The organism is Gilliamella sp. ESL0405 (assembly GCF_019469205.1).
GTDB lineage: Bacteria > Pseudomonadota > Gammaproteobacteria > Enterobacterales > Orbaceae > Gilliamella.
The window spans coordinates 461,371-692,056 of record NZ_CP048265.1 but is presented as its reverse complement, the minus strand read 5'-3'; the positions used below and the strand labels follow the sequence as shown (position 1 = coordinate 692,056).

The 230,686-nt window shown below is 37.8% G+C and carries 204 protein-coding genes, 1 tRNA gene, 1 other RNA gene, 4 pseudogenes and 1 riboswitch (2 of these 211 running past the window's edge); of the genes and pseudogenes, 111 read left to right on the top strand and 99 right to left on the bottom strand.

The window, feature by feature from the left end; translation table 11 throughout:
* From GYM74_RS03175 to GYM74_RS03130, 10 genes are all read right to left on the bottom strand, one after another.
* Window positions 1-328 carry the 5' end (the start) of an ABC transporter ATP-binding protein gene (locus tag GYM74_RS03175; RefSeq protein WP_220219050.1) on the bottom strand. Its footprint begins 356 nt before the window's first position, so the window shows 328 of its 684 coding nt (coding positions 1-328); its start codon is at window positions 326-328; its stop codon lies beyond the left edge, outside the window.
* Window positions 329-1,540, bottom strand: coding sequence for an FtsX-like permease family protein (locus GYM74_RS03170; RefSeq protein ID WP_220219049.1), 1,212 nt, complete (start codon window positions 1,538-1,540; stop codon window positions 329-331).
* Between the two features lie 73 nt (window positions 1,541-1,613).
* The gene (locus tag GYM74_RS03165) at window positions 1,614-2,093 is read right to left on the bottom strand and encodes a DUF4418 family protein (RefSeq protein WP_220219048.1); all 480 of its coding nucleotides are present in this window, start codon (window positions 2,091-2,093) and stop codon (window positions 1,614-1,616) included.
* 14 nt (window positions 2,094-2,107) lie between these two features.
* Window positions 2,108-2,767, bottom strand: coding sequence for an ABC transporter ATP-binding protein (locus tag GYM74_RS03160; RefSeq protein ID WP_220219047.1), 660 nt, complete (start codon window positions 2,765-2,767; stop codon window positions 2,108-2,110).
* A 10-nt stretch (window positions 2,768-2,777) separates the two neighbouring features.
* Window positions 2,778-3,920, bottom strand: coding sequence for an FtsX-like permease family protein (locus tag GYM74_RS03155; RefSeq protein WP_220219046.1), 1,143 nt, complete (start codon window positions 3,918-3,920; stop codon window positions 2,778-2,780).
* A 17-nt stretch (window positions 3,921-3,937) separates the two neighbouring features.
* Window positions 3,938-5,224 (bottom strand): ABC transporter permease, encoded by a 1,287-nt coding sequence (locus GYM74_RS03150; protein WP_220219045.1) that lies wholly within the window; start codon window positions 5,222-5,224, stop codon window positions 3,938-3,940.
* A gap of 25 nt (window positions 5,225-5,249) precedes the next feature.
* A complete protein-coding gene (locus tag GYM74_RS03145; protein WP_220219044.1) occupies window positions 5,250-6,497 on the bottom strand; it encodes a Fe-S-containing protein in 1,248 nt (415 codons plus the stop codon).
* 100 nt (window positions 6,498-6,597) lie between these two features.
* A complete protein-coding gene (locus GYM74_RS03140) occupies window positions 6,598-7,161 on the bottom strand; it encodes an iron transporter (RefSeq protein WP_220219043.1) in 564 nt (187 codons plus the stop codon).
* An 89-nt stretch (window positions 7,162-7,250) separates the two neighbouring features.
* Window positions 7,251-8,453 carry an FTR1 family protein gene (locus GYM74_RS03135; protein WP_220219042.1) on the bottom strand — a complete coding sequence of 401 codons (1,203 nt, stop codon included), beginning with the start codon at window positions 8,451-8,453 and terminating at the stop codon, window positions 7,251-7,253.
* Window positions 8,454-8,464: 11 nt separating this feature from the next.
* Window positions 8,465-9,028 carry a nitroreductase family protein gene (locus GYM74_RS03130; protein ID WP_220219041.1) on the bottom strand — a complete coding sequence of 188 codons (564 nt, stop codon included), beginning with the start codon at window positions 9,026-9,028 and terminating at the stop codon, window positions 8,465-8,467.
* A gap of 348 nt (window positions 9,029-9,376) precedes the next feature.
* On the opposite strand from GYM74_RS03130, the gene GYM74_RS03125 reads away from it, so the two are divergent.
* From GYM74_RS03125 to thiD, 13 genes are all read left to right on the top strand, one after another.
* Window positions 9,377-10,828: an LTA synthase family protein gene (locus GYM74_RS03125; RefSeq protein WP_220219040.1), complete on the top strand. Its 1,452-nt coding sequence runs from the start codon at window positions 9,377-9,379 to the stop codon at window positions 10,826-10,828.
* A complete protein-coding gene (locus GYM74_RS03120) occupies window positions 10,828-11,451 on the top strand; it encodes a LysE family translocator (RefSeq protein WP_220219039.1) in 624 nt (207 codons plus the stop codon). The genes GYM74_RS03125 and GYM74_RS03120 overlap by 1 nt, the downstream gene beginning before the upstream one ends.
* A gap of 200 nt (window positions 11,452-11,651) precedes the next feature.
* Complete coding sequence (gene gutQ, locus GYM74_RS03115; protein WP_220219038.1) at window positions 11,652-12,614, top strand: arabinose-5-phosphate isomerase GutQ; 963 nt, start codon at window positions 11,652-11,654, stop codon at window positions 12,612-12,614.
* Between the two features lie 186 nt (window positions 12,615-12,800).
* Window positions 12,801-13,322 carry a shikimate kinase AroK gene (gene aroK, locus GYM74_RS03110; protein ID WP_065634798.1) on the top strand — a complete coding sequence of 174 codons (522 nt, stop codon included), beginning with the start codon at window positions 12,801-12,803 and terminating at the stop codon, window positions 13,320-13,322.
* 67 nt (window positions 13,323-13,389) lie between these two features.
* On the top strand, window positions 13,390-14,169 hold the full coding sequence (locus GYM74_RS03105) for an SPOR domain-containing protein (RefSeq protein ID WP_220219037.1): 780 nt from the start codon (window positions 13,390-13,392) through the stop codon (window positions 14,167-14,169).
* A 49-nt stretch (window positions 14,170-14,218) separates the two neighbouring features.
* Complete coding sequence (locus tag GYM74_RS03100) at window positions 14,219-15,040, top strand: Dam family site-specific DNA-(adenine-N6)-methyltransferase (RefSeq protein ID WP_220219036.1); 822 nt, start codon at window positions 14,219-14,221, stop codon at window positions 15,038-15,040.
* Window positions 15,041-15,078: 38 nt separating this feature from the next.
* Window positions 15,079-15,756, top strand: coding sequence for a ribulose-phosphate 3-epimerase (gene rpe / locus GYM74_RS03095; RefSeq protein WP_220219035.1), 678 nt, complete (start codon window positions 15,079-15,081; stop codon window positions 15,754-15,756).
* Window positions 15,749-16,444 (top strand): phosphoglycolate phosphatase, encoded by a 696-nt coding sequence (locus tag GYM74_RS03090; protein WP_220219034.1) that lies wholly within the window; start codon window positions 15,749-15,751, stop codon window positions 16,442-16,444. Before rpe ends, GYM74_RS03090 begins: the two co-directional genes overlap by 8 nt.
* 51 nt (window positions 16,445-16,495) lie before the next feature.
* Window positions 16,496-17,491, top strand: coding sequence for a tryptophan--tRNA ligase (gene trpS, locus GYM74_RS03085; RefSeq protein WP_220219033.1), 996 nt, complete (start codon window positions 16,496-16,498; stop codon window positions 17,489-17,491).
* Between the two features lie 117 nt (window positions 17,492-17,608).
* Window positions 17,609-18,970 (top strand): Trk system potassium transporter TrkA, encoded by a 1,362-nt coding sequence (gene trkA, locus GYM74_RS03080; protein ID WP_220219032.1) that lies wholly within the window; start codon window positions 17,609-17,611, stop codon window positions 18,968-18,970.
* A gap of 37 nt (window positions 18,971-19,007) precedes the next feature.
* A riboswitch (TPP riboswitch) is annotated at window positions 19,008-19,110 on the top strand.
* A 48-nt stretch (window positions 19,111-19,158) separates the two neighbouring features.
* Window positions 19,159-19,947: a hydroxyethylthiazole kinase gene (gene thiM, locus GYM74_RS03075; protein WP_220219031.1), complete on the top strand. Its 789-nt coding sequence runs from the start codon at window positions 19,159-19,161 to the stop codon at window positions 19,945-19,947.
* 9 nt (window positions 19,948-19,956) lie between these two features.
* Window positions 19,957-20,613 (top strand): thiamine phosphate synthase, encoded by a 657-nt coding sequence (gene thiE / locus GYM74_RS03070; protein WP_220219030.1) that lies wholly within the window; start codon window positions 19,957-19,959, stop codon window positions 20,611-20,613.
* Complete coding sequence (gene thiD, locus GYM74_RS03065; RefSeq protein WP_220219029.1) at window positions 20,610-21,404, top strand: bifunctional hydroxymethylpyrimidine kinase/phosphomethylpyrimidine kinase; 795 nt, start codon at window positions 20,610-20,612, stop codon at window positions 21,402-21,404. Before thiE ends, thiD begins: the two co-directional genes overlap by 4 nt.
* Before the next feature lie 91 nt (window positions 21,405-21,495).
* Here the strand turns inward: thiD and GYM74_RS03060 are convergent, their stop codons facing one another.
* The 4 genes from GYM74_RS03060 to GYM74_RS03045 form a co-directional block, all read right to left on the bottom strand.
* Window positions 21,496-21,699, bottom strand: coding sequence for a heavy-metal-associated domain-containing protein (locus tag GYM74_RS03060; RefSeq protein ID WP_220219028.1), 204 nt, complete (start codon window positions 21,697-21,699; stop codon window positions 21,496-21,498).
* Window positions 21,700-21,911: 212 nt separating this feature from the next.
* The gene (gene mnmE, locus GYM74_RS03055) at window positions 21,912-23,273 is read right to left on the bottom strand and encodes a tRNA uridine-5-carboxymethylaminomethyl(34) synthesis GTPase MnmE (protein WP_220219027.1); all 1,362 of its coding nucleotides are present in this window, start codon (window positions 23,271-23,273) and stop codon (window positions 21,912-21,914) included.
* Window positions 23,274-23,383: 110 nt separating this feature from the next.
* Window positions 23,384-23,989, bottom strand: a complete 606-nt coding sequence (locus GYM74_RS03050; protein WP_220219026.1) for a YdcF family protein — start codon at window positions 23,987-23,989, stop codon at window positions 23,384-23,386.
* An 8-nt stretch (window positions 23,990-23,997) separates the two neighbouring features.
* The gene (locus GYM74_RS03045; protein ID WP_220219025.1) at window positions 23,998-24,561 is read right to left on the bottom strand and encodes a DNA-3-methyladenine glycosylase I; all 564 of its coding nucleotides are present in this window, start codon (window positions 24,559-24,561) and stop codon (window positions 23,998-24,000) included.
* Window positions 24,562-24,783: 222 nt separating this feature from the next.
* On the opposite strand from GYM74_RS03045, the gene GYM74_RS03040 reads away from it, so the two are divergent.
* A complete protein-coding gene (locus GYM74_RS03040) occupies window positions 24,784-26,136 on the top strand; it encodes an MFS transporter (protein WP_220219024.1) in 1,353 nt (450 codons plus the stop codon).
* 66 nt (window positions 26,137-26,202) lie between these two features.
* On the opposite strand, the gene gorA is transcribed toward GYM74_RS03040, so the two are convergent.
* From gorA to ribE, 11 genes and pseudogenes are all read right to left on the bottom strand, one after another.
* Window positions 26,203-27,555 carry a glutathione-disulfide reductase gene (gorA, locus tag GYM74_RS03035; protein ID WP_220219023.1) on the bottom strand — a complete coding sequence of 451 codons (1,353 nt, stop codon included), beginning with the start codon at window positions 27,553-27,555 and terminating at the stop codon, window positions 26,203-26,205.
* A gap of 303 nt (window positions 27,556-27,858) precedes the next feature.
* Complete coding sequence (gene hldE / locus GYM74_RS03030) at window positions 27,859-29,283, bottom strand: bifunctional D-glycero-beta-D-manno-heptose-7-phosphate kinase/D-glycero-beta-D-manno-heptose 1-phosphate adenylyltransferase HldE (RefSeq protein ID WP_220219022.1); 1,425 nt, start codon at window positions 29,281-29,283, stop codon at window positions 27,859-27,861.
* Between the two features lie 47 nt (window positions 29,284-29,330).
* Window positions 29,331-30,101, bottom strand: a complete 771-nt coding sequence (gene tatC / locus GYM74_RS03025; RefSeq protein WP_220219021.1) for a twin-arginine translocase subunit TatC — start codon at window positions 30,099-30,101, stop codon at window positions 29,331-29,333.
* A 14-nt stretch (window positions 30,102-30,115) separates the two neighbouring features.
* A pseudogene (tatB, locus tag GYM74_RS03020) lies at window positions 30,116-30,436 on the bottom strand (Sec-independent protein translocase protein TatB); the annotation flags it as partial.
* A gap of 3 nt (window positions 30,437-30,439) precedes the next feature.
* Window positions 30,440-30,664 carry a twin-arginine translocase TatA/TatE family subunit gene (gene tatA / locus GYM74_RS03015; RefSeq protein WP_370634036.1) on the bottom strand — a complete coding sequence of 75 codons (225 nt, stop codon included), beginning with the start codon at window positions 30,662-30,664 and terminating at the stop codon, window positions 30,440-30,442.
* Between the two features lie 103 nt (window positions 30,665-30,767).
* A pseudogene (gene ubiB, locus GYM74_RS03010) lies at window positions 30,768-32,279 on the bottom strand (ubiquinone biosynthesis regulatory protein kinase UbiB); the annotation flags it as partial.
* Between the two features lie 14 nt (window positions 32,280-32,293).
* On the bottom strand, window positions 32,294-33,070 hold the full coding sequence (gene ubiE / locus GYM74_RS03005) for a bifunctional demethylmenaquinone methyltransferase/2-methoxy-6-polyprenyl-1,4-benzoquinol methylase UbiE (protein WP_220219018.1): 777 nt from the start codon (window positions 33,068-33,070) through the stop codon (window positions 32,294-32,296).
* 62 nt (window positions 33,071-33,132) lie between these two features.
* Window positions 33,133-34,068, bottom strand: coding sequence for a multifunctional transcriptional regulator/nicotinamide-nucleotide adenylyltransferase/ribosylnicotinamide kinase NadR (nadR, locus tag GYM74_RS03000; RefSeq protein ID WP_220219017.1), 936 nt, complete (start codon window positions 34,066-34,068; stop codon window positions 33,133-33,135).
* Window positions 34,069-34,195: 127 nt separating this feature from the next.
* Complete coding sequence (locus GYM74_RS02995; protein WP_220219016.1) at window positions 34,196-35,248, bottom strand: TrmH family RNA methyltransferase; 1,053 nt, start codon at window positions 35,246-35,248, stop codon at window positions 34,196-34,198.
* Window positions 35,249-35,269: 21 nt separating this feature from the next.
* The gene (gene nusB / locus GYM74_RS02990; protein ID WP_366518656.1) at window positions 35,270-35,680 is read right to left on the bottom strand and encodes a transcription antitermination factor NusB; all 411 of its coding nucleotides are present in this window, start codon (window positions 35,678-35,680) and stop codon (window positions 35,270-35,272) included.
* Between the two features lie 13 nt (window positions 35,681-35,693).
* Window positions 35,694-36,164: a 6,7-dimethyl-8-ribityllumazine synthase gene (gene ribE, locus GYM74_RS02985; RefSeq protein ID WP_294832750.1), complete on the bottom strand. Its 471-nt coding sequence runs from the start codon at window positions 36,162-36,164 to the stop codon at window positions 35,694-35,696.
* 398 nt (window positions 36,165-36,562) lie between these two features.
* On the opposite strand from ribE, the gene lpcA reads away from it, so the two are divergent.
* Both lpcA and GYM74_RS02975 read left to right on the top strand, forming a co-directional pair.
* Window positions 36,563-37,138: a D-sedoheptulose 7-phosphate isomerase gene (gene lpcA / locus GYM74_RS02980; RefSeq protein ID WP_220219014.1), complete on the top strand. Its 576-nt coding sequence runs from the start codon at window positions 36,563-36,565 to the stop codon at window positions 37,136-37,138.
* 1 nt (window position 37,139) lies between these two features.
* A complete protein-coding gene (locus GYM74_RS02975; protein WP_220219013.1) occupies window positions 37,140-37,919 on the top strand; it encodes a class II glutamine amidotransferase in 780 nt (259 codons plus the stop codon).
* Here the strand turns inward: GYM74_RS02975 and mdtH are convergent.
* The 6 genes from mdtH to pncB form a co-directional block, all read right to left on the bottom strand.
* Complete coding sequence (mdtH, locus tag GYM74_RS02970; protein ID WP_220219012.1) at window positions 37,897-39,108, bottom strand: multidrug efflux MFS transporter MdtH; 1,212 nt, start codon at window positions 39,106-39,108, stop codon at window positions 37,897-37,899. The two genes, GYM74_RS02975 and mdtH, sit on opposite strands and share 23 nt — an antisense overlap.
* Window positions 39,109-39,567 carry a methylglyoxal synthase gene (locus tag GYM74_RS02965; protein ID WP_220219011.1) on the bottom strand — a complete coding sequence of 153 codons (459 nt, stop codon included), beginning with the start codon at window positions 39,565-39,567 and terminating at the stop codon, window positions 39,109-39,111.
* Between the two features lie 136 nt (window positions 39,568-39,703).
* Window positions 39,704-40,843, bottom strand: a complete 1,140-nt coding sequence (locus GYM74_RS02960) for a porin (protein ID WP_220219010.1) — start codon at window positions 40,841-40,843, stop codon at window positions 39,704-39,706.
* Window positions 40,844-41,162: 319 nt separating this feature from the next.
* Window positions 41,163-42,269, bottom strand: a complete 1,107-nt coding sequence (locus tag GYM74_RS02955; protein ID WP_220219009.1) for a porin — start codon at window positions 42,267-42,269, stop codon at window positions 41,163-41,165.
* A 304-nt stretch (window positions 42,270-42,573) separates the two neighbouring features.
* Window positions 42,574-43,977, bottom strand: coding sequence for an asparagine--tRNA ligase (asnS, locus tag GYM74_RS02950; protein ID WP_220219008.1), 1,404 nt, complete (start codon window positions 43,975-43,977; stop codon window positions 42,574-42,576).
* A 162-nt stretch (window positions 43,978-44,139) separates the two neighbouring features.
* Window positions 44,140-45,333, bottom strand: a complete 1,194-nt coding sequence (gene pncB / locus GYM74_RS02945; RefSeq protein ID WP_220219007.1) for a nicotinate phosphoribosyltransferase — start codon at window positions 45,331-45,333, stop codon at window positions 44,140-44,142.
* A gap of 155 nt (window positions 45,334-45,488) precedes the next feature.
* On the opposite strand from pncB, the gene pepN reads away from it, so the two are divergent.
* Window positions 45,489-48,125 carry an aminopeptidase N gene (pepN, locus tag GYM74_RS02940; RefSeq protein WP_220219006.1) on the top strand — a complete coding sequence of 879 codons (2,637 nt, stop codon included), beginning with the start codon at window positions 45,489-45,491 and terminating at the stop codon, window positions 48,123-48,125.
* Window positions 48,126-49,179: 1,054 nt separating this feature from the next.
* A complete protein-coding gene (locus GYM74_RS02935; protein WP_220219005.1) occupies window positions 49,180-49,512 on the top strand; it encodes a rhodanese-like domain-containing protein in 333 nt (110 codons plus the stop codon).
* 31 nt (window positions 49,513-49,543) lie between these two features.
* Here GYM74_RS02935 and GYM74_RS02930 read toward each other — a convergent pair whose 3' ends face one another.
* A complete protein-coding gene (locus tag GYM74_RS02930) occupies window positions 49,544-50,392 on the bottom strand; it encodes a MetQ/NlpA family ABC transporter substrate-binding protein (protein WP_220219004.1) in 849 nt (282 codons plus the stop codon).
* Between the two features lie 183 nt (window positions 50,393-50,575).
* On the opposite strand from GYM74_RS02930, the gene GYM74_RS02925 reads away from it, so the two are divergent.
* The 16 genes from GYM74_RS02925 to citG all read left to right on the top strand — a co-directional run bounded on the left by GYM74_RS02925 (window position 50,576) and on the right by citG (window position 66,772).
* Complete coding sequence (locus GYM74_RS02925; protein ID WP_220219003.1) at window positions 50,576-51,715, top strand: amidohydrolase; 1,140 nt, start codon at window positions 50,576-50,578, stop codon at window positions 51,713-51,715.
* 10 nt (window positions 51,716-51,725) lie between these two features.
* Window positions 51,726-52,769, top strand: a complete 1,044-nt coding sequence (locus tag GYM74_RS02920) for a methionine ABC transporter ATP-binding protein (protein ID WP_220219002.1) — start codon at window positions 51,726-51,728, stop codon at window positions 52,767-52,769.
* Window positions 52,770-53,468, top strand: a complete 699-nt coding sequence (locus GYM74_RS02915; protein WP_220219001.1) for a methionine ABC transporter permease — start codon at window positions 52,770-52,772, stop codon at window positions 53,466-53,468. It begins immediately after the preceding gene.
* 280 nt (window positions 53,469-53,748) lie between these two features.
* Window positions 53,749-54,564, top strand: a complete 816-nt coding sequence (gene mlaF, locus GYM74_RS02910) for a phospholipid ABC transporter ATP-binding protein MlaF (protein WP_220219000.1) — start codon at window positions 53,749-53,751, stop codon at window positions 54,562-54,564.
* Window positions 54,564-55,343 carry a lipid asymmetry maintenance ABC transporter permease subunit MlaE gene (mlaE, locus tag GYM74_RS02905; protein ID WP_220218999.1) on the top strand — a complete coding sequence of 260 codons (780 nt, stop codon included), beginning with the start codon at window positions 54,564-54,566 and terminating at the stop codon, window positions 55,341-55,343. Before mlaF ends, mlaE begins: the two co-directional genes overlap by 1 nt.
* An 11-nt stretch (window positions 55,344-55,354) precedes the next feature.
* A complete protein-coding gene (gene mlaD, locus GYM74_RS02900; RefSeq protein ID WP_220218998.1) occupies window positions 55,355-55,936 on the top strand; it encodes an outer membrane lipid asymmetry maintenance protein MlaD in 582 nt (193 codons plus the stop codon).
* Window positions 55,937-55,952: 16 nt separating this feature from the next.
* Window positions 55,953-56,597: a phospholipid-binding protein MlaC gene (mlaC, locus tag GYM74_RS02895; protein ID WP_220218997.1), complete on the top strand. Its 645-nt coding sequence runs from the start codon at window positions 55,953-55,955 to the stop codon at window positions 56,595-56,597.
* 6 nt (window positions 56,598-56,603) lie between these two features.
* Entirely contained in the window at window positions 56,604-56,876 is a 273-nt protein-coding gene (locus tag GYM74_RS02890; RefSeq protein ID WP_220218996.1) for an STAS domain-containing protein, read from the top strand.
* Between the two features lie 86 nt (window positions 56,877-56,962).
* Window positions 56,963-57,220 carry a BolA family protein gene (locus GYM74_RS02885; RefSeq protein ID WP_220218995.1) on the top strand — a complete coding sequence of 86 codons (258 nt, stop codon included), beginning with the start codon at window positions 56,963-56,965 and terminating at the stop codon, window positions 57,218-57,220.
* Window positions 57,221-57,314: 94 nt separating this feature from the next.
* Window positions 57,315-59,342, top strand: coding sequence for an oligopeptidase A (gene prlC / locus GYM74_RS02880; protein ID WP_220218994.1), 2,028 nt, complete (start codon window positions 57,315-57,317; stop codon window positions 59,340-59,342).
* On the top strand, window positions 59,329-60,066 hold the full coding sequence (locus tag GYM74_RS02875; RefSeq protein ID WP_220218993.1) for a class I SAM-dependent methyltransferase: 738 nt from the start codon (window positions 59,329-59,331) through the stop codon (window positions 60,064-60,066). The genes prlC and GYM74_RS02875 overlap by 14 nt, the downstream gene beginning before the upstream one ends.
* Window positions 60,067-60,081: 15 nt before the next feature.
* Complete coding sequence (rsuA, locus tag GYM74_RS02870) at window positions 60,082-60,771, top strand: 16S rRNA pseudouridine(516) synthase RsuA (RefSeq protein WP_220218992.1); 690 nt, start codon at window positions 60,082-60,084, stop codon at window positions 60,769-60,771.
* Window positions 60,772-60,898: 127 nt separating this feature from the next.
* On the top strand, window positions 60,899-62,146 hold the full coding sequence (locus tag GYM74_RS02865; protein ID WP_220218991.1) for a Bcr/CflA family multidrug efflux MFS transporter: 1,248 nt from the start codon (window positions 60,899-60,901) through the stop codon (window positions 62,144-62,146).
* Window positions 62,143-62,667: a gamma carbonic anhydrase family protein gene (locus GYM74_RS02860; RefSeq protein ID WP_220218990.1), complete on the top strand. Its 525-nt coding sequence runs from the start codon at window positions 62,143-62,145 to the stop codon at window positions 62,665-62,667. Before GYM74_RS02865 ends, GYM74_RS02860 begins: the two co-directional genes overlap by 4 nt.
* A 104-nt stretch (window positions 62,668-62,771) precedes the next feature.
* Window positions 62,772-65,711 (top strand): DNA translocase FtsK, encoded by a 2,940-nt coding sequence (locus GYM74_RS12355; RefSeq protein ID WP_220218989.1) that lies wholly within the window; start codon window positions 62,772-62,774, stop codon window positions 65,709-65,711.
* A 164-nt stretch (window positions 65,712-65,875) separates the two neighbouring features.
* The gene (citG, locus tag GYM74_RS02850; protein ID WP_220218988.1) at window positions 65,876-66,772 is read left to right on the top strand and encodes a triphosphoribosyl-dephospho-CoA synthase CitG; all 897 of its coding nucleotides are present in this window, start codon (window positions 65,876-65,878) and stop codon (window positions 66,770-66,772) included.
* 73 nt (window positions 66,773-66,845) lie between these two features.
* Here citG and GYM74_RS02845 read toward each other — a convergent pair whose 3' ends face one another.
* Window positions 66,846-68,003 (bottom strand): MFS transporter, encoded by a 1,158-nt coding sequence (locus GYM74_RS02845; protein WP_220218987.1) that lies wholly within the window; start codon window positions 68,001-68,003, stop codon window positions 66,846-66,848.
* A gap of 258 nt (window positions 68,004-68,261) precedes the next feature.
* Here GYM74_RS02845 and GYM74_RS02840 point away from each other — a divergent pair, with 258 nt between their 5' ends.
* Window positions 68,262-70,124, top strand: a complete 1,863-nt coding sequence (locus GYM74_RS02840; RefSeq protein WP_220218986.1) for a beta-glucoside-specific PTS transporter subunit IIABC — start codon at window positions 68,262-68,264, stop codon at window positions 70,122-70,124.
* Between the two features lie 10 nt (window positions 70,125-70,134).
* Window positions 70,135-71,538: a glycoside hydrolase family 1 protein gene (locus GYM74_RS02835; RefSeq protein ID WP_220218985.1), complete on the top strand. Its 1,404-nt coding sequence runs from the start codon at window positions 70,135-70,137 to the stop codon at window positions 71,536-71,538.
* Between the two features lie 129 nt (window positions 71,539-71,667).
* Here GYM74_RS02835 and GYM74_RS02830 read toward each other — a convergent pair whose 3' ends face one another.
* From GYM74_RS02830 to GYM74_RS02800, 7 genes are all read right to left on the bottom strand, one after another.
* On the bottom strand, window positions 71,668-72,489 hold the full coding sequence (locus GYM74_RS02830) for a transporter substrate-binding domain-containing protein (RefSeq protein ID WP_220218984.1): 822 nt from the start codon (window positions 72,487-72,489) through the stop codon (window positions 71,668-71,670).
* Between the two features lie 59 nt (window positions 72,490-72,548).
* Complete coding sequence (locus GYM74_RS02825; RefSeq protein WP_220218983.1) at window positions 72,549-72,974, bottom strand: GNAT family N-acetyltransferase; 426 nt, start codon at window positions 72,972-72,974, stop codon at window positions 72,549-72,551.
* An 18-nt stretch (window positions 72,975-72,992) separates the two neighbouring features.
* A complete protein-coding gene (locus tag GYM74_RS02820) occupies window positions 72,993-73,751 on the bottom strand; it encodes an amino acid ABC transporter ATP-binding protein (protein WP_220218982.1) in 759 nt (252 codons plus the stop codon).
* Window positions 73,748-74,488, bottom strand: a complete 741-nt coding sequence (locus tag GYM74_RS02815; RefSeq protein ID WP_220218981.1) for an amino acid ABC transporter permease — start codon at window positions 74,486-74,488, stop codon at window positions 73,748-73,750. The genes GYM74_RS02820 and GYM74_RS02815 overlap by 4 nt, the downstream gene beginning before the upstream one ends.
* A gap of 20 nt (window positions 74,489-74,508) precedes the next feature.
* Window positions 74,509-75,480 (bottom strand): glutathione S-transferase family protein, encoded by a 972-nt coding sequence (locus GYM74_RS02810; RefSeq protein WP_220218980.1) that lies wholly within the window; start codon window positions 75,478-75,480, stop codon window positions 74,509-74,511.
* A 171-nt stretch (window positions 75,481-75,651) separates the two neighbouring features.
* Complete coding sequence (locus tag GYM74_RS02805) at window positions 75,652-76,344, bottom strand: response regulator (protein ID WP_370634049.1); 693 nt, start codon at window positions 76,342-76,344, stop codon at window positions 75,652-75,654.
* Window positions 76,345-76,368: 24 nt separating this feature from the next.
* The gene (locus tag GYM74_RS02800) at window positions 76,369-77,958 is read right to left on the bottom strand and encodes a sensor histidine kinase (RefSeq protein WP_220218978.1); all 1,590 of its coding nucleotides are present in this window, start codon (window positions 77,956-77,958) and stop codon (window positions 76,369-76,371) included.
* Between the two features lie 186 nt (window positions 77,959-78,144).
* On the opposite strand from GYM74_RS02800, the gene GYM74_RS02795 reads away from it, so the two are divergent.
* The 7 genes from GYM74_RS02795 to citX all read left to right on the top strand — a co-directional run bounded on the left by GYM74_RS02795 (window position 78,145) and on the right by citX (window position 84,848).
* Window positions 78,145-79,533, top strand: a complete 1,389-nt coding sequence (locus GYM74_RS02795; protein ID WP_220218977.1) for a 2-hydroxycarboxylate transporter family protein — start codon at window positions 78,145-78,147, stop codon at window positions 79,531-79,533.
* A 93-nt stretch (window positions 79,534-79,626) separates the two neighbouring features.
* Window positions 79,627-80,466 (top strand): fumarylacetoacetate hydrolase family protein, encoded by an 840-nt coding sequence (locus tag GYM74_RS02790; RefSeq protein WP_220218976.1) that lies wholly within the window; start codon window positions 79,627-79,629, stop codon window positions 80,464-80,466.
* A gap of 10 nt (window positions 80,467-80,476) precedes the next feature.
* The gene (citC, locus tag GYM74_RS02785; protein ID WP_220218975.1) at window positions 80,477-81,511 is read left to right on the top strand and encodes a [citrate (pro-3S)-lyase] ligase; all 1,035 of its coding nucleotides are present in this window, start codon (window positions 80,477-80,479) and stop codon (window positions 81,509-81,511) included.
* A gap of 21 nt (window positions 81,512-81,532) precedes the next feature.
* Window positions 81,533-81,823 carry a citrate lyase acyl carrier protein gene (gene citD, locus GYM74_RS02780; protein WP_220218974.1) on the top strand — a complete coding sequence of 97 codons (291 nt, stop codon included), beginning with the start codon at window positions 81,533-81,535 and terminating at the stop codon, window positions 81,821-81,823.
* A complete protein-coding gene (gene citE, locus GYM74_RS02775; RefSeq protein ID WP_220218973.1) occupies window positions 81,820-82,707 on the top strand; it encodes a citrate (pro-3S)-lyase subunit beta in 888 nt (295 codons plus the stop codon). The genes citD and citE overlap by 4 nt, the downstream gene beginning before the upstream one ends.
* A gap of 12 nt (window positions 82,708-82,719) precedes the next feature.
* Window positions 82,720-84,249, top strand: a complete 1,530-nt coding sequence (gene citF / locus GYM74_RS02770) for a citrate lyase subunit alpha (protein ID WP_220218972.1) — start codon at window positions 82,720-82,722, stop codon at window positions 84,247-84,249.
* 56 nt (window positions 84,250-84,305) lie between these two features.
* A complete protein-coding gene (citX, locus tag GYM74_RS02765) occupies window positions 84,306-84,848 on the top strand; it encodes a citrate lyase holo-[acyl-carrier protein] synthase (RefSeq protein WP_220218971.1) in 543 nt (180 codons plus the stop codon).
* An 81-nt stretch (window positions 84,849-84,929) separates the two neighbouring features.
* On the opposite strand, the gene metB is transcribed toward citX, so the two are convergent.
* Entirely contained in the window at window positions 84,930-86,096 is a 1,167-nt protein-coding gene (gene metB / locus GYM74_RS02760; RefSeq protein ID WP_220218970.1) for a cystathionine gamma-synthase, read from the bottom strand.
* Window positions 86,097-86,273: 177 nt separating this feature from the next.
* Here metB and metJ point away from each other — a divergent pair, with 177 nt between their 5' ends.
* Window positions 86,274-86,591 (top strand): met regulon transcriptional regulator MetJ, encoded by a 318-nt coding sequence (gene metJ / locus GYM74_RS02755; RefSeq protein WP_220218969.1) that lies wholly within the window; start codon window positions 86,274-86,276, stop codon window positions 86,589-86,591.
* 103 nt (window positions 86,592-86,694) lie between these two features.
* On the opposite strand, the gene rpmE is transcribed toward metJ, so the two are convergent.
* The 7 genes from rpmE to GYM74_RS02720 form a co-directional block, all read right to left on the bottom strand.
* Window positions 86,695-86,910, bottom strand: a complete 216-nt coding sequence (gene rpmE, locus GYM74_RS02750; RefSeq protein ID WP_065557564.1) for a 50S ribosomal protein L31 — start codon at window positions 86,908-86,910, stop codon at window positions 86,695-86,697.
* A 139-nt stretch (window positions 86,911-87,049) separates the two neighbouring features.
* Window positions 87,050-88,102, bottom strand: coding sequence for an outer membrane-stress sensor serine endopeptidase DegS (gene degS, locus GYM74_RS02745; RefSeq protein WP_220218968.1), 1,053 nt, complete (start codon window positions 88,100-88,102; stop codon window positions 87,050-87,052).
* Between the two features lie 115 nt (window positions 88,103-88,217).
* Complete coding sequence (locus GYM74_RS02740; RefSeq protein WP_220218967.1) at window positions 88,218-89,591, bottom strand: Do family serine endopeptidase; 1,374 nt, start codon at window positions 89,589-89,591, stop codon at window positions 88,218-88,220.
* Window positions 89,592-89,673: 82 nt separating this feature from the next.
* Window positions 89,674-90,078 (bottom strand): YhcB family protein, encoded by a 405-nt coding sequence (locus tag GYM74_RS02735; RefSeq protein ID WP_220218966.1) that lies wholly within the window; start codon window positions 90,076-90,078, stop codon window positions 89,674-89,676.
* Between the two features lie 53 nt (window positions 90,079-90,131).
* Entirely contained in the window at window positions 90,132-90,572 is a 441-nt protein-coding gene (locus GYM74_RS02730; RefSeq protein WP_220218965.1) for a DUF721 domain-containing protein, read from the bottom strand.
* A 499-nt stretch (window positions 90,573-91,071) separates the two neighbouring features.
* Complete coding sequence (locus tag GYM74_RS02725; protein ID WP_220218964.1) at window positions 91,072-93,447, bottom strand: TIM-barrel domain-containing protein; 2,376 nt, start codon at window positions 93,445-93,447, stop codon at window positions 91,072-91,074.
* 195 nt (window positions 93,448-93,642) lie between these two features.
* Window positions 93,643-95,118 carry a mannitol dehydrogenase family protein gene (locus GYM74_RS02720; RefSeq protein ID WP_220218963.1) on the bottom strand — a complete coding sequence of 492 codons (1,476 nt, stop codon included), beginning with the start codon at window positions 95,116-95,118 and terminating at the stop codon, window positions 93,643-93,645.
* A 274-nt stretch (window positions 95,119-95,392) separates the two neighbouring features.
* Here GYM74_RS02720 and GYM74_RS02715 point away from each other — a divergent pair, with 274 nt between their 5' ends.
* Window positions 95,393-96,154 carry a GntR family transcriptional regulator gene (locus tag GYM74_RS02715; protein ID WP_220218962.1) on the top strand — a complete coding sequence of 254 codons (762 nt, stop codon included), beginning with the start codon at window positions 95,393-95,395 and terminating at the stop codon, window positions 96,152-96,154.
* 80 nt (window positions 96,155-96,234) lie between these two features.
* Window positions 96,235-97,416 (top strand): mannonate dehydratase, encoded by a 1,182-nt coding sequence (gene uxuA / locus GYM74_RS02710; protein ID WP_220218961.1) that lies wholly within the window; start codon window positions 96,235-96,237, stop codon window positions 97,414-97,416.
* Between the two features lie 151 nt (window positions 97,417-97,567).
* On the opposite strand, the gene GYM74_RS02705 is transcribed toward uxuA, so the two are convergent.
* Window positions 97,568-98,845 carry an MFS transporter gene (locus GYM74_RS02705; protein WP_220218960.1) on the bottom strand — a complete coding sequence of 426 codons (1,278 nt, stop codon included), beginning with the start codon at window positions 98,843-98,845 and terminating at the stop codon, window positions 97,568-97,570.
* A gap of 431 nt (window positions 98,846-99,276) precedes the next feature.
* On the opposite strand from GYM74_RS02705, the gene GYM74_RS02700 reads away from it, so the two are divergent.
* Window positions 99,277-99,741: a DUF3597 domain-containing protein gene (locus GYM74_RS02700; RefSeq protein ID WP_220218959.1), complete on the top strand. Its 465-nt coding sequence runs from the start codon at window positions 99,277-99,279 to the stop codon at window positions 99,739-99,741.
* 95 nt (window positions 99,742-99,836) lie between these two features.
* Here the strand turns inward: GYM74_RS02700 and pth are convergent, their stop codons facing one another.
* Together pth and GYM74_RS02690 are read right to left on the bottom strand one after the other, a co-directional pair.
* On the bottom strand, window positions 99,837-100,421 hold the full coding sequence (gene pth / locus GYM74_RS02695) for an aminoacyl-tRNA hydrolase (RefSeq protein WP_370634035.1): 585 nt from the start codon (window positions 100,419-100,421) through the stop codon (window positions 99,837-99,839).
* An 80-nt stretch (window positions 100,422-100,501) separates the two neighbouring features.
* The gene (locus GYM74_RS02690) at window positions 100,502-101,449 is read right to left on the bottom strand and encodes a ribose-phosphate pyrophosphokinase (protein WP_220218958.1); all 948 of its coding nucleotides are present in this window, start codon (window positions 101,447-101,449) and stop codon (window positions 100,502-100,504) included.
* A 270-nt stretch (window positions 101,450-101,719) separates the two neighbouring features.
* Here GYM74_RS02690 and trmB point away from each other — a divergent pair, with 270 nt between their 5' ends.
* From trmB to GYM74_RS02675, 3 genes are read left to right on the top strand one after another with little or no spacing between them, the layout of a single operon-like run.
* Window positions 101,720-102,424: a tRNA (guanosine(46)-N7)-methyltransferase TrmB gene (gene trmB / locus GYM74_RS02685; RefSeq protein ID WP_220218957.1), complete on the top strand. Its 705-nt coding sequence runs from the start codon at window positions 101,720-101,722 to the stop codon at window positions 102,422-102,424.
* An 18-nt stretch (window positions 102,425-102,442) separates the two neighbouring features.
* Entirely contained in the window at window positions 102,443-103,168 is a 726-nt protein-coding gene (gene nfsA, locus GYM74_RS02680; protein WP_220218956.1) for an oxygen-insensitive NADPH nitroreductase, read from the top strand.
* Window positions 103,165-104,331 (top strand): histidine-type phosphatase, encoded by a 1,167-nt coding sequence (locus GYM74_RS02675; protein ID WP_220218955.1) that lies wholly within the window; start codon window positions 103,165-103,167, stop codon window positions 104,329-104,331. Before nfsA ends, GYM74_RS02675 begins: the two co-directional genes overlap by 4 nt.
* A gap of 127 nt (window positions 104,332-104,458) precedes the next feature.
* On the opposite strand, the gene GYM74_RS02670 is transcribed toward GYM74_RS02675, so the two are convergent.
* Window positions 104,459-104,668 (bottom strand): hypothetical protein, encoded by a 210-nt coding sequence (locus GYM74_RS02670; protein WP_220218954.1) that lies wholly within the window; start codon window positions 104,666-104,668, stop codon window positions 104,459-104,461.
* 349 nt (window positions 104,669-105,017) lie between these two features.
* Between GYM74_RS02670 and GYM74_RS02665 the strand changes: the two genes are divergently transcribed.
* The 8 genes from GYM74_RS02665 to relA all read left to right on the top strand — a co-directional run bounded on the left by GYM74_RS02665 (window position 105,018) and on the right by relA (window position 114,970).
* The gene (locus tag GYM74_RS02665; protein ID WP_220218953.1) at window positions 105,018-106,292 is read left to right on the top strand and encodes an MFS transporter; all 1,275 of its coding nucleotides are present in this window, start codon (window positions 105,018-105,020) and stop codon (window positions 106,290-106,292) included.
* Window positions 106,293-106,336: 44 nt separating this feature from the next.
* Window positions 106,337-107,353 (top strand): UDP-glucose 4-epimerase GalE, encoded by a 1,017-nt coding sequence (gene galE / locus GYM74_RS02660; RefSeq protein ID WP_220218952.1) that lies wholly within the window; start codon window positions 106,337-106,339, stop codon window positions 107,351-107,353.
* A 49-nt stretch (window positions 107,354-107,402) separates the two neighbouring features.
* Window positions 107,403-108,452 carry a galactose-1-phosphate uridylyltransferase gene (gene galT / locus GYM74_RS02655; protein WP_220218951.1) on the top strand — a complete coding sequence of 350 codons (1,050 nt, stop codon included), beginning with the start codon at window positions 107,403-107,405 and terminating at the stop codon, window positions 108,450-108,452.
* Window positions 108,453-109,610 (top strand): galactokinase, encoded by a 1,158-nt coding sequence (gene galK / locus GYM74_RS02650; RefSeq protein WP_220218950.1) that lies wholly within the window; start codon window positions 108,453-108,455, stop codon window positions 109,608-109,610.
* Window positions 109,601-110,599 (top strand): galactose-1-epimerase, encoded by a 999-nt coding sequence (gene galM, locus GYM74_RS02645; RefSeq protein ID WP_220218949.1) that lies wholly within the window; start codon window positions 109,601-109,603, stop codon window positions 110,597-110,599. Before galK ends, galM begins: the two co-directional genes overlap by 10 nt.
* Window positions 110,600-110,874: 275 nt before the next feature.
* Window positions 110,875-111,363, top strand: coding sequence for a pantetheine-phosphate adenylyltransferase (coaD, locus tag GYM74_RS02640; protein WP_220218948.1), 489 nt, complete (start codon window positions 110,875-110,877; stop codon window positions 111,361-111,363).
* An 11-nt stretch (window positions 111,364-111,374) separates the two neighbouring features.
* Window positions 111,375-112,712, top strand: coding sequence for a 23S rRNA (uracil(1939)-C(5))-methyltransferase RlmD (gene rlmD, locus GYM74_RS02635; RefSeq protein ID WP_220218947.1), 1,338 nt, complete (start codon window positions 111,375-111,377; stop codon window positions 112,710-112,712).
* Window positions 112,713-112,714: 2 nt separating this feature from the next.
* Window positions 112,715-114,970, top strand: coding sequence for a GTP diphosphokinase (gene relA / locus GYM74_RS02630; protein WP_220218946.1), 2,256 nt, complete (start codon window positions 112,715-112,717; stop codon window positions 114,968-114,970).
* 47 nt (window positions 114,971-115,017) lie between these two features.
* Here relA and folA read toward each other — a convergent pair whose 3' ends face one another.
* Both folA and GYM74_RS02620 read right to left on the bottom strand, forming a co-directional pair.
* On the bottom strand, window positions 115,018-115,518 hold the full coding sequence (gene folA / locus GYM74_RS02625; RefSeq protein ID WP_220218945.1) for a type 3 dihydrofolate reductase: 501 nt from the start codon (window positions 115,516-115,518) through the stop codon (window positions 115,018-115,020).
* A gap of 10 nt (window positions 115,519-115,528) precedes the next feature.
* Window positions 115,529-116,596: an MJ1255/VC2487 family glycosyltransferase gene (locus tag GYM74_RS02620; RefSeq protein ID WP_220218944.1), complete on the bottom strand. Its 1,068-nt coding sequence runs from the start codon at window positions 116,594-116,596 to the stop codon at window positions 115,529-115,531.
* A gap of 256 nt (window positions 116,597-116,852) precedes the next feature.
* On the opposite strand from GYM74_RS02620, the gene GYM74_RS02615 reads away from it, so the two are divergent.
* From GYM74_RS02615 to mutT, 5 genes are all read left to right on the top strand, one after another.
* The gene (locus tag GYM74_RS02615; RefSeq protein WP_220218943.1) at window positions 116,853-117,227 is read left to right on the top strand and encodes a hypothetical protein; all 375 of its coding nucleotides are present in this window, start codon (window positions 116,853-116,855) and stop codon (window positions 117,225-117,227) included.
* A 140-nt stretch (window positions 117,228-117,367) separates the two neighbouring features.
* Window positions 117,368-118,921 carry a multicopper oxidase family protein gene (locus tag GYM74_RS02610; protein WP_220218942.1) on the top strand — a complete coding sequence of 518 codons (1,554 nt, stop codon included), beginning with the start codon at window positions 117,368-117,370 and terminating at the stop codon, window positions 118,919-118,921.
* A gap of 494 nt (window positions 118,922-119,415) precedes the next feature.
* Window positions 119,416-119,760, top strand: a complete 345-nt coding sequence (locus GYM74_RS02605; protein WP_220218941.1) for a hypothetical protein — start codon at window positions 119,416-119,418, stop codon at window positions 119,758-119,760.
* An 84-nt stretch (window positions 119,761-119,844) separates the two neighbouring features.
* On the top strand, window positions 119,845-122,574 hold the full coding sequence (secA, locus tag GYM74_RS12300; protein WP_294845255.1) for a preprotein translocase subunit SecA: 2,730 nt from the start codon (window positions 119,845-119,847) through the stop codon (window positions 122,572-122,574).
* 119 nt (window positions 122,575-122,693) lie between these two features.
* Window positions 122,694-123,098: an 8-oxo-dGTP diphosphatase MutT gene (gene mutT, locus GYM74_RS02595; protein ID WP_220218940.1), complete on the top strand. Its 405-nt coding sequence runs from the start codon at window positions 122,694-122,696 to the stop codon at window positions 123,096-123,098.
* Window positions 123,099-123,229: 131 nt separating this feature from the next.
* Here the strand turns inward: mutT and GYM74_RS02590 are convergent, their stop codons facing one another.
* From GYM74_RS02590 to GYM74_RS02570, 5 genes are read right to left on the bottom strand one after another with little or no spacing between them, the layout of a single operon-like run.
* Entirely contained in the window at window positions 123,230-123,613 is a 384-nt protein-coding gene (locus GYM74_RS02590) for an EamA family transporter (RefSeq protein ID WP_220218939.1), read from the bottom strand.
* Window positions 123,613-123,969 (bottom strand): EamA family transporter, encoded by a 357-nt coding sequence (locus GYM74_RS02585; RefSeq protein ID WP_220218938.1) that lies wholly within the window; start codon window positions 123,967-123,969, stop codon window positions 123,613-123,615. Before GYM74_RS02585 ends, GYM74_RS02590 begins: the two co-directional genes overlap by 1 nt.
* Window positions 123,957-124,391: a zinc uptake transcriptional repressor Zur gene (gene zur, locus GYM74_RS02580; RefSeq protein WP_220218937.1), complete on the bottom strand. Its 435-nt coding sequence runs from the start codon at window positions 124,389-124,391 to the stop codon at window positions 123,957-123,959. Before zur ends, GYM74_RS02585 begins: the two co-directional genes overlap by 13 nt.
* Before the next feature lie 23 nt (window positions 124,392-124,414).
* Entirely contained in the window at window positions 124,415-124,693 is a 279-nt protein-coding gene (locus GYM74_RS02575) for an RnfH family protein (protein WP_366518654.1), read from the bottom strand.
* On the bottom strand, window positions 124,689-125,156 hold the full coding sequence (locus GYM74_RS02570; RefSeq protein ID WP_220218935.1) for a type II toxin-antitoxin system RatA family toxin: 468 nt from the start codon (window positions 125,154-125,156) through the stop codon (window positions 124,689-124,691). Before GYM74_RS02570 ends, GYM74_RS02575 begins: the two co-directional genes overlap by 5 nt.
* Before the next feature lie 33 nt (window positions 125,157-125,189).
* Here GYM74_RS02570 and smpB point away from each other — a divergent pair, with 33 nt between their 5' ends.
* Window positions 125,190-125,672 (top strand): SsrA-binding protein SmpB, encoded by a 483-nt coding sequence (smpB, locus tag GYM74_RS02565; RefSeq protein WP_220218934.1) that lies wholly within the window; start codon window positions 125,190-125,192, stop codon window positions 125,670-125,672.
* Between the two features lie 27 nt (window positions 125,673-125,699).
* Here smpB and GYM74_RS02560 read toward each other — a convergent pair whose 3' ends face one another.
* The 3 genes from GYM74_RS02560 to GYM74_RS02550 are packed head-to-tail and all read right to left on the bottom strand — an operon-like array spanning window position 125,700 to window position 129,138.
* Window positions 125,700-126,704, bottom strand: a complete 1,005-nt coding sequence (locus GYM74_RS02560; protein ID WP_220218933.1) for a LacI family DNA-binding transcriptional regulator — start codon at window positions 126,702-126,704, stop codon at window positions 125,700-125,702.
* A 14-nt stretch (window positions 126,705-126,718) separates the two neighbouring features.
* Entirely contained in the window at window positions 126,719-127,837 is a 1,119-nt protein-coding gene (locus GYM74_RS02555; RefSeq protein WP_220218932.1) for a glycoside hydrolase family 172 protein, read from the bottom strand.
* Between the two features lie 56 nt (window positions 127,838-127,893).
* Window positions 127,894-129,138, bottom strand: a complete 1,245-nt coding sequence (locus GYM74_RS02550; protein ID WP_220218931.1) for an oligosaccharide MFS transporter — start codon at window positions 129,136-129,138, stop codon at window positions 127,894-127,896.
* 357 nt (window positions 129,139-129,495) lie between these two features.
* Between GYM74_RS02550 and GYM74_RS02545 the strand changes: the two genes are divergently transcribed.
* The 5 genes from GYM74_RS02545 (at window position 129,496) to GYM74_RS02525 (ending at window position 135,967) form a co-directional block, all read left to right on the top strand.
* On the top strand, window positions 129,496-130,773 hold the full coding sequence (locus GYM74_RS02545) for an MFS transporter (protein ID WP_220218930.1): 1,278 nt from the start codon (window positions 129,496-129,498) through the stop codon (window positions 130,771-130,773).
* A 93-nt stretch (window positions 130,774-130,866) separates the two neighbouring features.
* Window positions 130,867-131,784, top strand: coding sequence for a GntR family transcriptional regulator (locus GYM74_RS02540; RefSeq protein ID WP_220218929.1), 918 nt, complete (start codon window positions 130,867-130,869; stop codon window positions 131,782-131,784).
* A gap of 112 nt (window positions 131,785-131,896) precedes the next feature.
* Window positions 131,897-133,336, top strand: a complete 1,440-nt coding sequence (locus tag GYM74_RS02535; protein WP_220218928.1) for a tagaturonate reductase — start codon at window positions 131,897-131,899, stop codon at window positions 133,334-133,336.
* A gap of 27 nt (window positions 133,337-133,363) precedes the next feature.
* Entirely contained in the window at window positions 133,364-134,380 is a 1,017-nt protein-coding gene (locus GYM74_RS02530; protein WP_370634048.1) for a zinc-binding alcohol dehydrogenase family protein, read from the top strand.
* 69 nt (window positions 134,381-134,449) lie between these two features.
* Window positions 134,450-135,967 carry a UxaA family hydrolase gene (locus GYM74_RS02525; protein WP_220218926.1) on the top strand — a complete coding sequence of 506 codons (1,518 nt, stop codon included), beginning with the start codon at window positions 134,450-134,452 and terminating at the stop codon, window positions 135,965-135,967.
* A gap of 139 nt (window positions 135,968-136,106) precedes the next feature.
* Here the strand turns inward: GYM74_RS02525 and GYM74_RS02520 are convergent, their stop codons facing one another.
* The 6 genes from GYM74_RS02520 to GYM74_RS02495 all read right to left on the bottom strand — a co-directional run bounded on the left by GYM74_RS02520 (window position 136,107) and on the right by GYM74_RS02495 (window position 144,925).
* Window positions 136,107-137,432 (bottom strand): glycoside hydrolase family 28 protein, encoded by a 1,326-nt coding sequence (locus GYM74_RS02520; protein ID WP_220218925.1) that lies wholly within the window; start codon window positions 137,430-137,432, stop codon window positions 136,107-136,109.
* 122 nt (window positions 137,433-137,554) lie between these two features.
* Window positions 137,555-139,057 (bottom strand): MFS transporter, encoded by a 1,503-nt coding sequence (locus tag GYM74_RS02515; RefSeq protein WP_220218924.1) that lies wholly within the window; start codon window positions 139,055-139,057, stop codon window positions 137,555-137,557.
* A gap of 94 nt (window positions 139,058-139,151) precedes the next feature.
* The gene (locus tag GYM74_RS02510; RefSeq protein ID WP_305054789.1) at window positions 139,152-140,651 is read right to left on the bottom strand and encodes a UxaA family hydrolase; all 1,500 of its coding nucleotides are present in this window, start codon (window positions 140,649-140,651) and stop codon (window positions 139,152-139,154) included.
* Between the two features lie 13 nt (window positions 140,652-140,664).
* Window positions 140,665-142,128 carry a tagaturonate reductase gene (locus tag GYM74_RS02505; protein WP_220218923.1) on the bottom strand — a complete coding sequence of 488 codons (1,464 nt, stop codon included), beginning with the start codon at window positions 142,126-142,128 and terminating at the stop codon, window positions 140,665-140,667.
* A 48-nt stretch (window positions 142,129-142,176) separates the two neighbouring features.
* Window positions 142,177-143,589 (bottom strand): glucuronate isomerase, encoded by a 1,413-nt coding sequence (gene uxaC, locus GYM74_RS02500; RefSeq protein WP_220218922.1) that lies wholly within the window; start codon window positions 143,587-143,589, stop codon window positions 142,177-142,179.
* Window positions 143,590-143,662: 73 nt separating this feature from the next.
* Window positions 143,663-144,925 carry an MFS transporter gene (locus GYM74_RS02495; protein WP_220218921.1) on the bottom strand — a complete coding sequence of 421 codons (1,263 nt, stop codon included), beginning with the start codon at window positions 144,923-144,925 and terminating at the stop codon, window positions 143,663-143,665.
* A 239-nt stretch (window positions 144,926-145,164) separates the two neighbouring features.
* Here GYM74_RS02495 and exuR point away from each other — a divergent pair, with 239 nt between their 5' ends.
* Window positions 145,165-145,941 (top strand): transcriptional regulator ExuR, encoded by a 777-nt coding sequence (gene exuR / locus GYM74_RS02490; RefSeq protein ID WP_220218920.1) that lies wholly within the window; start codon window positions 145,165-145,167, stop codon window positions 145,939-145,941.
* A 135-nt stretch (window positions 145,942-146,076) separates the two neighbouring features.
* Here the strand turns inward: exuR and lolA are convergent, their stop codons facing one another.
* The gene (gene lolA, locus GYM74_RS02485) at window positions 146,077-146,670 is read right to left on the bottom strand and encodes an outer membrane lipoprotein chaperone LolA (RefSeq protein WP_220218919.1); all 594 of its coding nucleotides are present in this window, start codon (window positions 146,668-146,670) and stop codon (window positions 146,077-146,079) included.
* A 187-nt stretch (window positions 146,671-146,857) separates the two neighbouring features.
* Between lolA and GYM74_RS02480 the strand changes: the two genes are divergently transcribed.
* From GYM74_RS02480 to GYM74_RS02460, 5 genes are all read left to right on the top strand, one after another.
* Window positions 146,858-148,189: a replication-associated recombination protein A gene (locus GYM74_RS02480; protein ID WP_370634047.1), complete on the top strand. Its 1,332-nt coding sequence runs from the start codon at window positions 146,858-146,860 to the stop codon at window positions 148,187-148,189.
* Window positions 148,190-148,669: 480 nt separating this feature from the next.
* Window positions 148,670-150,955 (top strand): class 1a ribonucleoside-diphosphate reductase subunit alpha, encoded by a 2,286-nt coding sequence (nrdA, locus tag GYM74_RS02475; protein WP_220218917.1) that lies wholly within the window; start codon window positions 148,670-148,672, stop codon window positions 150,953-150,955.
* Window positions 150,956-151,090: 135 nt separating this feature from the next.
* Complete coding sequence (nrdB, locus tag GYM74_RS02470; RefSeq protein ID WP_366518653.1) at window positions 151,091-152,221, top strand: class Ia ribonucleoside-diphosphate reductase subunit beta; 1,131 nt, start codon at window positions 151,091-151,093, stop codon at window positions 152,219-152,221.
* A gap of 178 nt (window positions 152,222-152,399) precedes the next feature.
* Window positions 152,400-155,054, top strand: coding sequence for a bifunctional uridylyltransferase/uridylyl-removing protein GlnD (gene glnD, locus GYM74_RS02465; RefSeq protein ID WP_220218915.1), 2,655 nt, complete (start codon window positions 152,400-152,402; stop codon window positions 155,052-155,054).
* Window positions 155,055-155,076: 22 nt separating this feature from the next.
* Window positions 155,077-156,000, top strand: a complete 924-nt coding sequence (locus tag GYM74_RS02460; RefSeq protein WP_220218914.1) for an AEC family transporter — start codon at window positions 155,077-155,079, stop codon at window positions 155,998-156,000.
* A 45-nt stretch (window positions 156,001-156,045) separates the two neighbouring features.
* Here GYM74_RS02460 and GYM74_RS02455 read toward each other — a convergent pair whose 3' ends face one another.
* Window positions 156,046-156,888 (bottom strand): aldo/keto reductase, encoded by an 843-nt coding sequence (locus GYM74_RS02455; RefSeq protein WP_220218913.1) that lies wholly within the window; start codon window positions 156,886-156,888, stop codon window positions 156,046-156,048.
* A gap of 84 nt (window positions 156,889-156,972) precedes the next feature.
* Window positions 156,973-157,653, bottom strand: coding sequence for an HD domain-containing protein (locus GYM74_RS02450; protein ID WP_220218912.1), 681 nt, complete (start codon window positions 157,651-157,653; stop codon window positions 156,973-156,975).
* A 410-nt stretch (window positions 157,654-158,063) separates the two neighbouring features.
* On the opposite strand from GYM74_RS02450, the gene mprF reads away from it, so the two are divergent.
* Window positions 158,064-160,667, top strand: a complete 2,604-nt coding sequence (gene mprF, locus GYM74_RS02445) for a bifunctional lysylphosphatidylglycerol flippase/synthetase MprF (protein ID WP_220218911.1) — start codon at window positions 158,064-158,066, stop codon at window positions 160,665-160,667.
* Window position 160,668: 1 nt separating this feature from the next.
* Entirely contained in the window at window positions 160,669-161,952 is a 1,284-nt protein-coding gene (locus GYM74_RS02440) for a virulence factor family protein (RefSeq protein WP_220218910.1), read from the top strand.
* A 54-nt stretch (window positions 161,953-162,006) separates the two neighbouring features.
* Here GYM74_RS02440 and GYM74_RS02435 read toward each other — a convergent pair whose 3' ends face one another.
* Window positions 162,007-162,903, bottom strand: coding sequence for a DMT family transporter (locus GYM74_RS02435; protein ID WP_220218909.1), 897 nt, complete (start codon window positions 162,901-162,903; stop codon window positions 162,007-162,009).
* A gap of 1,497 nt (window positions 162,904-164,400) precedes the next feature.
* Between GYM74_RS02435 and ssrA the strand changes: the two genes are divergently transcribed.
* The 4 genes from ssrA to GYM74_RS02415 all read left to right on the top strand — a co-directional run bounded on the left by ssrA (window position 164,401) and on the right by GYM74_RS02415 (window position 168,784).
* Window positions 164,401-164,765, top strand: a transfer-messenger RNA (tmRNA) gene (gene ssrA, locus GYM74_RS02430).
* Window positions 164,766-165,020: 255 nt separating this feature from the next.
* Complete coding sequence (locus GYM74_RS02425) at window positions 165,021-165,977, top strand: hypothetical protein (RefSeq protein WP_220218908.1); 957 nt, start codon at window positions 165,021-165,023, stop codon at window positions 165,975-165,977.
* Between the two features lie 791 nt (window positions 165,978-166,768).
* On the top strand, window positions 166,769-168,016 hold the full coding sequence (locus GYM74_RS02420; protein ID WP_220218907.1) for an ATP/GTP-binding protein: 1,248 nt from the start codon (window positions 166,769-166,771) through the stop codon (window positions 168,014-168,016).
* Between the two features lie 15 nt (window positions 168,017-168,031).
* Window positions 168,032-168,784, top strand: a complete 753-nt coding sequence (locus GYM74_RS02415) for an RloB family protein (protein WP_220218906.1) — start codon at window positions 168,032-168,034, stop codon at window positions 168,782-168,784.
* A 130-nt stretch (window positions 168,785-168,914) separates the two neighbouring features.
* Here the strand turns inward: GYM74_RS02415 and GYM74_RS02410 are convergent, their stop codons facing one another.
* Both GYM74_RS02410 and GYM74_RS02405 read right to left on the bottom strand, forming a co-directional pair.
* The gene (locus tag GYM74_RS02410) at window positions 168,915-169,193 is read right to left on the bottom strand and encodes a helix-turn-helix domain-containing protein (RefSeq protein WP_220218905.1); all 279 of its coding nucleotides are present in this window, start codon (window positions 169,191-169,193) and stop codon (window positions 168,915-168,917) included.
* 599 nt (window positions 169,194-169,792) lie between these two features.
* Complete coding sequence (locus GYM74_RS02405; protein ID WP_065563680.1) at window positions 169,793-170,080, bottom strand: helix-turn-helix domain-containing protein; 288 nt, start codon at window positions 170,078-170,080, stop codon at window positions 169,793-169,795.
* Between the two features lie 174 nt (window positions 170,081-170,254).
* Here GYM74_RS02405 and GYM74_RS02400 point away from each other — a divergent pair, with 174 nt between their 5' ends.
* Entirely contained in the window at window positions 170,255-170,500 is a 246-nt protein-coding gene (locus GYM74_RS02400; protein WP_255556191.1) for a helix-turn-helix transcriptional regulator, read from the top strand.
* Window positions 170,501-170,772: 272 nt separating this feature from the next.
* On the opposite strand, the gene GYM74_RS02395 is transcribed toward GYM74_RS02400, so the two are convergent.
* Together GYM74_RS02395 and GYM74_RS02390 are read right to left on the bottom strand one after the other, a co-directional pair.
* Complete coding sequence (locus GYM74_RS02395) at window positions 170,773-171,510, bottom strand: carbonic anhydrase (protein WP_220218903.1); 738 nt, start codon at window positions 171,508-171,510, stop codon at window positions 170,773-170,775.
* 315 nt (window positions 171,511-171,825) lie between these two features.
* The gene (locus GYM74_RS02390) at window positions 171,826-172,554 is read right to left on the bottom strand and encodes an outer membrane protein (protein ID WP_220218902.1); all 729 of its coding nucleotides are present in this window, start codon (window positions 172,552-172,554) and stop codon (window positions 171,826-171,828) included.
* A 601-nt stretch (window positions 172,555-173,155) separates the two neighbouring features.
* Here GYM74_RS02390 and GYM74_RS02385 point away from each other — a divergent pair.
* The 8 genes from GYM74_RS02385 (at window position 173,156) to GYM74_RS02350 (ending at window position 180,369) form a co-directional block, all read left to right on the top strand.
* Window positions 173,156-173,686, top strand: coding sequence for a hypothetical protein (locus GYM74_RS02385; RefSeq protein WP_220218901.1), 531 nt, complete (start codon window positions 173,156-173,158; stop codon window positions 173,684-173,686).
* Between the two features lie 180 nt (window positions 173,687-173,866).
* Window positions 173,867-174,442, top strand: coding sequence for a hypothetical protein (locus tag GYM74_RS02380; protein ID WP_220218900.1), 576 nt, complete (start codon window positions 173,867-173,869; stop codon window positions 174,440-174,442).
* 172 nt (window positions 174,443-174,614) lie between these two features.
* Window positions 174,615-175,259 carry a hypothetical protein gene (locus GYM74_RS02375; RefSeq protein WP_220218899.1) on the top strand — a complete coding sequence of 215 codons (645 nt, stop codon included), beginning with the start codon at window positions 174,615-174,617 and terminating at the stop codon, window positions 175,257-175,259.
* A 501-nt stretch (window positions 175,260-175,760) separates the two neighbouring features.
* On the top strand, window positions 175,761-176,801 hold the full coding sequence (locus GYM74_RS02370) for a hypothetical protein (RefSeq protein ID WP_220218898.1): 1,041 nt from the start codon (window positions 175,761-175,763) through the stop codon (window positions 176,799-176,801).
* A gap of 278 nt (window positions 176,802-177,079) precedes the next feature.
* Entirely contained in the window at window positions 177,080-177,652 is a 573-nt protein-coding gene (locus GYM74_RS02365) for a hypothetical protein (RefSeq protein ID WP_220218897.1), read from the top strand.
* 596 nt (window positions 177,653-178,248) lie between these two features.
* On the top strand, window positions 178,249-178,794 hold the full coding sequence (locus GYM74_RS02360) for a hypothetical protein (protein WP_220218896.1): 546 nt from the start codon (window positions 178,249-178,251) through the stop codon (window positions 178,792-178,794).
* 357 nt (window positions 178,795-179,151) lie between these two features.
* Window positions 179,152-179,610, top strand: coding sequence for an N-acetylmuramoyl-L-alanine amidase (locus GYM74_RS02355; RefSeq protein ID WP_220218895.1), 459 nt, complete (start codon window positions 179,152-179,154; stop codon window positions 179,608-179,610).
* A gap of 75 nt (window positions 179,611-179,685) precedes the next feature.
* A complete protein-coding gene (locus GYM74_RS02350) occupies window positions 179,686-180,369 on the top strand; it encodes a toxin-antitoxin system YwqK family antitoxin (RefSeq protein WP_220218894.1) in 684 nt (227 codons plus the stop codon).
* 719 nt (window positions 180,370-181,088) lie between these two features.
* Here the strand turns inward: GYM74_RS02350 and GYM74_RS02345 are convergent.
* The 4 genes from GYM74_RS02345 to GYM74_RS02330 all read right to left on the bottom strand — a co-directional run bounded on the left by GYM74_RS02345 (window position 181,089) and on the right by GYM74_RS02330 (window position 182,922).
* On the bottom strand, window positions 181,089-181,262 hold the full coding sequence (locus tag GYM74_RS02345) for an AlpA family phage regulatory protein (RefSeq protein WP_255556190.1): 174 nt from the start codon (window positions 181,260-181,262) through the stop codon (window positions 181,089-181,091).
* Window positions 181,263-181,343: 81 nt separating this feature from the next.
* The gene (locus GYM74_RS02340; protein WP_220218892.1) at window positions 181,344-182,195 is read right to left on the bottom strand and encodes a tyrosine-type recombinase/integrase; all 852 of its coding nucleotides are present in this window, start codon (window positions 182,193-182,195) and stop codon (window positions 181,344-181,346) included.
* The gene (locus GYM74_RS02335; protein WP_220218891.1) at window positions 182,192-182,671 is read right to left on the bottom strand and encodes an integrase arm-type DNA-binding domain-containing protein; all 480 of its coding nucleotides are present in this window, start codon (window positions 182,669-182,671) and stop codon (window positions 182,192-182,194) included. The genes GYM74_RS02340 and GYM74_RS02335 overlap by 4 nt, the downstream gene beginning before the upstream one ends.
* Window positions 182,672-182,846: 175 nt before the next feature.
* Window positions 182,847-182,922, bottom strand: a tRNA-Asn gene (locus GYM74_RS02330).
* Between the two features lie 147 nt (window positions 182,923-183,069).
* On the opposite strand from GYM74_RS02330, the gene GYM74_RS02325 reads away from it, so the two are divergent.
* Complete coding sequence (locus GYM74_RS02325; protein WP_220218890.1) at window positions 183,070-183,645, top strand: TIGR00730 family Rossman fold protein; 576 nt, start codon at window positions 183,070-183,072, stop codon at window positions 183,643-183,645.
* Window positions 183,646-183,707: 62 nt separating this feature from the next.
* Here GYM74_RS02325 and fruA read toward each other — a convergent pair whose 3' ends face one another.
* From fruA to glnA, 11 genes are all read right to left on the bottom strand, one after another.
* The gene (gene fruA, locus GYM74_RS02320; protein ID WP_220218889.1) at window positions 183,708-185,408 is read right to left on the bottom strand and encodes a PTS fructose transporter subunit IIBC; all 1,701 of its coding nucleotides are present in this window, start codon (window positions 185,406-185,408) and stop codon (window positions 183,708-183,710) included.
* Window positions 185,409-185,416: 8 nt separating this feature from the next.
* Entirely contained in the window at window positions 185,417-186,352 is a 936-nt protein-coding gene (fruK, locus tag GYM74_RS02315; RefSeq protein ID WP_220218888.1) for a 1-phosphofructokinase, read from the bottom strand.
* Between the two features lie 2 nt (window positions 186,353-186,354).
* A complete protein-coding gene (gene fruB, locus GYM74_RS02310) occupies window positions 186,355-187,560 on the bottom strand; it encodes a fused PTS fructose transporter subunit IIA/HPr protein (RefSeq protein WP_220218887.1) in 1,206 nt (401 codons plus the stop codon).
* A gap of 189 nt (window positions 187,561-187,749) precedes the next feature.
* On the bottom strand, window positions 187,750-188,772 hold the full coding sequence (gene cra, locus GYM74_RS02305) for a catabolite repressor/activator (protein ID WP_220218886.1): 1,023 nt from the start codon (window positions 188,770-188,772) through the stop codon (window positions 187,750-187,752).
* A gap of 168 nt (window positions 188,773-188,940) precedes the next feature.
* Window positions 188,941-189,696 (bottom strand): ABC transporter ATP-binding protein, encoded by a 756-nt coding sequence (locus tag GYM74_RS02300; protein ID WP_220218885.1) that lies wholly within the window; start codon window positions 189,694-189,696, stop codon window positions 188,941-188,943.
* Entirely contained in the window at window positions 189,693-190,664 is a 972-nt protein-coding gene (locus GYM74_RS02295) for an iron chelate uptake ABC transporter family permease subunit (protein WP_220218884.1), read from the bottom strand. Before GYM74_RS02295 ends, GYM74_RS02300 begins: the two co-directional genes overlap by 4 nt.
* Complete coding sequence (locus GYM74_RS02290) at window positions 190,654-191,610, bottom strand: ABC transporter permease (protein ID WP_366518707.1); 957 nt, start codon at window positions 191,608-191,610, stop codon at window positions 190,654-190,656. The genes GYM74_RS02295 and GYM74_RS02290 overlap by 11 nt, the downstream gene beginning before the upstream one ends.
* 6 nt (window positions 191,611-191,616) lie before the next feature.
* The gene (locus GYM74_RS02285; RefSeq protein ID WP_220218882.1) at window positions 191,617-192,597 is read right to left on the bottom strand and encodes a siderophore ABC transporter substrate-binding protein; all 981 of its coding nucleotides are present in this window, start codon (window positions 192,595-192,597) and stop codon (window positions 191,617-191,619) included.
* A gap of 182 nt (window positions 192,598-192,779) precedes the next feature.
* Window positions 192,780-194,228 carry a nitrogen regulation protein NR(I) gene (gene glnG / locus GYM74_RS02280; RefSeq protein ID WP_220218881.1) on the bottom strand — a complete coding sequence of 483 codons (1,449 nt, stop codon included), beginning with the start codon at window positions 194,226-194,228 and terminating at the stop codon, window positions 192,780-192,782.
* Window positions 194,229-194,239: 11 nt separating this feature from the next.
* Window positions 194,240-195,289, bottom strand: a complete 1,050-nt coding sequence (gene glnL / locus GYM74_RS02275) for a nitrogen regulation protein NR(II) (protein WP_220218880.1) — start codon at window positions 195,287-195,289, stop codon at window positions 194,240-194,242.
* A gap of 96 nt (window positions 195,290-195,385) precedes the next feature.
* Window positions 195,386-196,795 carry a glutamate--ammonia ligase gene (gene glnA / locus GYM74_RS02270; protein ID WP_220218879.1) on the bottom strand — a complete coding sequence of 470 codons (1,410 nt, stop codon included), beginning with the start codon at window positions 196,793-196,795 and terminating at the stop codon, window positions 195,386-195,388.
* Window positions 196,796-197,248: 453 nt separating this feature from the next.
* Here glnA and GYM74_RS02265 point away from each other — a divergent pair, with 453 nt between their 5' ends.
* The 3 genes from GYM74_RS02265 to gpsA are packed head-to-tail and all read left to right on the top strand — an operon-like array spanning window position 197,249 to window position 199,263.
* Window positions 197,249-197,689: a rhodanese-like domain-containing protein gene (locus tag GYM74_RS02265; RefSeq protein ID WP_220218878.1), complete on the top strand. Its 441-nt coding sequence runs from the start codon at window positions 197,249-197,251 to the stop codon at window positions 197,687-197,689.
* 30 nt (window positions 197,690-197,719) lie between these two features.
* Window positions 197,720-198,208: a protein-export chaperone SecB gene (gene secB / locus GYM74_RS02260; protein WP_220218877.1), complete on the top strand. Its 489-nt coding sequence runs from the start codon at window positions 197,720-197,722 to the stop codon at window positions 198,206-198,208.
* Window positions 198,209-198,249: 41 nt separating this feature from the next.
* Entirely contained in the window at window positions 198,250-199,263 is a 1,014-nt protein-coding gene (gene gpsA, locus GYM74_RS02255; protein WP_220218876.1) for an NAD(P)H-dependent glycerol-3-phosphate dehydrogenase, read from the top strand.
* A 72-nt stretch (window positions 199,264-199,335) separates the two neighbouring features.
* Here gpsA and GYM74_RS02250 read toward each other — a convergent pair whose 3' ends face one another.
* Window positions 199,336-200,310 carry a hypothetical protein gene (locus GYM74_RS02250; RefSeq protein ID WP_220218875.1) on the bottom strand — a complete coding sequence of 325 codons (975 nt, stop codon included), beginning with the start codon at window positions 200,308-200,310 and terminating at the stop codon, window positions 199,336-199,338.
* A gap of 200 nt (window positions 200,311-200,510) precedes the next feature.
* Here GYM74_RS02250 and aas point away from each other — a divergent pair, with 200 nt between their 5' ends.
* The 14 genes and pseudogenes from aas (at window position 200,511) to GYM74_RS02185 (ending at window position 213,595) form a co-directional block, all read left to right on the top strand.
* The gene (aas, locus tag GYM74_RS02245) at window positions 200,511-202,652 is read left to right on the top strand and encodes a bifunctional acyl-ACP--phospholipid O-acyltransferase/long-chain-fatty-acid--ACP ligase (RefSeq protein ID WP_220218874.1); all 2,142 of its coding nucleotides are present in this window, start codon (window positions 200,511-200,513) and stop codon (window positions 202,650-202,652) included.
* 15 nt (window positions 202,653-202,667) lie between these two features.
* Complete coding sequence (gene lplT / locus GYM74_RS02240) at window positions 202,668-203,855, top strand: lysophospholipid transporter LplT (protein ID WP_220218873.1); 1,188 nt, start codon at window positions 202,668-202,670, stop codon at window positions 203,853-203,855.
* On the top strand, window positions 203,842-204,753 hold the full coding sequence (gene murQ, locus GYM74_RS02235; RefSeq protein WP_220218872.1) for an N-acetylmuramic acid 6-phosphate etherase: 912 nt from the start codon (window positions 203,842-203,844) through the stop codon (window positions 204,751-204,753). Before lplT ends, murQ begins: the two co-directional genes overlap by 14 nt.
* A gap of 293 nt (window positions 204,754-205,046) precedes the next feature.
* Entirely contained in the window at window positions 205,047-206,780 is a 1,734-nt protein-coding gene (locus GYM74_RS02230) for a carboxylesterase family protein (RefSeq protein WP_220218871.1), read from the top strand.
* A 329-nt stretch (window positions 206,781-207,109) separates the two neighbouring features.
* Window positions 207,110-207,485, top strand: a pseudogene (locus tag GYM74_RS12350) (PTS sugar transporter subunit IIA); the annotation flags it as partial.
* Between the two features lie 56 nt (window positions 207,486-207,541).
* Window positions 207,542-208,090 (top strand): annotated as a pseudogene (locus GYM74_RS12345) (PTS system mannose/fructose/N-acetylgalactosamine-transporter subunit IIB); the annotation flags it as partial.
* Between the two features lie 15 nt (window positions 208,091-208,105).
* Window positions 208,106-208,906, top strand: a complete 801-nt coding sequence (locus tag GYM74_RS02220) for a PTS mannose/fructose/sorbose transporter subunit IIC (protein WP_220218869.1) — start codon at window positions 208,106-208,108, stop codon at window positions 208,904-208,906.
* Between the two features lie 16 nt (window positions 208,907-208,922).
* Window positions 208,923-209,834 (top strand): PTS system mannose/fructose/sorbose family transporter subunit IID, encoded by a 912-nt coding sequence (locus GYM74_RS02215; protein WP_220218868.1) that lies wholly within the window; start codon window positions 208,923-208,925, stop codon window positions 209,832-209,834.
* A gap of 180 nt (window positions 209,835-210,014) precedes the next feature.
* Complete coding sequence (locus GYM74_RS02210; RefSeq protein WP_220218867.1) at window positions 210,015-210,389, top strand: DUF956 family protein; 375 nt, start codon at window positions 210,015-210,017, stop codon at window positions 210,387-210,389.
* Window positions 210,390-210,876: 487 nt separating this feature from the next.
* Window positions 210,877-211,125, top strand: coding sequence for a 30S ribosomal protein S16 (gene rpsP / locus GYM74_RS02205; protein WP_220218866.1), 249 nt, complete (start codon window positions 210,877-210,879; stop codon window positions 211,123-211,125).
* Between the two features lie 29 nt (window positions 211,126-211,154).
* On the top strand, window positions 211,155-211,682 hold the full coding sequence (gene rimM, locus GYM74_RS02200; protein WP_255556189.1) for a ribosome maturation factor RimM: 528 nt from the start codon (window positions 211,155-211,157) through the stop codon (window positions 211,680-211,682).
* Between the two features lie 16 nt (window positions 211,683-211,698).
* Window positions 211,699-212,451 carry a tRNA (guanosine(37)-N1)-methyltransferase TrmD gene (trmD, locus tag GYM74_RS02195; protein WP_220218864.1) on the top strand — a complete coding sequence of 251 codons (753 nt, stop codon included), beginning with the start codon at window positions 211,699-211,701 and terminating at the stop codon, window positions 212,449-212,451.
* 31 nt (window positions 212,452-212,482) lie between these two features.
* A complete protein-coding gene (rplS, locus tag GYM74_RS02190; protein ID WP_034900792.1) occupies window positions 212,483-212,833 on the top strand; it encodes a 50S ribosomal protein L19 in 351 nt (116 codons plus the stop codon).
* A 159-nt stretch (window positions 212,834-212,992) separates the two neighbouring features.
* The gene (locus GYM74_RS02185) at window positions 212,993-213,595 is read left to right on the top strand and encodes a MarC family protein (RefSeq protein ID WP_220218863.1); all 603 of its coding nucleotides are present in this window, start codon (window positions 212,993-212,995) and stop codon (window positions 213,593-213,595) included.
* A 123-nt stretch (window positions 213,596-213,718) separates the two neighbouring features.
* On the opposite strand, the gene GYM74_RS02180 is transcribed toward GYM74_RS02185, so the two are convergent.
* From GYM74_RS02180 to lysA, 4 genes are read right to left on the bottom strand one after another with little or no spacing between them, the layout of a single operon-like run.
* Window positions 213,719-215,122: an amino acid permease gene (locus GYM74_RS02180; RefSeq protein WP_220218862.1), complete on the bottom strand. Its 1,404-nt coding sequence runs from the start codon at window positions 215,120-215,122 to the stop codon at window positions 213,719-213,721.
* A 54-nt stretch (window positions 215,123-215,176) separates the two neighbouring features.
* Window positions 215,177-216,283 carry an alanine/ornithine racemase family PLP-dependent enzyme gene (locus tag GYM74_RS02175; protein WP_220218861.1) on the bottom strand — a complete coding sequence of 369 codons (1,107 nt, stop codon included), beginning with the start codon at window positions 216,281-216,283 and terminating at the stop codon, window positions 215,177-215,179.
* Window positions 216,284-216,301: 18 nt separating this feature from the next.
* Window positions 216,302-217,714, bottom strand: coding sequence for an APC family permease (locus GYM74_RS02170; RefSeq protein ID WP_220218860.1), 1,413 nt, complete (start codon window positions 217,712-217,714; stop codon window positions 216,302-216,304).
* A 53-nt stretch (window positions 217,715-217,767) separates the two neighbouring features.
* Window positions 217,768-219,165, bottom strand: coding sequence for a diaminopimelate decarboxylase (gene lysA, locus GYM74_RS02165; RefSeq protein ID WP_220218859.1), 1,398 nt, complete (start codon window positions 219,163-219,165; stop codon window positions 217,768-217,770).
* Window positions 219,166-219,427: 262 nt separating this feature from the next.
* On the opposite strand from lysA, the gene GYM74_RS02160 reads away from it, so the two are divergent.
* On the top strand, window positions 219,428-220,867 hold the full coding sequence (locus GYM74_RS02160; protein ID WP_370634046.1) for a sigma-54 interaction domain-containing protein: 1,440 nt from the start codon (window positions 219,428-219,430) through the stop codon (window positions 220,865-220,867).
* A gap of 19 nt (window positions 220,868-220,886) precedes the next feature.
* On the opposite strand, the gene GYM74_RS02155 is transcribed toward GYM74_RS02160, so the two are convergent.
* Entirely contained in the window at window positions 220,887-222,068 is a 1,182-nt protein-coding gene (locus GYM74_RS02155) for an NAD(P)/FAD-dependent oxidoreductase (RefSeq protein ID WP_220218857.1), read from the bottom strand.
* A 1,083-nt stretch (window positions 222,069-223,151) separates the two neighbouring features.
* Between GYM74_RS02155 and gltB the strand changes: the two genes are divergently transcribed.
* Both gltB and GYM74_RS02145 read left to right on the top strand, forming a co-directional pair.
* Window positions 223,152-227,609 (top strand): glutamate synthase large subunit, encoded by a 4,458-nt coding sequence (gene gltB / locus GYM74_RS02150; RefSeq protein ID WP_220218856.1) that lies wholly within the window; start codon window positions 223,152-223,154, stop codon window positions 227,607-227,609.
* Window positions 227,610-227,622: 13 nt separating this feature from the next.
* Window positions 227,623-229,035 (top strand): FAD-dependent oxidoreductase, encoded by a 1,413-nt coding sequence (locus GYM74_RS02145; protein ID WP_220218855.1) that lies wholly within the window; start codon window positions 227,623-227,625, stop codon window positions 229,033-229,035.
* Between the two features lie 460 nt (window positions 229,036-229,495).
* Here GYM74_RS02145 and GYM74_RS02140 read toward each other — a convergent pair whose 3' ends face one another.
* The gene (locus GYM74_RS02140; RefSeq protein WP_220218854.1) at window positions 229,496-229,933 is read right to left on the bottom strand and encodes a hypothetical protein; all 438 of its coding nucleotides are present in this window, start codon (window positions 229,931-229,933) and stop codon (window positions 229,496-229,498) included.
* Window positions 229,926-230,686, bottom strand: partial view of a nucleoside triphosphate pyrophosphohydrolase gene (gene mazG / locus GYM74_RS02135; protein WP_220218853.1) — the 3' portion only. Its footprint extends 37 nt past the window's final position; the window shows 761 of its 798 coding nt (coding positions 38-798); its start codon lies beyond the right edge, outside the window — the gene reads right to left on this strand; its stop codon occupies window positions 229,926-229,928. Before mazG ends, GYM74_RS02140 begins: the two co-directional genes overlap by 8 nt.

The window sequence follows — 230,686 nt, the reverse complement described above, 5'->3', positions numbered from 1 at the left end:
AAAAGGGTAATCGAATATTTTCCAGCGCAGTTAAATTAGGGAGCAAACTACTCCCTTGCGGAACATAACCAATATGCTGATTACGAAAAGCAGATACTTGCTGATCATTAAGCTCAAACAAATTAGTGCCATTGATGATAATTTTGCCTTGAGTTGGGGTCAGTAAGCCTGCAATCATATTAAGGAGTGTGGTTTTGCCACTGCCTGATTTACCCATAATACAGATAAAATCATTTTCAGCCATTGAAAAACTAACATTATTCACTGCCGAAAAAGTTTGCTCACCTCGTTGATAATCTTTGCGTAAATTTTTGATATCTAATAGCATTTATTCACCCTCTCGCAGCGTGCGATACGTATCAAATTTAGTCATGGATAAGGCTGAATAGATACTTGAAAATGGTCCAATTATTAATGTTAAAACAAACACCACGCTAGCATAAATTAAGACATCTAATAATCCGATATTAACACAAGGAAGCCCTATTGATTGGCAGATCAATAAACTAAAGGCATATAGCAATACGCCGGCAATCACTATTCCAGCAATTCCACCTAATGCACAAATAATTAGTGATTCACGTAATAACATTTTCACTAAATCACGACGTGAAGCGCCTAAAATCCGTAAAATACTAATTTCCCGTTTACGTTCGTTTAGTGATGAAGAGAAGATAACGAAGATCACAATAATTGCCAGTACCCAAAATAGAGCAGATAAACTATAAACAATTGTTGAGAAGCTATTTAGATATTTAGCAATATTACTTAACATCCCTTTAGTCATCACAAAATCAAGATTATAGTCAATAGCAAATTTGGGCATAATTTGATTGACCACATCTTTCGGTGAATAATTTGGATCGACTTTGATAAAAATAGATGAAGCATAGTTATTAAAGTGTTCAACATCACCCTCGATTAGTTTGGCGTCTCTCATTAATGCTTGCGCTGCTGACATAGTCATAAAAACTGAAGTATCAAACCCCATTCCGGTACTATCCATTTTCGCCGCAATTTTGAATGGATGATTAAAAAACCTGATTTCATCGCCCACTTCGGATGTGATTTTAGCCCCTACCACCACTTGATTATCGCTCAGTGGCTGAGATAATTGGGTTTGAAGCCAAGGCTTAATCACAAAATCACTATGCTGATCAAAGCCAATTAATTGCACTTTGGAGCTACAACAGCCGGCATTTAACGAGGCAATAAAAAGTTGAGGCGAAATGGTATCAATTCCTTTGATATTCTTAATTTTATCAATCAAATCAACTTTAAGATAAAAACTACTCGGCTCACCACGCAACAGCGCCACTTCAAGATTTTTTTCATAACCATGTGGCACAATCAAAATATCAGCCCCTAAGCGATTGCCCATACCGGCAATGCCCAAGCTTAGGTTTTTCATCAGCACACTACCACCAAATAGCGTTGCAGAAAAAAGCATAATGATGATAATCAAACAACAACTACGAAACGGTCGCCGTTGAATATTTCGCCATGCTAAACTAGCTATGGTAATAGGTTTTTCTTGCATGTTTTAATTCCAGTCAGTCATTGATTTGTTTTACTAATCTGTCTTAAGAAAAATAAACTCAAAGTTTCTTAAGTTACATCCAATTTCTTTTGGTCATTTTATTCAAACTAACAATATTGATAATAGCTACAATAAATAACACTAATGACAGTAACACTAACGCTGGTTTTGCGCCGATATTGCATCGCATCATTTCATTACCGCAAACACCGATTAAAACAGTTGGAATTGCGCCTGCTAATATCGCAATGCAAGCTAAGGCCATGCTTAATCCCATACGGATAAATACGGTGCGAGAAAATAGCATCAAAAAACCGATAGCCATAACCAAAGCGCCCACACCTAGTTCGGCTTTGGCAGTCCAAAAACATTTCATTATCTTGCCACCACTGCTATGCATATGCCCTGCATTAGCCGCTTCACTAGCCATAGTATCAGCCGGCATTGATGCCACTTCGGGGAGTGGGCAAACGGGTAAAATATAAAGGGGGAATAAGATAATCATTGATCCGAGAAACATAAAACAGAATGATGAAAGCATACGATTTTTCATTTTACTAACCTTTCTTAATTATTAATTACTTGTGCAACTTTGCCATGCTCAAGTACAACAGTTGTTTGTGCATGTTTTGATACTTCGGGCGAATGGGTTACGACAATAATGGTGCTGCCCTCTTCGTGTAATTGATGTAATAAGTTCATGACCATGGCTTCATTACTTTCATCTAAATTACCGGTTGGTTCATCAGCTAAAATTAACTTTGGATAGTTTATCAAGGCTCGAGCAATGCAGACACGTTGCTGTTCACCACCCGATAACTGACGTGGTAAATGTTTAGCTCGAGCGGCAAGCCCAACTCTCTCAAGGGCTTGTAAGGCTTCTTTTTCATCGACCATGCTGTGGTAATATTGGGCAACCATCACATTTTCTAACGCAGTTAAATAGGACACTAAGTGGAATTGTTGAAAGATCAATCCAATTTTATCGCGACGAATTTTAGTCAACTGCGGTAAAGAGAGCTGAGTTATATCTTGCCCATCTAAAATCACTGATCCTAACGACGGTTTATCCATACAGCCGATAATATTCATTAACGTCGTTTTGCCACTCCCTGACGGTCCCATAATCGATAACCATTTACCTTCCTCAACGGTTAAATTCACCTCTGATAAGGCATGAAGTGACCCATAAATCTTTGATACATTATTGACTTGAAGTATATTCATTCTTTACATCCTATTCGCCACGTAAAACTAATGCCGGCTCCACTTCGAGCGCTCGTTTTACCGGAATTAAACACGCAATGACTGTCACAATAGCTGATACCACAACTGTCGTTGGGATAAGGTAAAATTCAACATTAATAGTGCGCCCAAAAACATTGGTACTAATGACCTGTGCAAAGATCAGTCCACAAATCACACCAATAATTCCCCCCAAAACACCTAAAATTAGCCCTTCAGCTAGAAACTCTTTGGCAATGCTTCGATTATTCGCTCCGATTGCTTTTTTTAGCCCGATCTCTTTGCGTCGTTCCATTACAACTGTCATCATGGTGGTTGCGACACATATCATCGTTAACATTAATACCACAAACGTCACCAGATAAAGTAAGGAAGAAAGCTTACCTAATACTGAGGACTCCGATTGTGTTACCCATTTAATTAGATGCGGCTCTATACTATCGGACTGCTTTTTTATTATCTCAATATCGTGTTTTAGTTCATCTTGAGTGGCGGTAATACTTACTTCAACCACCTCAGCTTGATCGCTTTCTTCAAGAAACTGCTCTAAATCATGCAAAGCAATAAAAATAAAACTATCTTCTGAGCGCCCTGTTTTAACAATACCGGTAATAGTTAAATCTTCATCAAAGCGGGCATTTTGTTTCGATTTACCCGTGACAGGCATCGTGCTACCAATGGTCAATTTTGCAAAATTAGCGATATCTGTTCCGATCAAAATTTCATTTGGATGCTCAGGAAGTTTCCCTTCAATTTGCCAATAAGGGCTGGTTTTAATAACCTGCTTAAAGTCAGTCCCAACAATGGTATAGGGGTGTTGATTACTGCGTATTGCGTCATAGCGAAATGGGGTAACGCCAAGTAGCTTATCTTGCGGTAACAGTTTAACGACTTTAGTCACATCCGCCATTGACATAGTCGATTGGTTATTGGCGGGCATTAAGAGCATATTGGCGCCGTAAGAGCGGAACTCTTGCCCCATTTGCCGTGGTATATCATAACAAAGCGTTACCATACCCAGTAACACCGTTGCGCCAATAGCCACACCAAGTAAAGCAATTGCCATTCGAGAACGCCGACGAATAAGGGAACTGACAAGCGTTTTTATAATAAATCGTTGATTTTTATTTATCATGATCTTTGCCTTTTCCTTTACCTGCCATGTAACACATCTGTTGGGCGTAAAAACATCATAATCCGTAGTGCCGGTAAGCTACCGAGAATGGTTATCAAACTGACCATAATAAGCACCAACGGTATGATAATCATTTTAGGCTGAACAAACGAACCAAAGACCGTGTGCCCAATGATTTGTGCAAAACCTAATCCAATAAAATAACCTGCTATGCCGCCTAATAGCGCAATAATTAAAATCTCAGTTAAGATTAACATTGCCACCGACGTATTTGTCGCCCCTAAAGCCTTTAATAGACCGATTTCGGTACTGCGTTCAATCACATTAGCCGTAACCAGATTCGAAATCGCCAACGCTGAGCAGATCAACGATAAAATGGTTAACAGTAACATGAGTAATTGCGTTTTTTGCAAAATTGAGCCTTCCGATTCGGCAACTTGCATAATTGCTTTTACTTTGACATCCGGCATTAACTCTTCTAATTGATAGGCTATTGAACTAATGTAAGCGGTGCAATACCATGTGTCCCACTGTGTACGTGACAAGCTGGAAGGGTCTTGTGCGGCTTTTCGGGCTAGATCGTTTTCCGGGGTAGTTAAGGCACTGACTTCAACCCGCTCGACTAATCCGGCTTTATTCGCTAAATTTTGCGCCACAGGTAAAGAGACATAAAGTTGTGAATCTTCAATACCGCCACTGTGGAAAATGTTATTAACGGTTAAAGTAGCCCGGTTTTGGGTATAAGGTGAAGTTAATTCAATTTTATCACCGATTTGCAAATTCCACTGTTTAGCAATCACTTCACCAACCATAACACCCTGTAAATTATCATCTTTCATCGTGTTACCGTCTATCGTCCACCAGGATTTCATTGCTAACATGCCGGTATCAACTTCATCACCGGTTGGAATGGTTAAGTGTTTGTTAAACCATGTTCCAACAACGGTAACCGGTTTATCGTGGAAGGTTGCTTGAGTGGTTAAGTAAGGGGCAAAATCGACAATGTTATAGGCCCAAAAAATCATCTTTATTTTGACTAAATCATCTTGCTTAATGTATTGTACTGCTTGCTCGGTTTCACTATTATCAAGCTGATACATTTCACTAACTAAGGCTGTACCTTTAGGCACGATATTGAGATTTGCACCGTAGGCTTTTAATTCTTGGTTAACTTTATCCCCTACATCAAACATCACATTTAACATAGCCGTTGCTAGTGAGACGCCCAATGCAACGGTTAAGGCAATCAAAAACAGCTTCTTTTTTTGACGAACTAAAACGCTAAGTAACATTCTGCGAAACATATTTTCTTCCTTTGCAAATCGCCTTTTATTTAAAGCGGCTTTTTTCTGCTTCTAAATTAGCCGGGCGAATCACCATATTACCGTCGATAATTTCATATTTAAGCGGTACCGGATTGCAACCGCCTGAAAATCCGATTGTTGCAATATTCATCACGACATCACACAAAATACAGACAACTTGATTGCCTCGTTGATAATAACCGCTTGCCCCACAAATATCGCAAGCATCAAACCCTACGCCGTAAGCATTTTCACTTTTTTTGATGACAATAAAACGAACAAGTGTGCCGTCGGTTGCCTTATATCCATAACGATGTAAATTACCGTCATTAACTTTCTCAAGCGGGATGACAATTAAACCATTGGCATCGGGCGTAACTGGCTCAGCTGGGGTAAGTTCAACCCCTTTTTCAAAAATGTATCGGGCACGGGTTACGGTGTAGGCAGTTATGGCTACTGTGGCAATCATCCATAGGGAAGTTCGCCTATCTTGACGTAACTTAGCTTTGAGTTTCCGCACTTGCGCAGGATTGCTCCCGACTAATGAGGTTGTATTGGCTTTAAAATATAAAACGGCGGTAAGGCAAAGCGCTATGGCCATAAATGCAAAGATAAATAAATTAACATGCGCTAACACAAAAATGACTAGTTCCATCATCCATTTTTGTGGCGCAATAAAACGCCGGACAATTAAAATTTGGATAAAATTGATGCCATTTGCAAGGGTTAAAATAGTGATTGCAAGTGCCGTTATCAATACCACAAATTTATCAGCGAGTCTGAGGCACATTCTGTAAGCAAATAAGCCAATTAAGAGTGTGACAACTAAGGAAAAACCGTAGCCCACCCACTTAGACAGGTAATCATGATTAAAAATTGACTCCATGCCAACATCAAATTCAAAAGGATAAAGCAGTAAATTCGGGACAAATTGAGCAGATAATAAGCCAATAGCTAAACCGGATAAAACAATCAACAGCGCTTGACTAAATCGATTATGGCAAGATTTTACCAGAAGACAAATTAAAAGCGGTAAAGCGATAACCAACCAAGGAATAATCACACCGAGATCATAAAATTCCCGAATGGCAATGCCGGTAGTGCGTTTTAAAATGGCGTAAATGAGTGCAGCAACAAAACCTAATAAAAAACCAACGGTAATGTATCTTTTACAATGAGAGTAATTGGATTTAACCATAACTGCGCTTAGCAGCGCTATCATAATGACAGGAACAAACGTATTATCGGTAACATTGATAAGGTATTGAAGCATAACCATTGCCTAATTATTACAATATTATTGGCGAGCTTGCTACTCGCCAACAATATGACTTATTGCATAAATTAAAAAAATTTATTTAAAAAAACGATAATTACCATGCACGTGGAATAAAATCGAAGTCCCAAGATACTTCATACGGTGTAGTCCAGAAACGACCTTCAACACCGGTTTCTTTATCAACATGTAATAAATAACCTTGTTTTTCCGGGCTTTCAATAATAAATGTCACTTTATATTTACCTGCACCGTCTAATTTAACGTTATTACCATAATGTGGACCGTCAGAAGCATTCATTGGCATAAAGTTACCTTCGATAACATTGTCGCTCCCTTCTTTTTGGATTTTATATTTCACTGTTAGATAAGGGACAAAAGTACCGATACCATAACCAAGAACATTATCTTCATTAGCTGAGATATCTGCCTCTAAATGCATATCTGATTTTGATGCAGGTAATCCGCCCATGCCAGCAGGTTCCATATCAACAGGTTGGAAATAAACAGCACTCACATTTAATGGACCGACTGTCACTTCTTCACCAATTGGAAACTCTTCAAAGCCTTTTTCCTCACCGGGTGCGGGTGCTTCGGCATTGGCGAATGATGAAAATGCAAGGATTGAAGAAATACCTGCGGCTAAAACTAATTTTTTCATTGAATACTCCTTAACTTCGTTTATGATTATGTGTTGTTACTCTTTTAATGCGACACAATTTCCCATTGTGTCACAATCAATCTTGTTACTTAATTAGAAACTGCCTTATTTGTCGATTTAAATTTGTAATATAAGACAGATACTATTACGAGCATTACCATTACTACTTGCGGAATTAATGTTTCAACCGTAGGATAAATACCTAAAATTTCAACAGAACTGATAAAATCAACCGGTGTTACCTGAATAATATCGGCTTCTTGCAACTCTTTTACACCACCACCAGCAAAAGCAATTGCCATAATGTACATCAATACACTGGTACAGATGAAGAATGGTTTAAGTGGTAATCGAATTGCACCAAAACGAATAACAATAAAGATGAAGGCAAGGATTATCCCGCCAATGCCAAGTCCATACCAAACCATATCCATATGCTCTTTAGCATCGGCTAACATGGCTTGATAAAAGATTATAGTTTCAGCCCCTTCCCTAAACACGGCTAAGAAGGCAGCAAAGCCCAAGGCAATACTACTACCGGTAGTAACAGCCGTTTGTACTTTACCTTCAACATAACTTTTCCATGCTTCGGATTCGGATTTGGAGATCATCCAATTGCTGACAAAAAAGAGCACTACCGTTGCTAATAACATGGCGCCACCTTCCATAATCTCTTGATTAGCGCCACTCAAACCAACAATAGTATGTAAGGCAATTGCGGTTAAAATACTGACAAAAATAGCAAACAATGAACTTAGGTAAACCACTTTTAACATCGGTTTATTATTGGTTTTAACCAGATAAGCTGAGATTGCGGCAACAACCAATATCGCCTCTAAACCTTCACGGAATATGATGATAAATGAAGCGAAGAAAACACTCCAACCACTCTCTTTTTTGCCGTCTAATTCATTAGCATCTTCATGCAGCATTTTTAAAATCACATCGATTTCGGCTCGCACCACTTTATTCGGTGCATTAGATGTCATTAAACGTTTAATTTTAGCAAATTGATATTCGGTATCGGTGCCTCGTTTACCGGAAATATAGGACATTACCGCCCGTTCAACACCATGTTTTTCATAAAAGCCAAAATAGGCATTATTGACACGATCTTTTGCCTTGTTAATATCTTTCATAAAGTAGATGTCATAAGCATCATTTAGAATGATATCCATTTCATCGACAATGGCATTCCAAGACTCATATTTTTTGTCAGTGGCATAAGATGTTGGTACAAAAGTAACGATACTGGCAACAAGCAACAATGCTAATGTTAAAAATCGTTTCACTTCCTTACTCCTTATTTACCTAGTAACACTATTCCAATTGGCTTGCTGTTTTCCGGTAGTTGCAATTGTTGTGATATTACATCTGGTTTGATTGAATGAATATATCTAACATTGAGTTTTAAAGCTGTCGCGGCAAGATAGACATTTTGACTCATCGCACCGACAGCTATCTGACTAAAATCATTGGCCTGATCAGGCGAAAAGTCGGTTAATGCTTCGCTATCAGAGACAAAAATTAAAGAGTAAGCGGCACGTTTGGTGAAATTTTGCATAGCAATATCGCCACGCAAGTCTTGATTATTTATTTCACGCAGATAGTGTCCTTCCCATTCGTATAAAAAGGTACCTTTCTCACCAGTGACATAAATTCGAACGTACGGAGCTTTGCCTTTTACCATTGGCACTGTCCAACCCGTTTTACCACGATTTAAGCCACTGGCAGCCCAAAGTATGTTCGAAAGCTCCTCATCTGAAATAGCACCTGCCGGAAACCCTCCACCAGGCGTTGAAGAGCGTTTTTTTAGGCTTTCGAATAAACTCATACCGTCTTGAGTTTGAGGAGAAGGCAAAGACATGTCTGCATAACAGAGAGACAAAGGAGAAATGGACAAGAACAATATGACAACTATCTTCCGTAATAGGCACGGCATAGCAGACCTCTGGAACCTTGATAAAATTTTAGCCATATCTTATTGCTATTATTGTTAATTATCAACATTAAATAGCAATAATTATCATTAAACACAACCTTATAAAATATAAGGATTTACTAATTTATTCGATAAAATTAAAAATTTAGTTGGTAAATTAATCAAAAACCAGCTAACTTCTATCACTATCTATAAATAGCGATTTTTATTTTTTTTATCATTAAGTATATACTGATGCTAATTGCTTTATTGAAAATTTGAGTACAACATTTTATGCCTTTATCTACATGGGTGGTATTACCCCTTTTTATTTTAGCGATTACTTCTGCTTCTTTAATTGGCAGCAGAGATTTGCGACGAGACACAATTGTGTTAATGACTGTTTTTATTGTTATGGAACTGACCTCTATCTATTTTAGTGGCGGGTTTATAGACTATCAGTTCTATGTCAACTTGAATATAAATGATATTATTGAAGGATTATTCATCTTTAAATTTCAAGCTGTCTTAGTCATTGCTGTTTTTTTTGCCTTAATCATTGGATTAATCAAATTGGCGAACTTTTGTAGGCGTAAATTTCGTCTACCTTACCGTTTATTGCTAGCCACTTTAGCTATTGCATCGCTCAGTTATCATAACGGACCTTTCAGTCGTTTATACGAAATATATCAAGTCACCACTGCCGATGAAAAACCCTTCGACCAAGCGTTACAATCGATGAACATGGTTGATTATCCACATAAACAACAAGTTCACACACAGCAAGGTAAAAATATTATCGTTCTATCGTTAGAATCCTTCGAGCAAGGCTTTTTTGATTTTGCCGATATCACCCCTAACTTAAGACAATTACGCCAAGAGTTTACCTTTTTCCCGAATATGCCAATGGCAGCAGGAAGTAGCTGGACAACCGCCTCGATGTATACTTATATGACGGGTATGCCGTTTTTAATTGGCGGATATAGCACCTCGCCTTTAATGAAAGCGGACAAAACTAAGCTGGTTAGTTTGGGGGATGTACTTCAGCAAGCAGGCTACCAAACACGCTATGTTATGTCTGGCCCCGATTTTGCTGGTATTGGACACATCGCAGAACTATTAGGCATGCAAGTTATCTCTGAAAAAAATTATGTGGGACAATATCCGGTCGCGCCTTTTGGATTATACGATAAAGATATCTTAGATATCGCCCAAAAACAGGTTACTCAGTTGCACAATTCCGGCAAGCCCTTTGCGCTATTTATCTCAACCATTTCAACGCATGCGCCAAATGGTTTTAATGATGAGCGCATGACCTCAGTCATATCACCAAAAGATGATAACATGTCGTTTGTGGCCGCATCCCTTGATCACAATGTAGGGAAATTTATTGCCTATTTAAAAGAAAATAATTTATTAGATGATACGGTGTTTTATATCTTTCCCGATCACCTCATGATGGGGTCAGGCACACCAACAATCAATCGCCTTTCTGAAAAAGAACGCAAACTTTACTTATTAACTAATGCCAAAACGGAGAATCTACAAAAATCAACTGATCAAACAATCTATCAAATTGATCTACCTCGTTTAATCTTAAACGGCGCACAAGTTAATACCAACGCTAAATTTTTAACGGACTATTTAACCACCCCAAATTTTGATAAAAAACAGTTCATTGAACAAAATAAGTCCAATATAGCAACGTTAAATCATGCCGCTCAAGAGTATAAACAGGACAAATAATGACGCTTGATACAATCGTTTTAGTTACAACCGTCAGCTTTTTGGGTATGGTTTCGCCCGGCCCTGATTTTTTTCTGGTGCTGAAAAACAGTTTAAGTTATAACCGAAAAACAGCGCTGCTAACATGTTTTGGCGTGATAACGGCAATTTTAATTCATATGAGTTATTGTGTCGCAGGTATTGCTATGCTCATTACTGCCACACCGTTAATTTATGATTTACTGCGTTATGCCGGGGCGATTTATCTTTTTTGGCTGGGAATTAAAGCGCTGCTTGCCCGAAACGGAGGGACTACCTATATCAGTCAAGGCGTGGTTAGAGACCAAATATCCGCTAAATCAGCCTTTCTGCAAGGTCTCTTTTGTAATTTACTGAATCCCAAAGCAACGCTGTTTTTTTTAGCGATTTTTACCCAACTACTCAATGCGCAATCTTCATTTTTAGATAAATGCTTAGTGGCGCTAATTATCTGGCTTTTAGCTGTGTTATGGTGGCCGTTTGTCGTTTTTATTTTTCAGACCCAAACCGTCCAACGGCGCTACTTTAAAATTCAATTTTTAATTGATAAATTATTGGGTGTGATACTTATTATATTAGGGGCGAAAGTCGCATTAGGGTTCTAAATATTTTGCGTAATTTAAAATCTGTTTTATACTGAAACGTATACATTTTCTGAAACTTCTTGACAAAAAACGTTTCTTTTTGAATATTCAATAGTTAATTGTTAAACTGTTGACAGTCAGACTTTTTATATTCGTTTAACTTATCGTTTCAATCATAAAAAGTTGTCATTCACATTTACCCAAACGCTAGGCTAATTGAAATGGATAAATTATTACAGTATGGTCGAGAACTGCTTGAGCTCGAACTGCAAGAAGCACAAAAGTTACCTAATCGACTCGGTAAAGATTTTATCAAAGCTTGCCAACTGATCTTATCGACCAAAGGCAAAGTGGTGGTTTCCGGCATTGGAAAATCAGGTCACATTGGCAAAAAAATTGCAGCATCGCTTGCCAGTACCGGCAGTCCGGCTTTTTTTATGCACCCGTCTGAAGCCTTACACGGCGATCTGGGTATGGTGACTGAAAATGATATTGCGATTTTAATATCCTACTCCGGGCGAGCTAAAGAGTTTAACTTTATTTTACCGATACTATCGGCCATGAATATTCCGGTAATAGCTATCACTGGTGGGCTGGACTCCCCACTAGCTAAGGCGGCACAAGCAGTACTGGATATCTCAATTGAAAAAGAGGCTTGTCCTATGGGACTGGCGCCGACTTCAAGCTCAACTAACACGCTGCTAATGGGCGATGCGCTTGCGATTGCTGTCATGCGTGCCAGAGGCTTTAAAGAAGAGGACTTTGCGCGTTCACATCCGGCTGGAAGCTTAGGGGCAAAATTACTTAATCAAGTTAAAGATGTCATGCGAACAGGTGATTTAATTCCTAAAGTGCCGGAAAGTGCAACCGTCCTTGATGCTATGCTAGAATTAAGCCGTACCGGTGTTGGTTTGGTTGCTATATGCCATAACGATAACCAAATAATCGGCGTATTTACAGACGGTGATCTGCGCCGTTTATTGTTAAAAAATGGCACTTTACAAGATAGTATTGCCCAAGTGATGACCAGCCCGGGTTATCGAATCCCCGAAAACTGGAAAGCAGTAGAAGCATTAAAAACATTTAATGATCATAACATTACCGCTGCACCGGTAGTCAATAGCGAAGGGGAATTAGTCGGTGCTTTAAACATTCATGATTTGCACCAAGCAGGTATAAGCTAAAACTATTGATAAATACCTATTGCAAAAAGGGGCTATCTATTGAGATAATTACCGACCTAAATTTTTGTCGTTAGACGGAGATCCAAGAAAAGTTACACAATGACAAACCAAAATGATATTACCAATCATAACGAGTTGATATTGTGTTGTAAATTTTAACCAAAATTAATAGATGATGAAACTACAATGGCAGAAAAGCGAAATATCTTTCTAATTGGCCCAATGGGGGCAGGAAAAAGCACAATAGGCCGACAAATTGCACAACAGTTGGGCATGGAATTTTTTGACTCCGATCAAGAGATTGAAAAACGTACGGGTGCTGATATTGCATGGATTTTTGACTTAGAAGGTGAAGACGGATTCCGAGCCAGAGAAGAGAAAGTCATTAACGAATTGACTGAAAAACAAGGTGTTGTACTGGCAACAGGTGGCGGATCGGTTTTATCTAAAGAGACACGGAATCGATTATCAGCACGTGGTATTGTTGTTTATCTTGAAACAACCATTGAAAAACAGATGGCACGGACTCAAAAAGATAAACGCCGTCCATTATTACAAGGTGGTAACACCCCAAGAGAACTTTATGAAGAGCTTGCCGGTGAACGTGAACCACTTTATGAAGAGATAGCAGATATCACAATAAAAACTGATGAGCAAAGTGCTAAAGGTGTTGCTGGTTATATCATTGAGAAAATAGAGCAAATCTAAGTCATTGACATTCTTCAGTGGCTTGAATTGTTGAGCAATAAACCAGATGTTGGGTTAAGGAGAGAATATGCGTGTAGATAAAAATGATCGATATGTATCAGAAAATTCTTACAAGAAGTCTACGCCTTTAATGCAATTGCCAAATTTTCTTCAAAACTACTCAAAAAGAAAATTGACTATTATGCTTATGGCAGTTGTAATAATTCTGTTATTACTTAGCTTAGTCGTATTTCGTCCTTCAACAAATAACGAACCAACTTCATTAACGCCGCCGGTAGTCAATGGCGTTCCGCCGGAAGAGCCAAATAGCGTAACCGAGCAGCAACCTAATCCTGCTATTCAACCGCCACAACCGGTTGATAGTCAGACAACTAATGGTAGCTCAAATAGTGCACAGAGCCATGTTACGCAATCTGGCGGCAATGAAAATAGCAATAACCCAACACAAGCACCGAATTCGGCTAATGGAGCAAGCACTAGCCAACCGACTACACCGCCGCCAGCTTCGCCACAAACTACGCAGAAGCCTGAGCCTGTTAGTCATAAACCAGAAATTAATACTTCAACAAACTCAGCGATAATTAAAGACGAACACTATGCAGTCCAACTTAGTGCGTCTAAATCAGCTGAGGGATTAAGAAAACTCGTTAAGAAACATAATTTGACCAATTACCAGATTTACGAAACCAAACGTAACAATGAAACTTGGTATATTTTAGTTAAAGGTAATTACGCCACCGCTGATGAAGCGAAAAAGGCGATTAAATCATTACCCGATGCTTTACAAAACGACAAACCATGGATCAAATCTGGTGCAACGATCAATAAAGAAAAAACTGCAAAATAATAAAGGATATCGTTCATTTATCCTGGCAATAACAAAATAGGAGTTTCCGTTGAAGAAGCAGCGAGCCTTTTTAAAATGGGCTGGAGGAAAATATGAGCTCGTAGACACGATTAAGCGATATCTACCACAAGGGGATCAACTCATTGAGCCTTTTGTTGGCGCTGGCTCCGTTTTTTTAAACACCAATTATAAAAGTTATATTTTAGCTGATATCAATCATGACTTAATTGCACTTTATAACTTATTAAAAACAAGTCCTGATAAGTTTATCAGCGATCTTAAATTACTATTTAGTAAACAAAATAACCAAGCTGATGCATTTTATCAGTTAAGAGATGTGTTTAATGGGAGCAAAGATCAGTACATTAGATCGCTTCTGTTTGTCTATTTAAACCGCCACTGTTACAACGGTCTTTGTCGCTATAATAACAGTGGATTATTTAATGTGCCATTTGGACGTTATAAAACAATTTATTTCCCTGAAAAAGAGCTCTATTTTTTTGCTAAAAAAGCGCAAGATGCTGAGTTTATTTGTGCGCCTTATCATGATGTCATGAAACAAGCTAAACATAATTCAGTGATTTATTGCGATCCTCCCTATCTTTCGCCCAATGACTCAGCAGGTTTTACTGCTTACTACTCCAATAATTTTGGATTTGATGAGCATAAGAAATTATCGCAATTAGCCGAAAACATGGCTTATGAGAATAATGTTCCGGTTCTGGTATCTAATCATGATACTGATTATACAAGAACTTTATACAATAAAGCGCGATATCTTTATCGTGCTGAAATGCGTCGCTCAATTAGTTGCGCAGGTGAAGGGCGCAAAAAAATTGATGAAATTTTAGCCTTATATCAAAAGTCATAAAGTGATATTGATAAAGGCTTTATCAGTAGAGGTATGTTATGCAAGAGTTTATTATAGCGCCATCAATACTATCAGCCGATTTTGCCCGTCTTGGCGAAGATACCCAAAAAGTACTTGATGCCGGGGCGGATGTAGTCCATTTTGATGTAATGGATAACCACTTTGTGCCCAATTTAACTATGGGTTCAATGTTCTGCAAGGCACTTCGTGACTATGGAATCAAAGCGCCAATTGATGTGCATTTAATGGCATCGCCAGTTGAAGAGCTGATTGTCTCTTTTGCAAAAGCCGGAGCAACTAACATATCTATTCATCCCGAAGCGACCATTCATATTGATCGCTCATTACAACTTATTAGAGATCATGGTTGTACCGCCGGTTTGGTTTTCAACCCGGCAACACCATTGGATTATTTAGATTATGTCATGGACAAAGTCGATATTATCTTATTAATGGGTGTCAATCCCGGCTTTGGTGGACAATCATTTATCCCCTCAACGCTAAAAAAACTACAACAAGTGAAAAAGCGAATTGTCGAATCAGGGCAAAATATCAGACTTGAAATCGACGGCGGGGTAAAAGTTGAAAACATCGCCGAAATAGCAAAAGCTGGTGCCGATATGTTTGTTGCCGGCTCAGCTATATTTGGTCAACCCGACTATAAAACCGTTATTGATGCCATGCGAAAAGCGTTATCAGGAGTAAAACATGCCTAAACTTGATGATATTCAGGCAATTGCCTTTGATCTCGACGGCACTTTAGTTGACAGTGTGCCCGGACTGGCCTTAGCTGCTAAGCAAATGTTGGCCGACTTAAATCTGCCGACAGTTACCAATGAACAAGTCAAAAATTGGGTGGGTAATGGTATTGATGTTATGCTAGAACGTGTGTTTAAAGCCATTGAGGTAACACCTTCTACAGAATTATTTCATCAAGCAAAAGATCGCTTTAATCAACACTATGACAAAGTCATGGATGCCCAAACAAAACTGTTTCCGCATGTTAAAGAAACGTTAAAAACCCTACACGATAATCACTACCCTTTAGCTTTAGTGACCAATAAACCAGCGCATTTCTTACCTGCACTGCTCAGTTCATTAGGCATTAAAGACTATTTTTCGTTAGTGCTAGGCGGTGGGGATGTGATTAAATTAAAACCGCATCCGGCGCCACTTTATCAAGTTATGGCAACGTTTGGACTATTTAGCTCGCAATTATTATTTGTCGGCGATTCTAAAAATGATATTGATGCGGCAAAAAATGCCAATTGCCCAACAGTTGCATTAAGCTATGGTTATAATTATGGTATATCTATTGCAACCAGTCATCCCGATTTTTTACTGGATGATTTTAAAGATATATTAACTTTATTACCTCAGCCCAAAGCTGACGCAAAAAAATAATTAGCACAAATAATTAGCACAAATAAAGAGAAAACAGATTAGGAATAAATTATGAGTAAACCGATTGTATTTAGTGGCGCTCAGCCATCAGGAGAACTAACACTTGGCAACTACTTAGGTGCTTTAAAAAATTGGGTGGCGTTGCAAAATGAATATGATTGCGTTTACTGTATCGTCAATCAACATGCGATAACGGTACGTCAAGATCCACAAAAACTACGCAAAGCGACGCTCGATACCTTAGCACTCTATTTAGCTTGTGGCATCGATCCGCAAAAAAGTACCATTTTTGTTCAATCACATGTGCCAGCCCATGCCGAACTTGGCTGGGCATTAAACTGCTACACCTACTTTGGCGAGCTGAGCCGTATGACGCAGTTTAAAGATAAATCATCACGCCATAGTGAGAATATTAATGCCGGTTTATTTGATTATCCGGTGCTTATGGCTGCCGATATTTTACTTTATCAAGCTAATTTAGTGCCAGTTGGTGATGATCAAAAACAACATCTTGAGTTATCACGTGATATTGCGATGCGCTTTAATGCGCTTTATGGTGAGATATTTACGGTACCAGAGCCCTTTATTCCGAAAGTCGGTGCTAGAGTGATGTCACTTCAAGAACCGACTAAGAAAATGTCTAAATCAGATGAAAACCGTAACAACGTCATTGGTTTACTTGAAAATCCAAAAGATATTGAGAAAAAAATTAAGCGAGCCATGACCGATTCTGATGAGCCACCGGTTGTACGTTATGATTTAAAAAATAAAGCGGGAGTTTCTAATCTGTTAGATATCTTAACCGGCATCACGGGCAAACCGATAATTGAGCTTGAAAAAGAGTTTGAAGGCAAAATGTACGGCCACTTGAAAACTGAAGTAGCAACACAAGTTATTGATATGTTAACGGCTTTACAAGCTAAATATCACCAATACCGTGACGATGAAACGTACCTGTTTTCAATTATGCGTGAAGGTGCTGATAAAGCACGCTCAAAAGCTGAGCCGACGTTGAGAAAAGTGTACGATGCTATCGGTTTTGTATAACAACGATTCGAAAGACGACACAAGTCGCGATAAACATTGAACAATATTAATTGGCTTTAGTAAGCAAAAAAGTTGACACTGTAAGCTTTAAAGCCATTTAACTATTATGGGTTAACAATGAAGATTATAATTCTTGGTGCAGGACAAACCGGCAGTGCGCTGGCAGAGTATCTGGTAACCGATAAACAAAACGATGTCACTGTGGTTGATGAAGATCACGAAAAATTGCAATCTTTGCAAGAGCGTTTTGATTTACAAGTCATTGTAGGAAAATCTTCTTATCCACAAGTGTTGGAAAGCGCTGGTGCTGAATCGGCTGATATGCTCGTTGCGGTTACCAATTCTGACGAAGTTAATATGATGGCTTGTCAGATTGGTCATGTCATGTTTAACATTCCGCAAAAAGTCGCCCGCATTCGTGCGCCGGAATACAATGATGAACGATACCCTTTTTTCAATAAAGATTGTATTAATATCGATCACATTATTGCACCAGAAAATTTAATCACAAATCATATCAGTCAATTAATTCAATATCCCGGCGCTCTACAGTTTGCCTCGTTTTATGATAATCGGGTCTGTCTAGTTGCTGTTACTGCATATTATGGTGGCGCTTTAGTCGGTAGTGAACTGTCCGAACTCAAAGAGCATCTCCCGCATGTTGAAGCTCGAGTGGTGGCGATTTATCGCCAAAATCGCTTTATTCGTCCATTAGGCTCTACACTTATTGAAGCCGGTGATATGGTCTACTTTATTACTCCTCCGGTGAATATTAAAGCGGTAACCAGCGAGCTACAACGGTTAGAGAAACCTTACAAGCGAATTATAATTAGCGGTGGTGGCGGGGTTGCGGTTGCCTTAGCTAAGCGGTTAGAAAACGACTATCAAGTCAAGTTGATTGAGCGGGATGCGGAACGGGCAGAATTTATTGCTGAACAGTTAGTTAATACCACCGTTTTACATGGTGAATCGTCCGACCAAGAGCTTTTATCGCAAGAACAAGTCGAATTAACCGATCTGTTTATTGCTGTAACCAGCGATGATGAATCAAATATTATGTCTTCAATGCTGGCCAAAAGAATGGGCGCCAAAAAAGTTATTGTCTTAATCCAAAAACAGGCTTATTTGGAATTGATTAATGATAGTGTGATTGATATTGCTATCTCCCCACAACACGCAACGATTTCAGAGCTACTGAGTCATGTAAGACAAACCGGCGTTGTAAAAGTGATTTCACTTCGACAAGGCGAATCGGAAATTGTCGAAGTGGTGGCTAATGGCACCAATGAGAGCTCGAAACTGGTCGGCAAAAATATCAACGGACTAAAATTACCGTCCGGCGCAACCATTGGGGCTGTTGTTCGCGGTGAAGATGTCATTATCGTCAACACGGATTTAACTATTGAAGATGGCGATCATTTAATCATCTTCCTACCGGAAAGAAAAGTGATAACAGATATCGAAAGATTATTACAATAGCTTGTTTAAAACCGATAGTAAGTTCATAATAACTGAAAAATTTGACTCGGGGTGTTTTTTGCCTTTTGCAAAAAACTGAGAGTTTACCCGTTGAACCTGATCTGGATCATACCAGCGTAGGGAAGTCTGAGCCACATTGCGCTTAATCTGGCAAATTCTTCCCAATAAATAGATGATAAGGAATGAATATGTCACAAGCCAAAATGTTTGATTTAGCCCAAGCCACCCCCTTTATTAATAACGTTAAACAACAACATCCCCTCGTCCACTGTATAACAAATGATGTAGTACAAAATTTTACTGCCAATGTATTACTGGCTATTGGCGCATCACCTGCAATGATTGTTGCCAAGCAAGAAGTTGCCGATTTTGTTAGCGTTGCCAGCAGTTTATTGGTTAATATTGGAACAATTGAGGATAATATTGCGCAAAGCATGCTGCTTGCTGCAAAGCAAGCACAACAAAGTCAAACACCATGGGTGCTTGATCCGGTCGCTGTTGGTCCCGCATTGCCTTATCGAACCGCAATAGCTCATCAATTATTGGCATTTCAGCCCACTGCCATTCGCGGTAATGCATCAGAAATTTTGGCATTAAGCGGTGAGCAATCTTGCTCAAATGGGCCTGATAGCCAAGATTCAACCGAACAGGCGCTTGAAGCGGCAAAGCAGTTAGCACAAAAGTATCAAACCATTGTTGCAATGACCGGTGATATTGATTATGTGACTAACGGTCAAATCACATACCGCATTGAAGGGGGTGATATTGCATTGACGAAAGTAACCGGAACCGGTTGCTCACTGTCGGCAATGGTGGCGGCCTTTATCGCTAGCTCAGACGATACGTTATTAGCTTGTGCTTCGGCCTGTTTAATGATGAAAAAAGCGGGTGAACAAGCTAACAAACACCATGGCTTAGGCAGTTATGCCGTATCAATTATCGACACGCTTTCACTGTTTAATTCACACCATGGATAAGGAAATCTGATGAAAAAACAATTGAATTTGGACTTATATTTAGTTCTCGATCCCTTATTGTGTGGTGGTATTAATGGTATGGTAAACACGACCCAAATTGCTGTTGCTAATGGCGTTACTGCTGTGCAGTTAAGATCTGAGCAAGCGCTAACAGGTAAAGCGTGGTATCATGCCGCCTTAGCACTGAAAACCGCACTAGCCGACACCCCTGTCCCACTATTTATTAATGACCATATTGATATTGCACTCGCTATTGACGCAGATGGAGTCCATATTGGGCAAAGTGATCTGCCTGTCGATGTTACTCGCCGTTTAATCGGTAAGGATAAATGGTTAGGGTTCTCAGTTTCCAATCAAGAGCAACTTAATGCGGTTGACTGGCAACAAGTCGATTATTTGGGAATTGGCCCAATCTTTCCAACATCAACCAAAAAAGATGCGGCAACAGCTATGGGAATTGAGCAGCTGACTCAACAAGTAAAACTGAAAAAATGCCCTGCTGTAGCCATTGGTGGCATTGATATCAATAATATTAGCCAAGTTATTCAAACAGGTATTGACGGCGTTGCCGTGGTTTCCGCCATTTGTGGACAAAAAAATGTCGCACAGGCAACCGCATCGCTGATTAATAAAATACAACAAGCTCGACAGGAAAAAATATTATGACAACAATCGCCTTAACCATCGCCGGCTCCGACCCAAGTGGTGGTGCCGGTATTCAAGCTGATTTAAAAACATTTTCAGCATTAGGCGCTTATGGGATGTCGGTAATTACTGCTCTCACTGCGCAAAGCACTCAAGGCGTTGATGACGTGCTGGCTATATCGCCACAATTTGTTGAAGCGCAGTTTAATACGCTATATCAGGATATCAACATCGACAGTGTTAAAATCGGTATGTTGATGAACAAAGAGATAGTGTCGACGGTCTATCATTTATTAAAAAATAACCCTATAAATAACATTGTGCTAGACACCGTTATGGTTGCCAAAGGTGGGCACCGCTTATTAAAATCCGACGCTGTCACTGCAATTCGTGAAAAATTATTACCACTGGCAACTGTTATCACCCCAAACTTGCCGGAAGCGGCTGCCTTGTTAGATTGTGACGAAGCTAGCAACGAAAATGATATGCTAAAACAGGGACAAGCGCTGCTTAAATTAGGCTGTCAAGCTGTGCTAATGAAAGGCGGACACTTGCCGGGGCATGAAAGCCCGGATTACTTGATCACACATGATGAAATTATCACTATGTCTTCACCAAGAATTCAAACCAAAAATACCCATGGCACAGGTTGCACCTTATCTGCGGCAATTGCTGCGTTATTACCTCAGCGCAGTTTAGCGCAGGCAGTCAAACAAGCGAAAGATTATTTATATGGCGCCATTAGCCATGCTGATGATTTAAGTATCGGAAAAGGTATTGGACCAACGCACCATTTTTACCAATGGTGGTGATCGATTGATAACTGAGGTTTCGGACAAATTAACACTGTTTTTTATTTAACTGAAATTTTGCCCGAAACCGTCATAATTGAAATCATTAAAACTAGTAGGCAATACCAACAAATTCATAACCGGCTTCATTAATCGCAGCAATAGCGGCTTCTTGCGAAATGGTTCCGCCGTCGATATCAACTTCATGTTTAGCTAAATCAACCGTCACTTTAGCCTTTGGATCGATATCGTTAATCGCCTTAGTGATAGCATTAACACAGTGCTGACAACTCATATTATCGACTATTAATTTCATAATTAACCCTCTGTTTTATTGGAAATAACATGGTTTTGTAAATAATTAACCGGCTGAGCGCATAGATTAGCTATTTAACAAAACGCTATGCTAAAAATGAAAAAGTTTTTATATATTACGCCAAAACAGCCTAAAACCAAACTACCAACTTACTATGATAAAACGATAAATAAGCGGTTATTTAGCTTAGCTTAACAGTTGAATTACATCTTCTATTTACCAATGCAAAATGAGCTAAATATGCGCCCTAGCAAATCATCAGAAGTAAACTCTCCGGTAATTTCACTTAAAGCTTCTTGCGCAAGTCTTAACTCCTCAGCGAGTAATTCACCGGCATGAAAAGTCATTAATTGATAATGCCCATTGCTTAAGTGCTGAGCGGCTTTTTCCAGTGCTTGCAAATGGCGGCGGCGCGCTAAAAAGCCACCTTCAGTGCTCGCATTAAAGCCCATAGCTTGTTTAAGATGATCACGCAGTAGCGCAATACCGTCACCGGTACGGGCTGAAAGTTGAATTAGCGAGTAGCCATCTATTTCACTGTAACCTAACGCCTCGCCGGTTAAGTCAGCTTTATTACGAATCACAGTGACAGGCATATTTTTTGGCAGACGCTCGATAAATTCTGGCCACAATTTTTCCGGATTAGTTTCATTGGTCGTTGTGCTATCTACCATAAATAAGACTCGATCGGCTTGCTCTATTTCATGCCATGCTCGTTCAATACCGATTCTTTCCACTTCGTCACTGGCTTCACGCAATCCGGCAGTATCAATGATGTGTAGAGGCATACCGTCAATATGAATATGTTCACGTAACACATCACGAGTCGTACCGGCAATATCGGTCACAATTGCAGCTTCACGCCCGGCAAGTGCATTAAGTAAACTTGATTTACCGGCATTAGGGCGCCCGGCTATCACAACTTTCATGCCTTCTCGTAACAGTGAGCCTTGTTTAGCCTCTTGACGAACTTCGTTTAATCGAGCAATCACTTCATTAAGTTGCACTTCTATTTTGCCGTCCGACAAAAAGTCGATCTCTTCTTCAGGAAAGTCAATAGCAGCTTCCGTAAAGATTCTTAGGTGAATCAATGATTCAACTAGCGCATTAACTTTTTTAGAAAATACCCCCTGCAGGGATGATATAGCTGATTTTGCAGCCTGTTCAGAACTGGCGTCAATTAAGTCGGCAATGGCTTCAGCTTGGGCTAAATCTAATTTATCATTTAAAAAAGCACGCTCTGAAAACTCACCCGGTCTTGCAATTCGCACATTAGGTATCTCAAGCACTCGTTTAAGTAGCAGATCTAAAATTACCGGCCCACCATGCCCTTGTAATTCAAGCACATCTTCACCGGTGAAAGAGTGAGGATTAGGGAAATATAATGCGATCCCCTCATCTAACGTTGTATTATCAGACGCTAAAAAGGGAAGATACTCAGCATAACGAGGTTTTGGTAATTTTCCTAATACCGCATGCGCAACTGTTTGAGCTTGAGGCCCGGAAATACGCAAAATTCCAACACCACCTCGACCCGGCGGCGTTGCTTGTGCAACAATTGTATCGGATTTCATATTTATCTATAACAATTTAAAATTTGATGATTAATAATAGCATGGAAGCACGGTAAAAACATTAGCTACTAATGGCTTTACCGCGATTGATTAAAGGTTTTGATTTAAAATTATTGCTCGTTTTTCATATCATCGCTTGGGTGATCAAATAGCCAGGAGTTTGCCAGTGCAAGTGGCTCACGAATCAATGCATAATATTTATCGATATTATCCCAAGCTAATGGCGCTGATAGCCCTGATACTTGGCTAATACCTGAACGTTTGGCTAACATAATTGAACGCAACAGATGAAAATCATTGGTTACCACAACCGTATTACCTAAAGGTAATACATGATTTGCATAGATAAATTGTTGTGCTGTTCGGGTTGATTTATCTTCTTGATAAATTCGACTAGGTTCGATACCTTTATCGATTAAATATTGTGCCATAACGCTAGCTTCAGTTGCCGACTCATCCCTACCTTGCCCGCCACAAACAACCACTTTGGTTTGGGGATTATCTTTTAAGTAATCATACGCAACATCCAATCTTACAGCTAATGTAGGATGCGCAACAGCCGGCTTGCCTATAACTTGAGAGCCGAGTACCACTAAAGTATCCGCATTTGATACCGGTTTTTTATTGGCATACAAATAAATAACAATATTGGCAACAACAAAATAGGTAAAGATTAAAATAAAGCAAATCTTGATCAATTTAATGAGCATAGTCATTTTTTCCTTTATTTTTTATCACAATATTGAAAATGATCGTTAACTAATCCCATTGATTGCATAAAAGCATAACAGATAGTCGAACCAACAAAAGTAAAACCTCGCTTTTTTAAAGCTTTTGACATGCTGTCAGAAATATCGGTAGTAATAGGCACTTCACTCATATCGTTAAAATGATTAATAATCGGTTTTCCCTCGACAAATGACCAGATAAATGTTGAAAAATCTTCACCGTTATTTTGCATATTTAAATAGGCATGCGCATTTTTTACTATTCCGTTGAGTTTTAAACGATTGCGTATTAAGCCTTTGTTTTGCAATAAAGCTTCGATATTTTCTGCCGTTAATTGAATAATTTTTTCCGGCTGAAAATCAAAAAAACAGCGACGGTACTCTTCTCGTTTCTTTAGCACTGTAATCCATGATAATCCAGCTTGTTGCCCTTCTAAACAGAGCTTTTCGAATAATTTAAGGCTATCATATTGAGCAATGCCCCATTCGTTATCATGATAATCAATATACAAAGGATCATTAGATACCCAGCTACAGCGCCTTGATTGTGGGGTTGACATAGATAGTTCTCCTTACATAAATTTCTATAAACAAGCTGAATTTTTCCAAATTTTTCCGAGAATTATAAATCAAATAACCGGTTTTGTCTCACTCATGAAATTTTTTTATGATGAAAAAAAGGACAAATTTTTATGGCAGAATGTTGTCTCAATTTAGGATTTCGTCAAAAAAGATGAATTATTTGGTTATCTTTATTTAACAATAACAATAAGGTTGTGTTCATGAGTCAATCTGAAATCAACGCCGAATGGCAACCCGTTGCTCGGCCATTAAATTGCAAGGATTTGAAAACATTAGTGCTCTCATCGTTAGGTGGAACGTTAGAGTTTTACGATTTTGTTATTTACGCGCTTTATATTGACACTATTGTCAAACCGCTTTTCCTCCCCCATACATTATCACCTTTAACCTTGGATCTTTTTGCTTGGGGAATTTTTGCCGCTGGTTATTTAGTTCGTCCGGTTGGCGGAATTATCATGGCGCACTTTGGCGATAAAGTCGGACGTAAAAAAATGTTCACGCTAAGTGTAGCCATGATGGCTTTACCGACTTTTATTATTGGTATATTACCCACTTATGAAACCATTGGGATTATGGCGCCACTACTGCTGTTGATAATGCGTATGCTACAAGGTGCAGCCATTGGCGGGGAAATGCCCGGTGCTTGGGTATTTATTGCAGAGCATGTGCCAAAACAACGTTACGGATTTGGCGTTGGCACCTTAACATCCGGCATAACTGGCGGTATCTTGCTTGGTTTTATTGTGACAATTATTATTGATCTCTGTTTTACCAACCAAAATATCTTAGATTATGCTTGGCGTATTCCCTTTATCGTCGGGGGCATTTTTGGTGTTATTTCAGTTTATTTACGCCGATTTTTATCTGAAACGCCAATTTTTAAAGAATTGGCTGCCCGTAAAGCTATTGAAAAAAATATTCCGGTTGTGACCGTTTTGAAAAAACATAAAACCGCTTGCATGATTGTGGCGCTTTTAACTTGGTCATTATCAACAGCCATTATGGTCGGCATTTTAATTACCCCGGGGCGTATTGTCGGGGGCATGTACCACTTTGCCAACCTTGATTGGCGAATCGGTGGTTGTATTGCAGCATTAACCTTAACCATTGGCTGTATTATTTCGGGTTGGTTAGAAGATAAGCTCGGTACCACTAAAACCGTTATCCTTTCTTGGGGTGGCCTTGCGATTGTTAGCCTCTATTTTTATAGCAGTCTATCGCCTGACATTTCGCTCTGCAAACTATATTCAATTTGGGCAATATTTGGATTATTTATTGGTTCTATCGCAATGACACCAATTATTGGCACCAGAACTTTCCCACCCGCTATCCGCTATTCGGGTCTATCATTTTCTTATAATTTAGCCTATGCCTTGTTTAGTGCAATTACGCCAACGTTAACCATTTATCTATTAAGTCCGGATCATTTACTGGGTCAATATAGTTATCTTGGTGCGGGAATTTATATCTCATTTGTGGCATTAATCGCCGTCGCTGTAGGCTTTTATCCATTAGCCAAACAAGGCTGGCGAAGTGAGTCTAATAATCGATAAGTAAGAAGTACAAAAAAGCAGGCATTAGCCTGCTTTTTATTTTATAGTTTGCAGTCATTAATTTTATTAACGCATAGTGACAAACTCTTCAGCAGCAGTTGGATGAATTGCCACAGTATTATCAAAGTCTTTTTTAGTTGCGCCCATTTTAAGTGCGACAGCAAAGCCTTGTAATATCTCATCCATGCCATAACCGATACCATGAATACCGACAATTTTTTCATCTTTACCCACACAAACCAGCTTCATTCGGCAAGGTTGACGATGTGCTGTGACAGCGGTATACATAGCGGTAAAAGTGGATTTATAAACTTTTACATTCTCTTGACCGTATTGAATAATAGCTTGCGGTTCAGTCAATCCAACAGTACCTATAGCCGGATGAGTAAATACCACGGTTGGAATGTTAGTGTAATCGAGATATTCATGTTTTTTATTATTAAAAAGTCGTTCCGACAAGCGACGTCCGGCAGCGACGGCAACAGGAGTTAATGCGGTGGCACCGGTATCATCACCAACCGAGTAAATGCCTGCAACATTAGTATTTTGGTACTTATCGACGATAACAAAACCATTATCATCAACATCAACGCCGGCAGCTTCTAGATTCATATCACCAGTGGCTGACTGACGACCAATTGCCCAAATCAAACAATCAACAGTATAACTTTCACCGTTTTCCAATGTTAGGGTTAATGAATCATCACTATTTTTAGTCACTTGTTTTGGAATAGCAAAGGTATGTAACTGTTGACCTTCAGCGGCAATCACTTCCATTAAAGTTTCAATAATCAGTGGATCAAAACTGCGTAAAGGTGTTGCCTGACGAACAAATTGATGCGTCTGCGCACCTAGCGAATGTAAAACGCTGGCAATTTCACAAGCAATATAACCTGCCCCAACCACGGCCACACGTTTAGGTAAGGCTTTTAAGGCAAAAAATCCATCTGACGTGATACCATATTCAGCGCCGGGGATGTCCGGAATGGTTGGCTTTCCGCCGACCGCAATAAGAATATGATCGGCGCTGTATTGTTCACCGTTAACCTCAATTGTGTGTGAGTCAACAAATTTTGCATAGCCATAAATCACATCTACGTTATTATTGGTTAGCACACGGTCATACGATTGGTGTACACGATCGATATAAGCGTCACGGCTTGCTAATAATTTATCCCAACTAAATTGATTAATAGTGGTATCAAAACCATAGTCGGGACCATAATGATTGATTGCTTCGGCAATTTGCGCGCCATACCACATAATTTTTTTCGGAACACAGCCTACATTAACACACGTTCCGCCCAATGATTTTGCTTCAATAATTGCACATTTTTTGCCATATAACGCTGCACGGTTAACCGATGCAATACCGCCACTACCGCCACCGATAGCAATATAATCATAATGTTTGGTCATTATCTATCCTTTAAGCTTACTGATTCAATATAGTTAATAGCTTTGCACAAAGTGGGCAATAAAAAAAGTATTTATTCTAAAATTTAACAATAGTTATTATCTATTGATTATCGAAATAAATAATTATTTAATTAAACAACCGAAGCGCCACTGATTGTTGTTAATCTAAAAAACTGGATAGATGTTTAGCTAAACGATTTGTACATCATGTTGTTAATACAACAGACAGCTAAAATGGTGAAAATTGACATTGTAAACAAAAAATTGGCCACCTGTTGGTCGCCAATTTTGCCTAAGAATGGTTTATTGATTTTTTATGGCATTGATAATATTTGTGGTGGAGCAACCATCTTCAAAGTTTAAAACTTCTACCGTTCCACCTGCTTCAATGACCTCTTTACCGCCAGCGATATCTTCCGGCTTATAGTCGCCACCTTTGACCAAAACATCAGGCAGAATATTGCTAATGAGTCGCTGTGGCGTTTGCTCAACAAATGGCACAACCCAATCTACTGATTCAAGTGCGCCTAATACAATCATGCGTTGCCTTAACGGATTAATTGGTCGGGATTCACCCTTGAGCTGTTTTACTGATTCATCACTATTTACAGCGACTACTAAGCGATCGCCAAGTTTTCTGGCATTAGCAAGATAAGAGACATGGCCTGCATGCAAGATATCAAAACAACCATTGGTCATCACAATTTTTTCGCCACGTAACCTTGCTTTTCGGACTTCTTCTTTTAACTCATCTTCAGTCATCACCCCAAAACCATTATTTTTACGGGCTCGAATGGCATTTTCTAACTCAATTTGAGAAACGGTTGAAGTTCCTAGTTTACCCACAACCACACCTGCGGCGGCATTGGCTAAAAAGCAGCTTTCTTCTAAAGATTGGCCTGCGGCTAACGCTGTAGCTAATGTAGCAATCACGGTATCGCCTGCTCCGGTCACATCAAAGACTTCTTTGGCATGAGTCGGTAAGTGATAAACCGGCTTATCTAACTGGAGTAGCGTCATGCCTTTTTCGCTACGGGTGACCAGTAATGCTTTGAGATCAAATCGCTTAATTAGCTCATAGCCTTTTTCGATGATCTGCTCTTCATTATGGCAATGCCCCACTACCGCTTCAAATTCGGACATATTTGGCGTAAGTAGTGTGGCGCCTCGATAACGTTCAAAATCTGTTCCTTTAGGATCAACTAAAATAGGCACATTAGCTTGATTAGCCAGTTGAATCATAGCTTGAACAGAAGATAATGCTCCTTTGGCATAATCTGACAGCACCAATACATTATGGCTGGCGAGTGCGGTTTTAATACGTTCGAGCATTGGCGAAGGATCAACATTATCAAAGCCCTCTTCAAAATCAATTCGGATAAGCTGTTGATTGCGAGAAAGCACTCTTAATTTAGTAATCGTTGGATGCGTTGAAACGGAGACAAAGTCACATTGCACATGGTATTGGGTTAATTGTTCATCAAGGATTTTAGCTGGTTCATCAATGCCTGTTAAGCCAATGAGCCGAACATGACCGCCAAGCGCTGTGATATTCATCGCCACATTCGCAGCGCCACCTGGACGCTCTTCCAGCGCATCAATTTTCACAACCGGAACCGGCGCTTCAGGTGAAATACGATTAGTGCCGCCATACCAGTAGCGATCTAGCATAATGTCACCAACAACAAGAATATTGGCAAAATTAAAGTCTGGTAATGATGTTTTCATTATGATGAGTTATCCTTTACTAGTCATTTAAGCTATAACTTAACTATTTATTGATTTTCATTTAAATCTTGTTGGCTTTCATTGTCAAGTTGGCTATTTTTACGTGGTTGGTAAAATCGTGCAAAAAAAGTACCGATTTCAAATAATAAGCAAATTGGTATTGCTAATAAGATTTGTGAAAATACATCCGGTGGTGTAACAAACATCGCAACGGCAAAAACCCCAACAATAATATAGGGGCGTTTTTTTCGTAGGCTTTGGGGATTTGTCACCCCTGTCCAACAAAGTAAAATAATGGCTACCGGTACTTCAAATGCAAATCCGAATACAACAAAAAGCGTCATGACAAAATCTAGATATTTGGTAATATCGGTATTAATTGCCACATCCACTGGTGCGGTATGAATAAAAAAGTAAAATGCCAATGGAAAGACCATAAAATAAGCAAAAGCAATACCGATATAAAATAGAATCGTACTTGATATAATCAGTGGCATGACTAAGCGTTTTTCATGCTGATAAAGTGCCGGGGCAATAAATCCCCAAACTTGATAAAGCACATAGGGAATCGAGACAAATATTGCCACAACCGCAGTTAACTTTATTGGGGTAAAAAAAGGCGCTGCAATGTCAGTTGCAATCATACTACTGCCGGTAGGCAATTGTCTAATCAAAGGATTAGCAACAATATGGTAAATATCATTCGAAAAATAGAGTAAGCAAGCCAGTACGATTAAAATACAGATTATGCAACGTAGTAGCCGTGTTCTGAGTTCAACAAGATGTCCAATTAAAGGTTGAGTTGCGTCGTCTGTCATGATTTATCTTTGTCTGAGTGTTCAATATCTATATGGGTAGCCGAATCAATCTCTTTTTGTAATGATTCGGTCACCCGTTTTAATTCATCAATTGATTCTTGAATTTCAGGGGTAAGGGTTTTTAAACCTCTTTGTTCAGCTTTTTTTAAGCTGTCTTGTAACTCTTGTAGTTTCAGCTCTTTGCTTAACTCTAATTGCACGGTTGCAGACATGCGGCGCATAACTTTAATCCAACCAGCGACGGTTTTAATCGCCACAGGTAAGCGCTCAGGCCCAAGCACAACCAGTCCAATAATGAGCACTAATAATAATTGACCAAAGCTTATGTCAAACATAAGTTACTCTTTTTTATTATTGTCATCATCAGTTGAAGTCAGATCTTCAACTTTTGCTGAACTGTCACTTGCCTCTTTTTTGCTATCTTGTTCGTCATCATCATTCATGGCTTTTTTAAAACCTTTAATCGATGCGCCAAGATCTGATCCTAAAGAGCGTAGTTTTTTCGTTCCAAACAATAATACAATAACGGCAATAATTATAAGGAGTTTGGGCATACTTAGCATAATAATGACTATCTCCAAAGGGGTTAAATAAATAAATTATACACTTAAATAATAAGATTCTAAAGTGACCATATTAGCGAAGTATCAATAATGCAACACATAAAGTACTCACAACAGCAATGATACAATATAAATAACGTTGGCTTTTCTTATTGCGTTGTAATTGTTGATTGATGCTGACTAATTGTTGATTAATCTGCTTTGTGATTCGTGATTGATCATTCAATTTTGCCGGTAAATTGGGTAAAATTGCCCGCCATTCCGGCAGTGAAGCCCAGGCTTGTTGTAAGATCTTTTTGGCACTGTATTTATCTTCATACCATTTTTCTAAAAAAGGTTTGGCTGTTTGCCACAAATCCAATTCAGGATATAACTGACGACCTAATCCTTCGATATAAAATAACGTTTTTTCCAGCAACGTTAATTGCGGCTGAATGTCCATTTCAAACTGACGGGCAACTTGAAATAAATCCAATAATATTTGTGAGAACGAAATCTCCACCAGTGGTTTTGCAAAAGCCGGTTCGCACACATTGCGCATCGCCATTTCAAGCGCAGCGGGATCGGTTGTCTCCGGTACCCAGCCCGATGCGATATAAGTTTCAGCAATCTTACGATAATCACGATTAAAAAAGGCCAGAAAATTTTCAGCTAAATAGCGCTGATCTTCTTCAGTTAGAATGCCAACAATGGCACAATCAATACCAATATAGCGAGGGTTTTGCGGATCGGTGATATCAACAAATATATTGCCCGGGTGCATATCTGCATGGAAAAAATTATCCCGAAATACTTGTGTAAAAAAGGCTTGAACACCACGCTCGGCGAGTAATTTCATATTAACGTTATTGCGTTTTAGCTCATCAATATTGGCAATCGCAACGCCTCTAACTCGCTGTTCAACTAAAATCGTTTTACGAGATAACTCTTGATAGATGTAAGGAATATAAAGAATATCGCTATTAATAAAGTTTTCACGCAGGCGAATAGTATTATAAGCTTCTTGCTGTAAATCGAGCTCTTTAAGTAACGTTACTTCATAATTATTAACAATTTCAACCGCACGCAACCTTTCACCAAATTTGATGCGTTTAGTTAGCTGTCTTGCCACCCAATACATCAATCGAATATCGGATTGAATCACGGGCAGAATATTCGGTCGCAACACCTTAATCACTATTTCAGCTTGACTACTTTTTAATGTCGCAGTATGTACCTGCGCAATGGACGCTGAAGCTAATGGAATTTCATCAAAATCGGAAAAATAGGTATCAATCGGCTTACCAAGAGCAGACTCAATGAGTTGTTTCGCTATCTTCCCGTCAAAAGGTGGGACTTGATCTTGCAACTTAGCCAGCGCATCGGCAATATGCTTAGGTAATATGTCACGCCTTGTCGAGATCATCTGCCCGAACTTTATCCAAACTGGACCAAGTTCGTGAAGGGCTTGACGTAAGCGTTCGCCAATTGGTTGATGTTTCGCTTTCGGTCTGACCCAAAATAAGCAGATCAATAAAAATCGCAGCCATTTGGATGACTGATGAGCGGGCAACAACTCATCTAATCGATAAGCCCGAAAAATTGCCAGTATTTTATAAAGTCGAAAAAATGTCATGATGTTTTATCGTATTAAAATTTGAAGCCAATATGTAAAGCGACAATGCCACCGGTCATATTGTGATATTTCACATCAACAAATCCGGCATCTTCCATCATCTTTTTCAACGTTTTTTGATCCGGATGCATTCTAATTGATTCAGCTAAATAGCGATAACTTTCTGAATCATTTGCCACCAACTTGCCCATTAATGGCAGCATGGTAAAAGAATACAAATCATACGCTTTATTTAAGATTTGATATTGAGGTTTGGAAAACTCAAGAATTAATAATCGTCCGCCCGGCTTTAGAACTCGCCACATCGAACGCAAGGCTTTCTCTTTATCGGTAACATTTCGTAAACCAAAAGAAATAGTAATACAATCAAAATAGTTATCGGCAAACGGCAATTGTTCAGCATTTGCTTGCACATATTCAATGTTTTTAAATAAGCCTTTATCACGTAACTTATCACGACCAACTTTTAACATCGATTCATTGATATCGGCAAGCACAACTAAGCCATCATCACCGACTAACTGGGCAAATTTAGCGGTTAAGTCACCGGTTCCACCAGCGAGATCGAGAACTTTTTGACCTTTACGGACACTGCTATACTCAATGGTGTTTTTTTTCCAGATACGATGAATCCCAAATGACATCAAATCATTCATTACATCATATTTATCTGCAACCGAATGAAAAACTTCTGCTACACGTTTGACTTTATCTTGTTTTAAAACTTGGGTATAACCGAAATCGATTTTCTCTTGATTATTATTATCTTGTTTATCAGAAGATTGAGACATAAAAATACACCTATCGTAAAGATTTAGGGTATTTTAGCATAAGCATTAATAAATGTGATGAACTAAATCAATAATGACTCAACCATTTTCGTCACCGTTTCAAAATGCTCTAAAGGTGAGCTATTTGCGGGTAAATCTGACTCATGTATGACTAAATCAAAAGGACAATTGATTTTTAAATCTCTTAACGCATCACTTTGTTTATTGAAAATCTGATAGTAGTTTTTCGCTAAACTATCAAAATCAATCGAGGTAAAGACCAGTTTATTGGCAGTTTCGACCGCTTTCGCCACACGTTCAACATGAAGCATAGCTATTCGCATATAATCATTTTCACTTAAATAACGCTGATGTTGCGGTGTGGTTATTTCGCGTTGAATGTAATTAATATAGCCATTAGAAACATATTGAGTATTGTATATATTGGCAAGCTGAAGGGGTAAATCGTTAAATTTACCTTGTCCGATAATAGCGACTTTTTTAACGAAAAAAGGTTTAGCCGCTTTTGCAATGAAATTCCAATTTTTATAAGGATTTTCACGAATTTTTGTCGCACTAATATTAACAAAATCACGATCGGCATCGACAATCACAACCGGACAGCCAAAATAGTGTTCATGATTTTTAGCATCTTGCGGCTCACTGGTAAACACGACGGTAGGTTCAATTTTGTGCTCAGCTAAAATATGTTTAACACGATCGCTCCAATCTTGCCAACCATTGGGATAATATTCAATACCGGCTTCATCTAAAATATGTACATGAATATTGTGACGATCTTTGAAGGTTTCTTGTAACCAAGAAAAGCGATCGTAGACTTGCGGTTGTTTTGGTAATTGGCTTTTTTGAAAAAGGAGTTTATCACGTTCAGCCTCGCAGCCAAGGATAATATGCAATTCATCAACTTGACTCATCGCTTTTTCAATCAGATAGATATGACCACAATGTAAAGGATAGAACTTACCAAAAATTAAACCAACTTTATGTTTCAACACCATAATGATTACCAGAACAGAATAACTAGCTACCAATGTACAGAAAAAATAACCATTTTCTATTCAAATGATGCTATTTAGAAATATTAAATGACAAAAAAGCTAATCCAACTCATCTGCAACATAAACACTACTGATTTTGCAGATGTGATAATACAATCCCTGTAGCAACTGAAATATTGAGTGCAGGCATATTATCATTTCCTTTAAGATGAACAACTACATCAGCACAATTAACTAATTTTAAATTAATTTGCTGGAAAATGACCAAAGCAACTTTTTGATTAAAATGTGCTTTATGTAGCTCAGTTGATGCCATTGATTTAACCTGACACGGTAATAGCGCAACAACTTGATAGCCATGTTGTTTTAATAGATCTAACGAAGCAATAAAATCATCACTTTTGATTGATTCAACCGCTTCAATACCCCCTTCGGCAACCCGCATAGCTGCACCACTATCGAGTAAATTGGTTTGACGTAACATTACACCATTTACATCAAAAAAAGCCGCACTACGAATCAAGCCACCTAAGTTATGAGGATTATTCACATCATCAATAGCCAAAAGGCAATCTTGAGTTTTATCACTTTGTTTAGCTAAATAGTCAATTAAACTAAGTGGAACACGTTTTTTTACAATTAAGCACACACCACCGTGATGAGGAGTCTGGGTAATTTTAGTGATTTGCTCAGATGATACAACATCATAGCCCAAACGCTGCTTGACTAACCAATTAATTAAATCTTTAAATTGATAAGTCATCTCTTGAGTAATGAACAGTTTGACTATCGCTAAACGACGATGTTTAAACACCGCTTTACAACTGTTTTCACTATAGACTAAAGACTCTTCTTTACGTTGACGATACTCATCAAACCCAAAAGTCGGAGTCTGCTCATTATTACGAACTTTCTTTTGCCATGGTGAATCATTTAAATCATATTGAGATTGATCGGATCGAGCTTTGTTATCTGGTTTTCTGCCACTAACATTAGGTCGAAATGTTTCAATGCGATCATTAAAATCACGTTTGCTTCTTGAATTAGACTGAAAAGAATCTTCCCTATGCTTATTTCGGCTATTTTTCGATTTCTCTTTAGTCGCAAAAGAGTGTTTTGGATTCTCTTGTTTTTTAGCATAGTAAACAGTGGGTTTATTTTTTTCAGTATTATCGTTCATATTTGTCTCAATATTGTTCAGTTAGCGAGTACGTATAGTGGGTGCAATTTTATCTAAAACACCATTAATAAATTTATGGCTCTCTTGAGCGCCAAACGTTTTGGTTAGATCAATAGCTTCATTAATCACAACTTTATATGGCACATCATGACGTTTCATTAATTCATAAAGTGCAATTCTTAAAATGGCTAACTCGACTTGCCCTAACTCATCAACACTACGTTCGGTCAAATAAGGTGACATTTTTTCATCGAGTTCAGCGGTGTTTTTAGCCACACCACTAAGTAACTCTCTAAAATATTTGGCATCAACACCTTTCATATCTTGCTCAGCCATAAAACTTGCTTCAACATCAGCAAGATCATTGCGTGAAATTTGCCAAGAGTAAATTGCTTGAACGGCACACTCTCTTGCACGGCGACGAGGATTCACTAACGCCACTAAATTACTCCTTAATTGCTTTAATAATATTTAGCATTTCCAGTGCAGTTAAAGCAGCTTCAGCGCCTTTATTACCGGCTTTAGTGCCTGCACGTTCAATAGCTTGTTCTATACTTTCAGTTGTTAAAATACCAAACCCTACCGGAATTGAAAAATCTAAACTGGCACTTAATAAGCCAGAACTTGACTCACCGGCAACAAAATCAAAATGCGCAGTACTACCACGAATCACTGTGCCTAAAGCAACAATAGCATCATATTTTTTTGATTGTGCTGCGGCTTTAGCAGCAAGTGGAATTTCATAAGCGCCCGGAACCCAAATTACAGTAATATTTTTATCATCAACTTGCCCGATACGGGTCAATGCATCAACAGCGCCATTAACTAAACTGTCATTAATAAAATGATTAAAACGAGCGACGATTATAGCTACTTTAGCTTTGGGAGCCGCAACTTTACCTTTTACTGTTTGCATATCAATTCCTTATAGATTAATTTTAAATGCTATTTAACTCACAATTATCTAATTACCACTTATTTAACTATTACGGTAAGCGAAAATAATCTTGCTATTTTATCACAATTTAAAGGCTTGTCCTATTAGGATATAACGCTACAACAACGTTTTAATAAATAATTTTTTGAAAATTGATCGATAACATTTAACCAATCAAATCATTTTATTTTTGGAAAAAGAGTAAGGCAAAAATAACAGCTGTTTAACTCTAGGATTTTTCTCAGAAAAATTATGCTTAAACGTAGGTTGTTTCTGAAAGTTCTTGACAAGGATAGACATTTTATTTTTTATCACTTGCAAGCTATTTTGAACGATTTACAATACTAAACAGAATTTCTATTTATGAGGTTATATTAATGTACATTGATAATATTCGTGATGAGTTAAACCAAGCTATTGACGTGTTAGCCAATTTTGTTTCGGATAATAAAAATCTTGAACAAATTCAGCAAGCCGCTATTTTAATTGCTGATAGTTTTAAACAAGGCGGAAAAGTTTTATCGTGCGGAAATGGTGGTTCTCATTGTGATGCAATGCACTTTGCTGAAGAATTAACCGGCCGTTATCGTGATAACCGCCCTGCCTACCCGGCCATTGCCATATCTGATGTTAGCCATATATCGTGCGTAGGTAACGATTTTGGTTTCGATTATATCTTTTCTCGTTACGTTGAAGGTGTTGGACAAAAGGGCGATGTGCTGTTAGGTATTTCAACTTCCGGCAATTCAACAAATGTACTAAAAGCCATCGAAGCGGCAAAACAAAAAGGCATGAAGATTATCACCTTAACCGGTAAAGATGGTGGAAAAATGAATGGACTGGCTGATGTCGATATTCGTGTACCACACTTTGGCTATGCCGATCGAGTACAAGAAATCCATATCAAAGTTATCCATATTCTTATAATGCTAATTGAAAAAGAGATGGCTTAAAATGTGCGAACTATTGGGTATGAGTGCCAATGTACCAACCGATATCTGTTTTAGCTTTACCAGTTTAATCAAACGTGGCGGCGATAAAGGGCCCCACAAAGATGGTTGGGGCATCACTTTTTATGAAGGAAAAGGCTGCCGGACATTTAAAGATCCGGAGCCATGTAGCTATTCGCCTATCGCTAAAATGGTACAAAACTACCCAATCAAATCCACCGCAGTTATCGCCCATATCCGTCAAGCGAATCGGGGTGGAGTGGCATTAGAAAACACCCACCCTTTTACTCGACAATTATGGGGGAAAAATTGGACATTTGCTCACAATGGTCAATTAACCGATTATGAAAGCTTAGACAGGGGGATTTTTGAACCGGTAGGCATGACCGATAGCGAGTATGCTTTTTGCTATTTGATCAATCAATTACTTAAAAAATATCCGGAAAAACCGACTGATGATATCAAACTTTTTAATGACATTAGACAGTGCGCTGATGAGTTAAATAAGCTAGGGATATTTAATATGTTACTGTCTGACGGACAATATGTTTTTGCTTATTGTTCAACCAATTTACATTGGATCACTCGCCGAGCACCATTTGGTAAAGCAAAATTGATTGACGAAGATGTGGAAATTGATTTTCAAAAACATACCACACCTAATGATGTGGTCACTATTATTTCGACTTTGCCATTAACTTCGAATGAAACATGGCATAAATTAAATACCGGCGATGCGATGTTATTTAAAAATGGTGAGATTATCCAATCTTCCTGGTCTTAATACGTACCATAGGTTGTTCATCTTTAAATAGATATTGTAAATAACCCAAAGTCAGCAAGCCGACAAAGGTTAGGACTATCCATGGAAGATGCGGGAAACCTATCGCCTGCGCAACATCATATAACCAGCCGGCACCGGTATAGCCAATAAATCCGCCTAAAGCTAAGCCTAATCGACTAAATCCCATATAGCTTCCTTTTGCTTTCGGATTGGTTAATACTGTTGATAGTGTTTCTCTCGCAGGTTCAGCAATAATTGCCCCTAAATAAAACAGTGCAATAAGAGACAATAAGATAGATAAATGATGCGTAAAGCCAATGATAATAAAGGCAAAAGTCATCAGAAACAGACCAAATTTAAGTCTTTGATCTAATCGAAAATAGCGCTCACTTAATCGCGCCAATGGATAAAGTAACACTAATGATATGCAAGCTTGAATGGCATACATCCATTTGACATAACCAGGACTGCCCGACACATTGGTTATAGTTAAAGGCAACATCAACATGATCTGCACCCAAAGCACATAATAACCGGTCAAGGTCAACACATAACGGGTAAATTTGCGATCTTTGACAACCATTTTCATCCCATTGATAATGGGCGCTTTACCAATTGCGATATGGTAGGCCGGCAAATAGATAACATTAAAAATGCCACATAAGAAAAAGATAAATGCGCCGCACCAACAGACCAGATGAAAATCATAATCGATCAGCAAACCGCCTATTAAGGCACCTATCACCGCACCAGCATTATCTTGTATCATTAGCAAAGAGATAAACTTGCCACGCTCATGCGGTCGAGTAAATTTAATGGTTAATCCCATACGTGGCGGATCAAACAATAAACCGCCAAGTGCCGAGAGCAAGCACGATAGCAGTAATAACCATGGTTCGTTGGCAACTGCCATAGAGATAAAACCAATGGAGCGCAAAAACATACCGGTGACGATCATTGGCTTAGCGCCAAATCTATCGGCTATGGCACCGCCAATAATACCAAAGCCTTGTTGTACAAATTGCCGAAATCCTAAAGCAAAACCGACAAATAATGCACTCCAGCCTACTTGACTGACAAAATGAGTCGAAACTAGCGGAAAAACGACATAAAATCCTAATACGATAAATAAATTATCAAATAATAATATTTTTCGACCGGTTTTACGGATTTGCGAAGGAATTGGCATCTATTTGACTCTTTGCGCTAAATAACCTTGATAGTCCGGGATCTCTATTTCGACCTCTTGAGCAAAAATAGATGATTGTATTAAAGCGTTAGCTGTTGCTTGATTAGTCGCCACCGGTATATTCCAGACGGTTGACAGGCGAAGCAACGCCTTAACATCGGGGTCATGCGGAACAGCATTAAGTGGATCCCAAAAAAAGATAAGAATGTCGATTTTACCTTCTGCAATTAAAGCGCCTATTTGTTGATCCCCGCCCATTGGTCCACTTAACATAGGGGTAATTTCAAGTCCCGTCTCTTTTTTAATTAAAGTACCGGTAGTGCCGGTGCCACATAAATGGTGATGAGTCAGTTCATGATAATTTTTCTTGCACCATTCAAGCAGTGAATCTTTTAAGTGGTCGTGAGCGACTAAAGCGATACTCTTTTTGGCAGGTAATATACGGGTGGTTAAGCGCATTGATTTTATCCTAATCTATTATTATCTTTGCAATTTTTAACAGAGTATCGACGAAAGTGCAAGAAATATTTGATTAAAATAAACCCAATAAAAAAGGCACCGAAGTGCCTTTTATTTGATAGCAAATTGCAATCAATTAGAATTGGTAAATTAAACCAAGTGCTACAGTATCTTTTGTTGTAGCTTTGATTTGTGATTTGCTAAATGTGCTGTCATTATATAAAGCACGACGAGCACCGATATCATCTTTATCTAACAAGTTGATTTTATAATCGATAAGAGCTTGTAAGTTTTTGTTGAAGTCATAAGTTAAACCAACATCAACATATTTTGCTAAGTCATTACCTTTAAGACCAGCATCGCTTGAATAACGAGATGCATCGCTTACTTTGTGTTGAATATAAGCAACAGATGGTGTTAAACGACCCACTTCGAAGTCGATACCATATTGTGCAACAAATTCATAACCTTTGGTTTTTAAATCATCAGCATTAGTTGACGCTGATCCATTATCCCAACCATATTTTTGTTTGCCTTGAATATATAATGCAGCTAAGTAAAGGTTATCATTGGCATATTTAACACCAGCAGACCAAGCTTTAGCATCTTTATGACCACCAGTTTGTGCATAACCGGCACCAACTGATAAACCAGTTTCTAACACATCCCAATCAACCACGGCACCCCATGCTTCTGCACTATTGTGGCCATTACGATCGTGTTTATTGAAACGACCAGTTGAACTATTATCACCATTATCCGCATACTGAACAGCAAAACGAAGACCGTCTACTAGACCGAAGAAGTCAGAGTTACGGTAAGTTGCAACCGCTTTAGTACGTGCAGTTAATGCATAAAGATTGTTATCAGAAGCATCACCACCAAACTCAGGTAAAACGTCAGTATAAGAAGTTAAGGTTTTTAACACACCGTCATTACGACCATAATCGAATGAACCAAGGTCACCAAAGTTTAAACCGGCGTAAGCATAACGAGTTTCGTTATCTGCATCAGCACCTGTTTTTGCTTCGTATTCCCAACGGCCATAACCACTTAAACTGTCAGTAATTTGAGTTTGACCAGACATACCTAGACGTGCAGTAGTTTTGTCGCCTTCGCCTGTTTGGTTGTTACGATCAGTAATATAGTTTAAGGCATAAACTCGACCATAAAAGTCAACTTTATTACCGTCTTTATTCCACACTTCGATAGAAGCGCCAGCAGTACCTGCAATTAAAAGCGCAGGAATAGCGATTGCTAATAGATTACGTTTCATTTTGTTACCCTCTTAGGTATTTTATTATTGAAGATGCAAATTACTTTGCTCTCGATTTAATAAATAACTGCTAGCTAATAGCAATTATATTATTACTGTGATATCTATTCTTAATATGTAGTATATAGATTTTATTGTACACACTATCTATTTAACAATGATAATTAGATTAATTCTGCGAATTTACGTTTATTTTAATCTTAAATATCAAATTTTTTAAGCATAAAATGTGTTTTTGTTTGAAAAGATTAATAGAAGGCGAAAAAAAAGGCACCGAAGTGCCCTTTTTATTAAGTTTTAAGAATTAAGTCTTAAGCAATTAGAATTGGTAAATTAAACCAACACCTAACACATCTTTAGTACCTGGTTTGTTTTCATGTTTACCACGTTGTACTTTAGTGTTTTCAGCTGCACCAACGTCTTTACGATCAAGTAAGTTGAATTTGTATTCAACAATTGCGCTGAAGTTTTTGTTAAGATCATAAGTTGCACCTAAAGATACATATTTAACTAAAGGTGAGCTATGTGAATTATCGTGGAAACGTAAATGATCACCGCTTACTTTATGATAAACATAAGCTAAAGATGGAGTTAAACGACCCACTTCTAAGTCGAAACCATATTGAGCAACTAATTCAAAACCTTTAACTTTAAGATCTTCAGTTCCATCACGATAATCTACACGATTTTTTAACTTGCTTTGGAAGTAGTTAGCACCTAAATATAAATCGTAGTTTTCATATTTAAGACCAGCAGCCCAAGTATTATGACGGTAGTAGCTTGAAGATGATTGAGCATAAGCTGCACCAGCAGTTAGACCAGTGTCAAAAATACGCCATTGAGCGTTAGCACCGTAAGCTTCTCTTGATCCACTATGGATAGCGTCTTTTGTATTTGAGTTATCACCATTGTCTGCATATTGAAGAGCAAAGCTGAAGTCGTCAGATAAACCGAAGAAGTTGTTGTTACGGTATGTAGCAACGGCTTTAGTACGTGCAGATAACACATTCCAGTCGTTGTTAGCTGCGTCACCACCAAATTGTGGTAATACGTCAGTGTAAGCAGTGATTGCTTTAACTACACCGTCATTACGACCATAGTCGAATGAACCTAAATCACCGAAGTTTAAACCAGCAAATGCATAACGAACTTCGTTATGTGAATCTTTACCTGCTTTAGCTTCGTATTCCCAACGGCCATAACCAGTAAGGCTGTCAGTGATTTGAGTTTGGCCAGACATACCTAAACGAGCTGAAGTATCATCACCTTCACCAACTTGTCCGCGATCAGTAATGTTGTTAGCTGCTTTTACTCGACCATAAAAATCAACTTTATTACCGTCTTTGTTCCAAACTTCGATAGATGCATTTGCGCTAGCTGCTACTAAAAGCGCGGGAATAGCGATTGCTAATAGATTACGTTTCATTTCTTACCCTCATGGTTATTTTCTAAAAAGACACGTCCCATAAGTTTAGTGTCAATTTCATTACAATAATTCATCCAAAAATAATAATTCGATTATTATTTTTATGTACTTTATTCAAGTACTGTAAATTATGTATAAATTTTTTTTAAAATCAAGTGAACTTTTCGTTAAATGCAGTGTCTAAGTCTAAAATATCGACCGTTTGATTACTTTTTCAACTATTTTTACAAATTTTACAAAAATCAAATTACACTACAATAAGTTAGATTAAATAAACCGGCAATTTTGCCGGTTTATTTTTACGTTAAAAATGCGCATTACGTGGTGTTCTCGGGAATGGGATCACATCCCTTACATTTTGTACCCCGGTTACATAAACAATCAGTCGCTCAAAACCAAGACCAAAACCAGAATGAGGTACAGTGCCATAACGACGCAAGTCACGATACCACCAATAATCTTCTTTTTTCAGCCCCATTTCATCCATACGTTTATCTAACATGTCTAAACGCTCTTCACGTTGTGAACCGCCAATGATTTCACCGATACCGGGCGCTAACACATCCATTGCGGCCACCGTTTTGCCGTCATCATTCATGCGCATATAAAACGCTTTGATATCTTTCGGATAGTTTTTTACCACTACCGGCGCTTTAAAATGCTGTTCAGCTAAATAACGCTCATGCTCCGACGCTAAATCGATACCCCAACTCACCGGGTTTTCAAATTTCGCCCCACAGTTTTGTAAAATGGTAATTGCATCAGTGTAATCAACTTGAGCAAAATCGGCATTAATAAAGCTTTCAAGACGATTAATTGCCTCTTTATCGATATGCTGAGCAAAAAACTGCATGTCATCAGCGCGTTTTTCAAGCACCGCTTTAAATACATACTTAAGCATATCTTCAGCAAGTTTAGCGTTATCATCAAGATCAGCAAAGGCGACTTCCGGCTCCATCATCCAAAACTCAGCTAAATGGCGGGTTGTGTTGGAGTTTTCAGCTCTAAAAGTTGGACCAAAGGTATACACTTTTGACAATGCACAAGCATAAGTTTCAGCATTTAATTGCCCCGATACGGTTAAAAATGCTTCTTTACCAAAAAAGTCTTTATCAAAATCAACTTTACCGCTATCCGTTTTTGGCAGATTTAACATATCGAGCGTGGACACACGAAACATTTCGCCAGCCCCCTCGGTATCCGATGCGGTAATAATCGGAGTTGAAAGCCAAAAAAAGCCTCGCTCATCAAAGAACTGGTGGATAGCTTGCGCTAAAGTATGACGTACACGAGTAATCGCACCAACAATATTTGTTCTGGCTCGTAAATGGGCAACTTCACGTAAATACTCAATGGAGTGACGTTTTGCCGCCATTGGGTAAGTTTCCGGATCGTCAACAAAACCATAAACTTCAACTTGCGTAGCTTGCAGTTCATATTTTTGACCTTGCCCCGGTGATTCAACCACTTTACCGGTGACTTTGACTGAACAGCCAGCAGTTAGGCGTAAAATATCTTGTTCATAATTTGCCAGATCTTTTTCAATAACAGCTTGGATAGAATCAAAGCATGACCCGTCATAAACAGCTAAAAATGAAATGCCGGCTTTAGAATCACGTCGGGTTCTTACCCAACCTTGTACAGAAATAGTGCTCCCAACAGCAATTTTGCCTTGAAGCACGTCAACAATAGGTGCAACTGAATTCATTTTAATTATCCATCTCTATATTAATTTATCTATTCATCATAATTTAAGTAATCGTGTTTTTGCTAAATGATGTTTCGCAACTTGATTAAGTAAGCACCCAAATAAGTTGATATGCAAAAAACGTAATTACTGATTTTTTTGACATTAACATAACGTTAATTGTCAATGCTTAACCCTAAAAGTACGCTTTAATTCATCGATAAAAGCTTGGTCTTGCGATATGGTTTTACCGGGACTGTCCGATAATTTAGCGACTGACTGACGATTACACTCAGTCAATTTTATAACAATATTTAAGGCTTTCGTATTTACCACTGTCGAGGGAATATCACATGCCAGATGACCGCCGATGCCAAAGGCCAATTTTACTCGCTGATTAAAATGCTGGTAAATTTTCAGCGCTTTATCAAAATTGAGGCTGTCAGAAAAGACTAATAACTTACTTTTAGGATCGATACCCAGCTGCTGGTAATGGCTGATCGCCTTTTCACCCCATTGAATCGGATCACCCGAATCATGGCGCAGTCCTTGATAGCGAGAGGCAAAATGCCAATCAAAATCCCGCAAAAACGCATCCATGGTAATACAATCGGTTAAAGCCACCCCTAAATCATTAGGATACTCATCTAGCCACACCTGTAGCGCAGTTTTTTGACAATCTGGTAAAGACGGACTTAAACGCTGATGCGCTTGAAACCATTCATGCGCTTGCGTACCCACCGGCGTCAGCCCTAAACGATAAGCCAATAAATAATTACTGGTACTATGAAAATTATCAAAATGGTCTTTTAAATAACCGATAACGGCTTCTTGCACGGCAAATGAATAGCGACGACGTGTACCAAAGTCCATTAAATTAAACCCGGACATATCAATATTTGCCGTTTGCTGGTTAAATATTTCCAGTTTGTCTTTCAATCGATCTATTGCCTCAGCTACGCCGATATGAGGCGAACGATCATGATGGACAATTTCGCTGATAACCGCCAGCAGTGGCACTTCCCATAAGATCACATCTAACCATTTGCCTTCAATTCGGATAACTAACCGGCCATTTTCATTGCGAATAGTTAATAAATCGCTATTAAATCGCCAATTTTTTAACCAATTCAAATAGTCAGCTTGAAAAAAAGAGATGTTGGACAAATAGTTAAACTCATCATCAGTGAGAGTTAATGATTCCATTAATTTAACTTGATGCTTTATTTGATCTGCATAGTGGCCTAATAAATCATCACTACGGCATCGAAATTCAGCAACCACAGTCGCATTCGGATAGTGATGAAAAACAGCTTGTTGCATATGCAATTTATAAGCATCAGTATCAAGTATTGATGTAATTATAGCTGGTAACATGTGAATCTATTATCAGTACATTTATAAAATTGCAAAGATTATAGCAGAATAATAGTGAAGAGATAGATCAATTATCTAATAAGATTATTTTTATTAGGCTATACTAGTAAACTAAATTGAAGATTAATTGTGTTTGATTAATAAGGTTAATAATAATGAGTACAAACAAACCCCATACCCAACCAACGGCAAAATATCGTCTGGATTATAAGGCGCCGGATTTTACCATTACTGACATCGATCTTGATTTTAATCTGTCAGCCGACATTACAACTGTAACCGCTCGTAGCCGGGTTATCCAAAAAAATGCACAAGCAAAAGATTTGGTGTTAGATGGCGAAGATTTAAAATTAGTCTCTATAAATATTGATGAACAACCTTGGACAGATTATCAAATCACCGATAGTGGCATCATTATTCATCATGTTCCTTCAGATGAATTTACCTTAACAATTGTTAATGAAATTAAACCGATTGATAATACCGCACTGGAAGGATTATATGTTTCCGGCGAAGCGCTATGTACACAGTGTGAAGCCGAAGGCTTTCGCCACATCACTTATTATCTGGACCGACCAGATGTCTTAGCCCGTTTTTCAACTCGAATCACAGCCAATAAACAACAGTATCCTTATCTGCTTTCCAATGGTAATCGCATTGCTCAAGGTGAACTTGCTGACGGACGTCATTGGGTACAATGGCAAGATCCGTTTCCAAAACCAGCTTACTTATTTGCCTTAGTTGCCGGAGATTTTGATATTTTAAAAGATGAGTTTATCACTCGATCAAATCGTAAAGTCGAGCTTGAAATTTACGTTGATAAAGGTAATTTAGACCGTTCGCACTGGGCAATGACCAGTTTAAAAAATGCCATGCGCTGGGATGAAACCCGATTTGACTTAGAATACGATTTAGATATTTTCATGATTGTGGCGGTTGATTTTTTCAACATGGGCGCAATGGAAAACAAAGGACTCAATATCTTCAATTCTAAATATGTATTGGCCAAACCACAAACCGCCACTGACGATGATTATATCGGCATTGAATCGGTCATTGGTCATGAATATTTTCATAACTGGACAGGCAATCGGGTCACTTGTCGGGATTGGTTCCAACTAAGTTTAAAAGAAGGCTTAACCGTATTTAGAGATCAAGAGTTTACTGCCGATCAAGGATCAAGAGCGGTTAAGCGTATTGCCGATGTCAAACTACTGCGTACAGTACAATTTGCCGAAGATGCCAGCCCAATGTCGCACCCTATTCGTCCGGATCAAGTGATTGAAATGAACAATTTCTACACCGTCACCGTCTATGAAAAAGGGGCTGAAGTTATTCGCATGATGCACACCCTATTAGGTGAAGAGAAATTTCAAGCCGGAATGAAACTCTATTTCAAGCGTCATGACGGCAGCGCAGCGACTTGTGACGATTTTGTCGCCGCAATGCAAGATGCTTCGGGTATTGACTTAACGCAATTTAAATTATGGTACAGCCAATCGGGCACACCGCAATTAACCATAACCGATAGTTATGATGCAAACGCCAAACAGTACACCTTAACCATTGAGCAAACAACCCCAGCGACGCAAGATCAAGCACAAAAAAGCCCGCTGCATATTCCGGTTGATATCGAGTTGTATCAACATAATGGCGAAACAATTGCCCTGACACATAATCAGCAAGCGATTAATCATGTATTAAATTTAACCGAAGCCAAACAACAGTTTGTTTTTGATAATATCGAGCAAAAACCGATTATTTCACTACTCCGAGATTTTTCCGCACCGGTTAAAATGCACTATGATTATCAAGATAATGACTTAATTTTCTTGATGCAACATGCTACCAATGCATTTAGTCGTTATGATGCAGCACAAATATTGTTAAATAAATATGTACAAACCAATGTTGAAAATTACCAACAAAATAGAGCGCTAACCCTACCGGATGCTGTCGTTGATGCTTTCAGAGCGACGCTCTTGTCTGAATCAACCGATCCGGCGTTAATTGCTCAAATCATTACACTACCTTCAGAAAACGAATTGGCAAATCTGTTTAACATCGTTGACCCAATTGCCATTTACCAAGTCCGCCAGTTTTTATTGACTCGTTTTGGCAATGCGTTATATGACGAATTAACAGCCGTTTACCGCCATAATAAACTCGACAATTATCGAATAGAGCATAACGATATCGCTAAACGATCTTTAAAAAATGCCTGTTTGATGCTACTCGCTTATTCAAATGAGCGCGCACAAGTCAATCAGTTAGTTAGCCAACAATATTATCAGGCTAATAATATGACCGATTCAATTGCCGCACTATCGACTGCGGTCAAAGCGCAGCTTGATTGCCGGCAAGAACTTTTAGCCGATTTTGACAATAAATGGCACCAAGATGGTTTGGTTATGGATAAATGGTTATCGTTAAACGCAACCAGTCCGGACAAACATGTCCTGTCAACGGTTAAAAAACTGCTTACCCATCGCTCGTTCACGCTCAGCAATCCAAACCGGATTCGTTCACTCATCGGTGCTTTTGTGAATAATAATCCGGTTGCATTCCATGCGACTGACGGTAGTGGTTATCAATTTTTAGTTGAAATTTTGACAGAACTAAATCAAAAAAATCCACAAGTTGCAGCAAGACTAATCGATCCATTAATCAGATTGAAACGTTATGACCAACAACGCCAACAACAAATGCGCAAAGCACTGGAATCATTGCTAAAACTGGACAATCTATCAAAAGATTTATTTGAGAAAATCAGCAAAGCGCTAGCGGCATAATCCCCCCTATCTCATCATGTTAATGATTTAGCATGATGAGATCATGGCGTGTAAAACCAGGGTTTTATACTAAAACATAGGTATTTTCTGAAACTTCTTGACAAGAATTATAATGGATTTACCCCAATAATTAAGGCAAAGCCCAACACCGACAGGGCTTTTAACTGAATTAAAATAGAAAGATAAGTATTACTGATGCAATAACAGAAGCTATTGTATTTTTACTTAAACACAGGTATTTTCTGAAAGTTCTTGACAAGAATTAAATTGAATTTAACCCAATAATTTAGACAAAAGCCTAACACTGACAGGGCTTTTAGCTGAATTAAAATAGAAAGATAGTATTATTGGTGCAGTCACAAAAGCTATTGTGTTTTTACTTAAACATGGGTGTTTTCTGAAACTTCTTGACAAGAATTATAATGGATTTACCCCAATAATTAAGGCAAAGCCCAACACCGACAGGGCTTTTAACTGAATTAAAATAGAAAGATAAGTATTATTGGTACAGTAATAAAAGCTATTGTGTTTTTACTTAAACATGGGTATTTTCTGAAACTTCTTGACAAGAATTAAAAGGAATTTAACCCAATAATTAAGACAAAAGCCCAACACCGACAGGGCTTTTAGCTAAATTAAAATAGAAAGATAAGTATTATTGGTACAGTAACATAAGCGTTATTACTTTTTTTACTTAAACATGGGTATTTTCTGAAACTTCTTGACAAGAATTAAAAGGAATTTAACCCAATAATTAAGACAAAAGCCCAACACCGACAGGGCTTTTAGCTGAATTAAAATAAAAAGATAGTATTATTGGTGCAGTCACAAAAGCTATTGTGTTTTTACTTAAACATGGGTATTTTCTGAAAGTTCTTGACAAGAATTAAAATGAATTTAACCCAATAATTAAGACAAACACAGACAGGGCTTTTAGCTGAATTAAAATAGAAAGATAGTATTATTGGTGCAGTAACAGAAGCTATTGTGTTTTATACTTAAACATAGGTATTTTCTGAAACTTCTTGACAAGAATTATAATGAGTTTGACATAATGAATAATATAAACACACTAACAGCTACCGAGCTTTCTGAAAAACTAAATCAGAAAACTCCGTTATTTTTACTTGATGTACGCGAGCCTAACGAAGTTGCGATCTGCGCAATTGCGGGGGCAACTCATATTCCGATGAATTTAATTCCACTTTATCTTGATCAAATCCCCGATGAAATTGATATTGTGATCTATTGTCATCATGGTGTAAGAAGCCTGAATGTTGCCAACTATTTAGCTGAGAATGGTTTTGAAACTCAACACCTTTACAATCTAAGTGGTGGGATCGATGCGTGGGCGTTAACCGTTGATAAGCTGATGCCAAGATATTAAAACGCCCGTAATGCAACGGGCTTTAACTTGACTATTCTTGTGGCATTACCCAATAACCGTTTTGATTATGGGTTTTCATATAATCTTTAAATTGTTGCGATTGATAAATACGCTTCACATCTTGAGCCCACTGGCTATTTTCATTACCGCCATTTACCACAACCATGATTTCTAAATCCGGAATAATGGTTTCTGATAATAATGCGGTTTTTGAATCAATATTGGCTGAATAGACAATACTGCCGGGTATAACCGCAAAATCGATTTCATTAAGCACCCTAGGAATATTCGCCGAATCCATTTCAATAATTTCAATACCGGCAATATTTTCCGCCACATCATTTTTACTGACAATAATCGGATTACTGTTCGGTTTCAACTTTATCCAACCGGCTTTTTCAAGCAAATTATAAGAGCGGGCGGCATTTGATGCATCTTGTGGTATAGCCACTTTAGCGCCGGCAAAAACCTGATTTAACGAAGTATATTTATTAGAGAATATCGCCGCCGGCACAGAAGGAACATGCACAACAGGTTTTAAATTCGCTTTACGCTGTGCATTAAACACATTCATATAGGCGGTGTGTTGTGCCACAGTTAGATCGATACTTCCTTCACTTAAGGCAACATCTGACTCTAACAAATGCGGAAAGTTAACCAATTTTACTTTATATCCTTCAGATTCAAGGATCGGTTTGACGGCATCTTTAAAAAGGTCATTATAAGGACCGGGTGAGACGCCCATACTGATCTCTTTTTTCGTTTGATTATCGGCTTTTCCCGATGAGTTATCACATGCACTGATTAAAAATATTGTACTAAATAAAGCGACCACGGCTGCACGCTTAATAAATGTTTGTTTGATAAATCCCGCTTTCATTTGAACAACCCTCAACAGTCTAAAAACATAAACACACTCTAACATAGAAAAAACTATTCAGTTATTCCATGTTCTTCTAACTTATAACTTTTAGGAATAAGATATAAAAAACGATTATTAGGGTGACAAATTAAGCTATGTTACTGTAAAAACTATCAATAATTAATTAGCGTTGGGTATAACATGAATTCGTCACTTGCAGATACGCTTAGAGAGCTTTTTACCACGTTGCATCAACATCCTGAATTATCCAATCAAGAGTTTGAAACAACAAAAACACTACGCGCTTATTTGGAAAAAGCACACATCCGCATCTTAGAATTAGGCGCTAAAACCGGCGTTATTGCCGAAATTGGCACCGGCTCGCCGGTGCTTGCACTGCGGGCAGATATTGATGCGTTACCGATTAATGAGCAAACCAATTGCGCCTACCGCTCTAAAACACCCGATGTCATGCATGCCTGTGGACACGATGTGCATGCCACCATTTTAATGGGCGCAGCTTATTTATTAAAACAGCAAGAAAAACACTTAAAAGGCACTGTTCGCTTACTGTTTCAACCGGCAGAAGAGAACTTCACCGGCGCCTTGCAATTTATCGACATTGGCGCCCTAAATGGGGTGGATGCTATCTTAGGTCTGCACAATAATCCCAACTTAACGATTAATCAAATGGCATCACGAGCCGGCGCATTTTCCGCTAATGTTGATCGAATCGAAATCACCGTAACCGGCGTCGGTGCGCATGCGGCAAGGCCTGAATCGGGCGTTGACCCGATTGTCATTGGCGCACAAATTATTAGTGCAATACAGACTATTTCCAGCCGTACGGTCAGTGGATTAGATGCGGTCATTGTCAGCATTACCAAATTTCAAGGCGGAAATACTTGGAATGTCATACCTGAAAAAGTTGAAATGGAAGGTACTGTCAGAACATTAACCCCTGAAATTCGTGCCAAAGTAAAACAACAGTTGGCGACTATTATTGAAAATATCGCCATTGCCATGGGCGGTAAAGCCGAATTAAGGTGGTTTGACGGCCCGCCTTCCATTATCAATGTGGCCGAATGGGTTGAATTTGCTCAAAAAGTTGCCAAACAAGTTGGTTATGATATTATTGATTTTAAACCACAACTTGGCGGTGAAGATTTTGCCCACTATTTACATCATTTGCCGGGTGCATTTATCAATCTTGGTTCACAAAGTTCTTATTCGCTTCATCATCCAAAATTCCAAATAAATCAAGACATGATAATGCCCGCAGCCAACTATTTATCCCAATTGGCGCAGCAAGCACTTATACAATTAGCACAGAATCGATAGGAACGAAATAATGATAAGATTTGAAAACGTCTCTAAGCAATATGAGCGCAACGGCATCACCACTCAAGCATTAAACAATATCAATTTAACTATCGATAAAGGCGATATTTACGGCATCATCGGTTATAGCGGCGCCGGTAAAAGCACCTTAGTGCGATTGATCAATTTTCTTGAAAAACCCACTCAAGGTGAAGTTATTATTGAAAACCAACTGTTAAATCAATTATCTAACAGTGAATTACGTCAAGTCAGACGAAAAATCGGCATGATCTTCCAACACTTCAATTTACTTGAATCAAAAACCGTGTATGACAACGTAGCGATTCCACTTATCTTAAATAAAAAAAATAAGCAAACAATCAAACAAAAAGTCCATGAACTGCTGGAATTTGTTGGATTAAGTGATAAAGCCAATAGCTATCCCAAAGAGCTATCCGGCGGGCAAAAACAGCGCATCGGTATTGCCAGAGCTTTAGCCAACGACCCGACTATTTTACTTTGTGATGAAGCCACTTCTGCGCTCGATCCGCAAACCACTCAAGCTATTTTAAACATCATCAAACAGATCAACGAAAAGTATAAAATAACCGTTGTTTTAATTACCCATGAAATGCATGTTATTGAACAAATTTGCAATAAAGTGGCGGTGATGGAAAAAGGCCAGATCATTGAACATGGTAATGTGCTTGATGTGTTTGGGCACCCTAAACATCAAACGACCCGCAACTTTGTCAGTTCGGTCATTAACGATCAAATCCCAACAGGGGTCGTTGAAAATCTGTTAGAGATAGAAGGCAAAAAAGAGAATATCAAACTATTCAAACTGGAATTTTTAGGGCGATCTGCTTCTGAGCCGGTCATGAACTCATTGATATTACAACAAAAAGTTGTCGTCAATATCCTGTTTGCCCATATGTCTGAAATTGAAAAAACGGTATTAGGCAGCATGTTTGTACAACTAAAAGGCAGTGAAACAAACATCGAACAATCAGTGCATTACTTACGTGAAAACGGCGTACAAGTCACTGAAATTAAACATTGGGAGATAAACTAAATGGAAATATTAACCAACATATGTGATTACCTGAAAACTAATTTCTCAACATCAGTGACCGTCGATCAGTTTATTCAAGCCACTTACGATACCTTTTATATGGTGTTTTTTGCATTATTATTGGGATCGCTAATTGGCATATCCCTTGGCATCTGTTTAGTGACAACTCGTCCGGGCGGGCTGTTGGAAAATAGTCGGGTTTATCGCATTATTAATCCAATCATTAATCTGGTGCGCTCACTGCCTTTTATTATTCTATTAGTCGCCATTGTTCCGTTAACGAAATTGATTGTCGGTAGCTCAATTGGTACAACGGCGGCCATTGTGCCTTTAACATGCTACGTGGCGCCTTATATTTCAAGGCTGGTTGAAAATTCACTGCTGGAAGTCGACAGTGGGATTATTGAAGCGGCGCAATCTATGGGCGCAACACCGGTACAAGTTATTTGGTATTTTATTTTACCCGAAGCGTTCAGCTCCTTAATTTTAACCCTAACGACTGCCACAATCGGTTTAATTGGTGCCACCGCCATGGCGGGCGCTATCGGTGCCGGTGGTATTGGCGATTTGGCAGTATCATACGGTTATCAACGCTTTGATACCACCGTGACCTATATTTGCGTGGTCATTTTAGTTATCGTCATTCAAATTGTCCAAAGTTTAGGAAACTATTTAGCACGTAAAGCTCGGCACGAATAACCAAAATCCTAGCGTACATTATTTACATAACAGGGAAAAGCCAGCTAAAAGCACTTTTCCCTAATAAAATAATGGGAAAATAAAGGATAGTAATGAACACTATTTCCAACCAATAGTGATAAAGCATGGAACTGCTGATAAAATAAGCTAACTTACCAAAAAATATCGACAAATTGGCTAAAATGTCAGTTAAATCAACTATATGTTTAATAGATTTCATTATTCTAAAATATCAAGTAAAATAACTTCAAATTTAATCATGGTAGTGTAGGAAATCATAGTGACAAACACATTACAGCAAAATATAGTCGAAATTCACGATATGTCCTTTTATCGGGGAACAAGACCTATTTATAAAAATATGAGCCTGAATGTGCCAAAAGGCAAAGTGACTGCCATTATGGGTCCATCCGGAATTGGTAAAACAACACTACTCAGGCTTATTGGTGGTCAGCTTAAACCACAATCCGGTCAAATCTTATTTGACGGTGAAGATATTCCCAGTATGTCACGTTCAAGATTATATGAAGTGCGTAAACGCATGAGTATGTTATTTCAATCGGGCGCATTATTTACCGATCTCAATGTCTTTGATAATGTAGCTTACCCATTGCGTGAACATCTCAACTTGCCCGAACCGGTATTGCATAATTTAGTTTTGATGAAATTACAAGCGGTCGGACTACGAGGCGCAGCGCATATGATGCCTTCGGAATTATCCGGCGGTATGGCTCGGCGTGCAGCGCTAGCCAGAGCAATTGCGCTTGACCCCGACTTAATCATGTTCGATGAACCTTTTGCCGGTCAAGACCCTATCTCAATGGGCGTGATTGTCAAACTCATCGCCGAAATCAACCAATCACTAGGCTTAACCTGCATTGTGGTAAGCCATGATGTTAAAGAAGTACTAAGTATAGCTGATTATGCCTATATTATTGCAGAACAACATATCATTGCCGGTGGAACATCACAGCAACTTCGAGACAACCCGGATCTACGTGTGAAACAGTTTCTTGAAGGCTTAGCTGACGGCCCTGTGCCATTCCATTATCCAGCAGATGATTACAAATTAGACCTAAGCAGAGGTGCAAAATAATGTTGAATTTAATTGCGAAACTGGGGCAATCAGTCATTAATACTATCGCAATGCTGGGTCGTTCAGGTGTGATGCTATTTGGTGCGCTCATTGGTCGTCCACAATTTAAAAAGCAATTTCCACTGCTGATCAAACAATTCTATTTTGTCGGCGTACAATCACTGACAATTATTATTGTATCTGGCCTATTTATTGGCATGGTATTGGCGTTACAAGGTTATTTTATCCTTACCACATTTGGTGCCGAAGCTAGCCTCGGGATGATGGTAGCCCTTGCGCTACTTCGTGAGTTAGGACCTGTGGTTGCCGGATTACTGTTTGCCGGGCGAGCCGGTTCAGCGTTAACCGCTGAAATTGGTTTAATGAAAGCCACAGAACAGTTATCAAGTATGGAAATGATGGCAATTGACCCCCTAAGACGGATTATTGCACCACGTTTTTGGGCTGGATTTTTTAGCATGCCTTTTTTAACCGCTATATTTGTCACCGTCGGAATACTGGGCGGCGTGCTTGTGGGTGTTGAATGGAAAGGTATTGATTCTGGATTTTTTTGGTCATCGATTCAAAACAACGTTGATTGGTGGCATGATTTAGGTAACTGTTTTGTTAAAAGCTTTGCATTTGCAATTGCCAGTACTTGGATTGCACTTTTTAATGGTTATGACTGTGTACCAACATCAGAAGGAATTAGTCGGGCAACAACCAATACTGTTGTCTATTCATCATTAGTTATTTTGGGGTTAGATTTTATTCTAACCGCATTAATGTTTAGTCATTGAGGTCATTAAACATGAGTCGTAAAGTTGAAATTACAGTTGGATTATTTATGCTACTGGTCATTGCATCAGTATTATTTTTATGCTTTAGAGTCACTGACCCGACATCATTTGTCAGTCATAACTCTTATCGTGTCTATGCGATATTTGATAATATTGGCGGATTAAAAGTCAAATCACCGATAAAAATTGGTGGCGTGGTGATTGGGCGAGTAAGTAACATTACATTACAATCAACCGATGCTGAACAATATAAACCTTATGTCACAATGGATATTGATATATCATATGACAAAATCCCTAGTTCAAGCTCACTATCGATAAAAACATCCGGTCTTTTAGGTGAGCAATACATCGATATCAATTTAAGTTTTGATAATCAAACCGTATTTGATATCGATTCCTATTCTGCAAATAATTCTACACCGGTTAACCCGAGTAAAGACAAACAACCCCCTTATTTCGAAGAAGGTTTTGTAATACATAACACAATACCGGCTATGGTCATCGAGGATTTAATCGGAAAATTCCTTTACTCAGTTGGTTCATCTGACAAAAATAAAACCGAAAATACAGAAAATACAGAAAACAAATAACAAGTAAGGAGTTCACATGTTAACCAAATTTAAGCAAGCCATTGTATTAGTCTTCGCTTTATTATTTAGTAGCCTAGTACTGGCTGAAAACAATCCGTATCAAGATATGCAAGTAGCCGCTGATAAAATCTTCGGCACAATGAAAGCACAAGCGGCAACCTTAAAAGCCAATCCGGATAAATTAAAAGATATTGTACGAACAGATTTATTACCTTATGTCCAAGTAAGATATGCTGGTGCACTGATTTTAGGTAACTACTACAAATCAGCAACCGACGCTCAACGTACAGCTTATTTTGATGCATTTGAAGGCTACTTAGTGCAAGCTTTTGCCCAAGCATTGACCCTATACAATGGTCAACAGTATGAAGTTGAATCCGCAAAAGATTTAACCGGTAAAAACTTGATATCGATTCGTGTATTACTTATTCAACCGGATAAGAGCCAACAACCGATTCGTATCGATTTCCAATGGCGCAAAAACACCGTTACCGGTCAATGGCAAGCTTATGATTTGATTGCTGAAGGGGTCAGTATGATTACCACTAAGCAAAACGAATGGTCTACCACTTTACGTCAGGAAGGTATCGATGCGTTAACAAAACAGTTAATCGACCTATCCAATCGTAAAATCGATCCTAACGCCAAACCAAAAGGTTAGTTGAACATGTCGCAAATTCAAGTAGAAAAGCAACAAACAGTATTACATTTAATTGGTGAGCTTGATGCTCACTCATTAAATGATTTGTGGTCAAAACCAGATTCGCTCTTTATTGGTACTGACAGTATCGACGTAGCACAACTTAGTCGGGTTGACTCTTCGGGACTTGCGACACTCGTCTACTTTTGCATTAAGTATGGAACGAAACTAATCGGCATAAACCCTCAGCTACAAACCTTAATTGCACTGTATGATTTGCAGCCGGTTATTGCCGATTAAATTAGTTTTTTTACTTAAACGTATACAATTTCTGAAAGATCTTGACAGCACGTCACTATAATCATTAACAACAATGAGTTTTAATAATGGATAAACAACAAATCATTGATAAATTAAACAGTTCACTTAATCTTGATGATCTTCATGTCACGACAACTGACGGAAGTCATTTTCAGGTTATTGCTGTTGCCGACTTTTTTGGGCAATTAAGCAGGGTAAAAAAACAACAAGCAATTTATGCGCCATTAGCTGAGTTTATTAACGATAATCGTATTCATGCATTATCAATTAAAACTTATACACCCACTGAATGGCAACGTGAAAGAAAACTAATGGGCTTATAAGTTATTCGATGATTAGAATAGACTTCAATAGCCCTTTTTTGCCATTAAATTACGTTCTATCTATAGACGAAATCAATGCATAAGGTATCGCAACATGACAAACCCATTACTAACAGATGCACCTCTTCCGCTATTTTCACAGATTAAGCCTGAACACGTATTACCAGCCATAAAACAGACTTTAGATAATTGTCGCAATACCATTGAGACAGTACTTAAACAAAATAGTGAATATACATGGGACAATTTAATTCAACCGATTGATGAAATGGACGAAAAATTTGGCCGGGCATGGTCTCCTGTTAGTCATCTCAATTCAGTGAAAAACAGCCCTGAGCTACGTCAAGCTTATGAAGCTTGCTTACCACTGCTTTCACAATACAGTACCTGGGTTGGTCAACACAAACCGCTTTACCAAGCCTATAAACAGCTCAAACAAAGCGAGCACTACAACACCCTTTCTAAAGCACAAAAAAAAGTGATCGACAATGCCTTGCGTGATTTTGATCTATCGGGAATCGGATTACCGGATGATAAGCAAAAACGCTACGGTGAAATTGTTGCGAAACTTTCCGAACTTTCATCACAATATAGTAATAATGTGCTTGATGCCACTATGGGTTGGTCAAAATTAATTACCGATATTAACCAGCTAGCGGGCTTACCGGAAAGTGCGCTTAGTGCAGCTAAGCAGCAAGCGACAGCGAAAGGACAAGAAGGCTGGTTATTAACCCTTGATATGCCTAGTTACATACCTGTCATGACCTATTGTGATAATCGAGATTTACGTTTTGAATTTTATCAAGCCTATAATACTCGTGCTTCTGATCAAGGTCCAAATGCCGGCAAATGGGATAACACCCAAATCATCAAACAGATTTTAGCATTACGTGATGAATTGGCTAAATTACTCGGTTTTGACACTTATGCCGATAAATCCTTAGCCACCAAAATGGCACAATCAACCTCGCAAGTTATAGCGTTTTTAACCGATCTTGCTAACAAAGCCAAACCGCAAGGCGAAAGAGAGCTGGCCGATTTAAAACGTTACGCTTATGAGTTTTTTGGCGCAAGTGATATTCAACCGTGGGATATTGCATATTACAGCGAAAAGCAAAAACAGTATTTATACTCGATCGATGACGAACAATTGCGCCCCTATTTTCCGGAGCAACGTGTCATTAACGGCTTATTTGAAGTTGTTCATCGCATCTTCGGTATTACGGCCAAAGAGCGTCATGGCGTTGAAGTGTGGGATCCGCAAGTCAAATTCTACGATCTTTATGATGCCAATGGTGAGTTGAAAGGAAGCTTTTACTTAGATTTATATGCTCGTGAGCATAAACGTGGCGGCGCTTGGATGGATGATTGTATTGGTCGGATGCGTTTTGCGGACGGTCATGTACAAAAACCGGTTGCTTATTTAACCTGTAATTTTAATCGCCCGGTCGGTGATAAACCGGCACTCTTTACCCATAATGAAGTAACAACCTTATTCCATGAGTTTGGTCACGGTCTTCACCATATGCTAACCGAAATTGATGTATCATCGGTGGCCGGTATTAATGGTGTGCCATGGGATGCGGTTGAGTTGCCGAGTCAATTTTTAGAAAACTGGTGCTGGCAACCGCAAGCATTGGCATTTATCTCCGGTCATTATCAAACCGGTGAACCGTTACCAACGCAAATGCTTGAAAAAATGTTAGATGCCAAAAATTATCAAGCGGCACTGTTTATTTTACGTCAGTTAGAGTTCGGGCTATTTGACTTCAAATTACACTCACAGAAAGACGCCGACATACTTGACACATTGGCACAAGTTAGACAACAAGTGGCGGTTGTGCCAACAGTTGACTGGGGACGATTCCCACATGCATTTAGTCACATTTTTGCCGGCGGTTATGCAGCAGGTTATTACAGTTACTTATGGGCTGAAGTGCTATCTGCCGATGCTTTTTCACGCTTCGAAGAAGAAGGCATCTTTAATACCAAAACCGGTAATGCTTTCCTTGATCACATCTTGTCACAAGGTGGCAGTGATGAACCGATGACGCTGTTTAAAAACTTCCGTGGACGTGAGCCACAGCTAGAGGCACTACTACATCATTATGGTATCTCCTAGTTCGAATTTAGCTCAGCTAATCCAATTAGCTGAGCAGTGGTTATCTCACCATACCGATCTGCCATTCGCACTGACGTATCAAAATCAGCAACTTGCGTTAAAAAAAACTGACGAGCCAAAACTCAGTGCCATTACGGTTGATTTTGTGTCAGGCGCAATGGCACATCGTCGTCAATTTGGTGGTGGTCGGGGCGAAGCCATTGCCAAAGCGGTGGGGGTTAAAGGCAGTTATCTTCCGAAAGTGATTGATGCAACAGCCGGGCTTGGTCGTGATGCATTTGTATTAGCTTCAATCGGCTGTCATGTGACAATGTTTGAAAGGCATCCGGTCGTTGCCGCCCTGTTGGCAGACGGTTTAAAGCGTGCCTATCAAGACCCAACTATAGGTCAGTGGCTGGCACAGCATTTACAGCTTATCTATCACTCGAGTATCGACGGCCTTGATTGTTATACCGATAAGCCCGATGTCGTTTATCTTGATCCGATGTTTCCGCATCGGCAAAAAAGTGCGCTGGTCAAAAAGGAGATGCGCGTTTTTCAGCAATTAGTGGGCAGTGATAGTGATGCAGATAGTTTACTTGAACCGGCAAGGCGACTAGCTCAAAAACGGGTTGTAGTAAAAAGACCGGACTATGCGCCCTTTTTAGCTAATGAAAAACCTACCGCTGAGATTAAAACTAAAAACCACCGGTTTGATATATATACCCCTGTTAGTGCATTATAGGAATGATAAAAAATTATGCGATTAGATAAATTTCTCGCTCACCATTTAGGCATTAGCCGTACCATTGTTGGTAAAGAATTAAAAGCCAAAAAAGTCACCGTTGACGGTGAAATTATTAAATCCGGTGCCTATCAGCTTACTCCACAGCAACAAGTTGAGTATGACGGCTATATCATTACCCCGGTTACTGAAAATCGTTATTTTATGCTCAATAAGCCTCAAGGCTATGTCTGTTCAACTGATGATCCGGATCATCCAACCATACTCTATTTTATTGATGAACCCATGCCGGAAAAACTGCATGCAGCGGGTCGATTAGATCTTGATACCACCGGACTTGTACTGTTAACCGATGATGGTAAGTGGTCACACCGTATCACCTCGCCTAAACACCATTGCCAAAAAGTGTATGAAGTTACCGTCGAACAGCCGCTAAGCCCTGATCTGATTGAACTATTTGCAAAGGGTATTAAGTTAAAAAGTGAGAAGTCACTAACTAAACCGGCGCAGTTAACGATTATTGATGATTATCATGCCGAATTGACGATTAGCGAAGGCCGCTATCATCAAGTAAAACGGATGTTTGCGGCAGTAAATAATCATGTGATTGCATTGCATCGCAAGCAAATTGGCAATATCATTCTTGATATACCCGAAGGCGAATATCGCTTACTAACACAAGATGAAATCAATTCATTTAGTTAATATCGAATCATATTATTAATCAATAAAACCTATTAATAAAATTGTTATGCGAAACCAATAAGCGCTTACGATTAATTAATGGTATTTAAATAATGTTGTAAATTAAAATCCATAAAGGAAAAAGTACGTGCAAAATACTGATCAACCCGTAACAATTAAGATTTCGAAAAGCGCACTCATTTTTATTCTTGGATTACTGTCTATGTTAATGCCGCTTTCGATAGATATGTACTTACCCAGTATGCCAACTATCGCCCAGCGGTTTAATGTTGCTGATGCAACGGTGCAGTTAACGATTAGTTGCTATTTATTAGGCTTCTCAGTCGGGCAGCTATTATTTGGTCCACTGACCGACAGTTATGGTCGCCGTAAGGTGTTAATTGCCGGATTAACTATCTTCTTTGTGGCGGCATTTTGCTGTGCGATAGCCGCAACGATTCATCAGTTAATTACGGCTCGCTTCTTCCATGGTATTGCGGCTGCGGCAATTGCTATTGTAGTAAATGCCTTAATGAAAGATATCTTTCGTGATCGTGATGAATTTTCCAAAATGATGTCGTTTGTGATGTTAATCTCCAATGTTGCCCCACTACTCGCCCCGATTATTGGCGGTTTTATTTTGTATTGGTTCAATTGGCAGGCTAACTTTTATAGCTTAAGTTTCATCGCCCTTGTGTCAATCATTTTAGTATTCACAACCATTCCCGAAACACTACCTAAAGTTAAACGCAGTAAATTTAGCTTAAGGCGTATATTGAGTAACTTCATTACCCTATTCCGTCACAGGCAAGTATTTACTTATATGATGATTGGTGCATTTTCCGGCGCTGGCCTGTTTTCATTTTTAAGTTTAGGGCCTTTTGTGTATATGAACTTACATGGCGTTGCACCAATCAATTTTGGTTACTATTTTGCGCTCAATATTTTAGTTATGGTATTTATGAATACCCTCAATAGCCGTTTAGTAAAACGTGTAGGCGCCATTAAGATGATGCAGTTAGGGTTATTAATCCAATTTATTATGGCAATTGGACTGGCAATTATTACCTTATGTAATTTAGGCTTTGTCTGTTTAGTGATTTGTGTTGCCGGTTATATTGGCTGCATGTCAACCATTGGTGGCAATAGCATGGCGGTTATCTTAGACCTTTACTCCCATATCGCAGGAACCGCCTCATCACTGGCCGGCACGCTTCGTTTTGCGGTTGCCGGCGCAATCGGTGTAATCCTTTCGAGCTTAGTTTCAACGCATAATAGTGTTGCGGTGAATGATAATATGAGTGAATGGCTCATGGTTGGCTCAATGGTGATATGTAACTTTTTAGCAGTTGGTTTATACTTGACGGTGAAAAACATCAAAAGGAAAGAATCATGATCTATCAACTCGATAATTTACGCCCTAACATTGCCTCTGACTGTTTTATCGCAAATTCGGCCGATATTATCGGTAATGTCGAAATAGCATCCGGCGTATCAATTTGGTTTAATGCTGTTTTGCGTGGCGATATCGCCGCAATTTATATTGGTAAAAATAGCAATGTTCAAGATAATACAACGATTCATATTGAAACAGATATTGCTTGTGTTGTCGGTGAAAATGTCACTATTGGGCATAATGTGATTTTGCATAGCTGCACTATCGAAGATAATGCCTTAATTGGTATGGGCAGCACCATTTTAAACAATGCTAAAATTGCTAAAAATTGTTTGGTTGGAGCAGGCTCACTTGTCACCCACAGTTTACCATATGAAGAAGGTTGTCTTATCATGGGCTCGCCGGCTAAAATTATCCGCAAATTGACCGATGCCGAAATTCAAGCCAATATTGAAAATGCCAACAGATACGTCGAAAATGGCAAACGGTTTAAACAAACTTTAGTTGCGATGACCAACTAGTCCAATAATAAATTCGTTTTTATGTTTTATTCCCTCTCTCAGAGGGCGCAATATATGGTAAAATGCCAATAATTTTAACTGAAAATCGCTATTTAGGTACGTGTTTGAAAAAGTCAAAAATTACGAGAAGGCAGATTATAGCGCAACTGATTCTATTAACGATAATAGGGTTATCCGTTTGCTTATTTTTATCGCTGTTTACTTACAATCCCTCTGATCCGGGCTGGTCTCGCACCGCTTGGCATACACCGATAAGCAATTTTGGCGGTTATCTCGGTGCTTATGTTTCCGATGTGTTATTCCAATTTTTGGGCTTTGTGGCTTTTAGCATACCCGTTATTTTTATTTTCTTTTGTCTGCAATTAATGCACTATTTTTATCGGCATGCCAATGATCCGATTAACTATTTTAGTGTCTCATTTCGAATTATTGGTATTTTAGCGTTTATTTTCAGTTCCACTGGTTTTTTTGCCTTAAATATTCAAGATGCCGAACAATTTGAAGCCGGCGGTTATTTAGGTTCAATCGTTATTGAAAGTCTGTTACCGGTGATGAGCAACCTTGTCACCTCACTGGTTTTACTGGCAACCAACTTTGCCTGTGTCACACTATTAACCGGGCTTTCATGGTTGTATCTAATAGAAAAATTAGGTGCGCTGGTTATGCTGTTGTTATCACCAATTAGATGGTTATTTTCATTGCGTAAATCAAGACACGTTGCTGACGATGAAAATGATGCGCCAGAAAACCCACAATCAGCTGAACAAGAGCAAGACCCTCAGTTTACTATCCCGTTTGATCATGATGCAGTCAATATCCAACAAACTGCCCCTCTTAATATCAAGGTTGATGATCAGCAAGCTGAGGCTGCAATTAAGATTGATAAACAACCTCAAACCGAAGCAACCTTATCGCCTAAAACGGAAGATGACAAACTTAAACAAACAACAATGGAGTTAGTCAAGGCGCTGCAAGAGCTTAATGCCAGATCGCTAGCTGCTGCTGAAGATAGTTCAAATAAAACGCAAAACCAACTAGAATCTGATGATATCTTAACTCGCATTGAATCGATTTTACAAAATATGAAAGAACGTGATTCTGATTCAGTAAAATCGTTAGTTGAACAAATTCAACTAAATAAATCAGCAACGGTAGACCCTTTTGAGCACGACAAATACACTATTTCTGATGCGCCAAGTAAACCTTTGTTTATCATGAATGATAATCAACCGTCCATCACATTACAACATGATAGTGAGATTGGCGAAGAGAATGAACAGAGTGCATTTGATCCTATCATCGAACTCTCAGCCGATGAGCCTGAGCCACTATTCATCACGCCTCAAATCATGACGGATGTTGAGCTACCTGAGCGGATACCAGCCACCGATGTGGATATAGATTTACTGAAAAAAGAAAATCCGGTTATTGAAGATATCTATCAAGTCGAAACCACCGATGAAAAAGTTCAGACGTTTGAGCCGATAGCGGACGATGAGCAAGATAGCTTAATTCATCCATTACTCAGACGTGATGATACGCCACGGGCAAAACCAACCACACCATTGCCGTCTTTGAATTTATTGACCGCACCGCCAACGACTCGAATTGAAGTCGACCATGCTGCCTTAAATGCCATGGCTGAATTAATTGAAAAAAGCTTAGCTGACTATCGTGTTAAAGCCAAAGTGGTCGATTATATGCCGGGTCCGGTCATCACCCGTTTTGAAATCGAACTGGCGCCGGGGATTAAAGCTGCCCGTATTTCAACGTTGGATCGTGATCTGGCTCGCTCTTTGTCAATGCCGTCGGTGCGTGTGGTTGAAGTGATTCCCGGCAAACCTTATGTCGGTATCGAACTACCGAATAAAAACCGTCAAACCGTCTATTTTAGGGAAGTGCTTGATAGCCCACAATTTAAAAATGCCCAATCACCACTAACTGTTGTGCTGGGTAAAGATATCGCCGGACAATCGGTAGTGGCGGATTTGGCCAAAATGCCACATCTGTTAGTGGCAGGTACCACCGGATCCGGTAAATCAGTCGGCGTTAATGCGATGATTTTAAGTATTTTATATAAATCACAGCCGGAAGATGTTCGCTTTATCATGATTGACCCTAAAATGCTTGAGCTGTCTATTTATGAAGGTATCCCACACTTACTCACTCAAGTGGTTACCGATATGAAAGATGCGGCCAATGCGCTAAATTGGTGTGTCAATGAAATGGAAAGACGTTATCGCTTAATGTCATTTTTAGGGGTACGAAACATTGCCGGTTACAACGAAAAAATCAAACTGGCAGAAGAAATGGGTCGACCAATCCCCGATCCATTATGGAAACCAACCGACAGCATGGATCTGAACATGCCAACATTGGAAAAATTACCGTATATCGTTGTTATGGTTGATGAGTTTGCTGACTTAATTATGGCGGTAGGTAAAAAAGTCGAAGAGTTAATCGCAAGACTGGCGCAAAAAGCACGGGCGGCCGGTATTCACCTTGTCTTAGCCACTCAGCGACCGTCGGTTGATGTCATTACCGGTTTGATTAAAGCTAACATTCCAACTCGTATTGCTTTTACCGTTTCGAGTAAAATTGACTCACGCACGATTTTAGATCAAATGGGCGCCGAATCCTTGCTTGGTATGGGGGATATGCTTTATTTGGCACCTAATAGCTCTATACCAATTCGTGTTCATGGTGCGTTTGTCCGTGATGAAGAAGTTCATGCCGTTGTACAAGATTGGAAAGCACGTGGCACACCAAAATATATTGAAAACGTGACCGTTTCAACCGATGACAGTGAAAGTGGCAGCTTAGACGGTATTGACGAAGAGCTCGATCCATTATTTGATCAGGTTGTGGCTTTTGTTGTTGAAACACGTCGGGCTTCAATCTCTAGCGTTCAACGAAAATTTAGAATCGGCTATAACCGAGCGGCTCGCATTGTTGAGCAAATGGAGCTGGAAGGCATTATTAGTCCGCCTAGTCATAATGGCAATCGTGAAGTTTTAGCAACCCAATCACAACACGATTTTTAAAGTGATAACGCCAGCTTATGAGTATCTAATAAGCTGGCAAGCTTGAAGGTAATAACCCGCAAATATATTAACTAGGGTAACCAAACTTTGCTGTTAACTTAAATTAATTGAAAATCGCTAATTTTGCACAGCAAGGCATTAAAACCCGCAAGGTAACACAGACAATGAGTGATTACTCACAGCAAGTGGCTTTATTGGAAGCCAAAATAATTGATAATAAAAATTTAAGCCCAGCGACACAGCTTGCGATTAAGGCGTTAATCAAAGAAATTTGCCTGTCACCTAAACCCGGTCTGGTGGATATGAACAATAATGGCGCACATCGGGATATGGATTTTCAAACCTTCATTTCCAGTATTCAAGCCATTACACATTGGTTTGAACAGTTTTACCAATACGGAAAAAACACCGCTAATAGGCCGGTTAACCAATTTTTATCGGGCATTAGACCGATTGGATTACAATGTGAAAAAGCAATGTTTGGCGCAACGCATCAAGTCAATACCCACAAAGGAGGCATCTTCGCTTTTGGTTTATTACTCGGTGCTATTGGTCGAATTGAACAGCAAGGCTTGCCACTTAATGCACAAAGTATCTGTGAGCAAGTCGCCACTATCTGTCAAGGTATCGTCAATAACGAACTTAAACAAAACAACCCGACACATTCCGTCGGTGAAAAGCTGTTTAAACGCCACAATTTAGCCGGTGCTCGCGGAGAAGCTGAATCAGGTTATGCCACAGTTCGACAAGTATCACTGCCAATATATCAACAGATGATAAACAGCGGTTACGATGAAGAGACTAGCTTATTACAAGCTTTATTATATTTACTGGCTTTTAACCAAGACACCAATCTTGTCTCTCGTGGCGGGCTTGAAGGATTAAACTATGTTCAACAACACGCTAAAACTTTGATTGATCAAGGTGGAATGGTTGATCATCATGGGCGAGAAAACCTATATAAGCTCGATCTTGAGCTAATAAAACGCAATTTAAGCCCTGGCGGTTCGGCCGATTTGATTGCTATTACGTGGTTATTATCTCAATACCCAAATGCTTAAATCATCGTAAAATATCCGTTGATAAAATAAGAGCATAATTGGTTGCTTGCAGTTTAGCCGCTTTTGCCATTCCCTATTTTGCTGGTTGTCTTTTAACGTAAAAACAGTACAAAACAGCGCCCAACACAGCGCTTATAGCTAAAATAAAATAAGCTAAAGTCATTGAATATTGCAAGCTAACATAACCAACAATCACCGGAAATAGCGTCATCCCTAAAGCATAAATTGCTTGAAATAAGCCCATTGCTGCCGAGCGGACATCTGCCGGAATATCGCTCATCGCTTCAAAAGTTAACAATGAGAACAAAATACCTGTTGCCATACCGGGAATGATCTGGAGCAGTAAAATTAAATAACTCGATGCCACAATAGGAACTAAAGCGCAATACAGCGCCAAAAGCAGAAAAGCGAGCATAATCCAAACCGATACACTTAATCGATCGATCCACTTACTGGCGCCGAGTTTGGCAAATAAGACCGAAGATAACATATAAATAATGGCAGACAGACCAATCATTGCAGAGTTTGCGCCCAGTTCACTCAATATCTGATTGGTAAAAGACATGGTAGTAGACATTTGTATACCCTGCTGAATAAGCGCCAATAACGAAAAAAAGAGTAACTTAGAATTAAAAAAGACTTTAAATAAATGGTGATATTGAAAATGATGATGTATTTTTTCAGGGTATTTAAGTTGGGTTGCTAATATAAAAGCAATTAAACCGCTTAAACAACTGAGTAAACAGATAAATTTCATGCCGCAAAAATCAAAAAATAGCATACCGGTTAAAAAGGCCAAAAAGATACCTAAATTGTTTACCATAATAATTAAACTGGTGGCATACCCCCTTTTGGATTTGGGATAGAATCCTAAAAACAGCACCATAAATGAAATCCACATAGCACTGGCAAAGCCAGAAATAATATTACCGATTAAAAATCCCATGCCATTGGGCTGTATTATGCGAATAACTGAGGCAAAACCGGCTAAGAAACATCCCACGATAATAAACGCTTTATGCTTCTCTTTAACATTAGCGATTAAGCCGACCGGAAGGCGTAACACTAATTGTGAAATGCCGTAAGCACTGATCACGATACCAATAAATTGAGTCGACAAGCTTATCGCAGCCAGATAAGGCGTTTGATAAGGAATATAGATATATTGGGCATACCAGAAGAAAAACACAATTGTTAAGAGTAAATAGGACTTTTTTTTGGCAGATCTCATTTGTAGACAATTTCATGGGCAACTAGTTGTATAAAAATATATCTAAATTAGCGATTTAGCAACTACCAATTCGACCTTGTCTAAATTTTTAAACTATGCTAGCGTGGAGTCAGTTAGTCAAACGATAAAAGTTAATTTTTACTAAAAAACATCAATAATTTCAGACATCATACGATAACTGATATTACTTGTTACCAACATTTAGTCTATTTTGTCTTTTATTAGTGTTTAACCATTCTTTTAGCAATGGAGAAAATAATGGATTATCAAAAAATTGCGCTACAAATATTAAAGCTCGTGGGTGGCGAACAAAACGTCGTTAGTGTGACCCACTGTTTTACGCGTTTACGCTTTGTATTAAATGATAATAACAAGGCAGATCGTGAAAAGTTGCTGCAAACCGAAGGGGTGATATCGGTGGTTGAAAGCAGTGGACAATATCAGATTGTGCTAGGCAACAAAGTCACACACATTTATGATGTGCTCACACCGTTAATTGACAAATCAACACAACATCATCAACCTGACCCTAAAGTCTCAATTGGGGTAAAGATACTCAATGCATTTGCTGCCATTTTTACGCCAATAATTCCCGCTATTGCGGCATCGGGCATGTTAAAAGGAATTTTAGCCGTTGCTGTAATGATTGGTCAATACTACTATCAAACCGATATTAAAACCTATAGCACCTATACCATTTTACATGCGGCATCGGATGCTGTTTTTTATTTCATGCCGATAATATTAGGCTATACCGCCGCTAAAGTGTTTAAAGCGCACGAATTTATCTCCATGATTATAGGGGCAACACTATGTTACCCTTCAATCGTGAGCTTAATGGCAAGCAAAAATGAGGTGACTTTATTTGCTATCGAACTTACTAAAGCCAGTTATACTTCAAGCGTTATTCCAATTATTTTAGCGGTGTTTATTTTAAGTTATGTGCAAAGATTCTTAGAATATATCATCCCGGAAGTCTTAAAAATAATTATGGTTCCAACATTTTCTTTGTTGATCATGATACCTGCAACATTGCTAATTTTTGGACCTATTGGAATCTATATCGGCGAATTTATTAACTGGATCTATTACTACATTATGGGAGTGAGCCCTATTTTATTAGGTGCCTTTATTGGCGGCATTTGGTGTATCTTAGTTATTTTTGGTGCGCATCGTGCAATTGTACCAATTGGCATCAATGATGTTGCGCAAACAGGCCGGCAAAACCTATTAGCCTTTGCCGGTGCGGCGAACTTTTCACAGGCTGGCGCTGCCTTAGGGGTATTTTTTAAAACGAAGAATAAAAACCTAAAGACTGTTGCCGCATCCGCTACCATTACCGCCCTGTTTGGCATTACTGAGCCGGCGATTTATGGTGCTAATTTAAGACTGAAAAAACCGATGATCTGCGCCGTCATTTGCGGTGCTATTGCTGGCGGATTTATGGGCTGGGGTGGCTCTTACGGTACCGCTTTTGCCAATCAAGGCGTATTAACTATTCCGGTCTATGCTGAAGCGGGCAGTAAAGCATTTTTATGCTACTTAATCGGCATTGCTTTTGCTTTTTTTGGTTCTTGCCTAATGACAATGATGATTGGTTTTAACGATATTCCAAACGATGAAGATTCAATAAAAACAGCGCCTAATACTAAAAATAACTTAACAACCGATGATGCCATTGCTGCGCCAATCGAAGGGCGGGTTGTGCCATTAAACGAGGTCAAAGATGAAGTGTTTGCCTCCGGCTCAATGGGATTAGGGATTGCAATATACCCACAAACAGGCGAAGTTATCGCACCGGCTGATTGTACTGTGACGGTGCTTTATCCTACTTTACATGCGATAGGTTTAAAACTCGATAATGGGGTTGAACTTTTAATTCATATCGGTATTGATACGGTTAATCTACAAGGCGAATATTTCACAGCGCATGTTAAAGCGGGTGAGCATATTACTAAAGGCAGTAAAATCGTGTCGTTTGATATTCATCGCATTGAACAGAAAAATTATGATTTAACAACATCGATTATTATCGTCGATTCACAACAATATAAAAGCGTTCAAACTACGCAACAAAGTGAAGTGAGTTATCAAGACAATTTATTATTTATTCAAGTTTAGAGGTTAACATATGAAAACGTTTGCTAAGGATTTTTGGTGGGGAGCATCGTCTTCGGCATTTCAAATTGAAGGTGGCTGGGATGCTGACGGTAAAGGAATGACTGTTGCAGATTATAATTCCTTCCAACGTTCAGCTATACAAGCCGATAGCAAAGTCGCCAGTGATTTTTATCATCATGTAGAAAGTGACATCGCTTTATTTAAACAATTAGGACTCAAAACCTATCGCTTTTCAATCTCATGGGCAAGAATCATTCCGGACGGTGATGGACAAATTAATCAAGCTGGTATCGATTTTTATAATCGAGTGATCAATGAGCTTTTAAAAAATGATATCTTACCCTTTATTACACTTTATCATTTTGACTTGCCTTTTGCTTTAGTCGAAAAATATAACGGTTGGCAAGATCGCCGCTGTGTTGATGCGTTTAGACGTTATGCGCAAATCTGTTATCAAGCGTTTGGCGATCGGGTCAAACATTGGCAAATTAATAACGAACAAAATCTAATGATTCGGGTTAACGAAAGAATGAATATGTATCACATTGCGCCTCAAGATGCTGAAAAAGTCAGAGCGCAAATGGATTATCATATGTTCGTTGCTCATGCTATGGCAACCAATGATTGCCATGATTTGATCCCGGGCAGTAAAGTAGGACCGGCAGTTTCCTCAACGATGACTTATCCGGCCAGTAATAAGCCTAAAGATGTTTGGGCAGCGAAAATGAATGACAATTTCAAAACCAATTATGCCCTTGAAATGTACTGTTTTGGTGATTATCCCGGTTATTATAAAAACTATCTTAACCGCTGTGGTATCTATCCTATCACGCAAGCGGAAGATGCCGAAATTTTAAAACAGGCAAAACCCGATTTTATTGCGGTTAACTATTATCGTACGTTAGTTGCCAGCTATTTACCGGAAGATGAAGCGCATCCATTTGGTACTAAAGAGAATGATATCGATTTTAACCTTTATGGCTATTTTAAAATCGAGAAAAATCCAAATTTAACGGCGTCAACTTATGGCGCACAAATCGATCCTATGGGATTACGTTTAGTGCTTAATGAATATTATCGACAATACCGTTTACCCATGATTATTACAGAAAATGGTTTAGGTACACCCGATGTATTAACCGCAGATAATAAAGTCCACGACGATTATCGGATCGATTATATCAAAGCCCATATTTTAGCCTGCCATGATGCCATTGAAGACGGCGTTGAATTGTTTGGCTATTGTCCATGGTCAGTGATCGACTTATTAAGCTCTCATCAAGGCTTTAAAAAGCGTTATGGCTTTGTTTATGTTGATCGAGATGACCATGATTTAAAAACCCTTAATCGTATCAAAAAAGATAGTTTTTATTGGTATCAAAAAGTGATTAAGGACAATGGCATTATCGACTAGTTATTAACTAAAGAGCAATTTTATTGTCAGATGACGCTTTAAAAGCGTCATCTTTATCAAACTATAATCTTTCAGATTAAAATCGGCTATCTTTCCCTAGCCTAACTCAACAAATTGTTATCAAAAAACTTACTTAGGTGAATAATCAGCACCAAAATAGTATTGGCTAATTTTTGATAATTCGCCATTTTGGATTATCTTTTGTATGGCTTGATTAATATCCTGAGTTAACTGCTGCCCTTGTGCCCCTTTACTGATAAGCAAATAACTGTATGGGGATGCGATACGTTCAGCATCTTCTTTGCTTAGTTCAATCGTTTTAAGATTCAGTTGATGTTCATTGATATATTGCGCCAACATGACTTTATCGATTAATTGAAAATCATACTGCCCGCTTTCAACATGTTGCAATACCGGCAATAACTCGGCTTCACTATAAACAATTTTGACCGGATTATTTGGATTTTGTTCATTATAAGACTCTAAGGCAGTGGCATAATTTAACCCCGGTGAAACTTCGGTTGATTTGCCTTTTAGATCACTAAATCCGTTAATCTGTTGATTGTTTTTTGCTACAGCAATCACATATTGATTTTTGAAAATCGGATCAGAATAGAAATACTTTTCTTTACGTTTTTCATTCATTGCGTAGTTATTGGCACCCACTTGATAACGTTGCGAATCTAACCCAGCCAAAACGGAAGGAAATTCAGTGATTTCAAAACTAATCTCGTATTGCGGTAGCTGAGCAAATACCGCTTTTACCACATCAATATCATAACCAACCAGCTCGCCTTTATCATCTACCGTGGTAAAGGGGCTAGGTGCACCCGAGGTGCCAATAACAATCTTTTGTTTACCTGTGGCTGCAGTTGTTGAAGTCTGATTGTCACAACCGACTAACGACAATACGCCCAATAGCAATAAACCATACCATTTCTTGTAGCACATAAATAATTCCCTCGCACAACTAGATTAATTTTCTGAAAGTTGTTAAAACAATCTTTCAACTATATAAAGCCCATATTTTTCATTTCTGTTCGATGATCGGCTTGATAACGTGCCATGCCGGTTTTCATTAAATCAAACCCTAAATTACGATAAAATTCGACGGTTTGGGGATGAGTGTAAAGGATGATATTGCAGTGTTTTACTTGCTCTACCAACTTTTCAACAATCAATCGACCATACTTTTGCCCATGCAGATGTTTGGCTAACGCTACGTTATAAATTGCCGCCTGACAAATGCCGTCAGATAATGCCCGTCCAACGCCAACAACTTGCCCATTTTCCAGTAAAAAAACTACGGCATAACTTCGCTTAAATACTTGCTCTTGCGTGTTAGCATCAAGCGAACTTAAACCATAAAAGGCAAGCAGATCAGCAACCTCTTGCCAGTTGATTGCTTGACAATGTTGTTGAATCACAATATTCATTGTTGCTCCTTTCACTCCTTAAATTTCATAATCAACTTGTATTGAAGAATAATATCTGGCTAAAAAAGCTTTGGTTCTCAGTTGTTTAGGATTAGAAAACATTTGCTGGGGTGAACTATCTTCAATAATTTGTCCTTTATCTAAAAACAGCACCCGGGTGGCAATATCATGCACAAAGCTCATTTCGTGTGAGACTAAAATCATGGTAATGCCTGATTTGGCAGCCATTTTGATTGTCGCCAGCACTTCACCGACCAATTCGGGATCTAAGGCCGAAGTTGGCTCATCAAGCAATAAAACTTTGGGATCCATGGCTAAAGCGCGGGCAATAGCAACCCGTTGTTGTTGTCCACCTGATAACTGCTTAGGGTAATGATAAATGCGCTCTTTTAATCCAACTTCAACCAATTTTTCATACGCTATCTGTTGAGCTTGAGCTTTCGGTAATTTTTTAACAATAATTAAACCTTCCATTACATTCTCTAAGGCATTTTTTTGCTGAAACAGATTGAATTGTTGAAATACCATAGCCGTTTGCTGACGAAATTTAACTATGTCACGCCGTTTTATCTGGCTAACGTCCAACCCGACATTATCAATCTCAATGTAACCTTGCTGCGGTTTTTCTAATAAGTTTAAACAGCGTAATAAAGTTGATTTACCGGCACCGGAAGCACCGATAATAGCGACAATTTCATGAGGTTTAATCTGAAAATTAAGATGATCCAAAATGAGGTTTTGCGCAAATGATAATGTAAGATCTTTTACCTCAATCATAATAATTTCCCTCGACGATAACTCGGGGTATTGGCACTATCAGAAATGGTTAAGCGCTTTTCTAAATACTTAACCATTAACTCAATAATAATAGTCAATCCCCAATAAATTAAGGCTAATGAAATATAGACTTCAAAATATCGATAACTATGCCCGGCAAGCGTTTTGCCCCTACCGGTCATTTCAGTGACAGAGCAAACAAACGCCAATGAAGTCCCTTTGAGTAAACCAATCAACGTGTTACCTAAATTTGGTAAAGCAACAAGAAACGCTTCGGGAATAACAATTCGGCGCAGTAACTGGCTATAGGTCATGCCTAGCGATTGTGCTGCTTCAATTTGTCCTTTATTGACCGATTGTAATGCGGCTCGAATCGTTTCGGAATTATAAGCGGCCTCGTTTAACGAGAAGGCAATAAGTACAAATATCATCGGCGATATGCCATTGACATTGTAATTAGTATCATATAGATAATTGACATACCTTAATAAAACAGGAATACCGTAAAAGCTCAAATAGAGCTGGACTAGCAAAGGCGTGCCACGGATGAACGAAACAAAAATCGCCGCCAATTGCGATAATACCGGTATTTTATGCATCTTAATGACGGCAACAACCAGCCCTAACATGACACCGAATAACATCGAAAACACGGTTATAAACAAGGTTACCGGCAAATATGCCAGTAACGTTGGAATTTGGGTGAATATTAATCCAAAATCTAAAATATTTGGCATCATCACTACCCCAGTAAAATTTATCTGTTTGAAGTAAAAATCTTATCTCTGTTATGTGGTGTGTGCCAATTACTGACATCGGGCCCCAAAGGTAAAATATCGTAAGGGTTATGCGCATTGTTACTTAAGAAATAGCCCTGTTTAATTGCGTGAAAATCGGTTGTTTCACCAAAGGCTGGGATCTGATAAAGATCTCTGGCATAAGCCCATAAATTTGGAAAGTCAATGATTCGATTCCGATTGGTTTTAAATGCACTATAGTAGGCCACATCAAATCTGGCTAATGTCACATATAACCGAATATCGGCATCGGTAATTTGATCTCCAAACAGATAGCGTGATTGGCTTAAACGTTGTTCGAGTTTATCAAGCTGATTAAATACGAGGTGATAAGCCTCTTCATAGGCTTTTTGGGAACGGGCAAACCCGGCTTTATAAACGCCATTATTCACTTCATGAAATATAACATTATTTAATGCATCAATATCAGCTCGCAATTTTTCCGGATAGAGATCCGGGGCGCCAGCTTTATGAAAGGGTTTAAATTGGGTTTCCCAATAGTAGGTTAGATTAAAATAATCGTTGTTAACCACTTTGCCAGTTTTGACATCGACAACCGTTGGTACGGTCGCTCGTCCATTATATTCTGGATCGGTTTTGGCATATATTTCGGGTAGAAATCGGATACCGAGCACCGGATCAACACCATTTTTATCTAACGAAAACTCCCAACCATTTTCCGTTCTTACCGGGTTGACTTTACCGACACTGATAACATCTTCCAGCCCCAATAATTTGATAGCTATCATCTGACGATGTGCCCAAGGACAAATTGCAGCCCAAATTAAACGATAACGCCCAGCTTCCACCGGTAGCATGCCAGGCTCATTACCAAAAGGAGTATTAAAGCGGTTAGTTTGACGAACAAAAGCGCCATCTTTACTGATTTCGTTATTTTCAGTTGTTACTACTTTTCCTATTGCTATAGACATATTTTTACCCCTTCTATTTGCGACTACAAATTTAATTTATCCCACATCGGATAAGTTCAATCTAGCATCAAATATTTAGTGGATAAAATAACAAATAAGCATATTTATATAATTATCAATTATATCTATAGTAGGATTTACAACTATAAAAACAGCGTTAAATCGAAATGATTATTTCCCCAGACGTTTATACAACCTTTCCGGGCGACCAATTTTTCCATGGTTAAGTTCTACAGTTAACAACTTAGTTTGTACACAATATTCTAAATATCGTCTGGCCGTTGTTTTACTTATTTGAGCATTTGCAACAATATCATCAACCGTTAATGCTTTATCAGTTTTTAAAAACAGATCTTTTACTTTTTGTAAGGTAATCTCTTCAATACCTTTTGAATGACGATTAACATCGACAAAATCTTTAGTTTGCAAATTAAATAACTCGTCAATTCGTCTTTGATTAACATGTTTTTGTAGACTTTGGCGATATAAAAAAAGTTCAAAACGCTCTAATGAATGTTTTAACCGTTGGTATGATACCGGTTTAATTAAATAATCAAATGCGCCAAAGCGAATCGCTTTACTACACGTATCCATATCACTTGCCGCTGTAATAAAAATGACATAACTATCAAGATTGTTATTGATAATATATTCAAACAGATCAATACCTTTGCCGTCCGGCAAATAATTATCGAGCAAAATTAAGGTCGGTTTTAACTTTTCGACCATAATTTTTGCCTCTTGCAAGTTAGAAGCAATCCCAATGACTTGAACTTTTGTATCTCTCTGAATAAATTCGGCATTTAATTCTGCTAAAATAGGCTCATCTTCTACAATAAGAACTTTAATGGTATTTTCTTTTATCTCATGCATAATCTCTCCTCTTTACTACTTGGGTATAAAAACTGAAAAAATGGTGCCATAAGGTTGATTATCCTCAAAGGTGATGTAACCATTTGCTTTTTTGACATACGTTGAAACAAGGTGTAATCCGATACCATGTTCGCTCGCATCTTGTGAAGTCACACCGGGTTCGAATATCGAATCTCGCATGTTTTCATCAACGCCACAACCTTGATCGCTCACCTCTATAACAACCTCATCGGTTGCATCACTCAAATACAGATGAATTGTTTTATTTCCATTCGGGTTTTTTAGCGCTGCATTAAAGGCATTATCAAGTAAGTTACCTAATATCGACATAAATTCCGTTTCGGTTATCATATCGGGTAACGTTTTTAATTGACAGGCAGGGTCGAACACCAGTTTTAAGCCAATTTCATGCGCTTTAGAATATTTACCAATTAATAAACCGCACACCGCCGGTACTTGAAAATGCTTAGTTATAAAATCTAAGTTATATTGGTTATCCGCTGAGTGTAATGCTATGAATGATTGCGCTTCTTCATAACGTTCCATATAAATCAATCCCGACAACGTCGCCATCCAGTTTAAGTGCTCATGTCGGATAGCTCTTAAATTATCAACGTATTGAGTAACTTGCGTTAATTGCATACTCAAAACATTAATATCATTAAAATTACGAAAAGTAATCACCCAACCTTGAATATTATCATCGACGATTATGCGAATTCGGTTAGCAATAACATTAATATTATTAAAGTAGCATATTTGATCATGTATATCTTTGAGTTGATTATCTTTTCCATAAATAAAATCACTGGATTTGATAAAATCACATAAATCATGATTCAGTAGCTGTTCATCACTCACATTAATACCAAGCATTATTCGAGCTGACTGATTAATATTGATAATTTTATAATTAAGATCAATTGCTATAATACCTTCAAAGATTGATTCCATAATCGATTTTTGGCTTTTGACCAGTAATGCAATCTCTTTTGGCTCTAAATTAAACATCTGTTTTTTGATCGCCCGGGCAAAACAGAGCGAAAAAATAAATAATGCAATAAACAACAATGAGCAAAAAATAATAAACGGAATAAATTGCTTTTTATGTAAAGCATAGATATCATCAATCATATAGCCCACTGAAACAATACCAATAACTTTGCCTTTATTAATAATCGGGGCTTTACCTCGCAATGCGAGACCTAAAGAACCACGGCTGATTGTGGTACTACTATTACCATTTAATACTTCTTCATTATCATTACCAACCATGGGTGAATAGATGTCGTTATTGGCAGTATGAAACAGACGATAAGCCTTAGCATCGCCAATAACAATATAACTTGCATCACTTTGTTGGAAAATATCAGATACTAATTCAGATATTTTGTTGGTATCTTTTTGTTCAACATATTGGATCAAACTCGGAATGACAGCTAACTCTCGAGCTTGAATTTGCGCTTTATCTCCTAAACTTCGATATAAAGACGCTTCAGTTACATTCCAGATATAACTTTGTAAAAGCGCCAACACAATTAACGAAAATAGTAAAAGAGATAAAAACAATTTGTTGGTAAAAGAAAATTGTATTTTATTTCGCATTTTTATACTTAACATTTCTTAACATAACGTTTAGGAGTGTAACACAGCATTAAAAAACATAGAGCCTTTAAAACCATAAAAACCACACTTAATTTATGATTTATATCACAAAATTGAAAATAAATATTTGTCACTATATGCGCCATTCAAACAAAGCTAAAAAATCATTTTGGAGATAAAAAAAATATGGTGGATTTCAATTCAGTTGGAAAGACGCAGAATAATACAGCCGAAACTAAGAAAATTACCGAAGAACAGCCGAAAGGCTTTTGGCCTTATGGCTGGTGGAAACTTATGGATGACTACAAAATTGGTGTTATCCCGCTTCCGTTGTTTATTATAGCAGGTATTCTAATATTTACAGAAGTATTAGTTACCGGTAAGTTACCAAGCGAAATTGTCGTTATGGTGGTAACTTGTGCTTTCTTCGGTTTCTTATGTGGCGAAATTGGTAAACGTTTACCAATCGTTGGTAAAATGGGCGCAGCCGCAATTTGTGCAACGTTCATTCCATCGGCATTAGTTTACTATGGTATTTTGCCACAACCTGTTGTTGCCGCTACAACAAAGTTCTATAAAGATACCCATATTCTATACCTATACATTTGTTGTATCATCGTTGGTAGTATTATGAATATGGACAAAAAGACCTTAATTCAAGGTTTCTTGAAAATTTTCGTACCAATGGTATGCGGTGAAATTGTCGGTATGTTAGTCGGTGTTGGCGTTGGCTATTTACTTGGTTTAACACCTTTTGAAACATTCTTCTTCCTTGTATTACCTATTATGGCCGGTGGTGTTGGTGAAGGGGCGATTCCGCTTTCAATTGGTTATGCCGCTATTTTACATATGGATCAAGGCGATGCGCTAGGTCGTGTATTACCTATTGTTATGTTAGGTGGTTTAACCGGTATTATTTGTGGTGGTATCCTTAACCGTATTGGTAAAGCTTACCCGCACTTAACTGGTAATGGTCGCTTATTACCGGCATCAGAAGAAGATGCGTTAGAAACCAAAAAAGCAGCTAAAGCAGATGGCGTTATTGATGTAACAACTTTCGCTTCAGGTGTTTTACTAGCAGCGCTTCTTTACATGATTGGTATGATTGGACACAAATTAACCGGAATTCCTGCACCAGTAGGGATGCTATTTGCCGCAGTTTTTGTTAAACTAGTGTCAGGTGTTTCACCAAAAGTATTAAGTGGTTCGCAAGTAGTTTATAAGTTCTTCCAAACATCTGTAACCTATCCTATTTTATTTGCTGTAGGTGTTGCTATCACACCTTGGGAAAAAATCGTTGCAGCATTCACTATTACAAACTTGGTTGTCATTGTTTGTACTGTTGTTAGTCTCGTTACTACTGGCTTTTTTGTCGCTAAGAAATTAGGTATGTATCCTGTTGATGCAGCGGTTATTTCATGCTGTCAAAGTGGTCAAGGTGGAACAGGTGACGTTGCAATCTTAACCGCAGCAGAACGTATGGAATTAATGCCATTTGCTCAAATTGCTACGCGTATCGGTGGTGCAATTAACGTGTCAGTGTCATTACTTATTCTCGGCAATTTCTTAGTATAAATTTATATTTCAAACAACAACCTTAGTTCTACTAAGGTTGTTCGCTTTTATGATGTTTTAACAATTAACTTAAATAGCTTTTAAGGAGTATTCATGAAGCTTGTCAGTTATCTGGTCTCTGGCAAATCAAGTTTTGGTATTCTCACTGAGAACGGCATTATTGATTTAAAAAACAAATTAGGTGACAAATATGTCGACTTAAAATCATTGCTTGCCGATGAAGCGGGTTTAGCAAATGCCAAAACTTACCTTAATGCCCCAAGTGACATAGATGAACAAGATATTACCTATTTACCTGTAATTCCTAATCCAAATAAAATTTTATGTGTAGGCATGAATTATGCGGAAAAGCGAGCAGAATTTAATGAAACCAGCTCAGCACCTACACTGTTTGTCCGTTTCCCTGATTCACAAACTGGACATAAAACAAATATTATCAAACCCGCTATTACTAACGAACTTGATTACGAAGGCGAATTGGCCATTGTAATTGGTAAAGCAGGATTCCGCATCAAACAAGAAGATGCACTATCTCATGTTGCTGGCTACAGCTGTTACATGGATGGTTCTGTGCGTGACTGGCAATATACATGGTTTACTGCTGGCAAAAACTGGCCAAGCACCGGCGCATTTGGTCCATGTTTAACTACAACCGATGAAATACCGGATCCGAAAGCATTATCGTTAACCACTTATTTAAATGGTCAAGAAATGCAACATGATTCAATTAGCAATTTAATTCACACCGTACCGGAATTAATTTCTTATATCAGTACTTTTACTAAATTATCACCGGGTGATGTCATTTTGACCGGTTCTCCTGGCGGGGTGGGTAAAAAACGTAATCCACCAGTATTTATGAAAGATGGTGATGTTATCGAAGTTGAGATCACCCATATTGGGCGTCTGACTAACTTTGTTGTTGCAGAATAAAGGTAAATGTATGTACGATTTAGTTGATTATAGTGTTGTTAATATCGCTGATTCAGCGCAGGATTATCAAGCTATTAAACAGTTACTTTCTCGTTCTGATCTGGATATTGATTCGCAAGTTACTTTATTTATGGTAGCGAGAATCGATAACAACATCATCGCTTGTGCCGGAATTGATCGTAATATTATTAAATGTGTTGCAATTGATTCTGATTATCGAGGTAATCAACTTAATCTTACTTTAATGGATCACACCATTAAATATGCCAACGAGCAGGGTTATTTTCATCTGTTTTTATACACTAAACCTGAAAATAAAGATTTCTTTAGAGGATGTGGTTTTTATCCCATTGTTGAGATATCAGATCTGGTTGTGTTAATGGAAAATACCCCTGTTGGTATCAAACAGTATTGTAAAAAATTACATGAACAGTCGGTTTCTGGCTCTAAAATTGGTAGTATTGTGATGAATGCCAACCCTTTTACCAAAGGGCATCAATATTTAATCGAATATGCAGCAAGCCAATGTGATTGGTTACATGTTTTTGTGGTCAATGAAGATGCATCGATCTTTTCATTCGAAACCCGTTTACAGCTTGTAAAAGACGGTTCTGCCCACATCAAAAATGTGACGGTACATGCAAGTTCATCCTATATTATTTCAAGAGCAACGTTCCCAACCTATTTTTTAAAAGATAAAACTAAAATCGATTATGCCTATATGGGCATCGATTTATTAATTTTCCGAAACTATATAGCACCCGCTTTGAATATTACTCATCGTTATGTGGGCACTGAGCCTTATAGCGAAGTGACTAAAGCTTATAATCAAGCGATGTGCCATTGGCTTGAAGATGCAACAGTTAGCAACTCTCCAACGGTAACCGTGGTTGAAGTTGAACGCAAGATTGAAGGCGAAGACATCATTTCAGCATCATTAGTTCGAAAATTACTATCGTTGAAAAATTATGATGAGGTGAAAAAGTTAGTACCCGCAACTACATGGAATTATCTTTCTACCCATTTGGATAATTTGAAAATTTAATTCGTTTCTAAAGGTAACAAAATGAAAATACAAAAAGAAGCCATGGCAGGAACTCTCGAATCGAGCGATTTGTTAGTTAAAGTCATGCCTAACACTGGAATCGAGGTTGTTATTAACAGTGATGTTAACAAACAATTTGGCGATCAAATTCGTGCTGTTGTCGATCAAACCTTAAGCGCATTAGGCGTAACAGATGGTTTAATTATCATCGATGACAAAGGTGCCCTCGATTGTGCGATCAAAGCTAGAGTGCAATGTGCAGTATTACGCGGTGCAGAAGAAGAGAACTTAGATTGGAGTAAATTACTATGAAAAAATTACGTCGAAGTATGTTGTTTCTTCCGGGCGCAAACGCTGCGATGTTATCGACATCTTTTGTTTATAAACCCGATTCAATCATGTTTGATCTTGAAGATGCCGTTTCAATTAAAGAAAAAGATTCAGCACGTTTATTAGTAGCACAAACTTTACGCCTACCCGTCTATAAAGAGCACGGTATTGAAACTGTTGTTCGTATTAATGCACTTAATACTCCATTTGGTTTAAAAGATTTAGAAGCTGTAGTTAGAGCTGGTGTTGACGTTGTTCGTTTACCAATGACTAACTCAGCTGAAGATATTCACGAATTAGAAGCGCACGTTGAAAGAATTGAAAAAGAGTGCGGACGTGAAGTCGGTAGCACCAAACTTATGGCAGCAATCGAATCAGCTGTTGCGGTTGTTAACGCTGTTTCAATTGCAAAATCATCACCTCGTCTAATTGGTATTGCGCTTGCGGCATTTGACTATTTAGTTGATATGCAAACTGAACGTGGTGACGGTACTGAGCTATTTTATGCTCGCTGTGCAGTATTACATGCAGCACGGGTTGCCGGTATTGATGCCTTTGATGTTGTCTACTCTAATGTTAATGATGATGAAGGCTTCTTAAAAGAAGTAAGTTTAATCAAAAAATTGGGTTATAACGGTAAATCATTAATTAATCCTAGACAAATTGACCTGCTACATAATGCTTATGCGCCAACCGCAGCGGAAGTTGAAAACGCCCATAAAGTGGTTGAAGCAGCAGAAGAAGGCGAAAGAAAAGGGCTAGGTGTTGTTTCTTTAAATGGCAAAATGATTGATGCACCGATTATTGATCGTGCAAGAAAAATCATCGAGCTAGCCAAATATTCCGGTGTACGTAAAGAAATTTGATAGGATTGAAAAATGACAACTTCTATAGACAAAAAAATTGACGATTTGCTAAAACAGCATCCCGATCTTAAAAATATCACACCATTTGTTGATGCAACTGCAACCACACCTTACTTAAAAGATGAGTCTAAATATACACGTAAATTGTGTGATTCTATCGAACAAGCAATTCATAAATGTGAATTACGTGATGGTATGACAATTTCATTCCACCATGCGTTTCGTGAAGGCGATAAAGTTATCAACAAAGTCGTTGAAACGATCAGCAAATTAGGTATCAAAAACTTAACACTTGCTTCAAGCTCACTATTAAGCTGTAACTCAGCATTGATTCCACATATTGAATCGGGCGTTATTACTAAAATCTACACCTCCGGTTTACGTGGCAAATTAGCTGATGCTATTTCACATGGTTTAATGGAAAACCCGGTGCATATTCACTCCCATGGTGGCCGTGTTAAACTGATTCAAAGTGGCGAAATTAATATTGATATCGCATTTTTAGCGGTTTCAACTGCCGATGAACAAGGTAACGCAAATGGCGTATCGGGTAAATCACAATGTGGTGCGCTAGGTTATGCTATGGTTGATGCACAATTTGCCAAAAAAGTGGTATTACTGACTGAAGATATCGTCGCTTACCCGAATAATCCGGCAAGTATTCGCCAAGATCAAGTTGACTATATTGTTAAAGTTGATGAAGTGGGCGATCCAACTAAAATCAGTGTCGGTGCTGCTCGTATCACCAGTAACCCACGTGAATTAATGATTGCCCGTTATGCCGCCGATGTGATTGAACATTCAGGTTATTTTGAAGACGGATTCTCAATCCAAACCGGTTCCGGCGCATCATCAACGGCAGCTACTCGATTTTTAGAAAATCGTATGCGTGCTAAAAATATCACCGCATCATTTGCTTTAGGTGGTATCACAGCAAGCATCGTTGATCTACATGAAAAAGGTTTAGTTAAACGTTTACTAGATACCCAAAGCTTTGACGGCGCAGCCGGACAATCTTTAGGTAAAAATAAAGACCACATCGAAGTATCAACCAACGTTTACGCCAACCCTGCATCGAAAGGGGCTAGCGTTGATGAATTAGATATTGTGATCTTAAGTGCGTTAGAAATTGACCTTAACTTTAACGTTAATGTATTAACCGGCTCTGACGGTGTTATGCGTGGCGCCTCTGGTGGTCACTGTGATACAGCAGTGGGTGCAAATTTAACAATTATCGTTGCGCCATTAATTCGTAGCCGTATCCCGACAGTAATTAAAAATGTGACAACCGTTGTTACACCAGGTGAAAGCGTTGATGTTCTTGTTACCGACCATGGTATCGCTGTTAACCCAGCTCGCCCGGAAATTGCTGAGCGCTTAAAAGCAGCTAATTTACCGGTCATGACGATTGAAGAGCTTTATCAACGTGCGGTATCGTTAACCGGTGAACCAAAACCAATCGAATTTAACGATAAAATCGTTGGTATTGTTCATTATCGTGACGGTTCAATCATTGATGTTGTTCGTCAAGTTAAAGACTAATTAACAATCAGTAGCATGGCAGATAAAATGCCATGCTCTTATTTTTGATAGATACTATGATAATTAAATTTGATGACGGTATTCCTGTTACCCTTGAGCAAATGTTATTTGCTAAAGAGCAGCGGGTAAAACACCTACAAGCGGCATTAGAGCAGTTTAATCATCCGCTTATTTGCTTAAGTTTGGTCATCCCCGGCCCCATTAAAAAAAGTAGTGGCACAAATTTATTATTTCAAGAAGCAATAAAAGCAATTAAATTATCATTAGCCAGCAAAAGTATCGTTATCAGTAATGAGCAATATTTTCATGCTAATACCGGTAGCGAAGCAATAATTAGTGCAAAATATCAAGCAGATGAACTAAAACAACTCTGTATTGATATTGAAAATCATCACCCATTAGGTCGATTATGGGATATTGATGTGATTGACCCAATTACCCAACACAGTATTTCCAGAACAGTATTTGATGAACAATCAAGACAGTGTCTGATTTGTCAAGATAATGCTAAAAATTGCAGTCGCTCGAAAAAACATAGTCTCGATGAAATTTTTGCTGTTATCGAAAACAGATTAAAAGATTATTTAAAAAGCCAATAACAAAATTATCATTTTTAGATAATTAAAAAAGATTGATGAAAGTACCGTAAACTCTCACCAATCCCAATGATTAATAATGACTTAAATCGTTGCTAAGGCTTGATCTAAATCCGCAATCAAATCATTAACATCTTCCAGCCCGACAGAAATACGTAATAACTGATCTGAAATCCCGGCCGTTTTACGTGCCTGCGCACTTATTCCTGAGTGGGTCATTGTTGCCGGATGACAGACCAGACTTTCAACGCCGCCTAATGATTGCGCTAAAGTGAAGATATTCAGTGCTTTTAAAAATTTTGGCATGACATCAGCATCGCCGACTAATTCAAAACTTAATAGAGAGCCGAAGCCTTTTTGCTGTTTTTTAGCGATATCGTGACCAAGATTGGTTGGTAATGAAGGATGAAATACTTTGGCTATTTTAGGGTGATTAACTAAAAACTCAACAACCTTTTGTGCACTGTCTTGTTGTAGCCTTACCCGTGCCGATAGCGTTCTTAACCCACGTAATAAAAGATAGCTATCAAATGATGAAGTGAGGGTACCAATATTATTTGCCCACCAAAGTACATCGGTTGCCAGTTGTTGATCTTTAAAAACTAAAATACCGGCTAATAAATCGGAGTGACCATTTAAAAATTTAGTACAAGAGTGAGTCACAATGTCAGCGCCTAATGCTATTGGATTTTGTAATACAGGCGTCATAAACGTATTATCGACTAAAACAATTGCTCCCACTTCATGAGCTTGTCGAGTGATTTCTTGAATATCGACAACTCGCAATAAAGGATTACTTGGCGATTCAATCAAGACCAATTTTGGCCGTAAGCTTAGTGCCTCTTTTAATGCAACCGGATCAGATTGATCAACAAATTTTGCTTTAAAATGACCTCGTTCACTTAAACTATTGAATAAACGATAACTTCCACCGTAACAATCATGTGGAGCAACGACCAGATCATTAGGTGTTAATAAAGCCACACTAACGAGATGAATTGCTGACATGCCGCAGTTTGTTAAAATTGCATCTGCGCCACCTTCTAATTGAGCAACGGTTTGTTCGACTAGTCGCCGGCTAGGATTGGATTTGCGGGCATAATCAAATTCTCTTGGTTGTGCAAACTCTTGATAGCGATAACATGTTGAAGGGGTAATGACAGGAACGACACTACCGTATTGATCATCTGTATTTAGCCCACCACGAACAGCAATCGTGCTTTGGCTTAATTTTTTAGATTGACTAGCCATAATAACATCCCTATGTAAAACTTTATTTATCGAATAATATCAGTTGTATAAGAATAGCACAATTAACAAAGACGTCAACATGTCTAGACGTCTAAATATCTTGGTGTATAGATTGCGGCAACCTAAAAAAAAAGTTAAAATTACCCACATTATTTGTGATGTGATTTGGTGAGAGATATGATGGAATGGAACGGCGAGTATATAAGCCCTTATGCTGAACATGGCAAAAAAAGCGAGCAAGTGAAGAAAATCACAGTATCAATTCCGTTAAAAGTATTAAAAATTTTAACTGACGAACGAACAAGACGGCAAGTTAATAATTTACGTCATGCAACAAATAGTGAATTATTATGTGAAGCATTTTTACATGCTTATACCGGACAGCCTTTACCTTGTGATGAAGACTTACAAAAAGATCGTGAAGACGGTATACCAAAGCAAGCTCAAACGATGATGCGAAATTTAGGTATTGATCCTGATCTCATCGATGAGTAGTAATGGCTAAATAATTTTATACTTTTCCATAAAAGCAAAAAGGCGCATAAATAGCGCCTTTTTTATTGCAGTTTTTATTACTGCCAATTGCAATATGGAAAAATTATTTCTTTCCACCAACCATTGCAAAACGTTGTTTGAATTTATCAACACGTCCACCAGTTGCAACATCACGTTGTTTACCAGTATAGAACGGGTGGCACTCACCACATACGTCAAGATGAATATCATGACCAATAGTTGAATGAGTTTTGATTACATTACCACATGAACAAGTCGCTGTGATTGCAGTATATTCTGGATGGATACCTTCTTTCATAATAAGCCTCTAAAGTTTATTCGTATCGCTATATAAATGGCTGTAAGCAAAATCTATACACCATACGAGTGTTAAAAAACATGATAAGGTTGCGAATTATACGTCCTCTATAGGAGATAATCAAGTAATAAAAGCGTGATTAAACTGGCAATTGACCAATAGTGACTTGCAGTTCAATCTTTTCTCCATTTCGCAATACCATTATGGGGACGATTGTGCCCGGTTTCAACTCTGCAATCTGATCCATCGTGCCAACAATTGATTTTACCGGTTTATTATCCACCATGATTAAAATATCATTCGGTTCAACACCTGCCTGCAATGAAGGCCCCTCGGCATTAGTCACTAAGATGCCTAACACAATCGGTTGATCGCTTGGATTTTGAGTTGGCGCAAATTCTAAGCCGTCGATTCCGATGTAGCCACGAATCACTTTGCCATCTTGAATCAATTTATTCATTATTTTGACCGCTAATGCGGTTGGAATTGCAAAACCAATACCTTCCGGCACATCTGTTCCGACATTTTTGGCAAAAGTGAGTGTGTTAATACCAACTAATTCACCTTTTGAGTTTACCAGTGCTCCTCCTGAATTACCGTGATTAATGGAAGCATCTGTCTGGATAAAGTTTTGCCGCCTATATGGGCTTAAGCCGTCTCGTCCGGTTGCACTTATAATACCTTGTGTTATTGTTTGCCCGATATTGTAGGGATTGCCGATAGCCAATACGACATCGCCAATTTTTGGATCTCTATTAGGGTTAATCGGAATGGTTGGTATATTCGTTGCGTCAATCTTTAACACTGCAATATCAACTAACTTATCTGAGCCAACTGACAAGGCTTCAAATATTCTACCGTCTTGCAGGGCAACAATAATTTGTTCTGCGCCGTCAACAACATGATAATTAGTCACTATGTATCCAAGATCACTCATAATCACACCGGAACCTAAAGGGGTGATTGGGCTGTCTTCAGATTGATGAGGAACCTTGTTAATTGAGCGACTATAAATATTCACCACCGCCGGCGCCGCAATTTTAACTGCATCAGAATAGCTCATTAGATCATCATAAAAAATATTACGCGGAAAGCTTGAATGTGTCCCATTTCTTAAAGAAGGAAAGATAATAAGTAAGACTATCGCTAATACTGAGCCAATCAATGTTGGCCATAAAATCTTTTTGAGCATAATTATCACTATGAAAATGATGAAGGTTGATATGATTCTATCATATCTAACAGCGGGATAACATTGATGTTTTCGTCGATGCATAGCATCGACGAAATTAAGCCAACAGGTTAAGTTAGCGTAAGATGAGATAAAGTTGGCTGTCGCCTCGTACTATGTTTAAAGCAATTGCAGAAGGTTTACTGTCAATAATTTTACGTAAGTCAGCAATATTATTCACACGCTCTTTATTCACGCCAAAAATGAGATCACCTTCTTTTAAACTTAAGCGCGATGCCGGAGAGTTTTTCGCGATACTTTCGATGATAACGCCTTTACGCCCCTTAACTTCACCATTAGTGAAAACCGCTCCGTCAAGCGCTGGGTGAAGTGATTTGGCTTCAGTTGTAGACTCATCGCTTTGTTTCAATTTCACATCAACCGACATTTCTTTACCATCACGAATCAGTCCTAATTTCACCGTACGTCCGGCGCCGGTAGTGGCAATTTTGGCACGTAACTCAGCAAAACTATCAACCGGTTTACCGTCCATTGAAATGATAACGTCACCTGATTTGATACCAGCCTCTTTTGCCGCTGAATCATCAATGACTTCACTAACAAAGGCACCTTTTTGAACTTCAAGATCAAATGCTTTAGCAATATCAGAGGTCAATTCATTACCTTTTATGCCTAATACACCACGTTTAACTTCACCATATTCAATTAATTGAGAAGATAAACTTCTAACCATATTACTAGGAATGGCAAAGCCAATACCCACATTACCACCGCCCGGTGCAATGATTGCAGTATTGATCCCAACTAATTCACCATTTAAGTTGACTAATGCTCCACCAGAATTACCCCGATTGATTGATGCGTCAGTTTGAATAAAGTTTTCAAAACCATTCATATTCAATCCACTACGTGCTAACGCAGAAATAATCCCCGAAGTAACTGTTTGACCAATACCAAAAGGATTACCGATAGCAACAGCATAATCACCCACTCTTAATTTGTCTGAGTCAGCTAATTTTATAGCAACTAATTTTTTGGCATCATCTATTTTCAATAAAGCGATATCACTTTGCGGATCTTTACCAATGAGTTTTGCTTTATATTCACGGCCGTCATTTAATATTACGGTGATTTCATCAGCATTATCAATAACATGGTTATTTGTTACCACATACCCTTTCTCAGCATCAATAATGACGCCCGAGCCTTGACCTGTGAATGATCTTGATTGACTATCAGGATAGCCAAAAAATCGTCTGAACTCTTCCGGCATATTAGTTTGCATTTCAGCTGTGCCTTCAACCTTAATACTGACAACTGAAGGTAACACCGTTTCTAACATCGGTGCTAATGTCGGTAATTGGCTATTATCACTATTTGATAATGGAGGTAAATTAGCATAAGCATTTGGTAATGCTGCTAATCCTATTCCTAAGCTTAATGCAATTATACTTAATAATTTTTTTGGTTTTAGTAAAGAATCATTCATTGTAAAGCTCTCTCATCTTAAAAAAATAGTACTTATTGTTATATATATTGCCAGATCGCTCTGGCAAAAAGGATTTTATTACCTAGGATTTGATATCGTCAGCTTTGAATAGACCCGAAGGGTTATCCGAATAGTCTTTTGGTTGTTTTTCTAAGGTTAACTCGTTATGAATATTTGAATCATTTTGGGTATCGAGTTCTATTTTAGGCATATCTTCACTTGAGATAAATTTACCGGAATTCTCCGCCATGTGTTGATAAAGGCGACGGAACTCTTTTGCCATGTTATCTAAAATTTCAGCACTGTGGGAAAAGTGTTTGACGATCATCTGTTTTTGAGTGGCAAGCTCTTCTTGAGTTTGTTCTAATTCTCGTTTTGCTTTGGCATATTTACGCCCTTTCGGACTAATAACGTTCATGAAAATTATACCGATAACAAAGCCAATCACCAAACCAATGGCTAAGTATGTCATCATATCTTTGTCCATATTGCACTCCTTGTATCTTCGCGTTATTTAGTTATAAAGTCTATTTTTTTAAATTATTTTGCATGGTTAGCAAGTTTAATCAATTGTTTTTTTAGCTTATCTGGTGCCTTCTCAGCGATAGCATACAAATAGGTTGCACTTGCTACTGTCAATGTACTTGTTTTGCTATGATTTTTTTTCGAGCACTCAATTACAGGTGATGTTTCAGAACAAATATCCGGATTAATCTTATATTGAATTGATGATAAAGACGGTAAAATCTTACTACGGATGCCGGATAATAAATTACTTTGTTCATATTTAAGTCGAGTTAACCAACTTGCTGAACTCACCTCAAGTACCAGCACACCTTGACGGTAATTAGCTATTCGATAATGTTGCTTAAATAATGAAGGAAGTAATTCATCGATAACTTGAGCCAATTTACCTAATGCAAATGTGCGTTCTTTGATCTGAGAGAGTAAAGTACCTTCAGATAAAATAGACGTTAACATTTGCGGTTCATTGCATCGCATGATTGATGTTTACCCTTACTTCTAAAAAAATTAATAAACTTATTATTGCAAAAAAATGTACGACTTAATTGAGAATAATTTACCCTATTTATTTTTAATTGTCCTGTTTAAAAGTGCTATTTACAATTTATTATGAATTTATTGTGATTTTAACATTGACCGCCCCAATAGGGCTTAATCAATCACAGAAAAAAGACAGATAAAGATTAATATTTGCCAATAAGCTATTGGTTATTAACGATAACTATCCTTATCAACTGATAAATCGCTAAGCGCCCTATTTTCTCTGATAAATAGTCTAAAAACAATGCGTTATTGCAACAAATTAGCCATAATATGATATAAAACTGCTGGAAGTGAATAGCATTATATTGGTTTTAATATCGTTCGATAATGAAGCTTGATAAACAGAAAAAGACGACAAAAAAATATTTTACAGCACAAAAAATACTGCGCTGTAAAATATATAGGAAGTTAACTATTTTATAGCTTTTAGCTGAACTTTATGCGCAGGTTGATTGTTGATATAAAGCGCTCTTGTTTCACCTTTTGGCAAGCTGATAACGAGTTCTTGCCAGGCTGGTTGATATTCACCTTTAGCTTGCAAATGCAGATCAATCCTTTCATTAGTTGAATTTAATTGCCATTCAATCCACAGCCCTTTGCCGTCTTGATAAGCATAACTTTCACCATCATCTTCGAAAAAGCTACCGCTTGTTGCATTTACACCTTTAGCAGGAAAAACGTTAAATTCCCGATAATCATCCAGCTTATGATCAACATAAGCCATACGGTTAGATGTCGGAATAATTGATCCGGCTTTAACTAATAACGGAAAAGACTCCAATGGTGCAGATAATGTAATGGATTGTTTACCGGCAAACCATTGATGAGAATAAAAACAGTACCAACCCGTTTGATTATCAGGCAGATAAACCTCTCGCTCACGTTGATTCGGTTCTACCACATTAGCCACAAGCAAATATTGACCAATCATAAAATCATCAGTTTCAGCAAAGGTATTCTTATCATGCTCATGGTCTAAAAAGGTCGGTCTTAACATCGGTTCATCATTGCAATGCGCTTGCCAGAGCAAGTTGTAAAAATACGGCAATAATTGATAACGAAGACATATCATTTGACGAATAATTGGCGTGACATGGGGATACATCCATGGTTCATTGACGGTATGATCATCATTCCACGAATGAATGGTAAAACGAGGATGCATAATCCCATTTTGTACCCAACGGACAAAAAGCTCTGGCTCCGGTTTATCGCCCGAAAAGCCCCCAACATCATGCCCCACATTATAAAGACCGGACAAACTCATCCCTAATCCCATTCGAATATTGTATTTAAGGGTTTGCCAGCTAGTTCGATTATCGCCAGACCAGGTTTGAACATAACGTTGAATACCGGCGCAGCCAGAACGAGAAATTAAATAAGGACGAATATTTGGATTAAAACTTTGTTGCGCTTCGAGCGACGCACGGCACATTAGTAATGGCATCACCGGGCGAATATGCTTAATGGCAATTTCTTTTCCAAAACCATGACAACGTGCCTGATTATCCCATATTTCAAATTCATTATTATCATTCCATGTAGCATCAATGCCCATTTCAAGAAGCTGTGTTGTGACATTTTGCTTCCACCAATTATAGGTTTTTGGATTGGTCATATCTAAATGCGACCCTTCATCATCCCAAAACATAGAACGTTCCGGATCATCACTTTCCGAATCTTTAATAAATAGACCTTGTTCAGCCACTTGCTGATATTTGGGGTGATCTTGTAACAGGCACGGCTTAATATTCGCCGCTATTTTTAGCCCAGCTTCATGATAAGATTGGGTAAAAGCTTTAGGATCGGGGAACTTATCGTAGTTCCAATTAAATACATACCGCTTGCCATTGATAGAGGTATAACCGGAAGATAATTGAAATGAATCACAGGCAATACCATGTTCTTTACATAAATCAATAAAATGTTGCATCTGTTGTTGGGCATCGGGGGCATCGGTATAAAACATGGTAGAGCCACTGTAACCTAAACTCCATTTAGGGCCAAAAAAGGTTTTGCCGGTCAATTGGACAAATGATTTGGTCACATCAATAATTTTAGGACCGACAAAGAAGTAATAATCAATATCGCCCGCTTCAGCCTGATAACGACGATAAGGAAGATGATAGTTATCATGCTCAGTACCCAGATCGATCCAACAACTGCTTAAATTATCGTAAAACAGTCCAAAGCTGACATTATTACGATGCGTGATAGTAAAAGGAATATGTTTATATAGCGGATCGGTATGTTTGGCATTGTAACCCATAGCATCAAGATTTCGCATCTCAAATCGCCGGCCGGCACGATTCAGATCACCGGCTTTATCACCCAATCCGTAGTAGTGTTCATCTTGATATCTGCGCTGATAATGCGCAATACCATCACCATGTGGATTAATTAAGTAAGCGCTGGTACTTCGATCCTCGACCAACAGTTGCCATTGCCCTTCTTGATCTTTGTACTCCCACGTAAGCGAAAGTGGTTGATTTACGGTAACGCGTAATTGTTCGGTACTGACAATCAGTTGGTTATCATTTTGAGTTAATTGGTAATGAGGTAAAGAAAATCCCTCAGTACTTAATCTATCACGCCCTTCTAGCGGTACATCTTTATTTGGTGCGATACTCCACGTTCGGTCTAATGATAAACTATCATGACGTTTGATTAACACTCGAAACAGTTTTTGTTCCAACACGTATAAGCAAAAATGGTATTTATCATCAATTAATAGCTCAATGCAGTTATGTTGTTGCTGTTTAAACTTCCATTTTTTTAATGTTTTCATCGATAACCTCAAAATCAGTATCTACTTTGGCAAAATATTTAGTCACGGCCTACCGAAATCAAATATCTTTCCTATATATCATCTCTATTATCTAGATTATTTTTATTCTATTTATATTTTACAGTGGCAAAAAATAGTGGTCACTTTTTGCCAATCATGCATTGTCAAAACACGTTTAGTGACAAGCTGTTAGAACTAAAACGCGATTGCAAGCTCTTTAATCGTCTGTTTAGCGCCTTTTTGCATTAAAGTCAGATAATGTTCAATCACTTTTTGTTTAAATAAAGGGTTATTTGGTAGATCGGTATTAAATACCGCTTTTAAGCTAAGTAACGCCTCGACCCGTTCAACCCCGTCTTTACTTGCGCCAACTAATGCCGCTATTTGTTCTAACATGGGATCACAAACTTCAATTTTATGATGATTATCATCTATTGCGCCCACATAACGCATCCAACCCGCCACACCTAATGCAAGTAATGAAAAATCAGAGTTATGCTTAATATGCCAACGAATGGAATCAAGCATACGTTGCGGTAATTTTTGTGTGCCATCCATCGCAATTTGCCAAGTTCGATGTTTAAGGGCTGGATTGCTGAATCTCTCAATCAGTTTATTGGCATATTGGGTTAAATCGACATGGTCTGGAACATGAAGCGTTGGCGCTTGTTGTTGCATCATGAGATTTAACGTGGCATTTTTGTAGTTGGCATCATTCATACAATCATTGATATGCTCATAACCGGCTAAATACCCCAAATAAGCCAGAAAAGAGTGGCTACCGTTTAACATTCTAAGTTTCATCTCTTCATACGGCACAACATCATCAACAAATTCGGCGCCAACTTCATCCCAATTGGGTCGATTCGTCACAAAATTGTCTTCTATAACCCATTGTATAAATGGCTCACAGGCAATACCGCAAGGGTCAAACATGCCGCCTAGGCTATCTTGAATCTCATTTAATGTATCAAGCGTAGCAGCAGGCACGATACGATCAACCATAGTGCATGGAAAAGTGGTGTTATTTTCAATCCATTTAGCTAAACTAGGATCGCGCGCATTGGCTAAACCCAATATGGCTTTTTTAAGCACTAAACCATTTTCCGGCATGTTGTCACAAGACATGGCGGTGAAGGATGAAACCCCACGTTGCATCCTTCGATACAACGCTTCAACAATCACACCCGGTGCCGAACAAGGTTGTGAGGGATTAGCTAAATCGGCTTTAATTAAAGGATTATTTAAATCAAGCCCCACCCCGCCGGGTAGCATACAGTAGCCTTTTTCGGTTACGGTTAAAGAGACAATCTCAACGGTAGGATCTGCCATTTTTTGTAAAATTGCCTCGATCCCGTCAATAGGTGCTAGCAGTGATTCTTTTACGCTGCCAATAATAAAAGCCTGTTTTGAAGTGGCGCCTTTTTCAAGTACGGTATATAAATGGTCTTGCTGACGAATATCATTGATAAGCGCTTCGCCCCCCACAATGTTAACTTCACAAATTCCCCAATCGCTAGCACCTTTATTCAATAACCGATCAGTCAATAGCGCCTGATGCGCTCGATGAAAGGCACCAAAGCCTAAATGAACAATACGGGCGACCATATCTTGCCGGTTGTATAAAGGTTTATGTTCGATTGATTGAGGAAGATTGCTTAGATTTAACATTTTGCTTACCGCACTTAACAGGTTAATGACTTTATTGGTTAGACATATTTTCACTTGTTAATAAATTTTTCATCTCTATTTTTTATTTTTTGTGATTAAAATCACATTTTTTGGTTTATTTTATAGGGAGAAGTCGCAAAACATCTATAATACAACGTCATATTGGTATTCCAATTAATCGATAAACGGTAATGTATTATTATTGGCTAAAAACAATATAAGTAGCGTATAATTATTTTCATTAAACAAGAGATTAGAATGAGGATAATAATTAATGCTAACGGTTAATCGGCTATATCGGGAAATTGGTAATGAGCTTAAATCATTATTAAAAAGCGGCACTTATAAAATTGGTGACCGATTACCGCCTGAACGAGATATTGCTGAAACATTCAATGTTAGTCGAACAGTTGTCCGCGAAGCGCTCATTATGCTTGAACTGGAAAATTTAGTGACCGTTAAAAAAGGTTCTGGCGTGTATGTAATTGGTTTACCGGATGATGAATTATCAGAAAAAGATAAAAAACTGGAAGAAGAAGATTATGGCCCGTTTGAATTGTTACAAGCCAGACAATTAATTGAAAGCAATATTGCTGCTTTTGCGGCTTCACAAATAGTCAAGTCAGATATTGTCGAACTTCGAGCGATACTGGAACAAGAAAGAAAAATATTAGAACAAGGCATTTTAGATGATTACAGTGCTGATGAAATGTTCCATATTGCCATAGCTAAAGCGACCAAAAACTCAATACTTGAAGGCTTATTGAATGATCTATGGCAAAAACGTTACGCCAGTAAAATGTGGGACCAGTTACATAGCCGAATCACTGATCATAGTTATCGCAAAAAATGGCTTTATGATCATGAAAAAATTCTGCAAGCCTTACAGGTAAAAGATGCCATGGCTGCTCGCCATGCGATGTGGCAACATTTGGAAAATGTTAAACAAACATTAATGACCGTTTCTGATAGTGAAGATCCTAATTTTGATGGTTATTTATTTGACTCTATACCGGTGACAATTGTTAACCAATAGATAATATAAAATGCGCATTGTTTTCGGTTTCTTTCACTGAGGAAAATTTGAAAAAATAAAAATCATTGAGGAGATTTTATATGGAACAAACAATGCGTTGGTTTGGCCCAAATGACCCCGTATCACTAGACGATATCAGACAAGCTGGAGCAACAGGAATTGTGACAGCTTTGCACCATATTCCAAATGGTGAGGTATGGACAGTTGAGGAGATCGAAAAACGGAAAAAACTCATTGAAGAAAAAGGCTTAATTTGGTCTGTAGTTGAAAGTATTCCTGTACATGAAGAGATTAAAACCCACTCAGGTGACGTTGCTAAGCACATCGCAAATTATCAACAATCAATTCGCAACTTAGCCGCATGCGGCATTGATACAGTTTGTTACAATTTTATGCCGGTTTTAGACTGGACACGTACTGACCTTGCTTACCAATTGCCAGACGGATCAAAAGCGCTGCGTTTTGACCAAATCGCTTTTGCGGCGTTTGATATTCATCTATTAAAGCGCCCTAACGCCGAGCAGGATTACTCGGCGCAAGACGTCATTGCCGCCAAAAACTATTTTGAGCAAATGACCCAAGCGGATAAAGATAAATTAGTCGCCAATATTATTGCAGGCTTACCGGGCGCCGAAGAAGGGTATTCACTTGATCAGTTCCGTGCCCACCTTGCTACTTATGATGGTATTGATAAACAAAAACTGCGTGAAAATTATGCTTATTTTTTAAAAGCGATTGTGCCGGTAGCGCAAGAAGTGGGCGTAGTATTAACTGTTCACCCCGATGATCCCCCTCGCCCCATTTTAGGTCTACCCCGTATTGTTTCAACCATTGAAGATATGCAATGGATAAAAGATACCGTCGATAGCATTCACAACGGTTTTTGTTTCTGTACCGGCTCTTATGGCGTGCGCAGTGATAACGATTTAGCCACCATGGCAGAAAAGTTTGCTGACCGTATCCACTTTATCCATTTACGTGCAACCGTACGTGAAGATAACCCGTTATCGTTCCACGAAGGTGACCATTTAGCCGGTGATGTGGATATGTATGCGGTTATCAAAGCACTTGTTACTGAAGAGGAGCGACGCAAACAAGCAGGCATTAAACGCCCGATTCCTGTTCGCCCCGATCATGGTCACCAAATGTTAGATGACCTTAAGAAAAAAACCAATCCGGGTTATTCCGGCATTGGACGCTTAAGAGGATTAGCTGAAATTCGTGGCGTAGAATACGCCATAAAGCGTGCTTTTTTTAGCTAAATCATCCCAATCCAATTGAAAATGCCCACGAATATGGGCATTTTCTTTGCCGATTAGATGCACTTTTTATTTTAAACTTATCTAAAAATAGCGTGACATGCACGCTATTAAAAACAGTTTTTCTAACTTTACCAGTTAACAAACGATAACCTTAATTCCCTTTAGGTTTACGCTGAAATAGTAAAGCGCACATGATTATCGCCCCGATGATATCTAAAAAGCCCATCGTAATAAAGAATGGCTTAAATCCAATTTTTTCAAAAAATTGCCCAACGATAATGGTAAATAAGAAACTGGCAATCCAAGCCGAACTACCCCGTAAACCATTCACGGTAGACACTTCTTTTCCGTCAAAATTCTCAATAACTTGAATGGTCAACATCGCTGATAACATTTGGTGTCCCCATGCGCCTATTGCAATTAATGCTATGGCTAAATAAGGACTTTCGGCTAAAGAGGCAAAAACCATTGAAAGCATGAAAAAAGCAGCGCCAAGATAGGTGATGCAGGCAGCATTAATTCGAGACAAACCGAAATATTTATCGAGCATACGAGAAAAATAACCGGAAGATAACCCGCCAAAATCGGCAGCTAAAAATGGGATCCAAACAAACATCGCCATTTCTTTTAATTGCATTCCACGCTCTGATAATAAGTAAAATGGCACCCAAAAGTTAACCGCTGCCCAAGCCGGCTCAGCTAAAAACGCAGGTATGGCAATGCCATAAAATTTCTTTTGCGTGACAACCTGTTTAATAGCATGCCAAACATTCTTATCTTGTTGTGCTTGACCGATATCTTGATCAGACAGAATGTATTTTCTTTCAGCATCAGTAACAAAGCGGCTTTTTGCTGGCTCACTAAAAAAGTAGAGCCAAATCCCAGCCCATATAATACCTATCGAGCCCGGAATTAAAAACGCCAACTGCCAGCCACCAAATTGATGAATAAAATAAATTAACGGCGGTGCAATCATCGCACCTAGTGAAAAGCCTACCATACTCCAGCCATTGGCAATCGCACGCTCTTTTTTAGGAAACCATGAACTAATCACTTTAGCATTAGCCGGCGCAACAACTGATTCGGCGCCACCCATAACAAAACGTAAAATGGCTAAGTGAATCCAAGCGCCTGCGCCCGCGTGTAACATGCACATTAATGACCATATGATGACCATGATAGCAAAGCCGACACGCAAACCAATGACATCAACAAACCAACCCACAATCGGTTGAAAGATAGTGTAAGCCAATTGAAAGGCGCCGGTAATATAGGAGTACTCTTTAGGTGTGATTTGCAAATCATTGATAATTTCTTGCGCCATAATACCCAAAGCATTGCGGTCAACATAGTTAAGGATAACACCCGTTGCAAATAAAATGATCATTAGCCAACGGATATAACCCTTTGATTTAAATATGGCATTCATAGTAACCTCTAATTGTAAATTAATTCTCTAAAACATAAATTTGATTAACCCCTCAAATTGGTAAACCAAATATTACAATTAATTTTGGTTACAGTATTCCAAATTAGATCATAATTGTGAAAGTGATCACAGTTTATACTATATTGGTATAACAAATCAGTCGATTTAAAATAGCAATTTAATTATCAATCAAATAAATATAATATATTCAATTTGATATAAAAATTGATATTTGAAAAGATGACGTATAGAGTTAATAAAACCCATACTTAATTGGTAGCCTGATTTTAAAAACAAATAAAAAGAGGTGAACTTTATTCCGGTTTTGACATTCTTAGTGATTAAACGTTATACTAGAATGGATATTTTTTGTACATCTGTATCGTTTAGCCGTTTTTTAATAAATCAGTTTAAACTTAAGGGGGTGTAACGTGGGTATCTTAAATAACATTTTTTCTAAAATCTTTCCAAGCGCACAAGCCACAGTAGGTAATGCAACAGATGCGGTTAAAGATCAAGTCGGAAAAGTAACCAATTCAGTGAAAGATATATTTTCACCACATTCAGATCAAAATCAAACCAATGCAAACCAAAATCAGAATCAAGATCAATCTAATTCCGCTAATAATGCACCAATATCTAATGTAGATGTGATGTCTATTTTGGATAATTTAGCGAAAAAGTTTCCTGAAAAACTTAATTGGAAAACGTCAATTGTTGATCTACTAAAACTATTAGGCATTGATAATAGTTTAGATGCACGAAAAAAATTAGCTAAAGAGCTTAACTATACCGGTAGTACTGATGATACTGCTGCGATGAATATGTGGCTTATTAAAGAAGTGATGAAAAAAATTGCCGAAAAAGGCGGAAATGTCACACACCTATTTTCTTAGTTTTAATATTATTAGCAAATTTTTAATCCACCGAGGTGATAAGGGTGGATTAAAAGTTTGTTGTCAGTCGAATTGACTTAAGCGAAATTGCTCAGTTATGCTTTGAATGAATGTAACCGATTCATAGCACTTTCAACCCCGTCAGATAAGAGGATATCAGTGCAACGAACTGCTTCATCAATCGCTTTATCAATCAATTCTTGCTCCGGTTTTGACGGCTGATTTAATACAAAACCAACCACCTTATTTTTATCGCCGGGATGACCGATCCCAATTCTGAGCCGATAAAAATATAAGTTATTGCCAAGTTTATTTGCAATATCTTTTAAACCATTATGCCCACCATGACTACCACCAAATTTTAATTTAGCCACACCGGGGTTAAGGTCAAGTTCATCATGAGCAACTAAAATTTCTTCTGGCTTAATCTGATAAAAGTTAGCCATCGCTTGCACAGCTTTCCCACTTAAATTCATAAAAGTAGTTGGCACCAGTAAGCGCACATCATGCCCTTGAATGTTAATACGTGAAGTATAACCAAAAAATTTTGGCTCGCTTTTTAATGGTTGATTGTATCGATCCGCTAATTGATCGACATACCATGCACCAGCGTTATGGCGAGTTGCTGCGTATTCATTTCCCGGATTGGCCAATCCTACAATAAGTTTTATCGTTGTCATGATTGCTATTAACTGTATATGAGAATTTATCTGTAAAAATGCCCCATAAAGGGGCATTTGAATCAATATTTAAAAATAGGTTATTGATGAAACATTGCTGAAATTGATTCTTCGTTACTAATACGACGAATAGCTTCAGCAAGCATACCTGATAATGTTAATTGACGGACATTTTTTAACGCCTTCACTTCGGCAGTTAATGGGATTGTGTCACAAACAACTATTTCATCAATCGCCGAGCTTTTAATATTGCTAACGGCTTTGCCGGAAAAAATTGGATGAGTTGCATAAGCAAAAACTCGTTTAGCACCTCTGGCTTTCAAGGCATCAGCGGCTTTGCAAAGTGTTCCGGCAGTATCGATCATGTCATCAACTAAGATACAATCTCTATCTGCAACATCACCAATAATGTTCATCACTTCCGCTTCATTAGCTCGTTGGCGACGTTTATCGATGATAGCCATATCGGTATCATTTAACAGTTTGGCAATTGCTCGTGCTCGAACCACACCACCAATATCAGGAGATACCACAATCGGACGTTCAAAATCACGTTGTAACATATCTTCTAAGATAACCGGGCTACCGAAAACGTTATCCACCGGAACATCAAAAAAGCCTTGAATTTGTTCAGCATGAAGATCAACGGTTAATACACGGTCAACACCGACTGTAGATAAAAAGTCAGCAACAACTTTAGCGGTAATTGGTACCCGCGCAGAACGCACTCGACGATCTTGTCTTGCATAACCAAAATAAGGAATAACCGCAGTAATACGACCAGCAGATGCCCGACGCATTGCATCGATCATAACCAGTAATTCCATTAAATTATCATTAGTAGGGGCACAAGTTGATTGGATAATAAAAACGTCTTCACCACGGACATTTTCATTAATTTGGACATTTACTTCACCATCGCTAAAACGACCTACAACAATATCACCCAAAGATGTGTAAAGACGATTAGCTATACGTTTTGCTAGTTCGGGTGTGGCATTACCAGCAAAAAGCTTCATATCAGGCACGAGAAAACCTCAAGCATGTTATTATGATTACTTAAAAATCGTAATCGGTTGAATCGGAGTGATAATTATATAATCATTTACAGATTTTGCTCAACCAGATTATAAAAATTTATCAAATTTTATCAAAATTTTTTTTATCAACAATCGTAATAAATTGAAAAATCAAACGATAATATATTTTGTGAAGTAAAGATAAAATCGAGTAAAATAATTGCTGATAATCATTAATCGTTGACTTCAATCAATTTTAAAACACAAGTAGATAACCTAATGAATGAACAAATAAACACCACTGATAATCAACAAATCAAACCTAAAAGAACGATTCGTAGCTTTGTACTACGACAAGGTCGTTTAACCAAAGGGCAAGAGCAAGCTTTGACCCATTTATGGCCAATTTTTGGCATTGACTACCAAAGTGGCACCAACATTGAGTTTAATCACTCGCAACCTACAGTTTTAGAAATCGGATTTGGAATGGGCGCTTCATTAGTTGAAATGGCTAAAGCGGCACCAAATAAAAATTTTATCGGGATTGAAGTGCACAAACCGGGAGTGGGTGCGTGTTTAATGGCAATTGAAGACAATCAATTATCTAACTTAAAAGTGATGTGTCATGATGCAGTGGAAGTGTTAGAAAATATGATTCCGGACAATTCATTGGATAAAGTACAAATATTTTTCCCCGATCCATGGCATAAAGCAAGGCACAATAAACGCCGTATCATTCAGCCCGCATTTGTTAATCTAATTAGTCAAAAATTAAAATCTGGCGGCATTTTACATTTAGCCACCGATTGGCAGCATTATGCTGAACATATGCTAGAAGTGCTGAGTAATGCCGACGCATTTACCAATCTATCATCGACGAATGACTATGTACCAAGACCTGAAGATAGACCGATTACCAAATTTGAAAAACGCGGTCAAAATTTAGGTCATGGCGTATGGGATCTGCAATTTATCCGAAAATAGTAACCTTAAGGAGCCATTATGCAAAACGAAACAATAAAGACAATTTGTCATCATCGCTCAATCCGTGCTTATCAAGCGACAGCCTTAACCCAAGCACAAATCACAGCAATTGTTAGCGCTGCACAATCGGCTTCCAGTTCTAATTTTCTCCAGTGCGGAACAATTATCCGCATTACCGATGTCGATAAACGTAAACAACTCGCCCACTACGCTGGTGATCAAAGTTATGTTACTCAAGCGCCGGAATTTTGGGTCTTTTGTGCCGACTTTAACCGGCATTTTCAGATAGATCCCAGCATACCCCTTGAAAAAGCCGAACAACTGTTAGTTGGTTGTATAGACACGGCACTTATGGCACAAAATGCCGTTATAGCAGCTGAGTCTTTAGGTTTAGGTACGGTTTATATCGGTGGCTTACGCAATAATATTGATAAAGTCACGGCATTACTTGAACTGCCTAAATACGTCCTGCCCCTGTTTGGGCTATGTCTGGGATATCCGGCGCAAGATCCACAAATTAAACCGAGATTACCGAAACAATTAATCTTTTTTGAAAATAGCTATCAACCGATCGACCGTGCATTATTAAAACAGTATGATAAACAGATGCACGATTATTATGGGCATCGTGATACTAACCAAAAAGGCGGTGGCTGGAGTGACAAAATTGCTGAGACAATCGTTAAAGGACAACGAGATTTTATTTTAGATTATTTACATAGACAAGGCTGGATAAGAAAATGAGGAACAATCACTACCAATTGGACAAAGTTGTAATTTTAAGCCGTCATGGTATTCGTACACCTTTGCAAAATACGCTTGAGTTTCTTGATCAAGCAACATCTTTCACATGGCCCAAATGGGATCACCCCTATGGATATTTAACCACACGCGGAGGCGCACTCGAAACCTACTTTGGTCACTATCTATCACAATGGCTTGAGCAACAAAATATCTCATTTTCGCCAGAAAATCCGCAATTATTTGTTTATGCCAACAGTTTGCAAAGAACAGTCGCAACAGCCCAATTTTTAATTATGGGTGCCTATGCTGGTCATGACATTACAATCAATCACAAATACCCGATTGAAAAAATGGATCCTATCTTTGATCCAGCTTTAGAAGATAATTCGCCCGAATTTAAGCAAGCAGTGTTAAACGATATTGAACTGGAAGACAAAACCCACGACATTTTTAAAAATTTAGCGCCTGCTTATCAGATTTTATCGGACATATTGGATTATAAAAACTCGCAATTATATGCAACTCATCAATGTGCCCTAGCCGATATTCCCCAATCACTCTATTTTGAAAAACATCAAGAGCCCGCACTACTCGGGGCTTTAGCGGTGGGTATTTGTGCTGTTGACTCATTTTTACTGCAATACTACTCCGCATTCCCCAAAGATCAAATCGCATGGGGGAGAATAGATAGTCTTGAACAATGGCAGCAAATTACCCAAATTCGTAATCAATACATTAATCTCATCTGTCATACCAAAACGATAGCTGACCGTGCGGCCAACAAATTGATTAAAATGATAAATTCGTTAGTTGCCAATGATCAATATCAAGTTAGCTTGCTAGTTGGGCATGATAGTACTATCGCTTCTTTATTAGGCGCATTAGATTTTGAAAGTTATAGTCTGCCGAATCAATTTGAAACCACCCCAATTGGCGGTAAAGTGATTTTTCAACGTTTCTGTCATCGTCAAACCGGGCAATACTATTTCAAAGCGGAATATGTCTATCAAACATTTGAACAACTGCATACCGGTCAAGCACTCGATATCAATAATCCACCAGCGCACTTTGAATTGAAATTAAAAAATGCCAATTTAAATGCTGACGGTTATTACCCTTGGGCAGAGTTTGAAAAACGAATAAACATCACCAATAATCATTAACAGTAACGATAAGATGATTTGTGCGTCTGTAATATATGACAAAGCAAGTTATCTTATCGTAAAACCTGAAAAATTATTCCAATACCGCCTGCCAACTTGTCAAGAAGTTTCAGATTTACCCTACGTTTTAGCAAAAAACAGCTATCATGTTTAAAGGATAAACACTAAACTTTGTCTTACTAACAACAACACCACCAATTATCCACCAGCTAATCGCTCCGATTAAACTGACCCGCCCGCCTTCTATTGACCAAACTATTTTGTCATTTCGATGTTGAATTAATGCAACATATTTGGTAGATAAACCTTTACTCACCATAAATGTAATCGATTCCAAATAACTATTGCTTACCTATCTAATCTTGATGACTTATTGTTCAATAATGGTTATTCAAACTAGAGGTAACATGATTATTTTTGATAATTTTAATTGTTTATCTAAGCTTCTTTTTAGAAAATAGCTAATAATACTAATTTAAACAATAGATTAACGACTAAAGTAACGGTTAATGTCGGGCAAATAAAAAATGTAAACGATTTCATAAAGTGTTACCTGGATCACTTTTTTTGGATTTTCTTAGTGATATTATTTACGCAATCTTATGTAGCTTTTTCTGTTTACTGAATATGTAAACGATTCCCAAATGATGAATTAATCATTTAAGGCTTAGCAAAGGAAGTTCACTATGAATCAAAATATCAAGTCTTCATTACACAACAAGAATTATTGGGTGTTTAGCCTCTACTTCTTTCTGTACTTTTTCATTATGGGCGCTTATTGTCCATTTTTTCCTGTTTGGTTGAAAATGAATGGACTAAATGAAGCCGACACCGGTTATGTGTTTTCATTTATTTCACTTTTCGCACTGTTTTTTCAGCCTTTATTTGGTTTAGTTTCCGATAAGTTGGGACTTAAAAAACATCTGCTATGGGTCATAACCTTGCTATTAGTGTTATTTGGTCCGTTTTTTATTTTCGTACTTGGACCACTTTTAAGATTTAATGTGACACTAGGTGCCATAGCCGGCGGTTTTTATCTCGGTATGGTATTTAGTGGTGGAGCGCCCGCTATTGAAGCATTGGTTGAAAAAATCAGTCGACGCAGTGGGTTTGAATTTGGTCGCTGCCGCATGTTTGGCTGTTTTGGTTGGGCTATCTGCGCTTCATTTGTCGGTATAATGATATCGAAAGATGTCAACGCTGTATATTGGTTGTGTTCCGGCTTTGCGCTGATTTTGTTATTTTTAGTCAAAATCGCCGATCCAGCCAAAACGTCAACTACCGATGTGGTTGAACAAATGGGACTAAATAAACCCGAGCCTTTTAACCTGAAATTAGCCGTTGACTTGCTTAGCATGCGAAAAACTTGGTTTTTTATGCTATATATTGTCGGTGTTGCTTGCACTTATGATGTATTTGATCAACAATTTGCTAACTTTTTCACCTCATTTTTTTCAAGTGAACAGATAGGGCGAGAAGCCTTTGGTTATGTCACCACCCTCGGTGAATTTTTAAATGCGACTGTCATGTTTTTTGCGCCGCTTATTGTGATGAAAATTGGTAGCAAAAATACGTTGTTAGTTGCTGGCGCTATTATGTCAATTCGCATAACTGGCTCAGCCTTTGCCAGTAATGCCGTTGAAGTTGTTATTTTAAAGACCTTACATATGTTTGAAGCCCCATTATTGTTAGTTGGTGCATTTAAATATATTACTAAACACTTTCCGATTCGCTTATCGGCAACGGTTTACTTAATTGCATTTTGTTTTGCAAAACAGTTATCGATTATGTTTATGTCCACCTTTGCAGGATTAATGTATGTTAAAATTGGTTTTGAAGGAGCATACTTAGTACTTGGCTTAATTGCTTTTAGCTTTACTATAATTTCATCCTTCACCTTATCTGGACGGGGTCCATGGGATCTTTTTAGAAAACAAAAAAGTGAAGATACACAAGATTAATTGACCTTCGCTTAACTTAACTTGCATAAAATAAAGGTTTGAAAATGAAAATATTAGTTACAGGCGGTTGCGGATATATAGGAAGTCACACATGCGTACAATTGATTCAATCGGGCTATACGCCTATTGTGATTGATAATTTGTTTAACAGTAAAGCATCTGTATTAGACAGAATAGAACAAATAACCGGACAGCGTGTTGATTTTTATCAAGGTGATGTGTGTGATGCAGAGCTTTTAGCTAAAATTTTCAACGAGCATAAAATACAAGCGGTTATCCATTTTGCGGGTCTAAAAGCGGTGGGCGAGTCGGTACATAAACCACTTGAGTATTACCAAAACAATGTTTACGGCAGTATCGTTTTGATGAAAGCAATGCGTGATGCGGGTGTTAAACAGTTAGTTTTTAGTTCATCAGCAACCGTATATGGTGAGCTGGCACCCGTTCCTTACGTTGAGACCTTACCACAAGGTTTACCAACCAGTCCTTATGGCAAAAGTAAATTAATGGTTGAACAATGCATCATGGATTTAGCGGTCGCTGAGCCTGATTGGTCATTGACAATCCTACGTTATTTTAACCCGGTTGGGGCGCATCCAAGCGGATTAATGGGCGAAGATCCGCTAGGTATCCCAAACAATCTTATGCCGTATATTACGCAAGTTGCCATAGGTAAACGACAATCGCTAGCCGTATTTGGCAATGACTACCCAACACAAGACGGTACTTGTGTGCGTGACTTTATTCATGTCGTTGATTTAGCTGACGGTCATATTGCCGCCCTTAAAGCAGACCACAATAAAGCCGGTGTACACATTTATAACTTAGGTTCCGGCATTGGCTACAGTGTATTACAAGTCATTCAAGCTTTTGAAAAAGCATCCGGCAAGCCACTCAATTGGCATTTTGCGCCGAAACGAGCCGGCGATCTGCCTGCTTTTTGGGCTGATGCGAAGAAAGCCGAACAAATATTAGGTTGGAAAACCAAACTCACGCTTGATGACATGGTCAAAGATTCATGGCATTGGCAATCAAAAAACCCACAAGGTTACCCGGATTAATTGGGTGATCTTCAATAAAAAATTAGGCAAAATCAGATAAGAGGTACAAATGGACATTTTTAACCCGGTTGATCATCCTCATCGTCGGTATAACCCGTTGACCAATCAATGGGTACTTGTTTCGCCACATCGAGCAAAACGGCCTTGGCAAGGTCAGCAAGAGACATTAAATCAGGAGCAAAAACCAAGCTACGATCCAAATTGTTTTTTGTGCCCGGGCAATAAGCGTGTCACCGGCGATGTGAACCCTGACTATACCGGAACGTTTGTTTTTACCAATGATTTTGCTGCACTAATGGAAAATACGCCCGACTCGCCGGTAAATGACGATCCCCTCTTTCAAATGCAAAGTGCCAGGGGAACAAGTCGGGTTATCTGTTTTTCACCCGATCACAGTAAAACAATACCCGAACTTGATTTACCTGCGATTGAGGGCGTTATTAAGACATGGATTCGTCAACAACAAGAACTTAGCCAACATTACCCATGGGTGCAAATATTTGAAAATAAAGGCGCAGCAATGGGTTGCTCAAACCCACATCCACATGGGCAAATTTGGGCAAATAGCTTTATACCCAATGAAATTGCACGTGAAGATCAGAACATGCGCCATTATTTTCAGAAATACCACCGCAATTTATTGGTTGATTATGTCGAAAAAGAACTTATCGCTCGTGAACGTATTGTCGTTGAAACAGACTATTGGTTGGCGGTTGTGCCATTTTGGGCGGTATGGCCTTTTGAAACATTACTGTTACCGAAAACCCATATTCCACAACTGACTTTATTAACGAATGAACAACAAGTTGATTTAGCTATTGCACTAAAAAAATTAACCTGCCGCTATGATAACTTGTTTAACTGCTCTTTCCCTTATTCAATGGGCTGGCATGGTGCGCCATACGGAGAAAATAACGCACAATATTGGCAATTACATGCACATTTTTATCCCCCATTGTTACGTTCAGCTACAGTTAAAAAATTCATGGTTGGTTATGAGATGCTCGCTGAAGTACAACGAGATTTAACGCCAGAACAGGCAGCCGAAAGACTGCGTAACGTTAGTGATGTGCACTATAAAGCTCAAAAGGATAAATAGATGAAAGCATTAATCGAAAAAACCACACAAGCTTTTGAAAGTCAATTTGGATACCAACCCGATACGGTTGTGCAAGCTCCCGGACGAGTCAATTTAATTGGTGAACATACCGACTACAACGACGGCTATGTGTTACCGTGTGCGATTAATTATCAAACCGTAATCAGTTGCAACAAACGTTCCGATAATATTATACGAGTCATTGCGCTGGATTATCATCATCAACAAGATGAGTTTTCGTTAGACAAGCCAATCGAAAAGCACCCAAACTATCAATGGGCGAATTATGTACGAGGCGTAGTGAAACATTTAAAAAAATATGCCGACAATATTCATGGCGCAGACTTTGTTATTAGCGGTAATGTGCCACAAGGTGCTGGCTTAAGCTCCTCAGCATCACTTGAGGTGGCGGTGGGTAAAATGTTTCAAGTGCTTTATCAACTGCCGTTAGATGGCACTAAACTTGCCTTAATCGGGCAAGAAGCCGAAAATCAGTTTGTGGGTTGTAACTGTGGCATTATGGATCAACTGATATCGGCATTAGGAGAAGCACAACATGCATTATTGATTGATTGCCGCACATTAGGGACTCATCCGGTCAGTATTCCTGACGATCTCGCTGTAGTGATTATCAATTCCAACATCAAACGAGGCTTAGTCGATAGCCAATACAACACCCGCCGTGAACAATGCGAAGCCGCCGCCGAAGCATTAGGCGTCAGGGCATTGCGTGATGCATCACTTGCTGAGTTGGAAGTCATTGAGTCAACACTTAATCCGGTGGTATTTAAACGGGCTCGCCATGTGATTACTGAAAATGAGCGTACCTTATTAGCATCACATGCGCTGGAAGTGAGGGATTACAAACTTTTATCACTACTTATGGCGCAAAGCCACAAATCGATGCGTGATGATTTTGAAATCACCGTTCCGGCAATTGATTACTTAGTTGAAATTATCCACAAAGTCATCGGCGATGAAGGTGGCGTGCGTATGACCGGCGGCGGTTTTGGCGGTTGCGTGGTTGCTTTGGTACCTAAAGATAAAGTGGACGACGTCAAAGCGGTGGTGCATAACCATTATCAGCAAAAGTTTGGCATTAAAGAAACATGCTATGTTTGCCAGCCGAGTGAAGGAGCCAGTGCAATATGTCAGTAATGCAGATTATTACTCTTACGAATAAACAAGGTATGCAAGTTAAAGTCTCGAATTGGGGCGCAACTTGGCTATCTTGTTTAGTGCCAATTAATGCCGGAGAACACCGCGAAGTATTACTTGGCTGTAAAACCTTTGAACAATATCAACAGCAAGATGCCTATTTAGGGGCAACAATTGGGCGTTATGCAAACCGAATTGCAGGCGCTGCCATTGATATAGCTGGCACCCACTATCGACTTGTTGCCAATCAAGGGGAAAACCAACTTCATGGCGGCAAGCTAGGTTTTGATAAATTGTTATGGGATATCAAAAATCAATCGGCACAAAAAGTGACTTTTAGTTTAATTTCACCTGACGGCGATCAAGGCTTTCCCGGTGAACTTAACGTCACAGTCAGTTATCATTTAACCGATGAAAATCAAGTTGTGATCGAGTTTCAAGCCACCACCAACAAAACAACACCGGTAAATTTAACCAACCATGCTTACTTTAATCTCGATGGCGAAAGCAGTAAAAATATTCTTTCCCACACATTAAAAGTCAATGCTAACTTATACTTACCGGTCGATAAACAGGGCATTCCTTGCGGTGATTTAACCGATGTCACTCAAGCGGACATGGATTTACGCCAACCAAGATTGCTATCGGATAGATTGCTTGAGAGTGAAGAAAGGCAAAAAACCGGCGGTTATGACCACGCATATCTATTAGATAAGACACAATCTATTGCTGCACAGCTCATATCCGGTGATAAAAAAATTGTGATGAATATGACCACAACTCAGCCAGCGCTACAGGTCTACACAGGCAATTTTTTGCAACATACTCCTAATCGTCACAATGGTGAGTATAACAATTTTGCCGGCGTCGCATTAGAAGCCGAATGCTTACCGGATAGTCCACATCATCCGGAGTGGGCGCAAGCTAGCTGTTTTTTGCAACCAGATCAGGCTTATCATCACCAAACAACTTTTCATTTTTTCACTTAGTAGTCGGTACCTTAATGTCACTGTGACACAAATTATGGTGGAAGTCACCGCTTCTTCCATAATTTGCTTTTTTTATTTTTAAACCTATCAATCGCCCATGCTCGCCTTATGATCTAATCGGTGTTATCACTTTCTTATGCGCCGTTTTGTCAAGAACTTTCAGAAAATATATACGTTTTAGTATAAAAATAAAAAGAAATTTACCTTACTTAACTAACAATCCTAAATAAAATTAGGTATGATATCCCCACATTTAATAATGGATAATATGACTGATGAAAAGTAAAACCTTGACCGCCGTTTTTCCCGGTACGTTCGATCCTATCACTAATGGACATATCGATCTGATAACACGAGCCTCAAAACTATTTCCTCGTCTTATTGTTGCCATTGCCCAAAGCCCCAACAAAAAAACCCTATTTACGCTAGATGAGCGGGTCAATTTAGCCTCTACAGCAAGTGAACATTTACTTAATGTTGAGGTAATTGGTTTTGAAACGTTAATGGCAAAGTTTGCTCACGAACATAATGCAACGGTCATTGTTCGAGGCGTCAGAACTACACACGATTTTGAATACGAAAGGCAACTGGCCGAAATGAACCGAGCACTTAAAGCTGATCTCGATACCCTATTTTTAATGCCGTCAATAGCGATGGGCTTTATTTCATCAACAATTGTTAAAGAAGTCGCCTACCATGGCGGGGATGTGACAAATTTAGTCCCTTTACATGTCAAAACGGCATTACTTGAACGGTTAACATAATTGTAGTTAAAATGGTCAAATTCTATACCCCAACGAAAAAAAAACTCACAGCGCAAAAACTGACAGTCACAGTTGAAAATTTAGATGCCTTCGGTCAAGGCGTGGCCAATGACAAAGGTAAAACTCTATTTGTAAAATCGGCTCTACCGGGCGAAACTGTTGATATTGTATTGACAGAAGATAAAAAAAATTACGCTAAAGCAAAAGTTATCAAATATCACAATCAAAGCAACGAACGGGTCACACCTCAGTGTCAATATTATCAGCGCTGTGGCGGGTGCGAACTGCAACATATTTCGTCACACTTACAGCAGCAAGCTAAATATCAAGCTTTGATAAAACTATTACAAAAAGAGAGTCAGGCATCATTAACATCGGTTTTAGCGCAAGCACCGCTTATTATCGCCGATCAGCCATACGGATACCGCCGGCGGGCAAGGCTATCAATTAATTTGGTTAAAGGTGAGTTGTTGGTAGGCTTCAGGCAGGCAGAATCTAATCAGATTATTAATATTCAAAACTGCCCAATTTTAGTTCCTAAGTTAGATGCGCTCATTGCTCCATTACAGATCTGCTTAAAAAATATTAAACAGCAAAAAGCACTGGGACATGTTGAATTAATTGCCCTCGACAGTGGAATTGTCATGGTACTAAGACATACCATGCCAATGACGGAAAAAGAGACTAATATATTAAAACAATTTGCCGATACTAATAATATTTCACTCTATTTACATGGCAAACAATTAGTGCACATAACCGGTAACACCGAACATTATTACCTTGTTAATCATTTAAAATTAACGGTTAGTCCACTCGATTTTATCCAAGTAAATAGTAAAATTAATCAAAAAATGGTTAATCAAGCGCTACAGTGGCTGGCCTTAGAACCCACAGATAATGTACTGGATCTGTTCTGTGGTATGGGTAATTTTTCGTTGCCAATGGCAAAGTTATGCAAATCTGTTACTGGCGTAGAAGGTGTTGAGGCGCTGGTTGAAAAAGCCAAATTCAACACCATATTAAATAAGAATGACATTTGTGCCCAAACACATTTTATAACAGGAAATTTAGAGGATACAGCACAATTTGCAATCTGGAGTGAATCACAATTTAGTAAAGTATTGCTCGATCCTGCCCGTGCAGGTGCTTTGAATGCTTCAGCTGAAATTGTGAAACTTGCACCATCTAAAATTGTTTATATTTCGTGTAATCCGGCGACGTTAGCAAGAGACACCAAACAATTTATTGATGCAGGATACCAAATTTCTCAAGTTGCGATATTAGATATGTTTCCTCAAACCAAGCACATTGAATCAATGTTATTGTTAACAAAGTTAGGACCGTAATTATGGTATCAATTAGAGGAGCGCACCAACAGCATGAAGAGCATTACTCTCTTGCTCAATTTGATGTTGAACTGTGGGCTAAACACGAGCTGTTATTGACCAATCAAGAATCCTATCAGAAGTTTAAAGATATTTGGGATTTCTGTTTTGAAAATAGTGCCGGATCGGCTGAGCAAACATATTGTTTTCAAAATGCGATTGAAATGGTCGAAATTTTGTCAACCTTAAATATGGATATCAATAGCCTGTGTGCCGCCCTACTGCTTCCTTTCCTTGATGCCAAAGTTATCCGCCGGGAAGATATCCCCGAAGATTTCGATCGTGAAATCATTCACATTCTTTCCAGCATTATCAAAATGAAAGATATTCGCCAATTGCGGGCGATTCGTAATGGTAATGCAACCAATGAACAAATTGATAGCATCAGACGTATGTTATTGGCAATGGTCAACGATTTCCGCAGTGTTGTTATCAAAATTGCCGAACGCATCACCTACTTACGTACGTTAATGCATGCGCCTCAAGAAGAGCAATTTCTTGCCGCTAAAGAGTGCTTTAATATTTATGCGCCACTTGCCAATCGGTTAGGTATTGGGCAACTAAAATGGGAATTAGAAGATTTTTGTTTCCGTTATTTATATCCCGATCAATATCGCTTTATCGCCTCACAATTACAAGAAAAACGCTTAGATCGTGAGCAATATATCAATCAGTTTGTTAAAAATCTTCAAGATATGATGAATCAAGACCATATTCGGGCAGAGGTTTACGGGCGACCAAAACACATCTACAGCATATGGCGAAAAATGGAACGTAAACATCTACAGTTCGACGAGCTTTACGATATCAGAGCGGTACGTATCATCTGCGATCGAATTGAAGACTGTTATAATGCATTAGGTATTGTGCATAGTCACTATAAACACATTGCCAAAGAGTTTGACGATTATGTCGCTAATCCCAAACCAAACGGGTACCAATCGATTCATACGGTGGTATATGGTCCTGAAGAAAAAACCATAGAAATTCAAATCCGAACGGAACAAATGCATAATGATGCCGAATTAGGCGTTGCGGCACATTGGAAGTACAAAGAAGGCAGTACCGATAAAATGACCGCTTACGATCAACGGATTTCTTGGTTACGTAAGCTACTCACATGGCAACAAGAGATGTCAGAAAGTGGCGAGATACAAGAAGCGGTCAGAAGCCAAATTTTTGATGATCGTGTTTACGTCTTCACCCCTAAAGGCGATGTGGTTGATTTGCCTGCTGGCTCAACCCCGCTTGATTTTGCTTACCATATTCATAGTGATGTTGGACATCGCTGTATTGGCGCCAAAGTTGGCGGACGCATTGTGCCATTTACTTACAATCTCAAAATCGGTGATCAAGTCGAAATCATCACCCAAAAACAGCCTAACCCTAGCCGTGACTGGTTAAATCCCAATACCGGTTTTGTTAACAGCAGTCGAGCCAGAGCCAAAATCCTTGCCTGGTTTAAAAAGCAAGATCGTGATAAAAATATTGCTACCGGTGAACAGATCTTATCTAATGAACTTGAGCCTTTAAATATCAGTTTAAAAAGTGTTGAAAAGATCCTCATCAATAAATATAACGCACATTCATTTAATGAAGTGCTTGCTGGTATTGGTAGTGGCGATGTTAGAATTAATCAATTAGTGAATTTTATCAATGCCCAATTTAACAAACCAACGGCGGAAGAAGAAGATGAAGCGGCTTTAAAACAGATCACCCAAAAATCGACGACGCAAGCCAAAAACATGACTAAAACCGCAAGTAAATGTGGCGAAATTATTATCGAAGGTGTGGATAATTTAATGTACACCATTGCTAACTGCTGCCGCCCGATACCCGGTGATCCGATAGTGGGATTTGTCACTCAAGGTCGAGGCATCTCCATTCACCGTGCTGATTGTGAACAACTACAAGAATTAAAAAACCATGCGCCGGAGCGGATCACCAGTGCGCAATGGAGCGGTAATCACAATTCAAGTTACACCATGATTGTCAGAATTATTGCCAATGACAGAAGTGGCTTATTGCGGGATATCACCACCATATTAGCCAACGAAAAAGTCAATGTGCTAAGTGTTACCAGCCGCATTGAAATGAAACAGCAACTTGCAACCATTGATATGGATATGCAGATATTTAATCAAGATTCACTTAATCGAGTATTAACTAAGATTAAGCAGTTACCGGATGTGGTTGAAGCAAAACGATTACAGGGCTAAAACCTGTTTATTTGCCACAGCTTAACGTTGTGGCAACGTATTGACCTTTAACTTCTGGCTAAAATTTCAAACTGATAATCATAAGGATTTTTATCATCGGCATGATGATTTTCACAATAAACTTGCTGCCAGTTTTCCGGCTGATAATCCGGAAAATAGGTATCGCCCTTTAAATCCGCTTGAATATGGGTTAAGTACAGACGATCAACAAAAGGTAGCGACTGATTATATATATTGCCACCACCAATAATAAATGCCTCTTCGACCTGCTGCGTTTTAGCCAATGCGATAGCTTCATCAATTGATCCAACCCAACTGATATTTTCCTCATTAGCTTGGCTTTTCTCTGCCTGTCGACTAATAATGATATTATGGCGATGAGGCAAGGGTCGACCGATTGATTCAAACGTTTTACGTCCCATAATCACAGGTTTATTTAGCGTATTTTTTTTAAACCATGCTAAATCAGCAGGTAAATGCCATGGCATTTGATTATTTAAACCAATCACACGATTATCCGCCATGGCAACAATAATACTTAAAATCATACTATTTCCTTTATACACAATACCCTAAAGATTTAATACGTTTTTGCACATTTTCCGAAAATACCGTTGCACGCCATAATCGTTGACTTAACGATAGTAAAGACTCTTTTTGCCCTGAAACAATCCAATTTGCTAATTCCGTTGCAACATCCGGATAGATCGTTGGTTGAGGCGATGCAAGATTTAACCAATGTTTAAGTTTAGCATGATTTAAATTTTCCATTACCGTTGCCATATCTAAAGTTTGCAAGCACTGAGCATTATAAATTTGTTCAAATTGACCAGAAACCGGCTTAGTTAGAATTTTTTTACCCAACGCTAACGCTTCTGAAATTAGAGCAAAACCCGTATTAGAAATAATACCCGAACAGCTTAATAACGCATGCGTAAAATTTTCCCGACTGAGGGTATGCATGGTGATATTACCTTGATTTGATGATTGTTTAACATCCGGATGAAAACAGATAAATTGATACTCTTTATACGGCGTTAAAAACTGGGTAATTTCATCTAACCCTTCAAACGGTAAATAAACAACGATTGTTCCGTTCTCAGTTGGTGCAACATCAAATGAATCAATCATTGGTGGAATCAGTTTATGCCCAAAATGAAACCAATGCAGACCTATAGGTTGAGTCACAGGCGCATAATATTTCATAATCACATTGGCAATCATGCCATACTCTTTCGGTTTAAGGTATTGGCAAACGGCCTGATTACTGATCCCTAGACTCTCCCGATGTTGATTGTGAGCAGCCCAAGCACTAACCGGCTCAAAATCGCTAATAATACAGTCATAATTTGAAAGATCCAGCTCACGGACATCTTTAATCAGCCGAAAAGCTCGAATTCGTTGGATTGTTTTACGAAAATTAATCTTACCATTAAGCGTTGCAAAAGAGAGACCACAAAAGGTTTTATAGTTACCAAATGCTTCCATATCAAAATAATCTTTAGCATCACGACCACTAAAAATATAATCAACATCAGCGCCAACCTTTTTCAATGCTTTAGCTAATGTTCTACAACGACTAATATGGCCATTTCCTGTGCCTTGAACACCAAAAAGAATTTTCATACCGTTATATTTCACATTTTTTTGTTATACAAATATAATAACAGAACAGTTAGTATTTATCTTACATATTTTATCTAAATATCGTTGATATTTAGCTTATTTTTTACTCAGCAAAAGACAACCAGCGCTATTATTGTCACTATGCGAGAAAATGAATTCAATCATTTAACCTTAAAGTTCCTAAAAAAAGTACAAATTTCGCGCTTTTTTCGGTAAAATAAGCGCATATTTTGTTAGATGAATAGTGAGATTTACTATGTCATTAAGAATCAACAATAACGCTTATAATATTATTGCCCTATTGGCAATAGTATTATTTTTGTTGAGTGTTTCTGTATGGCATTTATCTAAAAATAATTTTCAATCCCCTGCTCGTTGTCATTTGGCGCATCAAACAGCTGTAAAAATAAATCAAATCGAAAGCTACTTAACTACCAGTAAATCTAATCCTAAATCAGCATTCCCAAACACCTGTCAATTAGCCAATCACTGCTTAACATGTGGTTCGCTTATCACTGACTACGTTATCTCCTTTGATTATGCCACTGAAAGCGAACAGTACCGACCAATAAAATTTATACCGGTGTATAAAGCATTTATTCCTGAGTTAAAACCACCAAAAATTGCTTAAAACGTTTTTATCTACACATAAATAAGAAGTAAGTAATTCACGATCAATAACGCAATAAAAGGCACCGCTTGTCTGGCTTTTTATTATGGTGTTTTGAAGAGAAGGTTATTATTTAACTAAATGTATTTTAAAGGAATATTATGAAACGTCGAAATTTTATCATCAGTTTTACCGCAGCCCTAGGCGGATTAATTGCCACTAAAGCTATCGCCAAAATGAATCACTCATCGATGTCCGAAAACGTTTGTGATGTTAAATCTGATAACTGTAATACGGAGGGGGATATGCACGACCATATGAACATGAACATGAATATGAACATGAATAACAACATGCCACAAAAACTGTTATCGACTACAGCGCTACCACACGGTAAAAATTTACCCGAGTTGACTAATTTAAAAAATACCAGCACCCAAGCTGGCGTATTTGAAGCAACGCTACATTTAAAACCGGTCAAGATAGCCTTAACACCGGAAATTACCACCGAATTTTGGGCATATAATGGCATGATTCCAGGCCCGAAAATCGAAGTATTTGAAGGCGATCATGTTAAAATAACCGTTAAAAATGATCTGTCACAACCGACAACCGTTCACTGGCATGGTTTGCTTATTCCTTCAGATCAAGACGGAAACCCACAAGATGCTATTCCGGCAGGTGGCAGCCGGGTTTATGAATTTACCATACCGGAAGGCACAGCCGGGACATATTGGTATCATCCACATGGGCATAATACGGTTGCAGAACAAGTCTTTCGTGGGTTAGCCGGTACCTTTATTGTGCGCAGTAAAAATGATCCGCTCGCTTCGCTACCGGAGCAACATTGGTTCTTTTCCGACTTAAAATTAACTGAAAACGGCGAAATCGCCGAAAACTCCATGACTGACTGGATGAATGGTCGGGAAGGACAATTTGTGTTAATCAATGGCGCTTACCAACCCAATATAAAAGTAGAAGGAGCAACCCGAGTCAGAATCTGGAATGCGTGTTCTGGCCGATATTTAAACCTATCCATACCGGATTGTGATGTCTTTTTAGTTGCTACCGACGGCGGTTTCATTGCCGAGCCGCATCAACTCAACAAACCGCTATTACTTACTCCGGCAGAACGGGCTGAAGTGGTTATCGTTCCGAAAAAAACCGCCAGCCTTTACTTGCAAAACATTGGCTACGATCGTGGCAAAATGGGGAATGTACCGCCGGAACAAAACATCATTCTTTCACAGCTCCAGTTAACTCAAACGGCCAGTACCGTTCTACCGACTCATCTAAAACAAGTACCAACTTTAGGTGAAGCCGTCGCCAAAAAATCACTTGAATATACCGAAGTAATGGATAAAAGTGAGCCTCGAGGTGGTATGCTGTTTTTAATTAATGGCAAACGGCATGATATGTCACGAATCGACTTAGAAAGTAAACTTCACGATGTTGAAGAGTGGACAATTGTTAACAACTCACATATGGATCACAATTTCCATATACATGGAGCGCAATTTATTGTGCAATCTCGTGAATTAAATGGCACGAAAACTACACCCGAGTTTGTTGCCTTGAAAGATACCACTAACTTACGCCCGCACGAAACGCTTGTTATTAAAATTCAACAAAATATGCCGGGATTACGCATGTATCATTGTCATATCGTTGAACATGAAACATTAGGCATGATGGGGCAATTAATGGTGAAATAACCATCTTTCATCTTTTCTATTCAATGCCAGAACGTGAATAAAAAAGATGAAAATAAAAGCCAATATTCAATACAGACCACAATGGGGGATGACAATGATAAATATTGCCATCTCCCATTTTCTTAATGAGAATGATTATGTCGCTTTCATCCTAAAGCTTAACTACCTTAAAAAAAGACTACTTTGCTTATTGCACCTTCAGCATCAGACGAGGCAAATACAGCTAATCAACTCGCGAAATTAGCATTAAAGCAAGATAATAAGCTGGCGTTGATATTTGCATCAGCCTATTTAACACCTGCAAAAACCCGAATATAATTGGGCAAGTGGATAATATCTTATTGAATAAACGAAATTTTACTAACTTAACCTTCAACTGGCTAACGACTCAATCATAGACATTAATCGATTTCTCTTCTGCCATTAAAAGGACTCAATGACAATGCTGTAATAATTGTTTTAATTTTGGTAAAAAATGCTAGAATGTTGCCACTATGACTGTGATTAGCTATTGTAAACAACTCCACAAACGCTTAATTATTAAAACTGCATTATCGCACTTATTATTAGGTGTGATTGCTGCTGGATTTGGTTTGTACCAGCAACCGGGTTTACCTGCGCAGTCATCAATCTCACATGTTGATATTATTGCGATTGCCGCAATTGTGCAAGATCATCAAGCACCAAGTAAATCAGCATCTCAAACACTCCCCCTATCGGCAAAACGACATGCTTATGTGCAAATCAATTCGCCTATTTATGATGATTTGTCATTGAGTAAAGCGGTCCGTTTATCGCCCGATAATGCGATAAGAGCAGGTCCTATAACTACCGTTTAGCGAGTTTGAAACTCAAATAAATACTATTTTCGCAAAAAGGCGTATGCCTTATTACACCTATTAAAAAAGAATAAGAGAAAGTTTATGTTATTAAAATTATTAACAAAAGTGTTCGGTAGTCGTAATGAGCGTATCTTAAAAATGATGCGCAAACGTGTCGAAAGAATCAATGCATTAGAACCTGCAATGGAAGCGTTAACTGATGATGAGCTGAAAGCAAAAACCAATGAATTTAAACAAAAAATCGCTGACGGCACAAAATTAGATGATATTTTAGAAGAAGCCTTTGCTGTTGTTCGTGAAGCCAGTAAACGGGTTTTTGGTATGCGCCATTTTGATGTCCAGCTTATTGGGGGCATGGTGCTTAATGAGCGCTGTATTGCCGAAATGCGCACCGGTGAAGGTAAAACATTAACAGCAACCTTACCCGCTTACTTAAATGCCTTAACCGGCAAAGGCGTACATGTTGTTACAGTCAATGATTACTTAGCGCAACGTGATGCGGAAAACAACCGCCCATTATTTGAATTTTTAGGCTTAAGTGTTGGTATCAACCTGCCTAATCTTCCGCCACACCTAAAGCGTGAAGCCTATGATGCCGATATTACTTATGGTACCAATAACGAATATGGCTTTGACTACCTACGTGACAATATGGTGTTTAGCAAAAATGCTCGAGTTCAACGCCCATTACATTATGCGTTAGTGGATGAAGTTGACTCAATCTTAATTGATGAAGCCCGAACACCTCTCATTATCTCCGGACAGGCGGAAGATAGCTCTGATCGTTATGTCAGTGTTGATAAAATCATTCCAAGCTTAATCAGACAAGAAAAAGAAGATTCAGATCAATTCCAAGGCGACGGTGACTTTTCAATCGATGAAAAATCTCGTCAAGTCAACTTAACTGAACGTGGTTTAATTAAAGTTGAAGAGCTGCTGATCAAACAAGGTATTATGAAAAGTGATGAATCACTTTACTCACCGAGTAATATCGTGCTAATGCATCATGTCAACGCCGCCCTACGAGCACATCATTTATTTCATCGTGATGTTGATTATATTGTTAGAGATAACGAAATTATCATTGTCGATGAACATACCGGCCGAACAATGGACGGTCGCCGTTGGTCTGACGGTTTACATCAAGCGGTTGAAGCTAAAGAGCATGTAAAAATTAATAATGAAAACCAAACATTAGCGTCAATCACTTTCCAAAATTACTTCCGCCTCTATCAAAAATTAGCAGGTATGACCGGTACTGCTGATACAGAAGCGTTCGAATTTAACCAAATTTATGGTTTAGATACGATTGTTATACCAACCAATCGCCCAATGGTACGTAAAGATTATCCTGATTTGGTCTTTATGAGCGAAAAAGAAAAAATTGATGCGATTGTTGCCGATGTAAAAGCCTGTATCGAACGTGGTCAACCCGTGTTAGTGGGTACAGCTTCAATTGAAAAATCTGAGTTAGTGTCTAACGCATTTAAAAAAGCAGGTATCAAACATAATGTGTTAAATGCTAAATTCCATGCTCAAGAAGCTGAGATTATTGCCAATGCCGGTAGTAAAGGTGCTGTGACTATCGCAACTAATATGGCGGGTCGTGGTACGGATATCATGTTAGGTGGTAACTGGCAAAGTGATCTCGCTCATATTGAAAACCCAACACCGGAAGATATCGAAAAAGCCAAACAAGCATGGCAAGCAAAACATGAAGAAGTTATTGCATTAGGCGGGCTTTATATTTTAGGTACAGAGCGCCATGAATCTCGTCGTATTGATAACCAGTTACGAGGCCGTGCTGGACGTCAAGGTGATCCAGGTGCTTCACGTTTTTATCTATCGCTTGAAGATCCATTAATGAGAATCTTTGCTTCTGAACGTGTGGGTAATATGATGCGTAAACTGGGGATGAAAGAAGGCGAAGCTATCGAACATCCGTGGGTCACTAAAGCAATCGCTAACGCTCAGAAAAAGGTTGAAAGTCGTAACTTTGATATTCGTAAGCAATTACTTGAATATGATGATGTTGCAAATGACCAACGTAAAGCTATCTATCGCCAGCGAAACGAACTGTTAGACAATTCTGATATTAAAGAGACGATTGATTCAATTCGTGGTGATGTGTTTAATGCGGTTATTGATCAGTATATTCCACCACAATCGATTGAAGAGATGTGGGATGTACCTGGACTTGAAAATGCCTTAAAAACCGATTTCGATCTTGAACTACCTATCAGTAAGTGGCTCGATGAAGAACAAAATCTTCATGAAGAAACGTTGCGTGAACGCATTATGCAAATTGCCACTGACCGATATATCGAAAAAGAAAATATCGCCGGTTCTGAAGCGCTCAGAGACTTTGAAAAGAGTGTTATGTTACAAACGCTTGATACTTTGTGGAAAGAGCACTTAGCGGCAATGGATTATCTGCGTCAAGGTATCCATTTACGTGGTTATGCACAAAAAGACCCGAAACAGGAGTATAAACGTGAATCATTTAACATGTTTGCTAACATGTTAGAATCGTTAAAATATGATGTCATTGGTTATATAAGCCGGGTGCAAATTCGTTCTCAACAAGAAGTGGATGAAGCAGAGCGTCAACGTCAAGCAGAAATGGAAAGACTTATGGCAAAACAGCATGCCAACCATGAGTCTATCGGTGGTTTTAACGGTGAAAATCAAGACCAATCACCAAGCTCACCACAACCAATTGTACGAACAGAAGCGAAAGTTGGTCGTAACGATCCTTGTCCATGTGGCTCAGGTAAAAAATACAAACATTGTCACGGCGCTGTACAATAATTGACAAAAATTTAGTATCATCAAGCAATAATGATGTTAAAATAGTCAATTAAGTTGACAACAGAATCGAAAGGGAAAGGTTAACTTTCCCCTTTGGTTTTATTCAGACCAATAGGATTATGAAAAAACATACTGAAATTGCTATAGGTATTATTCGTTCACAAAATTGTCAAATCTTTATCACGCAACGTGGTGAAGACTCTCATCTTGCTGGTTTTTGGGAATTTCCGGGTGGAAAAATTGAAGCTGGCGAAACGCCCTATCAAACATTACAACGTGAAATAGCAGAAGAAGTCGATATCCAGATACACAACGCTCAATTTTTAAAAGTCGTCAAACACAGTTATGATGATCGTGATATCACCATTCATGCTTATCTTGTTGAAGAGTGGGACGGCGTACCCTTTGCCAAAGAGGGACAACCGAGCCGCTGGGTTGATCAAGAAGAGTTAATTGCCGATGAATTTCCTGACGCTAACCGCACCATTATTGAGATGCTAAAAAACGGGGATAAACAGATATAATTCATTCTAAACTCTGAATGCTATTATTTTTAACCCTTTTCACGGCAATTGGCTTTTATAGCTTGCTTTTCAAGCTAGGGAGAGCTGTTTTTATTTTTTAAGATAATCTTATTTACATCTAACGTAAATAATTAAGATGATCGCTGTAATCTTTGTTCCGCTAACGCCAGAAAAACAATACCGATAATAATAAATAATGCACCGACTAAGCGTATACAGGTGATTTGTTCATTAAATACCACAACCGATACCAGCATCACGGTCACCACTTGCAGATGCGAAGCGGCAAAAGCAGGACCAACCGGCGCTTTTTTTAACAACACCATCCACGTCATAAATGCGCCTGTGTAACCAAGCATTACCACATATGCCCAGCCGTTGGTAAATATTCGCACTAACCAATCAAAACTTATTTCAAATGGCAGTGCAGCAATTGCCGTTAATTTAAAACTGGTTTGACCAAAAGTATCAAAGAAAAGCAATAAAATAAAACCGATGATATAAAATTTCTTCATTAATTAAGTCCAACTAATACCACTCCGGTTGTGATAAAAAATATACCAATAAGTCGAAAGGCTGTTAAGTGCTCTTTGAATAGTATACGCCCAGCCAGCATTACCGTAATCATATTAAAGGAACCCAATAATATACCTTGAGATAAATGAACTTCACTCAAGAAAGCCAGCCAAAAAATAAAACCGATAAAATAGCAACCAAAGCCAAGCCATAGCCAATAGTTACAAAACAGTCGATGCCAATAACCAATCCCTTGCTTATGTTTAGAGGTCATTGCCGCATATTTAAAAGCAATTTGACCTACAGTATCACAGGCGAGATTAATCAACCAAAGGGCAATAATTAATGTTGACACGATTGACAGATTCCATGAATTTCAAGCACACTGTGTTTGATTAAAAAGTGGCTTTGTTGGGCTAATTGTTTAAGTTGCTTCTCGATATCCTCGGAGTGTTTTTCAATAATTTGTTGGCATTTATCACAAATAAATAAAATTGAAATATGCTCAGGATCATGAAAATGGGGGCAAATAATATAGCTATTTGATGATTCAACTTTATGAATAAATCCGTGTTCTAATAAAAACTCAAGCGCACGATAGATAGTGGGGGGTTTTGCTTGCGGTTCACTGACTTTTAAAAGATCCAACAAATCATATGCACTCATTGCTTTATTTGCGCTTAACATGATGTCTAAAACTGTTCGACGTTGCGTTGTCAGCTTAATACCACGTTTTTTGCACAAAGTTTCAATCTTTTCAATTAGCAGATTATGCATTGGGTTCCCTTCACTTCAAATCATTATTTTTTTAGTGCTGCTCTTGCTCGTCTTATCTCTTTAGGATCATTAATGAGTGTGCGATAGATTTCAATACGGTCACCGTCGTTAAGCTGATCAGTCAGCTGACAACGTTTTCCATAAATACCGACTAAATTCTCATCTAATTTTATCCCACAGATAGATAAGATATTGGATTTTGTTATCGCTTGCAAGACATTAGTTTGTTTATCAACCGTACATTTAATGATTGTCGGATTATTTGGTAAAGCATAAACAACTTCAATCGTTATCATTTTAATATATCTGCCTTGCTCTTTGTGAAAACGCATTGACCATATTTGTCATCACCTCTTTAAAAACCGGGGTAAAGGTCAAATCTAACAACTTATTTTTAAATTCAAAATCCAAGCGAAAACTGATTTTACACCTGTTTTGCTCAATAGGGGTAAATAGCCATTGTCCCGTCAAGTGCTTAAATGGCCCTTCTAACAGTGTAATATCTATCGAATTAGGTTCATTGAGCTGATTTAAAGTCGTAAACGATTTTTTAAAACCAAACTTTTCAACTTCAATAAATGCAGCAATAATATTATCTTGTTTTTTAATAATACCCGATGCGATACAATCAGGAACAAATTCGGGGTATTTAGCAATATCATTAACCAATGCGAACATCTGCTCGACAGAGTAAGGCTCGACCACCTCGTAAAAAACTTGCGCCATAATAATAAAATTCAAATTTAAAATTAAAATTAGTGACATATAGTATCACGTAACTTTATAATAACGCACACTATGACAAAGAAAAAATCACATAAGCCGGGTTCGGCAACAATTGCATTAAACAAACGCGCACGCCATGAGTACTTTATTGAAGAGGAAATTGAGGCGGGGCTATCCCTGCAAGGCTGGGAAGTGAAATCACTACGTGCTGGCAAAGCTAACATTAGTGACAGTTACGTCCTACTTAAAGACGGCGAAGCGTGGTTATTTGGTGCAACCATTACACCTCTTAATGTGGCATCTACCCATGTAGTTTGTGAGCCAATGCGCACTCGAAAACTGCTGTTAAATCAACGGGAGTTAAACGCTTTATTTGGGAAAATCAATCGTCAAGGCTACACTGTTGTCGCCCTGTCTTTATATTGGAAAAATGCTTGGGCTAAAGTAAAAATTGGCGTGGCTAAAGGTAAGAAAGAGTACGACAAACGCACCGACATCAAAGAGCGTCAATGGCAAGTTGATAAAGCACGTATTATGAAAAATGCCAATCGCTAATCGCATGATTACCGTATTAGTTAATGTTTAATTCTTACGATAACGTATTATTTTCGGTTTAATAAACATAGCGTTATCTTTTAACTCGTTAAAATTTAATAACCGATTAACGACATTAACACAAGTGTTAACCATCGATTCAAAATCTTGCGCAATCGCATCAATCGGATAATACGAATAATCAAGATAAAGATTATAGTCGTAAGAACATAAACAGATCTGCTTAGGATCAGCTTTTACCGCAACCAAATAATTGAGCACCTCTTGCAGTAAATTACCCGACGGCGTAAATATCGCTTTTGGCAAACGCCCTAATTTTTGATGAACACATTTGAGCAGTTCATAACCTTTATTAGGGCAATAATCATCACTTACAATCCAATCAGGCTTAACCGATAATCCGGCACGTTCAAGCCCTAACTTAAACCCGGCAAGCCTAGCTTGAATTGAGGTAAGTTGAATGTCACAACCGATAAAATAAAATTCATCTAACTGTTTGGCATAAGGCTCAATCAAATGTGCAACTGACTGTAAAGCTTCACTGGTGATAAACGGTATTTTAGTGTTATAAAGATATCTGTCAAAAAACAGAACAGGCGTATTTTGGTTGATATCAACATAAAACTCATCACTATCTAAAGAGGTCACCACAATCATCGCATCAACTCTGCGCTCAACTAAATTTTGAGCTACTTTGATTTCAACTTCTTTATTATAGTGACTACAGGTAATAAGTAACTGGATATTTTTTTGCCGAAATGCCGCTTCCAGATGATGCAAAAACATGGAGAAGAAGGAATTGGACATATCCGGCACAATTACCCCAACGGTATTGGTACTATTAGCTTTAATTAAATATTGACGGATATGAGATTGATTACTGTACTGCTCAGCAATCGATAACACCCGTTGCCGGGTTTGCGGAGAGATTCGATATTTTTTATCCCGTTTATTAAAAATATGACTGACGGTCGTTGCCGACACGCCAGCCAAACGAGCAATATCATTGATCTTTAATTTATTACTCGCCATACATCACCTTCAAATTAGCGTGGGGTACGTTGTTGCTTATTCAAAAATGGGGGATTGTGATTTTCTGACGGATTTTGATACCAATAAGCAACACTAGCAATATCATCACATCGTTCATACAATCTTATATCATCATTACCTATTTGTTGAAAAGCTAACTTAATGTTTTTATGAAATGCAATCGGATCGGGCAGATGCCAGCGATATAAACCATGTGAAGGTAAGCCATCATCACCAAAACCATGCACCGGATTTGAATCACCGGTTTGGAAAAAGTCACGAGTTGCATCCCGATTAGTTTGATATGGATAGCCCATAAACAGTGTTTGGAAACACTTCGCTTTAGGTCTACCTTGACTATCACGATTATGAAAAGCCCAAGCACCACCAAAATAGTCCTCTGAGCCTGTAGAGTGTTGAGTCGGATAATCGCTATCATCATCCAGATAGAATTTAAACTCACCTTCACCCCACCAATAACGCTCAAGTGCAGTTAAAGCAAGGTAAGTGCCGACATAATAACCATGTCCTTGAACGTTATCGAGTATTACGTAATCTTGCGCATAATTGGTGATGCGTTGACGGCGCCACTGGGCATGAAAATACAACGGTTGTTCAAACGGTTTAGGCATTAAAGCGTAATTGACAGTAAAAAAGAAATGTTGCAGATCAGCTTCATGCTCATTTTGAATTTCAATTCTGGCTTTCTTATTAAATGGCATTCTAAAGTAGCTGTTAAATCCACCGGTTGGATTTACCACGATTGGCAAGGAGTTAATATCACATCTAGCGCCAAAACCATTACAGAAAAAATCGCCTATCGGGCTTTCAACCGACGGCACTTTTTCATCATCCCAATAAATTCGAATCACCACATCACGTAACACAAAACTACCCCGATGTGTTCTATCCGTTAGGGTAAACCACATGTGGCGGATTTCACCCGGACCGTTAATCTCGGCAATTGTCACGGTTTGACCGGCCGGAATTGAAATGAACCCTTGCCCTTTACGGCTAGGACCTAAAGCGCTGGCTTTCATGCAGGATTTACCTTTTTCACCCGTCATGTTTTCCGGTGAAATTGTTCGGGTTTGTTCAAAGTTAAATTGGGTTACTGAATTAAATATGTTCATTTTGCATCCTTAATATGTTTTATCAAATACTATTGATTAAATTACAAATTTTTTGCTTAATTACTTTCGTTTTCAATTTTGTCTGATTTTCTATCACGACTTAAAAAGGCCATAGCAAACAGCATGAAGCCTAAAACCACTAAACCTAAATAGTTAAATGTTGTCGCTGCGCCCTCTGTGTCATAAAAATTACCCACAAAGGTAGAAAATAGTATTACGCCTACTGATCCGGCTACTTGATAACCAATTAAGAACACGGTAGCTGACAAGCGAGCATTAAAATTATTATCAATATATTTAAACACTGAGACTAAAATGGTTGAGATCTCTAAACAGTGCATAAGTTTTATGATTGAAATAATGGCAATACTTTCCACATGACCCGTTAAAAATATTCGCGTTGCCGAAATAAATGCCGCAAAGATTAAGGCATTTTTAGCACCCACTTTGTTCACAACAAATGGCACACAAAACATTACCGCTGCTTCTAAAAAGACTTGAAATGAATTCAACATACCGTATAAACGATAACCGTCGTTGACATCGGTAAATTGCTGAGTAAAAAAGACCGGGAATAATTGTTGGTCATAAATGTTGTACAAGCTGTAGGTTCCCAGTACATAAATAACAAATATCCAAAACTTTTTGAGTCCAAATACTGAAACAATTTCATTAAAACTTAATTTATCTTTCTTCTGGAATACGGCTGCCGATGATTTGCTTAAATCTGGTTTGAAATTTAGATTAAGTATCATAAAACAGATACCCACTGCTGAAGCAGCCCAAAAGTTAAGATGAGGATTAATACTAATTAATATACCGGCGATAAAGGTACCCACCGCATAGGCAATACAACCCCAAGTGCGGCATTGTCCAAATTCAAAATTAAAAGCACGGCTGATTTTTTCACAGTAAGAATCGATTAAGCCCATACCGGCAACCCAACCAAAACCTAAGAAGAAACTACCAAAGATTACACCAACATAAAAATTGTGTCTTAATAGCGGTTCATAAACATAGATCAATGCAGGTGCGGCACAAGTTATGATGATACTTTGAAACCAAATCAGATGTTTTTTTAAGACTAATTTATCTTGATAGACACCATAAATAATCATGATAATCAACGAGATAAAATAGTTAAAAGAATAGATAATACCCGTCTGTTTTGCCGTTAAACCAATCTCTTTACTAAGCCATATTGCATAAAAGGAAAAAACAAAACTACCTGCTGCGTAATACATAATGCTATAAAACGAAGCAAACCAATAAGTCGGTTTTTTATAAAATGCACTTGTCATAATTTATCCTTAAAAGAGTGAACCATTACGAACGAGTATGAAGAGCTAAAAATTTAGCTTTAAAAGATTTATTGGATAAATGTGATCAACATCAAAGTTATTTTGAAAGGTAATGATGATATGCAATAAGAAATGACATCAAAGATTAAAAACAAATAAAAAACAGAAAAATATTATCCCTACCACAATCAAACAAACAATTCCTTATCTGAGTGAATTTTTTCACTACTATCAATATGCCATTTGAATGAAATAGAAGTTACTAATTCACTTGGTACCTTAATTAACATTTTCAATATTAAATTAAGATAACTAAATGAATATATTATTAAATAATTTATAAAAAGAGGTTTTTTTATGCCTAAAAAAAATAGTCGTATTCGATTCCATATAGCTATACTCATGTTATTTGCTATTGTAATTAACTATTTGGATAGAACTGTAATGTCTGCTGCTGCTCCAATTATTGCTACTGATTTAAATATTTCTCCTGAAGCAATGGGCTGGATAATGTCAGCGTTTTTCTTAAGTTATGCTTGTTGCCAAATTCCAGCTGGCTTTATTGCCGATCGTTTTGGCCAACGGAAAACACTCGCAGGTTCAGTGACTTGGTGGTCGTTAGCAACGGGTGCAACAGCACTAGCAACTACCCCCATTGGTTTTATTTTTGCTCGGGTATTTATGGGAATTGGCGAAGCTGCTGCATATCCTTGTAACGGAGGCATTACCGCGAAATGGTTTCCCGATAGAGAACGAGGTCGTGTAACAGCATTATTTGATAGTGGCTCTCGATTTGGCACAGCATTTGCCATGCCACTGGTTGTTTGGATTATAGCTTCATTAGGATGGCATGCAGCATTTTTTATTTGTGGCGCATTAGGTCTTGTTTGGGTTATTTGGTGGTTATGTGTTTATCAAGATCCTGAACAACATCCTAGTATTAGTCCTACAGAATTGAAATATATTCGTGACGGCCAAATAAAAAAAGAAGGAATCGATAAAGTACAACCAATGAAATGGTATCAATTACTAAAATACCGTAATGTGATAGCGATGTGTATAGGCTTTTTCATGCTTAACTATGCTGTTTATTTTTTCATTACTTGGTTTCCAACTTATTTAATGAAAGAACGCGGTTTAAGTTTAACCGAAATGGGATTTTTAGCTATGCTACCACCATTATGCGGCATAATTGGTCAATGGATTGGTGGATGGTTAACTGATTTTATCTACATTAAAACCAATAATATTAATCTAGCTAGAAAAATAAATTTAGTTGGAGGAATGTTAATTGCGACTTCCATTTCGCTTGCCGGGTTAGTTGATTCAATTACTGTAATGATGATGCTACTTTGTATTTCATATATTGGGCTTGCTTTTTCTGGCTCAGCCATTTGGTGTCTTCCTGGCGATATTGCTCCGCGAAATATGACATCTGTCTTAGGTGGTATCCAAAATACTGTCTCAAATTGTGGTGGTATTTTAGGTCCAATCGTAACGGGATATATTATTGGAGCAACAGGTTCATTTATGTATGCCCTAGTCGTTTCTGGTTGTGCTTGTGCTATTGGTGCACTTGTATATTTACTTGTATTAAAAGATATCAAACCTATTACAGCCAATCCATCTATTTAATAACTATAAATTTCGTTAGAAAATTCTATCAAAAACTTTGATAGAATTTTCAGGAAGTTAGTTTGTTATAATTAAATTACTGAGAAACGTAATATGAGTAGAAGTCAAACATTAAGACAAAATACTATTAATCAATTTATTGATTGCATCAACAATAATATATTATCTTTTCCTTTACCTTCTATTTCAATTCTAGCTGAAGCTTTCAATGTTAGTCGAACAACCATTCGCGCAGTATTAAACTATTTATGTCAAATAGGCATTTTATTGTTTGATAATAACCAATACCATTTAGCTCGTGAACCAACACAAAAGGATAAAATTTCCTGTATTTTCGAAAAAAGATCTATACAAGATAAAAAAGTTGAAACTTATTTTTACCATTTAATTAATAGTAAAAAATTATTACCGGGTGATCATTTTAATGAAATTCAACTCGCAAAAGAAATTAACGTTAGTCCCATTGTGGTTCGTGAGTTTCTGCTACGTTTTTTACATTATGGACTTATTGATAATGTTAAAAAAGGGGAATGGGAGTTAGCTACATTCGATAAAAACTATGCCGAAAAACTATATGAATTTAGAAGTGTTTTAGAAATTTTTGCACTAAAAGCATTTTTGGCCCAATCTGACAATCATATTAATTGGATAAAAGCACGAGAGTTACTACAACGGCACAAAAATCTTCAACAAAATATACAAGATGAATATAAACTTTTTTCAACACTTGACCGTGATTTCCATGAACTCATTTTATCGTGTAAAGAAAATCGTTTCTTTTTGCAATCATTTGATTTAATTTCCGTTATATTTCATTTTCATTACCAGTGGGACAGTAGTGATCTTAAAGAAAGAAATAGTATTGCTGTATCAGAACATATTGCAATTTTAACTGCAATTCTACAAAAAAACGAACCACTCGCCATTGCAGCGTTGTGTCGTCATTTAAATACAGCTAAAAGATCAATGCAAGAGTCAATTGGACGCGCATTAGCTATAAAAAACAGATAAAAAACAAAAAACTTATATATTCAACACGAAATAACTAAAAAAATACATACTACATTTTATCTTCTTCTATAGTTCTCTTTACTTACTACCAATAATTAAAGAGAACCATCATATGACAAAACAATTAAATAGATCCAACTTTCCTGGTCCAATTTACCCTGAAAAAATACTTCAATTTGGTGAAGGAAATTTTTTAAGAGCATTTATAGATTGGATTATTGATAATCTAAATGAAAAAACAAATTTTAATAGTGGTGTTACAATTGTTAGACCAATTGATACACATCAACCATCTCTCAACGAACAAGATGGGCTTTATACGACTATTATTCGAGGGCTGAATGAACAAGGTTGCACAATTGCTACACCGAGAATTATTTATTCAGTTAATCGAGAAATATTAATATATCAAGACTATCAATCCTATTTAGCTTGTGCAGAAAATCCTGAGTTGGAATTTATTTTTTCAAATACTACTGAAGCAGGTATTGCATTTAGTGATAAAGATAAAGCTACAGATCTACCTCCAGCAACTTTTCCTGCAAAATTAACCTGTTTTTTACACCATCGTTTTAAATTTTTTAAAGGCCAAAAAGATAAAGGCTTGATTATCATTCCATGTGAACTTATTGATTATAATGGAGAAAAACTGAAAGAATTGGTTTTGGAATATGCTAAATTATGGCAATTAGATCACGCTTTTACAATATGGATCAATGAGTGTAATACCTTTTGCTCAACTTTAGTTGACCGTATTGTGACAGGCTATCCAAAAGATGAAGCAATACAACTTGAACAACAACTTGGTTATCAAGACCGTTTTTTAGATACAGCTGAGTATTTTTATCTGTTTGTTATTCAAGGTCCACAATGGTTAAAACAGAAATTAAAATTAGATCAAGTCAACCTAAATATTGTAGTTGTTGATGATATTAAACCTTATAAAGAAAGAAAAGTAGGTATTTTAAATGGCGCTCATACTGCGATGGTGCCTGTTGCTTACCTTGCTGGATTAAAAACTGTTGGCGAAAGCATGGATGATCCGCAGATTGAAACATTCGTTAAAAATTTAATTAATCAAGAGGTGATTCCAACTTTATCTTTAGATAAAGAACAATTAGTACAATTTGCCGATGAGGTTTTAAAACGCTTTAGAAATCCATTCATTAAACACGAGTTAATGTCAATTTCATTAAATTCATTAACAAAATTTAAAACACGACTACTGCCACAATTACTAACATATAGTCAACGATTTAACAAACCACCAAAGTATATTTCGTTTTCCTTAGCTGCTCTTATTGCTTTTTATCGTGGCCAATACCAAGGTCAAGCTATTTCATTAACTGATGATGCTCATTTACTAGAGAAGTTTAAAGAGTGGCAACCACTTTATCAAAACGACGTTAAAACACTCGTCTCTAACGTATTAAAAATGACTGACCATTGGGGACAAGATCTCAATAATGTTACCGGATTAAAGGATTTAGTGACAAAAAATCTGGAAAACATTTTAGCTCAAGATATTAAAAATTATATTCCAAACAATTAAACAGCAGGAGTCAAACATATGACTAAAATGAAATATATTGTTATTCCAGAACCAGGAAAAGTTGAAGTCAAAGAAATGGAAAAACCAACCTTACAAAAGGGTGAAGCAATATTAAAAGTATTATATGGTGGTATTTGCGGTTCTGACATGGGAACGTATAAAGGAACTTTTCTCTATGCAAGCTATCCGAGAATCCCAGGTCATGAATTTTCTGCCGAAGTGGTTGAAATAGATGAGAATGATTATGGTATCAAAAAAGGAATGATTGTTACCGCCAATCCTTATTTTAACTGTGGTAAATGTTATTCTTGTCGACGCGGTTTTGTTAACTGCTGTACTGGCAATCAAACTCTTGGCGCACAACGTGATGGTATTTTCAGAGAATATTATAGTATGCCAATTGAACGTATCTATGATGGTAAAGGGTTAGATGCATTAACCCTATCAATGATTGAACCATTTTGTATTAGTTATCATTCAATTCAACGAACGTCAGTAAAAAAAGGCGATAAAGTATTAGTTGTTGGTGCTGGACCTATTGGTTTATTTGCTGTCATGGCTGCAGTATTAAAAGAGGCTGACGTATATGTAAGTGACGTAATGCAATCAAGATTAGATAAAGCATTATCATTAGGTGCAAAAGGTATTATCAGAACAGATAAAGAGAATTTTGAAGAAAGAGTAAAAGAGATTACCCAAGGTGATGGTTTTGATGTTTGTATCGAATGCGTTGGATTACCACAAACTTTCCAAAATTGTATTGATGCAGCAGCTTACCGTGGTCGTGTAGGTCTAGTTGGAGTAAGTAAACAAAAATTAGATTTTGCTTTTACACAAATTCAAACTAAAGAATTAGATATTTTTGGTTCACGTAATGCACTAAAAAAAGACTTTATCGAATTGATTGATTTAGTTAGTTCCGGAAAATGTGATGTCAAAAAAATCATTACCGACATATACGAATTGAATAATGCCGAAAATGCTTTTAAAGAAATGCGAGATGATCCAAGTAATCGACTTAAATCAGTAATAAAGATAGGTTAACTAAATAATTATCTCTCAATTATTCCGCTACTAACAAGTAGCGGAAAGTGTATTTTTAGGAAAGAGTTCATGAAAAAAATAATTAAAATCAATGGTAACGATAATGTTATTATTGCATTAGAAACATTATACCCAGGCGATAAAATAAATAGTGAGCTATTAAAAGATAATCAACAAATTACTGTTTTACAAGAAATTCCTTCAGGTCATAAAATAGCGATTAAACCGATTTTACAAGGTGAAAACATCATTAAATATGGTTTTCCCATTGGTCATGCATCGCAAGCTATTCAAGTTGGTGAACACGTACATACTCATAATGTTAAAACCAATCTTGGTGAACTTGATGAGTATGAATATGAACCTGTTGCTAGTCATATTTCATCATCACTACCGGATAGAGATGTGAATCTTTATCGCCGAAAAAATGGTGATGTTGGTATTCGTAATGAACTTTGGATTATCCCAACCGTTAGTTGCGTTAATGGTATCGCGGAACAAATTCGTAAACGATTTTTATCAGAAATAGCGAAAGACATTGAGTTAGATCACGCTTTTTTTGATGGTATCCATCTACTTTCACATCCCTATGGTTGTTCGCAATTAGGAGCAGATCATCAAACAACTAAAACTATATTACAAGATATGGTCAAACATCCTAATGCTGGTGGAGTATTAATTATTGGTTTAGGATGTGAAAATAATCAACTCTCAGCATTTAAAGAAAGCCTTGGTGAATATGATCATGAGCGAGTCCGTTTTATGATTTCACAAGAAGTGGAAGATGAGATTCAACAAGGTGTGAAGTATTTACTCGAAATATATCAAGTAATGAAATTAGATCGTCGCCAAACTGGTAAGCTTAGTGAACTTAAATTTGGACTTGAGTGTGGGGGATCCGATGGATTATCTGGCATCACAGCAAACCCATTATTAGGCAAGTTTTCTGATTATGTAATTGCCAATGGCGGAACTAGCGTTTTAACCGAAGTTCCCGAAATGTTTGGAGCAGAAACAATCCTAATGTCTCATTGTATTAATTCACAAATTTTTGAAAAAACAGTAAATATGGTAAACAATTTTAAAAAATATTTTATGACATATAATCAACCTATTTACGAAAACCCTTCTCCAGGTAATAAAGCAGGAGGAATTACAACACTTGAAGACAAATCATTGGGCTGCACCCAAAAAGCAGGTAATAGTAATGTTATTGATGTATTAGAATATGGTGAAAGACTCCAAAAATCAGGTTTAAATTTATTATCAGCTCCGGGAAATGACGCAGTTGCTACAGGTGCATTAGCTGCAGCTGGTTGTCAAATGGTATTATTTTCAACCGGAAGAGGCACCCCATATGGTGGTGTTGTACCAACTGTAAAAATTTCAACTAACTCAACACTTGCCCAAAAAAAGAAACACTGGATCGATTTTGATGCAGGGCAATTAGTTAATGGAACGCCGATGGAGAAACTTCTAGAGCAATTTATTCATTTAATTGTGCAGCTTGCAAACGGTAAACAAACCTGTAATGAAATAAATGAATTTCGTGACCTATCAATCTTTAAAAATGGAGTAACTGAATAATTTTTTTAAAGTCCAAATCTGAAAAAATAAAAAATCAACCCAATAAAATATAACAATATTTTGACATAAAAAGACCCCCAAGTAATTGGTTGTCCAACTATTGGGGGGCACTTCAATTTAGCGGTTATTTTCAAACACATTATTCAGTTTTAAGTCCAAATAACTGCCCATTTTGTTTGACAAATGATTGATTAACATGCACATCGGTACAATTTTTTACATAGAGTGGATCGCAAACCACATTATCAATAATGACATTATTCAATAAAACAGAGTTGGCATTTTCAATAAAAAAGCCCTTGCCTGCCTCCGGTTTAACATCTTTAAACATATCAACTTCGCCGGCTTGTGCATCTATTTGCATTGAAATGCGGATATTATCAAACGAAATATTGGTAATTGGCGATTCGGGAATCCCATATAAAAAGCCGGCATACGCCCGAACATTTTTAGCGATAATATTAGAAAAACTGATGTTATGACAAGCCGGCGTATCTGCACTTACCGGTAATGGCTGTTTATTCCAGACAATCGGATCGTTGCCTTTCGGACCACAATAATAGTAGTAGTTCATCACAAACGGCGATAACACTTCGTCCATAACAATATTACTAAATGTGATATCGGAAATAGTACCACCACGACCACGGCGAGTTTTAAACCTAACGCCACGATCGGTTTTTTGAAAGACACAGTTACTAATAGTGATATGACGAATAGAGCCACTCATTTCACTGCCTAACACCACCGCACCATGACCATGAATCATATTACAATTGGTAATTAAAATGTTTTCACATGGGCTTTTATCCGCTGTCTGCTCTGTACCGGCTTTAATGGCAATACAATCATCACCAACATCGATATAACAATTGGATATTCTCACATTACGGCATGATTCGGGATTAATGCCGTCGGTATTAGGTGAATCAGCCGGATTAAGAATCGAAATATTATCCACCACCACATTATTTGATTCCATTGGATGCACTGTCCAGCTAGGTGATTGCGTTAAAAATAGTTTTTCAATCGTTATGCGCTGGCAAAAATCAAACCCAATCAAATACGGTCTTGGATAACGAAGATTTTCCCGCTGTTGACGAAAAACCTGCCACCATTTTTGCCCGTTACCATCTATCTTACCGCCACCGGTTAAGGTGACATTTTCAATACTGTGTCCATAAATACAAGGCATATAGACATCTTGCTTCACCCCTTCCCAACGTGAATTGACAATTGGATAATCGTTCACATCATCAGAAAAGCGTAATGTTGCGCCTTGCTCAATATGTAAGGTGAGATGACTACAAAGTTTAATTGCCCCAGTGTAATAGGTGCCCACTGGCACAACAATGGTTCCCCCGCCCTGCTTTTCAATATGTGCGATTGCTTTTTCAAAAGCGTGGGTATTTAATGATTTTCCGTCGCCAATCGCGCCAAAATCTGTCACTGATACTCTCGTCATTATTCTGTCCTTCCTGCTGTCGGTTTATAAACGGCAAATTAAAAGCTTAATTGCCGCTTAGCACTTATTTTATTCATAACAGGATCGGCGTTAACCAATCCCAATATCTGGTCGAATCGTTATTAATGTGATTGTTTATAACCAATATTGTTATGACCGAAACATTTTTCATAAGCAATCCCGGTTAGATCTTCTACCACTTTTTTGGTTTCTGGCGTGACATCTGCCATTTTGCCACCATTACGAACTCGAGCAACTTCGTTAATAATAATCGAATGGGTCGCATGATCGAGTTTCATTTTCCAAGCGAAGCACGCACCAATTAAAGCCATACCAATTACACCATAAAGAATGATGCCATTTATTGCCGCAATGGCGCTTTGTGGTTGAACATGTGATTTAGATTCAAAGCCATATGCACTCAAAATAACGCCGAGGACAAATACAATAGAGGCTCGAACTAATTTACCGGCCATGGTCATGGCACCGGCATAAACGCCTTCACGGCGGCGATCGGTTACCACTTCATCAACATCAGCCAAAAAGACATAAACGCTCCATGGAATATAATATACGCCCCCTGTTCCTAATCCAAACCAGATAGTAATACCAACTACTATCCATGTGATATGCGGTAAGTTGAGATAATAGATACCCACATAACCAATCATCGACGAAATAACGATAAGCAGCGCAATGATAAATGGTTTTTTAAAGCCTTTTTTAGCGCAATACATCATAAAAAATGCTGTTGAGACCAACTGACAAATACTACTTAATGAATTCATCTCCGCCACAAATGAGCGTGGCTCACCGAGACTAAATACAATAAAATAGGTAAAGACGGCGGTAAATAACCACTCAGCACCAAAACCAAATAGATACATACCTAAATGCGTTCTAAAGGTCTTAATTCGAAAGGTTGATAAAATGTCGATGAAAAGTTTTTTAATGGCTTGCAAAAAGCTATGTACCGATTCATCTTTGACTTGATCTTTAGGCTTTTCCCAACTATTACAATAAAGCAAAATTAACGCCGACATCATGATAAGCGCATAAGTGATACCGGTTAATAAAAAAGGGGTTGCCGATTCTTTACTGTAAAAATAGAAATAGACGCCCGGTATCGCAGCACCTAAAAAGTTAGCTACTTTACCAAACATGGCTTTAGAACCGGTTAGGTAAGTCCGTTGTGAAAAGTTTGACGTCATCTCTACAGGCAAAGTATTAAATGGAATCATAATGCTGGTATAGATGATCTCAAATAAAATATAGGTGACTAAGTAGTACCAAAAACCCATACCCTCAATCCATAACATGGGGTAAATGGTCATTAAAGGTATACCAATTAAAATAAAGAAACGACGTCGCCCAAAGCGCTGCCCGATTTTAGTTTGATAAAAATTGTCTGTGATAAAACCCATTAATGGATTAAGTATCACATCTAAATAAGTGGCAATTGAAAATATTAAGGCTGCTTGCACAACACTTAACCCACAAAAAGTGGTATAAAAGTAGAGTAGCCATGCGCCACTTATCGCCAGCGCGCCACTACCGATTAAATTACCACTGCCGTAAGAGAATCTTACTAACCATGTAATTTTTTTCTCTTTTTTGTCATTCATAAATGATCCCTATATTATTTAAAAAAAACAGTGCCCCCCATCAAGTCCCGAAGGACTTAATGTCACTATTAACTTACAAACAATTAATTTATGTTTAGAGGGTTACGCCACTTTTTAAAATGGCTAAATTTTTAAAGTTATTTATTTCATTGCGTGTTTTATTTCCGTTAGCAATTTGAACAATATGCTCGATAAATTCTGTTAATAAGTTTTGCATTGAAACGCCTTGAATCAGTTTTCCGGCGTTAAAATCGATCCAATTGGCTTTCTTTTCGGCTAATTGGGTATTGGTGGCAATTTTGACAGTTGGCACAATGCCGCCATAAGGTGTGCCTCGCCCCGTGGTAAACAGTACCATATGACAACCCGCCGCCGATAAAGCCCCGGTCGCCACCGCATCATTACCCGGTGCGCTAAGTAAATTTAGACCGGTTTTGGTTAAACGTTGCCCATATTTGAGCACATCGATAACTTCACTACCGCCCGCTTTTTGGGTACAGCCAAGCGATTTTTCTTCAAGCGTGGTAATACCACCTGCTTTATTACCCGGAGAAGGGTTTTCATAGATAGGTTGATTGTTGGTAATAAAATATTGTTTAAAATCATTGATCATGTGCACGGTTTTATCAAAAGTCGATTCGTCAACACAGTGCGACATCAAGATATTTTCAGCGCCAAACATTTCCGGAACTTCGGTCAGCACACTTGTCCCACCATGCGCAATCACATAATCAGAAAACAGCCCAAGCATAGGATTGGCCGTAATGCCGGAAAAACCGTCTGAGCCACCACACTCTAAACCGAATTTCAGCTCGCTTAAACGCCCTGCTTCTCGCTTATCTTGCTTCATTATGGCGTAAAGTTCGGTTAAATGGACAAGCGCCGCTTCGATCTCATCGCTTTCTTGCTGCGCAATAAGAAATCGGACACGTGAAGAGTCATACTCGCCTAGATCTGCCTTAAATTCGGCAACCTGATTATTTTCGCATCCCAGCCCAATCACCAGCACCGCACCAGCGTTAGGGTGTTTGACTAAATCTTGTAAAATGATTTTGGTATTTTGATGATCTTGCCCTAATTGAGAACAGCCATAAGGGTGTTCAAGCACAGTAATGCCGTCAATGTCTAACTGATGATTCAACTGCTCACAAAACTGACTGACAATTTGCTGAGCAATACCATTAATGCAAGTAACTGTTGGGATGATCCAAAGTTCATTACGGATACCCACTTCACCATTTTTGCGCCGATAAATTTGCACTTCTCGATCGGCAATGGCATGTAAGTTATCGCTTTTTGCTAAACTGGGTTGATATTTGTAATCATCAATATCACTCAAGTTGGTTTTTAAATTGTGGGAATGAATATGCTCACCCGCTTTAATCGGGCTGGTTGCATGCCCGATTGGTAAACCATATTTAATAATGTTTTCACCTAAGCCAATATCGTTAAGTGCAAATTTATGCCCTTGCTTTATCGGCTGTTTTAAATCGATATGATGCCCGTCGATAACAATATCTTGCTCATGCGCTTGCAAATCGGATAATGCCACAGCGACATTATCCATATTATTTATTTTTATAAATTTAATCATGATATTGCTCATTTTATTTGCTATCAGTCACACATTTTTCCATTGCCTTGCGCATACCTTGTTCGGTTATTACCGTTAAATATTGTGTTAGGGTTGATGCTAGTTGAGCAATAGCCAATAAATCCTGTTCCCAATGTGCACGATCACTTAAGACTTGTTCAACTAACTGGGCTAATGTTGCTTTACCTTCTGCTACATCTTGCCAAGCTGTATTAAAGCGTGAAAGCCAAAGCGCATCATCTTGTAATGGATAGCGCTGGTTATCTCTCACCCCTCGATAAAAGGCGATTAATGCGGCAAACGAGAACACCAAATGCACAGGCAATTGCCCTTTGTGTTTTTGATAAGCGATTAATTGCGGCAAGATACGGGTTTTAAATTTTGTCATGCTGTTTAAAGCAATTGACATTAGTTGATGCTCAATAAAAGGATTTTTAAATCGACTAATCACTGAATTGGCAAAATCGACCAACTCTTGATGTGGTAAATCTAACACCGGAATAATCTCATCAAAAATCGTTGCTTTGATATAAGATAAGATTTGCGGATCATTCATTGATTCACCCACCGTATCAAGACCGGCTAAGTAAGCGACCGGCACTAAAGCGGTATGTGCGCCATTTAAAATAGCCACTTTTCGCTCTTTATAAGGCTTGATATCATCCACGATTTTAATGTTCATGTTACATTGATCTAACCGTAGCGCTTGAGCCAACCACTGCGGACCTTGAATCACAAACAGATAAAAATACTCTGCCGAATCGATAAAGTCGTCTTGATAACCTAATTCTTGCTCAAGTTCATTGATTTGAGCTTTTGGGTAGCCGGGCACAATGCGATCAACTAATGTTGAGCAAAATAGATTGTCATTTTCCAGCCATGCAATAAAGTTGTCTGACAAATTCCACTGTTTAGCATATTTTAAGACTAACTTTTTCAGCGCCTCACCGTTATAATCGATTAGCTCACAAGGAATAATAATCAAGCCACTGTCTTTACTGCCGGCAAAGTGAACAAATCTTTCATATAAAAATGCGGTTAATTTAGCCGGAAAACTGCTAGCCGGTCTGTCGGTCAATTGATCACTTTCCACATAACTAATACCGGCTTCGGTAGTATTTGAAAAGATAAACTTAATATTGGGATCTTTAGCTAATTGAAGATACTCATCATATTGAGTATAAACATTGATTTCGTTATTGACTGAACGAATCATTCTAAACGCTTTTACCGCCTGATTTTGTTCATTTAAGCCACGGATTAACGTGGTATATAAACCATCTTGCGTATTTAACGAAGGTGGAAAGTCGGTATTTAATGGGCGCACAACAACCACGCCAGCGTCAAGATCGGTATTTTCGTTCAGTATATCTAATTGCCAATCTAAAAAGGCACGTAAAAAATTACCCTCGCCAAACTGAACGACTCGGGTGGTATATTTTGCGCCGGGAAAATCATTTCTATTTAATTTTTTCATTACTATTATTGCTCTTATTTTAATTTCACTCGTTTGGATGATCGTTTGTTAATTGAGCTCGATACCAAAATAGTTTTTGGCATTATCAAAGCTAATGTTTTTCACCATTTGACCTAATAACTCGATATCACGTGGTGCTTCACCGTCTTCGACCCAACGACCGACCATACGACACAAAATACGTCTAAAATATTCATGACGAGTATAAGAAAGGAAACTACGACTATCGGTTAACATACCGACAAAACGACTTAATAAGCCTAGCTGGGCTAATTGAGTCATTTGACGAATCATGCCGTCTTTCTGATCATTGAACCACCAACCGGAACCAAATTGCATCTTGCCGGCAACGCCTTCACCTTGAAAATTACCAATCATGGTGCCAAGAACTTCGTTATCAGAAGGGTTTAAACAATATAAAATCGTTTTTGGTAATGCATTTTCTTTCGCTTGTGCATCCAACAATCGAGAAAGTGGCTGGGCGACAGGGGAATCATTGATTGAATCAAAGCCGATATCGGCACCCATTAAGTTAAACATGCGAGTATTGTTATTGCGCAATGCGCCGATATGGTACTGTTGTACCCACTCACGCTTGTTGTATTCAAAACCTAAAAAGATAAGCACAGCGGTTTTAAATTGTGCGACCTCTTTTGCACTTAGCTCACCACCGGCAAGGCGCTTAGTTAAAATCGCATCGAGCTCTGTTTCGCTCGCTTGCTCATAAACCACCGTATCAAGGGCATGATCGGATACTTTACAGCCGTGAGCGGCAAAATGGTCCATGCGTTTTGAAAGTGCTTGGCAAAGTGATTGGAAGCTTGAAATAGCCACATCGGCCACGGCGGATAGTTTTTCCATATAAGCAGCAAAAAATGGCGAATCGATATTAAACGCTTTGTCCGGACGCCAGCTCGGTAACACTTTAATGGTAAACGAACTATCTTGCGCAATCGTTTTATGGTGGGCTAAATCATCGATAGGATCATCAGTTGTGCCAACCATTTTAACGTTCATTTTTTCCATAATGCCACGTGCGGAAAATGCTTTTGTTTCAAGCATGGCATTACATTGATTCCAAATTGTTTCAGCCGTTGCAGGGGAAAGTAAGAGATTATCAATGCCAAACGGACGTCGAAGCTCTAAATGTGTCCAGTGGTATAACGGATTACCAATGGTATGTGGCACAGTTTGCGCCCACGCTTTAAATTTTTCAAAATCGCTAACATCACTGCCGGTACAATATTTTTCAGCAACACCATTAGTGCGCATTGCTCGCCATTTATAATGATCGCCTTTCAACCAGATGTCATACAAGTTTTTGAATTGATAATTTTGAGCGATCTGCTCCGGTGGTAAATGGCAATGATAGTCAAAAATAGGTTGATCAGCGGCATAATCATGATAAAGCTGACGAGAAAACTCAGTATCCAGTAAAAAATCTTCGGTTAAAAAGCGCATATTCATCTCCAAAAACAGTGTTTAGCAATTCGATTGCCAATCGATTATATGATTGGCAATCTGATTTAATTAGTTATTGATTGGTTGTTGGGGCTTTTAAAATTGTCCACACCGCTACCGCAGCTAAAAGATCAAGACAAGTTAAAATCACAAACAACGGACTAAAACCGACCGTGTCGGCAAGTGCCCCAACAATCAAAGCAAAAATCGTACTAGCAAGCCATGCTGCCATACCGGTAAATCCATTAGCGGTGGCAACTTCGTTCCGACCAAAAACATCAGATGACAAGGTAATTAGGGCACCGGATAAGGTTTGGTGAGCAAAGCCGCCAATACAAAATAAAATGATAGCGATATAAGGATCGGAAAACAGCCCCATAAGGCCTGGCGCAATCATCAATACAGCACCGACAGTGACCACACATTTACGTGAATTCACTAAGCTGACATTAAAATGTTTTTGAAAAAACGGCGACATATACCCGCCTAAAATACAGCCTAAATCGGCAAATAACATTGGCAACCAAGTAAAAATCGCAATCTGTTTTAAATCAAAATGATAAACGGTGTACATAAATAAAGGGATCCATGCATTAAATGTTCCCCATGCCGGTTCGGCTAAAAAACGAGGTAAGGCAATCCCCCAAAAGCGGCTGGTGGTGAGAATTTTTTTAGCGGGTAACTTTTCTTTATTGGATGTTTGGTGACCAGCTTCTTGACCGGATAATATATATTTTTGTTCTTCAGCAGATAGATATTTTTGTTCGGTTGGGTGTCGATAAAGAGCAAACCAAAATAGCCCCCAAATAAAACTTAATAAACCACAAATAATAAAGGCTAACTGCCAACTGTGTAAGAAAATTGCGCCGGCAACCAATGGTGGGGCTATCATTGCCCCGACGGATGAACCTAAATTAAACCAGCCAACGGCAATCGATCTTTCTTTAGCCGGAAACCATTCACTTGTCGCTTTTAAGCCGGCTGGAATCATTGCCGCTTCAGCAGCACCGACAGCGCCACGTGTTATAGCCAGCCCAAGCCATCCGGTTGAAAAGGCGGTGCTGATGCAAAATACCGACCATAATAAGGCAAAAACCGCATAACCAACGCGTGTCCCTAACAAATCCAAAACATATCCGGCAACCGGTTGCATTACCGTATAGCAAGCTGAATATGCAGCAACAACATACGAATATTGTTGGGTGGTTAACCCCATAACATCTTTAAGAACTGGAGCGGCAACCGCAATCGAGTTTCGAGTTAAATAGCCAAGTATGGTTCCAATCGTAACTAAAGCTATCATATACCAACGCAGATTTTTTATGGTTTTTAACATCTTTACTACTCCTAAATCGACAAACATTCTGGCGCATATTAACATGTATGACAACTAAAAAAGTTGACATACATCACAGATTTTAATGATAACCTTAATATTTAAACGGTTATTTTTTTATTAAAATCGTTCAACAACATACTGTTTATTCGAAAAAATTCAGGCAATATTATTTAACTCTAACCGATTAGATGTTATTTTAAGATCCTTGATAACTTAAACCTTTTAGCAAGATAATTATGACCCAAGAACAAAACGAACATCAGCGGCTCTATCAAGTTATTGCCAGCGAGCTTAAAAAGCGAATAATCAATGGTGATTACCCTGTCGGCAGCAAACTGCCGTCGGAAAGATTGATATGTGAAGAGCTTAAAGTAAGTCGTTCAGTTGTGCGAGAAGCAATTATCATGTTGGAAGTGGAAGGTTATGTCGATGCACGTAAAGGGTCTGGCATACATGTAATAGCCAACACAGTACAGACTGATATGTTACCACCGTCACAAGGGTTAAACTTCTCAACCACAGGTCCCTTTGAACTGTTGCAAGCTCGTCAACTGATAGAGAGTAATATTGCTGAATTTGCCGCAACGCAGATCACCAAAGATGATATTGTTAAGCTGTTAGAAATCCAGCACAATGCGAAAAAAGAAGATCACTATCGTGACTCCAACTGGGATTTAAAATTTCACACCCAAATCGCCATGATAACGCGCAATACTGCTTTGATAACCATTGTTGAAGAAGCATGGCGGCAACGGATGTTAAATCCGTTATGGAAAAAGCTACATGAACATGTACAACAACAAGATATTGATAGCTGGTGGGATGAACATGATAAGATTTTAGAAGCACTGATTAACCGTGATCCTAAAGCGGCCAAATTAGCCATGTGGCAACATCTGGAGAACACCAAAAAAATGTTATTTGATGCAGCAAGTGAGGATTTTGAAACCAAACGAGATCACTATCTGTTTTCCGATAACCCTGTTGTGAGTATTAATGAAAAAGATCAATAAACTGCGACAATGATTGTATCAGATAGCCATTTTCATTGATTAAATGAATGATACATGATTTAGCTTTAAGTTGGGGCTGTTTGTTAGCGCTCGCCCCAATTGTTTAATTTAGCCAGCATTAGCTAACCATTACCATTAACGCTGATCATCAACTGTAACACCACCAGGCACAACAAGTTTAAATTTATCCGCATTAACTATCCCTAAAGTTTGGTTAGATAAATCATAAAAACTGCGTTGTCCGTCTTCTTCAATAACGGTGAAGTTAGAAACCATACCGGTCGGCAATACCGAAATAATAAAATCTTTTTTTGAACCATCGATTGCTTTTAAGGTAAATGAATCTTGCTTGCGTTTCACTTGATAGGAATCCCAAATCGCATTATGGCTATCGGTGAGAAGTAACATTAAACGATTATCGACCGAGTTTTTTAAATTCAACAAGGTAACTTGTTGGACTGCAGGAGTATATATCCACATATTTTTACCGTCGGAAATAACGATTGTTTCATCCGGTTCTGTCATTGTCCAATTGAAAGAATAAGGTCTGTTTACCCATAATTCACCTTTACCGTCTTGTACCGGTTTATTATCGGCGGTTGTCACCTTTTGCGTAAATCGGGCAGAAAATCCGTCAATTTTATTTAACCGTTGTTGTAATAATTCCTTATCGCCTGCAAGTGCCGACACACTAACGAATAACCCTATTAAGAATAAAAACTTTTTCATAAACAATCCTTCTATTTTCGATCCGGTATTAATGGTTAACTCATAAACAACTGCTGAATAAGCTCAAAATATTACCGTTTTTCTGTCAGTGGGGAAAGATATTTTCTTTTCTTTTTTCACTTATCTAATAACAGGTATATAATAGTTTTCATTTAACCAATTGGGATCACTCTTTGCCATGCCTAGTATGTCTTTTGAATTTACTCACGATGAATTTCAGCCATTAGCGGCTCGAATGCGTCCACGTAATTTATCTGAATATATTGGTCAAACTCAGCTGTTAGGCAAGGATAAGCCATTGCGTCAAGCGATTGAAGCTGGGCATTTGCACTCAATGATTCTTTGGGGACCACCGGGCACCGGTAAAACGACACTGGCAGAGATTATTGCTCACCATGCCAATGCTAAAGTAGAACGCATTTCAGCGGTGACATCGGGAATTAAAGATATCCGTGAAGCGATCTCACGTGCCCAAATTAACCAGCAAGCAGGCATACGCACGATTTTATTTGTGGATGAAGTTCACCGTTTTAATAAAAGTCAGCAAGATGCCTTTTTACCTTATGTTGAAAATGGCACTGTCACCTTTATTGGGGCAACAACAGAAAATCCGTCATTTGAATTAAATTCAGCACTCTTATCACGAGCGAGAGTGTACTTACTCAAATCGTTGACCAATGAAGATATCGAACAGATTTTACAACAAGCGATGGATGATCCTGAGCGTGGCTATGGCAATCGTCAAATTGTTTTACCGCAAGAGACTAAACAGCAAATTGCTGAATTTGTCGGCGGTGATGCAAGGCGAGCACTTAATACGTTAGAACTATTAGTTGATATGTCTAACGGTCAAGCGCTCACCACTGATTTACTCAAAGAAGTTATTGGCGAACGCAGCGCCAGATTTGATAATCAAGGCGATCGTTATTATGATTTGATATCAGCAGTGCACAAATCTATTCGAGGCTCATCGCCCGATGCTGCGCTATATTGGTATGCCAGAATCATTTCAGCTGGCGGTGACCCGCTGTATGTGGCACGTCGCCTATTAGCGATAGCCTCAGAAGATGTCGGAAATGCCGATCCCAGGGCGATGCAAGTTGCCCTTGCCGCATGGGACTGCTTTACCCGTGTTGGACCAGCGGAGGGCGAACGTGCTATAGCGCAAGCGATTGTCTATTTAGCCTGTGCCCCAAAAAGTAATGCGGTATACCTGGCGTTTAAACAGGCAATGCAAGATGCGCAATCGAAACCCGATTATGATGTGCCGGAACATTTACGTAATGCACCAACAAAATTAATGAAAGAGTTAGGTTATGGCGATCAATATCGCTATGCTCATGACGAACCAAATGCTTTCGCTGCCGGTGAGAATTACTTTCCACCCGAACTTGCCGATCGTAAATATTATCACCCCACAACTCGCGGGGCAGAAAAGAGTTATACGGAAAAACTGGCATGGTTAGATGCCCAAAATCAAGCTAGCTTAAATCAACGGTATAAATCATCTAAAAAGTAATCACCGTGTTTTTAATATAAAGTTAACGCCGGTAATAATAACCGGTGTTATATTGTTTAAAACCACGATAATAAACAGTCGAATACTAAAAGTCAGTCTGAACAATAAACATTAACAACAGCACGATATTAAACTTATTGCCAAACACGATAAGCCAGTTGTTTATCAAAAAAGAATCAACAAACGGCAACAAGTTTAAATGATAAAATGACCGTTTGCTATTCATAGGTATTTCTTATCAATATAGTTTTCGAATTTTTACTGTGCCAACCTACCTTTGTTATTTAATTGAATAATAAACAACATTGGAGCACGGTTAGCGCTAAAGCCTTTTTTTTAATTAAAAAACGGTACGTTATTGATGAATATATACACTATATATAGTAATTAAATGATTAATAGGCACTATATATTGTATATTTTGATAATTATCAACTATTATAACCCATACAAAAATTTCACAATCAAACTGGATGGAAAATGAACAAATCAATACTTGTCACTAAGCGGGATGGCCAAAAAGAACCTATCAATCTGGATAAAATTCATAAAGTGATTACCTGGGCGGCTGAAGGATTAGATAATGTGTCGGTTTCTCAAGTCGAATTGCGTTCCCATATTCAATTTTATGACGGCATTAGGACTTCTGATATTCATGAAACCATTATCCGAGCCGCTGCTGATTTGATTTCACAAGATGCGCCGGATTATCAATATTTAGCTGCTCGCTTAGCCATTTTTCATCTACGTAAAAAAGCGTATAACCAATTCACACCACCACCACTTTATGAGCACGTCAAAAAACTGGTCGCCAGCGAACGTTACGACAAACACTTACTGGAAGATTATAGCCAGGAAGAGTTTGAACAAATGGATAAGATCATCGACCATTGGCGTGATATGACCTTCTCTTATGCCGCTGTAAAACAGTTAGAAGGTAAATACTTAGTTCAAAATCGGGTAACCGGTGAAATTTATGAAAGTGCCCAGTTTTTATATATTTTAGTGGCGGCCTGTTTATTTGCTAATTACCCTAAAGAAACCCGCCTTAGTTATATTCAGCGTTTTTATGATGCGGTTTCGACATTCAAAATATCGCTCCCTACTCCGATTATGGCAGGAGTACGTACCCCAACCCGTCAATTTAGCTCGTGTGTTTTAATTGAGTGTGATGATAGTTTAGATTCCATTAATGCGACCGCCAGCGCCATTGTAAAATATGTGTCTCAGCGTGCCGGAATTGGCATTAATGCCGGGCGCATTCGTGCGTTAGGCAGTTCAATTCGTGGTGGTGAAGCTTTCCACACCGGTTGTATTCCTTTTTATAAATATTTCCAAACCGCAGTGAAATCTTGTTCACAAGGCGGCGTACGTGGTGGCGCAGCGACGGTGTTTTACCCTATCTGGCATTTAGAAGTTGAAAGTTTACTGGTTTTACGTAACAACCGTGGCGTTGAAGAAAACCGTGTTCGTCATTTAGATTATGGCGTGCAAATTAATAAACTGATGTATCAGCGTTTAATCAAAAACGAAAATATCACGCTGTTTAGCCCGTCTGATGTGCCGGGTCTGTATGATGCATTTTTTGCCGATCAAGCAAAATTTGAAACGCTTTATCATCAGTATGAACAAGATGTCAATATTCGCAAGCGAGTAGTAAAAGCGGTCGAGCTGTTTGCTTTATTAATGCAAGAACGTGCTTCAACCGGGCGAATTTATATCCAAAATGTCGACCATTGTAATACGCACAGCCCGTTCAATGCACAACTGGCACCAGTTCATCAATCGAATTTATGTATGGAAATTGCGTTGCCAACCAAACCGCTGAATAATGTCAACGATGAAAATGGTGAAATTGCCCTATGTACACTATCCGCCTTTAATCTGGGTAAAATTGATTCGCTTGATGACTTTGAAGAGCTCGCTGATTTAGCGGTGCGTGCCCTTGATTCATTACTTGATTATCAAGATTACCCTGTTCCTGCGGCGAAAAACTCCTCCCTTAATCGTCGCACTTTAGGCATCGGTGTCATTAACTATGCTTACTATCTGGCTAAACATGGTGTTAAGTATTCTGACGGCAGCGCCAATAATTTAACGCACCGCACCTTTGAAGCGATGCAGTACTATCTACTTAAAGCGTCGAATAACTTAGCTAAAGAGAAGGGAGCCTGCCCGTTATTTAATCAGACTACTTATTCACAAGGTATTTTACCTATTGATACTTATAAACAAGATTTAGATACCTTAACCAAAGAGCCATTACATTATGATTGGGAGTCACTGCGTGAATCAATAAAAACCCACGGTTTACGCAACTCAACCCTATCGGCTTTAATGCCTTCGGAAACCTCGTCACAAATTTCCAATGCGACCAACGGCATTGAGCCGCCACGAGGTTTTGTCAGCATAAAAGCCTCAAAAGACGGGATTTTAAAACAGGTTGTGCCTGATTATAAAGATCTGCAAAACTTTTATGAATTACTCTGGCAAATTCCAAATAATACCGGTTATTTACAGTTAGTGGGCATTATGCAGAAATTTATCGATCAATCGATTTCAGCTAATACTAACTACGATCCGACTAAATTCCCGAATGATAAAGTACCGATGAAACAGCTGTTAGCTGATTTATTGACGGCTTATAAATACGGGGTTAAAACACTTTACTATCACAACACCCGTGACGGTGCTGAAGATGTTCAAGGTGATATTGCACTTACTGAAAGTGATGACGGTTGTGCTGGTGGCGCCTGTAAAATTTAGTCTAACGCTATAAAAAATAGCCATTTAATCATTGTATTGGGGAAACGGATACTTTCCCCTAATGTTGCCCTCTTTTCACTGTCGAAAGGTGGCGGTAAAAATAACTAAAAATCAGTTAGGAGTTTTGTTATGAGTATGAATTACAGTACCTTTTCGCATGTGCATAATGATCAACTTAAAGAGCCGATGTTTCTTGGACAACCAGTTAATGTTGCACGTTACGATCAACAAAAATATGAGATGTTCGAAAAACTTATCGAAAAACAACTTTCATTCTTTTGGCGTCCGGAGGAAGTCGACATTTCACAAGATCGTATCGACTATGCGGCGCTACCGGAACATGAAAAACATATTTTTATCAGTAATTTAAAGTATCAAACCTTACTTGATTCCATTCAAGGCCGTAGTCCGAATGTGGCTTTATTGCCCCTTATCTCGATCCCCGAACTTGAAACATGGGTTGAGACATGGTCATTTTCTGAAACTATCCACTCTCGCTCTTACACGCATATTATTCGTAATATTGTCAACGATCCGTCAGTGGTATTTGACGATATTGTGACGAATAAAGAGATTCAAAAACGTGCCGGCGACATTGCAGGATATTATGATGATTTAATTAGCTATGCCAGCTATTACAACTTATTTGGTGAAGGCAAGCACACAATTAACAATCGCACGGTAACAATCGACCTACGTGAACTTAAACGCCGGCTATACCTGTGCTTAATGAGCGTCAATGCCCTTGAAGCGATTCGCTTTTATGTCAGCTTTGCTTGCTCATTTGCATTTGCTGAACGGGAATTAATGGAAGGTAATGCCAAAATTATCAAACTTATCGCCCGTGACGAAGCACTACACTTAACCGGCACCCAATTTATGATTAACACCTTACGCAGTGGCGAAGACGATCCGGAAATGGCGGAAATTGCCAAAGAGTGCGAACAAGATTGTTATGATCTCTTCTTACAAGCCGCCAATCAAGAAAAAGAGTGGGCATCGTATCTATTTGAAGGTGGCTCAATGATTGGTTTAAACAAAGATATCTTATGCCAGTATGTCGAGTATATCACCAATATCCGCATGCAAGCAGTCGGATTAAAATTACCGTACGAAGTAAAATCCAACCCGATCCCATGGATCAACAATTGGCTAGTATCAGACAATGTCCAAGTTGCCCCACAAGAAGCTGAAATGAGCTCGTACTTAGTGGGTCAAATTGATTCTGAAATCAATGAAGATGATTTAAGCGATTTCAAATTATAGTTTTATACTCAAACGTGGGTATTTTCTGAAACTTCTTGACAAAAGGAACAAAAAATTGTTCCTTTTTTATCATCTATACAGATTTATTGAGGTCATTTTTACCCTAACGGTAGCTTGACAGTTATTAAAAATCAGGTAACGTTATCATCATCCAATTGTCTTTATCAATTTGACAACTATGACTGATGCCCATTTGAATTACCCGATTTCTCCGCTCGATTTTACTGATGAGCAGATAAATATTAGCTATCTTAAACAGCAACTCGATGACTTTCAGCAATGGTCTGTTGATCAGTTTAAACAACAAGTTGATATCGATGACTTAGTGCATTTACGCAGTGCATTTATTGATAAGCTGCTTGAGCGTTTATGGCGATATTATCAAATCCCCGAACAAACTCCTTCACTGTTTAAAAAAAATCGCATTGCATTAATTGCGGTTGGTGGTTATGGCCGCTCAGAACTACATCCGCTATCTGACATTGATATTTTAATCTTAAGTGACCAAGCACTAAGTAAAGAGCTGGAAAACCAAATAGGTCATTTAGTGCGTTTACTTTGGGATCTGCATTTAGATATCGGGCATAGCGTCAGAACGTTAAAAACCTGCCTGCAAGAAGCGAAAAACGATATCACAATTATGACCAACTTAATCGAATCAAGATTAATTGTCGGTAGTCAATCGCTATCAGATGAGCTAAGCGCACAGATTTTTAGCGATAAAATCTGGCCTTCGGCGGCGTTTTATCGGGCAAAAGTTGCCGAACAAAAAGAGCGCCATAAACAGTATCACAGCACCACCTATAATCTTGAACCGGATTTAAAAAATAGCCCGGGCGGTTTGCGTGATATGCAAATTATTCAATGGATAGCAATTCGCCATTATGGTGATCAGTTTTTGCAGAAAGTGGCTAACTTTGACTACTTAACGCCCGAAGATATCGAAGAGTTTAAAACGTGCCGTAAATTTTTATGGCGAATGCGTTTTGCGTTGCATAGCGTGATAAATCGTTATGATAACCGCCTGCTGTTTGACCGCCAACTGAGCATTGCTAATTTGCTAGGTTATAAAGGCGAAGGCAATACACCGGTTGAAAAGATGATGCACGACTACTATCGTGTAGCGCATAATATTACCGAATTAAATCAAATGCTGTTACAGCTTTTTGATGAATCGATTTTAGCCCAACACGCCAATAATAAACCTTATGATATCGATGACTATTTTCAAGTTCGGGAGAATTTAATCGACGTCAAAAATGATAATATTTTCAACGACGATCCGGTCATGATTATGCAACTGTTTTATACCATGTTGCTTAATCCACAAGTTACCGGACTTTATTCAAACACCATTAGACAATTACGCTCAGCCAGACGGCACTTAACTTCGCTACTTTGTGAAGAGGCAAAAGCTAGAGCGCTGTTTATGCAAATAATTAAACACCCGGATGCCATTAAAAAGGCGATATTGCCCATGCACCAATATGGCATATTAACGGTTTATATACCGGGTTGGAAACACATTGCCGGTATGATGCAGTTTGATCTGTTTCATGCCTATACGGTGGATGAACATACGATTCGCCTGTTACTGGAGCTTGATAGCTTCAAAACACAAGCCGGTCAACTCAAGCACCCCAATAGTTCAGCCGTGCTAGCCAAATTATCCAAACCGGAACTGTTAATCATTACCGGTTTATTTCACGATATTGGTAAAGGGCACCATGGCGATCATTCAGAGATCGGCGCCAAACTGGTAGAAAAATTCTGCCATTTACATCAATTAGAGGCAAAAGATACCGATCTAATCATCTGGCTGGTGCGTTACCACTTATTAATGTCTGTCACCGCACAAAATCGAGACTTACAAGACCCCGATGTTATCCGTGCTTTTGTACAATTGGTGAAAAGCAAACGCCGTTTGCAATATCTACTTTGCTTAACGGTTGCCGATGTGTGTGCCACCAATGAAACGCTATGGAATAGCTGGAAACAAAGTCTACTACGTGAACTGTATTTAACCGCTAAACGCTCGTTTGATACTGGCATTCACCAAATACCTCAGCAACGTAGTATTGCAAGGCAACATAAGCAAGATGCATTAACCATGCTGCTTGGGCAACACTTTTCTGAGCCGGCAATCAATGATCTTTGGCAAGATTATCGGGTCGACTACTTTTTGCGTTACAGTACCGAACAGATCGTGTGGCACGCGCAAATTTTGTTAAACCATGATTTAAACCAAACCTTGGTATCAATCAATCCGGCGCCTTATCATGGCGGAACTGAAATTATTATCTACTCGCCTGATAGACCTTATCTGTTTGCAACCGCTTGCAATACGCTCAGTAAACTTAACTTAAATATTCATGATGCCTTAATTATCACCAACAAAAAAGGCTTTGCCCTCGACACCTTTATCGTCTTAGAGCCGAACGGGCAAACGGTACAAAAAAATCGGCATCAAGATATCATCACCGCACTTGAAAAGGCATTACAACAACCGGTTTATAAAGGGGTAAGGATCAAACCACCAAAACAAAGATTACGATCGTTTTCAATCCCAACGCAAGTTAACTTTTTATCAGCGTTTAATGATAGCCAAACTTATATGGAGCTGATCGCCCTTGATAAACCCGGCTTGCTTGCTTGTGTCGGTGAAGTGTTTGCCAATTTAGATTTGTCATTAAGTAGTGCTAAAATTGCCACCATTGGTGAACATATCGAAGATCTGTTTATCTTAACCGATAAACACAATAAAGCGCTTGATGATAAAACTTGCCATGATTTACGTGAATCTATCATCAATGCGATTGATTCAATAAGCTAGTTAACAAATAAAGATATTATTTATGCAATTTTTTATCATTTTATTCCCTATTTTTTGTATTTTTATTGTCGGCTTTATCGCCCAAAAAATCTTAAAATTTGATGTGGCTAATCTGTCTAAAATGTCACTGTATGTGCTTTCACCTTTTTTGGCATTTAAAACTTTCTACACCCATACCCTCACCACTGATTATCTATTTTATGTGATGTATATCTTTGGGCTTTGCCTGTCATTAGTGGCGATTGTCTCGATTTGGTCGGTGATAATGAAATATTCGACCAAAGAGCGGTGCGCGATGATTTTAAGCTCATGTTTTATGAATAATGGCAATTATGGTACGCCGGTACTATTGGTCTTTTTTGGCGCGGTTGGCTTTGATTTAGGCGTGATTATGATGGTGTTACAACAATTTGTGATGAGCACCGTGGGTATCTATTATGCCGCTAAAGGTAGTTCTCGTAGCGATATCGTCAGTCAAAAAGATGTGATTAATAAAGTTATCCGCATGCCAGTGGCTTATGGAGCACTTTTGGGGATTATTTTTCAGCTGTGTCATATTCCATTATCCAAATCGATTATGACCTCAATTAATATGATTGGTGATTCATCCATTGTGGTGATTATGATTATTTTAGGTATGCAGCTTGCTAAGATACACATTAAACAACTCGATTATCCTAAACTGTCGTTTTCGTTAATCACCCGTATGGTTATTTCGCCGATTGTGGCAAGCATAATGGTCTATTATTTACCGATTTTACCGGTTTATAAGCAAGTATTAGTGGTATTAGCCGCAATGCCAAGTGCCGCCAATACGACATTGATGTCAGTACAATTTGATACGCACCCTGAGTTGGTTTCCAGTGCGACGCTGGTCAGCACGTTATTGAGCTTAATTACACTGCCGATTGTGTTATCGTTAGTGGGGGCGCCAGTTCCGGTATAGTAAAAGTGCGCTTAACTAAAGTCCGTTAAGCGCACCAGCGTCATTTTAAAAGCCATTTTTAGTATACACATCATCGGGATTTGGGCCAGTGCGGTAATTTTGATTTAAACAGTTGATTTTACGCATCTCATCAGCCGTTAACTCAAAATCATAAATATTAGCATTTTCAGCAATCCGATCGGGGTGTGATGATTTTGGAATGACGATATAGCCATTTTGCAAATGCCAGCGTAAAGTGACTTGTGACACCGATTTATTATACCGATCGCCAATATTCACCAAAAGCGGATCACTCAATACTTTATTGCGAGCTAAAGGTGACCAAGCTTCAATGGCGATATCATGCTGGTGCAAATAGCGGACTAAATCAATTTGCGTTAAATAAGGGTGGATCTCAATTTGATTAATCATAGGTTTGATATTGGCTTGACTGGCTAAAAGTTCTAAATGCGAAATATGAAAATTACAGACACCAATTGCCCTGACACGCTTTTCTTCATAAAGTTTTTCAAACGCTCGCCACGTTTCAAAAAAGGTACTATTAAGTGGCCAGTGCACTAAAAACAGATCAAGATAATCAAGTTGGAGATCTTTCAACGTTTGTTCATAACCGGCTAAGGTTTTTTCATATCCTTGATTTTGATTACTGATTTTGGAGGTGATAAATAAATCTTTTCGGTCAACACCACATTGCTTAATCGCCTGCCCAAGCTGTTTTTCATTTTGATAAAGCTCAGCAGTATCGAATGAACGGTACCCAACCTTAGTGGCAGTGTTTACCGCCTTTATTACCTGATCTAAATCGGTTAATTTATAGGTACCAAAACCAAGCTGCTGCATGGCAACATTGTTGCCCAAATCTATTTTAGTATTGATAGATAAATTCATTGCCCGCTCCTTTACCCATTATTTTATAACTTAATTAATTATAACGACATGATAGATATATTCAATGAATTAAACTTAATAGCGCTATGCCTCCCCTCGCCACTCTTTTTCAAACTGGTTAACGAACTGAAGCATAAACTCGTGCCGCTGTTTTGCTAGCTGTTTCGCTGTGCTTGTATTGAGCATATCTTTCAGTAAAAAAAGCTTTTCATAAAAATGATTGATGACGGTGTTAGGTTGTTTGTAGTTATCTTCGTTAAGTTGCGTTCGGGGTGATATGGCAGGATTGTGCATAATATTATGTCTGTTACCACCATAATAAAAAGTTCGACCAATACCAATTGCGCCAATGGCGTCTAAACGATCAGCATCTTGAACAATCTGCCCTTCGAGTGATAATTTTTTTACTGAACTTAAGTTTTTTCGATAAGACATATTTTCGATAATATCGAAAATCTGATTGATTTGTGTTTGTGTTAAGTTTAGCGAAAATAAATAATCCCGCAATTCACTCACCGCTTGATTAACATCAGCAACCACTTTTTCGTCAATCACATCATGTAAATAGGCGCTCAATATCACGATAAAAGCATCGGCATTAGATTCGTTAATCAAGATTGTCTGTGCCAAGCTGACCACTCGCTCAATATGCGCAATATCATGCCCGGAAAAATCATGGGCTAACTTTTGCGCAACATAGGATTGCACCGCTACTATCACAGATTGTTGTTGGTCGTTTATTCGGGCAGCTAATTTTGTATTCATAAGTTTATAAAAATGATAACGGTTAAATATTCGGTTGGATTAACTTTATAAAAGCAACAAATCGTGAGCGATAAATTAAGGAAATTATCGCAATGTTGACTCAATAGACACCATTTACAGTTTATTAAATAAATTTAAGCAAATTATAGCAAACTGTAACCTATCGCTAAAAGCCTTATCATTGAATAATATTAAGCTAATAATAGGAGAATTGGACAAATGAAAATAATACGTAAAATTCAGATTCAACAATAAAACCGCACAATAAATAAACAATAACCATTAAAAACCGACAGTAATTAATGTTTTTTTTATATTTTCTTTAATTTTCCCTTGATTGTTTTCATCAATAGCGAGCGTTAGAATGCCAAACCTAAATTTCATCGAAGCAGATTTTTGGAGTTGATTAAGTGAAAATTTCAGCGCGTAAAGTTTTGCCATGGCAATTGATAGAAGACTTCACTCGCTATCGTCAATTTTTAGCTTTACTTCTAGCCTTATCTATTTTTTTTGTTGCATTAATCGTTTGTTGGGAACTGTTAAAAACAATTAATCTGCAAGATATCAAAAATGCTTTTGATAAGCTTTCATTTCGTGCGGTACTATTTGCCTGTCTGTCAGCGATAGGGAGTTATATTATGCTGATATGCTATGAATGGTCAGCCGCTCGCTATGCCGGCGTAGATTTAAAACGATCAACTATTGCAGTCGGTGGCATTTGTGCATCAGCCATAGGCAATGCCGTTGGGTTATCGGCGTTATCCGGCGGTGCAATCCGTTGCCGGCTCTATTTTAAGTATGGTTTAACCACCATTGATGTTGCCAGAATGTCAATTTTCGTCACTTTGTCGTTAGGTTTTACCTTACCACTGCTCGCCGCCGTTGCAGCATTAATTCACCCCCACGACACCATGTTAGCTTTGCATTTGTCGGCGGGACAGGTTTGGCTTATTGCTGGTGGCGTTGTTGGGCTATATGCCGGGCTGTTACTCTATTTATATTGTCATCGACTAACCCAAAGACCAAATCCAGATAGTCAATTATTTCAATTTTTACACTGGTCAATCCGCCTGCCTAACTTAAAGCTGGCAAGTTGTCAGTTTCTCATCACATTATTTGATATCCTATTAGCCGGAGCCATTCTCTACTTTCTTATCCCCAATCAGCCCAACTTTATCACCTTTATTATGATCTATATTATTGCATTAGTCGCTGGGGTATTAAGTCATGTTCCCGGTGGTGTTGGGATATTTGAAGCCATTATGTTAGCGGCATTTTCATCGCAAATTGGCGCAGCGCAATTAACCGTTGCACTCATCATTTATCGAATTATTTATATCCTTTTACCACTGATTCCGGCCAGTATTTTGTTGTTAATCAACGAAGGCAAACAATTTTTAACCGCTCCGCAAGTTGACGAAAACGAAACCGGCATTGCCGCAGCCATTATGGCGTTCTTAGTCTTTGTTGCCGGCGTGGTGATGATGTTTTCCAGCATCATCCCCGGGTACAATCATCCATTTGTCACCACTCTCATCCCAAATAAAGTGGTCAACCTTGCCCACTTAAGCGCCAGTTTAATTGGTGTACTGTGTTTACTGCTGGCAATGGGGCTACGTCGCAGACTATATAGCGCTTGGAACGTGTCGATTATTTTATTGGTTTTAGGTAGCTGTTGCTCGCTGTTAAGTGGACTGCATTGGATTGAAACCAGTTTTTTATCTGCTATAACCTTATTATTGATTAAGTTTAGAACGACCTTTTATCGTAAAAGCCGATTGCGAGTTTTACCTTATTCATTGAAATCCTTTGCAATCTGTTTTTGTTTGATTGCTCTGTTGGTTTGGTTGACACTATTTATCTATCAAAACGCGACTTACAACCAATCTTTGTGGTGGCAATTTGAGTTAGATAGTCACGCACCTCGAGGATTAAAAATGGCGTTAGCAAGCTTTATTCTACTCACCTGTATCATGCTCTATTGGCTATTTCGACCTTCGTTACCGGTTATCAATCTGCCGAAGCAAGAGGAGTTAAATAAAGCTTATCAAATCATCCTCAATTCCAAACAGCCGGAAGGTTTGCTTGCCATGAATGCCGATAAATCGCTGTTATTTAACCAAACACAAACCGCTTTTATCATGTATGCCAAACGTAGACGAAGCATGGTTGCCCTTTACGATCCTATTGGTGATAGTGGTGAGCGAGCTGAGTTAATTTGGGCTTTTCGGGATTTATGCGATCAACATCATTTACGGCCGGTATTTTACCACGTTAAAGCGGCCAACTTACCTTTTTATATGGATATCGGCTTGCAAGCGATAAAACTGGGGGAAGAGGCTTTAGTTAATTTAGCTGAATTTGACTTAACCTCAAAAGGCTATAAAGATCTGCGTTACACATGGAATCGTGGTCAGCGTGACGGGCTGAGTCTAAAATTTTATGCGCCGGGTACTGCTCCGTTAGATGAGTTAAAAACCGTGTCGGATGCCTGGCTGAGCAATAAGCATACCAAAGAGAAAAAATTCTCGTTAGGCTCTTTTTCTAAACAATATTTAGATCGTTTCACCATTGCCACCATTGAGTATCAAGGGCGCATTATTGCCTTTGTAAACTTACTTGAAACTGACCAACATTACTCAGCAAGCATCGATTTAATGCGAGTTGTGCAAGATATTCCAAAACTGACTATGGAATTTTTAATGGTTGGGTTGATTTTGCATTATCAACAAAAAGGATTTAAATATTTTAGTTTAGGCATGGTACCGCTGGCGGGAATGCAACGACGCCGAGGCGCACCGATAATCCAACGATTAGGCGCATTAGTCTTTCGCCGTGGTGGACGCTTTTATAACTTTCAAGGATTAAGGCGATTCAAAGATAAGTTTGCCACACATTGGGAGCCACGTTATATGGCTGTTCCGACCGGGCTCGATCCTTTAGTTGCCCTTATTGATACCACCATACTGATTTCAGGTGGTATTACTGGATTAAAAAAAGGTAAGAAGTCATAATATGAAAAAGACATTACGCTATATTTTACTGTTTTTGATGCTGGTGCTCATTACGTTACTTGTCTTTGCGGGTCTGTATTATTATAAAAAACGGCAAAGCGCTTCAGTCAATACAATAACCATTGACTCGAATTTTTCAGTATTATCAGCAACACCGAAAACATTAGCGGAAGCCGCTGCTATCATTGTTGCCACCGAAGAAAATCATTTCAGCGCTCAACAACTGCTTGATTTATCTAAAAGCACGGGGGCAAAACTGGTACAATTTGAATTAAAACCAAACGCCAGTTGCCTTGAGCAGCAAAACCGCTTTGATCAAGCTAAAAAAATCCTTAACGAGAGCCACTATGTGGTCGCCGGTATGCAAGAAGGCGCAGCGTTTGCCTATCGGTGGTTAACTAAGCAACCAAATGATAATGCCAAAGCGCTATCAATTGAGTTCACACTAGACCATAAAGATTGTGATGCCCCATTACCCTCTCAAGCCAGCCATGGCAGTTGGCAGGTGATTTGGAACAACCCACCCGATGAAGCTGTGGCAGTGTTTCCTCGTGAACAAAAAAAGATTAATGTCACAACGTCTATTGGTGAGTATCAAGCCTCGCCGGTTGAGTTATTAAGTTTACATTTATCATCGATTTTATATGGCGAGCATGAACAATTGCCGGTCATTGAATTGCCCGCTAAAGATAAACAAGCTCACCCGGAAACCGTCACTTTCTACTATTCCGGTGACGGTGGTTGGCGGGATTTAGACAAAGTATCCGCCGAATATATGGCGTCAAATGGTTATTCGGTGGTTGGCGTTGATGCATTAAAACTATTTTGGCAACATCGTTCAGTCGAGCGCAGTAGTAAAGATTTAGCCTATTTAATGCAACAATATCGTGATAAATGGGGCACGAAGCGCTTTGTACTGGCTGGCTATTCGTTCGGCGGTGATATCTTACCGGCACTTTATAATCGCTTATCCCCACAAGATCAACAAGCCGTACAAGCTTTGGTTTTGATCGCCTTTTCCAAAGATGCTAACTTTGAAATTGAGATCAGCGGCTGGCTAGGACAATCCGGTCAAGAGATGAAAACAGCACCGGAAGTCGATAAAATTCCGGCTAATAAACTCTTTTGCATCTATGGCGAGGAAGAACAAGACGAAACTGGATGTCTGCAACCACAAATGAAAGGCGAAGCGGTCGAACTCCCCGGCGGTCACCATTTTGATAATAATTACCCCCACCTCGGGCAAATCATTATGGATGCAATCGATAAACGCATAACGCCTTAACATACAGTAAAAAGGGGCACAAGCCCCTTGTAGTCACTTATTTGATTGATTAGATCAATGCTTACTGAATCTGAATTTTCCTTCCGATAACAACACCCCAATAAGGGTTGATAACGTACCGATAGCGGCTATCCATGTAAAAGGCTCATTTAACATCACAACTGCGGCAATAATGGTCAAAATTGGCACTAAATACAGGTAGATACTAATTTTTACGGCACCAACTAATTTCACTGCATAATTCCAGGAAGCAAAACAGATCGCCGAAGCCCCTACGCCTAAAAATAGGATATTAAAAAGATTAGCTGAGTGCGTGAAGCGATCAAGTCCCCATTTAAAATCAAACAGATATAACGCCGGGAGCATCATCACTAAACCATAGAAAAAGAATCGTCGTGTTAATAAAATTGTATTGTATCCATAATGACTGCATTTTTTGGTTAAGATTGAATAACATGCCCAAAACAAACAGGCACCGACCGCAAGCAGATCACCCAAAGGATTAAGCGACAACACATATTTACCATTCAAGCTGATTAAGCCAACACCAAAAATAGCAAATAAACACCCGATATAAAATCGCTTCGCTGGCCGTTCAGTTCTTAAAAAGAAGATCGATAAAAGTGCGGTAAACACGGGCGCTAATGTTGTGATCACTCCGACGTTTGAGGCGGTGGTATAAGTTAAGGCAATATTCTCACATAAAAAATAACAAGTTACACCACAAAACCCGGCGCACAAAAACATCAGTTCTTGCTTAAATCCTTGCCAAGCAAATATCTGTGGCGCCAAAACCCAAAGCATTAAGTAACCCAACCCAAACCGGTAAAATAAAATTTCAATGGGTTTAAAATCGATCAACAGTACTTTAGTGGCAATAAAGGTGGTTCCCCAAAGAAACACGGTCATCAACGCAATTAGATGTCCTTTGGTTTGGCTGGAAAATAACATAGAAATTCTCTTAACTTACAGTCGATATGGCGGGCAAGCGCTTATTCTAATCATTAACATTAAAATTTTTTCAAGCCCTTGATAAAGATAACAATGATACTACTTTATTCATAGCTGTCAAAATTGGACAGATAGTGTTAGTTATCAAGCTATGGCACAAGATGCAAAGCCTTAAAAGATTAAAACCCAAAGCGAAAATAGCAATGTTGATTAAAAAGAGCATGGACGCCTAACGGCAAACGACAGGCAAAAAAAATCCACTCAATATTGAGTGGAGGGCAAAAAAATGAATTAACGTAATCTGATAATATAGACAACGGTAATAACAAAAAGTTCCAACTTATTTTAAAAAATTTATAATATTTATTAAAAAATATTATAAACAGTTGATTTATAATGGTTATTATTTTTTAATTTTTTTAAAAAAATAAAATTTCTCTATCTATTTAACAAAAAACCCGGCTTAAACTGTCATACAAAAAAATAAATAATTAAATCCCGACATCAACAAGTATTAAGTTTTTTACTAAAACGTAGGGTATTTCTGAAACTTCTTGACAAGATTGGGGGCTAGCTTAATTCTTAATGCGCTATATTCGATTCGGCACTGCACACTTAATCACCGAAAACTTTAAGCAACGGTAATCATTCTTTTAAGAGAAAAACCGCCAAACTTTTATTTATTATCTCCTATTAAAAGATTTTATGTTCTTCTCTATTTTAAATGATGATTTTTATACTAAAACGTAGGGTATTTCTGAAACTTTTTGACAAGATTGGAGGCTAGCTTAATTCTTAATGCGCTATATTCGGATTCGGCACTGCACACTTAATCACCGAAAACTATAAGAAACGGTAATCATTCTTTTTAAAAGAAAAACCTCCAAACTTTTATTTATTATCTCCTATTAAAAGATTTTATGTTCTTCTCTATTTTAAATGATGATTTTTATACTAAAACATAGGGTATTTCTGAAACTTCTTGACAAGATTGGGGGCTTGCTTAATTCTTAATGCGCTATATTCGGATTCGGTATTGCACACTTAATCACCAAAAACTTTAAGCAACGGTAATCATTCTTTTAAAAGAAAACCTCCAAACTTTTATTTATTATCTCCTATTAAAAGATTTTATGTTCTTCTCTATTTTAAATGATGACTTTTATACTAAAACATAGGGTATTTCTGAAACTTTTTGACAGGATTGGAGGCTAGCTTTATTTGTAATAGTAGGTTTCTGTCTTGATAGAATTTCAATGGTTATCAACGCAGTGCCTTTAATTTAAAGCTTATTGGGTTGGTGCCCAACTTATATTAACGCTGTGCAGGTGACAACCTTAATACTGTCACTAAAAGTGTGGTAGATAAGATTTTTAGCACAGCAAAAGATGAAAAACCAACTGAAAACGGGGCTTATCTAAATTTAGGTTAACTTGTATTCCCCCTTGAATTGACCTATAATGCCCCGATATTGTTAGTTAATAACAAATCACAATTGGGGCTGATTCTGGATTCGACGGGATTTGCGAAACCCAAGGTGCATGCCGAGGTGCGGTAGGCCTCGTAAATAAACCGCAAAAAAATAGTCGCAAACGACGAAAACTACGCACTAGCAGCTTAATAACCTGCATAGAGCCTTCTCTCCCTAGCCTCCGCTCGTAGGACGGGGATAAAGAGGAGTCAAACCCAAACGAGATCGTGTGGAAGCCTTGCTTGGGGCGGAAGCATTAAACTTAATCAAGCTAGTCTATCGGTAGCGTGTTTGTCCGCAGCAGGTAGGCGAAATTTAAAGACAAACTACGCATGTAGTACCAAGGATGTAGAGATTTCGGACGCGGGTTCAACTCCCGCCAGCTCCACCAATTCACTATTTCGTAAGATTCTTTTAACCCCACTAAAACACAAAAAATACAGTAATATCAAGCCTTAAAGGCTATTTCAGTATTCCGTAAGTACCAACAAGATACATTTATCCGTGTAGCAAACTAAAATTATTTTTACTGACAAATATCAAGATAAATTAATGTATATTGAAAGTGTATGATTATGTAATAAGTATATTACTATCCTGAGATTGGTTAAGAAATAAATTGTAATACTTTATTGGAGCTATACTTATGCGGAAAGAATTTTATGAGTATGATCGATATGTAACCATTTTTCACTATAATAAATGGGATAAATTTTTTACACATAAAGAAGATAATTACTATCAACAAAAAGGAATTGGACTTCCTGCAAACTCAACTGATATAGAATTACCAAGTCAAAAATTACCAAAAGGACAGATATATGTTTTTGAAAATGATCAATGGATTGTAAAAGAGGATATATTCCCCAGAACTAATTTGATTGAAGAAAATTATATTTACAATAAGGAATGTTCAATAAAACAATTTCAAATTGAATCATATAGTTTTCTTCAAATGCCAAAATATGAAGAAATAGAAAGATTTACCAATCCAGAATTGCAGTCTTTAATGATTGTTAATAAGCATTTATTAATTCAACACGAATTTATAGATATTGTAAAATTTCATGAAGAAAATATAAAAAATTTACAAAATCCATATCAACTAATGCAACAAGAACAAAATCCATTTATTCTTTATAGGTTAAAAACAGAAGGGTTAATACTTTCCATTAGAAGCTTATTTGATGAGCTGGTTCAATTGACATATGTTACTTGTTATAAAAGTCTTTTCAAGACAAGAAACAAAATTGAAGTGGATTGTATAGGAGATTTATTTTCAACTAAAAAAAATAGCACTTATCCGCTTTGTAAACAGATTCTCATTGGTAATGGTATTGATTATTATGAAGATAATACTGAGTTTTTAAAAACCATTAATAATCTTTTTAATTCAATTAAGCATAGCGTTCTTCATTATGAGGCAATGTTATTATATTCAGATGTTCCTAATGTTGTTTCTTATTATAAAAAAAGTAATGATTTCTCAAAAAATGATGTTCTATTTTTTAATCACTCCTTATCTCAAATAATGTTTGGATTTCAAAGTAATTTTAAAAGAATCATTAACAATCAAAAAAAGTACTTGCTAAGTATAAAATAATTAAATGTATATATCTGTATATTAAAGTATTATTTGCGTCTAGGCTGATCCCCGAACATTCGCAACCCTAGCGAACTGGCGCAAATATCTATTAGGGGCGTGAGGAATGTAAATGGTTAGTTTTGCTAAGATGAGAGTATTCGAGTAAGCTGTAAAATTACCTATAATCGAGACAAAAGAGCTTGCTTTATTATTATGTGATTTAGAACCATATATGAAAATAAAAGACATACCTGCAGAATAACCTAGTTAGTTGTTATCATTTGTTATCTTATAAACAGCTTAATGAAGTGACCCCCAATAGTTGGACAACCAATTACTTGGGGTCACTTCATTTATGCTAGTTGAAACTTTTTCTTTCAATCTTTTTAAAAGAAGGCTTTCAAGGTAAAGATAAAAAGAAATCATTAACTGTTCTAGTGGAATATTATATTCTAATATAATAAAATCCCTTACATTGAATATATCATTTATTTTTGGTACTACCTTTCCGCCATTACAATCTAAATTAAAAAATGTCTTGTATAAATTATGTAAATCTTTCGCGTTTACTGATTCAATTGCAAACACTCTATCTGTATTCTGAATAACATAGGGTAAGTTATGAGTTAAAAACAAGTTAAAGGATAAGATTAATTAGCTATTCCTATCTTTTTAGAGATATTTACTCAAAAATTCCAAACCCACTTATTTGATATCAATATTTTCTGTATTACATATAATTGACAATAATATTAGAATAAAAGATACTAATATTATGGATAGAATATCCATCAAAAAAGGATCCATAAATGATTATTAATTTTACTGTAGAAAATTTTCTTTCTTTTAAAGAACCCCAAACTTTAAGTTTGGTTGCAGAACCACCCTATGATAATAATAAAGATAATTTATTTGATACTCCTATAGAAGGAATTAAGCTTTTAAAAGCAGTTATTATTTATGGAGCTAATGCATCAGGAAAGTCTAATTTTATTACAGCCCTCGCTCACTTGAGAAGTTTGGTCTTAGAGTCATTGAAATTTACTCCTGATGATAATTTATGGGATCTCTCATCTCCTCAGTTTGCATTAAATTCTGAAAGTCGGCATTCTCCATCACGTTATGAAATTAACTTTTTTTGTAATAATATTCGATATAACTATTCTATTTCATTTTATAAAGACAGAATATTTAATGAACATCTCTCTTATTTTCCAAAACGGTACGAAAAGCTTATATTTGATAGATTTTTAGATACTCAGGACCAGTATATCTTTAATTTTGGTACTGATTTGAAGCCATTAAGGATCTTTAACGATATAGCAAGAAAAACAGCTAAAAATGTACTTTTTTTATCAAAAGCAGTTCAAGAAAATACCCACTTTTTAGAACCTATTTATAATTGGTTTGCGAAAGGCTTATCTGAAGAACCTGAAATGATAGATTTAGCCAGGATGTGTTGCAATGATAATTCTTATAAAAAAAATATATTAGATTTTATTCGCTCTCAAGATATTAATATTGTTGACTTAAGCATTGATGAAAAAAAAATGGAATCAGTTCTTTTTGATGATAATAATATTCCTGAAGAGATAAAAAAGAAATTACTTGATAATTTAAAAGACCAATTTACTTATAAAATATCTACCTACCATAAAGATAATAATGATGACTTAATTGAGTTTCCGATAAAATTTGAATCAAGAGGAACTATTAAGCTACTTGAGCTTTCATCGATTATGATGAAAGATTTAATCTATGAGTCAAAAGCTTTTTATATTGATGAACTAGGTTCTGATTTACATCCACTATTAGTGAAAAACTTTGTAAATAGTTTTCAAAAAACAAACAATCAGCTTATTGCTGCAACACATGATACTCATTTAATTGACTCTGAATATTTAAGAAAAGACCAAATTTATTTTATTGAGAAAAATTCAGAACAAGCATCAGTTTTATATTCTTTATCAGACTTCCGTCCAAGAAATGATAGAGAAAATTGGGAGTTACGCTATTTAAGCGGAAGATATGGCGCTACACCATTTTTCAAAGATTAAAGCTGGGAGTCTTTAATGGGAAGTGAAGATTTAAAAAAGAAAAAAATCGATGAAAATAAGAAAATCCGGGCCAATAAAAAAGATATAAGACGAAATAATAATTATAGACAAATAATACCCAAAATTTTGATACTGACAGAAGGTGTTTCGGAGAAGATTTATTTTGATGGATTAAAAAATAGGTTTTCTTTATCGACACTATCAGTAATAAAAAGTGAATATACTGATAGTGTTGGAATTATTAAAAATGCTATAAAAATCGCAGAGGAATCAATTCAAAATCATGAGCCATTTGATTACATATTCTGCATATTTGATCTAGATACGGTTAAAGATAAGAATTTTATTAATGAACTCATAAATTATGAGAATCAAAATTCTAAACAACCTAAAGTAAAAATTTTTCCAATTTATACTTATCCGTGTTTTGAAATATGGTTCATTTTGCATTTTGACTTGTGCATTAAGCCATTCAATTCTAAGGGTAAGAAATCAATAGGCGATACAGCAAAGACTTATTTGAAAAAATATGCTAAAGGATATAACGAAACAAATAAAAAATGTATAGAACAATTTATTGATAATTATAAAGAAGCACTAAATAATTCGATGAAACTAATTGAATGGCAAAAGGATAACGAGTCAATTAATCCAATATGTACTATACATAAATTAGTAAAACTATTAGAAAATATTAATCAAAGAAATCATGAGGGATACATTTTTACTAAGGACCATGAAGAAAAATTCATAGAGCTATATATTTAAATATATCAACAGTTATCGATACAGCATAGATAGATAAATTAATATATTTTGCTAGCACAAACTGGGGCTAGCTGTTACCGGTTTTCTATGATCAACTTTTCAAAATTAATACCAAATCGAAAACCCCAAATTAGTGTTTATTTTTCTTATATTTTAAAATCACCTCTGCCAGCTTATCATCTTCTGCATACAAATAAGCTAACGGTATATCTAAAGCTTCAGCTAATCTTCCGGCAGTATCTAAACTCGCTTCATGAATCCCTTGTTCATATCTATTAATACGAGCACTTGCGACAAATTCATCTATACCTGCCAATTTGCCTAGTTCTTTTTGCGATAAACCACGCTCAAGTCTAATATGCTTTAATCTTAAGCAAAATATAGAACGATATTTATTTGTGATCTTCATGTAGCCCTCTGAGAAGAATTGCCTAAGGTTACGCTAATCGTAGATTTTATATATATCCCATACTACGCATAACGTAATTTAATGTACAAATAGTTGAGTGAAATGATTACAAGGATTGCAAATAAAACCATTAATAAGTTTTCAAATTCTTTTAACCAATCATCAGATATAACAGAGATTTCATCGTACTCAGCAGCAAAATGAATAATATATAAATATTTACAAAGTGCTCTATTACCTTACGGCAACATAGCAATCATACCTTGCCCCATATAGACACTAAAAGGTAGAAGTTATTACAAAATAGCCTTGTTAAAATTATTCAACGTTTATTATCATTTACGGATGAGCTGATATGCTCATATTTGATTACCATATTATTTAATTTTTCTAACAACAGTTTCAGGATTGAGAGAAAGTAATCGAGCAATATGCACAAACGTCATCACATCTAATCGGCGCTCTCCACTTTAAACGTTGGCAATAATAAATTGTGGTCGATTTAATGCTGGTGCTAGTTTTTCCTGGTTTATGTTTTGCTTATTTCAATGTATGAATGACAAGCTTATATTGTTCTAAATAAATGGATGTCATCACAATTATGAAGCCGTTAAACTCACAAACGCATTAGGCTTTTGTTTTTTTAGCTTGTTATATTGAATAATAAAATCGGCTAATTCATCATCTTCAGCATAAAAATAAGCGCTAGGTACATCAAGAACTTTTGCAAGACGTTTTACAAGCGTAAAATCAGGTGAATGAACTTCATTTTCATAAGAACTAATACGGGAACTTGCTGATTCTTCGTCTAATCCTGCTTTCACTCCAAGTTCAGTTTGTGTCAGATCTGCATTGATTCTAGCTATTTTTAATCGCTTACCAATCATGATAATTGCTGCTCATCTTATATAGTTTTGATTAATAATTATCCTCTTCTGCGATTTAAATTTCGTAATGGAATACTTTAATAAATCATGTATAACTTGAATTTTGGTTTTAATTTAATCATAATTAAAGTTTCTCATTAATAATTCATGTATTTGATGATTTCAGGAGGTGTTATGAATAGCAAAAAAGACTGGCATCCTGCCGATATTATTGCAGCATTGAAAAAGAAAGGAACAACGCTATCTGCGTTATCTAGACAATCAGGCTACACGCCTTCAACACTAGCTAACGCACTTGCACGGCCATGGACAAAAGGTGAAATGATTATTGCTAATGCTTTAGGTGTAGAGGCTAAACGGATTTGGCCCTCTCGTTATAGAAAGAAAATTCGGGTATTGCGAATTAAAAGATGTGAATAGCAACAGAGGAATATCTATATACACAAACAACCTCAGTGTTTGCTAAAAAGCCTGACTCCGGTAGAATATCGAAATCAGGCCTTACAAGCCGCTTAACAAAAGAGTCCAACTTTATGGGGTCACTTCACAACTGCGGTTTTTGTCAAAATTCAACGAATAAGCATTCTTTTGTTATAAAAACATACTTTTATTTATTTTATAAGCAACTACCTTGCATAGATATGTTTTAAAGAAGCTTTAGTGCTCGCTTTCCCTAAAACCCCTATCTTATTTTAATCAACAATAATCCGTCCATGTAATGGCTGAATTGGGCGATTATTATTATGGTGCATAATCGAATGGAATTTTTCGATTTGTTCTTCTGAGGCATGGCTTTGTTGTTCTAACACGATCCACCTTACCCCTTCTGTACATGGTGGTGTTGTTAATGATCCGCTAAAACGGTAATAACTTAATTCTTTTGGGAATAACGCCTTAATATCAACTGCGTTGGCTAAAACGGCTGTATTTCCTGATTCTGTCGGCATTTGTTGCCATGCTTTTGCTAATTCTGAATTGGCTTCACCTTTATTAAACATTAATGCAATTACTGCCAATTCATCATCTTGGTTTTTATAAACAAAGTGTGCTGCCATTGGAAAATATTTGCCTTTAATGGTGTTTTCACTCGGCGTATGGAAATGAAATTGTTGTAATGTGAAAATTTCATCGTCTAGTTCTAATTGGTTATTTCCGGAAACATCGATCTCAATAGTATGGCCGTTATTAATGATATTTTGCTGGCCGGCTTCAAAAGTAAGTTTGAGTTCGCTATGCTCTGTTTTTAAAACATGATCGATATTGATTGGCGATTGATTTTTACCATTTTCACAAGTTGAATATTCCGGTGAGAGTTTTCCCCAGTTTTCTGGTTTTTCCTGCCCTTCATACCCCCAGTGAGGATGATGTTCGGCTGCGGCGCAAGATAAGCTTGTTGCCATAAACATTGCGATAATTGCGTTATATTTCATGCTACACTTCAAAGAGAATAATAATTTAGTGTATAAATTGTATACCTCATCGATGAAAATGTCTTGATGAATTATATATTTTTTGCCTCTTTATCTAAATAACACAACTTGAACTTATATTTAGTACTATTTTCGTCTATTTGCAATGATTTAACTATGATTGATAGTTTATAGATGATTGTTTTATTTAATAGATATGAACAAATCTTATCGGGATATCAAATTTGAAAAGTTTTTTATTTAAAGTAATGGTCTAAAAAGTGTTAAATAAAGGGCTATTAAGCCCTTTTTTTATTTTGTATAAATCATAAACAATTAGAAGTTATAACGTATACCCGCTAATAAATCAACAGAACTTAGCTTTCCACTAGCTTTGAAATGAAAATCATCATAACTACGTTTTAAAGTAAGTTTACCCGCATCGACATAACGAGCAGTGAAGTCGATATCTAAATTATCTGAGACTTTATAAGCAACACCAGCAGCAACATTCCATGCAAATTTAGTTTTTGATCTAGAGAATTGTATGTAATCTGCTTCATCATCAAATTCATATCTTTCATCATATCTATGTTCTAATTTTGCAAAAGCAAGACCAATACCCGCTCCCACAAATGGCGTAAATGATGTGCCTGTTTCAATATCATAATAACCATTAAGCATTAAAGTATTCATGCGAGCTTTAGTTCTTTGGGTTGTATGATATAAATCATCGTCTTCATCATAATAACTTTTATGTTTTTTATCATCTAAGTTACCACGTAAAGTAAATGATAACTCTGCTCTGAAAGGAAGATCAAAAGCTGGCTTGAAGTTATAACCAATATTTAATGAGCCAGCGAGTTTGCCATCACTAATTGAACCGATTTTATAACTTTCGCTCCAGTAGTCATATCCATCATCATAGCTATAGCTATCTTTAAGGCTACTAGCTTTTAAAATACTTGAACCTAATTGACCACCTACATAAAAACCAGATGTTTGAGCATGAGCAAAACTTGAGAAGCAAGCGATTGCCGTTAAGGCGATGAGTGTTTTTTTCATATTAAATTTCCTTTTTTAAGTTGTTGCACTTATCCATTGAAACAAAAGTTTAACTAAGTAGTGACAAAAACACAATAAATTAATCATTAATGTTATTTATTTAACTTAATCTTTTTAGCTATTTTACTTATATATACCAGGAAAACACCGCTCAGAAAACGCACAAAAAAAAACACAACAACTCAAACAATTCGAATAAAGAAACTCAAATTTATTATTTTATAAGTTCATTTATACTAAATTGGGCACAAAGGACACTATATTTATGTAAAAATCAATGAACCTCGTTTATTTCCATAATTAAATTCTTATAAAAATCATCGAATTGTTTATAAAAATAATTCAATAAAATGAGATAGAATGAGTGTAAAATTTAATCAACAATATTATATTTGCCTAAAATTTGATAATGATTGAATTGAGGAGTTTAACTTAGTCAATCATATCCGTTAGTTGTTCCTTGTTAATAAAATAAAAGGTTGTATTGTAAATGCTGAGAATATAACTCAGAAGGTGTCGCTGGCAAAAGAAATACCTATTTGTCATCAGATGCCAGATATAAAAAATATATGGTATCCCAAATAAGAAAATCTAAAAGAAAATGAAAAAAATAGCCCTCAGTTTACTTATTCCCTTTATCGCTAATTGCAGCGGAGGAAATGTGTCTAACGCCATTAAAAAAAATATAGAATCAGAAGAAGTAAACTTTATTCTTAGTCATTCCCTCACCCTAATAAATGGTGAAAAAATCTCATTATCAAATATATATGCTATACCTGACAGTATAGATTCTATACAAGTGGATAATGTGCAATTTGAAGCAACATTATCTGATTATTGTGGGAAAGGAAACTATATATATGATGAAGAAAAAATGGATGGTTTTTTACCTAAAAAACTCGAATTTATTCTTTATTATCAATATAAAAAGAATAATACAGAACCCACTGCATTTAACTTTAAACAAGATAATGCAAATCTTTACTTAACCGTTGCTAACAATAAAATAATTACAAAATATTGTAGTAAAACAAATATACGAACACGAAATACCGCATTTTTATTAAAGGTTTATTCAAACGGAGCTAGATATAATTTACTGGCTATTAATGATGTAAAAACTATCGAATAAATATTAAAACAAGAAAACAATGAGTTAAAAGAGAAACATATCCTCTAAACAACCACAAGAATGTTGACTGGATAATGTTGTTCTTATTCATTGCTATTATTTATATTAAAATTAAAACAAAAAATTAGTTTCAGATAGTATTAACAGCACGATTTAATGGGAAGAGGAAATAAACTTAAAATGAGAATATTATTACTCATTCTATTGTCTTTGGCTAACGTAGCATGCAGTCAAAAAATAGAAAATCAGCAAGCCGTCAAGCATCCCACCCCCATAGAATATGGTGACGTAGCGACTAATGTTTTAGTTCCTTTAGGTAATTCTTCTCCTAAGATAATTTCGCAATCTGATACGTATTTATTAGGTCAATCTGGCTATGCCTATAAACTAAAAATCAACAATCAGGAAGAATTAATCTTCTTAAATTATAATAAAAATTTCAAACTCTATTCAGAACCAAGACTAAGTAAAAATGGTGTTATATCTAAAATCGAAGGATATGATGACGGTTATACCGGTATTGAATCGATTGATATTAAAATATCTGAAAATAAACATTATGTAAAAATGGATGCTATTATCAAAGGTTATGTTGAAATATCAGACAATGAGCGATGGCTATACGAAAACTATCAATGTGTCATTATCGATATCAAAAAATCAAAAGTCGTTTGGTCTGGGGTAGAAAGGTGTGACGGTGAGTGGAAAGATGATCAATGGATTAGTAATGAACAAGTCGAATTTGATGGTGAATAAAGTTTAAGTTCGAAAGAAAAATAAACAGAGATAAAAACATGAAAATTTTAAAAGATGAATAAATTTAAAAAGAATTTATATAAAAAAATAGTGCTCATAAAACAGACCCTCATTACCATTTGCATCAGAATGAAAATGAATATAATCAGAATTATATGGAGATAATCCTAAAATGATAAAATACTTTTCCTTATATATTTTTTTATTTATGTTATGTAGTTTCACAACAAATAGTGAAGCTAATAGCATAAAAAAGATTCCAATAAGCTTTATAGAAAAAGAAAGTAACGCACAAGAATTTAGTCATATGAAAAAAATTTATGACCCAATGATTGAAAAAAATGACAAAAGATTCATAAAAAAAGAAGAATATCTAAATGTAAATAATAAAATTTATACAAATAATTTAAATGATAATGAACTCATGAAAATTTATAACTATTATGGCTATTGGAAGCCCTTGAATAGCGATATTATTACAGTTTCATATTATGAGGATAGCGAAGTTAAAATTCAGGATAACAATAATAATACAACTACTGTACAAGCAATACCTTATATAAATAAGGCCCAAACGCATTTTACTACCTTTTACATAGATTATGAACAATCAAAATCCATTATAGATTTATATGAGATTGAAAATAATCATATCAAGCATATTTTTTGTTTCGAAACAGAAAAATGGATTATTTGGGATTTGGCTTGGAATGACAATATTTTATACATAAAAGTAACTGATACTATTTGGAACGGAAAAGGTTTTTATAGCACTGATTATAAATATAAAAAATTAATTATTGAAAAAATCAACTAACTTCCTGATAAAAATTAGAACGCAAATTTGTGGATAAAGAAATTGATGAATTGAATTAGAGGTTGTGTAGTAAACAAACAATTATTATGCTTATCACCCTCATAAATATGAACGGTGGTAAGTAAACCGATATAAATGAGTAAATTAAAAAGAATAATCATTCAAAACTAATCCTTATAATGGCTGTTGGTTTTATTTGAAACTTAATAACAAGAGTCCGTTAACAAAGGATATGTAACTAAAGTATTTTTTATGATGATATCTCTAAATAATAAATTCATTATCACTACCCTATTAAGCCTTTTTTTATTCAGCTGTAACCCCGCTAAACAAGGAAATAAAAGTCTTCGCTCGCTCGATTCAATTCAAATAGGATATCAAGCGGTAATACTTATATCGAAAGATCGGGGCAAAAGTTGTGAAGAGTTAACGCTTCCCGAACAAAATGTATTATGGTTGTACCATAGCCACGATTATTCAATTATATAAGGAATTATTGTAATGAAAAAAAATTACCTTTTACTTTTAGTTATTTTTCTATGTTCTTGTCAAGGCATAAAATCACAGGATTCCTCAGATTCGAAAAAGAAGAATTCAATTCCCGTAATTACTTTACCTTTCGGAACTAAAAAGTTAATTGACGTCCAATTCCCAGCAAATTGGAAAACATACGATTATCCAAGCAATACATGGTATAAAACACCTATAGATTTAGCTTATAATAATTCAGATTTATTTTACGATGTTTACAAAAATAAAAATCGAGATTTAAAACCTACCGATAGTATTACTTATACTTATACTAATGCTAATATGCCTAATATCTATTATGATTACTTTTTTCCTTATCAGTTTATAAAAAAACAAACAGATATACTTTACAATTTTGAAGAAATTTTATATCCATTATGGAAAATTAATTTGTCAAACAACCAATCTCTAATAATGCTTTTTAGTCAAGGTTATAGTGATCAAATTGAACCATATACAATTTACTTCCAAAAAATGCAATTAATGGTTGTAGATAATCACGGAAACAAATTAGATTCTATGAATGCTTATCTGGATACTAATAGGGGATACGATCTTAAAACAAAACGCCTGTATATTGACAGAAAAGGAATTATTCATATTAAATACTTTGATTATGATGTTGAAGACGTCAACTTTTTTCGTTATGAAAAATTTCAAATTTCGCCTGAAGGCAAATTTATTCGATATTACGACCAAAACGGATTTTTCCAAAATGAAGAAGAACAAGGGTTAGTCGAAAATCATACCCGTGAAGGTTTGTGGATTGAGATGAAGCCGAATGGTTATTATACTTATCCTCTCGGTTATACTTATCTTGAAGCAAATTACCAAAAAGGATTACCGATTGGAATTTGGAAGTTTTATAAATTAGATTATCAAAAGAAACCTGACAGTTCTATCGATCTATCTTCTGGTAAAAAAGGCAAACTTTTGTACACAGAAACCTATAAAGACGGTGAGCTTGTCGAACGCAAATTTGTGGATAAAGAAATTGATGAATTGAAGTAACGATAGTATATTAAACACACAATTATTTTGCTTATCACCCTCATAATTATGAACGGTGATAAGTAAACCGATATAAATGAGTAAATTAAAAAGAATAATCATTCAAAACTAATCCTTATAATGGCTGTTGGTTTTATTTGAAACTTAATAACAAGAGTCCGTTAACAAAGGATATGTAACTAGAGTATTTTTTATGATGATATCTCTAAATAATAAATTCATTATCACTACCCTATTAAACCTTTTTTATTCAGCTGTAACCCCGTTAAAAAGGAAATATGAAATGGATAGCCAAATACGATTTTAATCAACTATACCAATTAACCGACCAAGCAACTGCCTTAGACCCAATGTCTTCTTTTCGTTTTGAACGTTTTAAAGCACCTAACGAGAACACCATTATTTTAATCGGAAATAAAGATCTTAACTCCTTTGATTCAAGCCAAATAGGAGATCAAACCGTAATACTTATATCGAAAGATCGGGGCAAAAGTTATCAAGAGTTAACGCTTCCCGAACAAGAGATGAGATGGATTGACACCAGCAATGATTATTCATTAGTAGAAGCTCAAAATAGATTACCCGATAACAGTAAAAAAATTTCCCAATATCTTTTAGATAATAATAATTTAAAATTGGTTAAAATAGATGAATATACTTCTGATGCTAAAATCAATTATGAAAATTTTAATGGTAAATATGTCATATATTCCAATCGAGGCAATTTAAAACTGATTAATTTATTGAATCGAGAAGAAGAATACCCCTTGCCAAACGATTTAAACAATCAGCCATTTTATTTAATCGCACAGGGTAACATTCTAACTTTACACAAAAAATCAGATCATTAGTTATGACCCTAAAACCTAAAACCAACAAATCATCAAAAGTTTTAAAAACAACTACGATATCTTACTATATCAAGATGACTCTTTTATTTTGGGTGAAGCTAACCTGTTAAAAACGTCTGCAACTTTTTATAATGAAGAGGAAAAAGAGTTAAATACACTTGATTCAAAAAATGTGAACTTTTACCGATATAAAAATTTTGTATGCGACTATAAACCCTTATCATCTATTTATCCGTCGAACCGATACTCATATGACTATGGACAAACTTGCTATAAGTATGAGTTAAAAGGCATGTTTACTGCCTCTAGACCTGTCGGATTTTATAAGGATAAGTTTATCATTTTAGATGCCACATTTTATGATAAAATGAGACAGATGCAGAGGTGGAAGGCTTTTAATCGGTGAGTTTGAAAAATAGGACGATGTTAAACACGCTTAGTATAATATAATTATTTTTGATTTAATTTATTTATTAATCATATATATTTTATTGGTATCATGAGCAATTAATGGAAATGTAAAAGTCCCCAATGGTTTAGAAGAAAGAAGTTTACAGAAATATTAAAAGGTATAATGAAATATAATGAGTGTATTAATGAAAAATAAAGGAATCTTTTTTATTCTAATAATGATATTAATTTTTCCTTGTCAAGGACAAGTTAAAAATGTTTATAGTAAACAAAAGATTCAAAATGAAAGCGAAGCTAATATTATTAAAAATAATATTTTTCATATTCAATTTGATAATGCAGGGGAAGTCCATAAAAATTTAGTATCGGATCAACCGTATGATCATTTTATAATTCAAATAGAACAAGGAAATATAAAATTTAAAGAAAACTATAAATTATTAATTAGTAACTATGGTGATAGAAATGATTTAACATTTACTTTGACAAAAGTAAGTAAAAAAGAATATACCTTAGAAATTATACAAGAAACTAGACATTTAACGGTTGATAAATTCATCTTTGAAAAGGATAAAAACAACTTATTAGAATTAATATCCATGGAACAAATCCAATCGGGAAATACTATTCAAATCTGTAAATATAGTATGTCAAGAAAGAAAGGAAATGAAATTAATTTAATCATAGATTCAATTAATGATGCTCAATGTTTCAACGTTAAAAATAAATAATATTAAAAGTTAGATACATAAACAAAAAATAAGTCTACAACCCAAAATGGAAAAAGGAGCAACCTCGCCGGACAATAAACAATCACAACCAATCAACCCGGCAACAAGTTATTACAACCTCAAACCGATTCCTATTCAGCCAAGCCTAATCAAATTGTCTATGATTTGTTACATCAATCTGATTTTCAGATTAATGTAGCGGATACCATTTTGCAAAAAAAGTAAATGTCGCGAATAAACCTAATGAATATACCTATTTAAAATTAAATCAAGCCTCTTTGGATGACAAAATTTATCTGGTTGCCAAATGTTACGGTACTCCCCGAAAAGGTAAATTAGTGCTCAGTCTTAGGGAAATTGAAAATACCGATACTACCCAAAACCTGTATTCAAATAACCCAGTTCCTTTTTAGTCAATGGAGAAGAAAAAACAGAAATGGAATACACGGTAGAGGGCTCCATTACCTATACCAAGGAAATAGTAAAAACGCTGTTAAAGTTGACAATAATAAAGAAGCGATCTATTTTCGCTGTGATATAGCTAATAATAACAAAGCGGATTATTTTATTTCTATTCATGCAGATGGCTTAACCAATTTTACTTCCGGCGCGCATGTTATCTATTATGAAGGAGATAAAAAAGGGCTAGAATTAGCTAATGATATTTTTAGTTGTTATACTGTTGTCAATATAGGAAAGAAACACCCTGATGCTAGAAATAATGTAGGAGTTCTTGAGGTAAAAAATCAAACGAAATATAAAGTTTTAATTGAGTTTGGTTATATTACACCCCCAAAAGATGCAAAAAGTATTTAGGACAATATGGACTTAATAGCAGAGCAACTTGCTCAAGGGTTAGAAATCAACATTAAATAACGTTTTAGGAATAAAATGAAAAAATTACTAATGGTGTCTATTTTTTTTGGTGGCATTTTGGCATGTGTTCAACACATTGAAGCAAAAAAGATTTCGGAAGCTACCCCTTCACATTCAGTACAAATTAAAGAATCCAATACTCCGGAGGGTTTTCTACGGTATGAATATTATATCAATGGCAATAAAGCAGCGGATTATATAAAAACTTACTATACTAAAGGCGGTCAATTAGAATCTGTGTATTATATGTCATCATATAAACCAGACGGCATTTCTGCTCAAGGATTTTACCCAAATGGAAAACTAAAATTCATCCGCTATGTAAGAGATGAAGTCAAAAAAGGAGATGTATTATATGTTATTTATTATCCTAATGGACAAATAAATCTTATAGAAACAATAGTTACTGACTCTTTAGAATTACCCAAACTCACTACTATTTACTTTGAAAATGGCGTTAAGAAATATGAAGGGTTTATGGATATGTATAATGCTACCACAATACCTGTAGGATTATGGAAAACATACGATGAAAAAGGCGATTTAATCGAAACCACCTATTATCATCCTGATGAATTAGGCAAAGACTATAAAATCATAACTCAATATAAGAATGGAAAAGTTGTTTCAAAGAAAATTTACAATTTTGATGATTTATATGAGACTGAGTTAAAAGAGCTTTCAACTATACCTAAATAATAATTCAATGCATGGATATTAGTCCAATCAATAGGTTAATCTTAATATAAAATGATAAAAAAATAACAATGTAGATTGGAAATAATGAATAAATTTTTAATACTTTTAATTAGGTTTCGTAACTTCTCCAAAAGAACTAATGGAAGTTATTTATTCCGTTTCCATATCCCCGAAGGCTCTGACGAGTTAGAAGTCATAAGATAGGTTAGTGATGAAAAAATTTTTAAACTAATTAATGTTACTATTAAAACTAAAACATAAAAATAAATTGTTATGAAAGATATATTTAGCTATATCTATTCTTCGGATGTGGAAATTATTATAGAAAAAAGATTTAGAGGGATTTCCACTACAAACGCATATTACCATGAGTTTTATATAGATGGTGAAGAAACATATGTTTTGAATGAGTTTAACATAGAAGAAAAAAATACTTTTACAGCAAGAATAATTTTCAGGTAAATAATGTTGCAGACGTTGCGGATTATAAAAAAGGAGGCTATGTGTTGCAAAAAAATGAAATGTCTCCAATAGAAAATCTAACCCCTGAAGGTATTGAGAAGCTCGCCTATAATTATTTTAAACAATTTCAATTTATAGAAATAAGTTTTAGTTTGAATTAATTATAATTGATTTAAAATTTGTTAAAAAGGGAATTATAAAAATTCCCTTTTTGTTTAATAAATTAGTAATGATAAAATGGTAACATTTTTTTATAACTAATTATTGCTGTTACGTGTTAAAATGCGTGATTCAATCCATTCATCTATTTCGCTTTCAATCCATCCGACCGCTACAGATGTAAGCTTAACATTTTTTGGAAATCTGTTTTCTGCCATTTCTTTATAAATTGAAGCACGGCACATGCCTGTTTTATGTATAACGTCTGCCAATCTAATTATCCTTTTGTTCTTTTTTTCCTTCATTTAATAATTGTTTAACTATGCAATGCAATACGTGAAAGAATGTATTAATTAAGCAGTAAGATTCATTGAGTAAGAAATTTTGCTCATATTGCTTGTGTTGCTATAGTTTGAAGTAAAGTTAACTGTAGGTTTAGGGTTGGTAGATTTTTGCTTATTAAACTGTAAGACTTTACCTATTTTAGCAAATCGTACAAACTCAGCCCAACAATTTAACATTTCGGTCCTTTGCTCTAGGTATAGCGACCTGTTATACGCCCTACGAACTGTATTTTTATCAATATGTGAAAGTGCTATTTCGATGATTTCTTTATCAAAACTTTGCTCATTTAAATACGTTGATGCAACGGATCGTAAGCCATGAGAAACCAATTTACCACTATATCCCATACGTTTAATAGCTACATTAGCTGTTTGAGAACTCATATGTTTATTAAGGTGCTTCTTAACCTGTGAATTAAAAACATATTTTCTATTTCCATTAATTTTTTTCATCTCCAACAATATATCTATTGCTCGTTGACTTAGCGGTACAAGGTGTTCTCGATTTTTTTTAATTTTTTCTTCTGGAACTGTCCAAATACGCTTAACGAAGTCAATTTCGCTCCACTCCACTTGTACGGCTTCAATAGGACGAGCTAGGGTGAGTAGTTGAAACTCAATCAGCAATTTAGTACAAGGTTTAATTTGTGCTTTTGAAAGTGCTTTCATAAACTCAGGTAATTCTTCTGGACGAATAGATAACAGATGTTTTGCTTGTTGCGATTCAAAAATCATATGTACTTTATTTAACTTATTTATATCCATATATCCAACATTTATGGAATAGTTCATGATTTCATTAATCCGTTGTATTAATCTGTGTAATGTTTCGAATTTTTTTCCTGCTCCAACGGTTTTCACAGCTCAATAACCCTGCTTGGCGTGCTCTCTTGAATCGGTACATTTCCAATAAACGGGACAATATGCTTTTCTAAGGATTGCCTTTTTTTCAATAGTGTTCTTGGTTTTAGTTTTTTACAATAACTGCTGTTATACCACTCGTTCATCACATATTTAAAAGTGGTGCGTTGTTTATCAAGTTGTTTTTGTTGCTCCGAATTTCTATAAATTTGAGGATCTATTTTTTGCTTAAGGAGTTTGATATATTCATCTCTTTCGGAACGTGCTTCATCTAAACTTACCAATGGATAGTTACCTAGTGTCATTGAAGTTTCACGATTTGTGATTGGGGATGTATATTTAAAAGCCCATTTTTTAATGTTGTTTTTGCAAACAATAAGAACTAAACCATTTCCGTCTCTTAAATACAAGTTTTTATCATTTGCTCGACTATTTTTAATTTGATTATCTGTTAATCTTTTAATTATTTTTGGCATAGAATTCTTTTCCTCTAGGAAAAAATGAGCATTTTTGCTAACCCTCATTTGAACCCGAAAAAATATTGAATTGATAGAAAAAAAGATAGATGTATATGGATAAGAGGAATACTAAAAAAATATAATATATTGATTTATAAATAAAGATGTATAGGTATGAGATAAAGTGGAAAGTTGGCTCCTCCAACTGGACTTGAACCAGTGACATACGGATTAACAGTCCGCCGTTCTACCGACTGAACTATGGAGGAACACTCAACGGGGAGAATATTAACCATCAAAGGCCGCTGTGTCAATCGTTAATACACTAAATATAACCAACTGCTCACCTTATAAACAAATCACGCGATTTATATGCTATTATTAGCATTCTTTAGCTTAATATTGTTGATAAATTAATGAAAAAAAATATATGTGTTTTTTGTGGTGCCAGTGAGGGCACGTCTCCGGAATATCGTTTAGCCGCTGAACAATTAGGCAAAACCATTGCCAATCAAAACAGACGTTTGATCTACGGCGGTGGCAATAAAGGTTTAATGGGAATTATTGCTAATGCGGTCTTAGCCAATGGTGGTGAAGTTATTGGCGTTATTCCCGAACGTTTAGTACAAGCTGAGACAGCGCACCACGGTATTACCCGTTTAGAAGTCGTCGAAAATATGCATCAACGTAAAGCCAGGCTTTCTGAGCTAGCTGACGGTTTTATCGCTATGCCGGGCGGAACAGGCACGCTCGAAGAGGTTTTTGAAGTTTGGACGGGTATGCAAATAGGTTATCACGAAAAGCCGGTTGCTTTGTTTAATGTGAGCGGATTTTGGCAATCATTATTAAACTTTCTGGAACATTCGGTTAATGAGGGCTTTATTCGGGAAAGTTTTTATCAAACATTAATTGTAAGCGATAATAACGAATTAATACTTAAATATATGGATGAGTTTGTACCTAAAGATTTGCAGCGTTGGGTAAAAAAATAAAACCTAATAACCGGAATAAAAAAACGCCATCATTTGACGGCGTTTTTAGTATTTTACTTCTGTTAAGCAGCTTGAGGATTTTCATTCACCGATTCGGGTGCTTTAATTAATGCATAAGCAATACCTGCAATAAGTGAACCGACAACAATTGATAATAAATATCCAACAACTGGTTTCACAACCCCAGGTATTGCCAAAGCAAATAATCCACCATGTGGAGTCATTAGCGTTGAACCAAATGCTAATGCCATACCACCGGTGATTGCTCCACCAATAATACAACAAGGGATTACACGTAGCGGATCACGCGCTGCAAAAGGAATCGCTCCTTCAGAGATAAAGCATAAGCCTAAAACTAGAGACGCTTTACCACTTTCTTGTTCTGCTTTAGCAAATTTTTTGCGGGCAATAAGCGTGGCAATTCCCATCGCTAATGGTGGTACCATACCGCCAGCCATAACTGCCGCCATAGGTGCATAAACTTGTGAAGAGATTAAACCTGTACCGAATGCATACGCAACTTTATTGATTGGTCCGCCCATATCAGTACACATCATACCGCCTAAAATCGCACCTAAAATAACAGCATTACCAGTACCCATTGAGTTAAGCCATGATGCAACATTCCGCATCAACCATGAGACTGGCTCACCAACGACAAATTGCATAACAAGTCCGGTTGCCAGCGTAGCAAGCAACGGTACAATTAAGATCGGTTTGAGTGCTTCCATACTTTGTGGTAATGGTAAATATTTGGCGATGATCATAGATATATAACCCGCAAAATAACCAATAATAATACCACCTAGGAAACCAGCTCCCGTTGATACTGCAAGTAAACCACCAACAAGCCCCGGAGCAAGACCCGGTCGGTCAGCGATCGAGTAAGAGATATAGCCGGCAAGTAAAGGCACCATTAACGAGAAGGCTAAACCACCAATTTCAGCTAAATGAGGTTCACCGACAAGTTTTTGGACACCATCTTGCATTTCAAATGACCCAAAGGCAAAAGAGAGTGCAATAATCAATCCACCCGCAACTACCATTGGTAACATATAAGAAACACCGGTTAAAAGATGTTGATAGACACCTTTTTTCTCATTGCTTGATTTTCCGGATGAGGCACCCGCCGAAGGTTGATAAACCGTCGCTTCTTCAAATGCTTTATCTAACTCTTGAGCTGTCTTTTTAAGAGCTGGACCAGTCTTAGTTCGGTATAGTTTTTTACCGGCAAATTTACTAAGATCGACATCGATATCGCAAGCCGCAATCACAACATCAGCCGCAGCGATCTCTTCTGGCGTTAATTCATTACCGACACCCACAGAACCACGGGTTTCTACTTTACACCACCAACCACGTTTTTTGGCTTCTTCTTCGATCGCTTCAGCTGCCATAAAGGTATGAGCAACACCGGTTGGACAAGCTGTGACCGCAACAATACGTTTTACACCAGTATCTGACTTAGACGCTGGCGCTGCTGAAGTTGATTGTTGGTAAACGCTCGCTTTAGTCGGTGCATCATTTAAAATCTGTTTAGGGTTAGCAAAGATTTCATTTAAATCTTCCACCACATAAACTTTTTTGCCTATCACAGACTTATCACCGATATCACCACCACCAACAGCAACAATGACATCAGCAGATTGAGCATTTTCTGCGATTTTTAAATTTAATGAATTGGCAGCTAAAGCTAGTTCTGCTTTAGCCAAACGTCCGTTAACCGGACCAGAATGACTACCTTCAACTATATATATATTCATGAATACTCCTATCCCGCAATTATTTCAATTTTTGAAAGCATGTTAGTGACTGCTTGACGGTCAGATATACCAACTCCTGCTTGTCCAACTGATAAAGCGGCAACACTTGATGCAAATACTAAGGTGTCTTTAATGGATTGATTAGTCATCAGACCATACATTAAACCACCAACCATAGAATCACCAGCACCAACAGTGCTAACTACCTGACATTTAGGCGGTTTTGCCAACCATGCTTCGTGTTTTGTTACCCATAAAGCACCTTTACTTCCTAGTGAAATTACCACGTTCTCAACACCGCCATCAATAAGTTCCATGGCAGCTGTTTTGATTTCCGGTAGGGTGGTTAATTTCCGTCCTACCCACATTTCTAATTCTTTATCATTAGGTTTAATTAACCATGGTTTGGCTTTTAAACCGGCAACCAAAGCATCTCTTGAGCTATCAAACACAATTTTTGGACAAATGGCTTTGACTTGTTTCATCCAATCAGTGAACTTATCAAGCGAAACGCCCGCTGGCAAACTACCACTGATTGCCACCATATCGATATCTTTCAACCATTCAAGCGAGCTTTTCACAAACAGTTGCCAGTCATTTTCGCTGATAGTAAAGCCGGAAAAATTAAGATCCGTCACTTCACTATTTTCTTCGGTCAATTTAACATTGATACGAGTACGGCCTTCAATCGTTTGGAATTTGTCGACCACATTTAAGGATTTGAATAACAAATTAAAACCATCACGATTTTCTTTACCTAAAAAGCCACCAACAGTCAATTTAACATCTAAATCAGATAATACTTTAGCGACATTAATGCCTTTGCCAGCGGCAAGTAAAGCATTAGTTTGAACTAGGTTCACATCACCAAGTTCCACTTTGGGACAAAATCCCAAAAGATCATAAGCGGGATTTAAGGTAATAGTTGCAACACGATATGTCATCACTAAACGCCCTCGCCTAAACCACTTTCAATTGCTTGACCAATTGCATCAAGGGCTTGTTGGGCATCATCACCCACAGCGGTAAATCTTAATCGGCTACCTTTTTTAGCACCCAAAGCGACAATTTTCATAAGACTGGTTGCGCTAACCGCTTCACCTTTACCGTCAAGATTTGCCACTGTAACTTTGCTGTTAAACTCTTTTACAAGTTTAACCAGTACTGACGAAGGACGGGTATGTAAACCGTTTTCATTTGGTACAATAAAATCACGCGTTAACGTTTCACCACTGGTTTCAGTCGTGGTTGATTGATTTTGACTAACGGTTGATTCTGCTTGAGTATTATCACAAGCAACCCCCTCACCACCTGCTACCAGAAGATGATTAAGCGTATCAATATTAGCCGACAATAGTTGATCCAATTTTTGGTTAAAGGTCAACGTTGCAATATTAGCAATAATTTCACACACGCTATCATCAGTTGCTGACATAGTGATTAATAATTTTACAGGGTTACCGTCTTGACTCAGATCACTGACTGTGCGACTAATTGCAATCGCATTTTTTAAGTTACCTTCTTTGCTATCATTTAACCAAACACCACTGCCTAAATAATTAGGTTTGTTATCAAGCACATTAGCAATAAAAGATGCGTTAACGGCATTTTGTTGTTTTAAGCGTGAAGCATTTAATGCTTGTAATGTCGCTAGGCTGTCGGCGGTAATATCTAATAAGACACAATCATGATTAATACTAATTTGGCTATCTTGTGAACTCTCTTTACCGGTCAAAATGGCAATCGCATCATCGGCAGATTGAATATTTTTAATTCGTTCTTCAACACCGTCAGCACCCAGAACATGAGTCAGTTGACGCAATAGTTCGAGATGCTCATCAGAACTTGCCGCAATACCAATAGCTAAGTAAGCCTTTTCACCATCATCGCCCCATACAACACCTTCAGGGAAACAAAACACTTGTACGCCTGTTTTTTTAACTAAATGGCGGGTTTTAGTTGTACCATGAGGAATAGCAATACCGATACCCAGATAAGTTGCAGCTTGCTCTTCCCGTTCAAGCATACCATTAACATACCCTTCTTCCACATAACCGGCGTTAGTTAAGGCTGCTGCAATTTGTTTTATTGCTTCTGTTTTATTGGGTGCTTGTTCATTTAAATGAATATTTTCTTTAACTAAATGAAACATATAATAAATACCTCGGGGTTAAAATGTTAGATCTACTAAAATAACTCAGTAATTCTAAATCCATAATTGAATCATATTGAATCGTTTCAGCAATAATGAATACAAACTTATTAATTATCAAATATTTTATTTCTATTAATAATTAATCTGTGATCTAGATCTGATTTTTGTTAAAAATTCAAACAGCTTTTAATTCTTAAAGCTACCATCCCGACTAAAGCTACCACGATAGATTAACCGCCTTGGTATAACAGTAGTGCCCGGTTGGTACTGTTTTTTCTGTAAACTATTTAATAATAACTCAATAGTTACTTTGGATACTGCTTTATGATCTTGAGAAAGCGCTATCACTTTACAAGGTAAAAAATCCAGTAATTCATTATCGCCAAATGTCGCAATAGTTAAATTTTCTGGTAGATGACCTAACTTTTTCAATATCGCATCAATTGCGCCTTGCAGTAATGAAAAAGAGGTTGAAAAAATACCATCTGGTATCTTATTTGTTTCCAGCCAGCGACTAAATGTTAGCGCTGCGTCGTGCCGACTATAATTATTTACGCATAAAAAATCAACCCTATTACAGTGGTCTTGCGTAATATCTTTAAAACCTGCCATACGAAGCTGGCTTACAGATAAATTTGGTGATGCGCCAATATAAACAATATTACCCTTCACAAATTGATTAAATGTTTGCGCTAACATCTTTGAATCTTCTTTATCAGCCCCAACAATGTTTCTAAAGTGGTCTGCCGATAATGTTCTATCGAGCGCAAATAATGGCATTTCATCATTTTGCCAGTCATCATAAAAAGTATAATCATCATCAGACACGAAAGCAGATGAGATGACTAAGGCATCAACACGGCGTTGTCTAAGGTGTTTAACACACTCTTTTTCAATTTCAGGATTATCTTCCGAACATGAAAGCAGTAGCTGATAACCCTCTTTTCGAACAAGTTGCTCTAGATAATTTGCTATTCGGGTATAACTATTATTTTCTAAATCGGGAATAATGATACCAATTGTGCGTGTTTTACCTGCTCTTAATCCTGCCGCTACCGCATTAGGTTGATAGTTATGCTCTTTTACAACCGCCATAACTTTTTCAATGGTTTTATCACTCACCCGATACTTCTTTGCTTTTCCATTAATTACATAGCTGGCAGTTGTTCTTGATACACCTGCTAACAAAGCAATTTGTTCTAATTTCATTAAACTTTCTCAATCAAAAAACTGTTAGTAATTTAACCTAAATCAACTTACATTGTAAACATCGACCGTATTGTTTATGCGATGATTTGCAATGTTAACAAACAAAAAATAGTGTCGATATTACAAATGGTTACTTTAACTAACACCTAAGATAATTGATCAAATTAACTAATAATAGATAGCAATATTTTGATCATGCACATTTTCAATTTTAACGGGAGTATCAAAGATCTCTTCTAATATCGCCGCATCCATAATCTGTTTTGGCTCGCCTTGATAAATCAATTTGCCTTCTTTCATCGCTAAAATATAGTCTGAATAAACCGATGCAAAATTGATATCATGAATAACAATCACAATGGTTTTACCCAGCTCATCAGCCGCTCGCCGTAACTGTTTCATCATCGAAACTGCGTGTTTCATATCAAGATTGTTTAGCGGTTCATCAAGCAAAACATACTCCGTATCCTGACAAAGCACCATGGCAACATAAGCACGTTGTCGTTGTCCGCCGGAGAGTTCATCTAAAAAACGATCTTTATATTCAGTCAGATTTAAAAACTCGAGAGCACGATGAATATGCTCATAGTCATTAGCATTTAAGCGCCCTTTAGAATAGGGATAACGGCCAAAACCGACAAGGTCAAAGACGGTCAGCCGACTGGTAAAACGATTTTCTTGTCTTAATACAGATAAGTAAGTGGCAAGTTTATCACTAGGTGTATCAACCACATTCATATTTTGGATTTTTACTTCGCCTTCGTCAGCCAATAGCAGACGACTTATTATTGAAAGTAACGTCGATTTGCCTGCACCATTGGGGCCAATGATTGTCGTAATGCCGCCTTGGGTTATAGTGGCATTGACATTTTTTAATACTGAAATTGATTGGTAATTTTTACTGATATTGTTAATTTCAATCACTTTGGCACCTTTTTCAATAATAAGAAGATAAATAAAGTGCCTCCAATAAACTCAATAACAATCGATAGCGCACCGACCATATTTAGCACTCGCTCTAAAAACATTTGTCCTCCTACAAGAAAAATAATGCCTAATAAAAAGGCTGTTGGTAGTAAGTAACGATGTTGGCTAGATCCACTTACGCTATAGGCTAAATTTGCAATCAGCAGACCTAAAAAAGTAAATGGTCCAACCAGCGCAGTAGAGATTGCAACTAAGATTGATACAAGTAATAAGATTATCGAGACATTTTTATGATAATCGAGGCCTAAACTAATGGCATTATCACGCCCTAATGCTAACACATCAAATCGATAGCGCATTTGCCACAAAACCAGCCCAATTATGGTTACAATAGCTAGCGAAAATAGAATTAACACTGGTTCCGCTCGAGTAAAGGTCGCAAAAATGCGGCTTTGCAATACAGCAAATTCTGTCGGTGTCATTAATCGCTGTAATAAATTGGAAAAACTACGAAATAGTGTGCCTAGAACAATACCAATTAATAGCACCAAATGAAGATTTTGCTTAAGTTTAGTTAATAAGCCTTGATATAAAAAGAGTGAAAAGAATATCAAGAATAAAGATTCAAATATAAATTTTCCTATTACGCCAATAAAAGGGATGCCTTGAATATCAATAAAAAATATGATTATAGTTTGAATTAAAACAAACAATGATTCAAACCCCATTATCGATGGCGTTAATATTCGATTATTGGTTAGGGTTTGGAATAGTAGCGTTGAGGTTGACGCTGAAAACGCAACTAAAATCATGGTTAACACAATCCATGTTCGATGCATGAGAATATAGTTGATGTTTCCTTTCAAATTAATGGTCATAAAGCAAGTAATGCAAACAAGAGCGAGAACTAACAGTATTATCACCCGTTTTGCGCTGGAAAACTGACGATTTAGATTAACGGACATGACGTTTTTGACTCAATAAAACTAAAAAGATAACTGCACCTATAACACCAAGGATAACACTCACAGGAATTTCGAATGGATATCGGATAACACGCCCAATAATGTCACATATTAACACTAATCCACTGCCCAAAAGACAAATCCATGGAATCGTTTTACGGACATTGTCCCCCATTAATAAGCTTACAATATTGGGGACAATCAATCCTAAAAATGGCAATACGCCAACAACAACGACAACAATTCCCCCGATAAGTGCGATAACAATAAGGCCAATTAACATCACTCGGCGATAATTGAGACCAACATTAACCGAAAAATCACGCCCTAAACCGACCACCGTGAACTGATCGGCATTCCAACAAGCTAGCAACGTTAGTCCCCCAACTAACCATAAGAGTTCATATCGTCCTTGTAAAATTCCGGAAAAATCACCCGATTCCCACCCAGCAAGAGACTGCAATAAATCAAAATACATTGCGAAGAAAGTGGTAATTGCGCTAATCACAGCCCCAAGCATAATGCCAATAAGTGGTACCATAAGTGCAGATTTATACATAATTTTCCGGGAAATATACATAAAAATCAGCGTACCGAATAAAGCAAATAGGCTTGCAACAACCATTTTGATCATGACGCTAGCAGCAGGCGCAAAGACCATCATTACCAGCAGTCCTAAACTTGCTGCTTGCGTCGTGCCTACAAGGGAGGGTTCAACAAATCGATTTTGAGTGAGCAACTGCATAATCAAGCCAGCCACACTCATAGCACTACCTGCTAATAATAATGCTAGTGTTCGAGGGAGTCGGCTAACAAAGAAGATTTCTCGCATGTTACTGTCAGTCCAGAGTTCTGATAATGTGACATTCCCTGCACCAATAAACAGACTTACGACAACCATTACCATTAAAAAGACAATGGCTGTCATAAAATAAAACGATTTAATCATACTTTAATTATTCGTTGATGTTTTTTGTAACGCTTCTTCTATTTGATCCATCAATCGACTATAAGTTTGAATACCACCAGCAATATACATTGATGTTGAATCCAGATAAACAATATGATTATCTTTCCATGCGGCAGTTTTTTGGATCAATTCATTATTTAAAACTTGTTGTGCGGATAACGCTTCTTTATTACCAATGGCACTATCACGGTCTATAACAAATATCCACTGCGGGTCAACACTCAAAACAAATTCACTGGTGATCGAATTACCATGACGGCCTGCTTCTTGGAAAACAGCTGCCGGCTTGAAACCTAAAACATCAAACACAAAGCCAAAACGAGATTTTGGACCATAAGCTGACATTTTGCCACCATTAACCATAATCATTAACGCCGAACCGGCTGTACTTGTTTTTGGTTTTAGTTGTTCTATTTTTTGATTAAAGTCTTCAATCAATTTAGATGCTTCTTTCTCTTTTTCAAAAATCCAACCTAATTGACGAGTTCGCTCAGTTAAACTCGCTAAGAAATTATTGGAATCGATATCTAAGGAGATTGTTTTTGCTAATTTTTCCAATTTTGGATAGGCATCAGTTGCTCGTCCACCTGCTATAATTAAGTCAGGATTGATAGAGCTAAGTACTTCGTAATTTGGCTCAAACAAAGTCCCAATGTTAGTATAGGACTTATCACTATATTTAGATAAGAAATCAGGTAAATGGACATCTGATTGTGGCACAGCTGTGACTGGAATATTTAATGCATCAATAATATCAAGCGTTGCAATGTTAAAAACAGCTACTTTTTTGGGAGCATACTCAAACGATGTTTCGCCTTGAGCGTGTTTAATTATCAGAGCATCTTTCCAAACATCGATATTGGAATAATCTGTTTTTTGGTTATTCTTATTATTATCGCACCCGACAACTAACAGCAATACAGCAAACAGCACTGTAATTTTAACTTTGATAAATGAATACATATGAACTCCTATTGACTTGTTTAGATAAAACAAACTAAATGATAAATAATAATCATTATCATTAAATTGTATCTAAAAACAACTCAGTGTTCAATAAACTTCAAAGGATATGTAAAATTAACGTTAAATAAGGAGAAATCATATCTATTGCAAAACATTATAATAAAAAATTTATATATTCATCAGTGTGCACCACGATCATTTTCATTGGATAACTCTTTTAATTTTCGGGTTAAAGTATTGCGCCCCCAACCTAATAAATTAGCAGCATCTTGTTTATGACCTCGGGTAAAATTTAGTGCGCAATTTAATAAAATACGCTCAACATCTGCAACAGCTTCGGTTAATATTCCTGTTTTACCTGCGACTAAAGCTTGTTTAGCCCAATTTTCTAACTCATGTTGCCAGTTCGAATTAGATATCGACATCACAGGGGGCGATATTTCATTTGGTTCGCTAATATTAGCTGTGCATGGATGAAGCAATTCAGCAGGTAAATCCTGAACCAGTATCTCTTTACTTGAAGACATAACAGTTACCCACCGGCAAACGTTTTCGAGCTGTCTTACATTACCCGGCCAATTAAACAGGCATAAAATTTCAAGTGCCTGCGGACTTAATACTTTACTTTCAACCCCTAATTCTTGAGCGGTGGTATGCAAAAAATGCTCGGCAAGTTTTGGAATATCTTGAGAGCGATCACGTAATGGTGGCAATAAAATACGAATTACATTGAGTCGATGAAACAGATCTTCCCGGAATTTACCTTCTCTAACTCGAGCTTGTAAGTCTTGATGCGTAGCAGCAATAATTCTCACATCAACTTTAATTGGTGAATAACCACCAATTCGATAAAATTGCCCGTCCGCAAGTACTCTTAATAATCGGGTTTGTACATCTAATGGCATATCGCCAATTTCATCTAAAAATAGCGTACCGCCATTGGCTTGTTCAAATCGCCCATGTCTGATTTGTGCCGCACCAGTAAAAGCGCCCTTTTCGTGCCCAAAAAGTTCAGATTCAATCAGATCTTTTGGAATGGCCGCCATATTAAGTGCAATAAATGGCGATTGCGCACGTGGGCTATGGGTATGTAACGCTTTAGCGACCAGCTCTTTACCTGTTCCTGATTCCCCATTAATAAGAACACTAATTGAGGATTTAGATAACCGCCCAATAATACGAAACACTTCCTGCATAGAAGGTGCTTCACCAATAATACCGGTCGATGCTTTTACCGTAGTGGTATGCGGGGAATTATTGCTCTGATTTTGTAAAATAGCTCGTTCAACCAATTGAATAACTTCATCAACATCAAAAGGTTTAGGGATATAATCATAAGCGCCACGTTGATAAGCATTAACAGCCGCATCTAAATCCGAATGTGCCGTCATAATAATCACCGGTAAATTAGGCATCTGCTCCTTTATGTGGTGAAGTAACGTTAGTCCGTCAATCCCAGGCATTTTTATATCGGATATTAAAACTGCTGGTTTTTGGGGATGATTGACTAAAGCATCGATGACTGCTTGCCCGCTGGAAAAGCTGACGCAATGAAAATGCGCATTAGTCAGCGCTTTTTCTAATACCCAACGAATCGAACTATCATCATCAACAATCCAAACATTCATTATCATTTACCTCATTGTTTGATTGGCAAATAAATTGAAAACTCTGTATGACCCGGCCAACTATTGAACTCAATTTTGCCATGATGTTGATCCACAATATTATGCGCAATTGAAAGCCCGATGCCGGTACCCCCTTCGTAACCACTTACCATAGGATAGAAAAGGGTATCTTGAATATGCATTGGCACTCCCGGTCCATTATCTTCAATATCAATGCGTGCACATAGCCGATAACGCTGGCCATGTATAGTCACTTGAAAAGCGGTTCTGGTTCTGATAGTAATTGTGCCGGTTTTTGCACCAATTGCTTGCAAAGCATTACGAACAATATTTAAAACAACCTGTTCTATCTGTTCGGAATCATGAATTAAATCCGGTAGGCTTGGATCGTAATCACGCAAAATTTGTACATTGTCCGGCTTTTCAAGGCACAATAGTGCATAGATTCGTTCAATAGCTTTATGAATATTTTGCTCTTGTTGTAGTAATCGTTGCTGAGGACCTAATAACCGATCGACAAGGTTTCTTAATCTATCCGCTTGTTCAATAATAATCTTAGTATAATCTTGTAGCTCGTTTTTCGGTAACTGGCGAGATAATAACTGAGCGGCGCCGCGTAGGCCACCTAAAGGATTTTTAATTTCATGAGCAAGTCCACGGATTAGATCACGAGCCGCACTCTGCTGTGCTTGCTGTAATTGCTCTTGACTCAATCGTTTATGATTATTTAATGGCGCCATTTCGAGCAAAATTTGCCCATTAGGTAGGAGTTGAGCGGTTAACGATAAAATATGTAATTCATCGTTAATCACTAAGTTGACTTCATTATCGGTAAAACCTTGATTTTGATCTAAAGCATTTTGCATCAAATCAATATCCAACGAAAAGTAACCCAATAGATCGGGCAGATAGCTATCTAATAATTTTTTCGTGCTTTGCGCTAAAAGCTGCTGAGCTGCTGTATTGGCATAACGAATATGGAGTTGTTTATCAAGTAACAAAATACTTGTAATCATCGAATCGAGAACAAGATTAGCATCAGATTCATTATCAAATGTCATCGCAGGATTTCCGTCCTCATTTAAAACCACCGCCTGTAAGCGGTGGATTAATTTTTATCAAATAGCTGATAGACGATAATGTTATCAACATTAACGTTATAAACTATAGTAAAGCTCAAATTCGACAGGATGTGGAGTCATACGTACACGATCAACGTCTTGACGTTTTAAATCAATATAAGCATCAATCGTATCATTCGTAAATACATTACCGCGTGTTAAAAATTCACGATCGGCATCTAATGCATTAAGCGCTTCTTCCAATGAACCTGCTACTTGAGGAATTAATTTAGATTCTTCCGGTGGTAAATCATATAAGTTTTTATCCATTGCATCGCCCGGATGAATTTTGTTAATGATACCGTCTAAACCAGCCATTAACTGAGCAGCAAATGATAAATATGGATTACCGGCTGGATCAGGGAAACGAACTTCAATACGGCGTGCTTTCGGGCTAGTCACAACCGGAATACGAATTGAAGCAGAACGGTTACGAGCAGAGTAGGCAAGCATAACGGGGGCTTCATAACCTGGTACTAAACGTTTATATGAGTTAGTTGCAGGGTTAGTAAACGCATTGATAGCCTTAGCATGTTTAATGATACCGCCGATATAGAATAATGCCATTTCTGAAAGGCCAGCATATTTATCACCTGCAAATAAGTTAACCCCATCTTTGGCTAAAGATTGGTGGCAGTGCATACCTGAACCATTATCGCCAAACATCGGTTTTGGCATAAATGTTGCGGTTTTACCATAAGCATGCGCGACATTTTGTACCACATATTTATAAATTTGTACTTCATCAGCTTTCTTAGTTAGCGTATTAAAGCGACAAGCAATTTCGTTTTGTCCGGCTGTTGCCACTTCATGGTGATGCGCTTCAACAACTAAGCCAAGTTGTTCCATAATTAAACACATTTCAGAACGAATATCTTGCGATGAATCAACTGGCGGAAGTGGGAAGTAACCACCTTTAACGCCCGGACGATGCCCTTTATTGCCTTCTTCGTATTTAGTCCCTGAGTTCCAAGCCGCTTCAATATCATCAATATGAACAAAACTACCCGACATTGGCGTTCCAAAACGAACGTCATCAAATAGGAAGAATTCCGGTTCTGGTCCAAAAATAACGGTGTCGGCAATGCCTGAAGATTTCAAAAACTCTTCAGCACGTTTAGCGATTGAACGTGGATCGCGATCATAACCTTGTAGCGTTGCTGGTTCTAATACGTCACAACGGAGATTTAATGTCACATCTTCAAAAAATGGATCGATAACGGCACTTGAAGCATCTGGCATTAATACCATGTCTGATTCATTAATACCTTTCCAACCTGCGATTGATGAGCCGTCAAACATCTTACCGTCTTCAAAGAAATCAGCATCAATTTGACTAACCGGTATCGTAACGTGTTGCTCTTTACCTTTTGTATCAGTAAAACGTAAATCGACAAATTTAACATCGTTTTCTTTAATTAGTGTTAATACTTTTTGTATAGACATGAATCTTCTCCATTAAGGACAAATAATTGTTCAGTTCGTAAGGCATTGTTGCCAAAGGTTTATAAGTTGCTAAACTATATGCAAATATAATGCCACTTTTTAAAATGCCTTATTTCGGTGAATTTAATGGATCGATGATAACACAAATGAAACTCATGCACCAAAATAAAGCAAAACAAGATTGATTACGCACCAAAATTGAGCGCAATTGTGCCATTTTGCTTATTTAATGGGTAGATTTTGCTTGAATCTTCACTCTTGGTTAAATTAAAGCTGAGCAATATTGAACAAAAGCACCAAAATAATAAATTGTTTTATTTGCGTTATCCGACTTTATAAATCTCAATTAATATTATTTTGTGTTTACAAGATTTTCTTATTGGTACTATATTTCAGTGCATAATATCGTTATAATCTCTTCTTATATTGAAAAATTCAGGTAAACATACAAGTATGGACTTTATTACTCTCGAAATTATACCTTTTATTAAAAATCACCTTTTACTATCTTTAGGTTGGATTGTCCTATTTATTGCAATCATCGTATTAACAGTTAAAAGTAAATTATCAAAAGTAAAAATCATTAATAACGCCCAAGCGATTAATATGATCAATAAGCTCGATGCGGTTATTATCGATATTCGTTCAGCTGATAGCTTCAAAAAAGGGCATATCACTCAATCACACAATATCTTACCGATTGATATCAAAAATGCGAATGCAAAAACAATTGATAAATTTAAAGAAAATCTCATAATTTTAGTTGACGAGAATGGTTTATCATCATCAAGTATTGGTGAACTCCTTGTCAAACAAGGGTTTTTAAACGTATTTACGTTAAAAGACGGCATTGCTGGGTGGAATGGCGAAAATCTACCATTAGTAAAAAAATAATATAATATCATTTCAAAATAAGGTTTTATCATGACAGAACAAAACAATACACAACAAGCTGAAACACAATTTGCTATTCAACGAATTTATACCAAAGATGTTTCTTTCGAAACAAATAACGTGCCAGAAATTTTTACTAAACAATGGCAACCAGAGATGAATTTAGAACTTAATTCATCTTCACAAACACTAAGTGATAGTGTTTTTGAAGTATCACTCAGAGTCACCATTACCGTAAAACAACAAGAAGAAGTTGTGTATATTTGTGAAGTCACTCAATCTGGGATATTTTCATTAATTGGCTTTGAAGAAGGTCAAATTCAACATTGTCTTGGTGCTTATTGTCCAAATATTTTATTCCCATATGCACGTGAAGTGGTGGCAAGTTTAGTGAATAAAGGGACATTCCCACAAGTTAACTTAGAACCAGTCAATTTTGAAGCATTGTATTTGAACTATCTTCAACAACAACAGCAACAACAACAAGCTGAAAATGAGTCTTCAGATACTTTACAATAATTATTGTTTTAAAGTTAACTAAATACTTAATTGGATCATTTATGAAAAAAGATGCTGCTGTGACAGTAATTGGTGCGGGTTCTTATGGCACTTCGCTGGCGATATTACTAGCACGAAATGGTCATCGAACATTATTATGGGGGCATAACCCTGATAAAATGACCATTTTGCAGCATGACAGGCAAAATAATCAATTTTTGCCTGATATCCCTTTTCCTGACTTACTGTATATTGAAAGTGACCTTGGCACGGCAGTTGCTGCGTCCCCTATTTTACTTATCGTAGTACCTAGTCATGCATTTGGTAACATTCTTAAACAAATTAAACCATTTTTGCGAAAAGACAGTAAAATCGTTTGGGCAACCAAAGGACTTGAAGTTGATACCGGCAGGCTACTGCAAGATGTCGCAAGAGAGATTCTGGGTGATAAAATTCCCCTTGCTGTCATATCGGGTCCGACCTTTGCTAAAGAAGTTGCATCTGGCTTGCCAACGGCAGTGACAGTTGCTTCTACCGATGATCAGTTTTTAACTGAACTACAAAATCTATTCCACTGTAGTAAAAGTTTTCGGGTTTATAGCAGTAAAGATTTTATAGGTGTGCAACTTGGTGGCGCAATTAAGAACGTTATTGCTATCGGCGCAGGCTTATCTGACGGACTAGGCTTTGGTGCAAATGCAAGAACGGCTTTGATCACTCGTGGACTGGCAGAAATGATGCGGCTAGGCGCAGCGCTCGGCGCAGATCCGGCAACTTTTATGGGGATGGCTGGTTTAGGCGATTTAGTTCTCACCTGCACAGATAACCAATCTCGTAATCGTCGTTTTGGGATTTTACTCGGACAAAATAAAACGATTAAACAAGCGCAAGATATCATTGCTCAAGTTGTTGAAGGATGCAAAAACACCAAAGAAGTTTGGATGCTTGCACAAAAATATCATGTCGATATGCCTATCACCGAACAAATCTATAAAATTCTTTATGAAGGCAAAGATCCTAAACAAGCTGCCATGACCTTACTTGGACGCTCACAAAAACAAGAGCTGCAAAGCTAAAGTTAAGCTTAAACGCACATTAAGTTTGATTGATTGCCTCAAATCTATTTTGGCTTAATGTGCTTGATACGCTTAAATTTGAGTACCGATTCCCTGTTGTTTAGCTTTTAGATAAATATCGTAACCGACATAAACATCTAATACTGCTGTGCCCACTGTTTTAAACAGGGTAATTTGCTGATCGTTTACACGACATTTTTGCGGATCGATAACTAAATCACCCAATTCAAAAAAGTCATCTTTTGTCACTAATTGTTGGTTAATCGGATCAATAATATCACCCGCCTCAGCAAACACGCCATCTTTAGTATCTAATACACGAATGTCAGCTTGTTTAACAACGCTCTCCGGTATTTCATGCATCTTAGGCGTATAAGCGCCAACACCATTAATGTGTGCACCGGATTTCACCTTTTCACCATTAAAAGTAGCAGTGTTGGAAGTGGTAACTGAAGTAATAATATCTGCCCGGCTAATATCTGAATCAAGATCTTGTGAGAAATAGAGATGAGCCGGAAAATGGGCAAATCGTTGTTTCATCTCTTCGGTAAATTGTTTAGCTTTATTGGTATCAATATCATAAATAGCCAAATCGGTAAGTGGACGCACCGTTAACATGGCTTCTAACTGAGAAATCGCCTGCCCACCGGTACCTATTAACACCGCTCGCTTAGCCTCTTTTTTAGCTAGCAGATCTGTCGCCGCCCCTTGAACAGCGCCAGTACGTAATTGTGTCACATAAGTGCCGTCTAACATTGCGCATACTTCGCCAGTTTTCGGATCGATCATAAGTACTTGTGCTGGCACCGACGGTTTACCCAATTTAGGGTTATTGGGAAAAACCGAAACAATTTTTATACCAACTACATCGTTATCTTTAATATGTGCAGGCATAAATAAACATTGACCATTTTGCATATCAAAATTTATACGTAATGGCACTTCACTGTTTCCCTGCGTATAAATTTTTAAAGCCTGTTTATCAGCCGCTATAGCCTCTTTCATGCTATAACATTGTTGTATATCTTTTGCGGTTAAAATTAACATGATGATTCCTTATATGTTGTTATCCGTTATTTTACTTTTTTGATATCTGTTGTCTATGTTAATGAGTAACAATACTAAGCAAAACAGCGCAACGAATGATTTAATTATAAATAAAATCATAAAAATCAAAGTTCTTGTATATTGGATAGATTTTCACTATTATTACCTGGTACAATTTTGTACGGTAATTGAGAATTCAAATGGTTTTTAAAATATTAAAGTTTTTTTTAAAGATATTATTCCATGTCAAACTTAATGGTAATCTAAATAACTTAAAGCAAGAAAGACTCCTCATCACTCCTAACCATGTTTCCTTCCTAGACGGCATTTTAATCGGCGTATTTTTACCTGTAAGACCGGTGTTTGCAATTTATGCTGGGTATATTAATCATTGGTTAGTTCGTTTTGCCAAACGCTATGTTGATTTTGTCCCCATGGATCCCTTAAATCCTATGGCGATTAAACGATTAGTCCGTGAAATTGAAAAAGGCCGACCTATTGTTATTTTCCCTGAAGGTCGCATTACAATCACAGGCTCATTAATGAAAATTTACGACGGTGCCGCTTTTGTTGCTGCCCGTTCACAAGCGACCGTTGTACCGGTTTGGATTGAAGGTGCAGAATTTACCTTAACTAGTCGCTTAAAAGGGTTATTTAAGCGTCGCTTGTTTCCGAAAATAACCATACATGTACTCGAACCTACTACTATTCCAATGCCGGATGCCGCAACTGCCAGTGAACGCCGCTATATTGCCGGTGAAAAGCTACATCAAATTATGATGAATGCCCGAATGGCAAGCCGTCCTAAGTTAACCCTATTTGAAGCCCTGCTTGAAGCTCAAGTGCGTTATGGCGTTAAAACCCGTATGGTGCAAGATCCAACCACGCATGAAGCCTCTTTCCGTCACTTATTTAAACAAATTATCGGTATCAGTCGCATCGTAGCAAAATTTACCGCTCCGCAAGAGCGGGTGGGACTACTATTGCCTAACGCAACAATTACGGTGGCAACCTTTTTTGGTTTATCGGTAAAAAATCGTACGCCTGCAATGCTTAATTATACCGCGGGCACTAAAGGGTTAACCTGTGCTATCACAGCGGCAGAAATTAAAACGATTATTACATCGCGTAAATTTATTAAAAAGGGCAAACTTGATTATCTACTCGATGAAATCAAAGGGGTTAAGTGGTGTTTTCTTGAAGATTTAAGCAAAAGCTTAACACTTTCGGATAAACTTTATACCTTTATTTTTCAATACATTCCACGCTTAGTGGCCCATCCTCAATCGAGTGACGATGAAGCGTTAGTACTGTTTACCTCCGGGTCTGAAGGCAATCCTAAAGGGGTTGTACACACTCATGGCAGTTTGCTCGCCAATGTTGAGCAAATTCGTACCGTCATCGATCCCACGCCGGCCGATAGATTTATGTCAGCTTTACCGCTGTTTCATGCTTTTGGCATCACAGCCGGACTATTTTTACCACTGTTTTCCGGTAGTCGAACGTTTTTATACCCTAACCCATTGCATTACCGAATGGTACCGGAAATCATTTACGACCAAAATTGTACCGTTTTATTTGGAACACCAACATTTTTGGCTAATTACGCTCGTTATGCACACCCTTATGATTTTATGCGTTTGCGCTATGTGGTTGCCGGGGCAGAAAAACTACCGGAATCAGTACGTGAACAATGGAAAGATAAATACGGCATTCGTATTTTAGAAGGTTATGGCGTAACCGAATGTGCGCCGGTTGTTGCGTTAAATGTCCCTATGGCATTTAAAAATGGCACTGTTGGGCGCTTAATGCCAGGTATGGTTTCAAGATTGATTCCTGTGCCGGGCATCAATGACGGCGGTGAGTTACAAGTAAAAGGCCCGAATGTCATGAAAGGTTACTTACGGGTTGAAACTCCCGGTCAGTTAATCACACCTGCGGCGGCTGATCAAAATGGTCAATTAGAAGAAGGCTGGTATGATACTGGCGATATCGTCAACATTGACAATGAAGGATTCATTACTATCAAAGGAAGACTAAAAAGATTTGCCAAAATTGCCGGTGAAATGGTCTCATTAGAAAGCGTTGAAGCATTAGCGAAAAAAGTTGACCCCGATGCCATGCATGGTGCAACGGTCAAACCGGATTCAGCAAAAGGCGAAGCGATAGTCCTGTTTACCACTTCAAATAAGTTAAGTCGTGATCTGCTTAGTCAAGCAGCGCAACAATTGGGTATTCCGGCATTAGCCATTGCACGTGATATTCGTGTTGTTAAAGCGTTGCCGCTACTCGGGACGGGTAAAATTGATTTTATCACTCTTCGAAAAATGGCTGACGAATAACCGAAAGGATTACGCATGAATCACTATTCCTTATTAAGCAAAGGCATGGTCGCAACCATGCTGGCGCAGTTTTTTTCAGCTTTTGCCGATAATGCGATCTTTTTTGCCATTCTCGCTTATATTAAAAATCTTCATTATCCCGAATGGAGCCAATCAGCACTGCAAATCAGTTTTGTCGTCCCATTTATCATTCTTTCGCCTTTTGTCGGTCAGTTTGCCGACAGCATGTCCAAAGGCAGAGCAATGATGATTGCAAATTCGATCAAGTTAATTGGTGCCGGTTGTATCTGTTTAGATATTACCCCTTTTGTCGGCTATTTTTTAGTGGGAATTGGCGCCGCAACCTACTCCCCAGCAAAATATGGTATTTTGGGCGAGCTAACTACCGGCGATAATCTGGTGAAAGCCAATGGTTTGATTGAGTCATCGACAATTGCCGCAATTCTACTCGGTTCACTGGCTGGCGGGCATATTGCGGATATGAGTATTATTGCCTCCTTGCTCACTTGTGTTTTGATGTATGGACTGGCCGTGCTTGCCAATATTTTCATACCAAAACTTCCGGCCGCAAGAAAAAATATTGAATGGAAATTTATCAGCATATTGAAAGATTTTGTTAAAACCATTACTGTGGTTTTCACCAATAAACAAACCTTATACACACTATGTTGTACCAGTCTATTTTGGGGTGCCGGAATTACGCTACGTTTCCTGTTAATCGCTTGGGTACCAATCGTATTAGGTATTGAAGATAATGCCACACCGACTAACCTTAATGCAGTTGTGGCTATCGGTATTGTTATTGGCGCCGGGCTGGCAAGTATGTGTATCTCGATGAAAAATACCCTGCGTTGTATTCCGGCAGGAATAGTAATGGGACTGACCGTTATAGCATTCACCTTACAAAGTAATATTATTTCATCGTATATTTTACTGATTCTAATTGGCGCTTTAGGCGGATTTTTTATCGTGCCACTTAATGCGTTAATTCAAAAAATGGGGAAAGAGTTAATTGGTGCCGGTAGTGTTGTTTCAATCCAAAACTTAAGTCAAAATAGTGCTATGATGATTATGCTAGGGCTTTATACTTTAGCGGTCGCCATGGAATTACCCGTTATTGCAATAGGTGTCGGCTTCGGCAGTTTAGTTGCCATTGTCATACTCTTTTTATGGATAGGATTAAAAAAGCATGCAAAACATTAATCTTGGCGATATGATGACCGAGAATCAAAACCCTAACAGTGAACACATCGATCAATGTTCCACGCTTGAAATTCTCAGCATCATTAATAATGAAGATAAGCAAGTTGCGCTAGCGGTTGAAAAGCAGCTTGCTAACATCGCAAATGCTGTCGATGCAATCAGTCATGCATTTTTAAATAATGGCAGACTTATCTATCTTGGTGCCGGCACTTCTGGCCGGCTTGGCATTTTAGACGCCAGTGAATGCCCACCAACTTATGGCACGCCACCTCAACAAGTCATAGGCTTAATTGCGGGCGGTAAACCAGCCATTTTTAAAGCAGTTGAAAACGCTGAAGACAAACCGGAGCTGGCAGTTATCGATTTAACCGATATTCAATTTTCGGCCAATGATATTTTAGTCGGGATTGCAGCTAGTGGGCGCACACCTTATGTCATCGGTGGAATGCAATACGCCAAAACACTAGGTGCAACTGTCATTAGCCTTTGCTGTAATGCCAACGCGCCAATGATAGATATAGCCGATATTGCCATTACTCCCATTGTTGGGCCCGAAGTGATTACAGGCTCATCAAGAATGAAAGCCGGCACAGCCCAAAAACTCGTCCTTAATATGCTCACCACCGCCAGCATGATTAAAATCGGTAAAGTTTATGGTAATTTAATGGTCGATGTTGAAGCAACTAATGCTAAACTTATCGAACGGCAAATAGCAATTGTTAGGCAAGCAACACAATGTGATCGCCAAACCGCCATTTTGGCTTTGCAACAAAGTGAACAGCATTGCAAAACAGCAATTTTAATGATTTTGGCCGATCTTGATGTGATTGAGGCCAAAAAACGGTTATCGGAAAATAAAGGATTTATCAGAAAAGCACTCAACACCATGATAAGCTAATTTGATGCAGTTAAAGCAGTTAGCAAAAGAGATTTTATGACTCAAGTCTAATTTTTCAATCATGATTGTTGACATTAATACAAGTTATAGAAAAATATACCGAATACTGTTACTACAATTATTAGATTTATAACCAAAATAGTATTAATTTCTATCACGTTTAGAAATATGAGCTTGTTAGATTAAGAGTAATTTCGTCATACTTTATTTCGTAATATGAATACACTTCTCTCTAATTTTTAACATTAACTATTTCACATTAATGGCTTTTTATTAATACACAAGGGAAATGTATGAAAACATCATTCTATAAGTTTAAAACAACTCTCGCTTTTCTGGGTCTAATTACGCTGGCAACACCAACGGTTGGCTTTAGTCAAGAAAACTCGCTTCCTAGCCATAATGAAAACATCACTACACCAACAACTGCTGATTCAACGCTTATCAAAACACAATATGGCTTAATCCAAGGGCATTACGACCAAATTAATAATGTCATTCAATGGACGGGCATACCTTATGCCAAATCCCCAACCGGCGAGTTAAGGTGGAAAAAACCGGTTGATGTTGAACATTGGAACGACGTATTTGATGCAACTAAAGCTGGTCAAGTTGCCATGCAACTTAAAGACAATAATATAATAGGTTCTGATGATAGCTTAAACCTTAATATCTATCGCCCTAATAATCATAAAAATAATTTACCTGTACTGGTTTATATACACGGCGGAAATAACCAAATTGGCACCGCCATGGAAATGACTGGCAACACGCTGGTAACCGATCTTGATGCCATTTTTGTGTCAATTAATTACCGTTTAGGACCATTGGGATTTACCCCGCTTCCAGCCTTACAAACCGGCGATAAATTAGAAGATTCAGGTAACTATGCGCTACTTGATATAGCAAAATCATTAGATTGGATAAAACAAAATATTGCGCAATTTGGCGGCGATCCGAATAATATTACCGTCTCAGGCTTTTCAGCAGGTGGACGAGATGTAATGGCAATGTTAATTTCTCCTATCTTTAAAGATAAATTTCAACAAGCTATTTCATTTAGTGGCGGCATGACGGTCGCGGATAAAGACGATAGTATCAAAGTGTTTGCCAAAGCTATCGCCCCACTGGTGGTTGAAGACAAAATTAAACCAACTGAAGAACAAGCTTATCAATGGTTGTTAACCAATCAATCTGAAGTCAAAAAATACCTCTATAGCATCTCATCCGATCGGCTTGTTGCGCTAATGGGAAATGCCGGTATAAGAATGAGTGTTTTTCCACATTTATACAATGACGGCTATGTGATCCCTAAAGACGGTTTTAATACTCAACACTACAATAGTGTCCCGTTAATTATGCTTACCGGTACTGGCGAGTTTTCACTATTTGCACAATCGTCCCCTTATTTTAGTCAAGAAGCCGATTCATTGACCACCAAAGCGTCAGCTGAATTTCAATTTGCCAATAAATATGGCAGTCGCCTTTATGAACTATTTAATGTTACCGACTCAGCTAACAAAATGGCACCATTTTACCCAGCCAATATTTTTGGCGTGACAATAAAATATGGCGAGGATCAAAATACTGTTGGCTTGCCTATGGGAATATTTGGCGCTTTTCATGGTGTTTTCATCCCATTAATGGATCATTCTTCAGATAATTATGAAAAGATAATTGGCAATGCATTTGAGACTAAAGGCGCTAAGCAACTGAGCATGATATTTAAACAATATCTGCATAACTTTATTCATCACGGCAACCCTAACGGCGATGATCTAATTTATTGGGAAAATTGGACAGCTAAAAACCAATCGTTACTTTACCTTAACGCCGATAGACAGCAAGCCCAAATTTACATGGGTGAGCAAAAATGGAACTATCAAGATGTGCTTAATCAAATGGATAACGATCAGTCAATCGATGCAAAGGTTAAAAAGACTTTAATCGCTGAAGTATTAAATGGCAGATGGTTTAGTCATGAACTTGATCTGAAATATAAAAATAAATCATTATGGATTAAATAAATGCCATTTATCTTAAAGGGATTGGTTGAGATTGTCGATCATGATACATAGTTGAAATATTTTCATGTAACAGTGAATAACTTTATAAAATACAAATGATTAATCTATATAGCATCACAATTTTTTTCAATATTTGTATTTTATCAATTATAATCAGCTAAAATACATAAATCGTAAAATAGTTGAATTGCAACAAGTAAGAAAATCGTTTTGTACTACGCAAAAAAATATATTTTATAATCAACTAATTATGTAGGATATATCATTTTTTTTTGAAAAATTTATAACATTTATATTAGCGAATAATATAAAAATCAGGAGGTAGTTATATGGTAGGAATTATCCTGGCAACTCATGGTGAGTTTGCTGAAGGTATTCTACAATCAGGCTCTATGATATTTGGTGAACAAGAAAATGTTAAAGCCGTAACATTGCACCCAAGTGATAGCCCTGAAAGTCTAAAAGAACGAATGTTAGCCGCTATTGCCACATTTGATAATCAAGATGAAGTGTTATTTTTGGTCGATTTATGGGGCGGCACGCCATTTAATCAAGCAAATAATTTATGCGGAGCGCACCCTAATTGGGCAATTGTCGCTGGCCTAAACTTGCCCATGTTAATTGAAGCTTATTCATCACGTTTCTCCATGGAGTCAGCAAAAGAGATCGCCGGAGCAATTTTAGAATCGGCTAAAGACGGCATTCGTGCAACGGTAGATGCGCCAGCGAATCAAGCTCCTGCAAAACAAACATCAAATACCATTCCGGAAGGCACTGTGCTTGGTGACGGAAAAATGAAGATTGTGTTAGCTCGAGTCGACTCTCGTTTACTGCATGGACAAGTTGCCACATCCTGGACTAAATCGACCAATCCTAATCGTATTATTGTTGTTTCTGATTCAGTTGCTAAAGATGAGTTAAGAAAAAAACTCATTGAAGAAGCCGCTCCTCCTGGTGTTAAAGCCAACGTCGTACCAATCAAAAAAATCATCGAGGTTTCAAAAGATCCCCGTTTTGGGAATACCAAAGCACTATTACTTTTTGAAAACCCGGAAGATGTCGTGCGAGCTGTTGAAGGCGGCGTCGATATTGAGGTACTCAATATTGGTTCCATGGCTCACTCAGTGGGTAAAGTCATGGTAAATAAAGTGCTTTCAATGAATGAGCAAGACGTTGAAGCCTTTGAAAAATTAAAAGCAAAAAATATTAAATTCGATGTTCGCAAAGTGCCTAATGATTCAAATAGCAATATGGATGAATTATTAACTAAAGCGAAAGAAGAGTTAGCCGAACAAAAGAATAAGTCTTAATTAAGGGGTTATATTATGACGTTATCAATCGTTGCTATCCTGTTAGTGATAGCTATCGCCTTTCTGGCAGGAATGGAAGGTATTTTAGATCAGTTCCAATTTCATCAACCGTTAGTGGCATGTTCATTAATTGGACTGGTAACCGGTAATCTAGAAGCTGGTGTAGTATTAGGTGGATCATTACAGATGATAGCACTAGGCTGGGCAAACATTGGCGCAGCAGTGGCACCGGATGCGGCACTAGCGTCTGTTGCCTCATCAATTATATTAGTGTTAGGCGGGCAAGGCGTTGAAGGTGTTTCAACAGCGATTGCGGTTGCAATTCCGTTAGCGGTTGCCGGACTGTTTTTAACAATGATCGTTCGAACACTGGCTGTGCCTTTGGTTCATATGATGGATAGCGCAGCGGAAGAAGGCAATATTAGACGTATTGAATTACTCCAAATATTGGGCATTTGCATGCAAGGTTTACGTATCGCTATCCCAGCTGCAGCATTACTATTTATTCCGGCTGAAACAGTTAAAGACGCATTAAATGCAATGCCAACATGGTTAACCACCGGTATGGCTATTGGTGGTGGCATGGTTGTGGCTGTTGGTTATGCAATGGTTATCAATATGATGGCAACCCGTGAAGTATGGCCGTTTTTCATTATCGGTTTTGTTGTTGCCGCTATTTCCCAATTAACCTTGATTGCCCTTGGTGCATTAGGTATTGCTTTAGCGTTAATTTACCTTAATCTTTCTGAACGTGGCAACAACTCAAATGGTGGTGATAAAGGTGATCCACTAGATGATATTTTGAATGATTACTAGGAACTTGGAGAAGAAAATGACTGATAAAATTCAATTAACTAAAAAAGATCGTTTAGCAGTTGCTTGGCGCTCAACTTTCCTTCAAGGTTCTTGGAACTACGAACGTATGCAAAATGGCGGCTGGGTCTATTCAATGATTCCGGCGATTAAAAAATTGTATACCACTAAAGAAGATCGTTCTGCTGCATTAAAACGCCATTTAGAGTTTTTTAATACTCACCCTTATTTAGCATCGCCTGTTTTAGGGGTAACTCTTGCTCTTGAAGAAGAGCGTGCCAATGGCGCACCAGTTGATGATGTGGCTATTCAAGGGGTAAAAGTGGGTATGATGGGACCTTTAGCCGGTGTCGGTGATCCGGTGTTCTGGTTTACTGTTCGACCAATGCTTGGTGCCCTAGGTGCATCGCTCGCACTAAGTGGCAATATTTTAGGACCGATTTTATTCTTTTTACTTTGGAATATTATTCGTTGGGGCTTTATGTGGTATACCCAAGAGTTTGGTTATCGTACCGGTTCAAAAATCACAGATAACCTATCAGGTGGTTTACTGCAAAAAATTACCAAAGGCGCCTCAATTTTAGGGATGTTTGTTCTGGCAGCTTTGGTGCAAAGGTGGGTATCGATCAATTTCCAACCTGTCGTTTCAAAAGTGAAATTGGCAGACGGTGCCTTTATTGATTGGAGCAAAATATCTAATGGTGCAACAGGTATTAAAGAAGCCTTAGAACAAATGCAAGCTGGATTATCTCTCACACAAACGAAGATAGTTACTTTACAAAATAACTTAGATCAGCTGATACCTGGACTGGTTCCATTACTTTTAACCTTTTTATGTATGTGGTTATTACGTAAAAAAGTATCACCAATCTTAATTATTCTTGCACTATTCCTAGTCGGCATTGGTGGACATGTGATTGGTCTTTTATAAGCAACCAATCTTGTAAAGAAGTTTCAGAAAAGCACTATGTTTGAGTATAAAAACATAGTGCTTTCTCTCTCTATTAGCGGCGTTTTTGACTGATACAATTATCACCCGGCTTGCTAATTACCGATATTGAACATAGCAGGCAAAATAGCATCGCTAAATTACCATCATACTTGGAGAAATATGGTTCAATCATTAAATACCAAAATCGATCTGACCACCAAAGGAACAACTTTTGTTGGCACCACTGAATACGGCAATATTATGATTGGCGATAAAGCCTTTGAATTTTATCATCAACGTGACCGCCGTAAGTATATACAAATCCCATGGCAAGAGATTGATTTTGTCAGCGCATCGGTCTTATTTGGCGGTAAGTGGATACCACGCTACCAAATACATACCAAACAAAATGGCACTTTTACCTTTTCCTCGAAAGATCCCAAAACAGTTTTACGAGCGATTCGAGTTTATATTGATAGCCAAAAAATGGTGAAATCATTAGGTTTCTTTGATGTCATAAAACGGGCATTTATTCGCAAAAAGCCCAACAAATAACCCTATTAATTTATTTCATTGTTTTGCTGAGTAAACACTTAAAATTTTTGCGTTGGTTTGGGCAATTGCCGCTGTTTTTCTTAATTAAATAAACCGCTCATTTAAAAGATATCTGCTTAAAAGACATAATGGCAATATTATTATGCTCAACTTGAAAAAGGATTAATCTAAAGTGTAAAGCAAACAGCAAAGTGGCGGTGTTACACCCACACTTTAGCGCTCGATATGCATGCAAAAAGACTAAATGCTGCACTTATAAATATAGATATTTTCTAACAGCAAATTGTAAACAATTCAAACCATTACCGTTACCCCTCAATCACGCAAATAATTAGGCAGGACTATTTGCTTTATTATAAATAATCTCGCACTAACCCCAGCTGATAAACAGTCATTGCACTTTTTGCCAGAAAGAGTATAATTTCGGGGCTTTGATTTTGTCCATGTTGGGCAAAAGAAAGATTATTTTTTAATTTAAGAGGATGTTATGGTAACTATTCGTTTAGCTCGTGGTGGCTCTAAAAAGCGCCCTTTTTATCAAGTAGTTGTCACTGATAGCCGTAACCCACGTGATGGTCGTTTTATTGAGCGCGTTGGCTTTTTTAATCCAATTGCACAAGGTAAAGCAGAAGAATTACGTTTAGATCTTGATCGCGTAAATCATTGGGTTGGTTTAGGTGCAACCGTTTCTGATCGTGTTAACTCATTGATCAAACAAGCACAAAAAGCTGCTTAATTTAGTCGTTTATAGTCACTGTAATGATAATGAATACTGAGAATCTAATTGTTGTAGGTAAACTTGGTTCAAGCTACGGAATTCGTGGATGGCTCAGGATTTTTTCGTTTACAGAATTTCCGGATAGTATCTTTGATTACACCCCTTGGTATATCCAGCGTGCTGGACAATGGCAAGAAGTAATCGTAGAAAGCTTTAAACCGCATAATCAGGATATGATTGTCAAACTCAAAGACGTTGATGATCGAGATCAAGCAAATGCATTAACGAATGCTGAAGTGTTTGTTGATGCTGATAAATTGCCTAAGCTTAATCAAGGCGATTTTTATTGGAAAGATCTTATCGGCTGTCGAGTGAAAACAGTTAACGGTTATGACTTAGGTCAAGTCACTGATTTAATGGAAACCGGTTCTAATGATGTGTTGGTCGTTAAAGCCAATCTAAAAGATGCATTTGGAGCAACAGAACGTTTAATCCCTTTTGTTGAAGAACAATTTATTAAACAGGTTGATTTAACAACAAAAATGATTATGGTCGATTGGGATCCTGCTTTTTAATTGGTAAGGTAAGATTATGTGGATTGGCGTAATAAGCCTTTTTCCCGAAATGTTTCAAGCTATTACTAGTTATGGCGTTACTGGTCGAGCAGTTAAAAACGGACTGTTAACAGTAGAATATTGGAACCCGCGCGATTTTGCGCATGATAAGCATAAGACTGTCGATGACAGACCTTATGGCGGTGGGCCCGGCATGTTAATGATGGTACAACCCCTTAGGGATGCCATTCATGCGGCAAAAGCAGTAGCAGGTGAAGATACAAAAGTAATCTATCTTTCCCCACAAGGGCGCAAACTTGACCAACAAGGTGTTTGCGAATTGTCACATAATCAAAAACTTATTTTGATTTGTGGACGTTACGAAGGTATAGATGAGCGCGTTATCCAAACCGAAATTGATGAAGAGTGGTCAATTGGGGATTACGTGTTAAGTGGCGGTGAATTACCGGCAATGACAATGATTGATGCATTAGCAAGGTTTATACCGGGCGTGTTAAATCACCAGTCATCGGCAGAAGAAGACTCTTTTGTTAACGGTTTACTTGATTGCCCGCACTATACTCGTCCAGAGGTGTTAGATGGAATGGCGGTGCCCGATGTGTTAATGTCCGGACACCATGAAGCGATTCGTCGCTGGCGATTGAAACAATCACTAGGACGAACTTGGTTGAGAAGAGAAGATCTTCTTGAAAATCTAGCTCTGACTGATGAAGAGCAACGTTTACTCACTGAATTCCAACGGGAATATCGTGATAAACATAGCGACTAAAATTTCAGTATAACTAGTAAGAGATAATATTATGAAAAATGCAATTATTCAGCAATTAGAACAAGAACAAATGAAAAAAGACATCCCGTCTTTTCGCCCGGGTGATACGGTTGAAGTAAAAGTATGGGTTGTTGAAGGTAACAAAAAACGTCTTCAAGCATATGAAGGTGTGGTTATTGCTATTCGCAATCGTGGTTTACATTCTGCATTTACAGTACGTAAAATTTCGAATGGCGAAGGTGTTGAACGAGTATTCCAAACTCACTCACCAATTGTTGATTCAATTACTGTGAAACGTCGTGGTCAAGTACGTCAAGCGAAACTTTACTACTTACGCGAACTTCGTGGTAAAGCGGCTCGTATTAAAGAGCGCCTTAACTAATATTGATTGGTTACAATTTAAAAACCAATTAAAATATATCAGATTAAATATGGTCACCTTTACGGTGGCCGTTTTTGTATCTATCATATTATCTTCCAGCCAACTGTCTGAAGTTGACAACTAAATCCAATTTACTGTTATTCTTTGAAAGGTAATACTATGAGTAACTATCTTGTTGATATTGTCTCAACAACCATAAAACTCTTTGCCCTTATGACGCCACCAGCGGTATTAAGCGCATTTTTAAGTGGTACTAAACAGTACGACGAATCATTACGCCGCAAAACCGCGCGTAAAACTTCGTGTGCAGTATTTATTATCGGTATCATACTATTCTTTTTCGGTAATACCCTGTTTAGCGTTTTTGGTTTTACCTTAAATGCGTTTCGAATCGGCTCTGGTGCTTTACTGTTTATTACCGCAGTTTCATTAATGAATGATTCGCCGGAAAAAAACAAAATTAGTAGCGATGATGATATCAGCGTCGTTCCGCTTGCGGTACCGCTGTGTATGGGGCCTGCGTCTATCGGGACAATCATTGTTATGGGCACCAGTTCCGTCGGATTTGCTGCAAACATGGTAGGCGCCGTCTCTTTATTGATCGCCTCTTTAGGTATTTACGCCATGCTTCTATGCGCCAAAACGATTGCTAAAGTATTAAAAAATACCGGCATTGCGATATTATCAAAATTAACCGGACTGTTAGTATCCGCTATCGCAGCACAAGTTGTGTTTACCGGGGTTGCGGCATTTTTAAAATAGTCATCTAACGTTGCTGTGCAAACAAAGCCACACTTTGAACACACTACCTTAAACGTTTTATCGATAAGATTTTGACATGTAATCATCATCCTAAGTGATGATGATTACATTGTTAGACAAAAACTAAGTTGACTTAGTTGTGATAGCGGGATTACGTTTTTTATAAAAAAAGTAAGAAATTAAAATAATAGTAATTAATGCCAGTTCAGACAGTAAAATATAATGGCCTGACTCACCAAACCAAACGCCCAGTATAATCACAATATTGACCGTAATTGAAATCATGGCTAACCATGGAAACAGCGGTGATTTGAATTTAATCATCTCTTTCGGGTATTTACCACTGTTCACCCCCTTACGGAATTGATATTGGCACCATGCAATGATAATCCAGGCAAAACAGCCGACCTGTCCGGTACCGGCGACTAAATAAAGATAAAGCTTATCAGCAGCAATATATTTCGAAAATAGCGAAACTAACGCAATGATAGCAATAAAGAGAATGCCTTTTGTTGGTACCCCTCGTTTATTTACTTTAGAAAACGATTTTGGAGCTAAATTATCTTGTGCCATAGACCACAACATTCTTGAACTGGCATAAACGGCAGAATTAGCAGCCGAAATAGCAGCACAGAAAATCACAAATAGCATCATATAAGAGGCGAACTGAATCCCGGCCTTGTTAAAGACCCAAACAAACGGGCTGATTTCATCGTGAGCAACGCCATAAGGATAGACAAGCGCCAACACCGCTATTGCTAATACATAAAATAGAATAATTCTAAAAGCAACGCCGGTAATAATTTTTGGTAAAACCGATTGTGGCGATTGTGCTTCGCCAGCCGCACTACCAATTAACTCTACCCCTTGAAATGAATAAGTGACAATTGTCATACAGACAAAAATCGACAAAAAGCCGTTGGGAAACCAACCACTTTCTGTTTTAAATGTCGGCAGTAGATGCGTTTGCTCATATTGCTGATAAAGCAGATAAATGCCGGTGGCAATAAAAGCAATAATCGCCAACACTTTTATGGTCGAAAACCAGTATTCACTTTCACCAAAGGCACGAACCGAGGTTAAATGCACCGAGGTGATAACAACTAAAATAATTAAACTAAAAAGATAGATAGGAATGGAAGGAAAGACTTGATGAGCAATCATAGCAGCCGCTGTAAGATCTGCCGCCATTGACAATACCCAACTTAACCAATATAACCAACCAATGGTGTAACTCCATATTGGATTGGGAATAAACATTAATGCATAGTGTTGGAAAGAACCAGCATGCGGAAAAGCGCAAGAAAGCTCACCTAAACAAAGCATCGTAGAGAGCATAATACTGCCCGCCATTAAATAGGCAATAATTGTCCCTAACGGTCCAACCGTGCTAAGAGGTGCTGCAATACCAATAAATAATCCCGTACCGATTGATCCGCCTAACGAAATCATCAAAAGATGACGATTTTTAAGGTTTTTCTTTAAGTTACTGGGATAAGGACTTTCTTGAGTTTCTGATATAGCCATGTAAACCGCCTAGTAATCAATAAAAGCTGCCGGTGACCCGGCAGCTAGCACGAATTAATAAATAAAACGTTTTTCTACGCCATTTGTTTGACATGCCATGAGTAAGGCTGTGTAATCGAGTTCAAAACCGATCATATCGCCGACTTTCAATGTTTCAGTTACATCTTCAATATCAACAATAGTATGATCACTGGTTTGACCTAAAACAGTAATGTTATCGTCGATAGGAACACAGTTTTCGGCCGGAACGTCTTGACGTCCAAAGGCCAGTAAAGCACGTTTACGTGTACCATTATCAACAAATGTTTTACTATTTAAAAATGCATCAACCCCTAACTCACCAACAGGAACAGTAGGTTTACTATTGAGCTCGATGATTTGGGCATATAATTTATATAAATTACTGCATGCCTTCTCAACAGGTTTATTTGAGTGGTGGAATTCATCAAGATATTTCATATCCACATACTCAATACCAAACTCATGTAAACCACCGATTCTGATGTGGTTTAATCCTTCAGGCCAAATACCTTTATCAAGCAGATGATAGCTGGTGCAATTACCTGCTGACAGATATTTGATTTTGATATTACAAGCCTCTTCCACTTTACGTGCTATGTGTAAAAAATCCACGCCATTTTTAACGGTTGGCAGAACAGTACCATAGCAGTTAAAGTTGGTGCCAAGCCCATAAAGCTCAACACCTGGTAAAGATAATATGAGTTTAACGGTATCGATGATATCATCGAGGTGTTCAAACCAAATACCTTCACGTAAGTCACCCATATCCACCATTAATAATACTTGATGAATTTTTTGTTGCTTAACGGCTTCATCCGAAAGCGCTTGGATAACTTGTTTTTCACTGTTTAAGCTAATATCAGCATATTTAACAACATCGCTGATTTCGCTTAAACAAGGGCTACGTAATAAACAGGTCTTACAATTTAAGGCGTCTTTTAATTTTTTCAAATTGTAAGTTCTTGACTCAGCGATCACATCAATACCGCCGTCAAGCACGGCTTTGGCGGTTTCAACGCAACCATCAAAAACTTTATTGACGGCCATTACTTCAATGCCGTGTTTAGCTAACAGCTCTTTTTCAACACGAGCATTGTTTCTTAATTTACGTAAATCGATTTCCAATATAGGTTTGTACATACTTTACTCCTCTATATCTTATTGTTGTTGCAAGCGATTACGTTTTTGTGCTCTATGGTAGATCCATTCAGCTAACACAATAGCTAACACCGCACCACCAACAATTTTAGCGATATATTCAACATATCCACCCATATCGATTTGTGCAGGTGGGATAAACACTAAGATCACCGCAAATAGAGTCGATAAGAAACCTAACGCAGGTAACACAATCGGTAACACTTTACCCGGAATTTTAAAGCTACGTGGTACATCAGGTTGAGTAATACGTAAACGATAATAAGCAATAAACATCACTAAATATGGGATAAAGTAACAGATTGTTGTTAACGCCGTTAACATCCAATATGCTGCTGCAATACTCGGTGATACGAAAGTTGAGAAACAAAGTACGGTTACAATAATTGCTTGAACAATTAACGCAAAAGCTGGTGTTTTATACACAGGGTGTAAACGACCAACACGTTCGCCAAGTAAATTATCTTCTTTTGATGCTTCTTGTAACATATAGATAGGGCCAACTAACCATGAGTTAATTTGTCCTAACGCACCAAAGAATAAACAGATTGCCATAACCGGTAATAACCAAGGCATATGTAACTCTTTTGCCGCCGCTTCCATTGCTTGCATTACACCTGCAACAATATCAGTATCTTCAGCTGGCAATAAAGTATTAATTGCCCAAGAACCAATCATGTAAATACCCACAATCACAATTGCTGATACCGCCATTGCTTTAGGGAAATCACGTTGTGGATCACGAGTACGACCAGCGATCATCGGCGCAACTTCAAGGCCAGCAAAAGCAAACATCATACTAGATAAAAACACAATCGTATCCCAACTACTTAAATCAGGGATCCAATCGCTAAGATGACTATAGTCAGTTGCCATTGGATGACCAGTTAATAGCCAAACAATTGCTAATAGCACAATAATTGCAGCCGGAATAAATACCCCAAGCCATGCACTGACACTATTGATAACTTTAGTCCATTGCATACCTTTGATATTCATTAATGTCAAAATCCAAAATACCACCATGGAACCGACACCAATAAACACCTGATTTTGAGCAAGTTCAGGACTAAACATATAACCAATTGCAGTAAAACCAAACTGCAACATTAATGGGAAGAAAAGTACACATGAAAACAGGAAGCAAACAACCACTATCCAACCAACACGTTTACCAAATGCTTCTTTTACCCATACAAAGATCCCACCATCTTTTGGCCAGCCTGTTGAAAGCTCACCACATACCATGGCTAAAGGGAAGAAAAGACAGAATGCAGCAAGTAGCCAAAGTACCATTGCTGACGCCCCATAAGGCGCAACATTCGGAATTTGACGTAAACTTAATATTGCAATGACATTCATAAACACAATGTCTTTAATACCAAGTAAACTTGAATCTTTAGAATCACTCATAATAACCTCACATAATAACAACTGGGGCAGTTATTGCCCCAGCCAGTTCATGATTAATACACGTCGTATCCAACCATATCCTCGTAAGTGTCTTCACGGCGAATCAATCGATCTTTGCCATGTTTATCAATCATAACAACAGCAGTACGTGGGCGGTTGTTATAAACTGTTTGGCTTTCGATGGTATAAGCACCGGCATCAAGGAAAGCAATGATATCGCCAATTTGAGTGTCTTTTGGTAATAAGAACTCTTCACCTTTAACACCCACGTGGAAATAGTCACCACCGTCACATAATGGACCCGCTAATTTAATGTACTCATCATGTTGTTCAGTAATTCTTGATGCATCATAGACATAGAAGAACCAATCAAAGTGTTGGCTGTCAGATAACACGCTATAACCAGCATCAACAAATTTCCATTCAACATGTTCTTCGATGTTACCGTCTAAGTCATAGTTAGTTTTACGTTTTTCACAAGCAACTTCAGTTAAAAGTACACCCGCTGAACCGGTTACTTTACGACCTGGTTCAATACAGATTTCAACATCAGTACGCCATTTGTGAACTTCGCTAATGATTGCATCAGCAAAATCTTGTGCGGTAATACCTGCATACATATTGTCTTCTAATGGGTTACCATTTTCTTCGTCATATTTATATGGAACAGGAATACCACCACCAACGTTGATTAAATCAAATTTAATGCCAAGCACTTCTTCTAAACGGCGTGATTCATCAACTAATACTTTGGTCGCTTTGGCAAAAGGTTCTGCTTCCGGTACTTGATCCCCTACGTGCATATGTAAACCACGTAAATGAACATAAGGCATTTCAAGAATACGACGACAAGTCTCTTCAGCTTGTTCTAAGTCGATACCAGATTTAGCGTGATAAGCGGTGACTAATTCTGCGTGAGTTGCTGACGGTACATTTGGTTCAACACGCACACACACATTTGCCACTTTTTTCAAACGTCGTGAAATCTCATCAATAATATCAAGCTCATATAAGCTATCTACGTTGATGATGTAAAGATCGTTTTGGATAGCAAATTCTAAATCAACAGGTTTTTTAACCACACCGTTGAAAACAATTTGGCTTCCCGGGAAACCGATATCTAAACATTTACGCACTTCAAACATTGAGTTTGCTTCAGCATAGATACCTGCGTCTTTAATTGCTTTAAGTACGCCCATTACCGAACAGGTTTTAGAAGCATAGAAAATTTTTGTTTTAGGATGCGCTTTAAATGCTTCTTTGATTTCTTGAACGTTACGATCAATTTCCTTTTCAGAAAAAACATAAAAAGGCGTTGGGTATTTTCTGGCTAATTCTTCTAAATTAACCCCATCAAAACATAATTTGCCACTTTCAGCACTAAAACGACGATCTTTTGTTATAAGATCTGTGCGTATTTTGTTATAATTTGACATAATTTTGTCGGACATATGACCTCCAGTTAATTAGTACATAAAAAAGTACATAATGAATAAGAAAAATGGCTTCTCACAAGTAATGCAATCAGCATGCCAACTTAAAAATTACTTATAAATCAAATTCTTAACTATATACTTACAAAAAAAATATTAGTCATTTAGTAAAAAATATGTTTTTATGACAAAAATTCGTCATTGTTGAGGTAATGGTTGAAAGGCTTTTAAAAATTAATATACCACTTAGTAAATGATCTCAATTTCAAAAGGTACTACTATCATGACAATCGATCCTGAATTATCACAAGCATTGGATGTATTTAAACATTTTTTCGATTTAATGCATCAGCCAATGGCCATTATCGATAAAGAAGGTAAATATATTTACTACAATAAAGAAAGTGCTGAGTTGGATGGCTTCCCGGAAGAACAAGCCATCGGTAAACCAATGCTTAAAGTTTATCCTAATTTGAAGAAAGAAGATAGCACTATGTTGCAAGCTTTACAACATGGTAAAGAGTATCAAAACAATTACCAAAGTTATTATAACCATGTTGGTAAAGTCGTTGACTACCTTCATACCACCGTTCCGCTTTATAATCACCAGAAAGAGATCATCGGTGCAGTTGAGATAGGCCGTAATTTATCCAACGTCAGACAATTACAAGACCAAGTATTTAAACTCAATAGCCGTTTATACCAAAATCAAGAACAACCCTTACCGGAAATTGTCTTTGCATCGCAAAAAATGCAGGACGTTATCGATCAAACCAATATTTTAGGTGCTAACGATGTGCCGGTATTAATTGTGGGTGAAACCGGCACCGGTAAAGAGCTGTTTGCCCGCTTAATTCACCAAACCAGTGACCGGCGTGATAAAGCGTTTATCTCGCTAAACTGTAGTGCCCTGCCAACTACGCTGATTGAAAGCACGCTATTTGGCACCGTTAAAGGCGCATTTACCGGCGCAGAAAACCGTCAAGGTTACTTAGAACTTGCCAATGGCGGTACGCTGTTTTTGGATGAACTCAATGCAATGCCGTTAGAGATGCAAAGTAAATTATTACGCTTTTTGCAAGAAAAAACCTACTGGCAATTAGGCGGTAATAAAGAAATTCACTCAGATGTCCGTATTGTGGCCGCCATGAACCAATCGCCGGCAGAGCTGTTAAAAACTGGTAAAATGCGCAGCGACCTATTTTATCGAGTAAATGTCGGTTTAATCAAACTGCCAGCCTTAAGGGAACGTACCGAAGACATTCCGGTATTAGCCCGGTACTTTATCGATAAACATCAGCATGACGTTAAAGTGACCATTAGTGGTATTAGCGAACCCGCGTTAAAGCAATTAATGTCAGCGCCGTGGCCGGGCAATGTCCGTATGTTAGAAAACGCCATAGTCCGCAGCATGGTGCTGCAAAATGAACCTGGCGAACTGCAACATATCACCCTTGATGATGAGCTGTTTGATATTCAAGCGCCGCTTACTCAACAAGAGCAGGTAAGCCAGCCGGAAAAAACGGTCAACGTTACACCGCCAAGCAGCGATAACTTAATCGAACAAGTTGAAAACTACGAAAGACAGCTCATTGTTGATGCCTTAAATCAAGCTAATGGCAAAATCATCACGGCGGCCAAATTGTTAAACATTTCCCGCACGACATTACAATATAAGGTCAAAAAGTATCATATTCAAATGGGCGTTATCGACAATTAATGGCAAACATAAAAGCTCGTTAATCAAAAGCCTTCGCACAAGCAAAGGCACTACTCCAAGCCCATTGAAAATTATACCCACCTAAAGCGCCAGTTACATCCACAACCTCACCAATAAAATAGAGGTTAGGATGTGACTTTGCGGCCATCGTTTTTGACGATAAAGCATCAGTACTCACCCCGCCTAATGTCACTTCGGCTGTGCGATACCCTTCTGTACCATTAGGCATAATTTGCCATTGCGTTAAGGCAGTATAAAGCTGCTTTTGCTCATTAGGATTGAGTTGTTTAACCAGCTTATCGGCAATCATATTCAATTGCATTAATGCCTCAACAACCCTTTTAGGTAAAATTTGTGCCAGACAATTTTTTAAAGACTGATTACGATTCTTCTCAAGCAGAGGTTTAAATGCCGATTCAAACGGGAGATCGGGCAACAAATTAATGGTAATAAATTCGCCTGCCTGCCAGTAACTTGATAGCTGTAAAATAGCGGGACCAGAAAAGCCACGGTGGGTAAAGAGTAAATTCTCTTTAAAACTGATTTTATCATTAGCCACTTCAACCGGTAGCGCAATCCCGGCTAGAGGAGATAACACATCTAACAATGGTTTATGTAAGGTAAATGGCACCAGACCGGCTCTAACCGGTACAACCGGAATGGCAAATTTTTCAGCGATTTTGTAACCAATTGATGTCATGCCTAATGCCGGCATGGATAAGCCACCGGTTGCAATTATCAAACTATCACTTTCAATAATGCCTTGTGAAGTGTGCAATTGAAAGCCGTCAGCCACGATCTTCACATCATCGAGCTGCGTTTGCATCATCCACTTAACACCGCCTTTTTGGCATTCGCTAACCAACATATCGACAATCTCTTTAGCGGAATTGTCACAAAACAGCTGACCATGATCTTTTTCATGATAAGCGATATTATATTGATTGACTAATTGGATAAAATCCCATTGATTATAACGGCTAAGCGCCGATTTACAAAAGTGCGGATTTTGTGAAATATAGTGCTTGGCATCGATATCCAAATTCGTGAAGTTACACTTCCCGCCACCGGACATCAAAATCTTTCGCCCGGGCTTTTTACCGTTATCAATTACAGTCACATCAAAGCCCTTTTGCCCGAGTAACCCCGCACAAAAAAGCCCCGCTGCACCAGCGCCTACAATGGTGATTTTAGTTTGCATAGTTGAGATATTAAAAATAAATAATAGCAGATTATAACAGTATAAAATTATCCGTCATCATTAAGGGATATTTCAACCGATTTTTTGCTAAAACACCTATATTTTCTGAAACTTCTTGACAAGACTTCACCGCTTTTTTATCGCAATAAATCCAATCTTTATTTTTCTGTCTTTAAGATTTTGAGTGGCTTTTGTGTATGGTTTTTTCCTAAAAACGGCTTCAGTATTTAATATTTTCTAAAATGAGAATCAAAAATTTTTATACTTAAACATAGGTATTTTCTGAAACTTCTTGACAAAACTTACCCGCTCTTTTATCGCAATAAATCCAATCTGTATTTTTCGCCTTTAAGATTTTGAGTCGCTTTTGAGTATGTTTTTTTTCCTAATAACAATCTCAATATTTACTATTTTCTAAAATGAGAATTAAAGATTTTATACTGAAACATAGGTATTTTCTGAAATTTCTTGACAAGACTTGCCCGCTTTTTTATCGCAATAAATCCAATCTTTCATTTTTTGCCTTTAAGATTTTGAACCGCTTTTTTGTATGTTTTTTTCCTAAAACGGTTTCAGTATTTAATATTTACTAAAATGAAAACTACGAATTTTTATACTAAAACATAGGCATTTTCTGAAACTTCTTGACAAGACTTATCCGCTTTTTTATCGCAATAAATCCAATTTGTATTTTTCGCCTTTAAGATTTTGAGTCGCTTTTGAGTATGCTTTTTTCCTAATAACAATCTCCACATTTACTATTTTCTAAAATGAAAATTAAAGATTTTTATACTTAAACATAGGTATTTTCTGAAACTTCTTGTCAAAAAAGAAAAACAACTTATGATGATTATAAAAATTATTTAAAAAATAATGCCCTTATATTCTATTTAAATTTTAATAATCAATAAGCTACATTTTATTATTAGCTTCATTAATAAGTCTCATATCAGTTATTAGAAGATTGACTTATAAGTAATATTTATTTGACCAAAATTGCATTTTTCTTTAATTTCTTAGCCAATATGGGATTAATGCCTATACCTTCACAAAATATAAAAGCGATGAATTAGAGGCAATGATATGTTATATAACCAGAATCTTGAAAAAGATAACTGTGGATTTGGTTTAATTGCACATATTGAAGGGCAACCAAGTCATAAAGTAGTACGTACTGCAATTCATGGATTGGCAAGAATGCAACATCGTGGCGCAATTTTATCTGACGGTAAAACGGGCGATGGCTGTGGGCTTTTATTACAAAAGCCGGATAGATTTTTTCGATTAGTTGCGCAAGATGCCGGTTGGCGCTTAGCGACAAATTATGCGGTAGGCATGTTATTTCTCAGTCAGGATGAGCAAGAAGCGCAAGCCAGCCGGGAAATTGTAGAACAAGAGTTAGCCGATGAAACCTTATCCATTTTAGGTTGGCGAGAAGTGCCAATCGATAAAAGTGTGTTAGGTGAAATTGCCTTATCTTCACTTCCTAGAATTGAACAAGTCTTTGTTAATGCGCCGGCAGGTTGGACTAAGATTGATTTAGAACGTCGACTGTATATGGTACGTCGCCGTATTGAAAAACGTGTACAAGACGACACCTTTTACGTTTGTAGCTTTTCCAATCAAGTCAATATCTATAAAGGCTTATGTATGCCTAAAGATTTGCCTCGTTTCTATCTGGATTTAGCAGATATTCGTATGGAAACGGCGATTTGTTTATTCCACCAACGGTTTTCCACCAATACTGTGCCACGTTGGCCATTAGCCCAACCATTTAGACATCTGGCACATAATGGCGAAATTAATACCATTGAAGGCAACCGCCAGTGGGCTAAAGCACGTTCTTACAAATTTAAAACTCCGCTGATCCCCGATTTACAAAATGCCGCACCATTTGTCAATGTGACCGGTTCTGACTCAAGCTCACTTGATAATATGTTAGAGCTGTTTTTAGTTGGGGGAATGGATATTGTTAGAGCGATGCGTTTATTGGTACCGCCGGCATGGCAGAATAATCCCGATATGAATGAAGATCTCCGTGCCTTTTTTGATTTCAATTCCATGCATATGGAGCCGTGGGACGGGCCGGCAGGTATTGTGATGTCAGACGGTCGTTATGCAGCGTGTAATTTAGACCGTAACGGACTACGCCCAGCTCGTTATGTTATCACCACCGATAAACTTATTACCTGTGCTTCTGAAATTGGCATTTGGGATTATCAGCCCGATGAAGTAGTGAGTAAAGGACGAGTTGGTCCCGGTGAATTACTGGTTATCGATACTGAAGAAGGCCGCATTTTACAATCTTCTGAAACCGATAACGATTTACAAAAACGTCATCCTTATAAAGAGTGGATGGCAAAAAATGTTAAGCAGCTTATCCCTTTTGAAAATTTACCGGATGAGAATATCGGTTCTCGCAGTTACGATGATACGCTCCTAGCCACTTATCAAAAACAGTTTGGTTATAGTGCTGAAGAGATCGACCAATGTATCCGTGTGCTCGGTGAAAATGGGCAAGAAGCAACCGGTTCAATGGGCGATGATACCCCGTTCGCCGTTTTATCAACCAGACCACGTCTGATCTATGATTACTTCCGACAAAAATTTGCTCAAGTCACCAATCCACCGATTGACCCACTGCGTGAAGCACACGTAATGTCGCTCTCTACCAGCATCGGTCGGGAGATGAATGTTTTTGCCGAAGCGGAAGGACAAGCGCATCGGGTGGCGTTTAAATATCCGGTATTGGTCTACTCCGATTTTCAACAATTAACGGCTTTAGAATCTCGTTACTATAAATCCGAAACACTTGATATCACCTACGAAATTGACGGTAGTTTGCGTGATGCCATTGAGCAGTTATGTGGCGATGCCGAAGCCAAAGTCCGTAACGGTACCGTTTTATTAATCTTATCAGATAAAAATATTGCTGCTGACAGATTACCGATTCCGGCACCCATGGCCGTGGGCGCCGTTCAACAACGATTAGTTGAAAAAAACTTACGCTGTGATGCAAATATTATTGTGGAAACGGCAAGTTGTCGTGATCCGCATCAATTTGCTGTGCTCCTCGGTTTTGGTGCAACGGCAATCTACCCTTATTTAGCTTATGAAACCTTAGCTCATCTGGTCGACAATGGCACTATCAATAAATCTTACCGTGAAGCGATCGTCAATTATCGCAACGGCATTAATAAAGGTTTATATAAAATTATGTCGAAAATGGGCATCTCAACCGTTGCTTCTTATCGCTGTTCCAAACTGTTTGAAGCAGTGGGTCTACATCAAGATGTGGTTGAACTGTGTTTTCAAGGGGTAAGTAGCCGTATTAGTGGTGCAAACTTCGATGATTTTGCGCAAGATCAGTTTGAACTATCGAAAAAAGCATGGTTACGCCGTAAACCATTGGAACAAGGTGGCTTGCTTAAATATGTCAATGGTGGCGAGTATCATGCTTATAATCCTGATGTGATCCAATCGCTACAAAAAGCGGTCAACAATGGTAACTATGAAGATTATAAAATTTATGCCGATATCGTCAATAATCGGCCACCGGCGACACTGCGGGATTTATTAAAGCTCAATCCACCGCAAAATGGTGCAATTGCGCTTGATGAAGTCGAGCCGGAAACGTCACTGTTTCAACGCTTTGACTCAGCTGCAATGTCAATTGGGGCACTAAGTCCGGAAGCGCACGAATCACTTGCCCAGGCAATGAATACTTTAGGCGGATACTCCAATTCCGGCGAAGGGGGCGAAGATCCGGCTCGCTATAACAGCATAAAAGTATCACGCATAAAACAAGTCGCTTCTGGTCGATTTGGTGTCACGCCGGGTTATTTGATGAGTGCCGATGTGATTCAAATCAAAGTCGCACAAGGGGCGAAACCCGGTGAAGGTGGTCAATTACCGGGCGATAAAGTCACGCCTTATATTGCTAAATTACGTTTTTCAGTACCGGGCGTTACGTTGATTTCGCCACCGCCACATCACGACATTTATTCAATCGAAGATTTGGCACAGCTGATATTCGATCTTAAACAGATCAATCCTCAAGCGATGATATCAGTAAAATTAGTCTCAGAGCCGGGCGTTGGCACAATTGCTACCGGTGTTGCTAAAGCTTATGCCGATTTGATCACCATTTCCGGCTACGACGGCGGTACCGGCGCCAGCCCTTTAACATCGGTAAAATATGCCGGTTCACCATGGGAGCTTGGTTTAGTTGAAACCCAACAATCACTTGTTGCCAATGGTTTACGCCACAAAATTCGGTTACAAGTTGACGGCGGATTAAAAACCGGTACCGACATTGTTAAAGCGGCGATTTTAGGTGCGGAAAGCTTTGGTTTTGGTACCGGCCCAATGGTGGCATTAGGCTGTAAATATCTGCGCATTTGCCACTTAAATAACTGCGCTACCGGCGTTGCCACACAAGATGAAAAATTGCGTCAAGACCACTACCATGGACTACCGGAAAAAGCCATGAACTATTTCCGCTTTCTTGCTCGTAATACAAGGGAAGTCATGGCTGAGCTTGGCGTAAGCCGTATTGTCGATTTAATTGGACGCACAGACTTACTGTTAGAGCTTGACGGCATTACCGCTAAACAACAAAAACTTGATTTATCCGGGCTACTAGAAACCGCCACACCACTTGAAGGTAAACCGGTGTACTGTATTGAAGACAACAAACCTTTTGATAAAGGTGTGTTGAATAACGAGATCATCACGCAAGCACAACAGTTTGTTGATAATCGTCAAAGTAAAAACTTCTACTTTGATATTCAAAATACTGACCGCTCTGTCGGCACCAGCCTATCTGGCTATATTGCTAAAAAGTATGGCGATCAAGGTTTAGTTGCCGATCCGATTTCACTGCACTTTAACGGTACCGCCGGACAAAGCTTTGGTGTATGGAATGCCGGCGGGGTCGATTTAACCCTAACCGGTGATGCCAATGACTATGTAGGCAAAGGTATGGCTGGCGGGCGCATTGTTATTCGTCCACCGCAAGGCTCAGCGTTTTTAAGCCACGAAGCGACCATTGCCGGTAATACCTGCTTGTATGGCGCAACCGGCGGTAAATTATTTGCTGCCGGCCGTGCTGGTGAGCGCTTTGCGGTGCGTAACTCAGGCGCAATTAGTGTGGTTGAAGGCATTGGCGATAATGGCTGTGAATATATGACCGGTGGGATTGTTTGCGTACTGGGTAAAACTGGCGTTAACTTCGGTGCCGGTATGACTGGCGGTTTTGCTTATATTTTAGATACCGACGGCGATTTTCATAAACGTATCAACAAAGAGCTGGTTGAAATGTTAAATGTGGCTGATTATTCGATTCATGAAGAGCATCTACGTGGCTTAATTATGGAGCATGCACAATTAACCCACTCTTCACGTGCGGAAGAAATTTTAGCCAACTGGGAAAAGTTTGCTAAACAGTTTGTTTTAGTCAAGCCGAAATCGAGCGATGTAAAAGCCCTGCTCGGTCATCGTAGCCGATCATCTGCTGAACTACGCATTCAAGCACAGTAAGGAGAGCACGAAAATGAGTCAAAATGTTTATCAGTTTATCGATTTACAACGTGTTGATCCGCCAAAAAAATCGTTGAACATTCGTAAAATAGAATTTGTTGAGATTTATGAAGGATTTTCTCCTGCCCAGTCGCAAGCGCAAGCCGATCGTTGCTTAGCTTGTGGTAACCCTTATTGTGAATGGCGTTGTCCGGTACATAACTATATTCCTAACTGGTTAAAGCTGGTTAACGAAGGGAAAATTTTAGAAGCTGTCGAGCTTTCTCACCAAACAAACAGCTTACCGGAAGTTTGCGGTAGAGTTTGCCCGCAAGATCGTTTATGTGAAGGCTCTTGTACATTAAATGCCGAATTTGGCGCCGTAACTATTGGAAGTATCGAACGCTATATTACCGATGAAGCATTTAAAATGGGCTGGAAACCAAACTTATCCAATGTTGAAAAAACCGGCTTAAAAGTGGCGATTATTGGGGCGGGGCCTGCCGGGCTTGCTTGCGCTGATGTGTTAGTCCGTAATGGCATAACGCCGGTGGTGTTTGATCGTCATCCCGAAATTGGAGGCCTGCTAACCTTTGGTATTCCGGCGTTTAAACTCGACAAAGAGGTATTGATTAATCGTCGCCATATTTTCACCGAAATGGGCGTTGAATTCCGTCTTAACACCGAAGTGGGCAAAACGGTGCAACTTGCTGATCTTATCAATGAATTTGATGCGGTGTTTGTTGGTGCCGGGACTTATCAGTCCATGCGAGCTGGGCTAGAAAATGAAGATGCCCATGGTGTGTATGATGCCTTACCATTTTTGATCGCTAACACCAAACACATTATGCAGCATCAACAAAGTGATGATACGCCTTATGTTGATATGAAAAATAAACGTGTTGTAGTACTCGGTGGCGGGGATACTGCTATGGACTGCGTTCGCACCTCTATTCGTCAAGGCGCAACTGAAGTCACTTGTGCTTATCGTCGGGATGAAGCCAATATGCCCGGCTCTAAGCGAGAAGTGAAAAATGCTAAAGAAGAAGGTGTACAGTTCCAATTTAATGTGCAACCGCTTAGCATTGAAATCGACAGTAAAGGGCAAGTGACCGGAGTAAAAATGGTCAGAACGCAATTAGGCGAAGCGGATGCTAAAGGCAGACGATCACCTGTGATAATTGAAGGCTCCGAATTTGTGTTACCGGCTGATGCGGTGATTATGGCGTTTGGTTTTAAACCGCATGCCATGCCGTGGTTAGCTGAGCACGGGGTCGAGTTCGATGCGCAAGGCCGTGTGATTGCACCGGAAATTAAAGGCTTTCAAACAACTAATCCTAAAATCTTTGCCGGCGGTGATGCGGTAAGAGGATCGGATTTAGTGGTAACCGCTATTAGCGAAGGTCGCAAAGCGGCAGAAGGTATTTTAGATTATTTAGAAGTGTAACTGCGGTTTTAGATTAAATCCAAAAAATAACCCCACTTTCGCAATGTTAGCGGGGTTATTTTCTGGCAAAATTTAATTATCTGTGTAAACGATAAGGCTTAACATCGTAACAAAACTGCGTGCTTTCAACGCATCATTTCTCCACGCTTTGATACCTTTAGGATGACAAATCGTTTCAATGTAATAAGCTAAAGTTGAGCTTGTCTGTCTATGATAATTTTTTAATCTTAAGCATAAAGGCGCATAAAATGCATCTGCCAATTTTTTAGTAAATGGAATAATCAAAGTATTTTATCACCACTCAAGGTCGCATAGACCTGGTAGCGTCGTTTTTATTGCCGAGATAAGGTGTGTCATTCATTTTCAACTATTCTGGCAATAAATATCCATTTTGAAATTTTTAGGTGCTTATCTCACTGAATAGTTTCATTAAAAACCTTCACTATCACAGTCTACAACGTTATAAATAAACCACATGTGTGCCTTTTTCTGGTTGAAAAGTCGCTTTACCAAATTCATCAAGGAAATAAGCAATATGATCGGTTTTATCACCTAATAAACGTCCTTTAACCTTATTCCACGTTAATAGTGCAATAGTCGAATCAGGCTCACAGCAGATTAACATCGGTTGTTCGAATTCTTGATTCCAATAAAACTGACCGCCATATAATTTATGAGCAGTTAATAATAAATAACAGCCATATTCTTGCGATATCATATCAATTTGTTCTTCTGGTAAGCCAAAGCTTTTATCGGCCATTTCGGCAATAATCATCTCAACAACCGTAATACTCTTTTCGGAATAATCGAGCTGGTTAATACTCCACGTTGGACTATTTAAAACGGCATTTTGTGCCCATGCTTCGATCTCTTGATACAATTCATTTTTTTCAGTCATTTTTATTCACTTCGCTAGATAATTGTTCAGATTGTTTGACAATTTGCCATGCATCTTCCATTTCTTCAAGTGTTGCATCGGCTAAATTGTCCTTTTTATGTTTCAGTAATGCTTCAACTTGTTTAAAACGCCGAATAAACTTGTTATTGGCATTTTGTAAGCATAACTCAGATTTAACTTTTAAATGTCTGGCTAAATTAACGGTGGCAAAAAATAGGTCGCCAAGCTCTTCTTCAATTTTGGATTGATCTTGTGTGGTTTTATTCAATTCCTCTTCCACTTCACAAAGCTCTTCTTTCACTTTATCGATAACGGGTTTTAACTCAACCCAATCAAATCCAACTGATGCGCAGCGTTTTTGTATTTTTTCAGCTTTCATTAGCGCCGGAATGGCGTTGGGGATATCATCTAATAGTGAATATTGCGCCCTTTGATCACGTTCTTTTTGCTTTAACTGCTCCCAGTTCGGCTTTTCAGCGGTTTTATCAGCAAAAACATGTGGATGACGGCTGACGAGTTTATCGGCTACTGACGAACAAATATCGTCAAAATTGAACTCGCCTTGATCGCTGGCAAGATCAGCATAAAACACAATTTGAAATAAGAGATCGCCCAGCTCTTTTTTTAGTTCGTCCATGTCTTTTCTATCAATCGCATCTAAAACTTCATAGGTCTCTTCGAGAGTATAAGACTTTAATGAATCAAAAGTTTGCTTGCTATCCCATGAACACCCTTTAATCGGGTCACGTAACT

Coding starts and splice junctions, on each gene's coding strand:
- GYM74_RS03170 (WP_220219049.1), bottom strand. CDS start 1,540: ATGCAAGAAAAACCTATTACCATAGCTAGTTTAGCATGGCGAAATATT.
- GYM74_RS03165 (WP_220219048.1), bottom strand. CDS start 2,093: ATGAAAAATCGTATGCTTTCATCATTCTGTTTTATGTTTCTCGGATCA.
- GYM74_RS03160 (WP_220219047.1), bottom strand. CDS start 2,767: ATGAATATACTTCAAGTCAATAATGTATCAAAGATTTATGGGTCACTT.
- GYM74_RS03155 (WP_220219046.1), bottom strand. CDS start 3,920: ATGATAAATAAAAATCAACGATTTATTATAAAAACGCTTGTCAGTTCC.
- GYM74_RS03150 (WP_220219045.1), bottom strand. CDS start 5,224: ATGTTTCGCAGAATGTTACTTAGCGTTTTAGTTCGTCAAAAAAAGAAG.
- GYM74_RS03145 (WP_220219044.1), bottom strand. CDS start 6,497: ATGCTTCAATACCTTATCAATGTTACCGATAATACGTTTGTTCCTGTC.
- GYM74_RS03140 (WP_220219043.1), bottom strand. CDS start 7,161: ATGAAAAAATTAGTTTTAGCCGCAGGTATTTCTTCAATCCTTGCATTT.
- GYM74_RS03130 (WP_220219041.1), bottom strand. CDS start 9,028: ATGTCTTTGCCTTCTCCTCAAACTCAAGACGGTATGAGTTTATTCGAA.
- GYM74_RS03125 (WP_220219040.1), top strand. CDS start 9,377: ATGCCTTTATCTACATGGGTGGTATTACCCCTTTTTATTTTAGCGATT.
- GYM74_RS03120 (WP_220219039.1), top strand. CDS start 10,828: ATGACGCTTGATACAATCGTTTTAGTTACAACCGTCAGCTTTTTGGGT.
- gutQ (WP_220219038.1), top strand. CDS start 11,652: ATGGATAAATTATTACAGTATGGTCGAGAACTGCTTGAGCTCGAACTG.
- aroK (WP_065634798.1), top strand. CDS start 12,801: ATGGCAGAAAAGCGAAATATCTTTCTAATTGGCCCAATGGGGGCAGGA.
- GYM74_RS03105 (WP_220219037.1), top strand. CDS start 13,390: ATGCGTGTAGATAAAAATGATCGATATGTATCAGAAAATTCTTACAAG.
- rpe (WP_220219035.1), top strand. CDS start 15,079: ATGCAAGAGTTTATTATAGCGCCATCAATACTATCAGCCGATTTTGCC.
- GYM74_RS03090 (WP_220219034.1), top strand. CDS start 15,749: ATGCCTAAACTTGATGATATTCAGGCAATTGCCTTTGATCTCGACGGC.
- trpS (WP_220219033.1), top strand. CDS start 16,496: ATGAGTAAACCGATTGTATTTAGTGGCGCTCAGCCATCAGGAGAACTA.
- trkA (WP_220219032.1), top strand. CDS start 17,609: ATGAAGATTATAATTCTTGGTGCAGGACAAACCGGCAGTGCGCTGGCA.
- thiM (WP_220219031.1), top strand. CDS start 19,159: ATGTCACAAGCCAAAATGTTTGATTTAGCCCAAGCCACCCCCTTTATT.
- thiE (WP_220219030.1), top strand. CDS start 19,957: ATGAAAAAACAATTGAATTTGGACTTATATTTAGTTCTCGATCCCTTA.
- thiD (WP_220219029.1), top strand. CDS start 20,610: ATGACAACAATCGCCTTAACCATCGCCGGCTCCGACCCAAGTGGTGGT.
- GYM74_RS03060 (WP_220219028.1), bottom strand. CDS start 21,699: ATGAAATTAATAGTCGATAATATGAGTTGTCAGCACTGTGTTAATGCT.
- mnmE (WP_220219027.1), bottom strand. CDS start 23,273: ATGAAATCCGATACAATTGTTGCACAAGCAACGCCGCCGGGTCGAGGT.
- GYM74_RS03050 (WP_220219026.1), bottom strand. CDS start 23,989: ATGACTATGCTCATTAAATTGATCAAGATTTGCTTTATTTTAATCTTT.
- GYM74_RS03045 (WP_220219025.1), bottom strand. CDS start 24,561: ATGTCAACCCCACAATCAAGGCGCTGTAGCTGGGTATCTAATGATCCT.
- GYM74_RS03040 (WP_220219024.1), top strand. CDS start 24,784: ATGAGTCAATCTGAAATCAACGCCGAATGGCAACCCGTTGCTCGGCCA.
- gorA (WP_220219023.1), bottom strand. CDS start 27,555: ATGACCAAACATTATGATTATATTGCTATCGGTGGCGGTAGTGGCGGT.
- hldE (WP_220219022.1), bottom strand. CDS start 29,283: ATGAAAACATCATTACCAGACTTTAATTTTGCCAATATTCTTGTTGTT.
- tatC (WP_220219021.1), bottom strand. CDS start 30,101: ATGACAGACGACGCAACTCAACCTTTAATTGGACATCTTGTTGAACTC.
- tatA (WP_370634036.1), bottom strand. CDS start 30,664: ATGCTAAGTATGCCCAAACTCCTTATAATTATTGCCGTTATTGTATTA.
- ubiE (WP_220219018.1), bottom strand. CDS start 33,070: ATGTCTCAATCTTCTGATAAACAAGATAATAATAATCAAGAGAAAATC.
- nadR (WP_220219017.1), bottom strand. CDS start 34,068: ATGGTGTTGAAACATAAAGTTGGTTTAATTTTTGGTAAGTTCTATCCT.
- GYM74_RS02995 (WP_220219016.1), bottom strand. CDS start 35,248: ATGAACGATAATACTGAAAAAAATAAACCCACTGTTTACTATGCTAAA.
- ribE (WP_294832750.1), bottom strand. CDS start 36,164: ATGCAAACAGTAAAAGGTAAAGTTGCGGCTCCCAAAGCTAAAGTAGCT.
- lpcA (WP_220219014.1), top strand. CDS start 36,563: ATGTACATTGATAATATTCGTGATGAGTTAAACCAAGCTATTGACGTG.
- GYM74_RS02975 (WP_220219013.1), top strand. CDS start 37,140: ATGTGCGAACTATTGGGTATGAGTGCCAATGTACCAACCGATATCTGT.
- mdtH (WP_220219012.1), bottom strand. CDS start 39,108: ATGCCAATTCCTTCGCAAATCCGTAAAACCGGTCGAAAAATATTATTA.
- GYM74_RS02965 (WP_220219011.1), bottom strand. CDS start 39,567: ATGCGCTTAACCACCCGTATATTACCTGCCAAAAAGAGTATCGCTTTA.
- GYM74_RS02960 (WP_220219010.1), bottom strand. CDS start 40,843: ATGAAACGTAATCTATTAGCAATCGCTATTCCTGCGCTTTTAATTGCA.
- GYM74_RS02955 (WP_220219009.1), bottom strand. CDS start 42,269: ATGAAACGTAATCTATTAGCAATCGCTATTCCCGCGCTTTTAGTAGCA.
- asnS (WP_220219008.1), bottom strand. CDS start 43,977: ATGAATTCAGTTGCACCTATTGTTGACGTGCTTCAAGGCAAAATTGCT.
- pncB (WP_220219007.1), bottom strand. CDS start 45,333: ATGTTACCAGCTATAATTACATCAATACTTGATACTGATGCTTATAAA.
- pepN (WP_220219006.1), top strand. CDS start 45,489: ATGAGTACAAACAAACCCCATACCCAACCAACGGCAAAATATCGTCTG.
- GYM74_RS02935 (WP_220219005.1), top strand. CDS start 49,180: ATGAATAATATAAACACACTAACAGCTACCGAGCTTTCTGAAAAACTA.
- GYM74_RS02930 (WP_220219004.1), bottom strand. CDS start 50,392: ATGAAAGCGGGATTTATCAAACAAACATTTATTAAGCGTGCAGCCGTG.
- GYM74_RS02925 (WP_220219003.1), top strand. CDS start 50,576: ATGAATTCGTCACTTGCAGATACGCTTAGAGAGCTTTTTACCACGTTG.
- GYM74_RS02920 (WP_220219002.1), top strand. CDS start 51,726: ATGATAAGATTTGAAAACGTCTCTAAGCAATATGAGCGCAACGGCATC.
- GYM74_RS02915 (WP_220219001.1), top strand. CDS start 52,770: ATGGAAATATTAACCAACATATGTGATTACCTGAAAACTAATTTCTCA.
- mlaE (WP_220218999.1), top strand. CDS start 54,564: ATGTTGAATTTAATTGCGAAACTGGGGCAATCAGTCATTAATACTATC.
- mlaD (WP_220218998.1), top strand. CDS start 55,355: ATGAGTCGTAAAGTTGAAATTACAGTTGGATTATTTATGCTACTGGTC.
- mlaC (WP_220218997.1), top strand. CDS start 55,953: ATGTTAACCAAATTTAAGCAAGCCATTGTATTAGTCTTCGCTTTATTA.
- GYM74_RS02890 (WP_220218996.1), top strand. CDS start 56,604: ATGTCGCAAATTCAAGTAGAAAAGCAACAAACAGTATTACATTTAATT.
- GYM74_RS02885 (WP_220218995.1), top strand. CDS start 56,963: ATGGATAAACAACAAATCATTGATAAATTAAACAGTTCACTTAATCTT.
- prlC (WP_220218994.1), top strand. CDS start 57,315: ATGACAAACCCATTACTAACAGATGCACCTCTTCCGCTATTTTCACAG.
- GYM74_RS02875 (WP_220218993.1), top strand. CDS start 59,329: ATGGTATCTCCTAGTTCGAATTTAGCTCAGCTAATCCAATTAGCTGAG.
- rsuA (WP_220218992.1), top strand. CDS start 60,082: ATGCGATTAGATAAATTTCTCGCTCACCATTTAGGCATTAGCCGTACC.
- GYM74_RS02860 (WP_220218990.1), top strand. CDS start 62,143: ATGATCTATCAACTCGATAATTTACGCCCTAACATTGCCTCTGACTGT.
- citG (WP_220218988.1), top strand. CDS start 65,876: ATGAGTGATTACTCACAGCAAGTGGCTTTATTGGAAGCCAAAATAATT.
- GYM74_RS02845 (WP_220218987.1), bottom strand. CDS start 68,003: ATGAGATCTGCCAAAAAAAAGTCCTATTTACTCTTAACAATTGTGTTT.
- GYM74_RS02840 (WP_220218986.1), top strand. CDS start 68,262: ATGGATTATCAAAAAATTGCGCTACAAATATTAAAGCTCGTGGGTGGC.
- GYM74_RS02835 (WP_220218985.1), top strand. CDS start 70,135: ATGAAAACGTTTGCTAAGGATTTTTGGTGGGGAGCATCGTCTTCGGCA.
- GYM74_RS02830 (WP_220218984.1), bottom strand. CDS start 72,489: ATGTGCTACAAGAAATGGTATGGTTTATTGCTATTGGGCGTATTGTCG.
- GYM74_RS02825 (WP_220218983.1), bottom strand. CDS start 72,974: ATGAATATTGTGATTCAACAACATTGTCAAGCAATCAACTGGCAAGAG.
- GYM74_RS02820 (WP_220218982.1), bottom strand. CDS start 73,751: ATGATTGAGGTAAAAGATCTTACATTATCATTTGCGCAAAACCTCATT.
- GYM74_RS02815 (WP_220218981.1), bottom strand. CDS start 74,488: ATGCCAAATATTTTAGATTTTGGATTAATATTCACCCAAATTCCAACG.
- GYM74_RS02810 (WP_220218980.1), bottom strand. CDS start 75,480: ATGTCTATAGCAATAGGAAAAGTAGTAACAACTGAAAATAACGAAATC.
- GYM74_RS02800 (WP_220218978.1), bottom strand. CDS start 77,958: ATGCGAAATAAAATACAATTTTCTTTTACCAACAAATTGTTTTTATCT.
- GYM74_RS02795 (WP_220218977.1), top strand. CDS start 78,145: ATGGTGGATTTCAATTCAGTTGGAAAGACGCAGAATAATACAGCCGAA.
- GYM74_RS02790 (WP_220218976.1), top strand. CDS start 79,627: ATGAAGCTTGTCAGTTATCTGGTCTCTGGCAAATCAAGTTTTGGTATT.
- citC (WP_220218975.1), top strand. CDS start 80,477: ATGTACGATTTAGTTGATTATAGTGTTGTTAATATCGCTGATTCAGCG.
- citD (WP_220218974.1), top strand. CDS start 81,533: ATGAAAATACAAAAAGAAGCCATGGCAGGAACTCTCGAATCGAGCGAT.
- citE (WP_220218973.1), top strand. CDS start 81,820: ATGAAAAAATTACGTCGAAGTATGTTGTTTCTTCCGGGCGCAAACGCT.
- citF (WP_220218972.1), top strand. CDS start 82,720: ATGACAACTTCTATAGACAAAAAAATTGACGATTTGCTAAAACAGCAT.
- citX (WP_220218971.1), top strand. CDS start 84,306: ATGATAATTAAATTTGATGACGGTATTCCTGTTACCCTTGAGCAAATG.
- metB (WP_220218970.1), bottom strand. CDS start 86,096: ATGGCTAGTCAATCTAAAAAATTAAGCCAAAGCACGATTGCTGTTCGT.
- metJ (WP_220218969.1), top strand. CDS start 86,274: ATGATGGAATGGAACGGCGAGTATATAAGCCCTTATGCTGAACATGGC.
- rpmE (WP_065557564.1), bottom strand. CDS start 86,910: ATGAAAGAAGGTATCCATCCAGAATATACTGCAATCACAGCGACTTGT.
- degS (WP_220218968.1), bottom strand. CDS start 88,102: ATGCTCAAAAAGATTTTATGGCCAACATTGATTGGCTCAGTATTAGCG.
- GYM74_RS02740 (WP_220218967.1), bottom strand. CDS start 89,591: ATGAATGATTCTTTACTAAAACCAAAAAAATTATTAAGTATAATTGCA.
- GYM74_RS02735 (WP_220218966.1), bottom strand. CDS start 90,078: ATGGACAAAGATATGATGACATACTTAGCCATTGGTTTGGTGATTGGC.
- GYM74_RS02730 (WP_220218965.1), bottom strand. CDS start 90,572: ATGTTAACGTCTATTTTATCTGAAGGTACTTTACTCTCTCAGATCAAA.
- GYM74_RS02725 (WP_220218964.1), bottom strand. CDS start 93,447: ATGAAAACATTAAAAAAATGGAAGTTTAAACAGCAACAACATAACTGC.
- GYM74_RS02720 (WP_220218963.1), bottom strand. CDS start 95,118: ATGTTAAATCTAAGCAATCTTCCTCAATCAATCGAACATAAACCTTTA.
- GYM74_RS02715 (WP_220218962.1), top strand. CDS start 95,393: ATGCTAACGGTTAATCGGCTATATCGGGAAATTGGTAATGAGCTTAAA.
- uxuA (WP_220218961.1), top strand. CDS start 96,235: ATGGAACAAACAATGCGTTGGTTTGGCCCAAATGACCCCGTATCACTA.
- GYM74_RS02705 (WP_220218960.1), bottom strand. CDS start 98,845: ATGAATGCCATATTTAAATCAAAGGGTTATATCCGTTGGCTAATGATC.
- pth (WP_370634035.1), bottom strand. CDS start 100,421: ATGACAACGATAAAACTTATTGTAGGATTGGCCAATCCGGGAAATGAA.
- trmB (WP_220218957.1), top strand. CDS start 101,720: ATGAATGAACAAATAAACACCACTGATAATCAACAAATCAAACCTAAA.
- nfsA (WP_220218956.1), top strand. CDS start 102,443: ATGCAAAACGAAACAATAAAGACAATTTGTCATCATCGCTCAATCCGT.
- GYM74_RS02675 (WP_220218955.1), top strand. CDS start 103,165: ATGAGGAACAATCACTACCAATTGGACAAAGTTGTAATTTTAAGCCGT.
- GYM74_RS02665 (WP_220218953.1), top strand. CDS start 105,018: ATGAATCAAAATATCAAGTCTTCATTACACAACAAGAATTATTGGGTG.
- galE (WP_220218952.1), top strand. CDS start 106,337: ATGAAAATATTAGTTACAGGCGGTTGCGGATATATAGGAAGTCACACA.
- galT (WP_220218951.1), top strand. CDS start 107,403: ATGGACATTTTTAACCCGGTTGATCATCCTCATCGTCGGTATAACCCG.
- galK (WP_220218950.1), top strand. CDS start 108,453: ATGAAAGCATTAATCGAAAAAACCACACAAGCTTTTGAAAGTCAATTT.
- galM (WP_220218949.1), top strand. CDS start 109,601: ATGTCAGTAATGCAGATTATTACTCTTACGAATAAACAAGGTATGCAA.
- coaD (WP_220218948.1), top strand. CDS start 110,875: ATGAAAAGTAAAACCTTGACCGCCGTTTTTCCCGGTACGTTCGATCCT.
- rlmD (WP_220218947.1), top strand. CDS start 111,375: ATGGTCAAATTCTATACCCCAACGAAAAAAAAACTCACAGCGCAAAAA.
- relA (WP_220218946.1), top strand. CDS start 112,715: ATGGTATCAATTAGAGGAGCGCACCAACAGCATGAAGAGCATTACTCT.
- folA (WP_220218945.1), bottom strand. CDS start 115,518: ATGATTTTAAGTATTATTGTTGCCATGGCGGATAATCGTGTGATTGGT.
- GYM74_RS02620 (WP_220218944.1), bottom strand. CDS start 116,596: ATGAAAATTCTTTTTGGTGTTCAAGGCACAGGAAATGGCCATATTAGT.
- GYM74_RS02615 (WP_220218943.1), top strand. CDS start 116,853: ATGTCATTAAGAATCAACAATAACGCTTATAATATTATTGCCCTATTG.
- GYM74_RS02610 (WP_220218942.1), top strand. CDS start 117,368: ATGAAACGTCGAAATTTTATCATCAGTTTTACCGCAGCCCTAGGCGGA.
- GYM74_RS02605 (WP_220218941.1), top strand. CDS start 119,416: ATGACTGTGATTAGCTATTGTAAACAACTCCACAAACGCTTAATTATT.
- secA (WP_294845255.1), top strand. CDS start 119,845: ATGTTATTAAAATTATTAACAAAAGTGTTCGGTAGTCGTAATGAGCGT.
- mutT (WP_220218940.1), top strand. CDS start 122,694: ATGAAAAAACATACTGAAATTGCTATAGGTATTATTCGTTCACAAAAT.
- GYM74_RS02590 (WP_220218939.1), bottom strand. CDS start 123,613: ATGAAGAAATTTTATATCATCGGTTTTATTTTATTGCTTTTCTTTGAT.
- zur (WP_220218937.1), bottom strand. CDS start 124,391: ATGCATAATCTGCTAATTGAAAAGATTGAAACTTTGTGCAAAAAACGT.
- GYM74_RS02570 (WP_220218935.1), bottom strand. CDS start 125,156: ATGTCACTAATTTTAATTTTAAATTTGAATTTTATTATTATGGCGCAA.
- smpB (WP_220218934.1), top strand. CDS start 125,190: ATGACAAAGAAAAAATCACATAAGCCGGGTTCGGCAACAATTGCATTA.
- GYM74_RS02560 (WP_220218933.1), bottom strand. CDS start 126,704: ATGGCGAGTAATAAATTAAAGATCAATGATATTGCTCGTTTGGCTGGC.
- GYM74_RS02555 (WP_220218932.1), bottom strand. CDS start 127,837: ATGAACATATTTAATTCAGTAACCCAATTTAACTTTGAACAAACCCGA.
- GYM74_RS02550 (WP_220218931.1), bottom strand. CDS start 129,138: ATGACAAGTGCATTTTATAAAAAACCGACTTATTGGTTTGCTTCGTTT.
- GYM74_RS02545 (WP_220218930.1), top strand. CDS start 129,496: ATGCCTAAAAAAAATAGTCGTATTCGATTCCATATAGCTATACTCATG.
- GYM74_RS02540 (WP_220218929.1), top strand. CDS start 130,867: ATGAGTAGAAGTCAAACATTAAGACAAAATACTATTAATCAATTTATT.
- GYM74_RS02535 (WP_220218928.1), top strand. CDS start 131,897: ATGACAAAACAATTAAATAGATCCAACTTTCCTGGTCCAATTTACCCT.
- GYM74_RS02530 (WP_370634048.1), top strand. CDS start 133,364: ATGAAATATATTGTTATTCCAGAACCAGGAAAAGTTGAAGTCAAAGAA.
- GYM74_RS02525 (WP_220218926.1), top strand. CDS start 134,450: ATGAAAAAAATAATTAAAATCAATGGTAACGATAATGTTATTATTGCA.
- GYM74_RS02520 (WP_220218925.1), bottom strand. CDS start 137,432: ATGACGAGAGTATCAGTGACAGATTTTGGCGCGATTGGCGACGGAAAA.
- GYM74_RS02515 (WP_220218924.1), bottom strand. CDS start 139,057: ATGAATGACAAAAAAGAGAAAAAAATTACATGGTTAGTAAGATTCTCT.
- GYM74_RS02510 (WP_305054789.1), bottom strand. CDS start 140,651: ATGATTAAATTTATAAAAATAAATAATATGGATAATGTCGCTGTGGCA.
- GYM74_RS02505 (WP_220218923.1), bottom strand. CDS start 142,128: ATGAAAAAATTAAATAGAAATGATTTTCCCGGCGCAAAATATACCACC.
- uxaC (WP_220218922.1), bottom strand. CDS start 143,589: ATGCGCTTTTTAACCGAAGATTTTTTACTGGATACTGAGTTTTCTCGT.
- GYM74_RS02495 (WP_220218921.1), bottom strand. CDS start 144,925: ATGTTAAAAACCATAAAAAATCTGCGTTGGTATATGATAGCTTTAGTT.
- exuR (WP_220218920.1), top strand. CDS start 145,165: ATGACCCAAGAACAAAACGAACATCAGCGGCTCTATCAAGTTATTGCC.
- lolA (WP_220218919.1), bottom strand. CDS start 146,670: ATGAAAAAGTTTTTATTCTTAATAGGGTTATTCGTTAGTGTGTCGGCA.
- GYM74_RS02480 (WP_370634047.1), top strand. CDS start 146,858: ATGTCTTTTGAATTTACTCACGATGAATTTCAGCCATTAGCGGCTCGA.
- nrdA (WP_220218917.1), top strand. CDS start 148,670: ATGAACAAATCAATACTTGTCACTAAGCGGGATGGCCAAAAAGAACCT.
- nrdB (WP_366518653.1), top strand. CDS start 151,091: ATGAATTACAGTACCTTTTCGCATGTGCATAATGATCAACTTAAAGAG.
- glnD (WP_220218915.1), top strand. CDS start 152,400: ATGACTGATGCCCATTTGAATTACCCGATTTCTCCGCTCGATTTTACT.
- GYM74_RS02460 (WP_220218914.1), top strand. CDS start 155,077: ATGCAATTTTTTATCATTTTATTCCCTATTTTTTGTATTTTTATTGTC.
- GYM74_RS02455 (WP_220218913.1), bottom strand. CDS start 156,888: ATGAATTTATCTATCAATACTAAAATAGATTTGGGCAACAATGTTGCC.
- GYM74_RS02450 (WP_220218912.1), bottom strand. CDS start 157,653: ATGAATACAAAATTAGCTGCCCGAATAAACGACCAACAACAATCTGTG.
- GYM74_RS02440 (WP_220218910.1), top strand. CDS start 160,669: ATGAAAAAGACATTACGCTATATTTTACTGTTTTTGATGCTGGTGCTC.
- GYM74_RS02435 (WP_220218909.1), bottom strand. CDS start 162,903: ATGTTATTTTCCAGCCAAACCAAAGGACATCTAATTGCGTTGATGACC.
- GYM74_RS02425 (WP_220218908.1), top strand. CDS start 165,021: ATGCGGAAAGAATTTTATGAGTATGATCGATATGTAACCATTTTTCAC.
- GYM74_RS02420 (WP_220218907.1), top strand. CDS start 166,769: ATGATTATTAATTTTACTGTAGAAAATTTTCTTTCTTTTAAAGAACCC.
- GYM74_RS02415 (WP_220218906.1), top strand. CDS start 168,032: ATGGGAAGTGAAGATTTAAAAAAGAAAAAAATCGATGAAAATAAGAAA.
- GYM74_RS02410 (WP_220218905.1), bottom strand. CDS start 169,193: ATGAAGATCACAAATAAATATCGTTCTATATTTTGCTTAAGATTAAAG.
- GYM74_RS02405 (WP_065563680.1), bottom strand. CDS start 170,080: ATGATTGGTAAGCGATTAAAAATAGCTAGAATCAATGCAGATCTGACA.
- GYM74_RS02400 (WP_255556191.1), top strand. CDS start 170,255: ATGAATAGCAAAAAAGACTGGCATCCTGCCGATATTATTGCAGCATTG.
- GYM74_RS02395 (WP_220218903.1), bottom strand. CDS start 171,510: ATGAAATATAACGCAATTATCGCAATGTTTATGGCAACAAGCTTATCT.
- GYM74_RS02390 (WP_220218902.1), bottom strand. CDS start 172,554: ATGAAAAAAACACTCATCGCCTTAACGGCAATCGCTTGCTTCTCAAGT.
- GYM74_RS02385 (WP_220218901.1), top strand. CDS start 173,156: ATGAAAAAAATAGCCCTCAGTTTACTTATTCCCTTTATCGCTAATTGC.
- GYM74_RS02380 (WP_220218900.1), top strand. CDS start 173,867: ATGAGAATATTATTACTCATTCTATTGTCTTTGGCTAACGTAGCATGC.
- GYM74_RS02375 (WP_220218899.1), top strand. CDS start 174,615: ATGATAAAATACTTTTCCTTATATATTTTTTTATTTATGTTATGTAGT.
- GYM74_RS02370 (WP_220218898.1), top strand. CDS start 175,761: ATGAAAAAAAATTACCTTTTACTTTTAGTTATTTTTCTATGTTCTTGT.
- GYM74_RS02365 (WP_220218897.1), top strand. CDS start 177,080: ATGAAATGGATAGCCAAATACGATTTTAATCAACTATACCAATTAACC.
- GYM74_RS02360 (WP_220218896.1), top strand. CDS start 178,249: ATGAAAAATAAAGGAATCTTTTTTATTCTAATAATGATATTAATTTTT.
- GYM74_RS02350 (WP_220218894.1), top strand. CDS start 179,686: ATGAAAAAATTACTAATGGTGTCTATTTTTTTTGGTGGCATTTTGGCA.
- GYM74_RS02335 (WP_220218891.1), bottom strand. CDS start 182,671: ATGCCAAAAATAATTAAAAGATTAACAGATAATCAAATTAAAAATAGT.
- GYM74_RS02325 (WP_220218890.1), top strand. CDS start 183,070: ATGAAAAAAAATATATGTGTTTTTTGTGGTGCCAGTGAGGGCACGTCT.
- fruA (WP_220218889.1), bottom strand. CDS start 185,408: ATGAATATATATATAGTTGAAGGTAGTCATTCTGGTCCGGTTAACGGA.
- fruK (WP_220218888.1), bottom strand. CDS start 186,352: ATGACATATCGTGTTGCAACTATTACCTTAAATCCCGCTTATGATCTT.
- fruB (WP_220218887.1), bottom strand. CDS start 187,560: ATGTTTCATTTAGTTAAAGAAAATATTCATTTAAATGAACAAGCACCC.
- cra (WP_220218886.1), bottom strand. CDS start 188,772: ATGAAATTAGAACAAATTGCTTTGTTAGCAGGTGTATCAAGAACAACT.
- GYM74_RS02295 (WP_220218884.1), bottom strand. CDS start 190,664: ATGTCCGTTAATCTAAATCGTCAGTTTTCCAGCGCAAAACGGGTGATA.
- GYM74_RS02285 (WP_220218882.1), bottom strand. CDS start 192,597: ATGTATTCATTTATCAAAGTTAAAATTACAGTGCTGTTTGCTGTATTG.
- glnG (WP_220218881.1), bottom strand. CDS start 194,228: ATGAATGTTTGGATTGTTGATGATGATAGTTCGATTCGTTGGGTATTA.
- glnL (WP_220218880.1), bottom strand. CDS start 195,289: ATGACATTTGATAATGAATCTGATGCTAATCTTGTTCTCGATTCGATG.
- glnA (WP_220218879.1), bottom strand. CDS start 196,795: ATGTCTATACAAAAAGTATTAACACTAATTAAAGAAAACGATGTTAAA.
- GYM74_RS02265 (WP_220218878.1), top strand. CDS start 197,249: ATGGACTTTATTACTCTCGAAATTATACCTTTTATTAAAAATCACCTT.
- secB (WP_220218877.1), top strand. CDS start 197,720: ATGACAGAACAAAACAATACACAACAAGCTGAAACACAATTTGCTATT.
- gpsA (WP_220218876.1), top strand. CDS start 198,250: ATGAAAAAAGATGCTGCTGTGACAGTAATTGGTGCGGGTTCTTATGGC.
- GYM74_RS02250 (WP_220218875.1), bottom strand. CDS start 200,310: ATGTTAATTTTAACCGCAAAAGATATACAACAATGTTATAGCATGAAA.
- aas (WP_220218874.1), top strand. CDS start 200,511: ATGGTTTTTAAAATATTAAAGTTTTTTTTAAAGATATTATTCCATGTC.
- lplT (WP_220218873.1), top strand. CDS start 202,668: ATGAATCACTATTCCTTATTAAGCAAAGGCATGGTCGCAACCATGCTG.
- murQ (WP_220218872.1), top strand. CDS start 203,842: ATGCAAAACATTAATCTTGGCGATATGATGACCGAGAATCAAAACCCT.
- GYM74_RS02230 (WP_220218871.1), top strand. CDS start 205,047: ATGAAAACATCATTCTATAAGTTTAAAACAACTCTCGCTTTTCTGGGT.
- GYM74_RS02220 (WP_220218869.1), top strand. CDS start 208,106: ATGACGTTATCAATCGTTGCTATCCTGTTAGTGATAGCTATCGCCTTT.
- GYM74_RS02215 (WP_220218868.1), top strand. CDS start 208,923: ATGACTGATAAAATTCAATTAACTAAAAAAGATCGTTTAGCAGTTGCT.
- GYM74_RS02210 (WP_220218867.1), top strand. CDS start 210,015: ATGGTTCAATCATTAAATACCAAAATCGATCTGACCACCAAAGGAACA.
- rpsP (WP_220218866.1), top strand. CDS start 210,877: ATGGTAACTATTCGTTTAGCTCGTGGTGGCTCTAAAAAGCGCCCTTTT.
- rimM (WP_255556189.1), top strand. CDS start 211,155: ATGAATACTGAGAATCTAATTGTTGTAGGTAAACTTGGTTCAAGCTAC.
- trmD (WP_220218864.1), top strand. CDS start 211,699: ATGTGGATTGGCGTAATAAGCCTTTTTCCCGAAATGTTTCAAGCTATT.
- rplS (WP_034900792.1), top strand. CDS start 212,483: ATGAAAAATGCAATTATTCAGCAATTAGAACAAGAACAAATGAAAAAA.
- GYM74_RS02185 (WP_220218863.1), top strand. CDS start 212,993: ATGAGTAACTATCTTGTTGATATTGTCTCAACAACCATAAAACTCTTT.
- GYM74_RS02180 (WP_220218862.1), bottom strand. CDS start 215,122: ATGGCTATATCAGAAACTCAAGAAAGTCCTTATCCCAGTAACTTAAAG.
- GYM74_RS02175 (WP_220218861.1), bottom strand. CDS start 216,283: ATGTACAAACCTATATTGGAAATCGATTTACGTAAATTAAGAAACAAT.
- GYM74_RS02170 (WP_220218860.1), bottom strand. CDS start 217,714: ATGAGTGATTCTAAAGATTCAAGTTTACTTGGTATTAAAGACATTGTG.
- lysA (WP_220218859.1), bottom strand. CDS start 219,165: ATGTCCGACAAAATTATGTCAAATTATAACAAAATACGCACAGATCTT.
- GYM74_RS02155 (WP_220218857.1), bottom strand. CDS start 222,068: ATGCAAACTAAAATCACCATTGTAGGCGCTGGTGCAGCGGGGCTTTTT.
- gltB (WP_220218856.1), top strand. CDS start 223,152: ATGTTATATAACCAGAATCTTGAAAAAGATAACTGTGGATTTGGTTTA.
- GYM74_RS02145 (WP_220218855.1), top strand. CDS start 227,623: ATGAGTCAAAATGTTTATCAGTTTATCGATTTACAACGTGTTGATCCG.
- GYM74_RS02140 (WP_220218854.1), bottom strand. CDS start 229,933: ATGACTGAAAAAAATGAATTGTATCAAGAGATCGAAGCATGGGCACAA.